Raw genomic sequence first — 228,975 nt, 5'->3', positions numbered from 1 at the left:
CCGTACTTGGCCATCAGCCGCTCGACCTCGCCGCGCCTCGACTTGAGCTCCTTGATGTGGGCCTGCAGCTTGTCGATCTCGTCGGCGGCGGAGGCGGCCGCCTTCTTCTGCTTGGCGACGAGGTCCTTGACACCGTTGAGCCGCTCGGTCCTGGCGTTGCCGAGATAGGCCAGCGTCGCCAGCGAGCTGGGGTCGGCCGACAGGGAGAAGATCCGGGAGGCGTCCGCGCCCCCGCTCATGTACGAGGTCTGAGCGAACGCGGCCACCTGCCGCTGGGCCGCGAGCAGGTCCGACTTCAGCTTCTTGACGTTGCCGGACGCCTTCTGCGCGGCCCTCTTCGCGTCGTCCAGGCTGAGGATCTCGCCGCGGTACTCCTTCTGGAGCGCGGCGGCCTCCTGGGTGAGCTTGCGGAGCTTGGCCTGCTGGTCCGGCTCGGCCTCGGCGGTGAGCGCACCCGAGGCGGCGCCGAAGACAGATGGTGCGACGAGCAGCGCGGTGGTGACCACCGCCAGCCTGGCCCAGCGTCCCGACCGCACGCGACCTCCACTCGGATTCGGCCTGAAACTATAGAAGACGATCTTTACGTCTGCTAGCGGAACAGGTGAAACTCTTGGGCCTAAAGCGGACAAGCGCCTGACTTCCCACGATGTGACCAATTCGAGACTTACGCGTCGCCTTACCGCACTTGAACGCGATTTGACCCCGGCAGACATTCGGGAGATCGTCACCCCCCACGAAGGGCTCACCGATGTCCCGACGAGAGATCGTCTCGACTCTGGCCGCCGCGGCTCTCGGCGCGGCGCTCCTGCTGCCGGGCTCCCCGGCACAGGCCGGCCAGGGCGACCCGCTCCCCCCAGCGGACCAAGCCGACCTCTACCAGCTCGACAGCGCGCCCGGCACCTCGGGCACGCTGACCCAGAAGGGCTTCGACGTCGTCCAGCGGCACCTCGCGGGCGACAAGGAGCACGTCGAACTGACCGCGACCCCCGCCGAGCTCAAGAAGCTCCAGATCCTCGGCTACCGGCCGCAGCCGGTGCGCAATCCCCAGGGCCAGACGCAGCTGCAGGCCGCGAAGGCGCAGGCGGCGGGCGGATACACCGTCTGGAAGTCCTACTCGGAGAAGGGCGGCATCGCCGACCAGCTCCGATCCATCGCGAACGCCAACAAGGACATCGCGAAGCTGGAGACGATCGGCAAGACCCTCCAAGGGAGGGACATCCTCGCGCTGAAGCTGACGAAGCTGGCCCAGGTGCTGCCCGACGGCGTCAAACCGTCGGTGCTCTACTCGGCCACCCAGCACGCCCGCGAGTGGATCGCGGCCGAGGTCGACATGCGGCTGCTGAAATACCTGGTGGCCAACAAGAACAAGTCCGACGTCGGCCGGCTGCTGACCACCACCGAGGTGTGGTTCGTGCCGGTCGCCAACCCCGACGGCTACGACTTCACCTTCACCGAGGGCAACCGGCTCTGGCGCAAGAACCTGCGGGACAACGACGGCGACGGCCAGATCACGGGCAACGACGGCGTCGACATCAACCGCAACTTCCCCACCCGCTGGGGGTACGACGAGGAGGGCTCGTCCAGCGTCCTCAGCAGCGAGACCTACCGCGGCACCGCCCCGGTGTCGGAGCCCGAGGCCCGGGCCATGGACGGCCTGCTCAAGCGGCTGCGATTCAAGGCGCAGGTCAACTACCACTCGTACGGCCCGCTGCTGCTGTATCCCGAGGGCTGGCAGGTCGCGACCAAGACCGCGGACGATCCCGTCTACCTGGCGCTGACCGGCACCGACGAGAACCCGGCCGTCCCCGGCTTCGACCCGGGGGTCGGCGCCGAGCTCTACACGACGAACGGCGAGACCACCGATCACGCGCACAAGGCGTACGGCACGCTCGCCTGGACCCCGGAGCTGGAGGAGGGCTGCGACGGCTGCGGCTTCGTCTTCCCCGACGACGAGGCGCTGGTGCAGGCCGAGTTCGAAAAGCAGCTTCCCTTCGCACTTGACGTCGCGAAGTCGGCGCTCGACCCGAGCGATCCGGTCAGCCACCTCGGCAACACCGTGCCCGACTTCGTCCTTGACCCGTTCGACGTCAGCTACGGCGCCGACCAGGTCGTGCAGGTGAACGCCAAGCGCAAGCTCGGCCCGGTCTTCCTCAACTACCAGATCAACGGCGGTCACACCAAGAACGTCCCGACCTCCGAGTGGAAGGGCGGCGAGCGCTACGGCGACGGCTACGACACCTACTTCCACCAGCTCAGGGGCACGGTCAAGGGTGCGAGACCCGGCGACACCGTGAAGGTGTGGTTCCGCTCGCCCACGAAGAAGAGCGAGGAGTTCACCTACAAGGTCTCCACGGACGTCGGCGGCAAGGTCCTGATCGTCGCGGCGGAGGACGTCACGGGCGTCAGCCCGGCCCAGGGCGTCACCGAGGCGAAGTACGCCGACGACTACGCCAAGGCGCTCGCGGCGGCCGGCTACTCCTCCGACGTGTACGACGTGGACAGGAACGGCCGCAAGGCGCCCCACCCGCTCGGGGTCCTCAGCCACTACAAGGCCGTCGTCTGGGAGACCGGCGACGACGTCATCCCCCGCGCGTCCGGGCAGCCGGCAGGCAGCGCCGCCAACCTGGCCGAGGCTCTGGAGCTGGCGTTCCGCGACTACCTCAACGAGGGCGGCAAGCTGCTCGCCACCGGCAAGTACGCGCTGTACGCCCAGAACGTGAACGGCGCCTACTGGTATGAGCCGGACTACCCGGCGCAACCCGAGTGCACGACCCTGAGCAAGCCCCCCTGCCTCTCGCTGAGCAACGACTTCGTGCAGTACTACCTGGGCGCCTACACCTACGTGGAGGGCGGCGGCCAGGACGCCGAAGGGAACACGTTGCCGCTGCGGGGCGCCGGCGGCGCCTTCGCCGGCTTCACCGGCACGCTCAACGGCGGGGACTCGCCCGGCAACCAGGACCACACCTCCGCGTTCGTCACGACGTCCTCGGTCCTGCCGGCCGACCGGTTCCCGCAGTTCGCCAGCTCGGCCCCGCTCAAGTGGCAGTACGGCGCGGGATCGCCGTTCAGCCCGCACACCGGCACCTGGGACGTGCAGAGCGGCCAGGCGGACGTGTCCTACAAGCGCCTGACGAGGACGATCGACCTCACCGGCAAGACCAGTGGCGAGCTGTCGTTCTGGACGTCGTACAACACCGAGCCCGGCTGGGACTTCCTGACGGTCGAGGCGCACACGGCGGGCCAGGACGACTGGACGACGCTGCCCGACGCCAACGGGCACACCTCCCAGGAGGCGGGCGACAGCTGCGCCAGCGGCTGGGTGGACATCCATCCGTTCACCGCCCACTACCAGACGTACGACGGCGCGTCGTCGTGCACCGCCACCGGCACGACGGGCGCGTGGCACGCCGCCTCCGGCTCGTCGAACGGCTGGCAGCAGTGGTCGGCCGACCTCACGCCGTACGCGGGCAAGAAGGTCGAGGTGTCGATCTCCTACATCAGCGACTGGGGCACCCAGGGCCTCGGCGTGTGGCTGGACGACATGACCGTCAGGGCGGACGGCGCGACCGTCGCGGAGACCTCGTTCGAGGACGACCTGGGCGGCTGGACCGTCGCCGGACCGCCTCCCGGATCGGCGACCGCGCTGAACGACTGGGCGCGCAGCGACCGCACGCTCGACGACGGCGCGGGCATCACCACGAAGGACACGGTCTACTTCGGCTTCGGCGCGGAGGGCGCGACGACTCAGGCGATGCGGACGGACCTGGCGCGCCGGGCCATGACGCATCTGCTCGGACGGGCGCATCCGTAGGACCCGCGGCCCGGCCCGCGCCACCCGGCGCGGGCCGGGCTCCGGCAGCTCTTGCCAAGGCCGATCAGAACATGGTTCGGTCTGACTGAGTGCGCGAAGACGCGCCCGAGCAGGAGGCAGGCATGCTGCAGCACGACACGCTGTTCATCGGGGGCGACTGGGTGGCCCCCGCGGGCACGGACACGATCGAGGTGATCTCCCCTCACAGCGAGGAGGTCGTCGGCCGGGTCCCCGACGGCACCGCCGCCGACATGGACCGGGCCGTCGCCGCCGCCAGGGACGCCTTCGACAACGGGCCCTGGCCGCGGATGACGATGGCCGAGCGCGCGGCGGTCGTGGGCCGGCTGGCGGAGATCTACGAGGCGCGCCAGGCCGAGATGGCCGGGATCATCACGACGGAGATGGGCTCGCCGATCACCTTCTCCCAGCTCGCCCAGGCGCCGCAGCCGCTCGGCATGCTCAAGTATTTCGCCGGCCTCGGCGCGACGTTCCCCGTCGAGGAGGAGCGGCCCGGCCTGTTCGGCCCGGTGGTCGTCCGCCGCGAACCGGTCGGCGTGGTGGCGGCCGTCGTCCCCTGGAACGTCCCCCAGTTCGTCCTCATGACCAAGCTGGCCCCGGCCCTCGTCGCGGGCTGCACCGTGGTGATCAAGCCGGCCCCCGAGACGCCGCTCGACTCCTACCTGCTCGCCGAGATGATCAACGAGTCCGGCATTCCCGCCGGCGTCGTCAACATCGTCGCGGCCGGTCGTGAGGCGGGCGAGCACCTCATCTCCCACCCGGGCGTCGACAAGGTCGCCTTCACCGGATCGACCGCCGCGGGCCGCAGGATCGCGTCGATCTGCGGCGAGCAGCTCAAGCGCTGCACGCTCGAACTCGGCGGCAAGTCGGCGGCGATCATCCTGGACGACTGTGATTTGCCCTCGGCCATGGGCTTCCTGTCGATGGCCTCGCTGATGAACAACGGCCAGGCGTGCGTCGCGCAGACCCGCATCCTCGCCTCCCGCAACCGCTACGACGAGGTGGTCCAGGCCGTCGCCGAGATGGTGACGGGCCAGCAGGTGGGCGACCCCGCCGACCCGGCCACCGGGATCGGGCCGCTGGTGGCCAGACGGCAGCAGGAGCGGGTGGAGGGCTACATCAGGGCGGGCATCGAGGAGGGCGCCAAGCCCGTCGTCGGCGGCCTCGACCGGCCGTACGACCGGGGCTGGTACGTCGCCCCGACCGTCTTCGCCGGGGCCACCAACGACATGCGCATCTCCCGCGAGGAGATCTTCGGCCCGGTGCTGACGGTGATCCCGTACGAGGACGAGGCGGACGCGGTGCGGATCGCCAACGACAGCGACTACGGCCTGTCGGGCTCGGTCTGGACCGCCGACACCGACCACGGGATGGACGTCGCCCGCCGGGTGCGCACCGGCACCTACGGCGTCAACATGATGCACACGCTCGACCCGAACACGCCGTTCGGCGGCTTCAAGGCCAGCGGCCTCGGCCGGGAGCTCGGACCCGAGGGCCTGGCGGCCTACCTGGAGACCAAGTCCATCGCCCGCCTGGGCTGACGCGTCCCTCCGGCCCGGTGCGGCGTGCCTGCCGCACCGGGCCGGTGAAACCGCCCAGCGCGCCCCCGCGACGCTGGGCCACACCCTGCGAGGGTGTGCGCCGATCCCCAATCGACGGTGCTTCCCGCTTCACCATCGGTGCGCTCACACCCGCCTGGTCGAGCCGAAGGCACGTGATAAGCACGCCCCTCGTCGCGCTTGGTCGCTTCGCTCCCGCGCGCTCCTCAGTCCAGACCGGCGGCGCGTCCCGCAGGCTCGCTCGGACCTCCCGCATAGGAGGCACTGGATCCGCACAATCCGTATAGACGACCCTTATGGGGTTTTGGTTCGAGAGATCCAATGACCAATTTTCCGGACGAGGTCGGGGGTGGCCGCCGCCTCCGCATGGCCGTAGCCGGGCTCGATCCACAGCTCCTTCGGCTCGGCGGCGTGCTCGTACAACTGGTAGGCGTGCTCGAGGGGGAAGAACGGGTCGCTGTCGCCGTGGACGATCAGCAGCGGCGTGGGCGCGATCATGGCCGCAGCCTCGTACGGCGGGAGCGGCACGGGGTCCCATCCGCCGACCGCGATCCTGGTGCGCTTGACCAGCCGGGCCGCCAACCGGCCGTGCCAGCGTTCGATCGCCCAGTGGACCTGGCGCATGGGCTTGGTGCCGCGGTAGTACCAGCGGGCCGGGCCGCTCACCGACACCACCCCGTCCACGCCGCCGTGCAGCGCGGCGTGGCGCACGACCACGGCGGCGCCCATGGAGAAGCCGACGGTCATGATGCGCCGGTAGCCGATCGCGCGGGCGTGCTTGACCGCCGCGTCCACGTCGAGGACCTCCAGGTCCCCCACCGTGGACTGGCCGCCGGAGTGGCCGTGCCCCCGGAAGTCGAACGACACCACGCCGCCGTACCGTGACAGGACGTGCACGATGCGCCGGGTGTCCGGCCCCCTCCAGGTGCCGGTGAAGCCGTGCGCGACGACGATGCCGAGATCGAGTGAGCTGTTGGGCGTGTGCGCCGCGTCGATGCGGACACCGTCCGCCGTACGCAGCATCGCTCCGAAAGCAGCAGCGAGAGCCATGCCCCCGACCTTATTTCCCACCACTTCACCCCCTGTGCGACGGGGATCTTTCAGAGGTCGGCCGTGGAGCGCAGCCGGTCCCAGGCGACCCCCAGCCTGACCTCCTCGTCGTCCAGCGACTCGATCTGGTCCCACTCGGCGTACCGGATCTCGCCGTGCATGCGCCGGACGAGGGCGCCGAGCGGCGACGGCCGCCACAGCCCGGGGCCGCGCTCGTACCCGAAGAGCCGCCCGGCGCGCCGCCGGGCGATCAGCAGCCCGGCCGTCCGGAAGGCCTGGTGGACCTCCGCGAGGAACGGCCCGTCCTGCACCAGGCGGACGTCGGCGACGTTGCCGGCGACCTCCCCCGCCGGACCGCGGACGGTGCGGCCGATCAGTCCGCCGAGCCGCAGCGTGTCCGGCCTGTCCTCCCACCTCTCCCGCACCCGGAGGGCCCTGTCCGGCGCGTCCTGCTCCTCGACGCCCGCCGCGCCCGGGATCCGGCCGACGACGTTCCTGGTCAGCCAGCGCTCCAGCGCCAGGTCCTGCCGGCGGCCCGCCACGCGTACGGCGCTGCCGATCTCGGTGACCATGCTCATCTCGATGCGGTAGGGCCCCGGCCGCTCCTCGTCGCGGAAGAGGCGGTCGGTCTCGGTCATCAGCCACCCGGGGAGGCCACCGAGCCGCGGACCGAGCGCCAGCGGCCCGGAGAGGATCGCGGTGACGTACGGCCGGTCGCCCGGCCGCACCTCCAGGTTGTCCACCTTGCACAGCAGGCGGTCATCGCTCTCCCTGACGACCTGCCGGTCGAGCAGGTGCAGGCGGGCGTGCAGCACCCGCGCGGGCTCGCTCATCGATGCCTCACCCTCCTCTGCCGTGCCGTCACTGTCCCGCCTTCGTCGCGAGCATCAGGGGAATGGCCGCCAGCGCCACGACGAGAAGCAGCACCATGTAGAAACTTCCCAGCGCGTTGCTGAATCTGCCGTTGACCTTCGCCCCCATGTAGTCGGGATCGTTGGCGATCATGAGAACCGGCAGGTAGGTGAGCGGAAGGGCCGCGGCCGAGAAGACCAGCGAATACTCGGTCACCTTGATCGGATCGATGGTGGTGAGGATCAGCGCGGTCGCGACGATCACCGAGGCCAGCACGGTCACGTGGAACCGGGCGGCGCGGCCCGGCACCACATACTTGCCCCACTGCCAGCCGAAATACTGGCTCAGCGAGTAGCCCGACGACAGGGCGGTCTCCAGCGTCGCGCCGAACGTTGCCGCGAACACCCCGAGGATCACCACGCCGAGCCCGGCCTTGCCCAGTCCCTCGGCGACCGGCAGCACCATCTGCCCGAGCGAATCGGGCTCGGCCTCGACCGGCATGAACACGGTCGCCGCGCAGGCCGCGATCGTGAGCGACAGCACCCCGCCGAGGGGGAAGCCGACGAACACGTTGGCCCGCGCCGTCACCAGGTCCTTGCGCGTCCACTTCTCCTCGACGCCGCCCGAGGAGAAGAAGAACACCTCGTACGGCGTCATCGCCCCGCCGAGCAGCGCGATCGCGTAGTAGAGGTAGGTCGGCACGCCCTCGTCCTGCGGCGGCCGGGTGAGCTGCGTGGTCAGCTCGCCCCAGTCGGGCCCGAGCCGCCACAGCGCGACGATGAACACGACGAGCGCGAGCCCGGCCAGCCCGAAGACCCGCTCCATGGTGTCGAACTTCACCCGCCACATCACCAGCCACGCGACCAGGGCCACGGGAGGCACCCACAGCAGATAGTCGAGCCCGGTCGCCAGCTCCAGCGCGAGCGCCGCGCCGCCGATCTCGGCGGCGAGCGTGAGCACGTTGATGAAGAACGACGCGCCGAGGTTGACCAGCCCCGCGCGGGGACCCATGCGCTCGCGGACGAGGTCGAAGACCGGCCGCTGCGACACCGCCGCGATCCTGCCGGACATCTCGGCGAAGACGCAGATCCCGATGATGCCGACGACCACCACCCACGCGAGGGACATCCCGAACCTCGACCCGACGACGGCGTTGGCCACCAGGTCGCCGATGTCCACGAAGCCGCCGAAGGCCGTGAGGATGCCGAGCGTGACCGCGATCAGTTTCTTCACCTGTGCTTCTCCGCGAAGTCGCTCAGCTCGCTCGCGAGCCTGTCCAGCTCCCGTACGGCCGCCGCCGGGTCCTTCACCCCGTCGCGGCGCGCCTGGATGAGCAGGTCCTCCACTTCACTCTCGGCCTTCTCGGTGAGGCGCAGCACCTCGTCCCTGATCCGGTCGGAGGCGTCCGAGGGCGGCTGCACGCCGCCGAACTGGTCGTTCACGCTGCTCAGGTCCCGCGCCGCCTCGGTCAGCACGACCTCGGCGTACGGCCCGGTCATCCGGTCCCGGTACGCCACCGTGGAACGGGCGAAGCGCACGGCCGAGACGGCCGACTCCGCCGTCTTCCCGGCCTTGAGCGCGTAGTCGTGGTCGTCCCACGCGGGGCTGACGCAGGCGGCCAGCAGGAGTGCCGTCAGGAGGGCGAGCGGCGCCAGCCGAACCGACGGAATAATGTGCGCCGCCGCAGCAGGAGGTAGGCGAGGACGAGGATCGGCACGAGAAACTCGGCCCAGGCGATCAGCAGCACGAGACCTTCATCCGTCACAGCCGACCCACCTGCCCGAACGGCGGACCTTTAGACAGGATGGAATGCGACTCGCGCCGACGGCGTTGCTTTCGAGGGTCCCGTATGGCGGCGGCGCGTGGCGGCGACCGGGATCAACTAAAATGGCTGGGCCGTGTCATGCGGCGGATGTGCGTCTCGCTTCGGTCCCGGGACGCGGACGACACCCCGACGAACCAGAGCGAGAAACTCCACTATGCCTATGAACACCCGCGACGACCTGCGGAACATCGCGATCATCGCGCACGTCGACCATGGCAAGACCACGCTGGTCGACGCCATGCTGTGGCAGTCCGGCGCGTTCCGGGCCAACCAGGACGTCGACGAGCGGGTCATGGACTCCAACGACCTGGAGCGCGAGAAGGGGATCACCATTCTCGCGAAGAACACCGCCGTCAGGCACGGCGGCATGACGCTGAACATCATCGACACGCCCGGCCACGCCGACTTCGGCGGCGAGGTCGAGCGCGGCCTGTCGATGGTGGACGGCGTGGTCCTGCTGGTGGACGCCTCCGAGGGCCCGCTGCCGCAGACCCGCTTCGTGCTGCGCAAGGCGCTGTCCGCGAAGATGCCGGTGATCTTGTGCATCAACAAGGTCGACCGGCCGGACGCCCGCATCGCCGAGGTCGTCGACGAGGTGTACGAGCTGTTCATCGACCTCGACGCGACCGAGGAGCAGATCGACTTCCCGATCGTTTACGCCTCGGCCAAGGCCGGGCGGGCCTCGCTTGAGCGCCCCTCGGACGGCGGGATGCCGGACTCCCCCGACCTGGAGCCGCTGTTCGAGACGATCAAGAGCACGATCCCGGCGCCGGTCTACGACCCGTCCGCGCCGCTCCAGGCCCACGTCACCAACCTCGACGCCTCCAGCTACCTGGGCCGGATCGCGCTGTGCCGCGTCCACCAGGGCACGATCCGCAAGGGCCAGCAGGTCTCGTGGTGCCGCACCGACGGCAGCGTGCAGCGCGTCAAGATCTCCGAGCTGCTGATGACCGAGGCGCTGGAGCGCAAGCCCGCCGAGGAGGCCGGGCCCGGCGACATCATCGCGATCGCCGGCATCCCGGACATCATGATCGGCGAGACGCTGGCCGACCCCGAGGACCCGCGCCCGCTGCCGCTGATCACGGTCGACGAGCCGGCGATCTCCATGACGATCGGCACCAACACCAGCCCGCTGGTCGGCAAGGTCAAGGGCTCCAAGGTCACCGCCCGCCTCGTCAAGGACCGCCTCGACAAGGAACTGGTCGGCAACGTCTCGCTGCGCGTGCTGCCCACCGAGAGCCCGGACGCCTGGGAGGTGCAGGGCCGCGGCGAGCTGGCCCTGGCGATCCTCGTGGAGCAGATGCGCCGCGAGGGCTACGAGCTGACCGTCGGCAAGCCGCAGGTCGTGACCAAGGTCGTCGACGGCAAGGTGCACGAGCCGGTCGAGCGTCTCACCGTCGACTGCCCGGAGGAGTACCTTGGCGCCGTCACCCAGCTCCTGGCCGTACGCAAGGGCCGCATGGAGCACATGACCAACCACGGCACCGGCTGGATCCGCATGGAGTTCCTGGTGCCGGCGCGCGGCCTGATCGGCTTCCGCACCGAGTTCCTCACCGAGACCCGCGGCACGGGTCTCGTGCACCACGTGTTCGAGACGTACGAGCCGTGGTTCGGCGAGCTGCGCACCCGCAACAACGGCTCGCTGGTCGCGGACCGCGCGGGCCAGGTCACCGCCTTCGCCATGCTCAACCTGCAGGAGCGCGGCACGCTGTTCGTCTCCCCCGGCACCGAGGTGTACGAGGGCATGATCATCGGGGAGAACTCCCGCTCCGACGACATGGACGTGAACATCACCAAGGAGAAGAAGCTCACCAACATGCGCTCCTCCACCAGCGAGGAGACCGAGAAGGTGATCCCGCCGCGCGTCCTGTCCCTGGAGCAGGCCCTGGAGTTCATCCGCGACGACGAGTGCGTCGAGATCACCTCGGAGACCGTGCGCATCCGCAAGGTCGTCCTCGACTCGGCCAGCCGTGGCCGCGCCGCCGCCCGCGCCAAGCGCGGCAGCTGAGCTCCGTCATCCCGAGCCCCCGCCGATCCGATCGGCGGGGGCTTCGGCTTTCCCGCCTTCGCCCGCCTTCGCCCGCCTTCGCCGGCCACGCCCGCCTCCGCGGACCGCGCCCGGCCCTTCCCGGTCCTGCTCCCGGGCCTGCCGCGACGCCGAGCGGTCAGGAGTCCACGGTGGGCCAGGTCAGCCGGCCCGCGCGCAGGTCGTCCACGACCGACCGCAGCCAGCGCTCCTCCGCGTCGGTGACCGCGAGCACGTACTCGCTCTCGATGGCGGTGACCCTGGGCAGGTCGCCTGTCTGCGCCATCAGGGCGGCCTCCAGGCCCGCCCTCGTCTCCGCCAGCCGCTCGGCACGGCGTTCCAGCAGCCGCAGCGCGTCCGCCGGCGGGATCATCATCAGGTGTGACAGCGCCGCGGGGAACTGCGGGAACTCCTGCTTCGGCACGGCCAGCATCTGGTCCAGCCACTCACGGGCGACGCGCCGTCCCGCGTCGGTGAGTTCGTACACGGTCCGCTCGGGATAGGCCGGGTCGCGGGTGGTCTCGCGGACCGCGATCAGCCCCTCGGCGTGCAACCGCTCGATCGTGCGGTAGAGCCCGGCCCGCTGGCTCACGTTGACGACCTGGTCCTTGCCCCACTGCTTGATCAGCCGCTGCACGGCGTACGGATGCATCGGCTCGTGATGCAGCAGCGCCAGCACGGTCAGCGCGAGCGGGGAACTGCGGAGGGTTGTACTCATGTCCCGCATTCTAGCCGCAAACGAACTAGTTGACGAGCAACTAGTTTTGATGCAACTATTCCATCGCGAGCGATCAACGGCTCGCTGCAGACGAGGAGTGGTGAGCATGAGCAAGGTGACCAGCGCGTTGGTGATCGGCGGCGGCATCGCCGGGCCGGTGACGGCGCTCGCTCTGGCCAAGGCGGGCATCCGGGCGACCGTGCACGAGGCCCACGACAGCGCCGCCGACGGCGTCGGCGCGATGCTCAGCCTGGCCCCCAACGGGCTCGACGCGCTGCGGATCGTGGGAGCCGACGAGGTCGTGCGGGGCGTGGGACAGCAGGTCCCCGGCGTTGTGATGGCCGACGGCGCCGGAAACCGGCTCGCCGAGTTCGGCGGATTCCCCGGCCTGCCGCCCACGCTGGCGATGCCGCGCGCCGCCCTCTTCCGGGCACTGGCCGATCACGCGGTGGCGGCGGGCGTGCGGATCGAGTACGGCAAGCGGCTCGTCTCCGCCGAGGAGACCCCCGAGGGGGTGACCGCCACGTTCGCGGACGGCACCACTGCCACCGCCGACGTGCTGATCGGCGCCGACGGCATCCGGTCCACGGTCCGCACGCTGATCGACCCCGGCGCGCCCGGCCCGGAGTATGGCGGGGTCCTCAGCTTCGGCGGCTACGCCGGCGACGGCGGCGTGCGGGCGGAGCCCGGCGTCATGTACTTCGCCTTCGGCCGCACCTTCATCGGCTACTGGCGGCTGCCCGACGGCCGGATCTGCTGGTTCGCGAGCCTGCCCCGCACCGAGCCCCTCACCTACGCCGAGGTCGTCCGCGTGCCCGCCGCGGACTGGCTGGCCCGCCTGCGCGACCTCTACGCCGGCCATGTCCCGGGCGAGAAGCTGCTGGCGGGCACCGACCCCGGCGACCTCATGATCACCGGCCCGATGGAGCGCATGCCGTCGGTGCCCCACTGGCACCGCGGCCGCATGGTCCTCGTCGGCGACGCGGCCCACGCCCCGTCGTCCAGCTCCGGCCAGGGCGCCTCTCTGGCGGCGGAGAGCGCCGTCGAACTGGCCCGCTGCCTGCGCGACCTGCCGGCGCCCGAGGCGTTCGCGGTGTTCGAGCGCCTCCGGCGCCCCCGGGTGGAGATGATCGGCGGCGACGCCGCGGCCAAGAACAAGGCCAAGGCCGGCCAGGCCGGCGACAGGCCCGCCATGCCGACCCCCGAGCAGATGTTCGCCCCCGTCCACAAGCACCACATCCACTGGGACGCGCCCGTCACCGCCTAGCTCTGGGCCGGCGGGGGCCGCACCGGCAAGAGCGGGTAAACGGCCGGTACGGATGGCGTCGTGTGCCGCTCCCCCGCCCACCCGGCCGTGCTCTGCTGTCGCAGGCAACGAGTGTCTGAGGAGGAGCGACCATGCCCCGCACAACCCGTTTCGCCCTGGCCGCCGGGCTCACCCTGGGGCTCGCCGCCGCCGCGGTCGCCCCGGCCGTGCCGGTGCTGTCCGCCACGATGGTGACGGCCTCCGCCGAGCGGGCCCACCCCCACGAGCCGGTGGACCAGGCGGCGGGCGCGTCGGCGACCGCCGTCATCAAGAACACCTCCGGGCGCACCCTCGGCACCGTCCGGGTCGAGCGGTACGACGCGAAGAAGTCGCGGGTCAGCGTCAGCGTGCGGGGGCTCACTCCCGGGTTCCACGGCTTCCACGTCCACGCCACCGGCGTGTGCGACGCGCGCGCCGTCGACCGGGCGACGGACAGCGCGTTCTCCAGCGCCGGAAGCCACCTCGGCCCCGGACAGCACGGCGGCGGAGCCGGGGACATGCCGCCGCTGCTGGCGGCCGCCGACGGCACCGCCTCCGCGTCGTTCGTTACCGACAGGTTCACCCTGGAGCAGCTGGGCGACGCCAACGGCAGCGCGTTCGTGGTGCACGCCGAGCCGGACAACTTCGCGCACATCCCGGACCGGTACTTCCACCGGCCCGACGCCGCCGGCGCCACGGGCCCGGACGCGACCACGCGCAAGACCGGCGACGCCGGTGCCCGGATCGGCTGCGGGGTCGTCAAGGTCCACGCCTGATCCGGCCCCTCGCCTCGCGGCGTCTGGAGATGCGGCGGCGTCCGGAAGGTGCGGCGGCGTTCGGAGATGCGGCCGTGTCAGGAGATGTGGCGGCGCAGCCAGTCGACCAGCGGGACCAGTGCCTGCCAGGTCGAGCGGACCCGGTCGAGGGTCTCGGGGGTGTGCAGCCACGGCTCCGGCTCGAACCGCCGCCCGGCATGCAGCGTCTTGTGCCGGAGGAGGCCGAGCCTGGGGTGGTCCTCCGGCGCGCCGCGGGGACGGGTCTTGAGCCGGTCGCCGCCGATCGCGAGATCACCGGGCAGGGCCCCGAGGATCTCCTCCAGCAGGGGCCCGGCGGTGTCGTCGTCGACGGCCTCCCGGAAACGTGCCACCTGCTCACCCGGCGACCACCAGCCCGCCGCCACGTAGAGGCCGTCGGCGTCCACCTGGACGTAGTAGCCGACGCCCTCCACGCCCACTCCGCAGTAGGCCCCCTGATGCGTCTTGTACGGCGACTTGTCCTTGGAGAAGCGGACGTCGCGGTACGGCCGGAACAGGTGGGCCGGTCCGAACTCCGGCTCCAGCTCGTCCATGAGCGCGAGCATCGGCGCGCGGACCCCGGTCTCGTAGAACCCCTTGTGGGCCGTCCAGTACGCCTTCGAATTGTCGGCGACGAGGCCCTCGTAGAAGATGAGCGCCTCGTCAGGGAACCCGCTGAAACCCATGCCACCCACCTTCGCACGCCTCACCGACAGTCCCGGGACCGGGACCGCGCGGACGCGCTCAGCGCCGCCGTCTCGCCGTGCCGAAGATCGACCTGGTGATCTCCCGGCCGAGCGCGGTCGCGGCGGTGCGGGCCAGCGAGCGGAACTCCTTCGAGGCGAGCATCTCTTCGAGCACCGACTCCGGGTGCGCCCCCGCCGGTCTCTCCGATCTTTCCGGCCTGTCCGCCGGTCTCTTCGCCGGTGCCTCCTGCTCGGGCTCCTGCTGCCGGGCCAGACGCGCGGCGAGGATCTCGTACGCCGACTGCCGGTCCACTGCCGTGCCGTACTTCGGCAGCAGCGGGGACGCGGCGATCACCCCCTGGACGACCGCCGGGGCGGACGGCGCCATGAGCGACCGCGGCGCGCGCAGCCGGGTCCAGGCGACCGGCGTCGGGGCCCCCGTCTCGGACAGGACCGTGACGACCGCCTCCCCGATGCCGAGCTCGGTGAGCAGTCGTTCGAGGTCGTAGGAGGAGGCGGGGAACGTGGAGACGGTCGCCTTCAGCGCCTTGGCGTCCTGCGGGGTGAAGGCGCGCAGGGCGTGCTGCACGCGCGCGCCGAGCTGGGCGAGCACGTCGGCCGGCACGTCCTTGGGCGTCTGGGTGACGAAGAAGACCCCGACTCCCTTCGACCGGATCAGCCGCACGGTCTGGGTGATCGACCTGAGGAACGCCTTGGACGCGCCCTCGAACAGCAGGTGCGCCTCGTCGAAGAAGAACACCAGCGACGGCTTGTCGGGGTCGCCCACCTCGGGCAGCGTCTCGAACAGGTCCGCGAGCAGCCACATCAGGAACGTGGAGAACAGCTGCGGCCGCTCCTGCACGGCGGGCAGCTCCAGGATGGAGATCATGCCGCGCCCATCCCGCGTGGTCCGCAGCAGGTCGCGCACGTCGAACTCGGGCTCGCCGAAGAACGCCTCCGCCCCCTGGGCCTGGAAGTTCACGAGGGCGCGCAGGATGACGCCCGCGGTGGACGCCGACAGCCCGCCGATGCCGCTCAGCGCCTCCGGCGTATCGGTCAGATAGCGGATGACCGCGATCAGGTCCTTGAGGTCCAGCAGCGGCAGCCCGTGCGTGTCCGCGAAGTAGAAGATCAGCCCGAGCGACGACTCCTGGGTCTCGTTGAGTTCGAGGACCCGCGACAGCAGCGTCGGCCCGAACGCGCTCATGGTGGCGCGCAGCGGAATGCCCTCCCCCACGCCGCCGAGGGAGAAGAACTCGGTCGCGCGGCCCTCCGGCGCCCAGTCCTGGCCCACGTCGGCGGCCCGGCGGGCGATCCGGTCGCCCGGCTTTCCCGGCGAGGCCAGGCCGGACAGGTCGCCCTTGACGTCCGCCAGGAACACCGGCACGCCCTGACCGGCGAGCTGCTCGGCCATGAGCTGCAGCGTCTTGGTCTTCCCCGTGCCGGTCGCCCCGGCCACCAGGCCGTGCCGGTTCATCATGCGCACCGGGATACGGACGTGCGCGGAGGGGTCGGCCGTCCCGTCCTCGCGGACGAGCGCGCCCAGCTCCAGCGCCGGTCCCTCGAAGTCGTAGCCCTTCACCGGTTGGTGTACTTCTTCCCGGGCGTGGTGCCGCCGAGCAGCTCCGAAACGGTCACGTACGTGAAGCCCTTGCGGTCGAGCTCGTCGAGCAGGCGGGGCAGCGCCTGCACGGTGGTGGGGTGGATGTCGTGCATGAGCACGATGTCGCCCGGTTTGGCCGCGGCGCTGCGCTGCGTGATCACCGTGGGGTTGCGGTTGAGCCAGTCGAGGGTGTCGACGGCCCACAGGATCTGGGCTAGCCCGGTCTGCTTCGTCTCGTCGTCCACGGCCTTGCTCGTCGCGCCGTACGGCGGGCGCATGAGCCGCATCGTCACGCCGGACGCCTTCCGCACGGCCTCCTGCGTGCGGTCGAGCTCCCGGCGCAGGGCGTCGGACGACAGCCCCGGCAGCGAGGCGTGGTCCCAGGAGTGGTTGCCGATCTCGTGGCCCTCGGCGGCCATCCGCCGCACGAAGTCCTGCGTCTCATTCGTGATCATCTGCCCGAGCAGGAAGAACGTGGCCCGGGCGTGGTGGGCCGCGAGCAGGTCGAGGACGTGCCCGGTGTATTCGGCCGGCCCGTCGTCGAACGTCAGCGCCACGCATTTGCGCTGTCTGCAGTCGATGTGCCGGGGCGGCGGGACCGCGGGCAGGCGCGGCCTCGCCGCCCCCCGCTGTATCCCCGTGAGCCGGAAGCGCAGCAGGTCGGCGTCGAAGTGCCGCGGCGTGCCGAAGCGCGGAAGCGGCGCCTCGGGCCCGTGCCGCTCCCCCGAGACCGGCACGGTCCTGACCTGCCCGCATCCGCCGAGCAGCAGCAACGACAGCAGAACGGATCCGATCCGCATACGACCCCCCGGAGCAGGCGGGGGGCCACGAACGCTACGGATAGCCTCCGGCCGCTCCCCCCCGCAGAACCTTTTCCAGCTCCTCCCACCAGGGCGGCACATCCGCCTTGAGCTCGGCATATCTGCGAGCCACCCGGATGGCGCAGCCTCCGGGGTCCGTACCCAGGTGCCGGCACTTCACGGCACCCTCGCGCCAACGGTAAAAGCCCTCACGGAAGGTCACGACCAGGCCTATCCAGACGGAGAGAGTAGCCTCGTCACCGATCTCGTAGGCGTCGGCCACCCCGAGCGCGGCGAGTTCCGCGCGAAGTTTTTCCACCGCGACTCGAGATTCACTCACCGGCCACCGCCCCCTGCACAGCAGACATGCACAAAAAGGGATGTACCCAACCTTGGAGCGGGGCTTGCGGATTCATTCTGTAATCATCGACTACTAAACGTAACCACGCAGCCCTTACTCGTCAGTCATGTGCGGGTTCTCCGAGATTACGTCGGGGGGCGTCGGGGGCTCGGTGACCACCATCACGAACCGCAACGGCTCGTCGTGCTCGTTGGCGTACCGGTGCGGCCGGTCGGCGCTGAACACGACGGCTTCGCCGGGGCCCACGACGTGGCTCCTGCCGTACACGGTGAGCGTGAGCCGTCCCTCCAGCACGGTCAGCATCTCGCGGGTGCCGGCGGGGTGCGCGTCGCCGTCGTGATGCTCGCCCGGCCCGAGCCGCCAGTCCCACAGCTCCAGGATCGCGGGCGCGTCCGTCCCCACGAGCAGGCGGGCCGACCCGCCCCCGGGATGCCGGAAGGTCACCACCTCTGACTCGTGCACGACCCGGACGACCGGGGTGTCGGCGACCTCCACCAGCCGCGCGAGGGTCACGCCCAGCGCGTCGGCGATTCGGGTGAGCGTGTTGACGCTCGGGTTGGTGCGGCCCTGCTCGATCTGGATGAGCATGCCGCGGCTCACGTTCGACCTGGCCGCGAGCTCGTCGAGGGTCATCCCCCGATGGGCCCGCTGGCCCCGTACGTTCGCGGCGATGGCCGCGGTGATCGTCGCAGGATCAGCCATGAGTACAGCGTAGTGATCTCCTACTACAATCCATTGCACTATTGAGGCAATCTCTTGGGGGATCTGTGACGGCGGTGGCCCTCGCGACGGCATGCGCGGTGATCTTCGGCACGGCCGACTTCTTCGGGGGGCTCGCGACCAGACGGTCGAAGGTGCTGGCCGTCGTCGTGCTCTCCCAGCTCGGCGGCCTGCTGCTGGTCGCCGCCCTCCTCCCGGTGCTGCCGGGCCACCCGAGCACGGCCGCGCTGGCCTGGGGAATGGCCTCAGGAGTCGCCGGCGCCTTCGGCATCGTGCTGTTCTACCGCGGCCTGGCAACCGGCATGATGTCCGTGATCGCCCCGACCACTGCCACGACCGCGATGGCGGTCCCCGTGGTGTTCGGCCTTCTCACCGGCGACCGGCCCTCCGCCCTGGCGCTCGTGGGCGTCGCGCTCGGCCTGTTCGCCGTCCTGCTGGTCAGCCGCGAGCCGAACGGCGGGGCGAGCGGCCCGAAGGCCGGGCCGATCATCGCCGCCCTGGTGTCGGGGGCGGGTTTCGGCGGGTTCTTCGTGCTGCTCAAGCTGGCCCCGGCCGACTCCGGCACGTGGCCGCTGTTGGGGGCGAGGATCGCGTCGATCACGCTGGTCGCGCTGCTGGCCCTCGCGACGCGCAGGAGCCTGCGCCCGGTGCCCGGCAGCCTCAGGGTGACGATCGCGGCCGGGGTGCTCGACATGGCCGCCAACGTGCTCTATCTCTTCGCGGCGCAGCGGGGGATGCTCACCCTGGTGGCCGTCCTGGTGTCGCTCTATCCGGCGAGCACGCTGCTGCTCGCGCGGTACGTCCTCGGCGAGCGGCTGAGCCCCGTGCAGATCACCGGGGTCGGGTTCGCCCTCGGCGCGATCGCACTGATCGCCGCCGCCTGAACCGCCCGAAGCACCGCCTGAACCACTGCCTGAGCCGCTTGCGAGCCGGACCCGGGGGGCGCGGGACCACGCTCCCGCGCTCGCCACGGGCCCGTCAGAAACGGGTCAGGCCGCGCACACCTGCTCGGGGACGCGTACGACGCCCTCCTCGCGGGCGTAGTCCTCCAGCATCCCCCGGAGCTGGCGGCGGCCCCGGTGCAGCCTGGACATGACGGTGCCGATCGGAGTGCCCATCCGGTCGGCGATCTCCTTGTACGCGAAGCCCTCGACGTCGGCCAGGTAGACGGCCACCCGGAAGTCCTCGGGAAGGGCCCGCAGGGCGTTCATCACGACGTTGTCAGGGATCTGGTCGAGCGCCTCGGTCTCGGCCGAGCGCAGCCCGGTCGACATGTGCGACTCGGCCGCGGCCAGCTGCCAGTCCTCGATCTCCTCGGCGGCCGACAGCTTGGGCGAGCGCTGCTTCTTCCGGTAGTCGTTGATGAAGTTGTTGGTGAGGATGCGGTGCAGCCACGCCTTGAGGTTCGTGCCCTCGCGGAACTGGTGGTATGACGTGAACGCCTTCGCGACGGTCTCCTGGACCAGGTCCTCGGCGTCGGCGGGGTTGCGCGTCAGACGCATGGCAGACGCGTAGAGCTGGCTCGTCACCGGCACGACCTCACGCTCGAACCATGCCTGCCGCTGCTCGTCGGTCGAGATCATCTCTTCCCCCTACGGAACTTCTCCCCCGTTACCCGTCCGGCCGGAACACATGCGAGGTCACCCGTTCATCGTTGTGCCAAGGAACATCGTGCCGAATGGGGCCTAAGCACGGTGTTAATGTCGTCCCGCCTGGTCAGCGTCATCGCCCTAGAGACCAGGCCCGCGCGGCCAGGTCACGCGCAAGCCGAACAAGTCTCGTTAGCGTAACACCGGAGCCTCAATACGGAGTAAAATGTGGCAGATTTCACTGGCCGCGACGGACGCGGACCGGTGAAGCCGGATGCGCGCCTTGGTGTTCATGCCGCGCAGCGTGCCAGAGTGGCGGCATGAATCACCTGGATCGGCACGATCCGGTCACGAGGGCATGGGTGGCCGACGCCATCCAGGCCGTCGAGGCCGACGCCAACCGAAGCTGTGACACTCACCTGCATGTGTTCCCGCTCCCCTCGCATTGGGGTGTCGACCTCTATCTGAAAGACGAGTCGGTGCACCCGACCGGTTCACTCAAGCACCGTCTCGCCCGGTCCCTCTTCCTGTACGGCCTGGCGAACGGCTGGATCGGGCCCACCACCACGATCATCGAGGCGTCCAGCGGGTCCACCGCCGTGAGCGAGGCGTACTTCGCCCGGCTGCTCGGCCTGCCGTTCATCGCGGTGATCCCGGCGAGCACCTCGCCGGAGAAACGGGAGATCATCGAGTTCTACGGCGGCAAGTGCCACCTGGTGGACGACCCGAGAGCGATCTACGACGAGTCGCACCGGCTCGCCGCCGAGACCGGCGGGCACTACATGGACCAGTTCACCTACGCCGAGCGGGCGACGGACTGGCGGGGCAACAACAACATCGCCGAGAGCATCTTCCAGCAGATGGCGCTCGAACGACACCCCGAGCCCGCGTGGATCGTGGTCGGCGCGGGAACCGGCGGCACCTCTGCCACCATCGGCCGCTACATCCGCTACCGCCGCCATCAGACCCGGCTGTGCGTGGCCGATCCCGAGGGCTCGGCGTTCTATCCGTCCTGGATCTCCGGCGAGGAGCACGGCGGCGCCGGTTCCCGGATCGAGGGCATCGGCCGGCCGCGGGTCGAGCCGTCGTTCCTGCCGACGGTCATCGACCGGATGACCCAGGTGCCGGACGCCCTGTCGATCGCGGCCATGCACTGGGTCAGGGAGGTCACCCGCAGGGAGGTCGGCGGCTCGACCGGCACCAACATCGCGGCGGCGGTGCAGCTCATCCGGGAGATGCGCGAGCGGGGCGAGCGCGGCAGCGTGGTCACGCTGATCTGCGACGGCGCCGAGCGCTACCGCGACACCTACGGCGATCCGGGCTGGCTGTCGGAGCGGGGCATCGACATCGCCCCCCACCTCGAAGAGCTCCGCACCTTCCTCCGCTCGCCGTGATCTTGCAGTTTGTCACACGTACCTCGTGCGACCTGCGGATCGCCGCTTCGCGATCTTGCAGTTTGTCACGCAGGCCGGAAGCGCCGCAATCGCAAGATCACCGCAGGAGAACAGGCAGGTCGGAGCAGGCCCGTGCAACAAACCGCAAGATCACGGCGGTTGTACGGGCTGCTCACGGCCCTATGGTGCGACAAACTAGATGATCACGACGGAGAGGCGGGGTGGGTTGGTCAGTCGCCGAGCAGGGCGTCGACGAAGACCTCGGGGTCGAACGGCGCGAGGTCGTCCGGCCCCTCACCGAGGCCCACCAGCTTCACGGGCACGCCCAGCTCACGCTGCACCGAGATCACGATGCCGCCCTTGGCCGTGCCGTCCAGCTTGGTCAGCGCGATACCGGTGACATTGACCACCTCGGCGAAGACCTGCGCCTGGCGCATGCCGTTCTGCCCCGTGGTCGCGTCGAGGACGAGAAGCACCTCGTCCACCGCCGCCTTCTTCTCGATGACCCGCTTGACCTTGCCCAACTCGTCCATGAGGCCGGTCTTGGTGTGCAGCCGTCCCGCGGTGTCGATGATGACGGTGTCCACCTTGTCCTCGATGCCCTTGGCCACGGCGTCGAACGCCACGGAGGCGGGGTCGCCGCCCTCCGGGCCGCGCACCACGCCCGCGCCGACGCGGTCACCCCACGTCTGGAGCTGGTCGGTAGCCGCCGCGCGGAAGGTGTCGGCGGCGCCGAGCACGACCTTCCTGCCGTCGCCGACCAGGACCCGGGCGAGCTTGCCCGAGGTCGTGGTCTTGCCGGTGCCGTTGACCCCGACGACGAGGACGACGGCGGGGCGCTCCCCGTGCGGCTGGGTGTGCAGGGTCCGGTCGAGGTCCGGCGCGACCTGCGCGAGCAGTTCCTCGCGCAGCAGCTTGCGCACCTCCTGCGGGGTGCGGGTGCCGAGCACCTTCACCTTCGTCCGCAGTTCCTCCACCATCGCACGGGTGGGGGCCACGCCGACGTCGGCCGTGATCAGGGTCTCCTCGATCTCGTCCCAGACGTCGTCGTCGAGCCGGTCCCGGGACAGCAGTTCGAGCAGGCCCCGGCCGAGGACGTTCTGGGAACGGGCGAGCCTGCCGCGCAGCCGCACCATCCGGCCCGCCGAGGGCGGCGGGACCTCGATCTCGGGAGCCTTGATCAGCTCTTCGATCGGGGGGGCGGGCGGCGGCAGTGTGGTCGTCGTGCCGCCGTCCTCTTCGCCCAGCCCCGTCTTCGCGGGCTCCTCCGCGACGGGAGGCTTCGGCTCGGGCGGGGCCGGCGGCGCGGGCGGCAGGTCCTTCGCCTTCGGCCGGAACAACAGCCACAGGCCACCCACCGCCAATATGGCGACGATGGCCACGATCACGATGATGCCGAGGTAACCGTCCACACCATGCAGTTTCCCAGATCACCCGCATTACTCCCGCCAAGGGCGAGATCTCTAGACCTTCTCGCGGAGGCGCTGGCTCACGACCTGGGTGACGCCGTCGCCACGCATCGACACGCCGTACAGCGCGTCGGCGATCTCCATCGTGCGCTTCTGGTGCGTGATCACGATGAGCTGTGAGGTCTGTCTCAGTTCCTCGAACAGGGTGAGCAGCCGCTGCGTGTTGGTGTCGTCGAGCGCCGCCTCGACCTCGTCCATCACGTAGAACGGCGACGGGCGGGCCTTGAAGATCGAGATGAGGAACGCGACCGCGGTCAGCGACCGTTCACCGCCGGACAGCAGCGACAGGCGCTTGACCTTCTTGCCGGGCGGCCGGGCCTCGACCTCGACCCCGGTCGTCAGCATGTCCTCCGGGTCGGTCAGCAGCAGGCGGCCCTCCCCGCCGGGGAAGACCCGCTGGAAGATCCCCTGGAACTCACGCGCCACGTCCTCGTACGCCGCCGCGAAGACCTGCTCGACCCGGTCGTCGACCTCCTTGACCACGAGCAGCAGGTCGCGCCGGGTCTTCTTGAGGTCTTCGAGCTGGGAGGTCAGGAAGGCGTGCCGCTCCTCAAGGGCGGCGAACTCCTCCAGCGCCAGCGGGTTGACCTTGCCGAGCTGGGTCATCTGCCGTTCGGCCGTCCTGGCCCGCTTCTCCTGCTCCTCCCGGACGTACGGCACGGGCGGCTCTCCCGGCACCGGCACGCTCGGCCCGTATTCCGCGATCAGCGGTTCGAGCTCGATGCCGTACTCCTCCAGGGCACGCTGCTCCATCTGCTCCAGACGCAGCCGCCGCTCGGTCCTGGCCATCTCGCTGCCGTGGACCCGGTTGACCAGGGAGTCCAGCTCGGAGCTGAGTTCCCGTACGCGCAGGCGCACCTGCTTGAGCTCGGCGTCGATCTGCCCGCGCGCCCGCTCGGCCTCGTCGCGCTCCTCGGCGGCCCGCGCGAGCGAGCCCTCCAGGGCGTTCAGGGCGGCACGCGCGCCGTCGGCCACCGCCGCGGCGATCTCCGCCTGCCTGCGGCGGCGTTCGCGGTCGGCCGCGGCCCGGGCGCGGTCCTGCCGCTCGCGCTGCGCCGCACGCAGCAACGCGTCGGCCCGGCCCGCGATGCCCCGCACCCGCTCCTCCGCCGTACGGACGGTGAGCCGGGCCTCCATCTCGGCCTGCCGGGTGACGCCGCAGGCGGCGGCCAGCTCGTCGCGGGTGTCGGTGGTCGGCTCCGCCTCCAGCTCGGCGGCGTACTCCGCCTCGGCGAGCTGCTCCTCCAGCTCCACGACCGCCGCCTGGGCCTGCTCGCGCGACTCCTGGGCGTCCACCACCGACCGGCTCAGCCGGGCCGCCTCGTCCTGAGCGGCCTTGACGGCGGCCTCCAGCCGCGCGAGCTGCTTGGCCGCCGCCGCGGCCCGCTGGTCGGCCTCCCGCTGCCTGCCACGCAGGCGGTCGAGCCCGGCCTGCGCCGCGTTCAGCCCGTTCTGCGCGGCGTTGACGCCGCTCTGGGCGACGCTCACGCCGCTCTGCGCCTCCGCGACCCGCGCCTGCGCCGCCTCAAGCGCGAGCTGGCACTCCCGCTCGGCGGCCACGGCCTCGGCCAGCGCCTCCGCGTGCCGCTCGGCCCCGGCCCGGGCGGTGGCGAGGTCGGCGGCGGCCTCGTCCAGGGCCGTGCGCATCTGCAGCAGCGAGGAGCCGCCGCCCGAGCCGCCGTGCGCGGCGTTGACGCCGAGCAGGTCGCCGGACGTCGTGACGGCACGCAGTTCCGGATGGGCGTCGACGACCTTGCGCGCGGTGAGCAGGTCGGGCACCACGACCACGTCGGACAGCAACGCCTCCACGGCGGGGCGCAGCTCGTCCAGCACGGTCACCAGGTCGGCGGCCCACTCTGCGCCCGCGACCGGCGTCTCCGGTCGTGCGGCGCCGCTCGGTCCACCATCGCTCTGGCGGTCGCCCGCGATCAGCAGGGCGGCGCGGCCGGCGTCGGCCTCACGCAGGTGCTCCACGGCCGCGACGGCGGCGGTGAGCGAGGCGACGGCCACCCCGTCCACGGCAAGCACCGCCGCGATGGCGGCCTCCGCCCCTGGACGTACGGCGAGCAGCGTGGCGATCGGGCCGAGCAGGCCCGGCAGCCCGGCGCCGAGCAGCGCGGCGGCCCCGTCCGCACCCCCGGCCAGGCTCATCTCCAGGGCCTCGCACCGCGCCTGGAGAGCGGCGACCGCACGCTGCGACTCCTGGTCGGCGGCCCGGGCCGTGTTCACCGCGGCCTTGGCGGCGGCCAGCGCGTCCCTGGGCGCGGCCAGCTCGGCCCGCACCCGCTCCACGACGGCCTCGGCCTGCTCGGCCACGGCCCTGGCCTCCTCCACCGCGGCGCGGGCGAGGTCCACGCCCTCCTGCGCGGCCTCCAGCTCGGCCACGAGCTCGGGGTCGGCCGGCGCCTCGTCGAGCGCCTGCGCGTCGAGCTCGTCCTGGGCCTGCTCCGCGCGCCGGGTGGCGTCCTCGACGGCCTTGGTGAGCCTGCCGATCTCGTCTCCCGCGGCCCTGGCCCGGCTCCTGGCCGACTCGACCTGGCCGCGGAGGCGGGCGAGGGCCTCGCGGCGGTCGGCCGCGGCACGGGCGGCGGCGGTCAGGCGCCGCTCCTCCGCGGCCAGCGCCTCCTCGGCCTCGGCGCGGACCTCGACGGCGGCCGCGAGCCGCTCGCGCGCCTCGTCCAGCTCATCCGCGAGCACCCGCTCCTGCTCCCGCACCTCGGCGGCCTCGCGCTCCAGGTCCTCCGGGTCGCGCCCGCGCCGCTCGATGGAGGCGGCGTCCGCGGCGTGCCGCCGCCGTTCGGCCGCGAGGCTCTCCACCCCGCGCAACCGCTCCCGCAGAGCGGAAAGGCGATAGTAGGTCTCCTGGGCGGCCTTGAGACGCGGCTGGGCCTCGTTCTCGGCCGCCTCCAGCTCGGCCTCCCGCCGCTGCCCCTCGGCCAGCTCCGCCTCCACCTGGGCGCGCCGCGCCTGTACGGCCGCCTCGTCCGCCTCCTCACGCTGCAGGGTGTCGCGGAGGGTGATCACGTCGTCGGCGAGAAGGCGCAGCCGCGCGTCGCGCAGGTCGGCCTGGATGACGGCCGCCTTGCGGGCGATCTCGGCCTGCCGGCCCAGCGGTTTGAGCTGACGGCGCAGCTCGGCCACGAGGTCCTGGACCCGGGTCAGGTTGGCCTGCATCGCGTCGAGCTTGCGGAGGGCCTTCTCCTTGCGCTTGCGGTGCTTGAGTACGCCCGCGGCCTCCTCGATGAACGCCCGGCGCTCCTCCGGCCCGGCGTGCAGCACCTGGTCGAGCTGGCCCTGGCCGACGATGACGTGCATCTCCCGGCCGATGCCGGAGTCGGACAGCAGTTCCTGGATGTCGAGCAGGCGGCAGGTGTCGCCGTTGATGGCGTACTCGCTCTGGCCGGACCGGAACATCAGCCGGCTGATCGTCACCTCGGTGTAGTCGATCGGGAGCGCGCCGTCGCTGTTGTCGATCGTCAGGGTGACCTCGGCCCGGCCGAGCGGCGGCCGGCTGGAGGTGCCCGCGAAGATGACGTCCTCCATCTTGCCGCCGCGCAGCGACTTGGCGCTGTGCTCGCCCATCACCCACGCGAGGGCGTCCACGACATTGGACTTTCCGGAGCCGTTGGGGCCCACCACGGCGGTGATGCCCGGCTCGAATCGGAGGGCGGTGGCCGAGGCGAAGGACTTGAAGCCGCGTAAGGTGAGCGTCTTCAGATACACGTCCGCCCCCCTCGGTGCCGCCTGGCGTTTGGGGGGAAGACTACAGCGCCCGGCGGCCGGAGATGCGGGGATAGGCAGCGGCGGCCGATTGGGAAACGAATACGGGTAAGGCAAGCCGGGCGGTTCGCCCATCCCGCCCGTGGCCCGTTATTAATGATCAGTTAACCGTCGAATCAATTGCCGGGGAACGAGGGCGGAAATGGCAAGGGACGCCTTTGCGGGGCGTCCCTACAATCCTTTCCCGTTCCCGCCGGACCTCAGGTGAGAGCCGGCTCGCGATCCTGCAGCCGGACCAGGGCCTCGTCACGAGTTTGCGCTGCGAGCGCGTCGTTCTGGGCCTGGAGCCGGGTGAGTTCTGCCTCGAGGTCGCGGACGCGCTGCTGGAGGCGGCGCATTTCCGAGATCATCCGAGGATCAGGACCGCCGACGTGGCCGAGTAGAGCCTTCGCCATAGTAAAGGGTCCTCCACGCTGAGTGACCAGACTGGTTCGCGCACTTCATGCCGCGGGAGGGGTGCGCGTGGTTCCTCTCAAGAGTCGCACCGGCAATGGAGTCGGTCAAGTTGAACGCTCCGCACAGACATGCCGGTGGGCACTCTCGCTAGATAAATATACCGGATTTGAGGGGTTTGAGGGAAGCCCTACCTCTCGACAAACCCGGCGATACCTCTCTTCGCATCGCTCCAGCGCTCGACCACCCCCTCAACATGGCCGGGCGTGTCTCCGGTGCGTAACAACGACAGGAGTTTCTCGCACGACTCCCTCGGGCCCTCGGCGACGACCTCGACCCTCCCGTCGGCCAGGTTCGAGGCCCACCCGACGAGCCCGAGTTCCAGTGCGCGGGCGCGGGCCCACCAGCGGAACCCCACACCCTGCACCCGTCCCCGGACCCATGCCGTCAACCGAACCACGCCTATAAGTATCCAGATCGACTCCGGCCGCCGCAGCGGGGGGTGGTCTAAGGACGCGCGTTCCCCGGGCGGGGCTGGCACTTCGGGCAGCTGTAGGAGGACCTGTTCATGAACGCCTCCCGCCGGATGGGCGTCCCGCAGCGGCGGCAGGGCTCGTCCCGCCTGCCGTACACGGCGAGCGAGCGGTCGAAGTAGCCGCTCTCGCCGTTGACGTTCACGTAGAGGCTGTCGAAGGAGGTGCCGCCCTGCCCCAGCGCCTCGGTCATGACCGCGCGGACCGCCGCGAGCAGTTCGGCGATCTTCGGCCGAGTAAGCGTCTCCGTCGGCCGCGCCCAGTGCAGGCGCGCGCGCCACAACGCCTCGTCGGCGTAGATGTTGCCCACCCCGCTGATCAGCGACTGGTCGAGCAGCGCCCGCTTGATCCCCGTACGGCGCAGCCGCAGCCGTACGGCGAACTCGGCGTCGTCGAAGGCGTCCTCCAGCGGGTCGGCGGCGATGTGCGCGATCGGCTCGGGCACCGGCCGCCCCCGCCCGGCGGTCATGGGCGCCACCAGGAGGTGGCCGAAGGTGCGCTGGTCGACGAAGCGTAACTCCAGGCCGCCGTCGGCGAAGCCCATGCGCACGCGCAGGTGCTTCTCGATCGGCGACAGCGGGTCCACGACGAGAAGCTGGCCGCTCATGCCGAGATGGGCGATCAGCGCCTCAGCTGACTCCTCCTCGCCCGAGGCGCCGTCCCGCAGGGGCAGCCACAGGTATTTGCCGCGCCGCTCGGCCGAGGCCAGCGTGCGGCCCTTGAGCTGGGCGGGCAGATCGCCGACGTTGCGACGGACCGCACGGGGATGCAGGACCTCGGCCGCGGCCACCGTCCGGCCGGCGACCCAGCTCTCCAGTCCCCTGCGGACGACCTCGACCTCGGGCAGTTCGGGCATGCGCCGTCTCCCGTGCTCAGGTGCGCACGGGACCGGCGCCCTCGCGGGCGTCGCGCAGCGCGCGGATCGCGGTCCAGGCCGCCTCGGCCGCCTGCTGCTCGGCCTCCTTCTTGCTGCGCCCGGAGCCCTTGCCGTACTCCTTGCCGCCCACGCGCACGATCGCGGAGAACGACTTGGCGTGGTCGGGCCCGCTCTCGTCCACGTGATACTCCGGCACGCCGAGCATCTCGGCGGCGGTGAGCTCCTGCAGAGAGGTCTTCCAGTCGAGCCCGGCGCCCAGCGACGCCGACCGCGTGATGAGCGGGTCGAACAGCAGGTGGACGACGCGGAACGCCTCGTCGAGGCCCTTGTCGACGTACACGGTGCCGATCAGGGCCTCCAGCGTGTCGGCCAGGATGGACGACTTGTCCCGGCCGCCCGTGCCCTCCTCGCCGCGGCCGAGCCGCAGGTATTTGCCGAGGTCGAGCGTCCTGGCGACGTCCGCGAGCGCGCGCATGTTGACCACTGCGGCGCGCAGCTTGGCGAGCTGGCCCTCCGGCAGGTCCGGGTGGTTGCGGAACAGCGTGTCCGTCACCACGAGACCCAGCACCGAGTCGCCCAGGAACTCCAGGCGCTCGTTCGTCGGCAGCCCGCCGTTCTCGTACGCGTACGAGCGGTGCGTCAGCGCCCGCTCGAGGATGCCGGTGCTGAGCCGGACATCCAGGGTCTGGGACAGCTCGTCTCTCGCGACCTCGACGGGCACGGGCTTTACGGACGGCGCGGCCATGAAATCCTCCCAACTCCTAGGTGCAGGCAGGGCCGTGCACGGGAGGCAGGCGGGCCGGCCGAAGGCCCGAAGGCGTGGTGGACGCCGGTCCGCCGGGAGCCGATGGCCCCGGCGTCCACCACGGCCGCGGGCGTGCATGCCGGTGCGTACCGTCCAACCGCCACCGCACGTTCCTTTGGAGCACGGTAACCCTTTGAAGCACGGTAACGCCGACCGGCTCGCTTTGACGATCCGGCCGGCGTCCCGACGTCCCTTACCGCGCGCGCGATCAGGCCGACGGCTCGACGACCTGACGGCGGTTGTAGGTGCCGCAGGTCGGGCACGCCACGTGCGGGCGCTTGGGCGAGCGGCACTGCGGGCAGCTCACGAGTGCGACCGCCGCCGCCTTCCACTGGGACCTGCGGGCGCGGGTGTTGCTCCGCGACATCTTCCGCTTGGGGACGGCCACGTCAACCCTCCTGATCGTCTTCCTGTTCCACAACCAAACCCTGCAGCGCCGCCCAGCGGGCGTCGATCGCTTCGTGCCGGTGGTCCGGGCCGGCCTCCGCCAGCCTGATCCCGCACTCCGCACACAGACCGGGGCAGTCCTCACCGCACACCGGGCTGAGCGGCAGTGCGAGCACCACCGCGTCACGGAATACCGGCTCGAGATCGAGCAGTTCGCCGTCGAGGAGCAGATCGTCCTCTCGGGCGTCCTCCGCCGAGTAGAAGTAGAGCTCCTGGAAGTCGACCTCGATCTCCGAGGTCAACGGGTCCAGGCAGCGCGAGCACTCCCCCGTCAGGGGAGTCTGCGCCGTGCCCGTCACGAGCACGCCCTCCATCACCGCCTCGAGCCGGATGTCCAGCTCGACGTCGGCGTCCTTGGGAACGCCGATCATTCCGACCGCGAGGTCCGCCGGTGCCGGGAGGACCGGGCTGAGCGTGCGCATCGATCCCGGTCGGCGCCCCAGGTCATGGGTGGAGATCACCCAGGGGGCTCGGGGATCGAGGCTGTGCAGACTCATCCTGCTCTCGTTAGGCATGGCGAATCACCGCCGTCGTGCAAGGCTGAAAGGCAAGAATACCAGCCCAAGTTCAGCCCCTGAGCCGCTCCACGAGCAGCTGGTGGACGAGGTCGGGGACCAGGCCGGACACGTCCCCGCCATACCGGGCGATCTCCTTGAGCCTGCTGGACGACAGGAAGGAGTACTCCGGGTTGGTGGACATGAACAGCGTCTCGACGCCCGACATCCGGTAGTTGAGCTGGGCCATCTGCAGCTCGTAGTCGAAGTCGCTGACCGCCCGCAGGCCCTTCACGATGGTCGGGATGCCCTGCTGCCTGCAGAAATCGACCAGCAGGCCGTGGAACTTCTCCACGCGGACGTTGCCGTACTCCTTCGTCACCGCCTGGAGCATCTCGATGCGCTCGTCGACGGTGAACAGGCTGCGCTTCTCGATGTTGATGAGCACGGCCACGACGACCTCGTCATACAGCCGTGACGTCCGGCCGATGATGTCCAGATGTCCGTTGGTCACAGGATCGAACGACCCCGGGCAGACGACACGACGCAAGGCGCACCCCCATAGATTCACGGGTTCCCGGCTGCGTGACCGTACCAAACGGCCGCTTCGCCGTATCGACGGACCCTGTCTTCCGTGAAGCCCGCGGGCCACACCAGGTCCTTACCCCTCGACTCCCGCTCCACGGCCACGAGCGCGCCCTCCGCCAGCCAGCCGTTGTCGCGCAGCGATGCCAGCACCCGGGAGACCGCCTCGTCGGAGACGGCGTAGGGCGGATCGGCGAAGACGAAGTCGTACGGCTCCTCGCACGGCCGGCCCACCACCCGCTCGACCTTCTCGGCCCGCAGGGCAGCCCCGGGCAGTCCGAGGGACGCGATGTTCTCCCTGATCGTGCGTGCGGCCCTGGCGTCCGACTCCACCAGCAGCGCGTGGGCGGCCCCCCGGCTCAACGCCTCCAGCCCGACGGCGCCCGATCCGGCGTACAGGTCGAGGACCCGGACCCCGTCGAGCGGGCCGAGCGCGGAGCCCACGGTGGCGAACAGGCCCTCCCGGGTGCGGTCGCTCGTCGGCCTGGTCGATCTCCCCGGCGGAACGGCCAGCCTGCGTCCCCCCGCCGTCCCTGCGATCACCCGCGTCACGCCTTCATTGTCCCGCCCCCGGCGGCCGTTCCGGCACGGCGGGCGAGGGGAGGTCAAGAGTGGGCAAGCGGCGGCGACGAATGAGTAAGAGCCGTATCGCGGGCTCCGCCACATGCGCATCATGAGTTCTGCGGCCTTCACGGTGACCCAGGGGAAGGCCGGCCGGCGTGGTCGTGAGCCCTTCCGCACGCCGGCGCCCTCGGCACCTGACCCGAGGGCGGGCCCAGCCGGGGACGGCATTCGGGGGGAGGCCGTCCCAAGGCTGGGCCCTGGGTCGTTAACGGGCGTCGTGTTCACACGGCGCCCGTTTCAATTTCCCGCTCTCACGCCTTCTCGAGGTACTCGGCGCGTTCGTCGGTGACCATGGTGTCGATCTCGGCGCGCAGGGCCGGGTGGGCCGACAGCTCGGAATCGGCGGACAGCAGGGCGGTCGCCTCGGTCCGGGCGGTCTCGATCACGTCCTCGTCGCGCAGAAGCTGCAGCAGCTTGAGCGAGGACCTGCGCCCCGACTGGGCGGCGCCGAGCACGTCACCCTCCCTGCGCTGCTCCAGGTCGACACGGGACAGCTCGAACCCGTCCAGGGTCGCCGCCACCGCGTCGAGCCTGCGGCGCGCCTGGGTGCCCTCCGGAGCCTCGCTGACGAGCAGGCACAGCCCGGGCAGCCCGCCCCGGCCCACCCGGCCGCGCAGCTGGTGGAGCTGGGAGACGCCGAAGCGGTCGGCGTCCATGATGACCATCACCGACGAGTTGGGGACGTCGACGCCGACCTCGATGACCGTGGTCGCGACCAGGACGTCGATCTCGCCCCGGGCGAAGGCGCGCATCGCCGCGTCCTTGTCCTCCGGCGGGAGCTTGCCGTGCAGCGCCTCGATCCGCAGCCCGGCCAGCGGCCCCTCCCCGAGCATGCGCGCGACGTCGAGCACCGCCAGGGGCGGCCTGCGCTCGTCGTCGTCCTTCGCCAGGTCGCCCTCGTCGCCCTCCTGGTCGCCGATGCGCGGGCACACCACGTAGGCCTGGCGGCCCAGGCCGACCTCCTCGCGGACCCGCTGCCAGGCGCGGTCGAGGAAGTGGGGCTTCTCCGCGGCGGGCACCACGTGTGTGGTGATCGGGGCCCGGCCCGAGGGGAGCTGGGACAGCGTGGAGACCTCCAGGTCGCCGAACACGGTCATCGCGACCGTACGCGGGATCGGCGTCGCCGTCATGACCAGCACGTGGGGACGTCCGCCCCCGCCCTTCTCGCGCAGCGCGTCGCGCTGCTCGACGCCGAACCTGTGCTGCTCGTCCACCACGACCAGCCCGAGGTCGGCGAACTGGACGTGTTCCTGGAGCACGGCGTGGGTGCCGATCACGATGCCGGCCGCGCCGGAGGCCGCGTCGAGCAGCGCGCTGCGCCGCGCGGCGGCCCCCATCGAGCCGGTGAGCAGCGCGACCGCCGTCCCGCCGAACATCCCGCCGGTCGCGAGATCGCCGAGCATGCTCACGATCGACCGGTGGTGCTGCTGGGCGAGGACCTCGGTGGGCGCGAGCAGCACGGCCTGTCCGCCGGAGTCGACGACCTGGAGCATCGCGCGCAGCGCGACCACGGTCTTGCCCGCGCCGACCTCGCCCTGCAGGAGGCGGTGCATGGGGTGTTCGCGGGCGAGGTCGGCGGCGATCTCCTCGCCGACCTGCCGCTGCCCCTCGGTGAGCTGGAACGGAAGCCGCTCGTCGAACTCGTGCAGCAGCCCGCCGTCGCGCCCGGGACGGCCCCTGGCGAGCCAGGCGGACGCGGCCATGCGCCGCCGCACCAGGACGGCCTGCAGGACGAAGGCCTCGTCGAACTTCAGCCGGTCGTGCGACCGGGCGACGTCCGCCTGGCTCCGGGGGCGGTGGACGCGCCGCAGCGCCTCCTCGATCGGCAGCAGCCCCAGCCGCTCCCGTATCCCGGCGGGCACCGGATCGTCCAGGCTGAGCACGTCGAGCACCGTGCGCACGGCCCGGCGGATCTTCCAGCTCGGCAGCCCCTGGGCGGAGGGGTAGATCGGCACCAGCGCGGAGGCGAACTCCTCGGCCGTCTCCTCCGTCTCGTCGAACGACTCGTACTCGGGATGGGTGAGCGAGACGCGCCTGGTCCTCCCGCCGACGAAGACGCCGACCTTGCCGGAGAACATCGCCTCGGTGCCCGGCGTGAGCCGCTGCTCGGCCACGTAGGCGCCCTTGCCGAAGAAGGCCAGGTGCAGCTTCTCCTTGCCGTCGGTCACCTCGATGTCGAGCCAGGTGCCCTGCCGGTTCTTCATCGGCCTGCGCACGGCCGACGACACCTTGGCGACCACGGTGACGTGCTCGTCGTGCTCCAGCGACGCGATGGGCGTCAGCTCCCCCCGCTGCGCGTAGCGCCGCGGGTAGTGGCGCAGCAGTTCACCGACCGTGCTGATGCCCAGCGCGCTCTCCAGCGGGGCGGCCGACCTGCCGACCACCTTCTTGAGCGGCTCGTCGAAGCTCGTCACGTCACCAATTTCTACCCGCACGGGCCGACAATCCGGCTACTCGACGCCGATCAGGAGGGGATAACCGCCCTGCCCGCCCTCGTACACGACGATCTCCAGGTCCGGGCGGACCCGCTCCAGATGGTCGCGTACGGCGTGCAGGAGCGGTGCGGGCGCGCCCGCGCCGGTGACGAGCGTGACCATCTCGCTGCCGCCGGAGACCAGGCGCCGCACGACCTCGACGGCGGTCGCGGTCAGGTCCGCGCCGATCAGCGCGACGTCGCCGTCCACCACCCCGAGCACGTCGCCGGGGCGGCACAGTCCGGCGCTGGTCATCGCCTCGCGGTCGGCCACCCACACGTGCCCGTGGCGGGTGTGGCCGGCCGCGTCGGTCATCGCCACGATGTCGTCGTCGAAGCGGCGCAGCGGGTCGTGCACGGCCAGCGCGGCCAGGCCCTGCACCGACGCCCGGGTGGGCAGGACGCTGACCGTCACGCCCTCCTCCCTGGCGATCTCCGCGGCGGCGACGGCCACGTCGTGCACGGCGGCGTCGTTGGGCAGCACCGCGACCTCGGTGCCGGCCTCGCGGACGGCGCGCAGCAGGGCCGCCGCCGTCGGGGCCGAACCCGGCTCGCGCCGCACGACCACCGCTCCCGCCTCCCTGAACAGTGCCGCGAGGCCGTCCCCGGCGGCGACCGCGACCACGCCCCTCGCCGGGCCCGGCTCGTGCGGCCGTCCCCCGAGGTAGGTCACCTTGATCCGATGCGGGCGTCCCGCGCGCAGCCCGGCCTCGATCGCCGCGCCCGCGTCGTCCACGTGGACGTGGACGTTCCACAGGCCCTCCCCGCCGACGACCACCAGGCTGTCCCCCAGCACGTCGAGCTCGCCTTTCAGCCGGTCCACCTCGTGCGCGCCCGCGTCGAGCAGGTACATGACCTCGTAACCGGGGCCGCCCGTGTCCGGCCGCCCGAGCTCCTCCGGCGCGATCCGCGCGGCCGGGGCGGGCACCTCGTGCCGCTCGCTGTACGCCTCGGTCACCACCTCGGCCAGGCTCTCCAGCATGATCACCAGCCCGGCCGCGCCCGCGTCCACCACGCCGTTGCGGGACAGCACGCCGAGCTGACCCGTCGTGCGGCGCAGGGCCCGCCGCGCCTCGTCCGCCGCCCGGCAGGCCACCTCGGCCAGGTCGTCGGGCGCGTCGCGCACGGCGTGCGCCGCGGCCGACAGCACGCTCAGCACCGTGCCCTCCACCGGGCGGACCACCGCCGCCCTGGCCATCTCGGCCGCCCTCGTCAGGCCGTCGCGCAGGTCGGCGCCGCCTCCCGGCGCGCGCCCGAGCACCTCGCCCATGCCCCTGACGGCCTGGCTGACGATCACTCCGGAGTTGCCCCGCGCGCCGAGCAGGGCCCCGCGCGTCAGGGCCCGCCATGTGGCGTCCGCGTCCGCTCCGCCGGGCAGCGCGTCCACCGCCTCGGCCGCCGACAGGACCGTGAGATGCAGGTTCGTGCCGGTGTCCCCGTCGGGCACGGGGAACACGTTGAGCGCGTCGATCTCCGCCCTGGCCCGGCCGAGGGCCGCCGCGCAGTGGCGCGACCAGCGGCGCACGGCGGGGGGATCGAGCACCTTGAGCATCCGGCCGACCTTCCTTCCGCGCTCTCCAGCCCCTCGATGCGCTACCGTTGGCGGGTACGAGACTATCCCCCGTTCGCCGGAGTCCCGTTTGGCGTGCACCGGTGAACATCGGATATCCTCGTGTGGCCAGCCGGTTGTCCCGGCATTGCTCGGACGAGCCGCTGCACCGGCGCCGGGCCGATCGACTGATTCAAAGGAGCGATTACCGTGGCTTCCGTCTGCGACGTCTGCGCCAAGAAGCCGATTTTCGGCAACAACATCTCCCACTCGCACCGCCGCACCCGCCGCCGCTGGAACCCCAACATCCAGACCGTGCGCGCGGTGGTCAACGGGACGCCGAAGCGGATGAACGTCTGCACCTCCTGCATCAAGGCGGGCAAGGTCACGCGCTGACCGTCTGACTCCCACGAGAGCCCGCCACCGGTTCCGGTGGCGGGCTTTCGTGCTGCCGTGACCAGGGACAGCGAGGATGCGTACCGGAATATTCGCGGCACGGTGCGGTTGACCACGGTCATGGCCCAGATTCTCGTGACGGGCGCGACCGGTAACGTCGGCCGGGAAGTCGCCGCTCAGCTCATGTCCGCCGGTGTCCCGGTACGCGCGTTCGTCCGCGATGCCCGGACCACCCGCCTGCCGCAAGGCGTGGAGATCGCGACAGGAGACCTGTCCCAGCCGGAAACCCTGAAAAGGGCGCTGAGCGGGATCACGACGGTTTTCCTGGTCTGGCCATTCCTCACGTATGAGGGCGCGCCGGCCGTCCTCGCCGCGATCGCGGGCTCCGCCCGCCGCCTCGTCTACCTGTCGTCGTCAGGCGTGAACGAGGACGCCGGGCGGCAGACCGATCCGATCAACCAGCTCCACGCTGACATGGAGAGCCTCATCAAGGCGTCGGGCCTGGAGTGGACCATCCTGCGCGCCGACACGATCGCCTCCAACGCGCTGGGGTGGGCCGGGCAGATCCGGCAGGACGGTGTCGTACGCGGCCCCGGCATCGCCCCCACGGCTGTGGTGCACCAGGCCGACGTCGCGGCTGTGGCGGCACGCGTGCTGACCGGCGACGGGTACGTGGGCGCCACGCACGTGCTGACCGGACCACAGGTGGTGAGCAGGGCCGACCAGGTCCGCCTGATCGGCGAGGCGATCGGCCGGCCGCTGCGCTTCGAGGAGGTCCCCGTGGAGGCGGCACGGGAGCGGATGCTCGCGGACGGAAGGCCGCCCGCGCTGGTCGAGGCGCTGCTGGCGAGTACCCGGCGTCCCCGATCCGACCTGGTCACCTCGACCGTGGGAGAGATCACCGGCAGGCCCGCGCGAACGTTCCGGCAGTGGACCGCCGACCACGCCGACGCCTTCCGCTGAGGCATTCCGCTGACGGGGGCCGCTCAGGCGTCCGTCCGCATGCGCCAGCCGTGGTCCACGGGCCCGATGCCCGCGCCCAGGGGGAAGCCGTGCGCGATGGCGCCCGTGACGTACTCCTTGGCCCGCCGTACGGCGCCGGGCACGTCCTCGCCGAGAGCGAGGTAGGACGCGATCGCGGAGGCGAGCGTGCAGCCGGTGCCGTGGGTGTGCCGGTTGTCGTGCCGCTCGGCGGTGAAGCGGTGCTCGCTCAACCCGTCGGTGAGCAGGTCCACCGGCTCCCCGGGGAGGTGGCCGCCCTTGATCAGCGCCCATCTCGGGCCGAGGGCCAGCACGGCCTCGGCGGCGCGGGGCAGGTCGCCGGAGTCCTCGACCTTGACGCCCGTGAGCTGCTCGACCTCCCACAGGTTGGGGGTGACCACGGTCGCGGCCGGCAGCAGCACGCTCTTGACGGTCTCCACGGCCTGCGGCGCGAGCAGGCTGTCGCCGTGCTTGGACACGCCGACCGGATCGACCACGACGGGCGCGGTCACGCCCGCGAGCACCTCCGCGACGGTCTCCACCAGCACGGACGACGCCAGCATGCCCGTCTTGATCGCCTGGGCCCCGATGTCGCCGAGGACCGAGTCGAGCTGTGCCCGCACCGCCTCCGGGGGCAGTTCCCAGTAACCCTGCACGCCCAGCGAGTTCTGCGCCGTCACGGCCGCGATGACGCTCATGCCGTGCACGCCGAGGGCCAGCATGGTCTTCAGGTCGGCCTGGATGCCGGCGCCGCCGCCGGAGTCGGAGCCCGCGATGGTCAGGACACGTGGTGGGGTGGTCATGCGACCATCCAACCAAAACCCCCACTGCTCCCCCGAAAACGCCCCATCCCCGGCCGGAGCGGCATCCAGCCGACGGCGTAGCCGGGGCCGGACGGCAGCGGGTCAGTCGCGCCGGGAGGGGCCCGTGACCTCGCATCGTCCCTCGGAGAGCACGCAGTCGGCGGGTGCGGCCGACGCGCCCTCGGCGTGGACGGTCAGCGTCAGCGTGCCGTCCTCGTCCAGCGCGGTCTGCGAGGTCAGGGTCAGGGTGTCCCCCTGCTGCCGCCAGCCGGCCCCCTCGACCGCGGTCACCTGCCCGCCGACGGCCAGCCGGACGGTCCACGCGGACAGGGCCGGTCCCTCGTTGCGTACGGCGATCCTGGCCGTGTATCCGCCCTCGTCACGGTCTGTCACCGTGAACCGCACCCCCACCGCCGGGCCGCCCGCGGCGAGAGCGGACCTCGTCCGCGCCGTACGTCCGCCGGTCGTGCGGTTCGCGCCGGCGTCGGCCTCGTCCGCGGCATCCTCCGCGTTCCCGGCGTTCTCGCTGTTCCCTGCGTTCTCGTTGTTCCCTGCTTGCTCATTGTTCCGGGGGTCGTCCAGCGGGGTCTCGCCGGGCGTCGCGCCTTCATCGGACGCGGTGCCCGTCGTGTCGTCCGGGGCGGCCGTGACGGCGGCGGGAGCGTCGTCCACCTGTGGAGAACCGTGGGCCGAGGCACGCGGGGCGGCGGTGGACGGGGTGCGCGTACGGGCGGACGTGTGGTCGCGATCCCGGCCCTTCGAGTCCGCCGTCGAAGCCGGTGTGGCCCGAGGAGCCGCCGACCCATCTCTCCCGGTGTCTTCGGCCTCCGAACCGGACGTGCCGGAGTCCTCCCGGCTCGGCTGGTCCTGGTCGTTCACGACCGGGTCGCCGGTCGGAGCGCCGGTCGGATCGCCCTGTGCGGGCGTCTCGCCGAGTGCCTGGCCGGACCCGGACGCTCCGTACGGCCCGCCCGCGGCGGCGCAGTTCTCCGAGATCGGGCAGGCCGTCGTCGGCTGCTCCATGGTCAGGGAGGTCCGCCCGGCGATCAGCCGTGCGCCGCCGGTCGTGACGCCCACGGCCAGCAGCACCGACAGCCCCGACACGAGCGCCAGTCGCCGCATGCGTCTCGGCTGCTTCGCACGGTCGTCCCCGTCCTGCCCGGGCAGGCCGCGCTCCCCGGCGCCCCGGGAGGCCGTCAGAAGCTCGGGCGAACGCGGCCGCTCCGGCGATGCCGGGCTCTCGGACTCCAGCCTCTCGGATTCCAGCCTCTCGGGCGACAGTGCGGCGAACAGCCGGGTCGTCGCCTCCGAGGGCGGCACGGGCCACGGCACAGCGCCACCACCCGGCTGAGGGCCACCACCCGGCTGAGGGCCACCATTCAGCTGAGAGTCCCCGCTCGTCACAGCGCCGCTGGTCGCGCCGCCACCGGCGGCCTCCGAGGGCGGCACCGGCCAGGGCACTGCCCCTCCGCCCGGCCTCGTCCCGGGATAGCCGGGCCCGGGGTGGCCGGGCTCGGAAAGGGTCTGCGAGGCGCCATCCGGCGTCGCCGGACGGCGGAAGGCCAGGTGGTCCGGGCCGGCACCCCTCTCCGGGGGATCGGCCTCAGCCGGGGAGGGCTGACCCTCTCGTGCCTTGCGTCCTGCCGTGTGGCGGCCCATGACGGTCCTTCCTGTTGCCTGACCGCCATACTTAATAACAGATCTAATACGCCTATGTCACAAATTTCACATCATGCGCGGAAGTGATCCCATCCCCCTGTGGTCCAGGTCTGCCCGTCCACCCGCACTCCGCGCCCCCGCGTGACCGCTCCCACACGCGTCCATTCGGCCGGCAGCCGCACCTCGGGAGGGAACGTCGCGGCCAGAGCGTGGTCGTCACCGCCGGTGAGCACCCACTCCAGGGGGTCCGCACCGAGCTCGCGCGCCGCCGCGGACAGCGCCTCCGGCACGGGCAGGGCGGCGGCGTCCAGCTCGACGGCCACGCCACTCGCGTCGGCGACATGACCGAGGTCCTGCAGCAGGCCGTCGCTGACGTCGAGCATCGCCGTCGCGCCGAGCAGCGCGGCCCCCGGTCCGCAGGGGTACGGCGGCCGGGGACGGCGGTGCGCCTCCAGCAGGGTCACGAGATCCGGGGAACCGCCGGTCACCCCCGCCCCGAACAGGGCCAGGCCGGCGGCGGCGTGACCCAGGCGGCCCGCCACCGCGACCACGTCGCCCGGACGCGCGCCCGACCGGGTCACCGGGGTCCTGCCGCCGAGGTCGCCCAGCGCGGTCACGCCGAGCACGACGGTCTCCGAGCGGGCGATGTCGCCCCCCGCCACGGTCGCCCCCACCAGGTCGCACTCGTCGCGGAAGCCGTCGGTCAGGGCGTCCACCCAGTCGGCGCCCGTGTCCGCGGGCAGCCCCAGGCCGACCACGAGGGCGGTGGGATCGGCCCCCATGGCAACGATGTCGGAAAGGTTCTGTGCCGCCGCCTTACGGCCGATGTCGTAGCCGCTCGACCAGTCGCGACGGAAGTGCCTACCCTCGATCAGAAGGTCCGTGCTCACGACGACCCGCCCGTCGGGGGCCTTCAGGACCGCGGCGTCGTCGCCGGGGCCCAGCAGCACGGCCGCAGTCCGCGGAAGTCGTCCCGATATCCGCTGGATTACTCCGAATTCGCCGAGATCTCCGACTGTGATAGCACACCCCTAGTGCATTCGAGGTACGGTTACGCTCCGGCACTGATCTCTACCCGGAGGGCGTCATGGTGCAGGCCTACATCCTTATCCAGACCGAGGTCGGCAGGGCCGCCAACGTGGCGGAGGAGATCTCCTCCATTCCCGGGGTGACACAGGCCGAGGATGTCACCGGGCCCTACGACGTGATCGTCCGCGCCCAGGCCAACAACGTGGACGAGCTCGGCAAGCTCGTGGTGGCCCAGATCCAGGCCGTGCACGGCATCACCCGTACACTGACGTGTCCGATCGTCCACATCTGAGCGGAACACGAGCCGGGGAGACGATGCGACAGGCGAGGGGGCCCGCACGCGCCGCGTCGGCAGGCGCGGTCCTGGTGGCGCTCGCCCTACTCGCCGGCTGCTCGTCCACCGTCCACGTGGAGCCGCCCACGCCGACCGGCGAGGCGGCGGCGGCCTGCCGCGCACTCGACGCCGCGCTGCCGAAGACGCTCGACGGGCTCGACCGGGCCGCCTCCGAGCCTCCCTCGCCGTACGTCGCCGTCTGGGGCGACGGCCAGATCGCGCTGCGCTGCGGCGTGCCCCGGCCGGCCGCGATGGAGCCGACGGCCGAGGTCGCCGACATCAACGGCGTCGGCTGGTTCCAGGACCCGCGCCGCCCGACGCTGTTCACGTGCACCAACCGGGTGGCGTACGTCGAGGTGACGATCGGGCAGGAGCACCAGGCCGGGGCCGTGCTGGTCGACCTGGCCGAGCCGATCAAGGCGAGCATCCCGGAGTGACTACCGCAGGCCCGCCGGCCGGCGCAGCGCGAGCTGGATCAGCCGCTCGACCAGGTCGGCGTACGGCAGGCCGGTGGCGGCCCACAGCTGCGGCGCGACCGACAGCGACGTGAAGCCCGGCATCGTGTTGATCTCGTTGACGATCAGCTCGCCCGACGGCGTGTAGAAGAAGTCGACCCGCGACAGGCCCTCGCAGCCGAGCGCCTCGAACGCGCGCACGGCCATGGACCGCAGCGTCTCCGCCACCTCGGCGGGGATGTCGGCCGGCGCGTGGAGCTCCATCTGGTCGGGGTAGTACTTGGCCTCGAAGTCGAAGAACTCACGCTCGCCCCGAACGAGCACCTCGCCGGGGACGCTCGCCTCGGGGGCGGCGTCGCCGAGCGACTCCAGCACCGCGCACTCGACCTCCCGGCCGGCGATGGCGGCCTCGACCAGCACCTTCGGGTCGTGCTCGCGGGCGAGTTCGATCGCCTCTTCCAGCGACTCGGGGTCGTGCGCCTTGGTGATGCCCTGCGACGACCCGGCCCTGGACGGCTTCACGAACACCGGCCAGCCCAGTTCCTCGATCTCCTTGAGCACCCGGCCGCGGTCGAGCCGCCAGTCGCGGTCGCGTACGACCACGAACGGGCCGACCGGCAGCCCGGCGGCGCGCAGCACGAGCTTCATGTACGCCTTGTCCATGCCGACCGCGCTGGCCAGCACGCCCGAGCCCACGTAGCGGACCCCGGCCATCTCCAGCAGGCCCTGGATCGTCCCGTCCTCGCCGAACGGCCCGTGCAGCATGGGGAACACGACGTCCACGCGGCCGAGCGCACGCGGGATCTCACCCGATTCGAGGGCCACGAGGGCGCCGGAGTCCCCGGGGAGCGCGAGCGCCGTGCCGGAGTCGTCCACCACGGGCAGGCGGCCGGACTCGATCGCATAGGACTGGCTGCCCGACGCCAGCACCCAGCGGCCGTCCTGGGCGATGCCGATGGGGATGACCTCGTACTTCGTCCGGTCGATGGCCTCCAGCACACTGCCCGCGCCCATCAGGGAGACGGCGTGCTCGGAGTTGCGGCCGCCGAAGACGACTGCCACGCGCACGCGCGACGGGGACTCGCGATCCTCATTCATGATGCCCGAATCTACCGTGTTCGAGATGCAAAACGGCTTGTCAGCCACGCGCGTCATGGGAGTCCGTTATCCCCGATCAGACCCCGATCAGACGCCGTAGCGCTCCGGCTTGGGCGTGCGTGACATCAGCAGCACGGCGGCCTCACCGGGGGTCATGCCGTCGTGGACGACGCCGACGACCACCTCGGTGATGGGCATCTCCACGTCGTGCTTCCTGGCCAGTTCGAGCACCGACTCGCACGACTTGACCCCCTCGGCCGTCTGCTTCGTGGCGGCGACGACCTCGGCCATCGTCATGCCGCGGCCCAGGTTCTCCCCGAAGGTGCGGTTGCGCGACAGCGGCGAGGTGCAGGTGGCGACGAGGTCGCCCATCCCGGCGAGGCCGGCGAAGGTGTGCTGGTCCGCCCCGAGCACCGCGCCCAAGCGGGCGATCTCGGCCAGGCCCCGCGTCATGAGCGTCGCCCGCACGTTGTCGCCCAGGCCCATGCCGGCCGCGACGCCGACGGCCAGTGCGATGACGTTCTTGACCGCGCCGCCGAGTTCGACGCCCACCACGTCCGGATTCGTGTAGGTCCGGAACCACGGCAGGTGGCACGCCTCCTGCAGCCGGGCGGCCACCTCCTCGTCGGAGCAGGCGACGACGGCCGCGGCGGGCTGCCGCTGGGCCAGTTCGGGGACCAGGTTGGGCCCGGAGACCACGGCCACCCGGCGCTCCGGCACCTCGGCCACCTCGCAGACGACCTCGCTCATCCGCTTGCAGGTGCCGAGCTCGACGCCCTTCATCAGGCTGACCAGCACGGCCTCCGGCGGGATGTGCGGCTTCCACACCTGGAGGTTGGCGCGCAGCGTCTGGGACGGCACCGCGAGGACCACGAAATCGGCGCCCTCCATGGCCTCGGCGGGGTCCGTCGTGGCGTGGATCGTGTCGGGCAGCCGCGTCCCCGGCAGATACTCGGGGTTCTCCCGGGTCTCGTTGATCGCGTCGACGATCTCCGCCCGCCTGCCCCACAGGGTCGTGGAGGTGCCGGCCTCGGCGAGGATCATCGCGAACGTGGTGCCCCACGAGCCCGTTCCGAAAACAGCCGCCCTGCTCACTGGCCGCACCACTCCTCTTGCTCCGCGCGCTCCCCCCTCACCGTACGCTCCGCTCAGCCGTTAGCCGCGTTCTTGGGGTCAAAGGGGATCTCTGGCGCCTTCTCGTCCCGGATCTCGGCCAGCAGTCCGGTGATGGCGGCCGTGATGTCGGCGGTCGCGTCGCGCAGAACCGAGCCGCGCATGGGCTGACCGGCGTACTTGGACAGGTCGACCGGCGGCCCGGCGAGCACGTGGAAGGACTTGCGCGGCAGCAGGCGCGGCTTCGACGCCCCGTACGGCAGCAGCTCCTGGGCGCCCCAGTGGGCGATCGGGATGACCGGCACGCCGGTCACGAGGGCCAGCCGGGCGACGCCGGTCTTGCCGGCCATGGGCCACAACTCGGGATCGCGGGTGATCGTGCCCTCGGGATAGAACAGGATGCAGGCGCCGTTCCGCAGCCGTTCCTCGGCGATCTTGAGCGACTTGGTGGCCTCGGTGCTGTTCCGTTCGACCGGGATGGCCTGAAGCTGGGCGATGGCGTGACCGAGCCCGCGGATCCGGAACAGACCCGCCTTGGCCAGGATCGTCGGCCACCGCCCGTTGTTGTACAGGTAGTGCGAGAGCAGCACGGGATCGGACCACGACAGGTGGTTGGCCGCGATGATCAGCCCGCCGGTGCGGGGGATGTGCTCCCCGCCCCGCCACCTCCGCTTCACGAACAGCCGTGAGATCGGCTTGACGACGACGACCGCGAGCGTCTCCCAGAAGCGCGGCGGACGGCCCGCGCGACGGCTCACCGTGGCGGGCGCGGGCGCCGCAGGGGCGGACGCGGGGGTGGTCGGGTCGGACGAGGGCTCGCTGGGGTGGCTCACAGGGTCTCCAAATCACCGGGATCCGGGACAAGTCTCCCGGTTGGCCATGGGCGATGTCGAGGCGGGATGCTACAGGCATGCACCTCGCGCGATGGTCAATAGTGGTCCCGGTGAAGACCCTGATCCGGGCCAAGACGCGGCTCGCGGCGGCGGCGGGGCAGCACCGGGCCGATCTGGCGGTCGCGGTGGCCGCCGACACCGTGGCGGCGGCGCTGCGGTGCCCGCTGGTCGCGCGCGTGGTGGTCGTGACGGCCGACCCGCTGCCCGCCCGGCGGCTGGCCGCGCTCGGGGCCCACGTGGTGGCCGATCCCGACCGGGGGCTCAACACCGCCCTGCGGACCGGGGCGGAGGAGGCCGTACGGCTCGCGCCCGGCGACGCCGTCGGCGCCCTGCAGGCCGACCTGCCCGCCCTGCGGCCCGCGGAGCTGGAGACGGTGCTCGCGGCGGCGCTGGAGTTCGACCAGGCGTTCGTCCCCGACGCCGCCGAGGTGGGGACGACCTTCTACGGTGTGCGGCCGGGCGTGTCCTTCCGGCCGGGGTTCGGTGGCGAGTCCCGGGTCAGGCACCTGTCCCGGGGGGCCAAGGAACTGACCCCGCCGGGGATCGCGTCCGTACGCACGGACGTGGACACCGTGGAGGACCTGCGCGACGCGCTCGCCCTGGGCGTCGGCCCCGCGACCGCCGAGGTCGCGGCCCTGATCCTCGGCGGCGCGGCGCCGCGCCCCTGAGACACCGGGCCCCTGAGACACCGCGACCCTGACGGCTCACGCCGGGCGGCCACGCCGAGCCCCCGCTCCGGCGTGGCCACCCGTCACGTCGCGTCAGTGGGCCGCCTCCGCGTTCTCGCGGGCCTGCTTCGGCAGGAGGAAGGCCACGGCGAAGGTGAGCAGGAGCATTCCGGCGACCACCCACAGGGTGGTCTTCATGGCCTGGTCGAAGCTCCCGGCGGTGGGCACGTCGCCGAGCAGGTCGAAGAAGACCGTGCCGAGCAGGGCCACGCCGAACGCGTTGCCCAGCTGCTGCACCGCCGTCAGCGTGCCGGACGCCGAGCCCGTCTCGTGCTCCTCCACGCCGGCGAGCACGATGTCGAAGAACGGCGCCATCAACATGCCCATGCCGATACCGGTGACGGCCAGGGCGGGGGCGAGCTGCCACGGGCTGACGTGCATGCCCGCGATGTTCAGCGTGAGCACGACGCCGAGCACGCCCAGCGTCATGATCAGGGTGCCGCCCTGGAGCAGCTTGCGCCCGAACTTCTGCAGCCCCATCGCGACGCCGAATCCGAGAAGCGTGCCGACCGACGAGGGAGCCGTCGCGAGCCCCGCCTTGAGCGGCGAGTAGCCGAGTCCCAGCTGACAGTAGAGGTTGAAGGCCAGCATGAACCCGGCCATGCCGGAGAAGAACACCATGCCGGTGAACAGGCCGCCGGTGAACGCGCGCTTGCGGAACAGGCTCGGCACGATCAGCGGGTCGCCGCCCGAGCGGCTGCGGCGGGACTGGAACCAGCCGAAGACGGCGAACACGAGCACCGAGGCGGCGAGCATCACGAACGCCCACACGGGCCAGTCGTGCTCGCGGCCCTGCACCAGCGGGTAGATCACCAGGAAGCCGCCCACGGACGCGAGCGCGACCCCGGCCAGGTCGAGCCGCGGCGGCCGCGGCGACCTCGACTCGGGCAGGAAGCGCAGCCCGGCGAGGAGCGCGGCCAGGCCGAGCGGCAGGTTGATGAAGAAGATCATCCTCCAGCCGGTGCCCCAGAAGTCGGCCGTCACGAGCCAGCCGGCGAGGATCGGGCCGCCGACGGCCGACAGGCCCATGACCGGCCCGAACATGCCGAACGCCTTGGCCACGTCCTTGGGCGGGAACATCTCCTTGATCATGCCGAGGCCCTGGGGCAGCATGACCGAGCCGAACAGGCCCTGGATCACCCGGGCGCCGACCAGCATCTCGGGCGACGCGGCCACGGCGCACAGCAGGGAACCCACGGTGAACCCGGCGGCGCCGATCAGGAACATGCGCCTGCGGCCGAAGATGTCCCCGAGCCGCCCGCCGGTGATCAGCCCCACGGCCATCGAGAGCGTGTAGGCGGCGCCCAGCCATTGGATGACGGCCTCGGAGCCGCCGAGGTCGGCGCGCATGTCGGGCGCCGCGATGTTGGTGACCATCGCGTCGAGCATGTCCATGACCTCACCGGCCAGGATCACGAAGAGCGCCGCCCAGCGCCAGCGGTACGGCGCCGGCGTCGCCGGCGACGCCGGCGCGGTCGCCGTAATGGGTTCCGACATCATCCCTCCCAGAGAATGAACGGTGTTCATAGTATGGTGAGCGCTGTTCTACTACCGATCAGTGTTCAGCGCCAAGTTCGATGTTCGCCACGATATATCTCGTTTACGCGAGACACAAGATATATCTCGTTACGAGAGCGGTGTTCGTGGACGCGGAGCGGTGTTCACTAGCATGGGCGGAACAGCGGGAGGTCCTTCATGACGCAGCCGGACATGCCCACACCGCCGTGGGAGCGTCCGCCCAGGCGACGTACGCCGGCCAGGGTGCCCCTCACTCGCGAGCGGATCGTCGACGCCGCCTACACGATCCTCGACCGTGAGGGCTACGACGGGCTGAGCATGCGCCAGGTGGCCGCCGAACTCGGCGTCGCCGTCTCGGCGCTGTACGTGCACGTACGTGACAAGGACGAGCTGCTGCAGCTCATGTACAACCGCACGTTCGAGGGCTACGAGATTCCGGAGCCCGACCCCGAGCGCTGGCGGGAGCAGGTCATGGACTTCGCCCGTCAGGCGCGGGAGCGGCTGCTGAGCCATCGCGACCTGGCGAAGATCACGATGGCTCACGTTCCGTTCACACCCGAGCTGCTCCCCTACGTCGAGCGGCTGCTGGCCGTCCTCGGCGCCGCCGGGCTGCCGCGGCCGGTCCTGGCCATCTCCGGCGACCTGCTGTCCACGTACATCAACGGGTTCGCGCTGGAGGAGAGCCTCTGGCAGGAGCGCTACCGCGAGACCCACGACTCGTGGCACAAGCTGCGCGACGAGGTCAACGCCTACTTCGCCTCGCTGCCGCCCGACCGGTTCCCGAACCTGGTGCGGCTCGCCGACATCATGATGGACGAGTCGAACGACTACCGGTTCGAGCTCGGCGTGGAGATCATCCTGCGCGGTCTCGCCTCCTACGTCGGCGAGCCGGACCCCGACGAGGAGCACGAGGCGAGCTGAAGGAGAGCTAGGCGACCTCGCGGATCCGCGGCGCGAGCAGGACCGGCAGGTGGGCGAGCGTGTAGACCCCGCAGGCGGCCCAGAACGCGACGCGCACCCCGGCGAGCTGACCCAGCGTGCCCGCCAGCAGGCCGCCGAGCGGCATCGGGCCCCACATCAGGAACCGCATGGTGGCGCTCAGCCGGCCGAGCAGGTGCGGCGGGCAGATCGACTGGCGGTAGGCCCCCTGCGCCACGCTGAACACGGTGGTCGCCACCCCACTGGCCGCCAGGGCCACCGGCAGGATCAGCAGGCGGGGCCCCGCCGCCGTCAGCGCCAGCGGGGCGGTGCAGACGGTGGCCGCCCACGCCGCGGCGTACATGGCCCGGCCCGTGCCCAGGCTGGCCGCGACCCGCGGGGCCAGCCAGGCGCCCGCCACCCCGCCCACCGCGCCGGCCGACAGCAGCATGCCGTACGTGCCGGGGCTGGCGCCGACCTCGCGGACCAGGTAGAGCGGCACTGTCGCCGACCACAGGCCGAACGACAGCATCATCAGCGCCCCGACCGCGGCGACCCGGCGCAGGACGGGCTGCCCGGCGACGAACAGAAGCCCCTCGGCGATCTCCGGCCACAACCGGCCCCCGCCCCTGACGGCCCTTCCCCCGGGTCTCTCGTCCGCACGTACGCCGAGGAGCAGCAGCGCGGACCCCGCGTAGCTGAGGGCGTCGGCGACCACGGCGATCGGGGCGGTGAGCGCCTGCACCAGCCAGCCGCCGATCCCCGGGCCCGCGAGCTGCGCGAGCGACTGGTTCGCGGCGAGCGTGCCGTGCCCGCGGGCGAGCTCCTCCCTGCCGACGATGGACGGGAGGTAGCTCTGGTGGGCGACGTCGAAGAAGACCGTGCACAGCCCGTTCACCAGGGCCACGGCGTACATCTGGGGCAGGCCGAGCATGCCGAGCACGGCCGCGCCAGGGACCGACAGCAGCGCCAGCGCGCGGACCGCGTCGGCGGCGACCAGCACCGGACGGCGCCGCATGCGGTCCACCCAGGCTCCGGCTGGCAGGCCGACCAGCAGGAACGCCACCATCTCCGCGGCGGTGAGCAGCCCCACCTCGAACGGGCTCGCGTGGAGGGTGAGCGCCGCCGTGAGCGGCAGGGCGACCAGGGAGACCTCGCTGCCGAGCTTGCTGATCGCGTCCGCACCGGCGTATCGCCGGAAGTGACGCACGCGCCACAGGCTTCTCGGTGCCGCCTCGGTCATGGCGGGACATGCTGGCAGCCGGAAGATCCACTGGTCAAAGGATTATTTCGCCCGCGGCGGTAGGCTGGCGGCGTGCAGGCGACCGTGCAGAGCTTCGACCCCACGACCCGCTCGGGCTGGGTCTTCCTCGACGACGGCACCCGGATCCCGTTCGACGGCGAGGCGTTCGGCGCCGGGCCGCTGCGGCACCTGCGCCCCGGCCAGCGGGTCGCCCTCGTCATGGCGGACGGCCGCGTCACCTACGTGACGCTCTCCACGTTTCCGACGCCCTGAGTTTCCGGCCTCCTCGACGTCAGGCCGCTTTGTTCGCTCCTCCGTCGATCATCAGGTTCGCGCCGTTGACGCTCGCCGCGTGCGGTGAGGCGAGGTAGGTCACGAGGGCCGCCACCTCGGCCGGTTCGATCAGCCGTCCCGTGGTCATGCCCGCTCTGGCCGGCAGCCCGGCCAGCAGCTGGTCGAGCGGCACTCCCAGCGCCGCCGCCAGCTCGGCGCCGTAGCCGTCGGGCGCCTCCCACATCGCGGTGCGGACCACGCCGGGTGAGACCGTGTTCACCCGCACCCCCTGTGGTCCGAACTCCTCCGCCAGGGCCTTGCCGAACGCGTTGAGCGCCGCCTTCGCCGTGGTGTACGGCATCGGACCCACGTGCGGCGTCCGGGCGCCGTTCGAGGAGATGTTCACGATCACGCCGCGGCGGCGCAGGATGCCGGGCAGCGCGGCGCGGGTCGTGCGGACGGCGGCGAAGAAGTTGAGCCCGAACCACGAGAGCCACTCGTCGTCCGCGAAGCCGAGGAATCCCCGGACGCCGTTCGCACCGGGGTCCCCGCCCCCCACGTTGTTGACCAGCAGGTCGAGGTCCTCCCCCAGCTCGGCGACCGCGCGCTCGACCAGGTGCGCCGGGGCCTCGGGCGTCGAGAGGTCCACCGGCACGGCGATCGCGCCGGTCTCCTTCAGCTCCGCGGTGACGTTCCGCGCGGCCGCCACCACGCGGACGCCCTCCGCGGCGAGCGCGGCGACGATCGCCAGCCCGATGCCACGGCTGGCGCCCGTGACCAGCGCCGTACGTCCCGTGAGTCCCATGTCCATACCGGTTCCCTCCGCACTATTCGCGACTTCGATGATGCGAAGAACCTATTACTCGCTACATAGATGTTGCAAGTAGTGAGCCAACGGAATCCCCCCGGTAGCATGTAGGGGTGCCAGCAGCCCAGCAGTCCCCGCAGCTCGGGAAGCGTCCGCTCCGGGCCGACTCCGAGCGGACCGTGCGGACGATCCTCGAGGCGGCCGAGCGCGTGTTCGCCGCCAATCCGGCGGCGACCATGGAACAGGTCGCCCAGGCGGCCGGAGTCGCCCGCACGACCGTCCACCGCCGTTTCGCCACCCGCGAGGCCCTGGTGGAGGAGCTCACCGGCTGGGCCGCCCGCCAGTTCGCCGAGGCCGTCGCGTCGGCACACGTGGACAGCACCCCGCCCCTCGTCGCGCTCTACCAGGTCACCGCCAACGTCCTGCGGGTGAAGACGAACTGGTGGTTCGCCATGAGCCGTACGGGCGACCGCGCCCACCCCGAGGCCGCCCGCGTGCACGAGGAGGTCCGCGACGACTGCGAGCGGCTGCTCCGCCGGGCCCGCGAGGCGGGCGTGCTGCGTCCCGACGCCGATCTCGGCTGGACCCGCCGCGTCTACTACGCCCTCATCCACGAGGCCGCCGCTGAGGGCGTGGCCGAGGGCGGGGAAGCCGAGGCCCTCGCGACCCGGGTCGTGGACGCCCTGCTGCGCGGTTTCGGCTCCCCCACGGCGCCGGTCATCGCCTGACCGGCCGCCCGCAGGCCGCTCTCCCGTTTCCGTCCTCCTGACCTGGGCGGGGTTTGACCCGATCACGCCGCCGGGGTTCTACTGGAGAGGCTCTGACGCGTCGCCGCACGACTACGAGGAGGTGGTCGGGATGACTTCCGGCAGTAGTCCGCAACCATCCCATCCCGTCGCCTTCCCCGGCGCGACGCGAAGCTCCGGCGTCGTCGAGGCGGTCGCCGCCCGCTGTCACGCCAGGTGACGGGTTCTGATCCGTGCCGGATGCCCGGCACGAGACAGGAGGTCCGTCATGACGATCACGATTTCCGTTCCGTTCACGCTGCCGCAGGTCCTGCGCCGGACGGCCCGTGTCCTGTTCCCCGTCCTGATGCCTCTCGCCCTCGCACTGGTGGGTTCCGCCGACGCCGGTATCGGCCTGCAGGTGGCGCTGGAAATCGTGCTGCTGGTCCTCCGGCACCTGCTGCGGGCCTGAGGGGTCGAGGCGGCCTGAGGGGCCGAGACGGCGGCTACGCCCTCACCCGGCCGGCCTGGGACTCCAGGTAGCGCTGCTCGGCCATGCTGGCGGTGGCCTTCGCGGCCCGCCGGTAGTGCTCGTACGCTCCGGCCCTGTCGCCGGTCTTCTCCAGCAGATGCGCGCGCACGGACAGCAACCGGTGATGCCCGGCCAACCGCTCGTCACCGTCCAGCGTGGACAGCAGGGCCAGCCCGGCCTCCGGGCCCTCGATCTCGGCGAGCGCGATCGCCCGGTTGAGGGTGACCATCGGGTTGGGCGCGATCCGCTCCAGGATCAGGTAAAGGGCGTGCACCTGCGGCCAGTCGGTCTCCTCGGCGGTGGCCGCATCGGCGTGCGTGGCGGCGATGGCGGCCTGCAGCTGGTAGGGCCCCAGCGCCGGGCCGGCCAGCGCCGCCTTGATCAGCTCGACGCCCTCGTCGACCAGCCCGCGGTCCCACTTCGTGCGGTCCTGCTCGTCCAGCGGCACCAGATCGCCGGCCGGGGTCGTACGCGCCTCCCTGCGGGCGTGGGTCAGCAGCATCAGCGCGAGCAGCCCGGTGACCTCGCCGTCGCCGGGCAGCTGGGCGTGCACCATCCGGGTCAGCCGGATCGCCTCCTTCGCGAGGTCGGCGCGGTGCAGCTCGCTGCCCGAGGAGGCGATGTAGCCCTCGTTGAAGATCAGGTAGAGCACGTGCAGGACGACCAGGAGCCGCTCCTGGAGCTCCGCGCCGTCCGGCAGGCCGAACGAGCTGCCGGCGGCTTTGATGCGCTGCTTGGCCCGGCTGATCCTGGCCGCCATCGTGGCCTCCGGCACCAGGAACGCGCGGGCGATCTCGGCGGTGGTCAGGCCGCCCACCGCCCGCAGCGTCAGGGCGACCTGGGAGGCCGCGGTCAGCGTGGGATGGCAGCACAGGAAAAGCAGGACGAGCGTGTCGTCGGTGTCCGGCACGTCCTGCGGCAGCACCTCGACGGCGGCCGTCACCGACTCCCGCTCACGGCGCGCGTGGTCGCTGCGCATCTGGTCGATGAGCCGCCGGGACGCCACGGTCGACAGCCAGCCGCGCGGGTTGTCCGGCACTCCCTCGGCCGGCCACTGCACGGCGGCGGCGAGGACGGCCTCCTGCACGGCGTCCTCACACCCCTCGAACTGACCGTGCCGGCGTACCAGCGCGCCGAGGACCTGCGGCGTGAGCTCACGCAGCAGGCCCTCGATGACCGGTGCTGTCATGCCTCCAATTGTCCGTCAGCGAACATGACCTGCCGCACCTCGACGCCGAGACCCTCGATCGCGGTGTCCGGGATCTGCGCCGCCAGCTCGATCGCCCGCTCCTTGCTCTCGCAGTCGATCAGGTAGAAGCCGCCCAGATACTCCTTGGCCTCCAGGAAGGGGCCGTCGGTGACCACCGGCTGGCCGTTGCGCACGGACACCACCGCGGCCTGCGACGGGTCGACCAGCGCCAGCGTGGTGATCATCTCTCCGGACTGCTTCAGCGCCTCGATGAACCTGCCGTGGCCATCGCCGATCGCCGCCTTCTCCTGGTCGGTCAGCGCGTCCAGCACGGCCGGGTTGATGTGCATGCTGATCAGGAACTTCATCTCGTTCTCCTCGTGGTTCGCGAGCCCCCTCCGGGCCCTTCCACCGGTTGGTCGGAGCCGCCGCCGCCGTCTTGACACGTACCCGCGTCAAAAAACTCCCGGCCGCTCCGACCAACCGGCGAGACATCGAGAGAACAGGGAGTTTCGACATGCGAGTCAACCGGGCCTGGCTGGGACTGGTCGTCCTGGCGCTGCCGGCGTTGCTCGTCGCGATCGACGCGACGGCATTGCTCCTCGCGCTGCCACAGCTGAGCGCCGGACTGGGGGCCACCAACGTCGAGCAGCTGTGGATCAGCGACAGCTACGGGTTCATGGTGGCCGGCCTGGTCATCACGATGGGCACGCTCGGCGATCGGATCGGACGCCGGCGGCTGCTGCTGATCGGCGGAGCGGCGTTCCTGGCGCTGTCGGTCGTGGCCGCCTTCGCGGTCAATCCACTGATGCTGATCATCACGCGCGCCCTGCTGGGCGTCGCCGGGGCGACCCTGGCGCCGTCGACACTCGCCCTGATCACCAACATGTTCCGGGACGAACGGCAGCGGGGCAGAGCCATCGCGATCTGGGCGACCTGCCAGTTCACCGGCGGGGCGCTCGGGCCCGTGCTCGCGGGATTCCTGCTCCAGCACTTCTGGTGGGGTTCGGTGTTCCTGGTCGCCGTGCCGGCGATGGCGTTGCTGCTGCTCGCCGGGCCGGTCCTGCTGCCGGAGTTCCGCAGTGACCAGGCCGGCCGGCTCGACCCGCCCGGCGTCGTGCTGTCGCTCGTGGCGGTGCTCCTGATGGTCTACGGGATCAAGCAACTGACCGTCGAGAGCGTGCCGGCCGTCCCGGCGGCGGCCCTCGTCGCCGGCGCGGCCGCCGGCTTCCTGTTCGTACGACGGCAACTGCGGCTGGAGGCGCCGCTGCTGGACCTGCGGCTGCTCCGCAACCGCCCCTTCACCGCCGTTCTCGTCGCGCTGGTCTTCGCCGGTGTCGCCATGGCCGGCACCGGCCTGATGGTGACCCAGTATCTGCAGGGTGTGCTGGGCTTCTCGCCGGTCACGTCGGCGTTGCTGTTCGCACCGATGGGCCTGGGCACGGCGGTCGGCACCATGGCCGCACCGGCGCTGGCCCGCCGGGTGAAGCGGACGACCGCCATCGCCGGCGGGCTGGCGGTGTCGGCGATCGGCAGCCTGCTGCTGATCGGCGCCGGCGGCGCGGGCGCCCTGCCGCCGGTGGTGCTCGGCATCACCGTGCTGGCGCTGGGCACGGGCCCGCTGTTCGCGCTGGGCACCGGGCTGGTCGTCGGGTCCGTGCCGCCGGAGCGCGCCGGCTCGGCGGCGTCGATGTCGGAGACCGGCAACTACTTCGGCGGTTCGCTCGGCCTCGCGCTGCTCGGCGTGGTGGCCGCGGTGGTCTACCGCGGCCGGATGGACGGCACGTCCGACTCGCTGACCGGCGCGGTCGCCGCCAGCCGGCACCTTCCCGCCGTCCAGGGCGCGCACCTGCTGCATGCCGCGCGTGAGGCGTTCACGGCCGGCCTGCATGTCACCGGCGTGGTCGCCGCTGTCGTCTTCGCCGGGCTGGCCGTGCTGGTCCTGGCGATGCGCCCCGCGACCCGGGCCACCGCGTCCGCGGTCCCCGGCTACGAGGCCGGCTACGAGGCGACTCCCTCATAGCGCCCTTCCGGCGGCACCCGCAGCGCGATCATGGCGATGTCGTCCTCGCCCGTCACCGGCATCCGGGTGAGCAGTTCGTCGCAGAACCGGTGCAGGGGTTCGCGGGCGAGCGGCTCCGCCCGCCGCCGCAGCCGTTCGAGCCCGTCGCCGAGGTCCTCTCCCCGCCGCTCGACGAGGCCGTCGGTGTAGAGCAGCAGCGTGCTGTCCGGCGGCAACGGTTCGACGGCGCTGATCCACGGCTGCTCGTGGGAGACACCGAGAAGGGGGTTGCCCGCGTCCTGGAGGAATCGGGTCTCCCCCTCGCCGGTCACCAGCAACGGCGGCGGGTGCCCGGCCACCGAGTACACCAGCCGCCACAGGCCCTCGTCGTCCCGTTCCAGACGGGTCAGGACGCAGGTGGCGGTGCTCTCGCCGTTCAGGACCTCCAGGGCGGTGTTCAGCCGCCGCAGCACGTCGCCGGGGAACTCGTCGCGGTCGACGGCGAGCGCCCGCAGCATGTTGCGCACCTGGCTCATGCTTACGGCGGCGGCCAGGTCGTGCCCGGCCACGTCGCCGATCACCAGCTTGACGGCGCCGCGGGACGACAGGAACGCGTCGTACCAGTCGCCGCCGATCTCGGCGGCGGTAGGGCTCGCCTGGTAGCGCGCGGCGAGCTCCAGGCCGGGGACGTGGGGCGGCTCGGCCAGCAGGCTGTGCTGCAGGGCCAGCGCCACCCGCTGGGTGCGCCGGAAGCGCAGGGCGTTGCCGATGGCGTCGTGCGTGTGATCGAGGATCTGCCCGATCAGATCGATGTCGGCCGGGCTGATCGGCGGCCGGTCCCCGCAGACGCAGGCCGTGACCACGGCCGCGACCTCGCCTTCGACGACGATCGGGAGGACGACCGCGTTGTGCGCCCCGACCTCGGCGATCCAGGTCCTGACCGCCTCCGGGTAGCGGAACGGAGGACGTCCGCGGGGAAAGGATATGTGGGCGGGGCGGCGCTGCCCTACCGCTTGCCGCAGCACCTCGGCGGAGTAGTGCTCCTGCAGCATCGGCAGCCTCGGCAATCCCTCACGTACGGCGCAGCAGAGGCGCTCGGCGACGATGGTGCGCGCGTGCGGAAGGCCGCCGTTCGGCTCGGGAAGCAGGTGGACGTCGCAGGTGTCGGCGAGCTCGGGCACGACCACGTCGGCGAGCGCATGGCACATCTCCTCCAGGTTGGTGATGTCGCTCGCCGCGGCCGCGGCGCGGTCCAGCAGCCGGCGGCGGCGCTCCTCCTGCCACTCCTGCTCGACGTCGGTGGAGGTGCCCACCCACTCCACCACCGCGCCGTTCTCGCGCACCGGCACGCACCGGAACCGGATGTGCCGGTATGCGCCCTCGCGGGTGCGGACGCGGTAGGTCACCTCGTTGAGCGAGACCGGCTGTTCGGCGGCCTTGTCCCACCACTCCTCGGCGTGCGCGCGGTCCTCGGGATGCAGGGCCCGCATCCAGCCGTGGCCGAGACTCTCCTCCGGCGTCTGTCCCGTCAGCCGCTGCCAGCCATGGCTCTCTCTCGACTCGCCGTGCGGGCCGGTCACCCACACCCCGTGCGCGCCCGCCCACACGATGCTCTGGTAGCGGCGCCGGAGGCGGCGCAGCTCCTTCTCCATGGCGCGCATCCGCCGCGTGGCGGCCATCTGCGCCGTGACCTCGTGGACCACCGCCAGCAGTCTCCACTCACCACGCTGCAGGGGCACGCGGGAAAGGCTCATCCGGAAGAGACGCTCCTGTGATCCGTCGCCCCTCTCCACGGTCACGCGGACGTCGTCGAGACGCGCCGTCTCCCCCGTCGCCAGCACTTTGTCGAACACGGCAAAGGTGTCCTGCCCCACGAGGTCGCCGAGGACCTCCCGCACCGGCGCTCCGACCGGCCGATCCCCGAACATCCACCGCAAGGCGTCGTTCGCGTAGAGCAGCCGATGCTCTTTCCCGCCGGTCATCAGGACCGCGACCGGCGCCTGGTCGAACACGTCCAGCGGCACCCGGCCGGACGCGCGTTTTCGCCCTGCTTGTGTCACAGGACCTTGACCGACTTGCACTACTTGTTCCCCCGGACTGACCGTGTGCACGTGATCGAGGGGTCCCCCGCATACGCGCCCTACGACTCGCTTACCTGAGATTACACGCGTTTACCCAGGTCAGACAGGGGAGCCGCGGCCCCGTGCGGCTGCGGCACCGGCCGGGAAACGACGAACGGCGCCCGGGGGCTCCGAGCGCCGTCCACTGGTGCGGGATGAGGCCGGCTACTTCTTCTTGGCAGCCTTCCCACCCGCGTTGACCTGCTCCTTGAAGTCCGCACCAGGCCGGAACCTGGGCGCCCAGCTCTCCTCCACCTTGATCGGATCCCCGGTGGAAGGGTTGCGGGCCGTGCGGGCCGGCTTGTGCACCATCTCGAAGGCCCCGAATCCGGTGATCGAGACCTTGTCCCCGCCCGCGACAGCGCTCTGGATGGCGTCGAGGACGGCGTTGACGGCTTCGGTCGCCGTCTTCTTGTCGCCGACACGATCCGTGATCGCGTCGACGAGTTCTTTCTTGTTCATTTCGGTTTCCTCCCCCTTACGCGCTTGAAATTAGGGGACGAGGTCGCGGGACTTCAATCACCGGGGGGCATGTTTCGCCTGCTCGGCGTGTCGAATGTGCCGTCCAGATAGGCGATGAAGGCGTCCAGCCGGGCGGCCGCATGGGCTATGTCCCGCTTTGCCACGTCACAGATAGCAAGCAGCCGTCGCGCCAGGCGGGCCTGCTCCTCCTGTGGTAAGGCTAACGCTCTGACGCGGCGATGCGCATCACGCAGTCGCCGCGCCAGCAGCTCATCTCGAGTCTGAGGATCGTTCAGACGGTCGTCGGCAGCCATGGCTGCCGTCCATTCTCGTACTCCTCGATGGCGTCCGCGTGACGCAGGGTCAGCCCGATGTCGTCGAGGCCCTCCATCAGCCGCCAGCGGGTGTAGTCGTCGATCTCGAACGAGGCCACCAGATCGCCCGACCGCACCTGGCGCTCCACCAGGTCGACGGTGATCTCCGTCTTCGGGTCGGCCTCGGCCGCGTCCTGCAGGCGCTCGACCACGTCCTCGGGCAGGATGACCGGCAGCAGGCCCATCTTCGTGGAGTTGTTGCGGAAGATGTCGCCGAACCGCGAGGCGATCACGACGCGGAAGCCGTACTGCTGGAGGGCCCAGACGGCGTGCTCACGCGAGGAGCCGGTGCCGAAGTCGGGCCCGGACACCAGGATCGACGCGCCCTCGTACACCGGGTCGTTCAGCACGAAGGACGGGTCCTCGCGCCAGGCGGCGAACAGGCCCTTCTCGAAGCCCGTACGGCTGACCTGCTTCAGCCAGACCGCCGGGATGATCTGGTCGGTGTCCACGTTGCTGCGGCGCAGCGGCACGGCCCGGCCGGTGTGAGTGGTGAAGGCATCCATGATGATCTCTTCCTGGGACTGGGGCGGGCGGACTAGAGGTCGGCGGGGGCGGTCAGCCGGCCGGTCACCGCGGTCGCGGCCGCCACCTGCGGCGAGACCAGGTGGGTGCGCCCGCCCTTGCCCTGGCGGCCCTCGAAGTTGCGGTTGGAGGTCGAGGCGCTGCGCTCGCCCGGCTTCAGGGTGTCGGGGTTCATGCCCAGGCACATCGAGCAGCCGGCCTCGCGCCACTCGGCCCCCGCCGCCTTGAAGACCTCGTGGAGGCCCTCCTCCTCGGCCGCCTTCTTGACCCCCATGGAGCCCGGGACGATCAGCGTACGGGTGACGACCTTGCGGCCCCGCAGGATCTCGGCGGCGGCGCGCAGGTCCTCGATCCGGCCGTTGGTGCAGGAGCCGACGAAGACGGTGTCCACCTGGATCTCGCGCAGCGGCGTGCCCGCGGTCAGGCCCATGTACTCCAGCGCCCGCTCGGCGGCGGACCGCTCGACCGGGTCGCCGAACTGCTCGGGCGCCGGCACGGCGGAGCCGAGCGGCGCGCCCTGGCCCGGGTTGGTGCCCCACGTGACGAACGGCGTGAGGGTCGAGGCGTCGATCTCCACGACCTTGTCGAACTCGGCGTCGTCGTCGGTGCGTAGCGTCTTCCAGTACTCGACGGCCCGGTCCCAGGCCTCGCCCTCGGGTGCGTGGGGACGGCCGCGCAGGTACTCGAACGTGGTCTCGTCGGGGGCGATCATGCCCGCCCGCGCGCCGGCCTCGATCGACATGTTGCAGACGGTCATGCGGCCCTCCATGGAGAGCTTGCGCACGGCCTCGCCGCGGTACTCGACGATGTAGCCCTGGCCGCCGCCGGTGCCGATCTTCGCGATGATCGCGAGGATCAGGTCCTTGGCGGTCACGCCGACCGGCAGCTCGCCCTTGACCTCGATGGCCATCGTCTTGGGCCGGTAGGCGGGCAGCGTCTGGGTGGCCAGCACGTGCTCGACCTCGGAGGTCCCGATGCCGAACGCGATGGCGCCGAACGCCCCGTGGGTCGAGGTGTGCGAGTCGCCGCAGACGATCGTCATGCCGGGCTGGGTCAGCCCGAACTGCGGGCCGATGATGTGCACCACGCCCTGACCGGCGTCGCCCATCGGGTGCAGGCGGATGCCGAACTCCGCGGCGTTCTTGCGCAGCGTCTCGACCTGCGTGCGCGACACCGGGTCGGAGATCGGTCCGAGCACGGTCGGGACGTTGTGGTCCTCGGTGGCGATCGTGAGCTCGGGGCGACGCACGGTGCGGGCGGCCATGCGCAGGCCGTCGAACGCCTGCGGGCTGGTCACCTCGTGGATGAGGTGCAGGTCGATGTAGAGCAGGTCGGGTTCGCCTTCGGCACGGCGTACGACGTGCTGCTCCCAGACTTTCTCAGCCAGTGTGCGACCCATGGTTGTGACGCCTCCTCGCGTTCAGACCCCCGCGGTCGTGTCTCTCATGATGAGACGGAAATATCGGGATATGGACACTGTATCTGCTGTTGCCCAACATTGCGTTTGCATCTCGTATGGCGAGACGGCAGTATCGGGGTATGGACAACTCTAGCGGGGTCGGAGTACTCGACAAGGCGGTTCTCGTACTCAACGCCCTGGAGGCGGGCCCCGCTTCCCTGGCACAGCTCGTCCAGGCGACCGGCCTGGCCAGGCCGACGGCCCACCGGCTGGCCGTCGCGCTGGAGCACCACCGCATCGTCTCCCGCGACACGCAGGGCCGGTTCATCCTCGGGCCCCGCCTGTCGGAACTGTCCACGGCGGCGGGCGAGGACCGGTTGCTGGCCGTCGCCGGCCCGGTGCTCACTCATCTTCGCGACCTCACCGGAGAGAGCGCTCAACTTTACCGGCGCCAGGGCGACGAGCGGGTCTGCGTGGCCGCCGCGGAGCGCGCCAGCGGACTGCGCGACACGGTGCCGGTCGGCTCCGCGCTGCCCATGACCGCGGGCTCCGCCGCGCAGATCCTGCTCGCCTGGGAGGAGCCCGACCGCCTCCACCGCGGCCTGCGGGGGGCGAAGTTCACCGCCGCCACGCTCGCGAGCGTACGCAGGAGGGGCTGGGCGCACAGCGTCGGCGAGCGCGAGCAGGGCGTGGCGAGCGTCTCCGCGCCCATCCGCGGCGCGGGCGGCAAGGTGATCGCCGCGGTCTCCGTGTCCGGTCCCATAGAGCGGCTGACCCGTACGCCCGGCCGGATGCACGCCGCCCCCGTCGTCGCGGCCGCCGAGCGGATAACCGAAGCCATGCGCCGCGCGAACTGATCGGAGAGCGGCGTCCCGGCAGCCCTGGCGCCCCTCCCGCCGGTGTTCGCCCCCGTGGCGTCACCCGGAGCGGCGCCTCGCCGCGCCGCCGCCCACCCACGAAGATCACTCGTAGGCTCCGCCGCGAGCTCCTCCTCCGCCTCGCGATGCACCACTTCGAACACCGCTTCTTCCGGGCAAATCCTGGCGGTCGCGGCACTAGGCTGGCGGGGTGACAGACCGCATCGAGGCAGCCGCCGCTGAACTGCGTCCCCTGCTCCAAGAATTCATCCTCTGGGCGCCGGACAACGCACCCGGCAGCGACCCCGACCTCGTGGGCCCCGTCGCCCTGTGGCATCGGCTGATCGCCCGCAACGACGTCGGGCTGTGGAAGCGCGGCGACCTGCGCACGGTCCTGCTGGAGCGCATGCCCCAGGTGGTCGAGGACCCCGACGCCGCCGCGGACGGCATGGTCCCCGCCGTCCGGGCCTATCTGACCTTCCTGTCGTCCACCGGGCGGCTCTCGCCGGGCTCGGCGTCCCTGGAGACCCTGCTCGCGGAGCTCGACGAGGTCGAGGACGACTTCGTGGACGCGATGGAGGACGCCATCGCCGAGCGCGACTGGGACGAGGAGGAGGACGAGCTCGACGAGGACGAGGCCGACGAGGGCCTCGGCGACTTCGAGCCGTTCGCCGACGAGATCGGCGCCCTGCCCACGATCAGGCTGCGTCCTGACAACGAGCTGGCCGAGGCGGCCCGCGGGGTGACGCTCATCGCGCAGGCCCGCGACCTGGCGCTGTGGGTCGGCACCGGGCGCAAGGTGGGCGAGGAGACGCTGCTCACCGAATCCGAGGTGGACGAGGCGGTGCGCACGCTCGGCCTGCCCGACGCGCGCAACATCTGGAACCTGTGGAACCTCGCGATCGACCTGGAGTTCCTCGCCCCCGACGGCGACGACACGGTCAGCGTGGACTCCGACACCGCCGCCTGGCCCTTCGAGGACGACGACGACGTCCTGGACGCCTGGATGCTCGGCCTCCACTCGCTCGACTACGGCGACCCTGAGCTGGACGACGACGACCTCACGCTGGCCCTGTCCGGACTGACCCGCGCGCTGCTGATCCGCGTGCTGCTGGCCGGCGGCACGCGGCCGGTGCCCTCGCTGCGCGAGGAGCTGGCCGAGGCCGCGGCGGAGTACGACGACCTGGGCGCCGACGCCTGGGCCGCGGCCGGCGACCCGCTCGCCTCCGTGCTCGCCTGGCTGACCGGCTACGGCATGGTCACGGTCGAGGGCGAGGCGGTGACCCTGACGCCGCTCGGCACGGAGGGCCTCGTCCACCTGCTGGACGACGAGGACATCGAGATCGACGCCCGGCCCGCTATCGACGCGATGACCGCGCTCGACCTGCTGTCGTTCAGCGCCGACATGTCCGAGGAGGAGGCCGACGAGGAGTTCGCCGCATGGCTCGCCATGCGCGACCCGGCGCGGGCCGCCGCCGAGCTGCTCGAAGCCGCCGCCGAGGAGGAGGCGGACGCCCTCGTGCGGGTCCAGGCCGCCAGCCTGGTGGGCTCCCTGGGCGAGGCCGCCATCCCCGCCTGGCAGGAGGCGCTGAAGGAGCCGTCGCTGCGGCCGTACGCCGCGACGCACCTGACCCAGATGGACGTCGAGGACGCCCCGGAGCCGACCCAGGCCGACACCCACTGGCTGATCCTCGACATGTGGACGATCTCCGCCGGGCTCGGCCGGCCGGAGTTCGTGTCCAGCCTGCACGACATCGGCCCGGCGCAGACCCTCATCGGGCTGCTCGACGTGATCTGGAAGGTCCACCACCCCCACATCGAGGAGCTGCTGGACCTCATCGGCGAGACCCACCCGGACAAGCAGGTGGTCAAGGCCGCCAAGCGGGCGCTGTTCAAGGCGCGGTCGGGACACTAGCGGCTCGTCGAGGCCGGGGTGGCGGCGGACACCGCCGCCCCAGCCTCGCCCGCCGCTGCCGTCACGTCAGGATGACCGACCCGGGCGCGCGGACTTAGTCTGGTCGCGTGACCCCGATCTCACCCATGGTGAGCGCTGTGGCGTGGTGGCAGCCGGCCGTCGATCTCGCCATCGCGCTCGTGCTGTCGGCGGCCATCGGGCTGGAGCGGGAGATCCGGCAGAAGAGCGCCGGGCTGCGCACCCACACGCTGGTCGGGTTCGGCGCCGCGTTGTTCATGCTCGTGTCCAAGCACGGCTTCTCCGACATCCTCGGCGACTCCGTGGTGCTCGACCCGTCGCGGGTGGCGGCCCAGATCGTCTCCGGCATCGGCTTCATCGGCGGCGGGCTGATCTTCGTACGCCGCGACGCGGTCAAGGGGCTGACCACCGCCGCAGCCGTGTGGCTCACCGCCGGAGTCGGCATGGCCGCGGGAGCCGGCCTCTGGCTGCTCGCCGTCCTGGCCACGGCGGGGAACTTCGTCGTGATGCTGGGGCTCACCCCGCTGGCCGCCCGCCTCCCCCGCTCCAAGCACGCCCAGTCGCGACTGCGCCTGTCGTACGCGGACGGCCGGGGCGTGCTGCGCCGGGCCCTGGCCGAGTGCACGGGCCTGCGTTTCGTGGTCGACGAACTGTCGCTTGAACAGCGCGGCACGAGCCAGGAAGCCGGCACGGTCACGGTCACCCTGCTGATCCACGGCCCGGGCTCGATCGCGGACCTCACGAGCAGGCTGGCCGAGACAGAGGGCGTGCTCACCGTCGCCTGCGCCGACGCCGACTCCCAGCATTTCTAGACAGCCGGATAGAGCCCGAGCTGCGCGAGCAGCTCCAGCTGGTCGAAGTAGACCTGGTAGCTGACCACGAGCCCCATCTGGACCGTGACGATCTCGCAGGAGCGCAGGACCATGCGCCGGCCCGTCGCCTGGGCCTCCTCTCCGTCCGGCAGCAGCAGCAGGCCCTTGTGCGTGCCGGTGAGCGTGACCTCGTCCACCGCGCAGTCGCCGACGTCGATCGTGCGCCACGTAGACCGGCGGTAGTCGGGGAAAGCGCCGAAGAACCGCGTCAGATAGGACCCGATCTCCTCAGGCCCGTCCGCCGTGCCCTCGGGGCCGACGAGCGCGCACCCCGGATCGAACAGCCGCTTCGCCCCGTCCACCTCGTGGGCGTCAAAAGAGGCGGCCCATCTGGTCCATGACCTCCCGTGCCGGTGTCACCGCGTCCATCACCCCCGCCCGGTCACTTCCCAGCGTAGGCCGCGGGGCTCGGGGCTCCTCACACCGTCATGCCTCCGCCCGCGCAGCGGGCCATGAGCAGGGCGCGGCGTCCCCGGCGGCGTCCTGAACGGCAAAAACCCCCGGCACGGGGAAGTGCCGAGGGTCTTCGATGATGTAACAGCCCCCGACCGGATTCGCGCCCGCGCAGCGGGCCATGAGCAGGGCGCGGCGTCCCCGGCGGCGTCCTGAACGGCAAAAACCCCCGGCACGGGGAAGTACCGAGGGTTTCCGATGATGTAGCCCCGACCGGATTCGAACCGGCGCTACCGCCTTGAGAGGGCGGCGTCCTAGGCCACTAGACGACGGAGCCGAGTGCAGTGAAGTAGTCCCGAGCGGATTCGAACCGCCGTTACCGCCTTGAGAGGGCGGCGTCCTAGGCCACTAGACGACGGGACCTTGCACTGCGCTGTTTCCAGCAGAATCCCTTGGGGGGATCCAGCTGGGGTACCAGGACTCGAACCTAGACTAACGGAGCCAGAATCCGTCGGGCTGCCAATTACCCCATACCCCATCTGCTTGCGGGGGCCTCGCGGCTCTCGCTTGCGACTCCGAAAGAATAGCCCAGCTTGCGACCCACTACCAAAACGATTGCGGCGCGCCTCGCGATCTCGTGATCCGATCGCCCGTACGCAGGGCCGATCCCCCTGGTGGAGGAGGCCGGTCCTCCTGCGCGCAGGGCCGGATCCTCCTGTGCGAGGCTGGGGGAAACGTCAGCACCACGTGAGGAGCCGCCAGCCATGACCACGGCCGCGAACCCCTTCCTCAGCCCGAGCACCCTGCCGTACGGGCTGCCCCCCTTCGAGGAGATCAGGGAGGAGCACTACGCGCCGGCGTTCGAGCAGGGCATGGCCGAACAGCTCGCGGAGGTCGAGGCGATCGCCGAGAACCCGGAGCCCCCGACCTTCGAGAACACCATCGAGGCGCTGGAGAGGTCCGGCGCCCTGCTCGAACGGGTCTCCGCGGCGTTCTTCAACCAGGCGTCCTCCGACACGACGCCGGGCGTCCAGGAGATCCAGAAGGACGTCACGCCGAAGCTCGCCAAGCACGCCGACGCGATCCACCTCAACGCCAAGCTCTTCGCGCGCATCCAAGCGGTCGAGACGGCCGACGAGGAGCAGGCGTGGCTGCTGAAGCGCTACCTCACCGACTTCACCCGTGCGGGCGCCACGCTGGGCCCGCAGGACCAGGCCAGGCTCAGGGAGATCAACGAGCGGTTGTCGGCCCTGGGGACGGCGTTCCAGCAGAACCTGCTCGCCGACACCAACGAGCGGGCGGTGGTGGTCGAGGACGTCGCCGAACTCGACGGGCTGTCGCAGGACGCGATCCAGGGGCTCGCCGACCAGGCCAGGGAGCGCGGGCTGGACGGCAAGTATCTGATCACGCTGGTCCTGCCCACCGGGCAGCCCACCCTGGCCGAGCTGACCAACCGGTCCCTGCGTGAGCGGATCCACCGGGCCTCGGTCGGGCGCGGCGCGGCGAACGCCGAACTGATCAAGGAGATCGCGGTCCTGCGCCGGGAGCGCGCACGGCTGCTGGGCTACGAGAACCACGCGGAGTACGTCCTGGCCGACCAGACGGCGGGCACGACCCAGGCGGTCACCGAGATGCTCGACCGGCTCGTGCCGCCCGCCGTGGCCAACGCGCGCAAGGAGCAGGCGGACCTGGAGGAGCTCGCCGGCCACCCGATCCAGCCGTGGGACTGGGCGTTCTACTCCGAGAAGGTACGCAAGGCCCGCTACGACATCGACAGCAGGCGCATGCGGCCGTACTTCGAGCTGAACACCGTGCTGGAGAAGGGCGTCTTCAACGCGGCCTCGCGCCTGTACGGCGTCACCTTCCACGAGCGCTCCGACCTGTACGGCTACCACCCCGAGGTGCGGGTCTTCGAGGTGCGCGACGAGGACGGCTCCCCGCTGGGCCTGTTCCTCGGCGACTTCCACGCCAGGGCCTCCAAGCGGGGCGGGGCGTGGATGAACAGCCTGGTGAAGCAGTCGGGCCTGGAGGGCACCAGGCCGGTCGTGGTCAACAACCTCAACATCGTCAAGGGTGAGCCGGCCCTGATGACGTTCGACGAGGTCAACACCATGTTCCACGAGTTCGGCCACGCGCTCCACGGGTTGTTCTCCGACGTGCGCCACCCCCGGTTCTCCGGCACGGCGGTGCCGCGCGACTTCGTCGAGTACCCCTCCCAGGTGAACGAGATGTGGGCGACCCATCCGGAGATCCTGGCCGAGTACGCCCGGCACCACGAGACGGGTGAGCCGATGCCGCAGGACCTCGTCGACCGGATGCTGGAGACGCAGAAGTTCAACCAGGGCTTCGCCACGCTGGAATACCTGGCCGCCACCCTGCTCGACTGGGCCTGGCACACGGCGTACGACGGCGAGCAGGACGTGGAGGAGTTCGAGAGGTGGGCGCTGCGGGAGGCCGGGGTGGACCTGCCGGCCGTCCCGCCGCGATACCGCAGCATGTACTTCGCCCACATCTGGGCGAGCGGCTACAGCGCCGGCTACTACTCCTACATCTGGAGCGAGGTTCTCGACGCCGACACCGTCGAATGGTTCAACGAGAACGGCGGGCTGCGCCGGGAGAACGGCGACACCTTCCGCCGGGCCCTGCTGTCCCGGGGCGGCAGCGTCGACTCGATGACGGCGTTCCGCGACTTCCGGGGCCGCGACCCGGAGATCACTCCCCTGCTGGACCGCCGCGGGCTGCTGTAGCGGTCACGACCGGGTGAGCGCGGAGATGGCCTGCCGGAGCCAGTCCTTCTCCGCGGCGGTCACGGCCCGGGCGACGAGCATCATGCCGCGGCGGAACGGATCGGGCGTCTCCTCGGCCCTGAGGGGCCTTCCGCCGCGGTAGAAGAAGCTCGCCGGCGTCTCCAGGAAGGCCAGGCGCCGGCGCAGCACCCGCGCCTGGTCCTCGGCGTCGGGCAGCCGGGACAGGAACGCCAGCACCGTGAAGAACCTCGCCTGGTCGCTGATCTCGACGTCGGACGGCTCACGCAGCCGCCTGAGCAGCTCCTCCCGGCCTCGCTCGGTGATCGAGAGCACCTGACGCCGCGCGGCGCCCGAACCCTCCTCCTCGTGCCGCTCAAGGAGGCCGGCGGCCTCCATCCGGGCGATCGCCGGGTAGAGCGCGCCGTCGCTGACCGGCCGGACGTGCCCGCTCAGCTCGGCGATCCGCTGCTTGAGCTCATATCCGTGCATGGGCTCCTCGTCCAGGAACCCGAGGATCGTCAACGCCAGGTCGCCGCTTGCCACGGAGGCATCGTATCGTTATACCTCTATTCGATGTATCTCGATTAGAGGTTAACGCATGCGCCTGATCAGGCTCGCCCTGCCCGTCTACGTCGAACTCCTGACGGCCGTGGTGGCCGTCGGTTTGATCGACACGCTGTGGGTCTCCGGACTCGGCAGCGAGGCCGTCGCGGCGGTCACGATCGCCACCACGGCCGAGAACCTGGCCCTCGGCGTGATCCTGTGCGTCGGGACGGGCACGACGGTCCTGGTCGGACGGCGCGACGGTCGTGCCCCGCTGACCCCGGTCATCCGTACGGCGTGGCTGCTGCTGGGCGTCTTCGCCCTGGCCGTGGCGGTGCCCGGCGTGCTGCTGCGCGAACCGATCGCCCGCCTGTTCACCGCCGATCCCGTGACGGTGGGACTGACCGCGGGCTATTTCGTCGTGGCGTTCGCCGGGATCCCGGTCTTCTACGCGCAGAACCTCGCGGACGGCGTCTTCAAGGGACTCGGCGACACCAGGACGCCCATGCGGACCGCCCTGCTGTGCAACGCGCTGGTGATCGTCCTGGACCCGCTGCTGATCTACGGGCTCGGCCTGGGCGTGCGGGGAGCCGCGCTGGCCACCGTGGCGGCCCGCCTGGCCACGCTGGCCGTGTCCGCCCTCCTGCTCGTCCGGCGGCTGCGGACGGGGACGGGGACAGGGACGGGGCGGGGCTCGGTCAACCGCGCGGACGCCGCGGCGATCCTGCGCACCGGGCTGCCCATGTCGGGCGACTTCCTCGCCCGCGCGCTGGTGGGCATGGCGCTGACCGGCATCGTCGGCCGGCAGGGTGTGGCCGCGCTCGCCGGGTACGGCATCGGCCTTAAGATCATGATGGCCGGGGTGATGTCCTTCTACGCCCTCCGCCAGGCGGCGATGATCCGCACCTCGCGCGCCGGCGAGGCGGACGGCCCGTCGTCACGTCGTGAGCAGGCCGTTCCCGTGGTGCTGTACGGTCTGGCCGCGGGGCTGGCCGCCTCGCTCGTGCTGAACGCGCTCGCCCCGGCGGCCGTGGGCCTGTTCACGGCCGATCCCGCGGTGGCCGCGGAGGCCGTGTGGTTCCTGCGCTGCATGCCGCTCTATCTCGTGCCCTTCGGCGGGCTGATCGCCGTCGGCGGCGTGCTGCAGGCCGGCGGGCGGGGCGCCGGCCTGCTCGCGGCCACACTGGCGGGCTTCGCCGTCCAGTTGCCTCTGGCCTTCCTGCTCGGCTCCCGGATGGGCACCACGGGAGTCTGGCTGGCCATGGCCGCCGGCGCCGCGCTGTCGCTCGGCCTGCTCAGGCCAGCTTGGCGAGGGCCGCGCGCACCCGGTGGAGCGACCGCTCGCGACCGAGCACCTCGATCGACTCGAACAGCGGCAGGCCCACGGTCCGGCCGGTGATCGCCACACGGACGGGGGCCTGCGCCTTGCCGAGCTTGAGCCCGTGAGCGAGGCCGACCTCCTCCAGGGCCGTCTTGAGCGACTCGGGGTCCCAGCTGACCGTCTCCAGCCGCTCGGCGTACCCGGCCAGGATCTCGGCAGCGCCCGCCTTCATCGCCTTGTCCCAGGACCCCTGGTCGAAGACGGGCTCGTCGAGGAACAGGAAGTCGACGTTGGCGGTGACCTCGGACAGCACGGCGACCCGGGTCTGCACCAGGTCGGCCACGCGGTCGAACACCGAGCGGTCCCACGACGGGTCGAGCCACGGCTCGCAGCGGGCGGCGAACACCTCGCGGGGCAGCGCCCTGATGTACTCGCCGTTGAAGGCCCGCAGCTTCTTCTCGTCGAAGAACGCCGGCGCCTGGTTCACGTCCTCCAGCCGGAACAGCGGCATCATCTCCGACCACGGCATGATCTCGCGGTCGTCGCCGGGCCCCCAGCCGAGCAGCATCAGGTAGTTGACCATCGCCTCGGCGAGGTAGCCCTCGTCGCGGTAGGACTCCAGGGCGACCTTGTCGCGGCGCTTGGACAGCTTCTGCCGCTTCTCGTTGACGATCACCGGCACGTGCGCCCAGACCGGCGGCTCCGCGCCCAGCGCCTTCCACAGGAGCTGCTGCTTGGGCGTGTTCGACAGGTGCTCCTCGGCCCGTACGACATGGCTGATGCGCATCTCCATGTCGTCCACGACGTTGGCGAGGATGAACAGCGGCGAGCCGTCCCCGCGGACGATGACGAAGTCCTCCATCGCCGAGTTGGGGAACTCCACCCGCCCGCGGACCTCGTCGTCCACGACCGTCACCCCCTCGTCGGGCGTACGGAACCGCACGGCGCCCTCGGTCAGGCCGCGGTCGCGGCAGTGGCCGTCGTAGCCCTGGTGCTCCGAGCCGGTCCTGGCCTTCACGTCGTCGCGCGTACAGGTGCAGTGGTAGGCCTTGCCGTCCTTGAGCAGCTTGGCCGCGGCGTCGCGGTGCTGCTGCTCGTAGGCGGACTGGAAGTAGGGCCCCTCGAAGTGCGGCGAGTCGCCGTTGATGCCGATCCAGGCGAGGGCCGAGATGATGCCCTCGGTCCACTCGGGCCGGTTGCGTGCCGCGTCCGTGTCCTCGATGCGCAGCACGAACGTGCCGCCGGACTGCTCGGCGATCGCCCAGTTGAACAGCGCCGAGCGGGCGCCGCCGACGTGGAACATGCCGGTGGGCGAAGGGGCGAAGCGCACCCTAGTCACGTGAGATCACCCGGTTAGTGAGAGTTCCGATTCCTTCGATGGAGACGCCGACCTCGTCGCCCACGGACATCGGGCCCACCCCGGCGGGCGTGCCGGTCAGGATGACGTCGCCGGGCAGCAGGGTCATGACCGCGCTCACGTACGCGATGAGCGCGGGGATGTCGTGCAGCAGGAGGGAGGTGCGGGCGCTCTGCCTGACCTCGCCGTTGAGCGTGGTGGTGATCGCCAGGTCGGCCGGGTCGAGTTCGGTCTCGATCCAGGGACCGAGCGGGCAGAACGTGTCGAAGCCCTTGGCCCTGGTCCACTGGCCGTCCCTGGCCTGCAGGTCGCGTGCGGTCACGTCGTTGGCGCAGGTGTATCCGAAGACGACCTCGCCCGCGCGCTCGGCGGGGACGTCACGGCACAGCCGGCCGATCACCACGGCCAGCTCGCCCTCGTAGTCGACCCGTTCCGACAGCTTCCCCGGGTAGGCGATCGCCTCCGACGGCCCGATCACGGTCGTGTTGGGCTTGAGGAACACGACCGGCTCCGCCGGGGGCTCGCCACCCATCTCCCTGGCATGGTCGGCGTAGTTCTTGCCGATAGCGACGATCTTGCTGGGCAGCATGGGGGCGATCAGGCGGACCTCGGCGACCGGGAACCGCTCGCCGGTGAAATCCACCCCGTGGAAGGGATGGCCGCCGATGCGGGCGATGACCTGCCCGCCTTCTTCCACCACGCCGAAGGCGACCTGGTCGCCCATCGAGAACCTCGCGATACGCACGTCACGAGCCTAGTGGGGTATCCCACGGTGGCGTACTTAAGGTGGTCTGATGACAGTTGGAGTCGAGCGCTACGGGGAGTTCATGTGCCTTCGGTCGTGAAGATCAATGTGCTGACGGTGCCCGAGGAGATGCGGCGCGAGCTGGAGAAGCGGTTCGCCAGCCGGGCCGGGATGGTGGAGTCGGCCGACGGGTTCGAGTGGTTCGAGCTGTTGCGGCCGATGGAGGGCAGCGACCGCTACCTCGTCTACACCCGCTGGCGCAGCGAGGAGGACTTCCGGCGCTGGCAGGAGAGCCGGGCGTTCCAGGCGGGACACGCGCAGGCCGCCGCCGAGGCCGGCGCGCAGGGTCACGGACACGGGCAGACCCAGGGACACGGGCACGGACACGGGCACGGGCAGGGCGGCCCGGCCGCGACCGACTCGGAGCTGTGGACGTTCGAGGTCGTGGAGAGCACCGGCCCCAAGCAGGACGGCTGAGCCGGGCCCGTTGACGTCCGAACGCCCCGTCGGCCACGCGCGGGCGAGGGCGTTCAGGCGTCGAGCGGGTTGGCGGCGATCCGGGCGCCGATGCCTTCCGTGACGGAGCAGGCCGCCGCGCAGCCCGGCTTGCGCCGCGTCTGCTCCTCGAAGGCGGCGAGGAACTCCGCGCCGAACCCGAGCCGGGGATGGCGCGCGAGCACGGCGGCCCGGGCGTCCGCCGGGAACTCCTCGGGGCGCTGTCCCGACACGTCCCACGACGTGGCCACCTGCAGCAGGTGCGACTCCGGGTCCTCGGACGCGGCGACCGGGTCGCGCATGTGGACGACGACGATCTCCTCGGCCCGCGCGGACCTCTCGGGCGACCACCCGGCCGCCATGCCGAAGACCCAGGCGAGACGTCCCCCCGCCTCCTCGAACGGCACCGTGTGGCTGTCGAAGGTCTCGGTCAGCCCGATGTCGTGGAGCAGCGAGGACACGTAGTACAGCTCGTCGTCGAAGCCGATCCCGTGCGCCCGGGCGTAGCCGGCGCCCCACAGGTAGGCCCTGATCGAGTGGTTGAGCAGCGCGGGCGGGCAGAAGCGGGTGGCGACGGCGAGCGCGGCCGTCGCGGCGGGTGTCTCGGGGAACGTCTCTGAGAACGGAGCCGGCATGGCCCCAGGTTGGCAGAGCGCGGAGGCCGGGCGCGAGCAGCCGCACGGCCACTTCCCGCACGATTCAGGCCAGCGCTACGGGCGCAGACCGTCCAGTACGAGGTCGGCAAGGCGGCCGGGGCGGGCGCGGTCGGCGCGGCGGCGTTCGCCGGTGACCGCGGCCACGACGATGGCCTGCACGTCTTCGCCGTCTACATCGTTGCGCACCACACCCGCCTTCTGGGCACAGGCCAGAAGCTCGGCGAAGACCTGTTGCAGGCGGACGGCCGTCTGCCGGGTGGCGTCGGTCAGGGTCACACCCGCCCCGGCGAGCGCGTCCGTGAGGTCCTGCTTGGCACCGGCCTCGCCGACAAGCCGGCGGAGGAAGGGAAAGAACGCCGACCCGGCTCGGTCGACCGCCAGCGCCTCGCGTGCTTGCACGATCAGTTGCTCCAGGTGGCTGGCGATGACGGCCTCGTAGAGCGCCTCCTTCGTGGGGAAATGCCGGTGAACGGTGCCCGGGCCCACCTCCGCGCGGCGCGCTATCTCATCGAGCGACACGCCCAGGCCCTCGGCAGCGAATGCCTGGCCCGCCGCCTCCAGAATCCGCGCTCTGTTCCTTCGCGCATCGGCCCGCATGCCTCTTCCTTTCAGGTGGACAACCGGGGCGCTCGCCCCGTATCTTCGAAATAAGCGGTGCGCTCGCCCCGGATATTTCAGGAGTATGCCATGTCTGTTCTCACCCCGTACGACGTCGTCGCCCGGCTTCTCCGCCTGACCGCCTCCGGGCCCTGCGAGGAGATGGCCGATCTGTTCGCCGAGGATGCCGTCTTCGAGTTCCCGTTCCAACTGCCCGGCATGTCCCAAGGAGAGCAGGACCGGGAGACCTTCCGCGCCCATCTCAGAGCGGGTGCCCGGCTCCAGAGGTTCGAGTCGGTGGACGACATCGAGATTCACCGGACGACCGACCCCGAAACGGTGATAGCCGAGTACCGGCTGCGGGGCCGGGTCACCGCCACGGGCAAGCAGTTCACGTCCCAGGTCGTCATGGTCGCCAGAGTGCGCGACGGGCTGATCACCTGGTCGCGCAACTATTCCAACCCGCTCGACAGCGTGATCGCCTTGGACATGGTCGACGACCTCGTCGCCGGGTTGACCGCAGGCACCGGATGATCCGGCCGGCCCGGCTCAGGGTGGCTTTTGTGAGCAGTTGTGCACTTGTAACCAGAGTGACTTGACCAGACAACCAGAATTCGGACAGCATGAGCGGCTCCCAATTCGATCTCGGAAGGAATCCGGCGTGTTCCGCCGCCTCTCAGCCCTCTCTCTGGTGGCCGTCCTCCCGCTGACCGCGCTCGCCGTCGCCGCCCCCGCCCAGGCACGGGCGCCGCACCGCACCCCGGAATGCCAGGGGGACTGGCTGCCCGCCACCCCCACCTCGGGCGACGTCATGAGCGGCAAGCTGTCCTTCCTCGGCCTGCCCGCGGTCACGGTGGGCAAGGACGTCGACTGGCGCACGGACCCGTACAAGAACCGGTCCTGGCAGATGGTGTTCCAGTCGCTGCGGTGGATGGGCCGGCTCGTGGCCGACTACGAGGCGACCGGCGAGGACGACTACCTCAGCAGGGCTGAGGAGATCGCCAAGGACTGGGTGGAGGACAACCCGTACGGCGGGCGCACGACCAGCCCGTACGCCTGGGCCGAGCATCCGATCGCGCTGCGCGCCCCCGCCCTGGTGTGCCTGAGCAGGTACGTGAAGGCCGACTGGCTGAAGAAGAGCCTGGCCTTGCACGCGAAGCTGCTGTCGGACCCCAAGAACTACGAGCTCGGCCACAACCACGGGCTCGACCAGGACATCGGCCTGCTGCGCATCGGCTGCCGCTACGGCAACGCGACGTGGAAGAACCTCGCCGTGAGCCGCATGGTCAAGTCGATGAAGCTCGACATCGACGGGCAGGGCGCGCTGCGCGAGCAGGCGCCGCGTTACGCCATCTACGTGCACGACCGGCTCAGGGTGGCGGTCGACACGATCAAGGACTGCAAGATGAAGGTTCCCGCGGCGCTGGCCATCCGCTGGGAGAGCCTGCCGCGGCACATCAGCGCCGCCACTCAACCCAACGGCTACATGGTGCCGATCGGCGACGGTCCCGCCGACGTCCAGCCGGCCGCCTTCGACCACGCCGCCTCGACCGTGCAGGTCTTCAACGCCGGTTACGTCTTCGGCCGCACCGCCTGGAACGACCCCAAGTCGGCCTACTACTCGATCCGCTTCGGACCGGCGCTGAAGTTCCACGGCCACGAGGACCACATGGGCGTGACCTACTACGCCCAGGGCCGCTCGATCCTCACCGAGGCGGGCTTCGTCTCGTACGAGAACACGCCCTACCGGCGGTGGACGCTGAGCCCGGAGGCGCACAACGTGCCGATCCTCGTGGGCAGGAAGTTCCGCGGGCACACCCCCACCGCCCTGGTGTCCAAGTCCGTGCACAAGGACCGGCAGGCGTTCACGTTCACCGATAAGGCGTACGGCGTGCCGCGCAAGCGGTCGGTGCTGGTGAACCACCGCGAGGACGTGATGGCGGTGCTCGACAGCGGCGGCGGCAAGCTCCAGAACCTGTGGCACCTCGATCCCAGGCTGAAGGTCGTGTCCGACTCGGGCGGACGGGTCGTGGTGGGCGACGGCGAGTGGAGGGCGTCGATCGTCCAGCTCGCGATGCCGTCGTGCAAGCCCGTCGGCGGCCAGCGGGTGGTGCGCGGGCAGACCTCGCCCTACCAGGGCTGGGTCTCGCCGGCCTACATGCGCAAGGAGCCGGCCCCGGTGATCGTCTCGCCCGTGGCGCAGTCGCTGCTGACCGTGGTGGTGCCCGGCACCGACCGGCCGGAGGTCAGCTGCTCAGGACGCACTCTGATCGTTCACACCCCGGCCGGTTCGGTCACGCTGCACACGAGCTCTTCCGGCACGCTGTCGTAAACCTCCTCCCCCGACAGGAGGGCGGCGGGCGGTTATCCGTACACCGAGGGTGACGGGGAGCCGCCCGCCAGGGGGCCGCCCGCCAGTTGCTTGGCCTGGTCCGGCACGTGGCCGAGCTTGTCGACCTCGTGCGCCAGTCCCTCCAGGACCGCCCGCAACTGCACCTGCGTGACGTCCGCGAACGTGCGCAGGTAGGCGATCCTGCGCTCCAGCTCCTCGGCCTCGGCGCTCTGCAGCCCGTTGCCCGAGGCGCGGTAGGCGCCGACCGCCTGGTTGGCGGCCTCCTCGGCCTGCCGCTGCGCCTCCATCAGGAGTTCCTCGTACTGCCGGCGGGCCTGGCTCACGATGCGGCGCGCGTAGTCCTCCGCCTCCGCGATCTGCGCGTCGGCGGTCTGCTGGGCGCGGGACAGGATGTTGATGGCGTCGACGCTCAGGGTCTGGGACGCGGCGGCCTGTTCCGGGTTCATGCCGTGTTCCTTGTACCACTGCTTCATGCGGTCGATGTACGCCCGCAGGTCGGCCTTCTCCTTGTCGCTGGCCGCCATGTCCTCCGCGACGCGATAGAGGAACGAGCGCACCTCGTCCTCGCTGAAGCCACGGCGCCCGAGCGAGGTGCGCGTGAACTCCTGCTTGCGTACCCGATCCGGGGTGAGGGGCTGGCGCTCGCTCGCCGGGCTTCCCCAAGGCGTCTCTGCCGTCATGACTCCCGACCCTTGTCGCTCGTGAACTCGTCGAAGTGGATCTGCTCGGTCGGCACGCCGGCGTCCAGCAGCCGTCCGACGGTGGCCTGCGCCATCTCCTCCGAGCCGCAGACGTAGACGTGCTGACCACGCCATCCCTGCAGCGCGACGTCCACGGCGTAGCCGCGGGTGCCCCGGTAGAAGGGGTCGTGGGAGACGACCGGCACGACGTTGAGCCAGGGGTGCTCGGCGGCCATCTTGGCCAGCGCCTCGTAGTCGTACAGGTCCCTGGAGTGCCGGGCGCCGACGACGAGGTCCACCCTGCGCATCGGGCCCTCGTAGGCGATCTGCTCCACGAGCCCCTTGAGCGGCGCGAGGCCGGTGCCGCCCGCGATCATCAGCAGGTCGCCCTGGACGTCCGGGGTGAGCGTGAGCCGTTCGCCCACCGCCGCGCCCACGCGCAGCATCTCGCCGCGCCGCGCGCCCATGACCAGCGCGGAGCTGAGCACGCCGCCGTCGACCATGCGTACGTGCAGGTCGATCGTGTTGTCCTGACGCGGCGCGTTGGCGAACGAGTAGAACCGCCAGACGCGCGGGCGCATGGCGTAGGAGATCGACGCCGACTGACCCGGCCGGAAGGGGTACTGGTAGTTCAGCCGCGCGCGGATGACGGCGATGCCGAGGGTGCGCATCTCGTGGCTGAGGATCTCCGCCTCCCACCAGGGCGGGGAGACCTTCGACGAGTCGTTCGCGGCGTCGATCATCACCTGGGCGACGAGGTTGTAGGCCTGCGTCCAGTCGTGCGCGAGCGCAGGGGTCCACCGATCGCCCAGGAAGTGCTCGAGCGTGGCGAGCAGCGCCTGGCCGACGGCGGGGTAGTGCGTCGAGGTCACCGCGAACTTGCGGTGGTCGCGGCCGAGCTGCTGCAGGACCGGGACGACCTCCTCGATCCTGTCGACGTTGCTGATGACCTTGCCCAGTGCGCCCACGAGCTTGTCGCGCTGACGCGCCATCGACACCGGGAACATGTCCCGTACGTCCGGGTTCATCAGGAAAAGAACCGAGTAGAAGTACAGCGGCACCTGGTCGCCCGATCGGGAGACAAGGTGCCAGCTGTCCTTGAGAGCCTGCGTATCCACTCAGTCGGCCGTTTCTACGGGTTCGGCGACGATGGACGACTTCACCTTGGCGAGGACGAGGCCGACGTCGCGCAGGATGTCCTCGCCGACGCCGCTGTCCTGCAGGACCGCGAACAGGTGCTCGCCCACCTTGTCGTAGTGCTGCGACGTGATGCCCATTCCGGTGTGGGCCTCGCCCAGGTCACGGCCCTCGTACGGCTCGGGGCCGCCGAGGACCGAGCACAGCAGCATGACCATGTGCCGCTTCAGCCTGGGCATGTCGATACCGGTGAAGTACGGCTTCAGATCGTCGTCGCCGAGCACGCGCTCATAGAAACGCTCGACGACGTCGCGCACCACAGGTGCGCCGCCGATCTGGTCATAGTAAGACGGCGAGGTGATCACAGACCCTCCCATTCCGGGTGCACCAGCGGGGGGATGACTGGGAGCCGAAAGTTCTCGGACTCCCCTAGTCACGTGGCTGGTCATGGTGACAGACGGACGCTCAGCTCTCACGGCACCGGCCGCCTCCGATAGAACGATCAGAAGCCTGGCGGCAGGCACCGCGACAGCACGGGGTTCGGTGCGCAGATACTTCTTGCCTTCACCCTCCGTTGAGCCAGAGCGGGGCGCTGAGGCTGGAACCGCGGCCGGGATCGCCGATCGTGGCGAAGACCGCCTCAGGAGCTTCGCCTATCTAAGCACCAACTAGACTAAATGTCACTAAAACCACAGCATTCACCAGCGCACCGTGAGCGTCGCCCGCACCATGCCCCGAGGAAGGTTCGCGCTGGTCAGGCGCTGTGCCCGGCCCGCAGCAGACCGTAGGTCACCGCCTGCTCAAGCGCCTGCCAGGACGCCTCGATGACGTTCTCGCCCACCCCGACCGTGGCCCACTCGCCGGTCGCGTCGCTCGAAGTGATCAGCACTCGGGTCACCGCGTCCGTGCCGTGGGTGCCCTCCAGGATGCGGACCTTGAAGTCGATCAGCTCGACCCCGGCCAGCTCGGGGTACAGCTTCTCCAGCGCCAGCCGCACCGCCCTGTCGAGCGCGTTGACCGGGCCGTTCCCCTCGCCGGTCGCGATGATCCGCTCGCCCTTCGCGTGGAGCTTGACGGTCGCCTCGCTGACCACGTCGCCGCCGGGGCGGCGCTCGACGATCACCCGCCACGACTCCACCGTGAAGTAGCGCCGGTGCTCGCCGTCGACCGTGTCGCGCAGCAGCAGCTCGAACGACGCGTCGGCGGCCTCGAACGTGTGCCCCCTGGCCTCCAGGTCCTTGACCCGCTCGACCAGCTGCCTGGACTGCTCGCCGGTGAGCTCGTAGCCCAGCTCGCGGCCCTTCAGCTCGACCGAGGCGCGGCCGGCCATGTCGGAGACCAGCATCCGCATGTCGTTGCCGACCTCGGCGGGGTCGATGTGCTGGTAGAGGTTCGGGTCCACCTTGATCGCCGACGCGTGCAGGCCCGCCTTGTGCGCGAAGGCCGACGTCCCGACGTACGGCTGGTGGGAGTTCGGCGTGACGTTGGTGACCTCGGTGATCGCGTGGGCGATGCGGCTCATCTCGCGCAGCGACTGCGGCGGCACGAGGTCGAATCCCCGCTTGAGCTGGAGGTTCGCGACCACCGTGAACAGGTTGGCGTTGCCGGAGCGCTCGCCGTACCCGTTGGCGCAGCCCTGCACGTGCGTGGCGCCGGCCTTCACCGCGGCCAGCGTGTTGGCGACCGCGCAGCCGGTGTCGTCGTGGCAGTGGATGCCGATGCGGGCCCCGGTGCCGGCCGCCTCGTGCACCACGTCGGCCAGCTCGTCGGGCAGCATGCCGCCGTTGGTGTCGCACAGCGCGATCACCGACGCCCCGGCCTCCGCGGCCGTGCGCAGCACCTCCAGCGCGTACGCGGGGTTGGAGCGGTAGCCGTCGAAGAAGTGCTCGGCGTCGAGGAAGACGCGCTGGCCCTCCGCCGTCAGGTGGGAGACCGTGTCGCGGATCATCGCGAGGTTCTCCTCCAGCGTCGTGCGGAGGGCCAGTTCCACGTGGCGGTCGTGGCTCTTGGCCACGAGCGTCACGATCGGCGCGCCGGATTCGCGCAGCGCGGCCACCAGGGGGTCGTCGGCGGCCTTCACGCCCGCCCGGCGGGTCGCGCCGAACGCGGCGAGCTGCGCGTGCTTCAGGTCGAGCTCGGTCTGAGCCCGCCTGAAGAACTCGGTGTCCTTGGGGTTGGCGCCCGGCCAGCCGCCCTCGATGAAGCCGACGCCGAGGCCGTCCAGGTGACGTGCGATGGCCAGCTTGTCGGCGACCGTGAGGTTCAGCCCCTCCTGCTGGGCGCCGTCGCGGAGCGTCGTGTCGTACACGTGGAAACGATCGTCGGCCATCTCTGTGTCTCCTTCGCGGGGTTGCGTCTCGCCGCGCGCTTGTCGGCCCCAACCGAGAAGGCCGCTCAAACAAAAAGACCCCTCACGGACGTGAGAGGTCTGCGCGCCGGCGATGTCCTTCAGCCGGCGCGCCTGCCGATAATGAGCAGACCGTAGTACATGGTGCTGAGCAGTTTGCCACAGCCGGTCACCCTCTGGCACATCGATCTCATAGTACGAGATATGGGAGGGTGTTCGCGCAGGTCAGAGGGCTCGACGATCTAGTGTGATGCCATGAAGGCTGCCATGTTCACCACACCGGCCGTCGCCGCGTACGCCGCGGCGCACACGAGCCCGCCCGACGACCTGCTCGCCGACCTGGCCGAGGAGACCCACCGGCTGGTGGGCGACCGGATCAGCATGCAGATCGCGCCGGAGCAGGGCACCCTGCTCACCATGCTGGTCCGGCTCAGCGGCGCCCGGAGCGCCGTGGAGGTGGGGACCTTCACCGGCTACTCGTCGATCTGCATCGCCAGGGGCCTGCCCGCGGACGGGCGCCTGATCGCCTGCGACGTGAGCGAGGAGTGGACGGCGGTGGCCCGCCGCTACTGGCAGAAGGCGGGCCTCGACGACCGCATCGAGCTGCGCCTCGGCCCGGCCGCCGGCACGCTGCGGGCCATGCCGGCGGGCGAGAGCATCGACTTCGCCTTCATCGACGCCGACAAGCCGGGCTACCCGGTCTACTACGAGGAGATCCTGCCCCGGCTGAGGTCCGGCGGCCTGATCGCCGTGGACAACACGCTCCAGCACGGCGACATCACCGATCCCGCCGCCGGCGGCAACGTGCCCGCGATGCGGGAGTTCAACGACCTCGTCGCACGCGACTCCCGGGTGACGAGCGTGCTCCTGACCGTCGCCGACGGGCTCACGCTCATCAGGAAGAACTGAACCCCGGATCTCGATGGACGTAGGGCAATGATGGCGTAATAACGCGCCATAGAGGCGCGGGACACACGATCGGCGCCCCCTCGGTGAGTACGCTCGCGAAGCGATTCGCATTGGCGGATCGCTTTGCCCGGGGCTCGTCTTTATCACGCAGCGTCTGATGCAACCAGGCGTCTGATCCGAACAGGGGGCGGCGAATGACTTGTCGGCGCGGCGGCGGGGCGTTTCTCACCGGCAGGATCGCCGGTCTCCTTCTCGCCGGGACATCGGCTTCGACCGTGTTCGTCACCGGCGTCGTCCCGGTCGGGGCCGCCGCCGACAACGGGCACGGCCGTACCGATCGCGCGGTGCGCAACGTCGCGACCACCCAGGGGAAGGACCCGCAGGACCGGCCCAGGGACAAGCTGTCGGTGTCCGGCGACACGCACAACCGCGGCTACCAGCACACGTCCACCAACACCGCGGGCGGCTCCTCGAACGTGCAGAACGCGCTGTGCCGGCGCGCCCGGGTCTGCAACATCACCCAGCACGTGACCGTCGCCGGTCCGAGCGTGAGCCCGGCGCCCTCCGCGCCTGCGCGGACGCCCGGCGCCAGGCCCACTCCGGTGCCCACGGTCACTGTCACGGTGACCGCGACGCCCAAGCCGTCTCCCGTCGCGCCCTCGCCCACCGTCGCACCCCCGCCCGCCGTCGCGCCCTCGCCCGCCGTCGCGGCGGAGCCGGCGCCGTGCCCGGCCGCGCGCACCCTGATCAGTGTCGGCGCGAGGGCCGGGGTGAGCGGCGGGGGCACCGGCCTGCTCCGCGGGCTGGTGTCGCTGTCCGTCCTGGCGGTGGGCACGACGTGCCCGGGCGCGACCGGCTGAACGCGACCGCTTGAACGCGACTACGTGAACCCAGCCCCCGGGCACGCCCCTCCGGAGCGCACACCGGACGGGCGCCCGCCTGGGGGGAGGCGGGGCGGCCGTCAGCAGATCTTGTGGATCCAGTGGTGGGCGTCGGGGCGGCTGCCGTACTGGATGCCCACGAGCTCCTCACGGATCTTCATCGTGACCGGCCCGGGGGTGCCGTCGCCGACGGTCCAGCTCCGGTCGACGCCCTTGACGGAGCCGACGGGGGTGACGACGGCGGCGGTGCCGCAGGCGAAGACCTCGGTGAGCTCGCCCGACTCGCAGCCCGCCTGCCACTCCTCGATGGAGATCTTGCCCTCCTCCGCCGTGTATCCCAGCTCGGCGGCCAGGCTGAGGATCGAGTCACGGGTGATGCCGGGCAGCAGCGTCCCGGTGAGCGCCGGGGTCACGAGGCGGTCGCCGAAGACGAAGAACAGGTTCATCCCGCCCATCTCTTCGACCCACCGGTGCTCGAAGGCGTCGAGCCAGACGACCTGGTCGCAGCCCTCCTCGACGGCCTGCCGCTGGGCCACGAACGCCGCCGCGTAGTTGCCGCCGCACTTGGCGAACCCGGTGCCGCCGGGCGCCGCGCGGGTGTACTCCGTGGACAGCCAGACCGAGACCGGCTTGAGGCCGCCGGTGAAGTACGACGCGGCGGGCGAGGCGATCACCATGTACTTGTAGCTCCGCGAGGGGTGGTTCACCCCGAGGGCGGGCTGCGTGGCGATCATGAAGGGACGCAGGTAGAGGCTGTGGCCCTCGGCGGTCGGCACCCAGTCGCGGTCGGTCTGCACGAGGAGTTCGAGCGACTCGACGAACGCCTCCTCGGGAAGCTCCGGCATCGCCATCCGCAGCGCCGACCGGTTGAACCGCGCCGCGTTCGCGTACGGCCGGAACGCTACGATCGAGCCGTTCGGCTGCCGGTACGCCTTGAGGCCCTCGAACAGCTCCTGGGCGTAGTGGAACACGGAAGTGGCGGGGTCCAGGACGAGCGGACCGTACGGCTGGAGCTTCGCGTCGTGCCAGCCCTCCCCTTCGGTCCAGTCGATGGACACCATGTGGTCGGTGAAGACCTGACCGAAGCCGGGGCTCGCCAGCACCTGCTCGCGCTCGGCCGCACTGCGGGCCTGCGGATTGAGCTGCACGTCGAACCTGAGGTGGGTGGTCATGCGAGGTCCTTCTCTCTACGTCGTCGTAGTAATTGTGCGACGAGTCGGCTAAGGGAAAACTAGGGCATTTCACAGGTATGAAAAAGCGCATGGCGGCCCATACCGGGCCGCCATGCGCGTGATGTCGGGATGAGCGGCCGGAATCAGCCGGCTACTCGGGCGGCGATGTCGTCGCCGATCTCGCGGGTGGAGCGTGCCGTCCATCCGCTCTGGCGCTCGATCAGGTCGTCGGCCACGGCCTGCTCGACGCGGGCCGCCGCCTCGGCGTGGCGGAGATGGTCGAGGAGCATGGCGACCGACAGGATCGTGGCGGTGGGGTCGGCCTTGCCCTGGCCCGCGATGTCGGGCGCGCTGCCGTGGACGGGCTCGAACATGGACGGCGCCGTGCGGGCCGGGTTGACGTTGCCGCTGGCCGCCAGGCCGATGCCGCCCGCGACCGCCGCGCCGATGTCGGTCAGGATGTCGCCGAACAGGTTGTCGGTGACGATCACGTCGAACCGCTGCGGCTGGCTGATGAAGAACATGGAGGCCGCGTCGACGTGGCAGTAGTCGGTCTCCACCTCGGGGAACTCCAGGCTGAGCCGGTCGACGGTGCGCGCCCACAGGTCGCCCGCGTACGTCAGCACGTTGGTCTTGTGGACCAGCGTCAGCTTGCGGCGCGGCCGGGCCACGGCCCTCTCGAAGGCGTAGCGCACCACGCGCTCGACGCCGTAGGCCGTGTTCAGCGACTCCTGGGTGGCGATCTCCTGCGGCGTGCCGCGGCGCAGCACGCCGCCGGCGCCGGCGTACGGGCCCTCGGTGCCCTCACGGACGACGATCATGTCGATGTCCTCGGGACGGGCCTGTCCGAGCGGGGTCGTCACACCGGGGAACAGCTTGACCGGGCGGAGGTTCACGTAGTGGTCGAGCTCGAAGCGCAGGCGCAGCAGCAGGTCGCGCTCCAGGACGCCGGGCGGCACGCTCGGGTCGCCGACGGCGCCCAGCAGAATCGCGTCGTAGCCGCGCAGCTCGTCGAGCACCTCGTCGGGAAGCGTCTGCCCGGTCGCGTGGTAGCGCTTGGCACCGAGGTCGTACTCGGTGGTCTCGGACTTGACGCCTGCGGCGTTGAGGACCTTGAGGCCTTCGGCGACGACCTCCGTGCCGATACCGTCACCGGGGATCACTGCCAGGCGGATGTTGCTCGACTCCATGCGTGTACCTTACCGGTTGTCTCGGAGATCGGAACACGATCTCACCATGCGGTCCATACCTGGGCGTACCTGCGCGTCAGGCGGGTCCCGTCGCGAGGGCACGCCCGAAGACGAGGCCGCGCGGGCCGTGGACAGCCCGGCCGCCGGCGCCCCTGAGGATCACGGCGTCCGGCCCGATGCCGCAGGGCGGCGCGGGCCGGTGCCGCCGGCGCGCAGCCCGGCCGGGACGGACGAGGCTGGCACGCTCCAGGCCGGGAGGGTCGCCGATCGCGCCGATCCCGGCCAGATCAGCCGAAGGCCAGGCACGTCAGGCCAAGTCTCGTCTGGCCAGGTCGGCCCAGGTCAGCGCTGCGGTACGCCCCCGTTGTCGCGGCGGTCGAGCGCGATCTGCAGCGCGGCGGCCGCCTCGTCCTCGGCGTCCTCGGAACGACCCCAGGGGTACATCTCGTACATGGCGATTCTCTCTTCGACGGAGGAATGCTGAGATCGGGATCCGCCTGTCGCGGATCCGGTACGTCGGCCACCGGTGGAACGCGGGTCACGCGTCACGGGCGAGCCGAAGGCCGGCGGCGCGGCGCTCCGCGACGGGCCGGCCTGCCCTGATCAGGCCCCGTCGCGGCAGGTGGAAGTGCGGGGCGCCTCGTCATCACGAGAGTACCCCACAATCTCGTAGGACGACCTAGTATCTCACTTCGTGAGACGCGGTTCGCTGGGCGGAAGACACGGGGAAAACACGAACGGCCCGGCGCGCGGGCGCCGGGCCGTTCGATGAAGCGATGCGGAGCGTCAGTCCTCCAGGTCGACCGTACGGCCGCTGTCGGCGCCGATCTCCCCCGCGATCTGCTCGACGACCTCGGACGGGATCGCCGTGTCGACCGTCAACGCGATGAGCGCCTTGCCGCCCTTCACGTCCCGCGAGACCTGCATGGACGCGATGTTCACGTTCTGCTCGCCGAGCAGGCGGCCGACGATGCCGACGATGCCGGGGCGGTCGGCGTAGGTGAAGAAGGCCAGGTGGTCGGTCGGCTCGATCTCCATCGCGAAGCCGTTCACCTCGACGATCTTGGTGATCTGCCGGGGGCCGGACAGCGTGCCGGAGACCGAGACCGTGCGTCCGTCGGCGAGCACGCCGCGCACCGTGATGACGTTGCGCCAGTCGGGGCTCTCCGCGCTGGTGACCAGCTCGACCACGACACCGCGGTCCTTGGCCAGCAGGGGCGCGTTGACGTAGGTCACCGCGTCCTCGACGACGCCGGTGAAGACGCCCTTGAGCGCGGCCAGCTCCAGGACCCGGACGTCCTGCGCGGAGATCTCGCCCCGGATCTCGACGTCCAGGCGGGTGGCCACCTCACCCGCGAGCGCGGTGAAGATGCGGCCGAGCTTCTCCGTGAGCGGCAGGCCCGGCTTGACGTCCTCGGCGACCGCGCCGCCCTGGACGTTCACCGCGTCGGGCACGAACTCGCCCGCGAGCGCCAGCTTGACGCTGCGGGCGACCTGCGTGCCGGCCTTCTCCTGGGCCTCGTGGGTGGAGGCGCCGAGGTGCGGCGTCGCCACGACCTGGTCGAACTCGAACAGCGGGCTGTCGGTGCAGGGCTCCTTGGCGAACACGTCGATGCCCGCGCCCGCGACGCGACCCTCCTTGAGGGCGGAGTAGAGGGCGTTCTCGTCGATGATCCCGCCACGGGCGACGTTGATCAGCCGGACGCTCGGCTTGACCATGTGCAGCTCGCGGTCGCCGATGAGGCCGACGGTCTCCTTCGACTTGGGCAGGTGGACCGTGATGAAGTCGGCCTGCTGGAGCACCTCCTCCAGCGACGCCAGCCGCACGCCCATCGCCGCCGCGCGGGCCGGCTGCAGGTAGGGGTCGTACGCGATGATCTCGACGCCGAACGGCTGCAGGCGCTGCGCGACGAGCTGGCCGATCTTGCCGAGGCCGAGGATGCCGATGACCTTCTCGTCGAGCTCGACGCCGGTGTACTTCGAGCGCTTCCACTCGCCGCCCTTGAGCGCGGAGTGCGCCTGGGCCACGTTGCGGGCGCTGGCGAGGATCAGCGCGACCGTGTGCTCGGCGGCGCTGGTGATGTTGGAGGTCGGGGCGTTCACGACCATGACGCCGGCCTTGGTCGCGGCCTCGACGTCGACGTTGTCCAGGCCCACCCCGGCGCGGGCGACGACGCGCAGCTTGGGCGCCGCCGCGATGGCCTCCGCGTCGACCTGGGTCGCGCTGCGTACGATCAGGGCGTCCACGTCGGCGAGGGCGGGCAGGAGCTGCGATCGGTCGGCGCCGTCGGTGTGCCGGACCTCGAAGTCCGCGCCGAGCACGGCGAGACCCGCATCTGAGAGCTCTTCTGCGACAAGTACGACGGGCTTGTTCACTGGGTTGAGTCCTTCGTGAAGTGCGACAGCGCGGACGACGTGAGTCTATCCGGGCCTTGTGAAAGCTCTCACGAGCGCCCGGCATACGAGACACCCAAGGTCTCGGCGGCGTCGCGACGGCACGACGACCCGGTCTCGGAATCTCGATCCGCGCGGCTCCGGGGCCGTCCCGCCGCCGGCCGCCCGCAGGTTCTGGTGGGACCGAGGGGATTCATGAGACTCGCTCACCTACGGGCCCAGCCGGTCGATGTACCCCGGCTACGCCTGATCCATACGGACTGCCACCCATCTCGGTATTGATCGCACCTATTCTTGGGGATTAGCCTGATTCGCCATGGTCCAGTCCCTATCGTTCAGGCTATGAGCATCGGGAACCCCTCTCTGGGCGACGTTCTCGCGCGGCATGGCAGCCCCAGGCAACTCCTGGCGGCCCTCGCGGAGTGGGGCATCCTGGTGGCGGTCCGCCCCGACCGCTCCGTGGTGCTCGGCACGACACAGAACGGCGAACGCGTTCTGCTCGGCTACACAGGACCGGCGACCTACGCCCGGCACCGTGGCAGCCACTCGCTGTCGGCGTGCGACGTCGACACCATCCTCGACATCCAGCGCGTCACGGGCGTGCGCGAGATCGTGATCGACGCGGCCGGCCCCGCTGCCGCCGCCGTGCCGATCGACGACCTGCAGCGCTATCTGGAGCAGACCCGCACCGGTCCCGCTCCGGCGCTGTCGGCCATGGGCTCGGCCGCCCCCACGGCGTACGCCACGGGCGCGATGGCGACCGTGACCCGTGCGCAGGCCACGCGGCAGGCTCCCCCGCCGGCCACGCCCGTCCCGCCGATGCCCGCCCCGCCGATGCCCGCCCCGGTCGCGGCGGCGGCCTCCGCGCTGCCGTCGCAGCGGATCCCCGCTCCCCGTCAGCACCTGTCGGGGGCGATGCAGGTCGTGGACCCCGGCTACCGCAGGACGCGTCATCCGATCCTGCCGGCGCTGCGGGTGGCGGTCGCCGAACTGCTGCCGGAGTATCCCTACGTCCACCACGTCTGGATCTCCGAGGCGCGCACGGCCGCCGGGCTGTGGGGAATCATGCTGCACGTCAAGGTGCACATCTCCGCCGCCGACGACATCGTTAAGGAACTGCACCGGCGGGTGCGCAGCCGGTTGCCGCAACTGGCGGCCAGCGAGGCGCCGGTGCTCATGGCCAGGGTCGCCGACGCGCACACCGAACGCCGCCTGATCGAGATCGGCGCGCACGTCGTCTGCCCCGACGTTCGCGACTGAGCCCGGAGCCCCGTCACCGATCTCCGCCGGCACCGCGCCGGGCACCGCGCCTGCACCGGGCCGGCGGAGATCGGCGGGACACCGGGCAGCCGCCGAACCGTTGCCGGAGAATCCTTCCGAACGGACGCTTGCTCGGCTTGAATGTCGCCATGGTTTCCACGGCGACGCCGTCCCCTTCGAAGGTCTCCCTCGGGGTTCGCCTCGGGTACGCCGTCGGCTCGTTCTGCACGGCCAACTTCGCCACGATCCCCGGGCTGCTGCTGCTCTTCTACATGACCAACGTGCTCGCGGTCCCCGCCGGGCTCGCGGGCGTCGTGCTCTTCCTGCCCAAGGCCTGGGACCTGATTGCCAACACGATGGTCGGCCGATGGTCGGACCGCACGGTCTCGCGCTGGGGACCACGCCGTCCGTGGCTGCTCGCCGGGGCCGCGGTGCTGCCGGTGTCGTTCGCGCTGGTGTTCGCCGGGCCGCCGCTCACCGGCGCGTCCGCCGCCGCCTACGTCGGCCTCACGTTCCTGCTGGCCACCACCGGATACGCGCTGTACGAGGTGCCGTACAAGGCCATGCCGGCGGAGATGACGACCGACTACCACGAGCGGACCTCGCTGCTGCAGTGGCGCATGGTCCTCATCGCGGTCGGGATCGCGATGAGCGGCATCCTCGCTCCGGCGATCGCCGGCGACACGGCCGACGGGTATCGCACCATGGGCATCAGCTTCGGCGTGATCCTGCTCGTCGCGATGCTGGCCTCGTTCTTCGGCACCGCCCGCGCGCCCTTCACGGCCCCGCAGAAGTCCGAGGGGACGCTTCGGGAGCAGCTTGCCGCCGCCCGCACGAGCAAGCAGTTCCTGTGGCTTCTCGGACTCAGCTCCGCGCAGACGCTCGGGGCCGGCGTGATGCTCGCGGGGGCGCCCTACTTCGCCGCGTACTCTCTCGACGACACCTCCGCCACCACCACGCTCTTCGCGGCGCTCGTGGGGCCGATGCTGGTCACGATGCCCCTGTGGGTGTGGCTGGCCCGCAAGCTCGACAAGCGCGGCGCGATGATCCTTTCGGGCTCGCTGTTCACGGGCGGTGCGCTGCTGATCCTCGCGACGCCCGCGCTCGGCGAGCTGTACGCGCACCTGTGCGTGATGATCGTGGGCGTCGGCTACGCGGGCCTGCAACTGCTGCAGTTCTCCATGCTCGCCGACGTCATCGCCCACGACGGCGCGGTGAGCGGCGAGCGCAGGGGCGGCGTCTTCACCGGCCTGTGGACCGCGGTGGAGAACGCGGTGACGGCGCTCGGGGCGACCGCGTACGGGTGGGTGCTGAGCGCGGGGGGATTCGTCTCCTCCGATCCCGAGCATCCGGTGACCCAGCCGGGCAGCGCCCACGTCGCCGTGATGATCGGCGTGACCGTGGTGCCCGCTCTGATCACGTTCGCGGGCGTGCTGATGACCCTCAGGTACGACCTGACCGCCGACCGCCTCGCCGCCGTCACCGGCGGAGCCGGGACCACGCCCGCAGCGGCCGCCGTCTCCGGTGCTGAGACCGCCGGGAAGGACGGCGGGCAGCCCGAACCCGGCGAAGTGCTCCGCGCCGAGGAATGAGCTGATCGCGCAGATCCGCTCGTCCCGCAGGGTCGGCACGGTGATCGACCAGGCGGTGTGCGGGCGGTCGCGGCGATCCCGGAGCCGCCGAGAGCACCTGGAACGGGGTGGCGCGGGAGGCCGTCTACGACCTTAAGCGCCCCTCAAGGCGGTCCCCTGGCCGATCACGCCGCTGACCTGCGGATTATCGGACATCTCAGGCAGTACGCGGGATAAAGGAAGTTTAAGAGAAGGTAGATACTTTCGGGATTGGACCGATTTATCACCACATGTCGGTCTCTGGCGCACCATAATGACGACTTCCCCAGCGTCTAACCCCCACTGGAGGAATGATCGTGAACAGAGCGCTCGGAGCGGTCCTGTGCCTCGGGAGCGTCGCGGCCGTCGGCGTGGCTGCGGCCCCCGCTCAAGCAGAGGCCCTGCACGCGGGCTGCCGGGTCGCCGCCGCGAAGCCCTACGTCAGCGTGGACGGCAAGATCCGCGCGGCGGGCTCGCGGGCCGGTTGCATCGACAACGCCCGTTTCCGGGTCCGGATCGTGAAGAGCAGGCCGGGCCCCGACCGCGTGGTCAAGAGCGGCTCCAAGGTGGTCAGGAACGCGCGCGTCGTCGTCGGGCTGACCTGCGCGGACGGCGCGTACTACAGCGTCGTCACCGACTACCGCGGCCACCTGTCGCGGTCGAGGCCGGTGCGCCTCGACTGCGACGTCCCCACCCCGGTTCCCACCGCTACCTCGTCCCCCAGCCCCACCGGTGTCCCCACCGGCGCCCCCTCTGCCGTTCCCAGCACCGCCCCTGCCACGACTCCGCCCGCGAGCGCCCCCGCCTCCGCCGCTCCCAGCGCCTCTCCGACGAGCGGCTCGGCCGTGGGGACCGCCATCGAGAACGAGGTGGTGCGCCTCACCAACGTCGAGCGGGCCAAGGCGGGCTGCGGCCCGCTGAAGCACGACCCGCGCCTGCGCACCGCCGCGTACGCCCACTCGGCCGACATGTCCGCCAAGAACTACTTCGACCACACCTCCAAGGACGGCCGCTCCTTCGCCGACCGCATCACGGCCGCCGGCTACACCTGGCGGGCGGCGGCGGAGAACATCGCCAAGGGCTACGGCACGGCCCAGGCGGTCGTCCAGGGCTGGATGAACAGCCCCGGACACCGGCAGAACATCCTCAACTGCAACTACACCGACATCGGGGTCGGGTACGTCGCCGCGGGCGGCCCGTACTGGACCCAGGACTTCGGCCGGCAGTAGAGACGCGCCGTCCGGCAGGGAGCGGGGACGCCACGCCCGGCGGCCCCGCTCCCGCGCCGGGATTGGCGGGGAATACGACGGTCTTCTGGACACCTCGGACCGCTGCGGCGGATACTCCAATCATGAGCTCTCCCCCGGTTCGCGCCTCGGACGGGGACCGCGAGCGTGCGCTCAGCGAGCTCCGCGACCGGGCCGCCGAAGGACGCCTGTCCATGGAGACCTTCGTCGGCCGGGTGGACCTGGCGCTTCGCGCACGCAGCCGCACCGAGTTGGACGAGCTGGTCGCCGACCTACCGCACCGCGGGCGCTGGCGCAGGAGGATCACCGACGCCGTCGCCTCCGTGTCGGAGCTGAGCAGCCGGATCGAGTCCGCCTGGCGGCGTCCGCGGCTGCCCCGGCTCGCCCTGCCCGCCGACGGCCGGGCCCGCTACCTGGTCGGCCGCGGCTCGTCCTGCGACCTCGTCCTCGCCGACCTGACCGTCTCGCGGGTGCACGCCGAACTGCGGCGGGAGCACGACTCCTGGCTGCTCGTCGACCTCGGCTCGATGAACGGCACCCGGCTGAACGGCTGGCGCCTGGTGGGCCCCGCATCCGTCCGGGCCGGCGACGAGGTGGCGTTCGGCGACAGCGTGTTCCTGGTCTCGATGCCGGCCTGATCGATCTAGGTGAATTTCCGTATCGCCGCTCCGGCACCGCTCACCGGCGATGGCGGAAAGCCGCTCACCCGGGAGCCCTGGATCCCCACCTGGTACGCCGCCCTGCCGATCGCGGGAGAGGCGGAGCGGATGGTCGGCGGGACGCCGCGCGGCAGGATGGGCGGCACGGCGGCGACGGGGCCGTGAAACGCGACGCGGCGCCGCTCCCCACCTCTCCGGCGGGGCGCGGCGCCGCGATCATGCGAGCGTTCGCGAGCCTCAGGCCTGCTCGCCCTTGAGCCAGCTCATCATCGGGCGGAGCTTGCCGCCGGTCTGCTCGATCGAGTGGCCCGCCAGCTCCTCGCGGTAGCGCTTGAAGTTGGTCTGGCCGGAGTCGAACTCCTCGACCAGCTCGCGGGCGAAGCGACCGTCCTGGATCTCGTCCAGGATGCGGCGCATCTCCTTCTTGGTCTCCTCGTTGACCACACGCGGGCCGCGGGTGTAGCCGCCGTACTCGGCGGTGTCGGACACCGACCAGTACATCTTGGAGATGCCGCCCTCGTACATGAGGTCCACGATCAGCTTCATCTCGTGGAGGCACTCGAAGTAGGCGACCTCCGGCTGGTAGCCGGCCTCGATCAGCGTCTCGAACCCGGCCTTGATCAGCTCGGAGACGCCGCCGCACAGCACGGCCTGCTCGCCGAACAGGTCGGTCTCGGTCTCCTCGGTGAAGGTCGTCTTCAGCGCGCCGGCGCGGGTGCCGCCGATGCCCTTGGCGTACGACAGCACGAGCGGCCAGGCGTTGCCGGTGGCGTCGCGCTCGACGGCGACCAGGCAGGGCACGCCGCGGCCGGCCGAGTACTGGCGGCGGACCAGGTGGCCCGGGCCCTTCGGCGCCACCATCGCGACGTCGACGCCCGCCGGGGCCTCGATGAGGCCGTAGCGGATGTTGAGGCCGTGGCCGAAGAACAGCGCGTCGCCCTCGACGAGGTTCGGCGCGACGTGCTCGGCGTACAGGTGCCGCTGGATGTGGTCCGGCGCGAGGATCATCGTGAGGTCGGCCTCTTCGACGGCCTCGCCCGGCGACAGCACGCGCAGCCCGTCGGCCTCGACCTTCTCCCGGCTCTTGGAGCCCTCGGGCAGGCCGACGCGGACGTCCACGCCCGAGTCGCGCAGGCTCAGCGCGTGGGCGTGGCCCTGGCTGCCGTAACCCAGCACCGCGACGTGGCGGCCCTGGATGATCGACAGGTCGGCGTCGTCGTCGTAGTAGATCTCAGTCACTTGCTTGCCTTTCACGGGTTGTCCGTCGCGACGTGCCTGCCATGGGAGCTACGTCGTGTCTGACAAATCTTGCCCCGCTGCGCGTGGCCCAGGGTCCACGCTCGCGACGGGCAGCGTCTGTCCGACACTCCTATGCGCTGCGGTCGAGGGCGCGAAGCGAGCGGTCGGTGATGGAACGGGCGCCGCGGCCGATGGCCACCATGCCCGACTGCACGAGCTCCTTGATGCCGTACGGCTCAAGGACCCGGACGAACGCCTCCAACTTGTCGGTCGTCCCGGTGACCTCGATCGTGACCGCGTCCGGAGCCACGTCAACGCAACGCGCCCGGAAGAGGTTCACGAGTTCGAGGACGTGCGACCGGCTCTCGGAGTCGGTCCGCACCTTGATCAACATCAGCTCGCGCTGCACCGACTGGCTGTTGTCGAGCTCGACGATCTTGATGACGTTGACCAGCTTGTTGAGCTGCTTGGTGACCTGCTCCAGCGGGAGGTCCTCCACGTTGACGACGATGGTCATCCGCGAGATGTCGTCGTGCTCCGTGGGCCCGACCGCCAGCGAGTCGATGTTGAACCCGCGGCGGCTGAACAGGGCGGCGACCCGGGCCAGCACGCCCGGCTTGTTCTCCACCAGCACGGACAGCGTGTGGCGACTCATGCTTGCTCCATCTCCTCGCGCTGCTGGTCGTGAACGGGTCGGGCGGGGGCGGGGCTCATTCTCCACCCTCCCAGTTGGGCGCCATGTCACGGGCGTACTTGATGTCGTCGTTGCTCGTCCCGGCGGCGACCATCGGCCAGACCATCGCGTCCTGGTGCACGACGAAGTCGACCACCACCGGCACGTCGTTGATCTCCATGGCCTTGCGGATCGTCTCGTCCACGTCCTCGGGACGCTCACACCGCAGGCCCACGCAACCGTACGCCTCGGCGAGCTTCACGAAGTCGGGAATCCGCTTGACCCGCTGCAGATCGGTGTTGGAATAGCGCTCGTCGTAGAACAGGGTCTGCCACTGGCGGACCATGCCGAGGTTGCCGTTGTTGATGACCGCCACCTTGATCGGCACACCCTCGATGGCGCAGGTCGCCAGCTCCTGGTTGGTCATCTGGAAGCACCCGTCGCCGTCGACCGCCCACACGACCTTGTCCGGGCGGCCCATCTTGGCGCCCATGGCGGCCGGCACGGCGTACCCCATCGTGCCCGCGCCGCCGGAGTTGAGGAAGGTGCCGGGGTTCTCATACCTGATGAACTGGGCGGCCCACATCTGGTGCTGGCCGACGCCCGCCGCGTAGATCGCGTCCGCCCCGACCAGCGCGCTCAGCCGCTCCATGACGTACTGCGGGGCGAGCGAGCCGTCGGCGAACTCCTCGTAGCCCAGCGGGTAGGTCTCCTTGTAGCCGTTGAGCAGCCGCCACCACTCGGTGTAGTCGCCCTTGCGGCCGTCGGCCTGCTCGGTCCGCACGGCGGTGATCAGGTCCCCGATCACCTCGCGGCAGTCGCCCACGATCGGCACATCGGCGTGGCGGTTCTTGGAGATCTCCGCCGGGTCGATGTCGGCGTGGATGACCTTGGCGTGCGGAGCGAAGCTGGACAGCTGGCCGGTGACCCGATCGTCGAACCGGGTGCCGAGCGCGATCAACAGGTCCGCGCGCTGCAGCGCGCCGACGGCCGAGACGCTGCCGTGCATGCCGGGCATGCCCATGTGCTGGGGGTGGCTGTCGGGGAAGGTGCCCCGGGCCATCAGCGTGGTGACCACCGGGATGCCGGTCAGCTCGGCCAGCTCCAGCAGCTCGGCCGAGGCGTGCGCCTTGTGCACGCCGCCGCCCACGTAGAACACCGGCCGCTTGGCCTCGGTCATCAGCCGGGCGGCCTCGCGGATCTGCTTGGAGTGCGGCCGGGTCACCGGGCGGTAGCCGGGCAGCTGCATGACCGGCGGCCAGGAGAAGGTGGTCGTGGACTGCAGGGCGTCCTTGGAGATGTCCACCAGCACCGGCCCCGGGCGCCCGGTGGAGGCGACGTGGAACGCCTCGGCGATGGTCCGCGGGATGTCGTCGGCGCTGGTGACCAGGAAGTTGTGCTTGGTGATCGGCATCGTGATGCCGGAGATGTCGGCCTCTTGGAAGGCGTCGGTCCCGATCAGCGGCGAAGCCACCTGCCCGGTGATCGCCACGATCGGCACCGAGTCCATGTAGGCGTCGGCGATCGGGGTGACCAGGTTGGTCGCTCCCGGGCCGCTGGTGGCCATGCACACCCCGACCCTGCCGGTCGCCTGCGCGTAGCCCTCGGCCGCGTGGCCGGCGCCCTGCTCGTGCCGTACAAGCACGTGCCGGACCTTGGTCGAGTCGTAGAGGGGGTCGTAGGCGGGGAGAATGGCCCCGCCCGGGATCCCGAACACCGTGTCGACCCCGACCTGCTCCAGCGCCCGCACGAGGGCCTGGGCACCTGTCATTTTCTCGGTCATCGGCTCGTTCCTTGTGGCTGAGCTTGCTTCTGCTGGGCTGCTTGGCGTGACTCCTGGCATAAAAAATGCCCCATCCGCTGAGCGGAGCTGGGGCGCGCGCAGGACCTAGTGCTTCGTCAGGCTGCGCGCCTGCGAAGTACTACGAGAATCCCACCGCTATGCATGGCTACAACGATGTCCGATGGAGCGCCTCTACGTCAAATCATCTGGGACGCCCGTCTCGCCATCCAAGACACCCCACCCGCCGTGATCTTGCAGTTTGTCGCAGGCGACGGGGACGAGCTGCGGAATCCACCTTCGTGATCATGCACGAACGCCCAAGAAGGAACGACGACCAGCACGAACGTCAAACCTGATCTTGCAGCCCGCGAGGCATTCGACCCGATGCGTCCCACCTGCATGATCACGGACAGGAAACGCCCAGGTCAGGACGAGTGTACGTCATAAAACTGCAAGATCACCAAAGCCGAACGGCCTGGTAGCGGCCTCGCATGCGACAAACTACAAGATCACGGCGGTGGGTGGGTTAGGCGGTGTTCTGGAGGGTCGTGGTCGGCATCAGGGAGTCGACGCCGCGCGCGGTCATGGGGCGCGCCACCAGATAGCCCTGGCCGCGCGTGCAGCCCATCTTGCGCAGCAGGTCGAGTTGCTCGGGACGCTCGATGCCCTCGGCGACGACGATCAGGCCGAGGTCGTTGCCGAGTTGCACGATCGTTCTCGTCAGCAGGGTCAGTGTGTCGTCGTTGCCGAGCCCGGAGACGAACGACGGGTCGATCTTGATCATGTCGACCGGCAGCTGGCGCAGGAACGCGAGCGACGCGTAGCCGGTGCCGAAGTCGTCGATGGCCAGCCGTACGCCGAGGGTCCTCAGCTCCGACAGCCTGCTGATCATCTCTCCAGCGTCCTCGACCAGCATCTCCTCGATGACCTCGAGGGTCAGCGCGCTGGCGGGCAGCCCGCTCTCGCTCAGCGCCTCCGCCACGGTCTCCACGAAGCGCGGCGCCATGATCTGCCGCGCGGACAGGTTCAGCGCCAGCCCGATGTCCCAGGACGACGCGCGCCAGGCCGCCACCTCGCGGCACGCCTCGCGCAGGATCCACTCGCTGAGCGGCACGATGATCCCGGTGTCCTCGGCGGGCCCGAGGAACTGCTCCGGCGGCACGAACGTGCTGCCCCGCCACCAGCGCACCAGCGCCTCGACGGCGGTCACCCGCGACGTGGCCAGGTCGACCACGGGCTGGTACTCGATCGCGAACTGGTTCTCCAGCAGCGCCCGCTGCAGGTCGGAGGCGATCTCCAGGCGGCGCAGGACGTCGGCGTGCATGTGGGTGGCGAAGACCTCCACCCGGCGTCCGCCGAGCTCCTTGGCCCGCGACATCGCCACGTCCGCGTTGCGCAGCAGGTCTCCGGGCGGCAGGCCCTCCTCGGCGAAGGCCACGCCGACGCTGGCCGTCAGCGCGATGTCCCGGTCCGCGACCCGGAACGGCTCGTTCGAGACCGCGCGGACGAGCCGCTCGGCCAGGTCGATGGCGGTCTGCGCGTCGGCGCCGGACGTGCCGCCCTCCAGCAGCACCGCGAACTCGTCCCCGCCCCACCGGGCGAGCGTGTCGTCGGCCCGTACAGCCGAGCGCAGGCGGCGGGCGGCCTGGCCGAGCAGGTGGTCGCCGCTGGCGTGGCCGACGGAGTCGTTGACGGAGGTGAAGCCGTCGAGGTCCAGGAAGATCACCGCGGTCCCGCCGGCGCCGCGGCGGGTGAGCACGTCCCGGGCGCGCTCCTCGAAGTAGGCCCGGTTGGGCAGCCCGGTGACCCCGTCGTGGAAGGTCAGGTGGGTGACCTGATTACGCAGGGCCACCTGGTCGCTGATGTCGCGGATCGTGACCAGGACGAGGTCGTCGTCGCGTACGTGCCGGGCGGCGACGGACTCGGTGGGCCGCCAGGTGCCGTCGGAGGCGCGGAACCGGCAGGAGATGCGGGTGCCGCCCTCCTGTTCGGGCCCGTCGTCCTCGTCGGTCATGCGGTCGAGCAGGGCCTGTACGGCCGGCACGTCCTCGGGGTGGATGTAGTCGAAGATCGGCCGGAAGGCGAGGTCGTCGGGGCGGTAGCCGTACGTCGTCTCGAGACCGGGGCCCACCTCCTGGATGACCCCGCAGGGATCGCACACCAGAACGACGTCGCCGGTGCTCTCGGCGAGCCTGCGCAGTTGCTGCTCGCCGACGTCGACGAGGCGGCGCATGCCCGCGGTCTCGACCAGGAGCACGAACAGGCGGCCGAGCAGGACGAGGACGACCGAGGCGGCCACGATCACCAGAGCGGCGTCGCGGCTGTTGCCGATCGCGTACAGGGTGGCGACCAGCGTGGCGGCGGCGACCAGCACGAGCGGGGTGGCGGCCGTCAGCGCGGCGGGCAACGGCCTGGCCGGCCGGACCTCCTGCATCCACGGGGCGACGGCGAGGACCAGCAGCATGGCCGGGACGACGAGCCCCGCCGCGAGCGGCGGGGTGTCGCCGTCGAGGCGGGCGAGGGCCGTGGCCATCTCCGCCGCCGTTATCGCGGTGAGCAGCCCTACGCCGGTGAGCCCGACCACCCGGTTGCCCGACCGGGAGGCCGCCACCGCCGGTGTCACGGCGCAGGTCGCGAGCAGGCAGACCATGGGCAGCGCGAGCGCGACGAAGAACGCTCCGGTGTCCTCCGCCTTCCTGAACGCCGGGCCGAGCACGGCGACCCAGGCCACGGCGAAGACCGACGCCGCGCCCAGGTAGGCGTCGGCCGCCTGGCGTATCACTCCCCGCGTGAACGCGGGTGGTTTCACCGACATGCCGCAGCCGATCGCGAGCAGCACCGATCCGACGAGCATGAGCAGGTCGGCGAACGTGAGCACGAACGGCGTGCCGTCGGCCACGGGACGTACGCCGACGCCGAGGAGCCAGGTCAGCGACCCGGCGGCCATCCACCGCCACGCGCCGGGCTGGCGCCGGTGGACGGGGACGACGCGGGAGGCGGCCATGATCAGCGAGACGGCCGCGAGCAGGCCGGTGACGACCCCCGCGATCGCGGTCACGACCGGCGCCGAGCCTCCGGTGACCAGGGCCACGACGACCGCCACCGCGCCGAGTCCGGCCGCGGTGGTGAGTGGGACCCGGGGGTCACGCCTGACGTTCACGCGCGTCGCCTCTGCACCTGTCGCCGATCCACCGCCGGCCGTCGTGTCCGCCGGGGTTTCGGCCGAGTCCGGAGCCGTGTCAGCGTCGCCGGATTCGGTGGGGTGTGCCATCACTGCCCCTCCCGTTCTCGACTCGGCTTTACTCTCCCTGTCACATGGCCAGTGTGCGCACTGCCGCTGATCGAGAGGGGGACAACGAGCGAGTCGTCACCGATCTGATAACCAGCCGCGCACGCTGAGCTTCAGCGTACGCACCCCAGGTCACGAGGCAGCCACGTTCCGGAATCCTTAACGGAGCGGTCAGTAATGCCCGGTGATCATGTTATCGAGTGGACGGCCCGTCAGATGCCGGATCACCTGTTCCCGCACCAGCCTCCGCGTACGCCGCACGGACGCGGGCGTGCTGCCGGCGATGTGCGGGGTGATGAAGACCCCCGGCGCGGTCCAGAGCGGGTGATCCGACGGCAGCGGCTCGACGGGGGTGACGTCGAGCGCCGCCCGCAGCCTGCCCGTCCGCAACTCGGCCAGCAGCGCGCCGGCGTCCACGACCGACCCGCGTGCGGCGTTCACCAGCAGCGCACCGTCCTTCATCCGGGCGAGGAACTCGGCGTCCACCAGACCGGCCGTCCCCGGTGTGGCGGGCACCAGGAGCACGACCACGTCCGCGGCGGGCAGCAGCGCGGGCAGTTCGTCCTGGCCGTGGACGTTGTCGCGGGCCGTGCGCGCCACCCGGACGATGTCCACCTCGAATCCGGCCAGACGCCGTTCGAGCGCCTCGCCGATCGAGCCGTACCCGACGATCAGCACGGTGCTGTCGGCGAGGACGCCGGTGTGGTGGTAGGTCCACTCCCGCCTGGCCTGGGCGGCCGCGAAGCCGGGGAACTCCCGCAGCATCGCGATCATCGCGCCCACCGCCCACTCGGCCGTGCCCGCGTCGTGGACGCCGCGCGCGTTGCACAGGACCGCCTTCGGCGGCACGTGCGGCAGGTAGGGCTCGACCCCCGCCGTCACGGTCTGCAGCAGGCGGAGGCCGGTCATGCGGCCCAGGAGTCCGGGGGTGTCCGGCACCGGGACCAGCGGAGGCACCCAGACCTCCACCTCCTCGGGCGGGCCGGGCGGCGGGGTCCGCCCGTCGTACACGGCGCAGTCAAGGGCAGGGAGTCCTTCGGGAAGCTCCGTGAGTGCGTCGGCGATGTCCTGTGATGCGACCCAGATCTTCACAGGAACAACCTAGGGAACCATCGGCCCCGCCAGCGAGTATGGGTACGTGAGGGAGGTCATCAGGGATGACGAACAGGCATGGGGTGGGCGCGGCGCTTCTGGGGGCGGCCCTTCTGGCGGCGACCGCATCGTGCGCGCCGGGCGAGGAGGGCGGGGGCAGGACTCCCCCGCCACTGCCCGCCGCGAGCGACGCTGCCGGTGTCACCGCGAGTGCCACCGTGAGTGCGACCGCGAGTGTGGCTGCGGGTGCGACTCCGGGCGGAGGTGAGACGAACCCCACCCCGGCCGCGCCGCGCACGCTGGTCACCGGCCTGACGGTGCCCTGGGCGATCGCGTTCCTGCCCGGCGGCGACGCGCTGGTGACCGAGCGCGAGTCGGCACGGCTGCTGCAGGTCACATCGCGCGGCCAGGTCCACGAGGTCGCCGTGATCGAGGGGGTGTCCGCGAGCGGCGAGGGCGGCCTGCTGGGCGTGGCCGTCTCGCCCCGCTACGCCGCCGACCACTTCGTCTTCGTCTACTTCACCGCAGGGAACGACAACCGGATCGTCCGCTATCGCTACGACGGACGGCTCTCCGACCGCCGGGTGCTCGTCAGCGGCATCCCGAAGGGGGCCATCCACAACGGGGGCCGCCTCGCCTTCGGCCCCGACGGCTACCTGTACGCCTCGACCGGGGAGACCGGCGAACGCGGCATGGCCCAGGACAAAAAGTCGCTGGGCGGCAAGATCCTGCGCCTGACGGCCGACGGCAGGCCCGCCCCGGGCAACCCCTTCGGCACCCTCGTCTGGACCTACGGGCACCGCAACGTGCAGGGCATGGCCTGGGACGACCGGGGGCACATGTACGCCACCGAGTTCGGCCAGAACACCTACGACGAGATCAACCTCATCGAGAAGGGCCACAACTACGGCTGGCCGGAGGTCGAGGGGGTGGGCGGCCGGCCCGGATACACCGACCCCCTGCTCACCTGGTCGACCGCCGAGGCGTCGCCGTCCGGCCTCGCGTACGCCCGGGGGGCGCTGTGGGCCGCGGCGCTGCGCGGCGAACGCCTGTGGCGCGTGCCGGTGGACGGCTCGGGCCGCGCCGGACGCCCCGCCGCGCTGTACACGGGCGAGTACGGCAGGCTGCGCGCGGTGGCCGTCGCGCCCGACGGCACGCTGTGGGTGGGCACCAGCAACAAAGACGGGCGCGGCTCTCCCCGTGACGGCGACGACCGGATCCTGGTGGTGCGGCCCTCGTCCTGAGCAGCGCCTATCGATCAGCGCCTCTCGATCAGCGCCTCCTGACCTGCGATCAGCGGCAGACCACCGGGGCCTGGGCGTGATAGGAGGTGCGGAAGGTCTGCCGGGAGACCACTTCGCCGTCCTGCCGCAGCACCCGCGTCACCGAGGCGGTGAAACCGGGCTGCCCCTGCGTCGGCACGCAGCCCGGCCCTTGACCGGTCACGGCGGGCAACTCGGCCCGCTGCCCGACGACCGGCCCCTGCAGGTCCACGTCGTACCGCTTGGTGCTCCACAGCGACACGGTCAGCGAGGTGCCGGTGGCGGACGCGTGGACGAGCACGCCGTACGGCGAGTCGTTCCTCCAGCGCAGGTCGGGGCCGGGGAAGGACACGGCGGCCTCGGTGCCGATCGGCAGTTGGGAGGCGTGGACCTCCGGCGGGGTGTGCTCGGTGACCCGGAGCCCGGCCTGGATCACGGCGTTCATCAGGGTCGTCGCGACCTGGGTCATCCCCGCCGCCTCCGCGCCGGCCCGGCCGCGGATCACGGTGGGGCCGATGCCGTCGAACCCCGCGGCCGCGGTGCGCGGGCCGACGACATCGTTGAACGAGAACGTCTCCCCCGGCTCCACGAGGCGGCCGTCGAGGAGCGCGGCGGCCGTGCGGATGTTGCCCGCGCTCTGGGGACAGCAGTCGTAGGAGGTGGTGAAACGGCCGATCTCCTCCCGGATGCCCATCCGCTGCACCGCGTCGTCGGTGATGCGCGGCGGGCCGTTCACGACCGACACGGCCACCGTACGGCTGCCGCCGTCGAGGGCGGCGGCCACGTCCGCGGCGAGGCGGTCGGTGTCCACCCGGTCGCCCGGCCTGCCGGGCACCAGGACCGGCCGGCCGTCCTTGACGGTGAAAGCGGCGTCGCGGGCCATCCGCGCGGGGTCCACCAGCGCGCTCTCGACGCCGGCGATCGCCGCCACGGCGTCGAAACGCGGCCGCAGGACCGCTCCGTCGGGCGCGAACGTCAGGTGCCGCGCCAATGTGGCCGGTGACAGGCTGACGGAGGCGGTCCCGTTGGTCAGCGTGAGCGGCGCGGCCACCGCACGCCTCGCCCAGCGCAGGGCGCGCCGCACCTCGGCACGGGTGATGTGCGGCAGATCCCGCATCGTGGGCACCACGACGACGGCCTCGGGGTGGAGGTATCCCCTGACGATCTGGTCGGCCGTCCCTCTCCTGTCGATGACATGGCCGACCCGCGGATAGGTCGGGACCGGGGTGACCCCCTCGAACGAGACGTCGCCCTCGCGCCCCGGGCGCTCCAGTGGCGCGGCGATGAACCTGTCCACCGCCTCGTCGAGTTTGCGGCGGTCCACCGACACGACGGGCTTCACCTCGTGGCTGCCGGTCAGCGCGTTCCACACCTGCGGCGGGCTGGGGAAGCCCCCCGGCGCGGCGAAGACCGTGGCCTCGGCGTCGAGCATCAGACCGGCCTGCTGCGGGTCCACGGTCAGCCGCCGCGTGGCCTGCCGTACGATCATCGGCGTCCTGGCCTGGGCGTACAGCCGTTCGCGCAACGTGTCGACGGCCTCGGTCCTGCTCTGCCCGCCGATGTCCACGCCGAGCACGGTCGTGCCGGGCAGGACCTTCCCCGCCATGGAGATGGCCGGCACGAGATAGAGCATCAGGAGCAACGCCGCCAGGCCGATCAGCGCACGGCGGAGCGTACGGCCCTGCGGAAGGGGGTCGAGCAGGTCGGGGTCCGGCGGCGAGACGACGGCGGATTCCTCACGCGCCGGGCGCTCCGGGACCCGCCACGGCTCGACCGGCGGAGCCGCCGGCGGCAGGTTTCCGTTGCCGGACGGCTTGGCTGCCGGAGCGGCGGGAGCGGGAGGTTCGGCGAAGATGTCGGCCGACACCCCTTGGGGAAGGGCCGAGACTCCGCGGGGCAGCGAGGTGACGCGGCGCACCGGGTGTTTGCGCGGAGGCGCGGGCGCCGCCCCGGACGGATCCGTGGGCGGGTCGACGGACGCTCCGGCGTTACGCACGCCTCGGTCTCCTCCGGCTCAAGGTCAACGACGATCAGTTAACCCTAAAACACCCTCCGCTGGATATGTGGCGAAGTAACACCTTCCGCACTAACCCCTGGAGCGGTCCGGCCGCGGCCAGGCCGGCCCTGACCGGAGCGGGCCGGGGAAGGCCGACGGCCGGCCACACGGAACCGTGACCGGCCGTTCTTCACGCCCTGCTGTTCACGGCGCATCGCTGAGCTCTTCCTGGGTTCTCCCCGACTCCCCGGCGAGGCGGCGCGCTCGTCAGGCGCTCCCTAGCCCTGGACGCCCAGCTTCTCCAGGATCAGCTCACGGGCCCGGCCCGCGTCCGCCTTGCCCCGGCTGGCCTTCATGACGCCGCCGACCAGCGCGCCCACGGCGGCGACCTTTCCGCCGCGCACCTTCTCCGCGGCGTCGGCGTTGTCCGCCAGCACCTGGTCGATGATCGCCGACAGCTCGCCCTCGTCGCTGACCACCTGCAGGCCGCGCTTCTCCACGACCTCGTCCGGGCCGCCCTCGCCGGCGAGCACGCCCTCCAGCACCTGACGGGCCAGCTTGTCGTTCAGCGCGCCGGAGGCGACCAGCTCGGTCACCCGGGCGACCTGCGCCGGGGTGATGGGCAGGTCGGCGAGCGCCGTGGCCGACTCGTTGGCCCGCCGGGCCAGCTCGCCCATCCACCACTTGCGCGCGTCGGCGGCGGGAGCACCCGCGGCCACCGTCGCCTCGACCAGGTCGATCGCGTCGGCGTTGTGCATGGCGGCCATGTCCAGGTCGGACACGCCCCACTCCTGCTGGAGCCGCTTGCGCCGCGCCGACGGAAGCTCGGGCAGCGCCGCCTTCAGCGACTCGACCCAGGCCGGGTCGGGCGCGATCGGCAGCAGGTCGGGCTCGGGGAAGTAGCGGTAGTCCTGCGCCTCCTCCTTCGACCGCCCGGAGGTCGTCTGCCCGGTGTCCTCGTGGAAGTGGCGGGTCTCCTGCACGATCCGGCCGCCCTCGGCGAGGATGGCCGCCTGGCGCTCGATCTCCCCGCGGACCGCGCGCTCGACGCTGCGCAGCGAGTTGACGTTCTTGGTCTCCGTACGGGTGCCCCACTTTGACGAGCCGCGCGGCATCAGGGAGACGTTCACGTCGCAGCGCAGCGAGCCCTGCTCCATCCGCACGTCGGACACGCCGAGCGAGCGCATCACCTCGCGCAGCTCGGTGACGTACGCGCGGGCGACCTCGGGCGCGAGCCGGTCGGTGCCCTCGATCGGCTTGGTCACGATCTCCACGAGCGGGATGCCGGCCCGGTTGTAGTCGACGATCGAGTAGTCGGCCCCGTGGATCCGCCCGGTCGCGCCTCCGACGTGGGTGGACTTGCCGGTGTCCTCCTCCAGGTGCACCCGCTCGATCTCGACGCGGACGATCTTCCCGTCCACCTCGACGTCCAGGTAGCCGTCCGTGCACAGCGGCTCGTCGTACTGGCTGATCTGGTAGTTCTTCGGCATGTCCGGATAGAAGTAGTTCTTCCGGGCCATCCTGCACCACGTGGCGATGGTGCAGTTGAGAGCGAGGCCGATCCGGATCGTCGACTCGATCGCCTTCTCGTTGGCCGTCGGCAGCGAGCCGGGCAGCGCCAGGCACACCGGGCAGACCTGCGTGTTCGGCGGCGCGCCGAAGGTCGTCGGGCAGCCGCAGAACATCTTCGAGGCGGTGCCCAGCTCGACGTGCGTCTCCAGCCCCAGCACCGGCTCGAAGCGCTCCAGCGCCTCGTCGTACGGCATGAGCGTCGCGGTATCAGCCATGCTGGTAACCCAGTCCTTCCAATGCTTCGATCATGTCATTCCACCATTGCTGGAAGGCGGGCACCTTCCGCAGTTCAGCTATGCCGGCGTTCTCCGCTACCGAGAGATAGAAGTTTCGGAGCGCGCCTTTCTTCTTCGGGTTCAGCCCCGCCTCGTCCCTCAGCAGCGCATCGATGACCACTTTGGGATCGGGGCAGGACTCGACCTCGGATCCGGACACGGGTTCCCGGTTGAGCCGACGCAGATTCAGCGCTCTCACAAGGGCTGTCCGATCAGCGAGGACCAAGGCCTCCGTCTCCCTCATCGGCACGACCGGGACCAGAGGCTCGCCGAGGTCACTCGCACTGTACGCCTGCCGGATACGTCCCAGGACGAGTTGCGACTTGGCCGGTGGGGCGCCGTCGTGATGATAGAGAACCACGTCGAAGGTGCCCCGCTCCTCCTTCAAGGTCTTGATCATCGTCTCCGGATGCTGATTGCCCGCCTCCGGGAGGGGCCGCACCTCCTGAACCTCACGGCAGGCCGGGAAGAACTCGACCACGAGTTCCTCCAGGGCCCTGCGCAGCAGGATCGGCAGGAACCAGTCGTCCGACGGCCCTTCTCTGATCAGGACGCAGCTCAGGCTCCGCATCAGACCGGTTCCTCCACTCCGGCCCGGAACCTGCCGAGTTCGGAATCCGTCACGCGCGGCCACCGCTCGCCGTCCACCCGCACCGGCCCGGCGTCCTCCCGCAGTCGCCGCACCCGGCTCACCCGGCTGGCGATCCCGTCTTCCAACACGGTGGTCATGTCGAGGAACGCGATGTTCTCCCGCGGTACCACGTCGAGCACCACTGGAGAGTGACTGGTGAACAGGGCCTGCCGTTGCAGAGGCCGGTCCGGGCCGGACGTCGCCGCCTCGTCTTCCTCCGTGACCAACTCCCGGGCGAGACCGAGCAGCTGACGGAGTCTCTCCGGAAAGACGCCGTTCTCCGGCTCCTCGATGACGGCGGTTCCACCGTCGTGCAAGGCCGCCAGGATGGCCAGCATGCGCAACGTGCCGTCGGAGGCGAACTCGGCGTCCAGCCCCCGGTCGTAGGGGGACGCGAACTCGAGCCTGACGTCCCTTCGGCGCTCGTCCTCGACGATCTCGAAGTCGCTGATCTCCCTGACCAGTCCGACGAGGTGCATCTTGATCTCGCCGACCACACCAAGCGGCCTGTTCTCCGATGCCGTCTCACGCGCCAGGAATCTCAGGTAGTTCGGAAGATTCCGGCCGGTGGAGTCCATGCGACGGGGTCCGCCGAGCTCGCTCGCCCCGCGCAGGGAGCCCGCTTCCAGATGCAGCGACCTGACCTCGGTGAGCTCATGCTTGATCCGCCGTACGATCTCCCCGTCCTGCTTGTGGTTACCGGAGAAGGCGTCCAGCGCGGGCCTTCCCTCCCGCACGACCCACTCGCCCTCCACGAGGGGAATGACCCGGTCAGGCGACGACAACGAGACGAGCCGCTGCGTCTCGATCGTGATCCCTTCGAGCTCGCCTTCGGGCACTGCCCACGCGAATCGCACCTCCCAACGCCAGCGGCTGCTCGGCGAGGAGCGCTGCGCCGGGAGAAGGAGTTCCAGAGCGAAACGCATCCGGTCGACGCGGGTGCCGTCGCCACGCTTGCGGAAGAGTCCCCGCGCGTCGCCGCGTACCTCCGACACGGCGGCGTCGACACCGCGGGTCCCGGCTGTCGCGACGAACGTCAGTGCATCGAGGATGTTCGACTTGCCACTGGCGTTGGTGCCGATGAGCACGAGGAACGGAGGCAGATCCAGCGCGAAGTTCTCGAACGACTTGAAGCCGTCGATCTCGATGCGGGTGATCATGCCGCCGTTCCCCTCCTCTCGGCGACTAGAGCGCGGGCGCGCGGGACAGCAGCGAGCCGCCCCACCGGCTCTCGAAGGCCTTCTCCACGGCGGCGCCGACCCGATAGCAGCGGTCGTCGGCCAGGACCGGGGCCATGACCTGCAGTCCGACCGGCAGGCCGTCCTCGTCGGCCAGGCCGCACGGCACCGAGATCGCCGCGTTGCCGGCCAGGTTGGTCGGGATCGTGCACAGGTCGGCGAGGTACATCGCCATCGGGTCGTCGGCCCGCTCCCCGATCGGGAACGCGGTGGTCGGCGTGGTCGGCGAGACCAGCACGTCCACCTGATGGAACGCCGCCTCGAAGTCGCGCATGATCAGCGTGCGGACCTTCTGGGCCTGCCCGTAGTAGGCGTCGTAGTAGCCGGACGACAGGGCGTAGGTGCCGAGCATGATGCGCCGCTTGACCTCGGGCCCGAAACCGGCCGCCCGGGTCAGGGCCATGACCTCCTCGGCGCTGCGGGTGCCGTCGTCGCCGACGCGCAGGCCGTACCGCATGGCGTCGAAGCGGGCCAGGTTGGACGAGCACTCCGACGGCGCGATCAGGTAGTACGCGGGCAGCGCGTAGGAGAAGGTCGGGCAGGAGACCTCGACGACCTTGGCCCCGAGGGACTCCAGCAGTTCGACGGCCTCGTTGAACCGGGCGAGGACGCCGGGCTGGTAGCCCTCCCCGCCGAACTCCTTGACCACGCCGACCCGCATGCCCGCCACGTCGGCGTGCCGCGCGGCCTCGACGACCGGCGGAACCGGCGCGTCGATCGAGGTCGAGTCGAGCGGGTCGTGACCGGAGAAGGCCTCGTGCAGCAGCGCCGCGTCGAGCACGTTGCGCGCGAACGGACCGGGCGTGTCGAGCGAGGACGCGAACGCGATCAGCCCGTAGCGCGACGAGCCGCCGTACGTCGGCTTCATGCCGACGATGCCGGTCACCGCGGCGGGCTGGCGGATCGAGCCGCCGGTGTCGGTGCCGGTGGACAGCGGCGCCTCGTAGGCGGACACCGCGGCCGACGAACCCCCGGAAGAACCACCAGGGATCCTGTCGAGGTCCCAGGGGTTGTGCGTCGGGCCGTACGCGGAGTTCTCCGTGGACGACCCCATGGCGAACTCGTCCAGGTTGGTCTTGCCGAGGATCACCAGGCCGGCCTCGCGCAGGCGGCGGGTCACGGTCGCGTCGTACGGCGGGCGCCAGCCTTCGAGGATCTTCGAGCCGGCGGTCGTCGGCATGCCGGTCGTGGTGAACACGTCCTTGTGCGCGATCGGCACCCCGGCGAGCGGCCCGAGCGTCTCACCGGCGGCGATGCGCTCGTCGATCGAGCGCGCCTGCGCCAGCGCGGACTCGGCGTCCACGTGCAGGAAGGCGTTGACCCGGCCGTCGACCTCGGCGATCCGGTCGAGATGGGCCTGGGTGACCTCGACGGCGGTGACCTCTCGGGAGGCGACCAGCGCGCCGAGCTCGGCGGCGGTCTTGCGAATCAGGCTCATTCTTCCTCCCCGAGGATCCGCGGCACGCGGAAGCGGTCGTCCTCCACGGCGGGCGCGCCGGACAGGGCGCCTTCGGGCGTGAGGCCGGGCCGTACGTCGTCGGGCCGGAACACGTTGGTCAGCGGAAGCGCGTGCGAGGACGGCGGGATGTCGTCGGCCGCCACCTCCGCGACGCGGGCGACGGCGCCGACGATCTGGTCGAGCTGGGCGGCGAAGTGGTCGAGCTCGTCGTCGGCCAGTGCCAGCCGGGACAGCCGGGCGAGGTGAGCGACCTCATCGCGGGTTATGGCGGACATGAGTCGTCGAACCCGTTTCATGATGGAGATTGGACCTTCCCATCCTAGGGCTCGTCGCCGAGCGCGGCCGACCCGACGACGCCGCGTCACATGGTCTTAATGCGACTCCTGCAGCGTGGCCGATGCGCTGCGGGGCCCCAGCGCGTGCGGCGCGGCGCCGGCGGCGCCCAGCAGGACGGCCCAGCAGGACGGCCCAGCGCTACGACACGGCGCGGCAGATCGATCGGGCCGCCGGGTACGGCTGATCAGTGCGGCGTGAGACGGGCGCCGCCGTTCTCGCGCTCCCGGAAGGCCGCGCTGAGCCGGCCGCGCAACCACGTGGTCGTCTCGCTCGCGGGCATGGGCTTGGCCAGCCACCATCCCTGGCCCGCGTGGCAGCCCATCTCGCGCAGCAGCGTCGCGACCTCCGGCGACTCGACCCCCTCGGCGACCGACCTCAGCCCGAGGGACCGTACGAGATCGATGATCGAGCGGACGATCCGCTCGTCGTCCGGCGACTCTCCGAGCCGCCGTACGAACGACGCGTCGATCTTGACCTCGGAGACCGGAAGCCGCTGGAGCCGGACCAGCGAGGAGTAGCCGGTGCCGAAATCGTCGAGGGCCAGCTGGATGCCGAGACCGGCCAGGGTGCGGATCGTGTCGGCGCTGTAGGCCTGATCGGTCATGAGGATGCGCTCGGTGACCTCCAGCCGGATGGCCTCGGGAGGCAGGTCCAGCTTCTCCAGCCCGGACTCCAGCTGCTCGGGCAGGCTCGAGTCCAGCAGGTCGCGGGCGGACACGTTGACCGAGACCGGCACGTCGAGGCCCGCGTGCCACCAGCGGGCCGCCTGCCGCAGCGCGTGGCCGATGACGTGCTGGGTGAGCTCGCGCATCAGATACGACTGCTCGGCCAGCGGGATGAACTCGGCGGGGGAGATCGGCCCGCGCACCGGGTGCCACCAGCGCAGCAGCGCCTCGACGCTCTCGACCCTGCCGTCGTCCAGGCTCACCTTGGGCTGATAGTGGAGCTCCAGCTCGTCGGCGTCGATCGCCCGGCGCAGGTCGCCGAGCAGGCTGAGCCGTTCCGGCGAGTTGCGGTCCTTGCCCGGCAGGTAGAACTCGACGCCGGTGCGGCCCTCCTTGGCGAGGTACATCGCCACGTCGGAGCGCTGCATGAGCAGTTCGAAGTCCGGCGCGTGGTCCGGATAGAGCGCGATGCCGATCGACGCGTCGAGATCGAAGGTCATGCCCTCAAGACGTACCGGCTCGGTCAGCGCGACCCGCAGCCGCGAGGCGACCTCCCTGGCCGCGTGGGCGTCCCTGATCGACGGCAGCAGCACCGCGAACTCGTCCCCGCCGAGCCGGGCGACCACGTCGCCCGGCCGCACGCTGTGTGTGAGCCGGTGGGCCACGATCTGCAGCAGCCGGTCGCCGACGGGGTGGCCGAGCGTGTCGTTGACCTCCTTGAAACGGTCGAGGTCGAGCAGGAGCAGCCCCACCCGCTCGTGCTCGCGCGCCTCGGCCAGGGCCTCCTCGGTGCGCAGGATGAGCATCTTGCGGTTCGGCAGGCCGGTGAGCCCGTCGTGGGTGGCCTGGTGGTCGCGGCGCAGCGAGAGCGTCGCGGTGAAGTAGACCGCGGTCAGCGGCGCGACGAAGAGGGGCACCAAAGCCGTGGAGTGCGCCATCACGACCACGACGAGCGGCGCGAGCCCGAGCAACGCACCGTAGACGAGGGCCTGCGGGCCGATCGACGCCTTCATCACCCGGCCCAGGGGCCGGCGCTCGTGCAGCGCCACCGCCTGGCAGACCAGGATCGCGCGGACCGCGAAGTACGCCCCCGCGGCCAGCGCGATGGCCGGGATGTCCCCGCCGTCGGGCGTCCAGGGGGCGAAGGGCGCCGGATGCGCGCCGAACGCGGCGAAGGCCGCCGCGGCCGCCGTGCAGGCCAGGGTCACCTGGGCGAGGTTGAACAGCACCCGATGCCAGGCCCTGCGGTGCACCAGTCCGCTGACCACCACGGCGACCGCCTGCATCAGCGCCGCCGTCGGCAGACCCTGGTACATCACCACCGCGAAGGTGAACATCGTGGAGGCCGGCGTGCCCCCGACGAGCGTCGAGGAGCTGAACATGACCGGGCGCAGTTCGCCCAGCACCACCAGGACGGTCAGCATCCAGAACAGCGGAGTGCGGGCCAGCTCGCCCAGCTCGCCGAAGCCGAGCCGTACCTGCGCGATCGCCAGCGCGGTGCCGCCGACGGCGGTGACCGCCGTGAGGTAGGCCCACAGGGGCGAGCCAGGGCGCGGTCCGGTGTCCCGAGTGTCGACGGGCGTGGACATTTCGCCCAGGTCGACGGCGGGCAGGAGGACTCGAGGTACCCCGGCGAGCGGCATGAGACCGCGTGAAAGCGTCATCGGTAAGAAACCCCCCAAGAGGTCACTATGGGAGGGTACGGCCTCTGGGCCACTTCGCGAAACCGCTTGGGCACACTCCGTCACCATGATTTCTGGAGATATCACGGTCTGACCGGAGTTGCGGTGAAAGTTTCAACTGGTCCACAGGACCGATCCCCCGCCCGCCTGCGCCTATTAGGTTGACCGCCCAGACAAACTCCGCGTGGCCCTTCTTGGACCAGCACTGGCTCCATACGATCCGAGAGAACTGTGGGAGCGCTCCCACATTACCGGACGGAGATTTCCATGTCTCGCAGATTGACGGCGGCTGTGCTCGCAGTGGTCGCCACGGCCGCGGTGGGAGCGTCTGTGCTCGCCTCCTCGGCCGCGCAGGCCGCCGACTCCGCCTTCTACGTGGACCCGACGACGAACGCGGCCAAATGGGTGGCCGCCAACCCCGGTGACAGCAAGGCCGCGGTGATCAGGGACCGCATCGCCGCCGTCCCGCAGGGCCGGTGGTTCGCCAGCTACAACCCCTCGACCGTGCGCAGCCAGGTCGACGCGTACGTCGGAGCCGCCGCCTCCGCCGGCAAGATCCCGATCATGGTCGTGTACGAGATGCCGAACCGCGACTGCGGCGGCGCGAGCGCGGGCGGCGCGCCCGACCACTCGTCGTACCGCGCCTGGATCGACCAGGTCGCCGCGGGTCTCGGCGGGCGGCCCGCCTACATCATCCTTGAGCCCGACGCCCTGTCGATCATGCCGAACTGCATGAACTCCTCCCAGCAGGCCGAGGTCCAGGCCTCCATGGCGTACGCCGGGAAGAAGTTCAAGGCCACCTCCTCGAACGTCAAGGTCTTCTTCGACGCGGGTCACGACGCCTGGGTGGGCGCCTCCGACATGGCCAACCGGCTGCGCGGCGCCGACGTCGCCAACAGCGCGGACGGCATCTCGGTCAACGTCTCCAACTACCGCTTCACCTCGGGCCTGGTCTCCTACGCCAAGAGCGTCCTCTCGGCCACCGGGGTGTCCGGGCTGAAGGCCGTGGTCGACACCAGCCGCAACGGCAACGGCCCTGCGGGCAGCGAGTGGTGTGACCCGGCCGGCCGCGCCACCGGCACCTGGAGCACGACGAACACCGGTGACTCGGCGATCGCCGCGTACCTGTGGGTCAAGCCTCCGGGCGAGTCCGACGGCTGCATCGCGCCCGCGGGCCAGTTCGTGCCGCAGCGGGCCTACGACCTGGCGATCGCCGCCCCGTACACCCCCTCGCCGTCGCCGTCTCCGTCGCCGACGAGGTCCCCCTCGCCGTCCCCGTCTCCCTCTCCGTCGCCGACGAGGTCCCCGTCCCCGTCTCCGTCGGCCTCGCCCTCCGCGTCGCCGTCGCCGTCCCCGTCGGCCTCTCCGACCTTCACCGGCGACCGGGGCTGTACGGCGGTCTACAAGGTCGTCAGCTCGTGGCAGGGCGGCTTCCAGGGTGAGGTCACCGTGACCAGCGCGGGCAACTCGGCGATCAACAACTGGACCGTGAAGTGGACGATGCCCAGCGGGCAGTCCATCACCCAGTCGTGGAACGCCAACCTGACCGGCAGCAGCGGCAGCATCACGGCCTCGAACCTGAGCTGGAACGGCAACATCGCCCCTGGCGGGAACGCCACGTTCGGCTTCCTCGGCAGCTCCAGCGGGACCCCGTCCACGCCGTCCCCCCTGGTCTGCACCACCAGCTGATCCCCACCGCATAGTCCAGGCGTGCCGTACGGGCCTCCCCACCCGTACGGCACGCCGTTTTCACTACGGAAGACCGGCATGGCGACCGACCGGTAACGCGTGCGGCTCAGATGGGCAGCCTGATCAGCCGCCGGCCATGACACGGACCGCCGCGCCGGACACCCGGACCTTGGTATCCCCGTCCCGTAGTTCCACCCGCAGCCGGCCCGGCCGTCCCATGTCGACGCCCTGGTGCAGGGTCAGCACCGCAGTGGGACCGGCCTCGCCGAGGTCCCGCAGGTACGCCCCCAGAGCAGCTGCGGCCGCCCCGGTGGCCGGGTCCTCCACGATTCCACCCACGGGGAACGGATCACGCACCTGGAAGGTGTCCGCCGACTCTCGCCACACCAGTTGCAGGGTGATGAGATCCCGGTCGGTCATGTACTGCGCGAGCCGGGAGAAGTCGTAGTTCAGATCGGCGAGGCGCTCGCGCGTCGCGGCGGCCAGGACGAGATGGCGCGATCCCGCGAAGGCGATCCGCGGGGGCAGTCCGGGATCGAGTTCGTCGAGCCGCCACTTCAGCGCGTCGAGCGCCTGCGCCACGTCGAGGTCGCCGACCGGCTCGACGTACGGCTCCACGCTGGTCAGGGTCGCCCACAGCACGCCGCTGTCATCCGCCACCACCGTGACCGGTACGGCTCCGGCCTGCGTCTCGAAGACCAGGTCACCCGGGCCGATCCGTTCCGCGAGCGCGACCGCCGATGCCACCGTGGCGTGCCCGCAGAACGGCACCTCCATCTTCGGGCTGAAATATCGGACGGTGAAAGTCCGGCCGTTCTCGGCGGGTTGCGACGAAGGCGCGCTGAGGAAGGCCGTCTCCGGATGGCCTGCCTCGGCGGCGATGGCGAGCATGGCCGCCTCATCCAGCCCGGCGGCGTCGAGCACCACTCCGGCCAGGTTGCCGCCGTCGGGATCGGTGGTGAAAGCCGCGTAGTGCAGGACCGGGGTTATCGGAATGGCAGAAGTCGACATGTCCCATGGAACGGCACAGGAGATACCGCTGTTCCCGGAGGCAAGGCCGGTCGTTCGGCGATGCCCAGGCCTTGGAGGCGGGACACCACCACTTTCGGACCCCATCCGCCGGTCGCCTCCCGGCTGCCAACAAAGTAAGATCGCACCTACGTAAGATTGGTTCTACGTATGATCGAGGTGATCAATGGAATTCAAGGGGAGAGCCGCCGATCTTGAGCTACTTGATCGACAGTTGCGGCAGGTCACGGAGGGATCGGGCGGCACTCGCGGGCGCGCTGTGATCATGACCGGTCGACGCCGGGTCGGAAAATCGCGACTGGTTCAGGAGTTCTGCGACCGCGCCGGCGTGCCGTATGTGGTCTTCCAGGCCACCAGAGGCCGTAACCCGGTGGCCGAGCGCGCCGACTTCGTCGGCATGCTCGCGCAGTCCGCGCTGCCGGGTGCCGAATTGATCGCCGGGGTGCAGGCCGGAGACTGGAACCAGGCACTCCGTGCTCTGGCGGTGGCCGTGCCCGACCAGACGCCGAGCATCGCGGTGATCGACGAGGTGCCGTGGCTGGTGGAACAGGACCGCGAGTTCGAAGGGGCGTTGCAGACGGTCTGGGATCGGCATCTGTCCGCCAAGCCGGTGCTGCTCATCCTGGTCGGCAGTGATCTGTCGGTGATGGAGGCGTTGCAGTCCTATGACCGCCCCTTCTTCGGTCGCGCCGCGAAGATGACCGTCCAGCCGCTCCACCCTGCGGATGTGGCCGTCATGACCGGACTGGACGCCGCCGACGCCATCGACGCCTTTCTGATCACCGGGGGTTTCCCCGAGGTGGTCCAGGCATGGCAGCCAGGAATGAACCGCGTCGACTACCTGCGGGAGTCGTTGAGTAATCCGCTGTCCGCGCTGCTGATGGCCGGTGAGCTGTCATTGCTCGGGGAGTTCCCCGAGACCTCCCACTCACGTGCGATCCTGTCCGCGGTGGGTAGCGGGGAGCGCACGTTTTCCGCCATCGCCACCGAGGCGGGTGGCGCCTCCCCCCTGGCCTCCGGCACTCTTTCCCCTCTGCTGTCCACCCTTATCGGCAAGCGGGTGCTGGCCGTCGACACCCCGCTGTCCACCAAGCCGGACACGAAGAACAAGCGCTATCGCATCGCCGATCCGTATCTGCGCTTCTGGCTCGCCTTCCTCGACCGCGGCATCCCCCTGGTCGAGCGTGGCCGGGGCGAACGTGTCCTGGCCACCATCGAACGCTCCTGGACCTCCTGGCGTGGCCGCGCCGTCGAGCCTGTCGTTCGTCAGGCACTGTCGCGGCTTCTTCCTGACGACCGATGGCCCGAGACCGACGCCATCGGCGGATGGTGGAACCGGCAGAACAACCCCGAGATCGATCTCGTCGGGGCCGACCGCGAGCCGGTCGCGCGGCACGTCCAGTTCCTCGGCTCGATCAAGTGGCTGGAGAACGGGTCGTTCGGCCGCCATGAGTACGAAAGCCTGGTGCGCGACATGCTCGCCGTTCCGGGCGCAGACACCGGGACCCCGCTGGTAGCCGTTTCCCGCTCCGGTGTCGACGACGGCCTGCCGCTCGCCGCGCACTGGGGTCCCGAAGATCTGCTGGCCGCCTGGCACTGACGGCGCCGGCGTCTTCCCGGGCTCCGACGGGACCGGAGACGCCGCGATTACGCGGGCCGTGGGGTGAACCGGCCGGTTGAGCGGCCGGGGTCACTCCTCGCGGGTGACGGCGACGGCGCGGGCCGCGTCGGGGCCCTCGTCGAGGAGGACGTGGAAGCCTTCCTCGTTGAGGATCGGGACGCCGGCCTTGACCGCCTTGTCGTACTTCGAACCCGGGTTGTCTCCCACCACCAGGAAACTCGTCTTCTTCGACACCGACGAGGTGACCTTGCCGCCCCTGACGCCGATGGCCTCGCCGGCCTCGTCGCGGCTGAAGTCGGTCAGCGTCCCGGTGACGACGAAGGTGAGCCCTTCCAGCGGACGCGGCCCCTCGTCTGCGGGCGACTCGTCGGCCATCCGGACCCCGGCGGCCCGCCACCTGTCGATGATCTCCTGGTGCCAGTCGACCGCGAACCACTCTTTGATCGTCGCGGCGACCCGCGGGCCGATGCCCTCCACCGCCGCCAGTTCCTCCTCGGACGCCTTGGCGATGGCGTCGATCGAGCGGAACTCCCCGGCCAGCGCGCGGGCCGTGGGCGGCCCGATGTGCCGGATCGTCAGCGCCACGAGCACCCGCCACAGCGGCTGGTCCTTCTTCTCCTTCAACTGTTGCAGGATCAGCTCGGCGTTCTTGCTCGGCTCGCCGGAGATGTTGGCGAAGAACGAGACGACCTTCGGTTCGCCGGTCTCCGGATCGGTCTTCGGCAGGCCGGTCTCGGGGTCGCGGACCACCGACCTGATCGGCAGCAGCTTCTCGATGGTCAGGTCGAACAGGTCGGCCTCCGTGCGGACCGGCGGCTCCTGCGGCGGCAGCGGCTGGGTCAGCGCGGTCGCCGCGACGTAGCCCAGCCCGTCGATGTCGAACGCGTTGCGCCCGGCCGCGAAGAAGATGCGCTCACGCAGTTGCGCGGGGCAGGAGCGGGCGTTCGGGCAGCGCAGGTCGGCGTCGCCCTCCCGCTCGTAGGCCAGTTCGGTGCCGCATTCCGGGCAGTGCGTGGGCATGACGAACTCCCGCTCGCCGCCCTGCCGCAGGTCCACCACCGGACCGACGATCTCGGGGATGACGTCGCCCGCCTTACGCAACACCACGGTGTCGCCGATGAGCACGCCCTTGCGCGCCACCTCGGAGGCGTTGTGCAGCGTCGCGCGCTCCACGGTCGACCCGGCCACCACCACCGGCTTCATCACGCCGAACGGCGTGACCCGGCCCGTCCTGCCCACGCCGACCTGGATGTCGAGGAGCTTGGTCGTGACCTCCTCCGGCGGATACTTGAACGCGATCGCCCAGCGTGGGGCCCGGCTGGTCGAGCCGAGCTGCCGCTGCACCGGGATGCGGTCGACCTTGACCACCACACCGTCGATCTCGTACTCCGGGTCGTGGCGGTGGTCGTTGTAGTAGGAGACGAATTCGCGGATCTCGTCGAGGCCGTTGACCACCTTGTAGCGGTCGCTGACCGGGAGTCCGAACTCACGCAGCCGCTCGTAGACGGCCGACTGGGTGGCGGGCAGCGGACCGCCGCCCTCCCATTTGCCGACACCGTGGACGATCATCCGCAGCGGCCGCTGCGCGGTGACGCGCGGGTCCTTCTGCCGCAGCGAGCCCGCGGCCGAGTTGCGCGGATTCGCGAACGGCGGCTTGCCCGCGTCCATGAGCTGCTCGTTGAGCTTCTTGAAGCCCTCGACCGGCAGGAAGACCTCTCCGCGCACCTCGAGCAGATCGGGCACGTCGTCGCCGTCGAGCCGATGCGGCACGTCGTCGAGCGTGCGGATGTTGGGGGTGATGTCGTCTCCGGTGCGCCCGTCGCCCCGGGTCGCGCCCCGGACGAGGCGGCCCTTCTCGTACACGAGTGCCACGGCCAGGCCGTCGATCTTCAGCTCGCACAGGTAGGGCCCGGGATCGGCCTCGATCAGCCGCTCGGCCCTGGTCTGCCAGCCGGCGAGGTCGGCGTCGTTGAAGGCGTTGTCGAGGCTTTCCAAACGCTGGAGATGGGTGACGGGGGCGAACTCCGTGGAGATCGGCGCTCCCACCTTCTGCGTGGGCGAGTCCGGTGTGCGCAGGTCGGGATGCGCCTCCTCCAGCGCGAGGATCTCCCGCATCCAGCCGTCGTATTCCGCGTCGCTCACCGTGGGCGAGTCGAGCACGTAGTAGCGCCAGTTGGCGTCCTCGAGCAGCTCCGTGAGCTCGGCGTGCCGCTCCCGCGCCTCGGCCGGCGCGCCCTGCGCCTCTCCGTCGGCGCTCTGCACTCCTCCGCCGGCGCTCTGCACTCCTCCGCCGGCGCTCTGCACTCCTCCGCCGGCGCTCTGCACTCCTCCGCCGGCGCTCTGTGCCTCCTCGGCGGTGGCTTCTCCGGTGGCGGCGCTCCCGTCGGTCCCTGCGGCGCCCGTCACGCTTTCGACCTCGCTCACGGCCTCCGCGTGCCCGTTCGCCGCGTCCCCGGGCACGGCACCGTCGAGCCCGCCGGCCTCGTCAGCCCTGTCGGTCACGTCGCCCGTCTCCCCTCGTCAGACACCCAGGGCAACCGTATCTCCGGCGACCGACAGTTCGCGAAGGACAGGGGCGGGAGCCGCGCCGAGGACGTGGGCGACTCCCGCCGGACCGCTCGGCGAGAGGGCCGCTCCAGACCCCGCGGCCCCTCGTTCAGGAGCGATCGAGAATTACGGTAGACCGCTTGCGGCCCACTTTCATTCCCTTTTGTCCGGGTGTATCTCGGGCCGGTCGCCGTGGATGGGGAGGGACCGGCCCGAGGGTCATCCTCCCTGGGTCCAGACCCGTTCCCAGCGAGAGCACTTGCCGGTGATCCGGGTCGTGCCGCCCCGGCAGACCATGGCCTTGGCCAGCAGCATGTACCCGGCGTTCACGGTGAACGTCCGCGGGGTGGACTGGGAGCAGTTGCGGTAGGCGGCCGTGCGGTACTTCCCGCGGTCGGTCAGCCACTTGATCTTCACCCACGAGCAGGTCCTGGCTCCGCCCGCGTCATAGAGGTCGCCGACGATGCGCAGCCCCGACGATCCCGACCGGACGTACCCGTTCGCCCAGCCCTTGGTGTCGGAGGACGCCGTCGGCCCCCACTTCCACGTCTCCGCGGCCGACGCGACCGACGCAGGCGAGACCACCGAGGCCACCGAGGCCACCGGCGACGCGGACGAGACCGAGGCCGCCGCGGGAGCCGCGGCGAGACCCGCCGCCAGAGCGGCGGACAGCCCGGCGGCGGCGAGAGGGAGCAGAACGCGCGCGGCGCTTCGCATGGTCTTTCTCCTGAACGTCTGAACTTCCAGCACGTCAAGAGATAGGCGGCAAGGCTTGTGAATCACTTGAGGATGAGCTGGGAGGCCGCTTGGATCGCCGGCGGCGGCCCCATCCCGGCAGCCTTGCTCAGAACAGCCTCACTCCGGACGGCCTCGCTCCGGACGGCCTCACTCGCCGGGGTCCTCGCGCAGCACCCTGGCCGCCTCACGGCACCGGGCCAGCGCCGCCCTGGCGTACCTGGGCGAGGCCCCGGCCAGGCCGCAGGCGGGGGTGAGCACGACCTGCTCGGCGAGCCGGGCGGGCGGGAAGCCGAGCCGCCGCCACAGCTCGACCGCCGGCTTGGCCACCACGCCGACGTCCGGCAGCCGGGTGTCGGTGCCCGGCACGACGCCGAGGAACAGCGCGAGCCCCTTCTCGATCGTCTCGCCCAGCTCGTCCTCGTCGCGGCGGCGCAGCAGCGCCGCGTCCACCGACGCGCCCCGCGCGCCCGCCGTGCGGATCACCTCGTACGGCACGCCCGGCGCGCAGCAGTGGACGACCGGGAAGGCGGGCTCGATCGCGGACAGCACGGTCTTCAGCCGCTCGGCCGCGATCGGGGACTCGACGGCGGGCAGCCGCCCGAAGCCGGACGCGGTCGGCACCGTGCCCGCCAGCACCCCAGGCAGGCCCGGCTCGTCGATCTGGACGACGAGGTCGGCTCCCGGCACCCGGCGCCGGACCTCCGCCACGTGCTGCGCGAGCCCCTCGGCCAGCGACTCGGTCAGGTCGCGTACGGCTCCCGCGTCGGAGAGCACCTTGTCACCGTGCCGGAGCTCGATGGCCCCGGCGAGCGTCCACGGCCCGCATGCCTGGATCTTGAGCGGTCCCGCGTAGTCCTGGGAGACCTCCTCCAGGCCGTCGAGGTCGCGGGTGAGATGGTCTCTGGCCCGCTTGAAGTCCCGTCCCGGCCGGTCGGCGAGCCGCCAGCCGGACGGCTGCACCTCCACGGGCAGCTCGACCAGCAGCGACGCCGTACGGCCGATCATGTCGGCGCCCACCCCCCGGGCGGGCAGCTCGGGCAGGTAGGGCATGGGCAGTTCGCCGAAGGCAGTCCTGACCGCCTCCAGATGGTCCTCGCCCGGGTAGGACCCCACGCCGGTGGCTGTGGCCTCGCTCCACGGATAGTCGCTCACGGTGACTAGCTTATGGACTATGAAACTCACCAAACTCGGTCACGCGTGCTGGCGTCTGGAGAAGGACGGGCGGACGCTCGTCATCGACCCCGGCGCGTTCAGCGGCGAGGGCCTCCTCGACGGCGCGGACGCCGTGCTCATCACCCACGAGCACTTCGACCACGTGGACGCGAATCTGCTCAAGAACGCGAGCCCGGACCTGGAGGTCTACACCTGCCAGGCCGTCGCGAACCAGCTCGGCGAGATCCCGGCGAGGGTGCAGGTCGTCAACCACGGGGACGCCTTCGGCACCGCCGGTTTCGACGTGCGGGCGGTCGGCGAGTGGCACGCGCTCAACCTGCCCGACGTCCCGCCGGTGCAGAATGTCGGGTTCTTCGTGGACGACGAGGTGTTCTACCCCGGTGACGCCCTCACGCCGCCCGGGCGCGACGTGCCCACGCTGCTGGTGCCGACCAACGCGCCGTGGCTCAAGGGTGCGGAGATGCTCATGTACCTGCGCTACGTCCGGCCCGCGCGGGCGTACTCGACCCACGACGGGCTGGTCAACGACATCGGCGCGACGCTGATCGACAACTGGCTCGGCATGGAGGCCGGGAAGCAGAAGGCCGACTTCCGCCGGATCCCCGTCGGCGAGTCGGTCGAGGTCTGACCTCAGACGGCCGAGGCGATCGTGGCGGAGCCGATGACGACGTCGCCGTCGTACAGGACGGCGCCCTGGCCCGCCGCGACGCCGGTCGCCGGACGGTCGAGCTCGATGTGCAGCTCGCCGCCGGACACCTGGGCGCGGCAGCCGTACACCTCGCCGTGGGCACGCAGCTGGACCGTGCAGGTGATCGGCTCGTACGGCTCGGGCCGCGGCCCGTTCCACACCGGCCGCTCCCCCACGATGCTGCGGACCTCCAGGGAGGCGCGGGGACCGACCGTGACCGTGTTGGACACCGGCTCGATCGACAGCACGTAGCGCGGCCTGCCGTCGGAGGCCGGCCGGTCGATGTGCAGGCCCTTGCGCTGCCCGACCGTGTAGCCGTACGCCCCCTGGTGGCTGCCCACTACCTGGCCGGTGAGCGCGTCGACGATCGGCCCCTCGGACGCGCCGAGCCGATCGGCGAGGAACGCCCGGGTGTCGCCGTCGGCGATGAAGCAGATGTCGTGGCTGTCGGGCTTGTCGGCGACGGTCAGCCCGCGCCGCGCCGCCTCCTCGCGCACCTGCGCCTTGGTCGAGCCGCCCAGCGGGAAGATCGCGTGCGCGAGCTGCTCGCGGGTGAGCACGCCCAGCACGTACGACTGGTCCTTGGCGTCGTCGACGCTGCGCCGCAGCACGCCGTCCTCCAGCCGCGCGTGGTGGCCGGTGGCGACGGCGTCGAAGCCGAGCGCGAGCGCCCGGTCGAGCACCGCCTCGAACTTGATCTTCTCGTTGCAGCGCAGGCAGGGGTTGGGGGTGCGCCCCGCGGCGTACTCGCTGACGAAGTCCTCGACCACGTCACGATGGAACCGTTCCGCCATGTCCCATACGTAGAAGGGGATGCCGATGACGTCGGCCGCGCGGCGCGCGTCGCGGGCGTCCTCAAGCGTGCAGCACCCGCGTGCGCCGGTGCGGTAGGACTGCGGGTTGGACGACAGCGCCAGATGGACGCCGGTCACGTCGTGCCCCGCCTCGGCGATCCGGGCGGCGGCCACCGCGGAGTCGACCCCGCCGGACATGGCGGCGAGGACGCGAAGCTTTCGTGTGGGACCCATAACAGTTCGAGGTTACCGCCCGCCGGGCCGCGCCTGCGTTGGCATCGGGGCGGGCGTGCTGGGAGGATGCGGGGTCATGCGACTGTTCGGGCGCAAGAGCGAGTCCGCCGACCCCGCCGAGGCCATCGCGGCATTCTGGACCTGGTGGGACGAGGCGCGTCCCCAGATCGACGCGCACGTCGAGGCGGAGGACCCCGAGGCCCTGTTCGAGATGATCGGCCCCGCCGTCAACGCCCTCCATCCGTCCCTCGTATGGGAGATCGCTCCCGGCCGCATGGCCGTGAACGCCCTGGTCGTCAGCGCGTCGAACGATCCGGAGCTGCGGCCGTTCGCCCACAGGTGGGCCCTGGCCGCGCCGCCGGCGGACGCGATGTGGGAGTTCTATCCGTCGCGGCAGGCGAACCCGCAGGCCGCGGATCTGGCGGTCGACGTCGGCGGGCGGGAGTTCGGGCTCGACCGGCTGGTGGTGGCGTTGCGGGTGCCGCCCGGCTCGCCGCGTGTGGACGTCACCGCCTTCCATCCGATCTTCCCCGACGTCGACGACGACACGCGGACGGAGGCGGCCTTCCTCGCGCTCGACTGGCTGCTGGGCGAGGACGAGGTGGCCCGCTGGGTCGGCGAGATCGTGGCCGCCGAGTTCGAGCCGATCGACGCACTCCCCGCGATCCACCTGCCCTCGGTCGTCGCCGAGGTGGCGGAGGAGTTCAAGGAGGAGCAGTGGGCGCTCCTCGAAGGCCACACCGCCACCGGCGGCCGGCTGACCGCCGCCGCACGCTATCCCCTCAGGCCGGTGGACTTCCCGCTGTTCGACCAGCACATCGCCGTCACGCTGCCCTACCGGGAGGCCGACGGCGACGGGCTGCCCACGGGGGGCTCCCTGGACGCGCTGCGCGACTTCGAGGAGCGGCTGAACGACCGGCTGGCCGCGCTCGGCCCTGCCGTCCTGGTGGCCCACCTGAGCGCCGACCGCAGCCGGGTGCTGCACGTCTACGCCGACCCCGCGGCGGCCGTGCCGCCCGTGGTCGAGGAGGTCGCCGACGGATGGCAGGAGGGGCGCGCCCGCGTCGAGGTGGCCGAGGACCCCTCGTGGAGCGCGGTGGCCCCCTTCCTGACCTGAACCGGATATTCGGCGCGTTTCACGACATACGGAACGGGCACGTCGCAGGAGCAACACGCGGGCGAGCACCCGCGTTCCGTCCGTTTCCCGCAGGCTGCGGGGCCGATCCGGCGAGGGATTGGGGTCGGACATGGCTCAGCGCACACTGGACCGGTTGCTGAACGCGATCGAAGGCGACGGTCGCCTCGACCGGCCCGGTCATCGGCTCGAAAAGGGCCTCGCCTTCGCCGAGAACCTCCTCGGGGTCACCCGGGGCCGCGCCCGCGGCCTCCTGCACGGCGTCTGGCTGGGGCACCCTCTCCACCCGGTGCTCACCGACCTCCCGATCGGCTCCTGGACGGCGGCGCTGGTCCTGGACCTCACCGGGCAGAGGCGGGCGGCGCGCACGGCCGTGGGAGTCGGCATCGCCGGCGCGCTGGCCGCGGCGGCGACCGGCCTGCACGACTGGCAGCACACGCATGACAACGCCCGGCGCATCGGCATGGTCCACGGCACGCTCAACACGCTCGCCCTCGGCCTGTACGGCTGGTCGTGGCTGCAGCGGGGCCGGGGACACCACCTGCGGGGACGGCTCGCCGCCCTGCTCGGCTATCCCGTGATCATGGCAAGCGGCTTCCTGGGCGGCACGCTCGTCTTCCGCCACCGGATCGGGGTCGACCAAAGCGGCAGGCAGCACGAACCACTCGGCTTCACCCCCGTGCTGGCCGATCGCGACCTGACCGACGACCGCCCCCGTCGCGTCCGGGCGGGCGACGTGGACGTCGTCCTGGTCCGCGCGGACGGCCGCGTCCACGCCCTGGAGAACGCCTGCCCGCACCTGCGCGGCCCGCTGTCCGACGGCTGGCTCCGGGACGGCGCCCTCACCTGCCCCTGGCACGGCTCCCGGTTCGAGCTGTCCAGCGGGGAGAGTCTGAACCGCCCGGCCACCGCACCGGTGCCGTGTTTCCAGACCCGCGTACGCGACGGATGGATCGAGGTGCGCCGCGCGCCCGTCGCGGCCACCGCGCCTCCCGGGAGCGCGCTGGTGCGCCAGCAGGAGGTGCGGCCATGAGGAGAAGACCACACGCGCTCACCCACGTGCGGGAGGCGCCCGCCCGGCAGGAGCCGAAGAAGGCGACGCGGGTGCTCGTGGAGCACCACGAGGTGCTGCGCGACCTCATGCGGAAGCTGACGGAGACGCCGCGCTCGGAGCCCGGACGGCGGCGCGCGCTCGCCGACGAGCTGTTCGACGAGCTGTGGATACACGAGCGGATCGAAGAGGAGATCTTCTATCCCGCCGTGCGGGACATCACTCCGGCCATCGCGGCGGCCTGGTCGGAGCACCGCCAGCTCAGCGACCAGCTCGCGGCGCTGACGTGCGCCGGCCCGCACACGGAGCGGTTCGACCGGGAGCTGGGGGTGTTGCGGGACGTGCTGAGGTCGCACGCCCACCTGGACGAGGAGCAGCATATGTTCCCCGAGATCGAGCGCTTCGCCGACGAGGAGCTGCTCGTCGACCTGGGCGACCGGCTCCAGGCCCGCCTGAGACGGCTGCGCTCGTCGCGGCGCGTCCGGACGCTCCTCCGCCTGCAGCGGGCGCTGCTGCGCCGTACGGCCCGATCGGCCGCGCCCTAGAGGGTGAACACACCGAGGGACAAACACACAGAGGACAAACAGGGCGGGTTACGACAGGCCGGCACGCCGGGCGCGCTCGACGACGTGCCCGATGACCTCCGCGACCCGGTCGACGTCCTCCTCCACCGAGGTGTGGCCGAGGGAGAAACGCAGCGAGCCGCGGGCGCGCGCGCCGTCCTGGCCCATGGCGAGCAGCACGTGGGACGGCTGGGCGACCCCGGCCGAGCAGGCCGAGCCCGTGGAGCACTCGACCCCCTTGGCGTCGAGGAGCATGAGCAGGGCGTCCCCCTCGCATCCGGGGAACGAGAAGTGGGCGTTGCCGGGCAGCCGGTTCACCGGGTCGCCGTTCAGCACGACGTCGGGCACGGCCAGCCGTACGCGCGCGATCAGGTCGTCGCGCAGCGCCGACAGCCGCTCGGCCGTGGCGGGCTGTCGCGCGACCGCCGTCTCGACCGCCGCCGCGAACCCGGCGATGGCCGGCGCGTCCAGGGTGCCGGAGCGGATGTCGCGCTCCTGCCCGCCGCCGTGCAGGACCGGCACCGGGTCGACGCCCCGGGCCAGCAGCAGCGCCCCGACGCCCACGGGACCGCCGACCTTGTGGCCGGAGACGGTCATGGCGTCCACGCCGGACTCGGCGAACGACACCGGAAGCTGGCCGACCGCCTGCACCGCGTCGGTGTGGAAGGGAATGCCGTATTCGTGCGCGATGCCGGCCAGCACGCGCACCGGCTGCACGGTTCCCACCTCGTTGTTGGCCCACATGACGCTCACCAGCGCCACGTCGTCGGGGTCGCGGGCGATGGCCTCGCGCAGCGTCTCCGGATGCACCCGGCCCCGCTCGTCCACGTCCAGCAGTTCGACCCGGGCGCCGTGGTTGTCGCCGAGCCAGTGGGCGGGGTCGAGAGCGGCGTGGTGCTCGACCGAGCTGATCAGGATCCTGGGCCGCCTCCTCGCCCAGAACAGGCCCTTGATCGCGAGGTTGTCGGCCTCGGTGCCGCCGGCCGTGAACACGACCTCGCTGGGGCGGGCGCCGAGCGCGCAGGCGATCGTCTCGCGCGACTCCTCGACGACCCGGCGGGCCCGGCGGCCCGCCGCGTGCAGGGACGAGGGGTTGCCGACCTGTCCGAGCTGGGCGGTCATCGCCTCGATCGCCTCAGGCAGCATCGGTGTGGTCGAGGCATGGTCCAGATAAGCAGCTCCCATGACCCCTCCCAGACACGTATTCAGCCCACCAAGCGTATCCGGGCGGGCGGAGAACACGGGCATGTGTCGCAACTTAACCGTCCAGACGGTACAGTAAACGGCATGAGGAGAGACGAACTGCTGGACGCGGCCGAGGGCCTGCTGCAGGATCAGGGCGCCCAGGCCCTGACCCTGGCGGCGGTGGCCGAGCGCGCCGGTGTCAGCAAGGGCGGTCTCCTCTATCACTTCGCGAGCAAGGACGCGCTCGTCAACGGCATGATCGAGCGCCTGATCGCCGACTTCGACGCGCTGATCGAGGCGCAGTCGGAGAGCACCTACACCCGGGCGTACGTCGCCGCGACGTTCGAGGCCGTGGAGACCGGCCGGCTGCGACGATGGGCCGTGGTCACGGGTGCGGCCGGCGACCCCGAACTGCTCGCGCCGCTGCGCGGGGCGATGGACCGCTGGATGCGGCAGGGCCTGGACGACGAGCCCGACCCCCCTACCTCTCAGGTCGTACGGCTGGCCTGTGAGGGCGTCTGGGAGGTCGCCACCCACTGTGCGGGGATCATCGACTACACCGTGATCCGCGCCAGGCTGCTCGCCCTGTTGTAGCGCGCTGCTTGTGAACCCCTGACCTACACCTGGTGGTCGCCCTTCCTTCCGGCTCTGCCGTGAAAGGGCGACCTGCTGGTGTCTGCCCGTAAATCCGGGCCCGGAAACCCACTTGACTCACCTGGAAAGGAAGCTGTGATGACCCGCGCTTTGAGGAAGGCCCGCCACGGGGCAGTCCTCACCTTCGTCCTGGCCGGCCTGATGTGCGGAACCTTCACCGTGCGCCTCCCCGCCCTGGCCGACCGGCTCCACCTGCCGGAGTCGTCGGTCGGGCTCACCCTGCTCAGCTGGGGGATCGGCGCGCTGCTCACCATGCAGCTCATGCGCGTCATCCTGGCCAGGATCGGCAGCCGTGGCGTCCTGCGCGCGGCCGCTCCCCTGTGCGCGGCATCACTGGTCCTCGTGGCGTTCGCGCCGTCCCTCCCCGTGCTGGCTCTGGCCGCCGCGCTGTTCGGCATGGCCTTCGGCGCGGTCGACGTCGGTATGAACGCCCAGGGCTCGGCCGTCGAGCGCGCGTACGGCCGGCCGATCATGAGCGGCATGCACGCGGGATGGTGCGTCGGCGCGATCTCGGCGGGCCTGCTCGGCACGGCGGCGATCGCCCTGGGCCTGTCCCTCACCGCCCACATCCTGGTCGTCGCCCTGGTTTCCGTGCCGGCGGCGCTGGCCCTCAGCCGTATGCACCTGCCCGACCCGGCGCCCGAGGCGGACGAGGCGGGCCGGGCCTCGGCCCGTGCCCGGCGCAGGCTGCCCGGGGTCGTCTACCTGCTCGGCGCGGTCACCTTCGCCGCGTTCATGGTGGAGGGCGTCGTCGCCGACTGGAACGGCCTTTACCTGATCGGCACGCTGCACGCCTCCGAGGCCGTCGCCGCGCTCGGCTACCCGGTGTTCGAGGCGGGCATGCTGCTCGCCCGGCTGGCCGGCGACCGGCTGCGCGGCCGCTACGGCGCCCGCGGGCTGATCATGTTCTCCGGCGGCGCCACCGCGCTCGCGTTCCTCGCGGTCATCGCCGCGCCGGTGACCGTGGCCGCCGTGGCCGGGCTGTTCTTCATCGGGCTGTCGGTGGCGACGATCTCGCCGATGGCGCTGTCCCTGGCGGGGACCGCGATGCGCGAGCCCGGTCCGGCGATCGCGCAGGCGAGCGCGATGGGCTACGCGGGCCTGCTGCTCGGTCCCGTGGTCATCGGCTTCCTGTCCACCGCGGCCTCGCTGCGGGTCGCGATGGGCGTGGCGGTCGTCCTCGGCGTCGTGATCGTCATCGCCGCACGCCTGCTGCCCACGTCGCGTACGGAGATCATCCCGCTGCCGGTCCGGCCGGTGGACGAGGAGGCCCGCCTCCGCGCGGCGGCCTGACGCCCGCGGCCTCCCGCACCTGGCCGGTGTTTTACCCGGATGGCGGCCGTGCCGCCGGCCCTGGGGGCACTGGGGATGCCAGGGAGCCTTTTCCGCGCCGCCGGAAGGCGCGAGGCCGCTGGGAGAACACCCGCAAGGAGCACATGAGATGCGAGCCGTAGTGATGTACGCCCCCGGGGACGTCCGGGTGGAGCAGCGCGAGGATCCGAAGATCCTGGCCCCGACCGATGCGATCATCCGGCTGTCCGCGACCTGCGTCTGCGGCTCGGACCTGTGGCCCTACCGCGGCCTGGACGAGCACGACGGTCCTGTCCCGATGGGCCACGAGTACGTCGGCGTCGTCGAGGAGGTCGGCGGCGAGGTCACGTCGGTCGAGCCCGGCCAGTTCGTGGTCGGCTCGTTCTTCGCCTCCGACAACACCTGCGAGATCTGCCGGGCCGGCTACCAGTCCCGCTGCGTGCACGCCGTGCCGATGGCCGCCATCGGCACCCAGGCGCAGCGGGCCCGCGTTCCGCTGGCCGACGGCACCCTGGTCGCCACCCCCGCCATGCCCGAGGCGGACCTGATCCCGGATCTGCTGGCCGCCTCCGACGTGCTGGGCACCGGCTGGTTCGCCGCGGTCGCAGCGGAGGCCGGACCCGGCAAGACCGTCGCGGTCGTCGGCGACGGCGCCGTCGGCCTGCTCGGCGTGCTGGCCGCCAAGCAGCTCGGCGCGGAGCGGATCGTCGCCTTCAGCCGGCACGCCGACCGGCAGGAGCTCGCCGTCGAGTTCGGCGCCACCGACATCGTCACCGAACGCGGCGACGAGGGCGTGGCCAGGATCAAGGAGCTGACCGGCGGTCTGGGCGCGCACTCGGTCATCGAAGCGGTCGGCACCCAGGAGTCGATGATGCAGGCCATCCGCTCCGCCCGCCCCGGCGGGCACGTCGGCTACGTCGGGGTCGCCCACGACGTCGAGCTGCCCGGCGGGGAGCTGTTCTACTCCATCGTGCACCTGCACGGCGGCCCGGCCCCGGTGCGCCGCTTCCTCCTCGGCCTCATCGACCTGATCTGGGACCGCACGATCAACCCCGGCAAGGTCTTCGACCTCGAACTGCCGCTGGAGGAGGCCGCCGAGGGCTACCGGGCCATGGACGAGCGCGGCGCCGTCAAGGTTCTGCTGCGCCCCTGAGAGCCGCCGACGCGGCCGCCAGGGGCCCGGCCGAGCGGTTCGCCCGCCTCCCGGCCCGTGCCGCGTGGTCACGCGGCACGGGCCGGGCGCGTCACTTCCGCTTCTCGACCTCCTCGGTGAGCTGCGGGACGACCTGGAACAGGTCGCCCACGACACCGAAGTCGGCGATCTCGAACAGGGGCGCCTCGGCGTCCTTGTTGATCACGACGATGGTCTTGGAGGTCTGCATGCCGGCCCGGTGCTGGATGGCTCCGGAGATGCCGGCCGCGATGTAGAGCTGCGGGGAGACGGTCTTGCCCGTCTGCCCGACCTGGAACTGGTGCGGATACCAGCCGGCGTCGGTCGCGGCCCGCGAGGCGCCCACGGCCGCGCCGAGGGCGTCGGCGAGCTTCTCGATGATCGAGAAGTTCTCGCCCGAGCCCACGCCCCGGCCGCCGGAGACCACGATCGCGGCCTCGGTCAGCTCCGGACGGGCGCCCTTCTCCTGGACGACCCGCTCGACGATCCTGGCCGCGCGGGCGGCGTCCGACAGCGCGACCTCCACCTTCTCCTCGGCACCGGCCGCCGCCGCGGCGACGGGGGCGGTGCTGTTCGGGCGGACCGTGATGATCGGCGTGCCCTTGGTCACGCGGCTGTGGACGTTGACGCCGCCGCCGAAGATGGACTGCTCGGCGACGAAGCCCTCGCCGACGCCCACCGCGTCCGAGATCACACCGGAGTCCGTCTTGACCGCCAGGCGGCCGGCGATCTCCTTGCCCTCGCCGGTCGCGGCGACGAAGACCGCGGCCGGGGACCGCTCGGCCACCAGGTGCGCCAGCACCTCGGCCTTGGGGGCCACCACGTAGTCGCCGATCTCGTCGGCGGTCACCACGTAGATCTTCTCCGCGCCGTACTCGGCGAGCCTGGCCTTCGCGGCGTCGGAGTAGCCGGGGCCGGCCCAGACGGCGGCCGGCGTGCCCAGCGACCGGGCCAGGGTCAGCAGTTCGAGGGTGACCTTCTTGACGTCACCGTCGACGTGCTCGACGAGAACCAGAATCTCACTCATCCCAAGCCCCTCAGATGAACTTCTTCGACGCGAGGAACTCGGCGGCCTTGGCTCCGCCGTCGCCCTCATCCTTGATCACGGTGCCCGCGGCACGCGGCGGGGCGGCGGCGAAGTCCACGACCTCGCTCCAGGCGTTCGCCAGGCCCACCTGGTCGGCCGCGATCTCCGCGTCGGCGACCCCGAGCGTCTCGACCGGCTTCTTCTTGGCGGCCATGATGCCCTTGAACGACGGGTAACGCGGCTCGTTGATCTTCTCGACCACCGACACGACGGCGGGCAGCGACGCCTCGACCTTGTCGTAGCCGTAGTCGGTGATCCGCTCGACCCGGATGGCCGTGCCCTCGATCTCGACCTTGCCGGCGAGCGTGAGCTGCGGGGCGCCGAGCCGCTCGGCCAGCATCGCGGCGAGCATGCCGGTGCGGGCGTCGGTCGACTCCGAGCCGAGGATCACCAGGTCGAAGCCGATCTTCTTCAGGGTCTGTGAGATGGCGTAGGAGGTGCCGAGGGCGTCCGACCCGTGCAGCGCGTCGTCGTGCAGGTGCACCGCCTTGTCGGCGCCCATCGCCAGGGCCTTGCGGATGGTCTCGGTCGCCTTGGCGGGGCCCATGCTGAGGACGGTGACCTCGCCTCCATGGGCCTCCTTGAGCCGCAGCGCCTCCTCGACCGCGTACTCGTCGAGCTCGTTCACGACGCCGTCGGCGGCGTCGCGGTCGAGCGTCTTGTCATCGGACCTCAGCTTGCGCTCGGTCGCCGTGTCGGGGACCTGCTTCACGCAGACGACGATGTTCATGGCCGGTGGCCGACCTCCCCTTTCCGTACGGCTGACGCCGCGGTTCTCGGTACGTGGCGCGGGGACGCGCACGTGATGCAAGACTGCCAGGTGCTCGCAGGCGTGCCTGTGCAGGTGGCCCGGGTGTCGAGCTGACCCTGGTCCCCCAAGGCGTATGTTACCCATCGGTAGCTTAGGTGCAAACCTCCAGGTTTTTACGGCCGCGTCCTTCGGTTGAGGAATTACCCAGAACCCGGCCACGCCCACTGCCACCCTACCGAACTATGTTCCGGAGGCGTCGCGGAGGCCCCCGTGGCCGAGACTCACCCGCACTCGGGTGTCCGATATGTTGACATTTCTACGGTCGATCTCGGGGGTCCTTGCCGGTGCGTGTGACGTGGCTGATCGTGGCTCTCGTCGTGAGCCTGTCCGGCTGCGGCGCGGTCACCGACCTGGTGGCGCACCGCGCCGACGCACCGAGCCCGGCCTCGTCGCCACGGACGACGCCGACCGCCGCGCCCACTCCCTCCGCCGCCGAGACGGGGCTGACGCTCTCTCAGGCGAGGCAGGCACTGCGGGAGTGGGTGAGCAAGTACAACGCGACGCTGCGAAAGCCCAAGTGGTGGAATCAGAACGACCGGCTCGACGCCCTGTTCGTCGAGGCGGCGCTGCACGAGGGCGTGATCGAGCGCAACCATGAGATCTTCGGGTCGAAACCGGGGCACAAGCCGATCAAGGTGACCGGCACCCCGACGATCTACCTGCCCAGGCCGGAACGGCAGCGGCCGATCGGCGAATGGTTCATCGCGCAGGCGACCTACAAGGACACCAAGGGTCATGCCCGCCCCCATGTGCTCGCGTTCCTCAGCTCCGCCGGCCAGCCCTTCAAGCTGGCCGTCGCTACCCCGATGCACTGGGACCGGCGGATGCCGAAGCCGCGGCTCGACGCCGACGGCTACATCACCGACATGGACACCGAGGCGGCGCGCGCCGTGGCCCGGGAGTACCAGAACTTCTGGAACAACGAGAAGAAGGAAGGCGCCTCCGGCTATCGCCTGGCCAAGGACAGCTACAGCCGCAAGGCGTTCCCCGCCGTGTACAAGGGGGCGTACGTCGCGTTCGAGGGGCACGGGTCGATCTTCGGCTTCCGCACGGCGGACGGCGGCTCGTTCTTCCTGTTCGGCATGGTCAACAACCCCAAGCACGTCAACCAGGTGCTGAGCGAGGCGCTGCTGGTGCCCCGGGGCGGCAGGACCATCCAGGAGCTCGGCGCCGACTGGTTCTCCTAGACCGCCTTCCCGGCGAAGATCAGCTCGCGAACACGAGCATGACGAGCAGGAACAGGACGGTGCCGACGGCCATGAGGAGCGTCACCGTGCTGAACAGCGTGCTCAGCAGCGCCCACACCGCGACCGCCCCGACGCCGCCCGCGAGATCCACCACGAGCCGCCGCCTCGACTTCCCCAGCAGCCCGAACCCCGCGTCCACGAGCAGCGCGATGCCGTAGAGCACCAGCAGCAGAAGCGACACCTCGGGCAGGTTGGCGCGCGCCGCGGCGGCGAACAGGCCGACCACCACCGCGGAGCCGATCACCCAGCGGCGGTGCAGCTTCTCCCGGTGCGCGGCGCGCAGGTCGTCGGCCTCTCCCCGGCGGCTCCCGCGGGAGGGCCGGCCCTGCCGCCGATCGCCGGGCCGCCACTGCTGGGTGGGGGCCTCCGACAGCGCGGGCCGCGCCGGCTCGATCCCGTCCAGCACCGGCGCGGCCTCCTTGAGGAGCCCGGCCAGCTCGGCCGTCGCCGGGCGGTCCGCCGGATCGGCGCTCAGACACCGCTCCACGATCGGGACGAGCCAGGACGGCACGCCCGACAGGTCGGGCTCGCGGTGGACGACCCGGTAGGCGATCGCCGCGGCCGGCCCGGTCCCGTACGGCTGCCGCCCCGAGGCGGCGTATGCCAGCGTCGCCCCCCAGGCGAACACGTCGGCCTCCGGCCCGGCCTCCCGGCCTTCCAGCACCTCCGGGGCCAGGTAGCCGGGCGTGCCGACGACCGCGCCCGAGGCGGTGACCGAGGCCGACTCCAGTGCGCACGCGATCCCGAAGTCGATCACGTACGGCTCGCGCTCGGAGACGATCACGTTGGCCGGCTTGAGGTCGCGGTGGACGACCCCGGCCGCGTGGACGGACTCCAGCGCCTCCGCCAGCCCCAGGGCGAGCCGCAGCAGGTCGGCCCCCGCGACCGGCCCGTCGTTGGCCACGACCGTGCTGAGCGGCCTGCCCTGGACGTACCGCGTGACGATGTAGGGCCGCTCCCCCGACAGGGAGGCGTCCAGCACCTCGGCGACGTGGGCCCCGCGGACCCGGCGCATGGTCTCCACCTCGCGGGCGAGGCGGGTGATGGCGAAGCCGTCGGAGGCGACATGGGGATGCAGGACCTTCACCGCCACCGTGCGCCCGCCGGGGTCCAGCGCGAGGTGGACCTCACCGAACCCCCCGGAGCCGAGGGCGGAGACCAGACGGTAGGGACCAAGCTGTTCCGTCGTTCCCAAACTGTGTCTCCCGCTTCGCTCGTCGGGACGCTCTTATCCGATGGTCGTGCCGGAGGCGCGCATTGAACACTTCCCTCGTCGCTCGAAGTCGCTCGTACCTCGCTCCCACTCGCTCCTCGGTCCAGACACCGGCGCGCCCCTCCGGCTCGCTCGGTGCCTCCGCTTCGCTTGGGGCCTCCCGGTTCACCGTGGGACCGGGGCGGTCAGGTCCAGAAGGTCAGGAAGCCCAGGCCGATCCTGTCCATGATGTCCCCGATCACGCCGCCGATCAGGTTGACGACCGTGTCCTGACCCTTCTGCTTGAGGTCCGCGACGATGTGGTCCACCGCCACCGACGGCGGCCGCCAGGGGACCCACGAGGCGTCCGCGGACAGCGCCGTCATGATCGCGAACAGCGCGACCGTGCCGACCGCGATCGTCACGATCATTCCCGCTCCGGGGCTCCGGATCACCACGCTCAGCGTCCGGGACACCGCCTTGCGGGGAGCCTTGCCGCCGGGGAGGAGGAACAGCCCGGCCACGAAGGCGCCCGCGGCGTACGCCGCGGCGGGGTCGGGCCTGACCCCGCCGAGATAGTGGAACCCGCCCCATACGCACATCGCGAACATCAGGGCCAGCGGCACCTGCACCACGGTCGCCAGCCCGGCCTTGATCAGCGCCCAGGGCGTGCCGAGCACCGCGAGAAGCGGGTCGGCCCCGCTGCTGCCCCGTGTGGCCCGGCGGTCGGCGAGGTCGCCGAGCAGGTACTGCCCCACCCGCAGGCACAGCGCCGCCACGACGGCGAACAGGCTCACCACGACCGGCAGCAGGCAGGCCAGCGCCACGAGCGTGGCCAGCAGCAGGGCCGCGAGCACCGGATGCGGCGCCCGGTAGGGGGCCCGCCTCGGCTCGGGCTGGTGCGGCGCGGGGGGAGCCGGCGGCGCGATCTGGGGCTCCGGGTAACCCGCCACCCGCTGGTCGGTGTACGGCTGATACGTCGGCGGGTGGGACACTGGCGGCTGGTAGGGCGGAGGGCCCGCCTGCCCGTACGGCGGAGCATGCGGATGCGCCGGAGGCGGCGCGGACTCGGGGCGGCGCTGCCTGGGCGCCCGCGGATCCCGAGGCTCCCGGCGCGGCCGCTCCGGCTCCACGTAGTTCACGGGTGGCAGCAGGTCGGAGTAGCTGTCGTCGTCGGCCGGGAGCATGCTGGTCCGGCTCCCGTTGGGGCCGTTCACCGTGCCGCCCCCGTTCATCGGCCCGCCCGTCCTGCGCGCCGAGTCGTCGAGCACGCGCGTGCCGTCCAGGATCCGCGTCCCGCCGTCGCGCGGCGGCTCGTGGGCGGTCTCCCTGAGCACGGTGACCGAGGGGTCGAGCGAACGGGTGAGCCTGAGCAGCGACGCGGCCGTGGGGCGCGAGGTGGCCTCGGACGCCAGCGCGAGGCGGAGCCAGTTCCGCATCCAGGTCGGGGCGAGGTCCACCTGCGCCTTGCCTTCGAGGATGTTGTAACAGATCGACTCGAACGTGCCCGAGCCGAACGGCGCCTTACTGGTGGCCGCGAAGAAGACCGTGGCCGCCAGCGCGTGCACGTCGGCGGCCTGGGTGATCTCGGTGTCCCGGATGATCTCCGGGGCGAGGTAGCCGGGCGTGCCGACGAACATCCCCGTCTGGGTCAGCCGGGTGGCGTTGACCAGGTGGGCGATGCCGAAGTCGATCACGAGCGGCTCGCCGTCCACGAGCATCACGTTGGCCGGCTTAAGGTCGCGGTGGATGACGTCGGCCGCGTGGATGGCGACCAGGGCCTCGCACAGGCCCACCGCGAGCCGGATCACGCCGTCGTCGGTGAGCGGCCCGTCCTCCAGCACCGTCTGCTCTAAGGTCCGCCCGGGGGCGTACCGCGTCACGATGTAGGGCGCGGCGCCGGTCAGGTCGGCGTCGAGAACCTCGGCGACCCGCTTGCTGCGCACCCGCCGCATGGTCTCGACCTCGCGAGTGAGCCGGTCGCGCGCCTTGAGGTCGGTGGCGACGTGCGGGTGCAGGACCTTGACCGCGACCTCGCGCCCTTCCGCGTCCAGCCCGAGATGGACCACCCCCATGCCGCCCTCGCCGAGCTGCCTCAGCAGCCGGTAGGGCCCGATCCTCTCCGGAGCCTCAGTAGCCGACATCTCGTCCCCCGTCACCCGTTCCCCGCCTGGTTACGCAGGTCTTTCAGTCGTTCCAGTACTGACACAACGTCGATTGGGCCCCAGAAGTGCCCTGCTGTCTGTTTACCCAGGAGGCTGGAGAGCGCGATCCCCGCCGTCAGCACCGCCAGGGCGCCGATCCCCCAGGCGAGCGCCTTCGCCGCTCCCTCCCCGGGCGCCAGCGAGGCCAGCGTCCGCCGCATCTGCCTGCCCGGGCCCACCACTCCGGGCCCCGCGCAGATCGTCCACAGCGCCGTCGCGACCCCCCAGCTCAGCGCCGCGAGCCGGAGCGCGGACGTGTCACCGAGGAGGATGGTGAGCAGCAGCGTCACCGGCAGCCCCAGGATCAGCGCGTACGGCACGAGCGCGATCGTGACGCCGATCGACTTCACGAGCTCCGCCGGACGGCTCAGCACCCGCAGCACGTCGGCCGCCGCGGCGCCCGCGGGGCGGCGGGAGTTGAGGTGCGGCTGCGCCAGGTCGGCGGCCCGCAGCAGCACCACGGCCGGCACGGCCACCAGGCACACCAGCAGCGGCGCCACGACCGCGAGCGACGTCATCACGACGAGCAGCAGCGCGCTCGCCACCCCGTACGCCTTGTTGCGCTGGAACAGCCCCCCGGACGGAAACGGCATGGGCGGCGGGGCCGGCGGCGGCACCCGCACCGTCGGCATGAACGGCGTGGGGTTCGGCTGGTGGACGTGCGGAGTCCGCTCGTAGATCTCGGGGGCGTGGCCGAAGAGCGCGTGGTCGCGCGCCGCCACGTCTCCCTGCTCGTAGGACCCGTGCTGGGCAGATCCGTGCTGGGCGGAGCCGTGCTGAGCAGATCCGGGGGGCGCCGCGCGTGGTCCCGCGGGGTCGCCGCCGACGGCCTGGCGCACCTCCTCTGAGGTCACCCGCCGGGTGGGGATGTCGCCCTCGGGGCGCAGCATCGGCGTGGGCCACTCGTCCGCCCGGCCACGCGGCGGTGCGGACGGCCCACCGGTCGTGGGAGCCGGGCCCGCCACGGGCGCGCCAGGGAACGCGGGCGGACCGGGCCGGCCCGAAGGACCGGAGGGACCAGACGGACCGGACTGGCCGGAAGGACCGGAAGGACCGGACGCGCCGGTCGGCGGGGTGCGGGGCGGAGCCATCCGCGTGGGGATGTCGCCCTCCACCGGGCTCTGGATCTCCACCGGACCGTCCGCCGGGCCGTTCGCAGGGCCGTCAGCCGGGCCGCCCGGCCCGAGGCCCGCCCGGCGCAGGTCCTCTCCGGTCACGCGCACGGTCGGGAAGGGGTCGCCGCCCTGGCCCGCCGCCGGCGTCTCGCGCAGCAGCGAGACGAACTCCTCGGCCCGGCCGCCCGGCTGGGACGGCGTGACCGGCGGCGTCGCCACGGGCGCGACCGGCGGGGTGATCGGCGGCACCGGCGACCCGGTCGGCGGCGGGCCCGCGACGGGTCCGCCCGCCCGGCCGGGCGCCTGCTGACCGCCGGTGTCGTCGACGTTGGGCACCGTCGTGATCTCGTCGGGCACGCGGAGCCTGGCGCCCGGCGACGGGGGCAGGAGCCGCGCGAGCTGCCGTACGAGCTCGGCGGCGGTCGGCCGCCGGGCCGGGTCGCGGTTGAACGCGGCGCGCAGCATCGGCTGGATCGGCGCGGGGGCGGCCTCGACATTGGCCCGGCCGGAGGTGATGTTGAAAAAGATCATCTCCAGCGTGCCCTTGCCGAACGGCGGCTGGCCGGTGGCGGCGTAGAGCACCGTCCCGGCCCAGGCGTGCACGTCCACCTGCGGCCCGGCCTCGTGCCCCTCGATGATCTCGGGGGCGAGGTAGCCGGGCGTGCCGATGAACATGCCGGTCTGGGTGAGCCGGGTGGCGTCGACCGCCTGGGCGATGCCGAAGTCGATCAGCACCGGCTGGCCGTCCAGCATCAGCACGTTGCCCGGCTTCAGGTCGCGATGGATGACCCCGGCCGCGTGCACGGCGGCGAGCGCCTCGGCCACGCCGACGGCGACCTTGAGCAGGGCGTCGAGGGGCAGCGCGCCGTCATTCTTGACGATCTCGTCGAGCGGCCGTCCCGGCACGTAACGGGTGACGATGTACGGCCTGCGCCCCGTGACGTCGGCGTCGACGACCTCCGCGATGTTCGGCCCGCGCACCCGCCGCATGGTCTCGACCTCGCGCGACAGGCGCCTGCGCGCCACGTCGTCGCCCGCCACCTCCGAGCGCAGGACCTTGACGGCCAGCTGTCTGCCCTGCGGGTCGAGGGCGAGGTGAACCACGCCCATGCCGCCCTCACCGAGCCGCCTCAGCAGCCGGTACGGCCCCAGTCGGTCGTCCTGATTCATTGCCTAAGCACCATACCGACTAAAAGAACGCCCATGAGTGAACCATCGCGCCACATCTCCGCTCAGCACAACGGAGAAAAGACGCGATCGGTTTCCCGGCAAACGGTCAAATGGTGAGCGCGAGGACCTCCCCCCGGGTCGCCGCGACCAGCGCCTCACCGGAAAGCGCCAGCTTGGAGCGGCGGACGCCGCTGCCGATCACCACGAACGGCCGCCGGGTCACGTTTTCGTCAACGAGCACCGGCCAGCCCTCGGGAAGGCCGATCGGAGTGATCCCGCCATACTCCATGGCGGTCAGTTCGACGGCCTCCGCCTGCGGAGCGAAGGACGCCTTCCGCGCGTCCAGGCGGCGGCGCACGATTCCGTTCACGTCGGCCCGCTCGGTGGCGAGCACCATGACGGCGGCGTACCGCGTCTCCCCGCCCCGCTTGGCGGCGACGATGACGCAGTTGGCCGAGTCCTCCATCGCCACGCCGTACCGCTCGCAGAACGCGGCGGTGTCGGAGAGCGCGGGATCGATCTCGGCGACCTCCACCGTGATGCCGAGCGAGGCCACGGCCTTGGCGACGGGATCGGCGAGCAGGTCCGGCCGGTCGGACGCGGGAACCCATTCGAGCGGCATTCAGCCCTCCTTGACGACGCGCTGGTGCAGTTGGGTGACCACCTTACGGGCCGACTCCAGCGCCCCCGCCTGCCAGGCGATGAGATGGGTGAGCCAGTCGCCCGCGAAGTACACCCGGCCGGCCGGTCGCTGCAGGAGCGTGAAGGCGCCCTCGTAGGAGGGCCAGGCGACCCACGCGCCCTCGATGAACGGCTGCCGATGCCAGGCGATCGAGACACTCGACAGCAGTTCCGACCGGTACTTCTCGCCGTGGATCTTCTTGCCCTGGGTGAGCGCCCGCCGCTGCCGCTCCGCGTGGGTGAGGCGGCCGTACGCCTCAGCGTCCTCGTCGAGGTTGTAGTAGCCGACCACCAGCCCGCGCGTGCCGTGAAAACCGTACGAGGGGTACCAGATGTGTGCGATGTCCAGGTCGGTCTCGGTGATGCCGCCGTAGATCCGTTCGTCGGTCTCCCACCAGCGGCGGCGGTACTCCAGCCCGATCTTCCCGGCCGACACCGGGGTGGGCGTCCTCAGGGCCGCGACGACCCGCGCGTCCAGGTTGCCGGGGATCCGTGCGAGCACGTGCGGCGGCAGTGCCGCGATGCAGAAGTCCGCTCTGGCCGAGCCGCCCGTGTGCTCGACCTCCACGCCGTCGGGCAGGTTGGTGATCTTCTTGACCTCGACGGAGGTGCGGATGCGGTCGCGCCCCACCGCGTCGGCGAGCTTGACCGCGATCGCGTCCATGCCGCCCACCGGCTGGAACATCGGCATGGCCTGCTCGAAACCGAACGGGAACGCGATCGACCGGCCGAGCCCGTAGCCGAGCACCTCCGACAAGGCCGGCGGGCCGTCGAAGGGCACCCCTGCTCCCGTGCCGGGGTACGTCGCGAAGCCCCTGCGCTCCGACCCCGTGTAGACGTAGCGCTTGCCGATGTCGCCGAACTCCGACAGGAAGTGGAGCAGACGGTCCTTGTCCGCCGCCGTCAGCCGCCGGTCCAGCGCGCCGGTCCTGGTGGCCTTGGCCAGCAGCTCGCTGATGTAGCCGTAGGTGTCGGCACGCGCCGTACGGGCCCGCACCGGGGCCTTCATCCCGTGGTTGTAGACGTACGCCCCGGAGTTCTCGTTGACGAACAACTCGATGGGCACGCCCAGCTCACGGCAGTAGTCCAGGGTGACCATCCACTGGGCGATGCGGGCCGGTCCGGCGTTGAAGTAGACGCCCTCCCCGAACCGCGCCTCCTGCGTCGCACCTTCCTGGTGAGGACCGGGGAGCTCGGGCAGCCGGTCGCCGCCGCGCAGCGTGAGGCTGCGCCCGCCGACCCGGTCGCGCGCCTCCAGGATCGTGCAGTCGTACCCCGCCTTGCCCAGTTCGTACGCCGCGGCCAGGCCCGCGATCCCCGCCCCGAGGATCACCACGGAGCCGGCGCCCCTCCCGCTGAGCGCGAAGTCGGAGCGGCTCGGCGGCGTGTAGTCCTTCTGCTGGTCTTCGGGCGCGAGCCCGAGCGCCCCCATCGCCGCGTACATCGCCCCGGCGCCTCCGGCCACGCCGACGCCCACCAGGAAGGCGCGCCGCGTCAGCGCACCCGTACGCTCACGGGTCACGCCGTCGCTGCCCACTCTGCCTGCTCTTTCTTCTGGGGGGAAACCGGATCGGGGGGGATCCGGCGTCAGCCGTACCGGCCGCTGCCGCAGGCCACCTGACCGCCGATCATGGAGAAGATACCGAACAACGCCATGATCTCGTGGTAGTCGTCCGTGGTGAACTCGGTGTGCCGGGGCCCGGCGAGCCGCACCCCGGGCACGATCGAGCAGGCCGCGGCGATGGCGGTGGAGTTCCACTCCACGCCGAGGGTGTACGGCGGCTCGACCACGTAGGGCCGGAAGTCCGACAGCCGGCCCAGCGCGCGCGCCGTGGCCTCCCGGATGCGGCGCCAGGCGACCGCCGGGGGCAGCAGCTCGGCGGAGAACCTGTCGATGCCCTTCTTCACGGCCACCGTCTCGACGTCGCCGAGCAGTTCTCCGGCCTCCTCGCACACCGCCTCGTCGCCGGTCACGAGCACGACCGGCACGCCCATCGAGCCCGCGAAACCCGCCACGAGCCGGGTCTCGCCGCAGATCTCGCCGTTCAGGTAGACGTTCTGGATCTCCTTGCCCATCCACGTGTGGTTGAGCACCCCGTGCGGCACGCCCGCGCGCGCGTGGTAGCCCGCGAAGCAGGCGGCGGTCATGTCGGGGGTGAGGCCCTGCCCCATGCGGTGCGGCTTGCCCGGCCCCCTGATCAGCGAGGCCCGCTCGTCCAGCAGGTCGATCCTGAGGTTCTTGGTGGACCCGTGCGCGTCGTTCACCAGCACGGACGCCGCGCCCGCGTCGAAGGCGCCCTGGACGACCGCGTTGGCGTCCCCGGTCATCAGCTCGCAGCCGCGCTCGTACCCGCGGCCCCCGTGGTGCATCTCCTCGGGATCGGTCAGCCCGGTGACCCCCTCCATGTCCACCGACAGGTAGATCCTCATCGTTCCCCCCACGTCTCCACCCGGCGCGCCTCGTCCTCCGTCATCAGCCCGATGTTCTCACCGACGTACGCCTCGACCCGGGCACGCCAGGGCTCCGGTATCTCCCGCAGCGCGGGCGGATAACAGTGCTCCAGCCACCGTACGGACTCCGGGGTCGCCTGGAGGAACTCCGCGGCCTTGGCGAAGGGGGTCTCCTCGATGCCCGGGACGTGCGCGCACCCGTATTCGATCGTCTCCTGGCCACCGTACGGCGGCGGCTCCTGCCACTTGCGCGCGGCGGGCATCGCGGCGGTGATCGGCGTGTTCAGCGGCCGCCGCTCAACGGCCGCCAGGATCAGCTCCTTGCGCAGGCACTTGGAGCACGTCGCGCAGGGACTGTCCAGGTCGCCGCGCAGGCACCAGCGGACCAGATGCGCGAGGTCGGACTCCATCGCCATCCGCATGGTCACGGGCTCGCTCAGGCCGCCGACCGGGAGGACCATCGCGAGCCCCGCCGCGGCGTACAGGCGGCCCCACGGGCCCTCGGCCGCCCACATCGGGTTGTCCGGGCTGTAGCGGTGGGTGTACCGCTCACCGCCCAGCCAGCGCGACCCCAGCTCGTGGCCGAAGGCGACGCCGCCGAGGTCGAGGTCGTCGGCCAGCAGCAGCGCGCCCGCCGTCACCGCCTGGTGCTCGGGAAAGCCGGGCCTGGGCCGGCTCAGCACGAACTCGAGGTCCGACTGGACGACGTGCACCTCCCGCCCGGTCTTGTGGACGAGCCGCGCCAGCACCTCGGCGCGGTAGTGCGTCCACCGGTTGGGCACCCGGGGGTGACTCACCCGCTGGAAGTGCACGAACGGCGCGTCGGGGAACATCGTGGCGACCGCCATCGAGTCCGCGCCCCCGCTGTAGGAGATCGCCAGCCGGGCGCCGGTGCGCGGCTCCGACCCGACCGGCCCGGCGTCGACGCCCCACCCCGTGCGCAGCGCCTCGGCGAGCCCGGCGGAGATCGGCCTGTCGAAGGTCACCCGCCGCCTGGTCCACGGCGCGACGACGGTCCATGCGGCGACCGCGAGCAGGTCGGGATGCGGGGACGCCCCGGCGGCGCCGGTCCGCACGTGGCAGGAGTTGGTCCGCAGTTCGATGGGGTGGCGGTCGGTGCAGGCCCCCGTGGTTTCGTCCTCCGCGTCGAGCAGGAAGACCAGCCGCCAGACGTCCTCGTCACGTGTCCACCGCACCCGCACGACCGGTCACCCCGCCCGTCCGGGAGCGCCCACCCGCGCCGACAGGTCGTCGATCGCCTGCCAGATCCGCATCTCGCTCTGCAGCAGCGTGTCCACCGCCGCGGCGGTCTCGGTGGCCAGCCGGTGCGCCTCGGCCGCCTTGAGGTCCGAGGCCGGCTTGGGCGCCGGGGCCGGCTTCACGGGCGCCGTGGCGACCCGCCGCAGCCGGTCGACCTCGTCACGCAGCCCCACGACCTCCCGGCGGAGCATCTGGACCTCCCAGAGGGCGTCCTTCAGGTCCTGCCGGTGATCGGGCTTGGTGACGTATCGAGAGTCGAGCCGGGACAGCAGCGCCCGGCGCAGCCGTGACAGGCCCAGCACTCGCAACCGCATCATGGGCCGCCACGATAGCGGCATTTTGGATCGTTTCTTGATACAAAATGCGGAGTCGCTCAGAAGTGGCTGGGAATCCGCTGTCCTGCACCGGGCAATACAGTCTGCGGTTGTGCTCTACGGCAGATCGGCGGAAACGGCCGCGATCGACGACCTGATCGACCGGGCCGGAAAAGGTCACGGCGGCGCGCTCGTGCTACGCGGCGAGGCGGGTGCCGGCAAGACGGCGCTGCTCGGCCTGGCGGCCTCCCGCGGCGGTCCCATGCGCGTGCTGCGGACCACGGGGGTCGAGGCGGAGGCCGACCTGGCGTTCGCCGCCCTGCACCAGTTGCTGCTGCCGGTGGCCGGGTTGCTCGACGCGCTGCCGGAACCACAGGCCGAGGCCGTACGCGGTGCGCTCGGGCTGGCCCCCGCCGGTTCCGGCGACCGGTTCCTGCTGGCGGCCGGGGTGCTGTCGCTGCTGGCCGAGGCCGCCGCGCCGAACGGGCTGATCTGCGTGGTCGACGACCTCCAGTGGGTGGACCGGCCGTCGGCCGACGCCCTGCTGTTCGCCGCCAGGCGGCTGCGCACCGAGCCGATCGCGATGCCGCTGGCCGTACGCGGCGACACGCCGGTGAAGGGCCTGCCCTCGCTGGAGATCGCCGGGCTGGCCGAACCGGCGGCCGCCGAACTGCTCGACGCCGGCTTCGCGCTCGCCGCGCCGGTCAGGCGCGACCTCGTGGCGCTGACCGGGGGCAATCCGCTGGCACTGCACGAGACGGCACGGCTGCTCACCGCCGCCCAGCGGGTCGGGCGGGAACCGTTGCCCGACCCCCTTCCCGGCGGGAGCCGGCTCTTCGGCGACCAGGTGGCCGCGCTGTCCGCGGGGGCGCGGCTGACCGCCCTGCTCGCGGCGGTCGAGAGCGATCTCGGCCTGGTGCTGCGGGCCGCCGAGCGGCTGGGCGCGGGCGATGCGGCGCTGCCCGAGCTCGAGTCCGCCGGGCTCGCGGGCGTGTCCGGGACGCACGTGCGGTTCCGCCATCCGCTGATCCGGTCGGCGGTGTACGAGGCGGCATCCCCCGCCGCACGCCGCGAGGCGCACGCGGCGCTCGCCGAGCTGTCCGGCGGGGACCGGCGGGCCTGGCATCTGGCCGGGGCCGCGCTCGGCCAGGACGAACCGGTCGCCGCCGCGCTCGCGTTGGCCGCCGAACAGGCCCGCGACCGAGGCGGGTACGGCGCCGCCGCCACCGCCCTGACCAGGGCCGCCGAACTCACCCCAGAACCGCTCGTCCGCGCCGGGCGGCTCAAGAACGCCGCCGTGGCCGCGTGGCTCGGCGGCCGTCCCGGCCAGGCGGAGTCCCTGCTGGCCGAGGCGCGCGAGCTCGCGGGGGCGGACACCGCGCTGACCATGGAGATCGCCCGGCTACGCGGACGGTTCGAGCTGAACTCGGGCAACGCCGCCGAGGCCGTACGGATCCTCGCGGCGGGCGACACCCTGGACATGCTGGCCGACGCCTCGGAGGCGGCGTCGTACGTGGGCGACACGGCGGCCATGATCGAGATCGGGCGGCGGGCGACGGCCTTCCCCGAAGGGTTCCTGCGCGACGTGGTCGCCGGCATCGGCGCGACGCTCGCGGGCGGCGGCGGGCACGACCTGCTCAGGCGGGCGCTCGGCCGTACGGGTGAGCTGCGCGAGGCGGCCGAGTTCCTGTGGGCGACGGCGGCGGCCAGCTACCTCGGCGAGGTGGACCTGTCCTCCGAGCTGGCCGAGCGGGCCGGCCGCGTGGCCAGGGTCTCCGGGATGACCGGGCAGCTCCCCGTGGTGCTGGAGTTCGTCGCCACCGCGGAACGGCTCGCCGGGCGCCTCGCCGAGAGCCGGGCCGTCTCGGAGGAGGGCCTGGAGCTGGCTCGCGAGGCCGGATACGCCAACACCGTGGCGGCGCACCTGGCCAACCTCGCGGCCGTGGCGGCCCTGCGCGGCGAGCAGGAGGCCTGCGCCCGGTATGCCGGGGAGGCGCTGGCCATCGCCGTCCCCCACCGGGTGGGCCTGCGCGCCGGGCTCGCGGCGTACGCCCTGGCCATGCTCGACCTCTGCCTCGGCCGGTTCGCCGCCGCGCACGACCGGTTCACCGCGATCGTCGCCGCCGGCCCGGGAGCCGGTCATCCGACCGTGGTCTGGCGGAGCACGCCCGACCGGATCGAGGCCGCCGCCGGCGCGGGCGACGGCGACGCCGCCCTGGCGGCCCTGGAGGCGTACGAGCGCTGGTCGGCCCACGCGGGGACGGCCGAGTTCAGGGCACTGCTCGCCCGGTGCCGCGGCCTGGTCCTGCCGGACGACCAGGCGGTCGAGGCGCTCGGCGAGGCCTCACGACTGCACGCCAACCCGTTCGAGGCGGCCAGGACGGGGCTGCTGCTGGGCGAGCGGCTGCGCCGTACGCACCGGCCGGGAGAGGCCAGGGCGCACCTGCGCGCGGCGTTCGAGACGTTCCAGCGCGCGGGCGCCGCGCCCTGGGCACGGCGCGCGTACGGCGAGCTGCGCGCGGCGGGCGAGAGCGTCCACGCCGGGAAGGACGCGCCGCCGGCTCCCGAGGTGGCGCCGGACGTGCGGGGCATGGCGCTGGACGCGCTCACCCCGCAGGAACTGCGCATCGCCACCCTGGTGGCGGACGGCGCGACCAGCAAGGAGATCGCCGCCTGGCTGTTCCTCAGCCCTCGCACGGTCGAATACCACCTGTACAAGATCTATCCGAAGCTCGGCATCACCTCACGTACTGAGCTGGCGCGGCTAGTAGTTCTACGGAAGGCGCCGGCGGCCCAGCACAGCATGCTTTAGCCCATGCCAAACATCTGGAGTGAAGAGTTCGGGGCCGCGGCCGACGCGCCGATCGTGCTGGTGATGGGTTCGATGTCGCAGGGGATCCTGTGGCCGGACGAGTTCGTGGGCCGGCTCGCCGCCGGCGGCCGGCGCGTGATCCGCTACGACCACCGCGACACCGGGATGTCCGATGTCATCGACTATTCGAAGGACCCGTACACCTGGGACGACATCAAGGACGACGTGCTGCGGGTGATGGACGCGCACGGGCTGGACGGCGCGCATCTGGTCTGCAATTCGGCGGGCGGGCTGCTCGGGCAGCTGATCGCGGTGGAGCGGCCGGAGCGCGTGCGGACGCTCACCGTCATCGGCTCGTCGCCGCTCGGCGGCGGTGAGGGCGCGGTGCTCATGCGGGCGCTGATGGGCGAGCCGCAGCCCGAGGGCAGCCTGCCCGAGCCGACGCCGGAGTTCGTCGCGTTCTACCGCGAAGTGATCGCCGCGCCGCCGCCGCGCGACCGGCGCGAACGGATCGAGCGCATGATCGCGGAGGACCGCGTGCTGCACGGCGGCGGCCTGCCGTTCGACGAGGACGCCTCGCGCAGGCTCGCCGAACGCCTGTACGACCGGGCGCGGGACCTCGACGCGGCGGCCAACCACCGGCTGGCCGCGGCGGCGAAGCCGGATTTCGAGCCGGTGGGCGTCCTGCACCGGATCACGGCGCCCACCCTGGTCGTCGAGGGCACGCACGAGCCGGCCAAGCCGGGCCACGGCGCCCTCATCGCCGAGGGGATCCCCGGCGCCCGCCTGATGACGGTCCAGGGCATGGGCCACACCCTGCCGCCCGAGGTGCACGAGGAACTCGCCGGCGCCATCCTCGCCCACACGTCCTGACCCTCCGGCACGCTTCCCCATGGCGCGCCTCCGGCACGACCTGCCCACCGCGCGCCTCCGGCACGACCCCATGGCGCGCCTCCGGCACGACCCCATGGCGCGCCTCCGGCACGTCAGCGGGGACGGCTGCGACAAACTACAAGATCACGGGGGGTGGGGGTGAGAGGGGTTAGTGGCCGGTGAATTTGGGGCGGCGCTTCTCGGCGAAGGCCGTCATGCCCTCCCGGGCGTCCTGGGTCGCGAACAGGCCGGAGAACTGGAGGCGCTCGATCTCCAGGCCGGTGTCGAGGTCGGCCTCCAGGCCGTGGTCGATCGCGAGCTTGGCCGCGCGCACCGCGGTGACCGGCCCCCCGGCGAACGTCGCGGCGAGTTCGAGCGCCGCCGTGTAGACCTCGCCGTCGGGCACCACGCGGTCGACCAGGCCGATGGCGAGGGCCTCGGCGGCGTCCACGTGCCGCCCGGTGAAGATCAGCTCCTTGGCTTTGGCGGGCCCGACCAGCCGGGGCAGGCGCTGGGTCCCGCCCGCGCCGGGGATGATCCCGAGGGTGATCTCCGGCTGGCCGAGCTTCGCGCTCTGCCCGGCCACCCGGAAGTCGGCGCACAGCGCGAGCTCGCAGCCGCCACCCAGGGCGTACCCGGTGATCGCCGCGATCACCGGCTTGCCGATCCGCGCGACCGCGGTGAAGCAGTCCTGCAGAGTGCGCGAGTGCACGGCCATGTCGGCGTAGGACATGACCGCCATCTCCTTGATGTCGGCGCCGGCCGCGAAGACGCGCTCGCCGCCGTAGACGATGACCGCGTGCGTGTTCGGATCGGCGTCCACGAGGCGCGCGGCCTCCGCGATCTCCTCCTGGACCTGCCGGTTCAGCGCGTTCATCTTCGGCCGGTCGAGCCGGATCGTGGCGATGTGCTCGGAGATCTCCACCCTGACGAATTCACCCATGGCCCCCACCATAAAGGGGAGATCAGCGGCCGAGCGGGAGGGGCCGCCGGGCCGCGGCCGCCCTCGCGGCCACGACGCCGTGGTAGACGCGCTCGTATCCCCCGACCATCACGGGCACGTCGAAGTGCCGGACCACGCGGTCGCGCACCGCGTGCGGGTCCAGCGCGGAGACCGCCTCGATCGCGGCGGGAAGCTCGCCGGGCGTGTCGCGGACGTAGCCCGTCACCCCGTCCACCACGATCTCGGGCGCCGCGCCCCGCCGCAGCGCCACCACCGGGGTGCCGCAGGCCATCGCCTCGATCATGACCATGCCGAAGGGCTCGTCCCAGAGCAGCGGGAGCACCAGGCAGCGGGCCCGGGAGAACAGATCGTTCTTGAGCGCGCCGTCCGCCTCCCCCAGGTATTCGACGCCGGGCCCGAGCAGCGGCTCCACCCGCTCGCGGAAGTAGGCGTGCTCCGCCCGCTCGGCACGCCTGCCGACCAGCAGGATGCGGCGGCCCGCCGCCCGCGCCGCCTCGATCGCGAGGTGGGCGCCCTTGTCGGGGCTGAGCCGCCCCAGCCACAGCACCCAGTCGTCCTTGCGCTCCCGGAACGGCCACGCGGCGACATCCAGCGCGTTGTGCACCCGCCCCACCCAGTTCAGGTCGGGCGCGTGGGCGCGCTGAGCCGCGGAGATGGCCACCAGGGACACGTCCCCGCCGAGGCTCCGGTAGTAGTCGCCGAGCTCCCCGCTCACGTCGTTGTGGCAGGTCACGACCGTCGGCACGAGCCGCCCTGCGGCGGTGAGCGGCCCGGCCAGCGAGTGGTCGTGGACGATGTCCACGTCCAGGCCGTGCAGGAGGCGGGCCGCCTCGGCCGCGTGCACCACTTCGGGGAAGGACTCGCCGATCCGGTCCGAGGGCGGCTCGTCGTAGGTCCGCAGATCCACCTCGCGGCCGGCCCCGATGACGGTGACCCGGTGCCCGCGCGCCCGCAGGCCGCGGACGAGCGCGGCGGTCACCGCCTCGATGCCGCCGTACGTGCGAGGCGGCACGTCATACCACGGCGGGGCGACCATCCCGATGTGCAGGGCCTGTGCCATGGTGCTGGTCTACCCCCCTCACCTGCGAAGGAAGCAGGCGAGAGGGGTGACACGACCTAGCGCGACCTAGCGCAGGGTGCCGTTGGTCATGCCGACCGGCTCCTCCGGCACGGCGATGAGGCCGAGCTCCGCCGCGGACGCCATCAGCGGGTGGAACGGGACCACGCGCACGCTGTAGCCGAACGCGCCGGTGCGGTCCAGCGGCACGACGCCGGTGTAGTACGCGCGGCCGTCGTCGCCCACCGAATCGACCTTCAGCGTGACGTAGCCGGGCGAGAGCAGCTCGTCGTGCGCGCCCACCCGGCCGTAGGCGGCCTGGACCTGGACGTCCTCCGGCGACAGCTCGCCCAGGGCGATCGTGGCCCGCAGCTCCAGCCGGGCCCCCAGCTCGGGGGTGTCCCCCACGCCGGTCGCCTCGACGTGCTCGACGCGCACGCCCGGCCACGCCTTGGCCACGCGCAGCTTCCAGGCCGCGAACAGCCGGGCGTCGCCGTAGCCGTCGGCCGCGAGCGTGCGGGCGGAGGCGGCCGCCGGGGTGTACAGGTCGGTGACATAGTCCCGCAGCATGCGCCCGGCCAGCACCTTCGGCCCGAGCGAGCTCAGCGTGTGCTTGACCATCTCCAGCCAGCGCCGCGGCAGGCCGTCGGCGGCCCGGTCGTAGAAGCGGTCGGCGACCTCACGCTCGATGAGGTCGTACAGCGCCGTGGCCTCCAGGTCGTCGCGGCGCGCGGGGTCGTCCACGCCGTCGGCGCTGGGGATCGCCCAGCCGTTGTTGCCGTCGTACCACTCGTCCCACCATCCGTCGCGGATGGACAGGTTGAGGCCGCCGTTGAGTGCCGCCTTCATGCCGGACGTGCCGCACGCCTCCAGCGGGCGCAGCGGGTTGTTCATCCACACGTCGGAGCCCGTCACCATGAGCTGCCCGAGCGCCATGTCGTAGTCGGGCAGGAAGACGATGCGGTGCCGCACGTCCTCGGAGTCGGCGAAGCGGACGATCTGCTGGATCAGCTTCTTGCCGCCCTCGTCGGCCGGGTGGGCCTTGCCGGCGATGACGATCTGCACGGGCTTGTCCGGATCGAGCAGCAGCCTGCGGAGCCGGTCGGGCTGGCTGAGCATGAGGGTCAGCCGCTTGTAGGAGGGCACCCGCCGGGCGAAGCCGATCGTCAGCACGTCCGGGTCGAGCGCCTCGTCCACCCAGCCCAGCTCGGCCTCGCTGGCGCCGCGCTGGCGCCACGACTTGCGCAGCCGCCGCCGCGCCTCCACGACCAGGCGGGCGCGCAGCGTGCCCCGGATGCCCCAGATGTCGGCCTCGGAGAGCTTGTGCACGCCCTCCCAGCCCTGCGCCTTGTCGATCAGCGAGGGCAGCTCCTCGCCGGCGAGCTCCATCATCTCCCGGCCGACCCACGTCGGGGCGTGGACGCCGTTGGTGATCGAGCCGATCGGCACCTCGTTCACGTCGAAGCCCGGCCACAGGCCCTGGAACATCTCCCGGCTGACGTGGCCGTGCAGCTCGGACACGCCGTTGACCCGCTGGGCCAGCCGCATGCCCATGACCGCCATGTTGAACACCGACGGGTCGGCGTCGGGGCCCTCGGGCTCCGCGCCGAGCGCCAGGATGCGGTCGACCGACACCGTCGGCCAGGCGTTCGAGCCGCCGAACTGCCGGGCGATCATCTCGGCGGGGAACCGGTCGATGCCCGCGGGGACCGGCGTGTGGGTGGTGAACACCGTCCCGGCGCGTACGGCCTCCAGGGCCTCCTCGAACGACAGCCGGGCCTCGGTGAGCTCGCGGATGCGCTCCAGGCCGAGGAAGCCGGCGTGGCCCTCGTTGGTGTGGAACACCTCGGGCTCGGGACGGCCGGTGATCCGGCAGTAGGCCCGGATGGCCCGCACGCCGCCGATGCCGAGCAGCAGCTCCTGCATCAGGCGGTGGTCGCCGCCCCCGCCGTACAGGCGGTCGGTCACGTCCCTGGCGACCGTGTCGTTCTCGGCGACGTCGGAGTCGAGCAGGAGCAGCGGCACCCGGCCGACCTGGGCCACCCAGATCTGGGCGTGCATGACCCGCCCCTCGGGGAGGCCGATCTTGATGCGGGCCGGCGCGCCGTCCTCCTCCTTGAGGAGGGTCAGCGGCAGTCCGCCGGGGTCGAGGGAGGGGTAGTGCTCGAGCTGCCAGCCCTCGGCGGACAGGGACTGGGTGAAGTAGCCGTGCCGGTAGAGCAGGCCGACGCCGAGGATCGGCACACCGAGGTCGCTGGCGGCCTTCAGGTGGTCGCCGGCGAGGATGCCGAGGCCGCCGGAGTACTGCGGCAGGGCGGCGGAGATGCCGTACTCGGGCGAGAAGTAGCCGATCGCCTTCGGCGCGCCCTCCAGCGACTGGTACCACCGGGGGGCGGTCATGTACTCGCGCAGGTCGTCGGCGGCGTCGGCCAGACGGCGCAGGAAGCGCCGGTCCTGGGCGAGCTCGTGCAGCCTTTCGGCCTCGACCGCGCCGAGCAGCGCGACGGGGTCGTGATCGACACGCTCCCAGACCTCGGGATCCACCTCGGCGAACAGGTCCATGGTCTCGGGGTGCCACGACCATCGGAGATTTTGGACCAACTCGCCCAGGGGTGCGAGCTGTGAGGGAAGAACGGTTCGGACAGTGAACCTGCGGATAGCTCTCACGGGGCCAGACCCTAGTTACTCAGCGCCACGAAGCGCGACCGAATCAAACTTGTCGTCCTGCGATGCCACTTCTCGAAGGCTCTCACCACCATCAAACCGGTTCAAACCTCACCAAAGTACCCTTGAGCTGGTGATGTCCGCGCCGGACGGCGATGGCTGGCACGCAATGATCGATCTCCCCGGGACGCCGTCCCAAACACGGGGAACGGTCTTTCGTTCGGCAGGGGTAAGAGTGGACTATTAGGGCAACCCCTGTATGACGAGGAAGGACCGCGGCCAGCGGCTCCGATCTCTCGCGCTGCCGCCCGACCACAGCTGTTCCCGCCCCGCAAACCCCGGCGGCACCCGGTGTGCCGCCCCCGAGTACGAAGTGACGATGATCGGACGCATTCCCATCCAGGACATCCAGCCCGTCGTCGACTGCGGCCAGTGGCCCGCCAAGGCCGCCGCGGGAGAGACCTTCGAGATCAGTGCGACGGTGTTCCGCGAAGGACACGACGCGGTCGCCGCCGGCGTGGTGCTCACCGACCCGAGCGGCACGCCGGGCCGGATGCTGCCCATGCGCGAGGTCGCGCCCGGCACCGACCGGTGGAGCGTCGAGGTGACGCTGCCCACCGAGGGCCTGTGGCAGTTCCGGGTGGAGGCGTGGAGTGATCCGATCGCCACGTGGATGCACGACGCGGGTATCAAGATCCCGCGTGACCTGGACGCCGACCTCATGTGCGAGGAGGGCGCCCGGCTGTTCGAGCGGGCGGCCAAGGGCGTGCGGGCGGCGGACTGCACGGCGGCGGAGGCGGGCGGCGCCTGCGGTCACCGCGCCGCCCTGCTGGCCCTCGCGGCCCGCCTGCGGGATGAGGCGGTGGACCCCAGGGCGCGCTTCGCGGTGACCCAGCTGCCCGAGACGGCCGCGCTGATCGCCGCGCACCCGCTGCGCGACCTGCTCACCCGGTCGGGCCGCAACCGCGTACGGGTGGACCGGCGGCGGGCGCTGTTCGGCTCCTGGTACGAGTTCTTCCCCCGGTCCGAGGGCGCCGTGGTGGGGCAGGAGGACGTCGCGCCCAAGCCGGGCACGTTCAGGACGGCGGCCAAGCGGCTCCCCGCGATCGCCCAGATGGGCTTCGACGTGGTCTACCTGCCGCCGATCCACCCGATCGGGACGCAGTTCCGCAAGGGCCGCAACAACACCCTGACCCCCGACCAGTACGACCCCGGGTCGCCCTGGGCCATCGGCTCACAGGAGGGCGGGCACGACGCGATCCACTCCGATCTGGGCACGATCGAGGACTTCGACGAGTTCGTCGCCAAGGCGCGCGAGCTGGGCATGGAGGTCGCCCTCGACCTCGCGCTCCAGTGCTCCCCCGACCATCCCTGGGTAAAGGAACACCCGGAATGGTTCAACATCCGGGCCGACGGCTCGATCGCGTACGCCGAGAACCCGCCGAAGAAATACCAGGACATCTACCCCCTGAACTTCGACAAGGACCCCGAGGGGATCTACGCGGAGATCAAGCGGGTGGTCCGGCACTGGATGGACCACGGCGTGCGGATCTTCCGGGTGGACAACCCGCACACCAAGCCGGTCAGGTTCTGGGAGCGGCTGCTGTCCGACATCGGCGCGACAGACCCCGACGTGCTGTTCCTCGCCGAGGCGTTCACCCGCCCGGCGATGCTGCGCACGCTCGCCAAGGTCGGGTTCCACCAGTCGTACACGTACTTCACCTGGCGCAACTCCAAGCCAGAGGTGGAGGAGTACCTGCGGGAGCTGTCCCACGAGACCTCGCACTACCTGCGGCCGAACCTGTTCGTCAACACGCCCGACATCCTGCACGAGTACCTCCAGCACGGAGGCCTGCCGGCGTTCAAGATCCGCGCCGTTCTGGCCGCGTTGATGGCGCCTACGTGGGGTGTGTACTCCGGGTACGAGCTGGCCGAGAACGTCCCGGTCCGTCCGGGCAGCGAGGAGTACCTCGACAGCGAGAAGTACCAGTACAGGCCGCGTGACTGGGCCGAAGCGGAGCGTGAGGGCCGCAGCCTTGCCCCGCTCATTACCCAGCTCAATTTGTTGCGAAGAGCGCACCCGGCACTCCAGGAATTGCGTAACCTACGGTTTCACAACGTCGACCAGCCGAACGTGATCTGCTTCTCCAAGCGGCTGCCCGGCGCCTATGACACGGCCTCACGACGGCACGGACTAGGCGATGTCGTGCTGGCCGTCGTCAATCTGGATCCACACAACACACACGAGGCGACGGTCTGGCTCGACATGCCGGCCCTCGGTCTCGACTGGCATGCCGAGTTCGTCGTGGACGACCAACTGTCGGGCGAGTCGTACCGCTGGGGGCAGGCGAACTACGTGCGCCTCGACCCGCACGTCCATCCCGCACACATTCTCACGCTCCGCCACGGGTCAGCGCACCGCCCGTGAGCGCAGCTCGGCACATCCGGGGAGTCAAAAGGTGAGCTCGACGACACCTCAGCCCAGTCACACCCAGCCCAGCCACACGCAACCGGTCCCCAACACCTTCACCGAGGAGGAGCCACGGGACAAGTACTGGTACAAGCGGGCTGTCTTCTACGAGGTGCTGATCCGGGGCTTCGCCGACTCGAACGGCGACGGCACCGGCGACATCCGTGGCCTCATCGAGAAGCTGGACTATCTCCAGTGGCTCGGCATCGACTGTCTTTGGCTGCTCCCGCTGTACGAGTCCCCCCTCAAGGACGGCGGGTACGACATCTCGGACTACATGAAGATCCTCCCGGACTTCGGTGATCTGGGAGACTTCATCAGGCTTGTGGACGAAGCCCACAAGCGAGGCATCCGGGTCATCGCCGACCTGGTCATGAACCACACCAGCGACCAGCACCCGTGGTTCCAGGCGTCCCGCAACGACCCCGAGGGGCCGTACGGCGACTTCTACGTCTGGAGCGACACCGACGAGCAGTACAAGGACGCCCGGATCATCTTCATCGACACCGAGGCGTCCAACTGGACCTTCGACCCGGTCCGCGGGCAGTACTACTGGCACCGGTTCTTCCACCACCAGCCGGACCTCAACTTCGAGAACCCGGACGTGCAGGACGCGATGCTGGAGGTCATCCGCTTCTGGCTCGACCTGGGCATCGACGGGTTCCGGCTCGACGCGATCCCCTACCTGTTCGAGCAGGAGGACACCAACTGCGAGAACCTGCCCGCGACCCACGCGTACCTGAAGCGGGTGCGGGCCGAGGTGGACCGCCTCTACCCCGACCGGGTGCTGCTGGCCGAGGCCAACCAGTGGCCCGCCGACGTGGTGGAGTATTTCGGCGACCCGGTCACCGGCGGCGACGAGTGCCACATGGCCTTCCACTTCCCTCTGATGCCGCGCATCTTCATGGCGGTGCGGCGGGAGTCGCGCTACCCGATCTCGGAGATCCTGGCCCAGACGCCGAAGATTCCCGAGAACTGCCAGTGGGGCATCTTCCTGCGCAACCACGACGAGCTCACGCTCGAGATGGTCACCGACGAAGAGCGCGACTACATGTACTCCGAGTACGCCAAGGACCCCCGCATGCGGGCCAACGTCGGCATCCGCCGCCGGCTGGCGACGCTGCTGGACAACGACCGCAACCAGATCGAGCTGTTCACCGCGCTGCTGCTCAGCCTGCCCGGCTCGCCGGTCATGTACTACGGCGACGAGATCGGCATGGGCGACAACATCTGGCTCGGCGACCGGGACGGCGTCCGCACGCCCATGCAGTGGACGCCCGACCGCAACGCGGGCTTCTCCAGCTGCGACCCCGGCCGGCTCTACCTGCCGGTGATCATGGACCCGATCTACGGATACCAGGCGATCAACGTCGAGGCGCAGCAGAAGAGCGCCAGCTCGCTGCTCCACTTCACCAAGCGGATGATCGAGATCCGCAAGCGTCACCCGGTGTTCGGCCTCGGCGAGTTCACCGAGCTCAACTCGTCCAACCCGAGCGTGCTCGCGTTCGTGCGCGAGCTGGGCGACGACCGGGTCCTGTGCGTCAACAACCTGTCGCGCTTCCCTCAGCCGGTCGAGCTCGACCTGCGCAGGTTCGAGGGATCCACGCCGGTCGAGTGCATGGGCGGAGTTCCCTTCCCTCCGATCGGCGAGCTTCCGTATCTTTTGACGCTCCCCGGGCATGGGTTCTATTGGTTCACACTGCCCGTCACGCAGAGGACGGCCGGCACGAAGGAGGAGTGACGACTTCACTTCAGGGACTCCTGGCCGGCTGGATCACCGGACAACGGTGGTTCGCCGGCAAGGGGCGCGCCATCGACGACCTGTCCATCGACTCCGAGATCGAGATCGCCTCCGGCGACCCGGCGTTGCTCCATCTGATCGCATGTGTGCGGCAGGGGGAGCGCCGCACGCGCTACCAGATCCCGGTCGGGCTGCGCGAGCACCTGCCCGACCGGCTCGGGCACGTCCGGATCGGCACCTGGCGCCGCGACGACGGCCGCGAGGTCGAGGTGTACGACGCGCTGCACGACTCCGCCCTGACGGGGCATCTGCTGGAGGGGATGGCCGCCGACCGCCGGTTCGACGGCCTCGGCTTCCATCCCGCGCACGGGGTGGAGATCGACACCTCGCAACGCAGCCTCGTGCTGACCGCCGAGCAGTCGAACACCTCGCTGGTGTACGGCGACACGTACATTTTCAAGCTGTTCCGCCAGCTCAACCCGGGGGTCAACCCCGAGCTGGAGATCATCACGGCGCTGGCGGACGCGGGCTCGGCCCACGTGGCCAAGCCGTACGGCTGGATCGAGACCGAGCTCCAGGGCGAGCCCACCACCTTGGCGATCATGCAGGAGTACCTGCAGAACGCCAACGAGGGCTGGTCGATGGCGCTGACCAGCGTGCGCGACCTCTACGCGTGCCCGGAGGGCATGCCGGCGGAGGACGCCGGAGGCGACTTCGCCGCCGAGGCGCAGCGGCTCGGAGTGGCCACCGCACAGGTGCACCGGGAGCTCGCACGGGCCTTCCCCACGGGGACGATCGAGCCGCCCGAGATCAAGCGGATGACCGAGCGGTTCCGCCGCCGCCTGGACAAGGCGGTCTCCGAGGTGCCGCGCCTCGGCGAGCACGCCGACGTGGCCGCCGAGGCGTTCGACCGGCTGGCCGACCTCGGTCACGAGATCCCGGTGCAGCGCGTGCACGGCGACTACCACCTCGGCCAGGTCATGCGCACGATGACCGACTGGGTGGTGCTCGACTTCGAGGGCGAGCCGGGTCAGCCGCTGGCCGAACGGCGGGCGCTCGACTCGCCGCTGCGCGACGTGGCGGGCATGCTGCGCTCCTTCGAGTACGCCGCACGGCACCTGCTGGCCGGGCATCCCAACGCCGCCGCGCTGGAGGGCCGGGCCAGGGAGTGGTCCGAGCGCAACCGGGCCGCGTTCCTTGCCGGCTACTCCGAGGGCGGCGGGCGCATTCGCGGCGACGACGCGGTGCTGCTGCGCGCGCTCGAACTGAGCAAGGCGGTCTACGAGGTGGTCTACGAGGCGCGCAACCGCCCCTCGTGGCTGCCCATCCCGCTCGCGGCTTTTCGCTGACAAGATCGGGGTGTTCGGAGGGATATATCTCGGGAGTGTTGAAAAAGTGCTGTCCGTCGCGAGCGGGGATCCAGATGGATGCATCGCAAGGCGGAGGAGAAGCTCGTAGCCGGAGGCTACGGGCGACGACGACAACGCAGCGAGGCGCCATCTGGGCCACGCGCAGCAGGACATGGCTTTTGAAACACGACCTTTAGGGCAGGTTGGGCGACATGGACTTGGACCGGCTGGCGGGTGGCGCGCATCACGACCCCCACTCCATCTTGGGGGCCCATCCCGGGCCCGACGGCGTCACGATCAGGGCCCTGCGCCCCTTCGCGGAGAGGGTCGAGGTGCTGGCCGACGGGTCGGCGCACGCGATGAGCCATCTCGCGTTCGGGGTGTTCGAGGTGACGCTGCCCGGCGTCGACAAGGTCCCCGACTATCACCTGCGCATCACCTATCCCGACGCCCCGCCGTACGAGACGGACGACCCCTACCGGCACTGGCCGACGCTGGGCGAGCTGGACCTCCACCTGATCGGTGAGGGCCGGCACGAGCGGCTGTGGGAGGTGCTCGGGGCGCGCGTGATACGTCACGAGGACGTGGACGGGACGGCCTTCTCGGTCTGGGCGCCCAACGCCCAGGGCGTGCGGGTGATCGGCGACTTCAACCACTGGAACGGCGCCGCCCACCCCATGCGCTCGCTCGGCCGGTCGGGCGTGTGGGAGCTGTTCCTCCCGGAGATCGGCGAGGGCACGCGCTACAAGTTCCAGATCCTCGGCCTCGACGGGATCTGGCGGGAGAAGGCCGACCCGATGGCCCGCCGCACCGAGGTGCCCCCGGCGACGGCCAGCATCGTCGAGAGGTCCGCCTACGAGTGGCGCGACGAGGAGTGGATGACGGCCCGGCCGTCGCACGACGCCCTCGCCGAGCCGATGAGCACCTACGAGGTGCACCTGGGCTCCTGGCGGCCCGGCTTGTCCTACCGCGACCTCGCCCGCGAGCTGGTCGCGTACGTCACGGACATGGGCTTCACCCACGTGGAGTTCCTGCCGGTCGCCGAGCACCCCTTCGGCGGCTCGTGGGGCTACCAGGTGACCTCCTACTACGCCCCGACCTCGCGATTCGGCTCCCCCGACGACTTCCGCCACCTGGTCGACGAGCTGCACCGGGCCGGCATCGGCGTGATCGTGGACTGGGTCCCCGCCCACTTCCCGATGGACGAGTGGGCGCTGGCCCGCTTCGACGGCACGCCGCTCTACGAGCACGCCGACCCCGCCCGCGGCACCCACCCCGACTGGGGCACGTACGTCTTCGACTTCGGCCGCAACGAGGTGCGCAACTTCCTCGTGGCCAACGCGCTCTACTGGCTCAAGGAGTTCCACGTCGACGGCCTGCGGGTGGACGCCGTGGCCTCGATGCTCTACCTCGACTACTCGCGGCGCGAGGGCGAGTGGACGCCCAACGAGTACGGCGGCAGGGAGAACCTCGACGCGATCGAGTTCCTCAAGGAGATGAACGCCGTCGTCTACCGCGAGGAACCGGGAATCGTGACGATCGCGGAGGAGTCGACCGCCTGGCCCGGCGTGTCGCGGCCCGTCCACCTCGGCGGACTCGGCTTCGGCTTCAAGTGGAACATGGGCTGGATGCACGACTCGCTCAGCTACATGTCCCGCGAGCCGATCTACCGGCAGTATCACCACCACCAGATGACGTTCTCCCTGATGTACGCCTTCTCGGAGAACTTCGTACTGCCGCTGTCGCACGACGAGGTCGTCCACCTCAAGGGGTCGCTGCTGGGCAAGATGCCCGGGGACGAGTGGCAGCGCTTCGCCAACCTCCGCGCGCTGTACGGCTTCATGTGGGCCCACCCCGGCAAGCAGTTGCTGTTCATGGGCGGCGAGTTCGGCCAGGGGGCCGAGTGGTCGGAGGCGAACGGCCTCGACTGGTGGGTGCTGGACTTCGACTACCACCAGGGCGTACGCCGCCTGGTTAAGGACCTGAACCGCGTCTACCGGGAGTCGCCCGCGCTGTACTCGCGCGACAACACCCACGAGGGCTTCCGCTGGATCGACGCCGACGACGCCTCGGGCAACGTGCTGTCGTTCCTGCGCTATGGCGCGGACGGCTCGGTGCTGGCCTGCGTCGCCAACTTCTCCGGCAGCCCGCACGAGGACTACCACCTCGGCCTGCCCACTCCCGGGCGGTGGGAGGAGATCCTCAACACCGACGCGTACGAGTACGCCGGGAGCGGCGTCGGCAACATGGGCGCGGTCGAGTCGGTGGAGGCGCCGTGGCACGGGCTGCCCTGCTCGACCCGGCTGAGCCTGCCGCCGCTCGGCGTCGTGTGGCTGCGCCCGGTGGAGAGCCCGACGGCCGTGAGCCCGGAGATGGAGGAGACGGCCACCGAGGCGGCGGACACCGAGCGAACGGACATCGAGCCCGAGGGCCTGGTCGCCGAGCTCTGACGCGCTCGGCCGAAGCGGACGAGGCGGGCCCGGGAAAGGCCGGTCAGGCCGTGCCGACCACCGCCGATTCGCGGCCCGCGCGGGCCGAGCGGCCGTTCGCGCGGCCGGAGGTGAGGCTCACGGCTCTTTCAGCAGCGCCTCCTTGGCCGAGGCGGCGAGCCATCTCTCCGCGCGTTCGAAGTCCCAGCCGCGTTCGCCGACGAGAAGGAACCAGGAGCGCTGCCCCAGGTAGAACCAGAGGACGTCGAGGGCCGAGGCGCGGTCCAGTTCAGGACGGAGAGCGCCCAGCGTCACCAGCCGGTCGGCCACCACGGCGAGGGCGTTCAGATATTCGCCGTTGGCCTCCTCGGTCACCTCGACGCCGGACGCCTCTCCCAGACCGCCGTGGAGCAGCCGGAACAGGACGTCCCAGTGCCGTTCGTGGGTGGCGCGGGTGCCGGCCGCGGTGATGTCGACGATCTCACGGGGATCCGTCGCCGCGACCGCCGCCTTGAGGGTCTCGGCAACGCGCCGGTCGTGTACCGCCGGGGCCAGGATCTCCGCCAGGATGGCCGCCTTGCCGCCCGCGCTGCTGTACACCGTCTGCACCGCCACCTGCGCCGCTTTGGCGATCTGCGACACCGTAACGGCGGTGTACCCGTGCGCGGTGAAGAGGTCGCGGGCGGCGCCGATGATGGCACGGCGGGTGTCGGCGGCGGCGTCGGCGCGACGCGGAGAGTGATACCTGTTCACCCGGCAATAGTAGAAGTGTCTGTTGACTAGATATGTCTCTAATCAATAGTGTGCCGCTCGTGCAAAATTCAACTATCGAGCCCGTAGCGGTCATCGAAACCCGCCTCGCCCACGACACCCACCGCGCCGCCTCGGCACTGTTGGCCGACGCCGCGAAGCGGCCCTCGGTCCCCGGCGCGGCCCTCACCGAGCTGCGCGACTTCCTGGTGGCCAACCTGCACCACCACCACGAGAGCGAGGACCGGGAGCTGTGGCCCCTGCTCATCGCCGCCTCCTCGGAGCGCGCCGAGGGACTGGCCGCGCTCAGCACCGAGCACGAGGAGCTCGACGCGGCCCTCGACGCCCTCGGTTCCATGCCGGTCGAGGACGGCGCCGGCCGGGACGCCCTGGCGAAGGCCGCGATCGCGGTGCGTGACATCGTTGATCGCCACCTCGCCCATGAGGAGCCCCTCCTGTTCCCGGCGCTGCGCGAGCTGTCCCCCGAGACGTGGGACGCGTTCTCCGAGCAGGTGATCGCCACCACGCCGCCCGTCGGCGCCCACCTCATGGTCGGCTTCCTTGACCAGGTCGGCACCGCGGAGGAGGTCGAGATCCTGTTGTCCCGGCTGCCCGAGCCGCTCCAGCAGTTCGTGCCGCAGATGCGCCTTGCGGCGAAGGAGACCTTCGCCGCCCTCGCCCCCGCGAAGTGACGGGCGGCTCATACCGTGACGACGACCTTTCCGGGGGCGTGCCCCTGCTCCACGTACGCGATGGCCGCCGGGATCTCGCCGAACGGGTAGCTGCGGTGGACCACCGGGGTGACCTTGCCGTCCTCGATGAGTTCGGTCAGCCGCATCAGGTCGCCCCGGATGTTCCGGGCGCCGATCACCTGGGTCATGACCACGCGCTGGGACACGAACGGCGACACCGCGAGCGTCGCGAGAGTGTGGCCGACGGGTTGCAGCCACCGTCCGGCCGGCCCGCCGACGACGACGTGCGTCCCCCGGGGCTTCAGCACCCGCGCGCAGGCCCGCAGCGAGCGGGTGCCCGCGATGTCGAGCAGCACGTCGTGGCGCGGCCCGCGCCGGGTGAAGTCCTCCTTCGTGTAGTCGACGACCTCGTCCGCGCCGATCGACCGCACCAGCTCGGCGTTCCGCCCGCTGCACACGCCGGTGACCTCGGCGCCGAACGCCTTGGCGAGCTGCACGGCGAACGTCCCGACGCCGCCCGAGGCCCCGTTCACGAGAACGGCGTGGCCCGCCTGAACCCCTCCCTGGTCGAGTGCCATCAGCGCGGTGACGGCCGCCAGCGGCACCGCGGCCGCCTGCTCGAACGACAGGGTCTCCGGCTTGCGGGCCAGCGCGCTCTCCGGCACGCACACGTACTCGGCGAAGCCGCCCTGGGTGAGCAGCGCGAACACCTCGTCGCCCGGGCGGAACCCCGTGACGCCGGCGCCGACCGCCTCGACCTGTCCCGCCACGTCGGCGCCCAGGATGCCGATTCGCGGCCCGCGCGGGCCGAGCGTGCCGCCCATCAGGCGCGCGGCGTACGGCTCGCCTCGCATGTGGTGCCAGTCGTACGGCTGGACGGAGGTGGCGCGCACCCGGACCAGCACCTCACCGGGGCCGGGCACGGGCGTGCCGACGTCGGTGAGCTCCAGGACGTCGGGGGGACCGTACGAGCGCAGGACGTAGGCCTTCATGGGATTCTCCTCATCACCTCGGCGGTGGGGAGTGCCAGCGTAAGAAGCGGCGCGCGCAGGGCGTATCAGCCGAAAGTACGCCCGATCGGCGGCCGATCGGACGGCACAGATCAGGCCGTTGCGCCGATGAACCGCAGCCCCCTCGCGGACCACGATCGGCGCATGACCGAATCGATGGAACGGCCCGCACTCGCCCGGAGCACCGCAGCAGGCGGGAATCGCAGGGCGGGATGGCTCGTGCCCGCCGCGCTGATCGCGCTCAGCGCCGTCCCGGCGATCGCCGGTTCCACCCGGCTGGGGCAACTGGCCGGCGGCGGGCCGATCACCCACGACAGCGTCCGCTATTTCGCGACGCCCGCGCCCGTCGTCGCGCACATCGTCTCCGTCACCCTCTTCAGCGTCCTGGGGGCCCTCCAGTTCGCCCACGGACTGCGCCGGCGCAGGCCCGCCTGGCACCGCGCCGCCGGCCGGCTCGTGGTTCCGTCCGGGCTCGTCAGCGCGTTCTCAGGTCTGTGGATGACGCTGTTCTATCCCCCGTTGCAGAACGACAGCGCCCTCCTCGTGGGCCTGCGACTGGTGTTCGGCACCCTCATGATCGTTTCTCTCGTCCTCGGCTTCGCGGCGATCCGGCGCCGGAACGTCGCCCGTCACCGCGCGTGGATGACGCGGGGCTACGCGATCGGCATGGGAGCGGGCACCCAGTTGCTGACCGTCGGTCCCTGGATGGCGCTGGCCGGCGAGCCCGGCCCGCTCCCCCGGGCGCTGCTGATGGGCGCCGGATGGGTGATCAACCTCGTCGTCGCCGAGTGGGCCGTCCGCAGAGGCCCCCGGCTCCCGGCTCCGTCCCGCAGACCGAGGTAGGCGGCTCATACTCGCCGCGGCGCGCCGGGGAAGCAGCAGCGGGGTCGCCAGCAGGAGCACGCCGGCCAGGCCGATGGCCGTACGCGGGCCGAGCAGGCCGCCCAGCACGCCCCAGACCGCCGTCAGGAGCGCGGTCGAGGCCTTGGTCGTCACGGCCCAGGCGGACAGCGTGCGGGTGACCCGGCCGGTCGCGGTGCGATCGAGGCGGTAGGTGGCGTAGACGGGATTGAAGACCCCGCAGCAGAAGATGAGCCCGAGCTCGACGCCCATCACCAGCAGCAGCCCTCCGGTGCCCGCTCCCACGAAGGCCAGGCCGACGGGCCAGAGCGCGCGCAGCACCCCGGACACGACCAGGACCCGGTGCTGCCCGAACCGGGTGACGAGCGGCCGGGCCAGCCGCGCACCCAGCAGCCCGCCGATCGAGGGCGCGGCGAAGGCGAGGCCGTACTGCCACGGCGCGAACCCGAGCGGGCCGAGCATCAGGACGGCCAGCAGCGGGCTTGTGGCCATCACCAGGCCGTTGAAAACGGCGGTGTTGAAGAACAGGGGCCGCAGCGCCGGATCGGCGAGGATGTACCGCCACCCGTCGAGCAGGTCCCCGGCCCGCGGGCGCGTGGCCTCCCGGTGCTCGGGCCGCGGCTCCCCGCCGCCCGTCGCCCGGATGCCCAGGGCCGAGAGCAGGTAGCTGACCGCGTCGGCCACCACCGTCGCCACCGGGCCGAGGAGCCCGATCAGGGCACCGCCCAGCGGAGGTCCGATGATCGTGGTCGTCCAGGCCGTGGACTCGAACCGGGCGTTGGCGACGAGCAGGTCCTCGGCCGGCACCAGCGTCTTCAGGTACGCGCCGGAGGCGGCGCGGAAGGTGATGTCGGCCGCGGCGGCGACGACCGAGACCAGCAGGAGCTGGACGAAGGAGAGCACGCCGAGCGCGAACGCGGCGGGGATCGTCAGCAGCGCCGCGAACCGCGCCAGGTCCATCCCGATCAGCACCGGCCGCTTTCGGCGGAACTCCACCCACGGGCCCAGCGGCACCGCCACGGCCGCGCCCACCGCCGCCCCGACGGACGACAGCGCCGCGACCTCTGCCGGGCCGGCGTGCAGCACCTGGATCGCGATCAGCGGGAACGCGCCGAAGGCGAGCCAGGTGCCGAGCGCGCTGGTCCCGTACGCTGCCCAGAGCCACCCGAACCGCCGCCCCAGCCGGTGCCCGTTCCGCATGTCCGACCCCCGTCACTCACCCGCACAACCGATCCGCGACCGGAAGCATCAAATCGAGCACCATGACCGGGGATCAAACAACGGCAAAGCCACCAGGCCACAACCGGCGGTTGTATCCCTAGGGTGTCCGCATGGACATCGAGACCGTCCGGACCTTCGTCGCCGCCGCCGACGCGGGGCAGTTCCAGGAGGCCGCCGCCGACCTGGCGGTCACCCAGCAGGCCGTCTCCAAGCGCATCGCCGCGCTGGAGCGCGACCTCGGCGTGCGGCTGTTCACCCGCACGCCGCGCGGCGCCGAGCTCACCATCGACGGGCAGGCGTTCCTGCCCCATGCCCGTGAGCTGCTGCGCGGCGCGGAGCGCGCGGTCGCGTCCGTGCGCACCGGCCGCCGCCCGCTGCGCGTCGACATGATCGCCTCGCGCAGCGCGGCCTCGGGCCTGATGCGCGGCTTCCACCGCGCGCACCCCGACATCGACCTCGACGTGGTGATGCTGTTCGACATCGAGAAGGCCGTCGCCGCCATCCGGTCCGGCGCCATCGACGCGTCCTTCCGCGCCGTCGCCATGCCCGGCCGGCCCCTGCCCGAGGACATCGAGGCCGCCCGGGTGCTCGACGAGCCGCTCCAGCTCCTCACCGGCCCCGACCACGCGCTGGCGGGCGCCCGGTCGGTGACGGTCGCCCGGCTCGCCGGGCACCGCATCTGGATGCCCGGCATCGTCCCCGGCACCGAGTGGGCCACCTATTACGACGACCTCGTCGCCGAGTTCGGCCTCACGATCGAGGCGACCGGCCCCAACTTCGGCTCCGACGCGCTCCTCGACACCATCGCCGACACCCCGGCCCTGGCCACCTTCATGGGCGGGCACACCCGCCTCGTCTGGCCCGCCGGATACGACCTGCGCCGGATCCCGGTGACCGACCCCGTGCCCGTCTATCCGCACTCGCTCCTGTGGCGCCGCGACGACCCCCACCCCGCGCTGGCCACCCTCCGCGCCCATCTCGCCGCCGCCACGACGGGCCGCGACGCGGCTGGGACCTGGACGCCGCGGTGGGCGATCCCCCGCTGAACGCCGCCGTCCCGAGCCCGGCCCCCGGTCAGCTCCTGACGCGGCCGGTCTCGTAGGCCCAGATGGCGATCTCCACGCGGTTGCGGGCGCCGAGCTTGGCCATCAGGCTGGCGACGTGCGTCTTGACCGTGCTGAGCGAGATGTGCAGCTCGGTGGAGATCTCGCCGTTGGTCCGGCCGCGCGCCACCGCGGCGAGGATCTCCTCCTCCCGGTAGGTGAGCGCCTCGATAGGCTGCGCGGGTGAGGCGGCGGGACCCGTGCGGGCGAAGGTCCCGAGCAGCCGCGCGGTGACGCTGGGGGCGATCAGCGCGTCGCCGCCGGCGGCGGCGTGCACGGCCTGCGCGAGCATGTCGGCGCCCGCGTTCTTCAGCAGGAACCCCCGGGCCCCCGCTCTCAGCGCGGCGTAGACGTACTCGTCGAGGTCGAACGTGGTGATCACGACGACGGCGAGGGGGTCGGCGACGTCCGGCCCGGCGAGGGACCGGGTCGCCTCGATGCCGTCGGTCCCCGGCATGCGGATGTCGAACAGGCACACGTCGGGGCGCAGCCGTCGCGCGAGCTCGACGGCCCGCCGCCCGTCGGGGGCCGTGCCGACGACCTCGATGTCCGGCTGGGCGTCGAGGATCATCGAGAGCCCGGTGCGGACGATCTCCTGGTCGTCGGCGATCAGCACCCGGACGCCGTGCCCATCGGCTCGCTCGCTCATGTCGCGGCCCCGGCCCGGGGAAGCACCGCGGTCACCGTCCACCCCCCATCGTGGTCCGGGCCGGCCACGCACGTGCCGCCGAGCAGGTTCGCCCGCTCGCCCATGCCGATGATCCCGTATCCCGGCGGCACGGCCTGACGGCCGGAGCCCCCGTCGCCGTCGTCGCGCACGCACAGGCGCACCGCCGTCTCGTCCGCCGCGACGCGCACCTCGACCCGGGTGGCGCGGCGCGCGTGCCGTACGGCGTTGGTCACCGCCTCCTGGGCGATGCGGTAGACGGCGGACTCGACCGACGGCGACAGGCCGTCCAGGTCACCCGCTATCTCCACCTCGACCGCCGGGTGGTGGGAGCCGCCCCGGCTGGCGAGTCGTTCGAGTTCGGCGATGCGCCGGCCGGGGGTCAGCTCCGCCGGCCGGTCCCGGCGCAGGACGCGGACGATGGCGCGCATCTCGTCGAGGGCCCGCGCCGCCTCGGCCTCGATCACGCGGAGCGCGTCGGCCGCGGCGTCCGGACGCGACGCCGCCGTGGCGAGCCCGGCCTGTGCGCGGATGGCCATGGCGGAGACGTGGTGTGCGACGGTGTCGTGCAGGTCGCGGGCGAGCTGCTCGCGCATCAGCAGCTTGACCTGGTCGAGCTCGCGCATCCGCGCCCCGGCCCGATAGCGGAACGCGCCGCCCAGGCTGGTGGTCGCGAGCATGACGGCGAACGGCCCGACCACGTCGGGCAGAGCGCCGTGGTTGACGAGCACGGACAGACCGGCGGCGGCCAGCATGAGCCCCAGGCCGGCCGCGATCTCCCTGCCCGATCCCCACCGGAACATGGCGTACGGCAGGATCAGCATGTATCCCAGCGTGTACATGTCGAGGGTCGCGCCGGTCACGAGGACCGGGATCACATCCGTCGCGACGAAGCAGATCGCGAGCATCGCCAGCGGCCGGGTCCGCCGCCACAGCAGGATGGGGACCAGCCCGGCGGTGACGGCGACCTCGAAGAGCCGCCACGGAAGGTCCGGCCGCAGCACGCCTTCGAGCACCGCGAGCGGCACGAGCACCCCGACGAGCGCCCAGTCCCGCCACACGCGTACGGGTGGATCGGGGGGACGGGGCTCGGACCACACGGAGCGGACGAAGCCGTGCACCGAATCATGGTACGAGAGCCGGCGCCCGCCGCGCCGCCCCCGTGTGGAGACTGTCCTGTCGCCCGGCCGGCTCGCCTGGCCTGACCTCGCTCGCGCAGCCGTTCTCACGGCTTTGCCTGCCCGCCCCTCGGCACCGAGCACGGCTTCCGCTCCGCAGGTGGGTGTGGAAGCCGGGTTCGGCGCGGGTGGTTACTTCGATTCCAGTCGTCCCAGCGGGTGGGAGTCACCGGCGAGGGCGGCCTGCGCCCTTTCCCAGTCGGCGTGGTCGATGCCCGTGACGTGGCGCAGGTAGGCGAGGGTGACCTGCTGGACGAGGGCGACTCGGCCGGGATCTTCGTCGGTGGTCTCCGCCGCCTCGTAGCCGGAGATGCCGCCGAGGGAGTGCCGGCCGCCGTAGACCGTCAGCAGGCTCTTGCCGCCCCGGCTGAGGGTGTAGGGGTCGGTCGTCCAGGACGGTCCCCGGGTGGAGAGCGGAAGCTCGTCCTTGTCGCCGGCGACGACGAGTCCGGGCGCGGTGATATGGGAGAAGTCCTGGTCGCGCAGCCAGGGAGCGCTCTCGTGGGCGAAGGGGGTCAGTTCGTCGCCGCCCTTGCCGGCTGTGGCCAGCTGGATGCTGGCCATGACCCGGGGGTCGGACATGTCCTGCGCGGTTCCGGTCCTGGGGTCCGTGACGCGCAGACCCACGAGGATGCCCGCGGTCTGGCCACCGAAGGAGTGTCCGGCCGCGACGATTCGACTGCGGTCCACCCGGCCGGCCAGGCCGGGCACGGATGCCTCCAGAATGTCGAGTTCGTCGAGGATCCGCTTCATGTCCTGCACGCGGTAGCGCCACACGTCGGGCTTGCGGGGATCGTCCGCGGCGATGTCGAGGCGCCTGGAGTCGAGGTGAGTGGCCTGGATCACCACGAAGCCGTGGGAGGCCCAGTGGTCGACCAGAGGGGCGTAGCCGTCCAGGTTCGAGCCGAATCCGTGTGCGAACAGCACGATCGGCAGCTCAGTGCCGACGACCGGTGCGGAGACGCGTACGCGCAGGTCCTCGCCGCGCCGCGGCGCGGGCAGCACGACCGGTTTCACCGATACGGTCGGGGTGGACGCGGGGCCGGTGAGGCCGGTCGTCTTGTACGTGGTCATGCGTGTGCTTCTTTCAGGTGTCGTGCGGATGGGTGAGGTCGGGCTGTCTTCTCGTGGAGGACGCGTTCGAGGCGCCCCTCTCGCTCACGCCCTTGTGCGCCGGGAGGCCGGCCAGGAGAAGGTCCCCCGCGGAGGCGTACGCCGGTTACGCTAAAAGCTGACGTTGACGTCAGAGGCAAGTCACGTGATGGATGTCACCAGGAGACGAGATGCGCGTCGGAGAGCTCGCAGCCCGGACCGGCGTCAGCGTCCGGGCCCTGCGTTACTACGAGGAGCAGAATCTGCTCAGCGCCGAGCGCAGCCCCAGCGGCCAGCGCCACTATCCCGAGAGCGCGGTCGACCGGGTCCGGCTGATCCAGCAGTTGTATGCCGCCGGGCTGTCCAGCAAGACAATCGTCGAGCTCATGCCGTGCGTCATCGACGGCCGCGCCACTCCCGCCCTGCTCAAGCGGCTGGCGGCGGAGCGCGAGCATGTCGACCGGCGCATCACCGATCTCATGCACGCCCGGGAGCGGCTCGACTCCGTCATCACCGCCGCCGGCAGCAACATGGTCACCGGCGCTTCCTGCAGGCAGGAGACCACCGCCTAGCCCGGCCAGGGCGGGCCGGATTTCACCCAAGACGGCGCTCCGACCTTAGCGCAGGCTTAAACGACACTTAGAGGGCGACGAGGGCGTTGACCCCCTCCCTGTCTGCGCTTACTCTCCTAACTAATAGGAAACTTTCCTGTCCTTTACCCCCCAAGAGCAGGAGCTCCGTTGCGAAAGATCCTCCTCGGGTCCGTGATCGCCGGCGCGGCGTTACTCGTGCCGCTCGCGATCGGGACCGCGACCGCCGCCACCTCCACCACCGCCCCCCAGAGCCAGTCGGCCGTCCTGGCGTACACGGCCTGGGCTCCCAACACCTGGTACGCCGTAGGCGCCCGGGTCACGTACTCCGGCAAGGACTACGAGGCCATCCAGGCGCACACGTCCCTGACCGGGTGGGAGCCGCCGAACGTCCCGGCCCTGTGGAGGCTCCTGTCGGGCAGCTCCCCCTCGGCCAGCCCGAGCAAGAGCCCGAGCCCCAGCCCGTCCGCCTCGCCCTCGGCCTCGCCGTCCGCGTCCCCCTCGGCGTCGCCCTCCGCATCGCCCTCGGCGAGCCCGAGCACGCCTCCGCCGCCCGGCGGCAAGAAGGTGCTGGGCTACTTCGCCGACTGGGGCGTCTACGGCCGGCAGTACTTCGTGAAGAACATCGTGAGCAGCGGCTCGGCCGCCAAGCTCACCCACATCAACTACGCCTTCGGCAACGTGACCAACGGCCAGTGCGCGATCGGCGACTCCTACGCCGACTACGACATGGCCTACACCGCGGCCAACAGCGTGGACGGCAAGGCCGACACCTGGGACAACCCCAACGCGCTGCGCGGCGCGTTCAACCAGCTGCGCAAGCTCAAGGCGATGTACCCGAACATCAAGGTCCTCTACTCCTTCGGCGGGTGGACCTGGTCGGGCGGCTTCGGGCAGGCGGCGGCCAACCCCGCCGCGTTCGCGAACTCCTGTTACAACCTGCTGAAGGACCCGCGCTGGGCCGACGTGTTCGACGGCATCGACATCGACTGGGAGTACCCGAACGCCTGCGGCCTGAGCTGTGACACCAGCGGTGCGGCGGCGTTCAAGAACCTGATGGCGGCCCTGCGGGCCAAGTTCGGCCCCAGCTACCTCGTCACCGCCGCGATCACCGCGGACGGCACGAACGGCGGCAAGATCGACGCCGCCGACTACGGCGGCGCGGCGCAGTACGTCGACTGGTACAACGTGATGACCTACGACTACTTCGGCGCCTGGGCCGCGCAGGGCCCGACGGCGCCGCATTCGCCGCTCACCTCCTACTCCGGCATCCCCACGGCCGGGTTCTACTCCGACGCGGCCATCCAGAAGCTCAAGAGCAAGGGCGTCCCGGCGAGCAAGCTCCTGCTGGGCATCGGCTTCTACGGCCGCGGCTGGACCGGCGTCACCCAGGCCGCGCCCGGCGGCACCGCCACCGGCGCCGCGCCCGGCACGTACGAGGCGGGCATCGAGGACTACAAGGTCCTCAAGACCAGTTGCCCGGCCACCGGCACGGTCGCCGGCACCGCCTACGCCAAGTGCGGCTCGAACTGGTGGAGCTACGACACCCCCGCCACCATCGGCGGCAAGATGACCTACGCCAAGAACCAGGGTCTCGGCGGAGCGTTCTTCTGGGAGTTCAGCGGCGACACCTCCAACGGTGAGCTGATCACGGCCATGGCCGGCGGCCTCAGGTGACGCGGCCCACCGGACTGGAGTAACCGCTTCGCACCGATACGGGCCCTCGCACGTCTCGTGCGGGGGCCCTGATCGTCCGACCACCCTGCCGAAACCTTCGCTTATGGTGGCATTCATGGACGCGACGAGGACGATCGTAGAAACGGTCGGCAAGCTGCGGCAGCGCCGCACCGCGCCGCTCGTGCTGGAACTGGACCTGACCGAGGGGCTGTCGGAAGGCCCGCCCGCCGACCCCATCACCGCTCTGCTGTCCATGCGCAAGGCGCGCCTCGCCGAGGTGCTGTCGGGCCTGCGCCGCGCCCGCAAGGACCCTCGCGTCACCGCGCTGATCGTCAAGATCGGCGGTAACCCCCTCGGCCTCGGCATGGTGCAGGAGCTGCGCACGGCCGTGGTGAAGCTGCGGGCCGCGGGCAAGCGGACCGTCGCGTTCGCCGAGACCTTCGGCGAGTTCGGCGCTGGCACCGTCCCCTACTACCTGGCCAGCGCCTTCGATCGGGTCTACCTCCAGCCCTCCGGCGACGTGGGCCTGACCGGGGTGGCGCTGGAGCAGCGGTTCCTGCGCGACGCGCTCGCCAAGGCCGGGGTGGAGTATCAGCTCGGCCAGCGGCACGAGTACAAGACCGCGGCCAACACCTTCACCCAGAACCACATGACCGACGCCCACCGCGAGTCCGCCGGGCGCATCGCCGAGTCGGTCACCGAGCAGGTCGTCGCGGGCGTCGCCGAGGGGCGCGGCCTCGACCCCAAGCGGGTGCGCGAGCTGATCGACCAAGGGCCGTTCATCGGGCCGGAGGCCGTCGAGGCCGGGCTCGTGGACGGGCTGAAGTATCGCGACGAGGTCTACGCCGAGACCGTCGACGAGGGCGCACACCTGCTCTACGTGTCGCGGTACGCCAAGAGCGCGCTGTCCCGCAGGGTCCCCCACCCCGGCGCGGCCACGGTCGCCCTGGTCCACGGCACCGGCATGATCCGTCTCGGCCGCAGCGGCCGCTCGCCCCTGGGCGGCGGGGGCGCCATGGGCTCCGACACCATCTGCGCCGCCCTGCGCTCGGCCCGCCGGGACGAGAAGGTCAAGGCCATCGTGTTCCGCGTGGACAGCCCCGGCGGATCGTACGTCGCCTCCGACGCGATCTGGCGGGAGGTCGTGCTGGCGCGCCGGGCGGGCAAGCCGGTCATCGTGTCGATGGGCGACCTGGCGGCCTCCGGCGGCTACTTCGTGTCGATGGCCGCCGACGTGATCGTGGCCCAGCCGGGCACGCTGACCGGCTCGATCGGGGTGTTCGGCGGCAAGCCCGTGGTCGGCGAGCTGCTCGGCAAGCTCGGCGTGGTGACCGAGTCGGTCTCCGAGGGCGCCAACGCCGGGATGTTCTCGCCGTCCACCGCGTTCTCCGACGAGCAGTGGGAGCGGGTGAACGCCTGGCTCGACCGCATCTACGGCGACTTCGTGGGCAAGGTGGCGCAGGGCCGCGGCCTGACCGAGGAGCGGGCGCACGAGCTGGCCAGGGGCCGCGTGTGGACCGGCGCCGACGCCAGGCAGGCCGGTCTCGCCGACGAGCTCGGCGGCCTGGAGGACGCCCTCGCCCTGGCCCGCCGCCGGGCCGGGCTGCCCGGCGACGCCCCCGTGCGGACCTATCCCCGCATGCACCCCCTGGAGCGGCTGCGCCCGCCGGAGTCCAGCGAGGACAAGTCGGCCGCGCTCGCCCGGGTGCGCCTGGAGGCGTGGGGGCCGCTCGCCCGGATGGCCGGGCAGCTCGGCCTCCCGGCGTACGGCCCGCTGGTGCTGCCGGGCTGGTGGACGATCAGATGACCGGACGGTAGCGGGAGCGCAGCCGTACGAGCGGGGCCTTGGACGCGTCGACGTAGTCGACGCCGAGGACCTCCCCGATGAACAGGGTGTGATCGCCGGCCGGGACGACCTGGGTCGTCTCGGCCTCGATCGCCGCCACCCCGCGCTCCACGACGAGCGCCTCGCTGTGCGCGCCGCGATGATGGGCGACCCCGGCCAGCAGGAGCCGGGCGCCCGGCCGTCCGGCGGTGGCGAACCTGGAGGCGACCGCCTGCTGGCCGTCCGCGAGGACGCTCGCGGCCCAGCGATCCCTGCGCAGCAGCACCTCGGCGAGGTATCCGGCCGAGTCGAGGCTGATCAGCACCAGCGGCGGTTCGAGCGACACCGACACCAGGGTCGCGACCGTCGTGCCCAGGTCGTCGCGGTCGTCCTTGACTGTCACGACGGCCACGCCCGCGGCCATCTGCCCCATGGCCTCGGTGAACAGTCCCTGCTGAGGTCCCACGCCCCGGCTCCTTCCCCTCCGGCGTGCGACTGTGCCACCGGGGGCCGGGACACGCAACCGGGCCGAGCGGATCACGGAGGCCGTCCAGGCCGGCACGGGGACTGCCGCCGGATCCGGGGAACGCCCCTGACGGAGAGACGGGAAGGGGGGACGCCGCTGAACGTGCTGGCCGGACCGGCGGACAAGCGGTCCATGGCCTTGTCCGACGACCCGGGGCACGCGTTGAGGCGCGACACGTGGGCCCGTCGATCCCACGCCTGGGAGGTGTCTCATGACGAACACGACGAGGCTCACGGTGGCGCAGGCACTGGTGCGGTTCCTCGCGCGGCAGTGGACCGAACGCGACGGCGTCGAGCACCGGCTGATCGCCGGGTGCATGGGCATCTTCGGGCACGGCAATGTGGCGGGCATCGGCCAGGCCCTGGCGGAGCAGGGCGCGGGCACCCGCGACCCGCTGCCCTACTACCCGGCCCGCAACGAGCAGGCGATGGTGCACACGGCCGCCGGCTACGCCCGGCAGTCCGACCGGCTGTCCACGCTCGCCTGCACCAGCTCGATCGGGCCGGGCGCGACCAACATGGTCACCGGGGCCGCGCTGGCCACGATCAACCGGCTGCCGGTGCTGCTGCTGCCCGGCGACGTGTTCGCCACCCGGGTCGCCTCGCCGGTGCTGCAGGAGCTGGAGGACCCCCGGTCGTACGACGTCAGCGTCAACGACTGCCTCAGGCCCGTCAGCCGCTTCTGGGACCGGGTCAACCGGCCCGAGCAGCTTTCCTCGGCGCTGCTGGGGGCCATGCGGGTGCTCACCGACCCCGCCGAGACCGGCGCGGTGACGCTGGCGCTGCCGCAGGACGTGCAGGCCGAGGCGTACGACTGGCCCGGGGAGCTGTTCGCCCGCCGGGTCTGGCACGTGGCCCGGCCGGTCCCCGAACCCGCCGCCCTGGCCAGGGCCGTCGAACTGCTGCGCGGCTCGCGCCGCCCGTTGATCGTCGCCGGGGGCGGGGTCAGGTACAGCGGCGCCTGCGCCGAGCTGGCCCGCTTCGCCGAACGCCACGGCGTGCCGGTGGCCGAGACCCAGGCCGGCAAGGGCGCGCTGCCGTACGACCATCCGTGCGCGGTGGGCGCGATCGGGCACACCGGGACCCGCGCGGCCGACACCCTGGCCCGCGAGGCCGACCTGGTCGTCGGGATCGGCACCCGCTTCGGCGACTTCACCACCGCGTCGCGGACGCTGTTCCGGCAGGCCGGGTTCCTCAACGTCAACGTGGCGGCGTTCGACGCGGCCAAGCACGCGGCCGAGACGCTCGTCGCCGACGCGCGGGAGGCCCTGAAGGCGCTCGGCGCGGCCTTCGGCGACGTGGACTGGCGGGCCGACCCCGGCTGGACGGGCCGGGCGGCCGGGCTGGCCGCCGCGTGGCAGGCCGAGATCGACCGGTTCTACGGCGGGACCGAGCTGACCCAGCCGGTCGTGCTGGGCGTGCTGAACGAGGTCGCCGCGGGCGGGGTGGTGGTCAACGCCGCCGGGTCGATGCCGGGCGACCTGCACCGGCTCTGGCGGGCCTCCGACCCCGGGCAGTACCACGTCGAGTACGGCTACTCCTGCATGGGCTACGAGATCGCCGGGGGCCTGGGGGTGAAGCTCGCCGCCCCCGAGCGCGAGGTGTTCGTGCTCGTCGGCGACGGTTCCTACCTGATGATGGCCCAGGAGATCGCCACCGCCGTGCAGGAGGGCGTCAAGCTCGTCATCGTCCTGGTGGACAACCATGGCTTCGCCTCGATCGGCGCGCTGAGCGAGGCGGTCGGCGCGCTCCGGCTCGGCACCGCCTACCGGAGGCGCGGCCCCGGCGGCCGGCTCGACGGGGAGCGGCTCCCGGTGGACCTCGCCGCCAACGCGGCCAGCCTCGGCGCCGGCGTCCTGACGGCGGCCGACCCGCGGACCCTGCGGGCCGCGCTCGCCAAGGCGGTCGCGTCCCCCCGCACGACCGTGGTCCACGTCGAGACGGTCTCCGGTCCCGCACCCGCCGCCGAGGCGTGGTGGGACGTGCCGGTGGCCGAGGTGTCCGGGCTCGCCGAGACGCGCGCCGCGCGCGAGCGCTACGACGAGGCCAGGCGTGACCGGCGGCCCTATCTCTGAGGGGTGGACGCTCGCGTCGCCGCGCGGCCCGTGTCAGCGGCCGCGTCAGCACGGCGACGGCCCGGTATCAGAGCGGTCGGCGATCGTGGACGCCATGAACGGATCAGCGATCGCGGCCTCGGGGCTGCGGAAGGCATACAAGGACAAGGTCGTGCTCGACGGCGTCGACCTGGACGTCAGAGCCGGCACGATCTTCGCCCTGCTCGGGCCCAACGGCGCCGGCAAGACCACGACGGTGAACGTGCTGACCACGCTGCTGGCCCCCGACGCCGGCACGGCGGTCGTCGCCGGGCACGACGTGGCCACGGAGACCAAGGCGGTGCGCGCGGCGATCGGGGTCACCGGGCAGTTCGCCTCGGTGGACGACCTGCTCACCGGCGAGGAGAACCTGCTGCTGATGGCGGATCTCCTGCACCTGCCCAAGGCGGAGGGCAGACAGATCGCCGGCCGGTTGCTCGACCGGTTCGATCTGGCCGAAGCGGCGAGCAAACCGGCGGCGTCCTACTCAGGCGGCATGCGCCGCAAGCTGGACCTCGCCATGACGCTGGTCGGCAGGCCGCAGATCATCTTCCTGGACGAGCCCACGACGGGACTCGACCCGCGCAGCCGCCGCACCATGTGGGACATCATCCGGGAGCTGGTCGCCGACGGCGCGACCATCTTCCTCACGACGCAGTATCTGGAGGAGGCCGACCAGCTCGCCGATCGCATCGCCGTGCTCGATAAGGGCCGGCTGGTCGCCGAGGGCACCGCCGGCGAGCTCAAGCGCCGGGTCCCCGGCAGCCACGTCCGGCTGCGGTTCACCGGCCGCGACGAACTCGACGCCGCGGCACGGGTCCTGCCCGGGTCCACGAGGGACGACGAAGAGCTGGCCCTGCGGGTGCCCGGCGACGGCGGTGTGAGGTCGTTGCGCGCGCTGCTCGATCGGCTCGACGCGCACTCCGTCGACGTCGAGGAGCTGTCGGTGCACACCCCGGACCTGGATGACGTCTTCCTCTCCCTCACCGGTACCGCGAACAAGGAGGCCAACGCCCGATGAACGTCATCGCAGACTCCACGACCCTGCTGCGGCGCAACCTCCGGCACACGATGCGGAATCCGGTGGCGCTGTTCAACGGCATCGTCATGCCGGTCTTTCTGATGTTCCTGATGGTCTACGTGTTCGGCGGCGCGTTCAGCGTCGGCGTCGGCTACGCCGACTACGCGACGCCAGGATTGATGCTGACGACCATCTGCTACGGCGTCGGCGCCACCGCGATCGCGGTGAACTCCGACATGACGACCGGGTTCATCAACCGGCTTCGCGTCATGGACGTGTCCCGTGCCGCCGTGCTGAACGCGTACGTGATCGTCACCATGCTGCGGAGCCTGGTCGCCATCGCGTTCGTCACCGGGGTCGCGTTCCTGATGGGATTCCGGCCGTCGGCGAGCTTCGCGGAATGGCTCGGCGTGATCGGCATCGTCGTGCTGACGGTGCTGGCGATCGGCTGGCTGACCGTCGCGTTCGGTCTCGCGGCGAAGACGCCGGAGAGCGCGGGCTTCGCCGCCGTCCCGCTGATGCTCCTTCCCTTCCTGAGCAGCGCGTTCGTGCCGGCCGACACGATGGGTCCCGGTGCGCGGCAGCTCGCCGAGTATCAGCCGTTCACTCCGATCATCGAGACCCTGCGCGGGTTGCTGACCGGCGCGCCGTCGGCGGGCCCGGCCATCACGGCGATCGCCTGGTGTGCGGGGCTGGCGTTGATCGGCTACCTGTGGGCGCGCGCGTCGTTCAAGAAGCGAGCGTGATCTCGGCCAGCTCGCGCCAGTCCCGCCCCCGGCCGTCACGGACCGCCTCGGTGAACACGGTTTCGCCGAGGCGGTTCCGCGCGTCCCCGGCGATCCTGGAAGCGTCCGGGTGCGAACGATCCGGCGTGCCGCGCACGACGTCGCTCGCCGCGAGCAGTCGCACGGCCTGCTCGTGGTCTCCCCGGCGCAGCGCGAGATCCGCGATCCCGACCAGCACCTCGGCGATCGTCGGCGGATACCCGTACTCCACGGCCGCGCGGAAGGCCTCGGCCCGATGGGCGCAAGCCGTGCCGAGATCCTCGGCGAGGTAGCCGTACAGGTTCATGGCCGCGGCGCGGGCGGCCTGGTCCTGCACCGTACTGTCCGGCTCCATTCCCACCCTGGCCAGATGCCGGCGCGCCTGATCCGGCTCGCCGCGCCAGCGCGCCAGCTGCGCCTGCGAGAACGCCAGCTCACCCAGCACTGCCGGCCAGGTGATCCCGCCCGCGCACCGCTGCGCCTCCGCCATGGCGCGAGCGCTGGACCGCTCGTCGCCGAGCAGCCAGTACAGCTGCGCCTGCCGTGCCCGCAGGCCGACCACGTCCTCGGTCGCGCCCACCTCGGTCAGCGCCACGACCGCCTCTTCGTAGTGCTCGCACGCGCGTGCGAACTCGCCGCGCATGGCGCGCCGATCGGCCACGAAGGCCAGCGCCAGCGAGATCCCCCACCGGTCGCCCAGCGCGCGGAACTCGCCGAGGGCGATCCCGGCGTCGGTGTCCACGTCGGTCTCGTCGCCGCCGAGCGTGAGCCGCAGCCGGCCACGAGCGAGCCTGGCCTGCGCGCGCACCCACGGGTCGTCGTCGGCGATGAGCGGCTCGAACGCGGGCAGGAACTCCGTCCGCTCGCGCAGCATCCGCTCCAGCGGAGCGACGAACCCGAGCAGGGGGTTGCGATACCCGCTGCCCCTGGTGAGCCGGTACGCCCCTTGGATCCACTCCCGCGCCTGGTACTGATCGCCGCCGACCCTGGAGGTCACGAACATCGCCACGATGGTGTACGCCATCGCGCGCACCTCGTCGGACACCTCACCGTGCGCCTCACTGGGCATCTCACTGTGCATCGAGGCCGCCGCGATGCTCAACTCGGTGCCCTCGGCCCTGTGCCCGCTGAGGAACCAGTACCAGCCCGCGGCCCCGACCAGCCGCATCGCCTCCTGGGCCCATCCCTCGGCGATCGCCCCCCGCACGGCCGCGCCGATGTTGTCGTGCTCGGCCTCGACTCTGGCCAGCCATTCCAGCTGCCCGGCCCGGCGCAGGTGCGGATCGGCCGTCTCGGCCAGCTCGGTGAAGTAGGCGAGGTGCGCCCGGCGCGCCTGCTCGGTCTCCCCGGCTTCGGCGAGCCGGTGCGCCGCGTACTCCCTGATGGTGCCGAGCATCCGGTAGCGCGGCGTGCCCTCGCCGTCGGCGAGCAGCAGCGATTTCTCGATCAACGCGGTCAGCACGTCGAGCACCTGCTCCCCGGGCGACGCCTCGTCCCCGCACACCCGCTCGGCCGCCTCCAGGCTCGCTCCGCCGGAGAACACCGACAGCCGCCGGAGCACGCGGCGTTCGGCCTCGGACAGCAGATCCCAGCTCCAGTCCACGACCGCGCGCAGGGTCTTGTGCCGGGGCAGCGCCGTACGGCTGCCGCCGGTCAGCAGAAGGAACCGGTCGTCGAGCCGGCGGGCCAGCTGGTCGAGGGACATGGTGCGCAGCCGCGCCGCGGCCAGTTCGATCGCCAGCGGGATCCCGTCGAGCGCCCGGCAGATCCGCGCCATGGCCGACAGGGTGCGCGCGTCGGAGCCGACGTCCTTGCGCACCAGAGCCGCGCGGTCGCGCAGCAGCCGCACCGCGGGCGAGGACCCGGCCTCGGCGGGGCCGGCTCCCTTCGCGGGCAGCGCGAGCGGCTCGACCTGCCACAGGACCTCCCCGGTGATGCCGAGTGGTTCCCTGCTCGTGGCCAGAATCCGCAGGCTCCGGCACTCTCCCAGCAGCCGATCGGCGAAAGCGGCGGCCGCCTCGATCACGTGCTCGCAGTTGTCCAGGATCAGCAGGATCGCGCGCTCCCGGACCGCGGCGATCAGCTGGTCCATCGGTTCCCCGCCCCGCGCGGCGCCGAGCAGCGCCTGGTCACGCAGGCCGATCGCGGTGAGGGCGGCCTGCGCCAGGTCGCCGCCCGCCCGCACCGGGGCCAGTTCGATCAGCCATGCCCCATCCGGCAGCCCGGCGAGCATCGTCCGCGCGGTCTCCGCGGCCAGCCTCGTCTTGCCGGAGCCGCCCGCCCCCGCCAAGGTGACCAGCCGGTGCCTGACGACCAGATCGGCGACCGCGGAGACCTCGTCGTCCTTGCCGACGAAACTCGTCAGCTCGGCCCGCAGATTCGTCCTGTGGTCGTCCGCCCGCCGGCCCAGCTCGCCCCGCAGCACCGCGGTGTGCAGCGCGGACAGCTCGGCCGACGGATCGGCGCCCAGCTCCTCGGCGAGCCGCTCCCGCGTCCGCTGGTACACGGTCAGCGCCTCGGCCGTACGCCCCGCTTCGGCGAGCGCCCGCATCAGGGCCGCGACGAACCCCTCCCGCAGCGGGTGGGCGGCGACCAGCTCGGTCAGCTCGGAGACCAGCTCGGCCCCGCGGCCGAGGCGAATGTCCGCATCCACCCTGTCCCCGAGCGCGGCGACGTGGAGTTCGTCCAGCCGCGCGACCGCGGCGTCGAACGCGTCGCTGTCGCGCAGCGCGATGTCCGCCATGGCCGGGCCGCGCCACAGGGCCAGGGCTGAGCGCAGCAGATCGGCCCTGGCCGCGGGGCCGGCGGCACGGGCCCGGCCGACCAGCTGCTCGAACCGGCACACGTCCACGGCGTCGGGAGCCACGGCCAGCCGATAGCCGCCGGCGTCCGCCTCGATCACACCGCCCGGCATCACCCTGCGCAGCCGGGACACCAGCGCCTGCAGGGCGTTGGCCTCGTCCGCGGGCGGCCGTCGCCCCCAGATCCAGTCCACCAGCCTCGCCCGCGTGACGATCCGGCCGGGTTCGAGGGCGAGCGCGGCGAGCAGTGCGCGCAGCCGAATCCCGGGAACCTCCACCACGGCCCCGTCGTGGTCGCGGACCTCGAACGGTCCGAGCAGTTCGACTCGCACGTGAGCAATTGTGCCGAGCCGTGGCGCTATCGGCTAACCGCCGCCGCGGGTCAACGGCGGTCAGCCGCGGTCAGCCGTGTCTCGCGGTCACGCGTCCCAGGTGACCGGGAGGCTCTTCACCCCGTAGACGTCCGCGGTCTCCGGCCGCAGGCCGACCTCCTCGGCCGGTACGGCCAGGCGCAGCGTGGGGAAGCGGCTGAGCAGCGCGGGGAGGGCGACCCGCATCTCGACGCGGGCCAGCTGCTGACCCAGGCACTGGTGGATGCCGTGGCCGAAGGCCAGGTGCCCGCCGTCCTGCCTGCCGAGGTCGAGCACGTGGGGATCGGCGAAGCGTCCGGGGTCGCGGTTGGCGGTGTTGTACGACAGGATGACGGCCGTCCCGGCGGCGATGGTCCGGCCGCCCAGCTCGACGTCCTCCAGCGCCGTCCGCATGAACGTCTTGGCGACACTCAGGTAGCGCAGCAGCTCCTCCACGGCCCGGTCGGTGAGCGCGGGATCGGCTCGCCAGGCGGCCAGTTGCTCCGGGTGACGCAGCAGCGCGAAGGTGCCCAGCGCCAGCATGTTCGCGGTGGTGTCGAACCCGGCCGACAGCAGGATGAGGGCGATCCCCTGCAGCTCCTCGTCGGTCAGGTCGCTGTCGGTGAGGTCGCTGAGTACGTCGTCGGTTGGGGTGACGCGCTTGGCGGCCACCAGTTCCGCGAGGTATCGCTGGGTCGCTGTGTAGGCCGCGAACAGTTCCTCGTCGCCGACCTCTCCGCCGAGGAACGCGTCGATGTTGTCCTGGAAGAAGCCCCGGTCCTCGTACGGCACGCCCAGCAGCTCGCAGATGATGACGGAGGGGATGGGCTTGGCGAACGCGGTCACCAGGTCCGCGGGCGGCCCGGCCTTCTCCATGGCGTCCAGGTGGGCGGCGGTGACCTGCTCGACGCGCTCGGTCAGCAGTCGCATCCGGCGTACGGTGAACCTGCCCACCAGCGGTTTGCGATAGCGGCTGTGCTGCGGGTCGTCCATGAGGAGGAACTCGCCGGGCGGCGCCGGAGGGACCTCGATCTCCCCGAAGTCGATCAGCGGGTGGTGGCGCATGAGTTCCTTGCGCGAGCTGAACCGGGGGTCGGCCAGGACCGACCGGACCAGGTCGTATCCGGTGATCAGCCAGCCCTCGTGTCCGTCCGGGAAGCGGTAGCGGCTGATCGGGCCGTGCCGGCGGGCGTCGATCAGCTCCGCCGGCGGGTCGAAGGGACAGCCGGGCTTACGCGCGGCCGGCAGCGTGGTGACGGTGTGTTCCATGGCCATTCCCCTCGTCAGCCGCCGACCACGGTGTCGTCTGCGGAAGCCTTCCGCGGCCCCGAGGCCGCGTGCACTGAGCCGTTCATGGCATCCACCGTCGCCGGTCGCGCTGACACCGGGCCGTCGCCGTGCTGACGCGGCCGCTGACACGACACCGCGCCGGGCCGATCGCCGTCCGGTGAACACAGACGAACGCCTCCCGGCGGAGCACGGCTCGTGCTCCGGACCGGGAGGCGTTCGTCTATGCCCTCGCGTCTGTGTCCTCGCCGTCAGAGCAGGCCGCTCTGCGTGAGCCAGTCCTTGGCCACCACGGGCGGGTCGTCCTTGTCGACGGCGATCCGCTTCATCAGGGTGACCAGCGTCTGGGTGTCGAGCTTGGCGGAGACCGCGTTCAGCGTGGAGGTCACGGTGTCGTTCACCCCGGCCTTGTAGACGAGGGGCGTCACGTTCTCCGAGCCGAAGGCGTTCTTGCTGTCCTGCAGCGGCACGAGGTCGTTCAGCACGATCTTGGGGTCGGTGGTGAACACGTTGCCCACCTGGACCGTGCCGCTCTTGATCGCGTCAGCGGTGGTGTCGCCGGTGGGCTTCCACTGCTTGAACTCCAGGCCGTAGACGTTCTTGAAGTTCTCCTCCTGACGCTGCTTGAACTCCGGCGGGCCGCCGACCACGAAGTCCTTCGCCACCTTGACGAGGTCCTCGATGGTGCTGAGCTGGTATTTGTCGGCCGTGGCCTTGGTGACCGTGAGCGAGTTGTTGTCCTCGGCCGCCGCCGGTTCCAGGATCTCCAGCTCCGGGGGCAGCTTGGCCTTCAGGCCCGCGAGGATCTCGTCCTTGGTCCTGGCCGTGCTCGACTTGTCGACGAACGCCAGCAGCGACCCGGCGTACTCGGGCAGCACGGTCAGGCCGCCGCTCTTGACCTGGTCGTAGACGACCTCGCGGCTGCCGATGTTGGGCTTCTCCTCGACCGTGACCCCCTTGGCCTGGAGGGCCTGGGCGTACATCGAGGCGAGCAGGACGCTCTCGGGGAAGTTGAAGGAGCCGACGACGACCTTCGTGGCGGCGGCGTCCCCCGAGCCCGACGCCGACGGGGCGGCGGAGGCGGTCGTGGAGAGGGGGTCGGAGCCCCCGCAGGCCGATAACGTGAGCGCCGCGGTCAGGGCGACCGCCGCGACGCCGAAGATACGCCTCATAACAGAAAATCCCTTCATTATAGGGGGATAATATCGAGATTAGCGGACCTGGCGGACACCGGGCGAGACGGCCACCCGGTCGAGCAGGACGAAGCCGAGCTGGACGGCCAGGGCGAGCGCGGCCACCAGGACCGCTCCCCCGACCACGTCCGCGTAGGTCTTGGTCGCCAGGCCGTCGATGATGAACCGGCCGAGGCCGCCCAGCCCGACGAACGCCGCGACGGTGGCGGTGGAGACGACCTGGATGGCGGCGAGGCGCAGGCCCAGCAGGATCAGCGGCAGCGCGACCGGGGTCAGCGTCTGGAACAGCACCTGACGCCCGCGCAGGCCCATGCCGTACGCCGCGTCGCGCAGGTCGGCGTCCACCCCCCGCACGCCCTCGTACGTGTTCACCAGGATGGGCGGCACCGCCAGCACGATCAGCGGGATCAGCACCGGCAGGACGGTTCCCACCCCCGCCAGCAGCACCACGAGCACGAGCAGGCCGAGCGTCGGCAGCGCCCGGGCGGCGTTCGCCGCGACCACGACGAGCAGCGCGCCGCGGCCCGTGTGGCCGATGAGCAGGCCGAGCGGCACGGCGATCAGCGCCGCGACGAGGAAGGCCGCGGCCGAGAACTCCAGGTGCTCGAGCAGCCGGACCGGGATGCCGTCCGGGCCCGACCAGTGCGCCGGGTCGCCGAAGAAGCCGGCCAGCCAGTTCACGCCGTCCTCCTCGCCCGGGACCAGGGGGTCAGCAGCCGCTGGGCGAGCACGAGCAGCCCGTCGGCGAGCACGGCGAGCAGGACGATGAGCACGATCCCGACCGTGATCGGCGTGTAGAACTGCCGCTGCCAGCCGTCGATGAACAGGTTGCCCAGCCCGCCCTGGCCGATGAGCGCGCCCACGCTGACCAGGCTGATGCTGGAGACGGTCGCGACCCGCAGCCCGGCCAGGACCACCGGCACCGCGACCGGCAGCTCGACCCGGAGCAGCCGGCGCGCGGGCCTGAACCCCATCGCCACCGCCGACTGCCGTACGGCATCGGGCACCGAGGCCAGGCCGTCCACCACGGCGGGGATCAGCACCGCGAGCGCGAAGAACGTCAGCGGGATGACCACGGTCGACCGGGTGAGCCCGGTGATCGACAGGAAGATCGAGAACAGCACCAGGGACGGCAGCGAGTAGGTGACGTTCATCAGCGCGGCGGTCGGCTGGTAGAGCCAGCGCCAGCGCACACAGGCGAGGCCGAGCGGCAGGGCCACGACCAGCCCGAAAAGCACGGGCAGGAAGGCCATCACGACATGGTTCTCCAGCAGGGCGCTGATCGCGGTGGGGCCCCCGTTGGCCCAGTTGCGCGCGATCCAGTCCCAGCGGACCAGGGGCTCGTCGGTCACGCGGGCGCCTCCTCGGAGGAGCCGTCGCCGGAGGAGCCCTCGCCCGAGCCGCCTGACGCGGGCGGCGCGTACTCGGCGAGCAGTTCGTCGATCGCGTCCCGGCCGGCCACGCCGCGCACGCGGCCCTCCTCGTCCACGGCGACCGCGGTGCCGTTGGCCGACAGCAGCGCCGCGTCGAGCGCCGCGCGCAGCGAGTCGGTCTCGGGGGTGAAGGTGCCGTACGCCGCGAGCCCGTTCGCGGTGCGCCAGCCGAGCGGCCTGCCGTCCTCGTCGGTCGCCAGATCGGACGGCGCCGGGCGCAGGCGCACCTCCTTGGCCGAGATGAACGACAGCCGCCGGATGCCGCGGTCGCGGCCGAGGAACTCGCGGACGAAGTCGTCGGCGGGCTCGGTGAGCAGCGTGGCCGGGCCGGCCATCTGGGCCAGCCGCCCGCCGACGCGCATGACGGCCACCGTGTCGCCGAGCTTGACCGCCTCGTCGATGTCGTGGGTGACGAACACGATCGTCTTGCGCAGCTCCGACTGCAGCCGCAGCAGCTCGTCCTGGAGACTGGCCCGCACGATCGGGTCGACGGCGCTGAACGGCTCGTCCATGAGCAGCACCGGAGGGTCGGCCGCGAGCGCCCGGGCCACGCCGACGCGCTGCTGCTGCCCGCCCGAGAGCTGGAAGGGATAGCGGCCCGCCAGGCCGGGGTCGAGCCCGACCAGTTCGAGCAGGTCCATCGCGCGGGCGCGCGCCTTCCTCTTGCTCCAGCCCAGCAGGTACGGCACCGTCGCGATGTTGTCCACGATCTTGCGGTGCGGGAACAGGCCCGCCTGCTGGATCACGTACCCGATGCCGCGCCGGAGCGTGGGCGGGTCGATCTCGCGCACGTCCTGGCCGTCGAGGGTGATGCGGCCGGAGGTGGCGTCGATCATGCGATTGATCATCCGCAGCGACGTGGTCTTGCCACAGCCCGAGGGGCCCACGAACACGGTGATCGCACCGGTGGGCACCTCCAGACTGAGGTCGGCCACGGCCACCGTCCCGTCCCGGTAGCGCTTGGTGACGTCTTCGAACGTGATCACGCCATCTCGCCCTTCGAAAGAGTGTGCGATCAAGGCAACAGCGGGAGGCCCCTCACTCTTCCCTCCGAACCCCCCGGATATCCAACGCGACCCGTTCCGGACACAACACCCAGCGGCCAGCCTACGGCGGGAACACCCGAAATCCGGGCCTAGATATCTATCAATAGGGCATCTCATGATGCGTGACGCGGTGATGTGTTGGCATGATTACTCTCACGCCTCTCCCGTCCCTCCGCCGCGTCCCTCAGAACGGACCAGCCAAGAACCTCAGAGGAGCCGGTCGTGACTGCACCGCTCACCGGTCTGCGCTCCAGGAGCGAGCTGATCGCCGAGCTCTACGAGCGTCACGCGGCGGGGTTGTTCGCGTACTGCCACGACCAGCTCGGTGAGACCGCGTCCGCCGCCGACGCCGTGGTGGCGGTCTTCACCACCGCTCCGGCCGCCGAGCCGCCCTCGCGCGGCGCGCTCTACGCGCTGGCGCGCCGGGAGATCTACCGCCGGGACGTCAGCTACGCGCTGCCCGCGGTCGACTCCGTCGCCGACCCCGCCACCTCCTTGATCGAGCGGGTGTTCCGGGACATCCGGCCGCACCAGCGTGAGGTCCTGCTCCTGTCGGAGGTGTGCGGCCTGCCGGCGCCGGAACTGTCGCTGGTCCTCGACGTGGCGGCCGACACCGCCGAGGAGCTGATCGCCGGAGCGACGCGCCGCTTCGCCCAGACGCTGGAGACGGCGGTGACCGCCGCGAGATCGGCGCCGTTCGTGCCCGCCTCCGTCGCGGAGGTCTACGACGCCATCTGCGTCTCCCCCCTCGGCGACGTGCTGGCCCGGCTGCCCTGGCGCCGGCCGGCCGCGACCGTACGCGACCGGGTGCTGGCGGCGCTGCCGTACGACGAGCCGGGGAGCGCCACCGCGGGAGGGGAGCAGTCCTCCGGGCTGATCACCAAGAGGCTGTGGCCGACCACTCCGACGTGGCCGCTGCCGCTGAGCGACCCCGACCAGGTCACCAACACGTGCGTGGTCAAGGCCGACGCGATCGCGCAGCCGCAGGGCTCCCGGCGCAGGGCGAAGCACGAGGCGACGACCGAGCCCATGCCCCGGCTGCGCGGTGCGCTGCTCAACTCGCTCGGCGAGGGCCGTCTGCGCAGGAAGCGCACCGCGCGGCCCGCGCCCCCGGAGCGGCCGGAGACCCCGGAGCGGCCGGAGGCCCTGGCCGCGCCCGTGGAGCCGCAGGCGCCCCTGCAGGAACCGGCGCCCGCCGCACCCGCAGCGCCGCCACCTGCCCCGGACGTCGCGGCCGCCCCCGAGTCGTTCGACGCCTTCGGCGCCGCCGCCTCTCCCCGTACGGACCCGTTCGACGCCTTCGGCACCGCCGCGCGTCCCTTCGACGCCTTCGGCGCTTCCGGCACACCGCGCCCCGTGGAACCCCTCGACGCCTTCGGAACCACACCCCGGTCCCCGGAACCCCTCGACGCCTTCGGCACTTCCGGCACACTCCGCCCCGCGGAGCCCTTCGACGCCTTCGGCACCACGCCGCACCCCGCGGAATCCTTCGACGCCTTCGAGGGCACGTCCGGCGCTCCGCGCCCCGCGGAACCTCGTGACGCCTTCGAAGCCACCCCGCACCCCGCGGAGCCCTTCGACGCCTTCGGGACTTCCGGCACGTCCCGACCCGCGGAGCCGCTGGACGCGTTGTTCGACACGCTCCGCTTCGCCGTGCCCTTCGACGCGTTCCGTACGGCCGAGCCCGCGGACGCCTCGCGGCAGGCCGAGCCCACCGGCGCCTTCCCGCAGACCGGGGAACCGTCCGGCTTCCCGCGGATCGAGGAGCCGTCCGGCGAACCCCCGCTGACGCCGCCCTCCGAGGAGCTCTTCCCGGCCGCTCCCCCCGTGGACGCGTTCACTCCCGCGCCGCGGGAGGCCGGGCGCCCGGCCGGGTCCTCCCTCCTCCCGGCCGAGGAGCCGCCGGTGGAGACCTCCGGCACGCGTGCCGTCACGGCGTCCGGGACGGAGACCGACGCCCTGGTCCACCCGGCCGTCGCGGCGATCTCCGCGCCTCCGGCCGCCGCCTCCCGCCGTCCTGCCCGCAAGCACGCCGGCAAGCCGTCCGGCGCCGTCAGCGGGGCGAGCAGGGGCGCGAGCAGCGGTGCCGGCAGGGGCGCGAGCAACGGCACGCGCAAGGGCCGGCGGGGCAAGGGCGACCGGCACTACGACTGGCTGTGGGAGGCCGTCGGCATCCTGATCTGCCTGATCATCGCGCTGATCGTCTTCTTCAACGTGCCGACGGTCTTCACGCCCTGAGCCCGCGACGCCCGCACCGCCGCACCGCCGCACCGCCCGCACCGCTGGGCGCGTGCTCATCGTGGCGGTTTGGGCAGCCCGAGCCCGAGCATGGCGATCAGCTCCCGCTGGACCTCGTTGACGCCGCCTCCGAAGGTGAGCACGAGCGCGCCCTTGACGCCCCGGTCGACCCGCTCGATCAGGTCGCGCGTCTCCTCGTCGTACGGGTCGCCGAAGCGGGCCAGCGTGTCGCCGACGATCCGGCCGATGTCCTGCGCCCGCTCCGAGGCGTAGATCTTGGTGGCCGACGCGTCGGGCGCGCCCAGCCAGCCGAGGTCCATCGACGCCGCGACCTGCCAGTTCAGCAGCTCGTTCGTGCGGAAGTACGCGTACACCTCGGCGACGGCCCGCCGTACGTCGGGGTGCTCCCACAGCGGCACGCCGTCGCGTCCCTTGCCGGTCTTCGCCCAGCGCGCGAAACGGTCGAGGGTGTGCCCGATGTTGCCGGCGGGGCCGAGCGTGACGCGCTCGTAGTTGAGCTGGTTGACGATCAGGTCCCAGCCCTTGTCCACCTCGCCGACGACCATGTCGAGCGGGACGCGCACGTCCGAGTAGTACGTCGCGTTGGTGTGGTGGCGGCCGTCCATCGTGAAGATCGGCGTCCAGGAGAACCCGGGGTCCCCGCAGTCGACGATCATCATGGTGATCCCGCGGTGCTTCCGCGCCGCCGGATCGGTGCGCGCCGCCAGCCAGATGTAGTCGGCGTGGTGCGCGCCCGAGGTGAACACCTTCTGGCCGTTGACCACGTAGTGGTCGCCGTCGCGCACCGCGGTCGTCCGCAGCGAGGCCAGGTCGGTGCCCGCCTCCGGCTCGCTGTAGCCGATCGCGAAGTGACACTCCCCGGCGAGGATGCGCGGCAGGAAGAACTCCTTCTGCGCGTCCGTGCCGTACCGCATCAGCGTCGGGCCGACCGTCTGCAGCGTGATCAGGGGGTAGGGCACCTCGGCCCGGGCGACCTCGTTGGCGAAGATCTGCTGCTCCACCGGGCCGTATCCGTCCCCGCCGTACTCCTTCGGCCATCCGAGGCCGAGCTTGCCGTCGCGGCCCAGCCTGCGGCAGTGCGTCATGTACGCCTCGCCGAACGGGTCGCGGGCGATCTCGGCGCGCTGCTCGGCGGTCAGGCAGGACGCGAAGTAGTCCCGCAGGTCGTCGCGGAGCCGCCGCTGCTCCGCCGTCAACTCGATGAACATCAGACCAGGGCTCCGATCAGGTCGAGCTGGGCCTGCTCACCGCCCAGCAGATGGGCGAGGTGCTTGCCCAGGCCGAAGTGCCGATGCAGCGGATAGGTCAGGTCGAGGCCGATGCCCCCGTGCAGGTGCTGGCAGGTGTAGAGCGCGCGTACGGCGTTTGCGGTGGCGTTGTAGGCGGCGACGGCCAGATCCCGCTCCGCGGGCAGCCCTTCGCCCAGCCGCCACACTCCCGTCCACATGGCGACGTCGAGCGCGCGTGCGGCGATGTAGACGTCGGCGATCTGCATGGTCACGGCCTGGAACTCGGCGAGCACCCGGTCGAACTGCCTGCGCGCGGCGATGTGTCCCCTGGTCAGCGCGAGCGCGCCCGCGAGGACTCCGGAGGCGGTCGCGGTCACCGCGGCCAGGGTGTTCAGCCGCAGCGCGGTGACGGCCGCGCCGTCCCGCTCCCCCACCATCTCGCCCGGCGCGTCCTCCAGGACGACCGCGGCCGCGGGTTCCCCGGTCGCCGTCGGGACCGGCCGCAACCGCGCGTCCGCGGGCCGCACGAGGAACAGCGCGGCCCCGTCCCCGGACCGCGCCGACACGAGGATGGCCGACGCCTCGGCGGCGTACGGGACGACGCCGGGCCGCCCGGTGATCCTTCCGTCCCTGGCGACGGCGGAAGGCGGGTCGCCCGGGCCCGCCCCGGCCTCGCGGAAGGCGACGGCGAGCACCTCCTCCCCCTCGGCGAACGACGCGAGCGCCCGGCGCTGGGCGTCCGTGCCGTGCCCGGCGACGGTCAGCGCGGCGATCAGGCCGGGCAACGCGGGAACGGGCGCCACGCGGCTCCCCGCCTCGCGCAGGATCACCGCCATCGCGAGCGGGCCGAGCCCGGCGCCGCCGGCCTCCGGAGTCAGGCACGCGCCGAGCAGGCCCGCCTGCGCCAGCGCCTTCCACGCCCCCGCGTCGTACGGCCTGCCGCCGCGCTCGTGCGCCTCGATCCTGGCCTGGTCCGCCTCCCGGTCCAGCACCGACGCGGCCAGCGCGCGCAACTCCGCATGGGTCTCGTCGAGATCGAAGTCCACCGGACCTCCCGCGTGTTCCACGGACCTGCCTGCGGGGCGAGATCCCCGCCCAGAACCGCAAACTAGAACGGATTCTAATCTCTGTCCAGAGGGATGCTCCCGAACCGGCGACGACATGCGACCGAAACAGGAAAGTCATATAGCCGCCAGCGCTTTTGTGACTGACGGGTAACCATCCGGAGTGGACGGGAATCAGATAACGTGTTCCTATGCGCACTTCGCATGCAGTCGCCGACGCTCCACCACCGCTTCCCGAAGGCCCTTCCGCCACGGCCGCCCATCCGGCCCCGGCCACCCCGGGGGCTCGCACCCGGAGCCAGCACCAACGGCGCCGGCGCATCGTCCAGGCGGCGGCCGCCCTCGCCTCCCGCGGAGGCGTCGAGGCGATGCAGATGCGCACGGTCGCCGAGCGCGCCGGCGTCGCCCTGGGAACGCTCTACCGCTACTTCCCCTCCAAGATGGACCTGGTCGTGGCGGTGGTCGGCGAGGAGATCGACCTGCTGGAGTCCAGCATCGAGCGGCGCCCGCCGCACGCCGCCCACCCCGCGGGCCGCGCGGTCGACGTGCTGATGCGGGCCACCCGGGGCCTGATGCGCGAGCCGGAGCTCGCCGACGCGCTCATCCGTTCCCTGATCATGGCGGAGGTGGAGGCGCCGTTCGGCGACAGGATGGCGAGCCTGCTGCTGCGCGTCGCCACCGACGGCCGCACGGTGAGCCTTCCCCCGGAGGACCAGCTCGCGCTCACCGGCTCCCTGGCGGGAGTATGGGTGCAGGAGTTGCTGGAGATGCTGCGCGGGCGGCGCACGTACGAGCAGATCCAGCACCGCATCGAGATCGCGGCCGAGCGGCTGCTGGCGGGTTTCTAGACTTTCCTCTCGCCGCCCGGTGAAATCATCGCGACCCTCCGAGACACGAGGTCCGCACCCCCGGGTAAGACGGATATGCAAGATGGACGGGCCGCCGTCTCCTGCTAGAACGAGTTCCACTCCTATTGGAATTAAATTCCAGTTGCGGGAAAGCGCTTGGACCGCCTCTGCGGGTTCTGGTTCCATGACAGGGTGACGAGCCCCCCCGAGATCCCGGCCCGGCGGGACACCGCCTCTCCGCCCATCCCCTCCCTCCGCGCGGCCTGGGGACCGCTCGCCCTGTCCTACGCGACGGCACAACTCATCGAGGTGTTCCTGCACGAGGGGTCGCACGCGCTGGCCGCCCGCGCGGTGGGGTTCCACCCCGCCATCGGCCAGTTCGTCGAGTTGCACGTGCCCTCGCCGGAACGGGCGCAGGAGGCCCTGGTGGCCGCCGGCGGCCCGATCGGCAGCCTCGTCACCGGCCTCGTCTGCTGGGCGCTGTACCGCCGGCGCGGGCCGTCCTATCCGCGCCTGCTGCTGATGTGGCTGGCGATGACCGGCATCACGGCGTTCCTCGGATATCTGGTGGTCATGCCGCTGCTCACGGTGGGCGACACCGGCGTCCTGGCCCGTCTCTACCACGTGCCCGTCGCCGTCCAGTTCCTCGTCACCGCCGCCGGCATGGCGCTGCTCTACCTGGTCACCCGGCCGCTGAGCCGGATGTACCTCGACTCGCTGCCCGCGAGCGTGCCACTGGACACCCCGCGCGACCGCAAGGCGTCCGTGACCCGCCTGTGGATCCCCTACCTGATCGGCCTGGCGCTGCTGGTGCCCGCCGGGCTCGGCGGCGACCCCGAGGTGGTCTTCTACGGCATCCTCGGCTGCTGGGGGCCGGGAATGGCGCTGGTCGGATTCATGACGCTCAACGCGGGCCGGCCGTACGAACGCAAGGAGAAGACCGACGCCGGTTGGCGGCTTCCCGTGTGGGCGTTTCTCGGCTACGCCGCCGTGGTCGCGTTCTATCTGCTCGTGCTGCGGCCCGGCCTGAATATCTGACCGCCCGGAATACGCATACGTACGCACCGCAATCCGGATACGTAATAACCGGAAGCGCGCTGGACGGCCCCCGGAAAGATGGCCGATGATGCCTACGGCGAATTCTTTTCTTCCGGGGAGCCGTCATGGGACTGAGCAACATCCGCCTCATCGTGCCGCTGGTCTACGCGATCGCGGTCGTCGTGTCGCTGATGATCGACAAGACCGTGGGCACGGTCGTCGTGATCGTCGGAGCGCTCCTCGTGGCCGCGTTCTTCATCTGGTTCCGCCCCCGGAGCGGGACCGGCCGTCCCTGACGCCGAACAGCGCGCCCCACGGGTCGCGCAACACCGCCTCCCGCCCGTCGTCCCCCGCCTCGGCGACCCCGCCGCCCGCCCGTCGCGCGGCCAGGGCCGCCGAGGGCACGTCGTCCACGAAGAAGTAGGACACCCACTGGGGGGACATGCCGTCCGGCACGCCGCGCACCTCCCGTCCTGGCGCCGTCTCCTCCCCGAAGATCCCGGCGTAGAAGGCGCGGGCGCCGCCGGGATCGGCCGCCCTCAGCTCGTGGCCGCAGGTCGCGCCGTGCTCGTCGACCAGGACGATGCCCTCCGCCCAGTGCCCCTGCCAGAAGCCGACCGCCGCGCCCGTCGTGTCGATCGCGAACAGGAACCGCCCGTTCTCGCCGGCCGCGAGCGGCCCGAGCACCACCGCGCCGCCGAGCGCCTTCACCCGCCCGGCCACCGCGTCGGCGTCCTTCGCCGCCAGATAGGTGTTCCAGGTGGCGGTCAGCCCCCGCCCCGGCGGCACCTGGCCGAATCCTCCGACGACCTCCCCGGCCTGCCGCGCCAGGCGGTAGCCGTACTCCTCGGGCTCGCCGAAGGTCCAGCCGAACAGGGTCGCGTAGAACTCCCGCGCGCCCTCCGGGTCGGCCGCCATGTAGTCCACCCAGCAGGGCGAGCCCTGCGCGTACGTCTCACGCCTGGGCATCCACCCGGCTCCTTTCCAGATGGGACCAGATGAGCGGCGCGGCGGCCTCCGGGCGCTCGATCAGGCACAGGTGACCGGCGTCCGCCATCTCCACGACCCGGCAGCGGGGGACGAGCGCGCCCAGCCGGTCGGCGTTGGCCGCGAACGTCGGCATCTCGGCGTCCCCGACGAGGACCAGGGTGTCGGCCCTGATCGCGCCGAGCGCCTCGTCGGTGTGGACGTGCCGGTGGAACGCCGCCATCGCGCCGGTGCGCAGCTCGTCCCAGCCGTGCCGGGCGATGACCGTCCGCAGGCTCGCCCGCAGCCGGGGGTGCGCCTCGGTGCCGCGGAAGATGTCGGGTGGGGAGGACATCCAGACGTCCGCCAGCGCGGCGCCGTCCGCGCCGGCCCGCCGCAGCGCCATCAGCTCGCGGTAGCGCGGGGCCGTCCCCGGCTCGCTGGGCGCGCCCGCGATGGTGGGGGCCGCCACGACGAGACGCCGTACGACGTCGGGCGCGTCCACGGCGAGCTGGATCCCCGCCAGCGACCCGAAGGACAGGGCGACGACGTCGTGCACCCCCTCCGCCCGCGCGATAGCCGCGATCTCGGCCGCCAGGTCCGGCAGGGTCGTGCCGGGCCGCATCGGGCCGGACCCTCCGTGGCCCGGCAGGTCGACGCCGACGTGCCGGCGGCCGGGCAGCAGCGCCCACAGGTCGCGCCAGGTCGTGGAGTCCATGGTGTAGCCGTGGAGCCACAGCACGGCCGGGCCGCTCCCGCTCGCGTGCACCCGCATCACGCCGGCTCCCCCGCCACCGCCGCGGAAGCGGTTCCGGCTGGCGGAACGGCGCCGAAGGTGGCGCAGAACCGCCGGAAGGCCAGCACGGGCCGGTCTGCGGCGTCGTAGCGCTGCGGCGCGTCCGGATCGAGGTGATCCCAGACGACGCGGTCCTGCTCGAAGGCGTACCGCGCGCCGTGGACCAGCGCGTCGAGCGCATCGGCCCGCTCCGGCGGCAGTGCGATGGCGACCCGCCCCACGCAGCCGTCCGGGGTGGGCACGGCGCCCGTGATGATCGTGTACGGCGCGTCCGCGGTGCCCAGCTCCGTCATGACGAGGTTGGGGCTGAAGGCACGGGCGTAGAACCGGGAGGCGAAGTCGAGCCGGCGCTCCCGCTCCCATGGCGGGGCCTTGGTGCGGAACTCCCCCTCGATCGCCATCTCCCCGTCGGGACCCGGCGACACCCGCATGCCGATCACCCGGGGCACGAGGTGCACCTGGTGGAAGTGCTCGGCGTCGAAGGCGTTCTCCACGACGTACTCCGAAGGGACCGCCACCGGCTGGATCACCGCGCTCACGACGATGTTGCCGTCGGCCACCTCCTTGATGGCCCGCTGGAAGCCGCGGTCGTCGTCGGCGGACAGCCGTACGAACACCGCCGCGCCCGCCCGCTCGACCGCGTGCTCGGCGACCGACCAGCGCCGCGCCGTGTCCCCGAGTGCCACCCGCTTGCCGTGGAAGGGGCAGATGACGCAGTCGCCGTCCAGGGTGCCGCCGTGGCCCAGGGCCGCGCCCCGGTGGGGGCACAGCCCGTCGAACACGCGGACGCGCGACCCCTCCCGTACGGCGAGCAGCCTCCGCCCGCCGAGCATCAGGGGGTTCAGCCCTTCGGCGAGTTCCTCCTCGAACGCCAGCAGATACCAGCCCGTGTGCACTTTCCCGATCATCGCCCTACCGCCTCCAGGACCTCTCCGGCCACGCGGTCGCCGCTGGCCATGGCCGCCTGAACCATCGGGACACCGGCCGCCGTGGCCTCGCCCGCGAAGAACACCGTGCCGCCCATCGGCTCCGCCCACGCCGCCCGCGCCCACAGGCCGCCGACCCGGGGATAGGTGAACGCGCCGGTCGCCCAGGCGTCCGCTCCCCAGTCGGCCGCCTCGACGTGCTCGGGCCGGGCGTCCCCGGCCCAGGGCAGCACCCGGCCCAGCGGGGGCGGCCCTCCGCGGGCCGCCTCGCGCGCCCGCGCGGCGGCCCCCGCCTTGGCCACCACCAGGACGCGCGTGCTGCCGGCGGTGCAGGTGACGAAGCCCAGCCCGCCCTCGGCGTCGAACACGACGGCCGACTCCGGGGCGGGCCGCGACAGCGTCACCACCCCGCACCAGGCGTCGCCGAGGCGCAGCGACTCGGCCGCCGCCCGCTTGCGGGCCGGCATGTCCGCGATCGCGAGCGCCCCGCCCGCGACCACGGGCGGCGGCACGGTCACCACCACCGCCGCGGCCGTCACCGCGCCCTCGTCGAGACGGGCCTCCACCCGCCCCGGCGACCAGGCGATGCTCCTGGCCGGGCTGCCCGGCCGCACGTCGAGCCCGCGGGCGAGCACGCCGGGCAACCGGTCGAAGCCCCCGCGTATGGCGTAGCGGCCCTCGCCGACGTCGTCGGCGCGGCGTCCCGCGGCCATTCCCGCCGCGCTGAGGGCCCCGGGGTCGGCCGCCCAGTTCTGCCGCAGCCATTCGGCCTGGTCGCCGGAGGTGAGCCGCTCCGCGACGGGCACGTCCTCCCCCGGGTCCCGCAGCAGGCTCTGCTCCACGGCCCACGGCGGCTGTCCCCGCCGGGCGAGCACGCCCAGCGGCAGCACCCGCCCCGCCGCGGCCACGAGGGCGTTGCCCGGCTGCACCGGCTCGGCCGCGCCGGCTTCGAGCACGTCCCAGACGGGATTGCGGTCGCCGTGGACGACCTGAGCCCCCAGCTCCATCGCCGGACCGCCGTCGGAGGGCCGGTGGGTGCGCACCCGCCCGCCGACGCGGTCCCTGGCTTCCAGCACCGTGACGGCCAGACCCGCGGCGCGCAGCCGCCGTGCGGCGGTCAGGCCGCTGACGCCCGCGCCCACAACCACTACATCGACTCGCATCGCTGCCTCCCATGGGTCCGTCCGGTCCGCAGTTGTCCGCATTCATTCCGGCGACGGCCGCGCTGTAGTAGCGTGGCCGTGCCGTGATCTTGTGACCCGTGATCGTGTGAGCTGAGCCCCGAGGGATCGCCGATGACCGCTCTCCGCCGGCTTCCGGCCGGTCTGGCCCACCCGTTCTCGCCGGCCGGCAGGTCCGACCCGTATCCGGCGTACGACTGGCTGCGGGCCAACGACCCGGTCCACTTCGACGTCACGACCCGGATGTGGCTGCTCACGGCGCACGAGCACTGTGCGAGCGCGCTCAAGGACCCCCGGTTCTCGGCCGCCCTGGGACAGCGCGAGCGGGTGCGCGACGACGACCTGCCCGCCTCGATGCTGACCACCGACCCGCCCGACCACAACCGGCTGCGCGCCCCCGGCATGGCCCTGCTCGGCCCCGCCGCGGTGCGCGAGCTCGCCGCCGCCCTCACCGCCGTCGTGGACGGCCTGCTCGACGGGCTGGCGGACGCGGCCGAGGTCACGCGAGACCTGGGCGAGCCGTTCGCGACCGGCGTGCTCGCGCGGACGCTGCTCGTGCCGCGCGAGGACGAGGCGGCCTTCGCGGACCTGGCCCGGCGGGCCTCGGTCAACCTCGACCCGCTGGCGGGGCCGCGGGCCGCGCGGGAGGGCCGCGTGGCGATGGGCGAGCTGACCCGGTTCCTCGACGCGCACGTGGCGCGCGGGCCCGGCGGGGCGATCGCGCGGCTGGCCGAGGACGAGCGGCTGACGCGGCCCGAGATGCTCGGCATCCTCTCACTGGCCGTCGTCGGCGGCTGGCGCCCGCTGGCCGAGATGGTGGGCAACGCGCTGTTCTGGCTGCTGCCGCGCACCGAGGCCCTGGCGGCCCTGCGCGAGGGCGGCGACGAACTCGCCCGTACGGCGGTCGACGAGCTGCTGCGGCTGGAGGCGCCGATCCCCTTCACCGCGAGGGTGACGACCGCGGAGGTGTCCTTCGGGGACGCGGTCATTCCCGCGGGGGCGCGGGTGCTCGCCGTGGTCGCGGCGGCCAACCGGGACCCGGCCGTCTTCGACCGTCCCGGCGACCTGGTGCTGACCCGGTCTCCCAATCCCCACCTCGCCTTCGGCGCCGGCACCCACTTCTGCCTGGGCGCACCCCTCGTCCGGCAGGCCGGCGCGCTGCTGCTGCGCGGCCTGGCCGAGCGTTTCCCCGCGATCCGCGCGGACGGCGCCCCGCCCGCCTGGGCGCCCGTGCTCGTGCCGCGCCGGCTGGGCGAGTTCCGGATCCGGCTGTCCTGACGGTCAGCGCACGTTGGGCCCGCGCCAGCGGAAGGTCAGGAAGCTCAGCACGAGCCCCGCGAGGCACCACGCGGCCAGCACGAGCGCCACGCGGTCGAGCTCCCAGACGCCCGCGGGCTCGACGCGGGCGAAGTCGTCGGGCAGGAACACCGAGCGCAGCCCCTGGGTCATCCACTTGAGCGGGAACAGGGCCGCGACCGTCTGCATCCACGCCGGCAGCTGGCTGTAGGGGAAGAACACCCCCGAGATGAACTGCAGCACCAGGAACGGCAGCGTGACGATGGCCGAGGCCGATCGGGCGTTGGGGATGATCGAGCTGAATGCCACCGCCAGCAGCGTGCAGGCCACCGCGCCGAGCAGCAGCACCCACACGAGCGTCTCCCAGCGGGCGGCGGTCGAGGGCAGCGGCAGCCCGAACGCCGGCACGGCCACCGCGAGCAGCAGGAGCGTCTCCAGGGTGCCGGTCACGGCCACCCTGACCACCTTGCCGATGAAGTAGGCGGACTTCGGCATGGGGCTGGAGGCCAGTCGGCGGATCATCCCGGTGTCGCGCTCGATGGCGACGCTGATGGCCAGCCCGTTGAAGCTGACGCTCATCACGCCGCAGGCGATGATGCCCGCGATGAACATCTGTTTGAAGTCGGTGTGGGTGCCGGGCACGGTCCCCGAGAAGATGGAGCCGAGCACGACCAGCAGCACGATGGGCAGCAGCAGCGTGAAGACCAGCGACTGCCGGTTGCGGAAGAACGACTTGAGCTCGACCGACGACCGTGCGACGGCCGCCCGCCACACGATCGACCGGGCGGGGTCGAGGACCACCGCGCCGCTCTCCTGGGTGAGGACCGCGTCGGGAGCGCTCATCACACGACACCGCCTTCCTGGTTGCTCCGGATGAGGTCCAGGTAGATCTCCTCGAGCGACGGCCGGTGGATGCGCAGGTCCGGCAGTTCGCGCACCCCGGAGGCGGCCGCCCAGGGCAGCAGCGCAGCCATGGCCTCGGTCGGGTGGTGCGTGCGCACGACCACCAGGCCCTCGGCCTCCTCCACCACGGCGTCGCCCGGCAGCGCGGGCAGGCTCGTGGCGAGCCCGTCCGTCCGGGTGAAGCTCACGGCGGCGGGTGTCGCGCGCCGGCCGCCCAGCTCGGCGACCGGGCCCGACTCGACGACCCGCCCCCCGACGATGACGGCCGCCCGCTGCGCCAGCGCCTCGACCTCGTCGAGGTAGTGGGTGGTGAGCACGGTCGTCTTGCCCCGGTCGGCGAAGTAGCGGACGAGGTCCCACGCCTCCCTGCGGGCGACGGGGTCGAGACCCGTCGTCGGCTCGTCCAGGAAGATCAGATCGGGGTCTCCGACGACACCGACCGCGACGTCGAGCCGCCGCGCCTGCCCGCCGGAGAGCGCCTGTGTCTGCTTGCGCGCCTGCTTGCCGAGGCCGACCATGTCGATCACCTCGGCCACCGGCAGCGGCGCTGGGTAGAACGCCGCGAAGTGCTCGACCACCTCGCGCACGGTCAGGTCGGTGTACGCCCCCGTCGTCTGGGGGACGACGCCGATCCTGGCGCGCCACTCGGGCGCGTCCTCGGCCGGATCGCGGCCGAGGACGCGCACGTCGCCGGATGTTCGCCGGCGAACCCCCACCAGGATCTCGACCGTGGTGGTCTTGCCGGCGCCGTTCGGCCCGAGGAGGGCGAACACCTCGCCGCTCCGAACGTCGAGGTCCACCTCCTCGACCGCGTTCACCGGGCCGTACCGCTTGCGCAGGGAGCGCACGTGGACGGGGTTCGCCTGCTCGGCGACCGTGGACATGGCCTAGCCCTCCGAGTTGGTCGTGACGGTCAGGTGCAGCAGCAGCAGGGGCAGCAGCAGCAGTTGATGTCGATCGCCTCGGCCGCGGACGCGCCGGCGGCGATGGAGTCGAGGTCGCCCTCGCTCAGCTCGGCCATGTCGACCTGGGGCGTCTCGGGGATGTGCAGCTCGAAGCGGCCGGTCTCGAGGCCCCTCTCCCAGAGGGCGACCTGCACCTCGATGTTGCTGTCGTGGTGGCCTTCGGGAATGTTGCGGACGAGGACGACTTCGGCTCCGGCCGGCAGCTCCAGCCCGGACTCGGCGAGGGCCGAACGGGGGTCGGAGTCCAGCCGCGCCGAGTATTCCTCACTCGACCACGCGGTGATCAGGACGCGGGTGTACGCGTTCACGAATTCCGCGCGCTGTCTCGGGTCCAAAGACATTGCCTGCCTCCCGGCTTTTTTTCACGGCGTTGTCCGCCGCTTTCGAAATGAAGTCTTACACGGCGGGGCGGGAACGGCACAGACTTAATTTTCCGGCCGGCGACATAAGTATTGAGGCCTCGAACGGCGCGGACTATGCTCCGAACAGGAAATATCACCGAGTACGTATTCGCATCCAATCGCATGCGCAATTCACGGGCGAATACGTATTCAAAAAAAGTGAGGGTGGGCATGGCCGATACGCACAGCGGTTACGTATCCCTGCCGCCGGGTCCTGACGGCGCCCAGAGCCTGAGCAGCATGCGGGAGGACCCGCTGCGCTTCGTCACGGAAATGGCCGCCTGGGGCGACGTGACGAGGCACGAGGCCGAGGGCGCGCCCGTCTACATGCTGCACCGGCCCGATCTGGCCCGGCACGTGCTGAAGGACAACGGCGCCAACTACACCAAGGACCGCACGCCCGACGACGACATGCTGCGACCCCTGCTCGGCAACGGCCTGCTGACCAGCGGCGGCGAGGAGTGGGCCAGGCAGCGCAAGATGATCGCCCCGGCCTTCCGGCCGACGGAGGTCGAGCGGTTCGACCAGGTCATGACCGACGCCGCGGCCCACCTGGCCGCCCGGTGGCGGCGGGCCGGCGAGGACGGCGAGGCCGTACGCGTCGACCACGACCTGACCGCGCTCACGCTCACCGTCATCGCGCGGGCCATGCTCGGCGCCGACATCGCGGGCGTCGGCGACGGCTTCGGACGGGCGGTGGACGAGGTCAACCGCTTCATCGGGCACTTCGACCCCGCCTCCGAGGGAGGCGGGCGGGAGGGGTTCCGCCGGGCGAAGGCGTTCCTCGACGCCGTCACCCGGACGATCGTGGCCGCCCGCCGGGCCACCGGCCAGGAGAACGACGACCTGCTCGGCGCGATGCTGGCCTCGGGGCACGCGATGAGCGCGACCGACCTGCGCGACCAGGTGCTGACGATCGTCATGGCCGGGCACGAGACCACGGCCAAGGCCCTGACCTGGACGCTCTATCTCCTCGACCGTCATCCCGACGCGGCGCGCGCGGTGCGCGCGGAGGTGGACGAGGTGCTGGGCGGGGACCGGACGCCCACCGCCGCCGACCTGCCCCGGCTGACCGCCTGCCAGCGGGCGATCAAGGAGGCCATGCGGCTGTACCCGCCCGTGTGGCTCATCTCCCGGCGCTCCGTCGAGGCCGACGTCGTCGGCGGCTACGCCATACCTCCGGGCACGCTGGTGTGCGTAAGCCCGTACGTACTCCACCGGGATCCCCGGTACTGGCCCGACCCTGAGACGTACGCGCCGGACCGGTTCGCGGCCGAGCACACCCACGCCGGGCACCAGTACCTCCCCTTCGGCGGCGGCCCGCGGGTGTGCGTCGGCCGCCACTTCGCGCTGGTCGAGGCCACCCTCGTGCTGGCCGTGCTGCTGCGCGCCGTGCGCCCCGAGCTCGTCCCCGGTTTCCCGGTCGAGCCCGAGGCCCTGGTCACGCTGCGCCCCCGGCACGGCATGCTCATGGTCCCCCGCCCCAGGGAGACGCGGCCCAGGGAGACGGGCCCCAGGGAGGCGCGCCCCGGGGAGACGCGGCCCGGTGACGCGCGGAGGGAGCCGTGACCGCCGTGATGGGCGCCGGGTCGTACGACCCGGCCACGACGACCGCCGGGGGCCTGCACGGCGAGCTGGCGCGTCTGGAGGCCCAGGCGGAGCTCTCCTTCGACGAGGAGCTGCGGGTCCTGCTCGACGTCGGCGTCCCGGCACCCCTGCTGGAGCTCGGGGCGGGCTCGGGCGCCGTCACGCGGCGGCTGCGGGCCGCCCTGCCGGACCTGCCCATGGTGTCCGCCGACATCGACACCGCGCTGCTGGCGCACGCGGCGGACGCCCGGGTCCCCCTGCTCGGCTGCGACGCCGTACGGCTGCCGCTGGCGGACGGATCCGTGGGCACGGTCCTGCTCCGCTACGTACTGCAGCACGTGGCCGACCCGGCCGCCGTGGTGGCCGAGGCGCTGCGGGTGCTGCGGCCGGGCGGGCGGCTGGTCGTGATCGAGGTGGACGCGATGCTGTGGGGCCTGGCCGACCCGATGTATCCCGAGATGGCCGGCGTCCACAACCGCATGACCGGCGCGCAGCGGCAGGCCGGCGGCGACCGGCTGATCGGGCGCAAGCTCACCCGGCTCCTGCGCCGGGCGGGCTTCGGCGACGTGGTGCTGCGCCCGTTCGCCACAACCAACGACGACCGCCCCACCGAGGCGTTCGCCGCCCACCTGGGCCCGGAGCGGCTGGCGCCGCTGGTCGCCGCCGGGGCCCTGACCCTGCCCGAGCTCGCCCTGGCGGCCGACCGGTGGCGGCGTTTCCGCGCCGACCCCGACGCCTGGGTCATGTTGCTCGGCCTCGTCGTCGCCGGGACCGCACCGGGCGGTTCCGCCGCATCCGAACGGAGTACGTCATGAGCCCCTTCTGGAAGATCTTCGTCGCGATCTTCTGTTACATCAGCGGCATCGTGGGCCTCGGGCTGGCCGTCGCCAACGCCAGCGTGAAGCCGCCCGCCACCACCCACGCCTTCGTGTACGGCGGGCTCGGCCTGGTGTTCCTCATCGCCGGAATCGTGCTGAGCCGCAGGCCGCGCTACTGAGCACGCGAGAACCGCCGGCGGACCGGGAGACGGTCCGCCGGCGGTTCTCGTTTCCGTGCTCTCTGATCCGCCTGATCCGCAGCAGGGGCCCTCGGGTCCGCAGCGGAGGCCCTCAGATCTGGCGGCGGGCCAGGCGGGCGAACAGCCCGTCGGCGTCCTCCAGCAGCTCGTGGTATCTGCCCTGCTGGACGATGCGCCCGCGCTCGAGCACCACGATCTTGTCGGCGTCCGTGATCGTCGAAAGCCGGTGGGCGATCACGATCCGGGTGGCGTTGAGCTGGCGGGTGCTCTCCGTGACGATCTTCTGCGTCGGGTTGTCCAGCGCGCTGGTCGCCTCGTCGAACAGCACGATGCGGGGATGCGAGACGAGGGCGCGTGCGATCATGATGCGCTGCCGCTGCCCGCCCGACAGCGTGTTGGTGCCCTCCGACAGCACCGTGTGCATGCCCATCGGCATGTTCGCGATGTCGTCGGCGATCCCCGCCATGGCGGCGGCGTCCCAGGCGTCGTCGATCGTGTGGTCGGTGCTGCCGGTGATGTTGGCCTTGATGTCGCCGGCGAGCAGCGAGCTGTTCTGCAGGACGACCCCGCACTGGCGGCGCACCGCGCCGATATCCAGCTCGCCCAGGTCCTGGCCGTCGTACAGCACCGTTCCCGAGCTCGGCGACTCGAAGCCCAGCAGCAGCCGCAGGATCGTCGACTTGCCGCTGCCGGTCGGGCCGACGATCGCGACGAACTCGCCGGGCTCGACCGACAGGTCCACCCCGTCCAGCACGAGCGGCCCGTCCTCGCCGTACCGGAACGACACCCGCGACAGCTCGATCCGGCCCGACAGCTCGCCCGGGTCGGCCTTGCCCGTGTGCTCCTCCGGCTCGGCCGCCAGGATCGGCCGCAGCCGCTCCAGCATGGGCACCACGCTCATCGCGGTGATCGCCGCGCCGGTGAACTGCAGCACCGAGGCCAGCAGCAGGTTGAACGCGGCGAAGAACGCCAGGAACGCGGGAACGGTCACGTCCCCGAGCATCGGCCCGGCCACCACGGCGAACACGATGACCGACGCGACCAGCGGGAATCCGGCGTTGAAGGTCGTGACGAGGTTCTGCACCCGGCGGGCCGACACGCCGATGCTGCGCGCCTTGAGGAACTCCGCCGCCCAGACCCCGAAGCCCCGCTCCTCGGCCGCCGCCACCCGCAGCTTCGGCACGGCCGTCAGGAGCTGGAAGACCCGCGACGACAGCCGCTGCTCGTGGGTGTAGAGCCGGCGTTGCAGCCGCACCTCGAAGTAGCCCGCGACCGCGCACACGAGCACCCCCACCAGCACGAGCGCCGTCGCGATCAGCGCCAGCCGCACGTCGTAGAAGTAGACGAGCACGAGGTTGGCCAGGCCGGCGAACAGGCCGAGGGCCGCCGTCGTCATGACGCCGGACAGCGTCTCCTGCACCACGCTGACGCCGAGGACCGTGGTGCCCAGCTCTGCCGTGGAGTAGTTGGTGAAGAACGTCGCCGGCAGCGACAGCAGCCGCATCCAGGCGCCCGCCTGCAGGCGGGCCGACGATCTGCCCTCGATGCGCAGCGCGGCGAAGTTCTGCACCACGGAGAGCGAGGCCGCCACGAGCGAGCCCGCGATCACCAGCAGCGCGCCCTGCACGATCATCTCGCGCTCGGCCCTGGCCACGTACGTGCCGAGCACGAGACCGGTCATGGCGGGCACCAGCAGGCCGATGCAGGCCACCAGCGTCCCGAGGCTGAGCAGGGTCCACAGGTCCTTGCGGTTCTTGGCCAGGCCGAACCGCAACAGCCCGCCCACCCCGGTGACGGCCGGCGGCAGCGGCTCGTACAGCACGTCGGCGTGCCGGGTCAGCGTGGCGGCCACCGCCGGGGTGACCGGGGTGACGCGTTCCTCCCCCGGCGCGGCCATGACGTAGTGCGACCCGATGGGCAGCAGCGCCACCGGCTCCCCGTCGGAGGAGCGGTAGCCCACCATCGGCCCGATGTCCCGCCGCCACCAGCGATCGTCGAGCCTGATCCGGCGGGTGCGCACGCCCGAGGCAAGTGCGATGGCCTGGAGCGGGTCGGTCCGGCCGCCGTGCGCCCCTCCCGGCGGGGGCGCGACCACCGAGAAGCCGGCGTGCGAGGCCACCAGGCGCGCGGCGGCCAGCGTGGGCGGGTCGCCCGCCACGTCGGCGAGGCGGACCCGCGCCTCGGTGTCGCGCACCAGCGTGTCGAACCCGCGGGCGGTGCTGCGCAGCACGTCCCCGCCCCGCTCGGCCCGGCTCGTCAGTGCCCTCAGCTCGGTCGAGTTCCGGCGTTCGATCCGCCGGTCGATCATGTAGAGGAAGCGGGTGGTGTACTCGACCCACCGGTGCCACAGCTCGCCCGCGCCCAGCAGGTCGAGGGTCGACCGGGCGCGCAGCCGGGCCGGGCCGAGCGCCATCAGCCAGTCCCGCTCGGTGACGCAGACCTCGGCGCCGGCGCTGAGCTGACCGGCGACGCCCTCCGGCATCTCGACGACGCCGTCCTCGACGGTGATCCACCGGAGTCCGTCGACGGACCGGACGGCCTCGCCCTCGCGGACGACGGTGGGCTCGTTCGGCGACAGCGGGACGAAGTCGCGCGGGGGCAGCGTGTCGCGCATCGACGCGGCGAGCGCCACCACACCGGCCTCCAGGCCCCGCACGAACTCGCGCACCGCCATGCCGTACTCGCGGGTGGGCAGGCCGCGGACCACCTTCCCCGACTCGGACGGGCCGTCGACGCGCCGGGCCGACAGGCCCTCAAGCCGGGCCAGCGGCAGGCTCGACACGCGGGCGCCGAGCACCGGCCGCCCGACGATGCTGTGCCTGGGTCCGCGCGGCGAGCCGAGCACCAGCGCGCCCTGCCGCACCCGGCACAGGTAGTTCCATCTGCCGACCGGCCTGCCGTTCTCGAGGCGTACGGCGAACAGGTCGACCGCGCCGCGCTCGACCAGCAGCACCTCGCGCAGGTCGGCCAGCACGAGCAAGCGGTCGGCGGAGTAGTCGATGGGTGTGGCCGCGTCGGTGAAGAACGGCGAGAACGTCGAGGCCGGCGTCACTGTCGGGACGCTCATTGGTCCATCCCCTCACCGCCCGGCTGGGCGTTCTCTATCAGCCGCGCGTAGTGGCCGCCGAGGCGCACGAGGTCCTCGTGCGTGCCGCGCTCCACCACCTCGCCCTGGTGCAGCACGAGGATCTCGTCGGCGTCCCGTACGGTCGACAGCCGGTGGGCGATGATCAGGCAGGCGCATCCCCGGCGGCGCAGGTTGTCGGCGATCACCCGCTCGGTCTCCGGGTCGAGCGCGCTGGTCGCCTCGTCGAGGACGAGCAGGGTGGGCTGCCCGGCGAGCGCCCTGGCCAGCTCCAGCCGCTGGCGCTGCCCGCCGCTGAAGTTGCGCCCGCCCTCGCGCACCCGGCTGTTGAGCCCGCCGGGGCGGGCGGAGATGACGTCGAAGATGGCCGCGTCGTGCAGCGCGGCGGTGACGACCTCGTCGGAGACGTCGTCGCTCCACAGCGTGAGGTTGTCGCGCACCGTGCCCTCGAACAGCGAGATGTCCTGGTCCACGTACGCGACCGAGGCCGCCAGCTCGGTCCTGGAGATCTCCTCGCGATCCCGCCCGTCGAGCAGCACCCGGCCCGACGCCGGCCGGTAGAGCCCCGCCACGAGCCGGCCGACGGTCGACTTCCCGCTCCCCGAGCTCCCGACGATCGCCACCCGCCGGCCGGGCACCACCGAGAACGACACGTCCTTGATGACCGCCTTGGCCAGCGGGTTGTACCCGAACGTCACCTGCTCGAAGGTGATCGCCCCGTCGAGCCGGCTGCCCGCGGGCCTGTCCGGCCGGTCGAAGACGGGCGAGCGGGGGTGGCGTTCCACGTCGTACAGCCGGGTGATGTCGGCCGAGATGTCCTGCAGACGCCCGCCGAGGTTCGTGAGCTGGGTGACCGGCCGCGACAGCGAGCCGAGCAGGCTCTGGAAGGCCACAAGCAGGCCGACGCTGACCGCGCCGTCCACCACCCGCAGGCCGCCGACGAGCAGGATGAGCCCGCTGTTGACCCCGGCGAGCAGCGGGGGCACGACCGTGATGACCGCGCTGGGCACGCCCAGCCGCTGCCGGGCGGTCACGGCCTTGGCCAGGAAGCCCGCCCATCGCTGGAACGCGCTGGGCTCGGCGCCGGTGGCCTTGACGGTCTCCACGAGCTGCAGGGTGTTGAAGGTGGCCGACGTGAGGTTGCCGAGATCGGCCCGCAGCGCGGCCACGGCGTCGGTCCTGGCTCTGGACACCTGCCGCAGCACGAGGATGTTGAGCAGCGCCATGCCCACACCGATGAGGCCGAGCAGCAGGTCGTAGCGGATCAGGACGACCGCGTAGAAGAGCACGAGCACGAGGTTGACGACGGTGATCGCCAGGTCCCTGGACAGGATCTCGGCGACCATGTCGTTGGCGGACACCCGCCTCGCGACCTCGGCGGGCCTGCGTTGCAGGAAGAACTCCACCGGCAGGCGTAACAGATGGCGGAAGAACCGGGCGGAGCTGACCAGCCCCAGCCGTATCTCCATCCGCAGCAGGTAGTGCCGCTGGACCGAGGTCAGCACGAACATCGCCAGGGCGGTCACCGACATCGCCAGCAGCAGCGGCAGGATGAATCCCGGGTCGCGGCCGGTGAGGATGTGGTCGATGAACACCCGGCTGAACGCCGGCGCGATTATCCCGGGCACGACCAGCAGCAGGCTGGCCAGCAGCACCAGCGGCAGCGCCCGGCCGGAGGGCATGCGGCGCGACAGCAGCGCCTCGGCCACCCGGGTGGGCCGGCCGCCGGGCCGGAACCCGGGCCCGGGCTCGAAGGTCAGCACGATGCCGGTGAAGCCCGAGTCGAACTCGTCCCAGTCGAGCACGCGCGGGCCGCTCGCGGGGTCGTTGACCGCCACCACCGGCCTGCCGAAGCGGGTGCGGATGCCCTCGACGACCATGAAGTGCTGGAACGCCCAGAAGATGATCGCCGGTTTGACGATGTCGCGCAGGTCGTCCAGCTCCATCTGGAAGCCCTTGGCCTCCAGGCCGTACTTGCGGGCGGCGGCGATCACGCTGGACGCCTTCGCGCCGTCCCTGGACACCGCGCAGGCCGCCCGCAGCTCCTCCAGAGGCACGAACTTGCCGTAGTGGCCGAGGACCATGGCGAGGGCGGCGGCCCCGCACTCGACGGCCTCCATCTGGATGACGGTCGGCGTGCTCCCGCGCCGGCCGCCCCGTTTGCGGGGAGCGCTCCGGCGCGGGGCGCCGGACGGTGCGGCGTCGGCGCGGGGGGCCGTGACCTGGCTCATCCGTCTCCTTCTCAGCGTCCGAGGAGCAGGTTGAAGGGCGTCTGGCTGCTGAGCGTGACGGTGCCCGTCACCGTGACCTGCGACTGCAGCTCCATCGGGGGACCGGTCTCGGTCGTCCAGGAGTATCCGGAGGTGGTCCTGGGGTCGGAGAGGAGGTCGACGATCACCAGGCGGGGTGGCTCCGCGGTGAGGTAGCCGCGCGCCGCGAGGTCCCCGCCGACCAGGGCGGAGACGCCCTCCGCCATCAGCGGGTAGGGGCTGATCGAGGTCACCCTGCCGCGCAGCAGCCCGAACACGCCGGGCGGGGCGTTGGAGACCGCGAGGTCGACCGTACGGCCGGGGGCGATGCCGAGCGCGTGGTCGCCCGGCACGAACAGCATCGCGACCAGGCGGTCGCGGGGGGCGTCGGTCCTCTCCATCGCGAGCAGCCTGTCGCCCTCGCGGACCATCGCGCCCTCGCTCGCCGAGGTGGTGACGACCTCGCCGCTGAACGGGCTGCTCACGGTGCGCACGGTGCCGTCGGCCCGCAGGACCTCCGCGACCGCCTGCCCGCGCACCACCCGCAGGCCGGGACTCACCATCAGGTTCCGCACGGTCCCGGTGTACGGGCTCTGCAGCTGGGCGGTGCCCGCAGGATGGGTCAGCAGCCCCTTGGCGGTGACGGTGACCGGCAGCCGGCCGACGAACGACCACACCCCCGCGGCGACGACCACGATGAGCACGACGAACGTGGCGATCCAGCCGCGCGGGGAGGCGAGCAGGGTCGGGGAGTCGAGCTCGTCGGGCTCCCGCATCCGCTGCAGGGCCTTCAGCCGGAACTTCATGCCGGCACCTCCGGAGACCATCCCGGCGGCGTCCCCGCCGCGCCGCCCCGCCTGCTGCCGAGCAGGAGCTCGCCCACGCTGCCCTCCGCGTGGGGGTCGAGCCCGCTGGCCGCGGCGAACTCCGCGGCGTCCCCGCCGCCGAGCCCGCAGACCGCCAGGCCCATGGCCGTGGCCACCAGGTAGAAGGTCTGGTAGAGCACGCCCACGTGCTTGAGGATCAGCGAGTACGCGATGGTCTCGTACTTCCACATCACCCGCCCGAAGCGGGCGGTCACGATCAGCAGGACCTGGGGGTCCTCGGTCATCATGGCCGCCGCCTTGGCGCGGTCGAGCAGCGTGCGGGTCGCCGGGCCGGGATCGGCCACCCGTTCCAGCACGTGCGTGTGGGCGGCGTAGTGCCATAAGCCGGGCTCCAGGCCCTCGCAGGAGACGACGAGGGGGTAGACCTCCAGCTCGTGGACGGCGCCGCCGGACGGGTAGGGCCGGTCGGCCAGTTCCTGGCCGTCCTCCCCCGTGAAGGTGCGACGCTGGCGCATCGTGCGGTAGAGCAGCTCGCCCAGGCGGTCGAGGGTGATCGGGTCGGCGGCGTCGTGCTCGCGGATCGAGCGGCGGGCCTCGAGCACCTCGGTCAGGCTCGCCTCGGTCTTCGCGATCGCGTCCAGGTCCGGCGGCTCCAGGGCGATGCGGTCGCCGGCGAAGGCGGGCGGCGCCACCGGCAGCGGATCCCACACGCCCCGCAGGGGATAGGTGCCGCCGTAGCGCCCGGTCGTCCGGGGTTCCCTGGTGCGGGTGTGCAGCCACAGGTCGGCCGGCGACCACTGGGCCAGCGGGGCTGCGCCGCGCTCGGGGTCCTCCCCCTCCGGCGTCGGCCGCACCAGCAGCCCGGCGTCGGCGAACAGGCCGAGCACCGCCGCCGTGGTCTCGTCCGGCAGGCCCGGGCAGGCGAGGCCGGCCGGGACCGTCCAGTCCGCGAGCAGGCCGAGCAGCGGTGCGGCGGCCGGGGCGAGCTCGACCCCGAGGGGGCTGCGGGGTGCGCGCACAACGAGCCTGCCGTCCTCAGGCGCCGCGACGGCGAACCTCGACAGGCGCACGCGGGCGTCTGCGGCGAGCGGCGCGGCCGGGCGCAGCGGGCCGCCGCCGTACGGGCGCAGCACGGCCACCGGCTCGCCGCCTGACGGCGCCACCTCCCCGCCGGACGGCACCACTTCCCCGCCGGACGGCACCACCTCCCCGCCGGACGACACCAGGACGGCCCGCTCCAGCAACGCCCCGGCCGACAGCTTGCGCAGCAGCAGGTGCCAGCGCAGCAGCCCGCCCTCGCCGTCGTGCTCGGTGACGGTTTCGGCCAGCTCGTCCTCGGTCGCGCCGCCGCGGGCGAGGACGCGCAGCGCGGCGACCGCGCCCGGTGGCAGGCCCCGCAGCGTGGCGGGGCCGAACGGCGTGGCCAGGGTGACCGCCCCCGGCGTCTTCTCCGGTTCGGACAGGCCGGCGTCGCGGCGCAGCCGCACCTGAACGGTGTGCATTGCTCCCCCTATCGGGTCAGAAGAAGACGCTGGTGGGGTTGAGCTCCTCCTCCAGAGCCGGTTCCGTCCGCCAGCCGAGGGCCACGGGGACGTCGTACAGGCGGCCCGGGCCAAGCCGACGCCAGAAGTGACGCATGCCCGGGACCAGCACCCGGGCGACGCTGAGCTCCAGATCCGGTCGCGTCTGGTCGAGGACGATCACCTCCAGGCCGCACCCGGCGGCCCTGGCGACGCAGGTCTCGACGTCGGCCGCGAGGTCGGCGCCCTCGGGCACCCGGTAGTCCGCGAGCGTGCGGGGGCGCTGTGCGGGGTCGGGCAGCAGCCAGGGGTCGCTGTCGAGCGTGGTCTCCTTCCACCAGCGGAGCGTCGCGATGTCGTCGTCGTGGTAGATCGTCTCGCCGTTCTCGTCCCTGCGGCGTACGGACGGGAGGAACTGGTTGACCTCGGTCAGCGTCCGCAGCGCGGCGATCCGGGGATCGAGGTGGGCGCCGAAGCCCACGATGATGTCCTGCACCGGGTGGTCGAGGCGGTGGGAGACGCCGGCGAAGGCCGGGACGCCGAGGTCGCTGGTCAGGTCGAGCAGCCACAGGCTGCGGCCCATGTCGGCGTAGAACTCGCGCAACGTGTCGATGTACGGGTCGTTGAGCGAGTCGAGGTCGAAGGCGGGCCGCCGGGCCCGGTTGTACCACCACAGCGCGACGGCGTCCCGCTCCACGACCTCGCAGAACCCCTGGAGGATCGCCTCCTCCAGCGTGTTGCCGGAGGCGTTGCCGTTGGAGTCGCCGACGCAGTAGAAGTGGCGTTCCAGGTCGGGATGTCCGTACCAGGCGTAGCCGGCGGGGATCAGCCGCTCCTCGTCGGCGGTCAGCGACCAGGCCCGCGACCAGTCGAGCGGCAGGTCCGTGCGGAACCTCTCGGGCACCAGGTGCAGCCGGTGCGAGGGGTCGCTGTTCCAGGCGTCCCGGTGGCCGTACTGCGTGTCAGAGAACAGCAGCAGGTCGGCCGGGTGGACCGCGAGACCCTCGTCGAGGTCGGCGTAGGCCGCCTTGAGCACCGGCTCCTCGCCTCGCCACACGCCCGAGTAGCGCTCGATCGCCTCGCACAGGGCGCTGACCTTGGCCTGGATCTCGGTCCGGCCCTTGCCGCCGCTCTGTCCGCGCAGGTTGCGCCGCAGCAGGTCCATGTTGTCGCCGAGCATGGCGAAGTTGTGACCGGCGGTGAAGCTGTAGGTCACGCCGTTGTCCTCGTCGGCCCACGGCCGCAGCCGGGTGACCGCGCCCAGGTATGGGCTGATGTGCCGCTCCAGCCGGGCGTACGTCGCCGAGGGCTGCTCGACCCGGTAGCCGCCGTCGGTCGCGTGCCGGGCGGTCCGCGCGGCCAGCGCCACCTTCGGCTCGCGATCGCGGATCAGCGACGGGTCGCCGCACACCGGGCACTGCGGCAGCCGGATCAGCTGGTGCTCGGCGCTGGTGAGCGCGCGCAGGTCGATGGTGATCATCTTGCCCTGCAGGGTCGAGGGACTGCCGGTGGCGGCGGCCCGCGCGAGCTCGGCCGCGAGCAGCCCACCCACCGCCGCCGCACCGCCCGGCAGGGACTCGCGGACCGGATGCGTCGGCCGCCCGTCGCCCCGCTTGCCCGCGAGGTAGCGCTCGACCTGCCGGTTGCCCTCGATCCGCTGGGACATGCAGGCCCAGCAGCCCGTCTCCCCCGGCTGGAACAGCGGTCCCAGCCAGGCCACCGTGCCGGTCGGCCTGACCAGCACCCAGGGCCGGCCGGCCGCCAGGCACTCGGCGTTGAGCTTCTCCAGGCCCGGGTCGAGGTAGTCGTCGACCACCGCCACGACCGGGCCGTCGCCGTCCGGAGCGGTGCGCAGCCCGTGCTCGCGCAGCAGCGCCTCGACCGGGCCGGGGTCGACGCCCGCGCCCGCGAAAATCCGGAAGGTCGTCTGCTCCAGGGCCGTGACGACGGCCGCGGGATCGACGCCCTGCGCGTCCCAGAAAGCGAGCACCGGGTCGGTCAGGGGCGGTCGGCCCTCGACCAGGTGCCCGGCGACCTCATAACGCCGGACGGCGAGCACCGCCTGGGCCGGGGACAGTTCGCCGGCGAGGGCCTGGACGATGTCCATCACCGTGTGCCGGCCGTCGAGATAGGGAAGTACGCGGCCCGAGCCCGCGCCGCGTACGAGATAGTGCTGGCCTTCCGCCAATAGGAAGACTTTCGCGTCGTCGAGGACTTCGGTGGTGAAGTGCGCCTTGAGCCGTGGCCGTTCCATGCCCCCCGCCATTCACTCCGTGATTAAGCCGATGAGCGGAGAATTCCATTGCCTTACGGAAAAAGTAAAGACGTATTTATCTGCCTGCGGACGCATACGTACAACGGGCGCGCACAAAGCGGGATCACGACCTGTGCGTACGGTGATGCGTATCGCGGGCGGCGCGGCGGAATACGTATGCGCATCGCCCCGCAGAGCCTTGACCGCCGGCCTGCGGTGATGATTCGGTCGCCCGGATCCCCTACGCCATAGGGGTTCCGGAACGGAAGGGCGATCTTCCTATCCGGCGGACAGGAAATCATGACGATATGTTGCTTTCACTGGTCAGTACCATTGTGTTTACTCATCCCGATTTCAAGTATTGACAACCCGCTGGCCCTGTCCGGCATGATCCGTATGTCGAGAAAAATCGGTACATGGTCCGGGGGTAGGGATGGCCTCAGGGCGGCCGGTACTACTGCACCGGGACAAGGAGCTAGAGGTCGTCGACGAGGTACTGGCGGGGCTTCGCGAAGGAAGGCCGGCCGTACTGGTGATTCAGGGCACGCGAGGGATCGGGAAGACCCGGCTGCTGCACGCGGCGCTGGCCCGCAGGCCGGGCGGGGTCGTGCTGAGCGCCCGGGGCCACGCCGACGAGCGCGGCTTCGCGTTCGGCATCGTCCGGCAGTTGTTCGACCCGATGATGAGCGGCTCGGGACGGGCCGAGCCCGGCGCCCCCGCCGCCGTCCTCGACGGAGGCGTGCGCGCGCCCGCGCTGACGGCGGTGCCGTACGACGGGAACGCGCCCGCCGTGCCCGCCACGCTGCTCGACGACCTCTATCGGGCCACCCGCTCGCTGACCGCGGGACAGCCGCTGGTCATCGCGGTCGACGACCTCAACCACGCCGACCCGCAGTCGGCGCAGTGGTGCTCCTACATCGCCAGGCGGCTCGACGGCCTGCCCATCGTGATGATCCTGACCTGCGACGTGGAGGACCGCAGCGCCGGCGACGCGGTCCGGGACATCCTGGCACTGCCGTACGCGCGGTCGCTGCGGCCCTCGGCTCTGTGCCGGAGATGCGCCGCCACCCTCATGGAGTCGGCGCTGGGCGCCCCGGTGGACGACGAGATCGTCGCGGCCTGCCACCGGCTGACCAAGGGCAATCCGCTGCTCCTGCTGGAGACGGCGGGACGGCTGGCCGCCGCCGACATCCTGCCGCACCGGTCCGAGCTGCCCCGGGTGATGCGGATCGGCGCGACGGCCCTGTCGGAGACCGTCCTGGAATGGCTCGGCGCCAGATATCCGTCCCTCCTCGCTCTCCTGCAGAGCCTGGCCATCATCGCGCCGTACGCCGGGCTGGAGACCGCGGCGATGCTGGCCGGCTACGGCGCGGTCGCGGCCGAGGAGGCGGGGCACGCGCTCGCGGGGGCGGGCCTGCTGGAGGGCAGCCCCCCGCAGCGGTTCACCCACGACCTCGTCCAGTCGACGATCCTCGCGCGCATGGACCCCCGGACGCGCGACGACATGCACCGGCGGGCGGCCTCGCTGCTGCACCGCCTCGGCTCGCCGCCCAAGCGGTCGGCCCGGCACCTGCTGTCGGCGAGCCCCACCGGCGACCCGTGGGCCGTGTCGGTGCTGCGCGAGGCCGCGCGGGAGGCGGTCTCCGAGAACGCCTGGGAGGACGCGACCCGCTATCTCCACCGCGCGCTCGCCACGGCCAAGGACCATGCCGTCCTCCAGGTGACGGCCGAGCTGGGCGCCGTCGAGGTGCACCTCGACATCCCCGCCTGCCTGCGGCACTTCCGCACCGTGACCGCCCTCGCCGGCGACACCGGCGAACGGGCGGACTTCCTGGCGCCCTTCGCCTCAGCCCTGCTCACGCTCAACTCCCCCGAGGCCGCCGCGAACTTCTGCGACATCGCCCGGGGCTTCGACGACGATCCGCCCGGCGGGCTCCCCGACCGCGAGGTGCTGCTGCGGCTCGGCGCGCAGGCGCTGCTGACCGGCCAGTCATACGGCTCGCGCGCGGCGATGCGGCAGCTCAACGCCGAACCCGGCGCCGCCACCAGCGCGGGGGCGCAGGACTACCTCGCCTCCGCCGCGCTGTCCGGCGCGGCCAGGGGCAGGCACCTCGACCGCACGCTGACCCTGGTCCGGCGCTGCCTCGACGGGGGCGGGCCGATCCCGCCGACGCTGGTCATGGCGCTGGTGTGGGCGGGCCGCGTGGACGAGGCGGCGTACTGGTCGGAGCAGGTGGCCTTGGAGGCGCGGGCGCGGGCCTCGATGACCGGGCAGGCCCTCGCCGTCACGCTGCTGTCGGACATCGCCTATCGCAGGGGGGAGCTGCGCGCGTCGCTGGCGCACGCCCGCGACGCCGTCCACTTCGCGCGCGGCTCGCAGGCCTCCGGGCTGCACGTCGCCGCTGTGTCCTGCATGGCCCGCGTGCTCCTCGAACGCGACGAACTCGACGTCGCCGACGCGCTGTTCGACGAGGTCACCGCGCGTGAACCGGTGCACCCCCTCCTGCAGGCGGCCCTGCTGGAGGTTCAGGGCCGGGTGGCGGTCGCCAGGGGCGACGTGCGCGAGGGGCTGCCGGCCCTGCTCGAGGCCGGGCGGCAGCTGCTGTCGGCGGGGGTGGTGAACCCGGCATGCGCGGGCTGGCGGGGCCAGGCGGCGCTGGCCTACCTGCGGCTCGGCCAGCGCGGGCCGGCCCACCGCCTGGCCGAGGAGGAGCTCGAGCTGGCCCGGGCCTGGGGCGCGCCCGACGGCATCGGCCGCGCACTGAGCACCGCGAGCACGACCGCCGAGGGCACCCGCCGGCTCGACCTGCTCGTCGAGGCGCTGTCCGTGCTCGACGGGCCCGGTGGCATCGAGCGCATCCGGGCGATGGTGCGCCTGGGCATCGCCCTGCGGGCCGCCGGGGACACGCGCCGCGCCCACGACACCCTCAGCGAGGCGTACGACCTGGCCGACGGCTGCGGCGCCGTACGGCTCGCCGCGCTCGCCGAGCGCAACCTCGCCACGATCGGCAGCCGGGCCCGTGGCGGGCAGGCCGACGGCCCGTCGCCCCTGACGGCCGGGGAGAGACGGGTCACCGACCTGGTCCTGCGCGGCATGAGCAACCTGCAGGTCGCGACCGAGCTGTCCATCAGCAAGCGGACCGTGGACACCCACCTCGCCCGCATCTACCGCAAGCTCGGCATCCACACCCGCGCCGAGCTCGCGGAGGTCGTCAGGCGGCTCGGCGAGCGCCCGGCCGAGACCCGCCCCCGCGCCGGCGAGGAGGAGCGGCGCGGCCAGGAGGAACGGCACGGCCGGGAGGAATGGCACGGCCAGGAGGAATGGCACGGCCAGGAGGCGTAGGGCCCCTGCTCGGCCGGTGGCCCGCCGGCCTCACGGCCGGGCTTCGTGCGCCTCGACGAGGGACTTCGGCGCCGTCAGGCACCACGCCTCGGTCACCAGCTCGAACAGCTCGTCAGGGTCGATCTTCGGCAGATGGACCACGACCCAGCCGAAACGCCCGGCGGTGAACTGCGGCTCGAACACCTCGGGCCGCTCGGCCACCAGCGCGATCTGCTCCTCGATCGTCGCCTTGAGGCCCACCGTCTCGGTGCGCTCCCACAGGTAGGCGAAACCCTTGCCGCGCACCTTGAACGAGACCCAGTCGCCGCCCTCGCCCTGGCCGACCTCGGGCAACCGGTCCAGCATGGACAGGAACTCCTCGACGCTCACACCCATGCGCCCAGTCGTACCAGAGCCCACCGACAAGGCCGCCGCAGCGATCCGTCACCCGCGGGCCGCTTGACGGGCCGAAGGCTCCGTAATAGAACACGTTTCAGTATCACTGACCGCACTCTCGCCGAGCGCCGGCAGGGCGATCGTCCCTCTTACCAAGGGCAGCCAAACCCGATTAGGTGATGTCATGGAAATCAACCTCGTCGACAAGGACCGCTACGCGCGCAGCGGAGTGCCGCACGACCAGCTCCGCTGGCTCAGGGACAACGCGCCCGTTTACTGGCACGAGGGACAGGGCGACTGGCCCGGCTTCTGGGCGCTCACCAAGCACGCGGACGTTGTCCACGTCTCCCGTCACTCCGACCTCTTCTCCTCGGCGCGGAAACTGGCGCTGTTCGACGAGATGCCCGAGGAGCAGCGCGAGTTCCAGCGGCTGATGATGCTCAACCAGGACCCGCCCGACCACACCCGGCGCCGCTCGCTGGTCAACCGCGGCTTCACCCCCCGCCAGATCGGGCGGCTGGAGGAGCACATCAGGGACATCTGCCACGCCTTGGTAGACGAGGTCCAGAACAAGCCCGAGGTCGACTTCGTACGCGACATCGCCGCGCCGCTCCCGCTGTACGTGATCTGCGAGCTGCTCGGCGCGCCGGTCGAGGACCGGGACAAGATCTTCGAGTGGTCCAACCGCATGATCGGCAGCGACGACCCCGACTACTCCACCAGCCCTGACGAGGGGCAGGCCGCCGCCATCGAGGTCTACTCGTACGCCCACACGCTGGCCGCGGCACGCAGGCAGGAGCCGCGCGACGACATCGTCACCAGGCTCCTGCAGCCCGACGAGGACGGGCAGACGCTGACTGAGGACGAGTTCGACCTGTTCGTCCTGCTGCTGATCGTGGCGGGCAACGAGACAACGAGGAACGCGGCGTCCGGAGGCATGCTGACCCTCTTCGAGCACCCGGACCAGTGGAAGCGCCTGGTGGACGACCCCTCTCTCGCCAGGACGGCCGCCGACGAGATCGTCCGCTGGGTGTCCCCGGTCAACCTGTTCCGGCGTACGGCCACAGCGGACACCGAGATCCGCGGCCAGAAGATCGCCGAGGGCGACAAGGTGGTGGTCTTCTACGCGGCGGCCAACCGGGACGAGGAGGTCTTCGAGCGGCCCGAGGAGTTCGACATCGGCCGCGACCCCAACCCGCAGATCGGCTTCGGCGGCGGCGGCGCGCACTTCTGCCTCGGCAACCACCTGGCCAAGCTGGAGCTTCGGGTGCTCTTCGAGGTGCTGGCCGAGCGCCTGCCCGGCATCCGGCAGACCGGCGAGGCCAGCCGGCTGAGGTCCTACTTCATCAACGGCATCAAGACGCTGCCCGTCGCCCTCGACTGACCGGCAGCGTCGGCAACGACGGCAGCGACGGCAGCGGAGTCAGGGGCCGGCGCGGCCGGGCCTGTGCCACGCCCCACCCGGCGGCGGGGCGAGGTGAGGGCCCGCCCCGCCCGCCGCGCCGGCCGACCGGCGAATCCGCAGGGCCGCCTGCCCGTGAATCGGCGGGTGATGCCGCGGGGCCGGGCTCCGGCTCCGGCTCCGGCTCGGGCTCCGGGGCCGGGTAGCGCGACAGCAGCGGAGACTCCCCGAGCGCCAGGGCGACGCCGCCGAGCGCGCCCGCGACGCCGCCGAGCGCCGCCCGGCGCAGGGCCAGCCGATGGCGCGAGATCGGCACCGCGCCCGCGTCCAGGGCCTTTCGGACGGGCTCCAGGAGCGGGGCGCCGAGCTCGGCCAGCTCGCCGCCGACGACGATCACCCTGGGCCCGATCGCGTTGGACAGCGCGGCGAGCACCCGTCCGATCTGGCCGCCCACCTCGGACAGCAGGCCGAGGGCGATCGGGTCGCGCGCCTCCACGGCGGCCTTCAGCGCGGGCAGGTCGTCGCCCCGGCCGCCCCTGGCGCGATACGCGTCGAGCACCGCCCTGATCGAGGCGACGGTCTCCAGGCATCCCGTGCCGCCGCACTCGCAGGGCCTCCCGGCCGGGTCCACCGGAACGTGCCCGATCTCCCCGGACACCCCGTCGGCCCCGCGGTGCAACACCCCTCCGGCCACCACGCCGCCGCCGACGCCGTACGACAGCCGCAGATAGAGCGCGTCCTGGTCACCGGCGGCCGCGCCCCACGTCGACTCGGCGAGCGCCGCGAGCCTGGTGTTGTTGTCCAGCAGCACCGGCCCGCCGAAGCGCTCTCCGAGCAGAGCCGCGACGCCGGAGAAAGCGCCGTCCCGAGACCCATCCCATGCCCCGGTCAGCGGGCCCACGACGCCCACGCCGACGCCCTTGAGCGCCCTGCGCCACAACCCGCCGCCGAGCAGCCCGCGGACGAGCCGCTCGGCGAGCGCCACCCGGTCGGGCCACGGCAGGCCGGGCGCGTGCGCCTCCCCCGCCGTGCCCACGATCTCGTACGTCACGCCGACGGCCGCGACGTACACCGCGCGGCGGGAGAAGTCGATGCCGAGGGCCTGACCGGCCGCGGGGTTGAGGGCCAGCCGCTCGGCGGGACGTCCCCGGCCGCGCGGCGCCTCGTCCGGCGTCGCGGTGACCACCGCACCCGCGGCCAGCAGTCCGCTGAGCGTGTCGTGCAGGGTCGTCCGCGACAGGCCGCACCGCCGGCTGAGCTCGCCCCGGTTGAGCGGGCCGTACGCGCGCAGCAGGCCCAGCACGGCCTGCTCGTGCCCGCGTCGCGCCGGTAGCACGACCTCTGGCGTGAATTGCCGCATGCGAGAAAGCATGCAAAATCAGTAGGTTTTATGTCAAATTGCGAGCGGCCGGGCGAGGGTGCGGGAGATCTCGACAGCGCGTGTCAGGCGGCTCGCGATGCGCTGGAACCACCCTTCCCGCCCCATGGCTGCTCGTGCTGGTCACGAAGATCACCACGGACGAGGCGCCGCACGAGGTGGAGTGGCCGACCTCGCCCGGCACGTGCCCGGTGACCACAACGTCCTGAGGCCGGCCCTCGCGCTGGGCGTGGACCCGCACCCCCCGGTCCGCTCATCGGACCGGGGAATTGCGCTTGCACATATGAGTAGGGGGATACTCAGGCGAGCTGACCGCGGTTCTTCGCAACATTTCTTCGAGAAGCCCGTCATTCGGGAAACCCGCCCCCGTTCCCTTCGGACAACCTGGCGCGTCCCGTCCGGGCGACCCAGATCCGTTCCCTTCGGACAACCCCGACTCGTTCCGGAGACGATGATGCCGGTACGCCTGATCGCGGCCCTCGCCATGGCCGCCGCCGCGTTCTGGGCCACGCCGGCGCAGGCCGCGAAATGCCCACCCCCGCCCAACGTGACCGGTCAGACGTACGAGCAGGCGTACGAGACGCTCCACAACCATTTCGGCTATGGGGTCGTGACCGTGCCCGATCCCGTTCCTCCCGGGACGAGTTTCGTGAGCAGCGCGGAGACGCTGTCGTGCATCGAATTCAAAATCACGGGGGTCCGCGTTTACCTGGAAGGGCAGGTGCCCGACCTGACCGGGATGACGCTGACCGCGGCCACCGCCGAAGCGGAGAAGGCCGGGTTCGGCGTGACCACCGGGCAGCCGGAGGCCACCGGCGAGTGGAAGGTCTCCGAGCAGACTCCCGCGCCCGGCGGGCGGCTCGCCTACGGGCAGGCCGTCAGCCTGCTCCTCGACGGCTCGACCGAGGTGCCGTACCTCATCGGCCGTACGGTCGAGGAGGCGCGGCAGACGGCGGCGGACCGGGGGCTGACGCTCAGAGGAGCGGACGACGCGCGCGACGACCAGATCGTCGAGGACCAGAGCCCTCCCGGCGGAGGCGAGCTGACCATCGGCGATGCCATCGACGTCGTCCTGAGCGACGTGTCCCTCGTGAGCCCACCGGTGAGCCCACCCGTGAGTCCATCGGCGAGCCCGGACGACAGCCCCTCACCGAGTCCACCGGAGTCGCCGCAGCCGGAGGAGTCGCCCGAAGAGAGCCCCGAGGCGGCGCCGACGGCCGCGCTCTCCGGCGAGGAGACGGGCTCCGACTTCGGTGTGCCGCCAGGGCTCGCCCTCGTCGTGGTCGCCGCCGCGCTCCTCGGCCTCGCCGGATGGAAGGCCCGGGGCGGCCGGCGCGCACCTGACCGGGACCACGACCGCCGCCGGGAGGTGCGTCTCGTCTCCCGCGCCGACCCGTCCCCGAACGTGCGGATCCACGAGAGCCGCGGCCCCCGCCCGGCCGTACGTCTTCACGTCGTCCCGGACCCGGGCCGGCAGGAGATCCGGGAAGGCCTGTCATGAACCTGACCATCAACCCGAATCCGGGTACGGCCGCCCTCGCGCTCTACGACAGCGCGCGCGGCGCGGTGGCGGCGGCGGCAAGCGTCGTCCGCGACCCCCAGGTCATGAGCACGATCTGCCGCGACGCCCCGGTCCTCGCCGGGCAACTCGTCGCTCAGCTGCCCGAGGCCGGCGCCGGCCTGCTCCATGAGATCACTCTCGGGACGGTCCTGGCGGCCGGGTGGCAGAAGTCTCGCGAGCTGCAGGCCGCCGCGGTGCGCAGTCACGAGAACGGCCGCCGTGGGAAGATCGAGCCGGTCTCCCTGGCCGCGCACTCGATCACCTCGGAGCACCGCCCGTACGTCGAGGTCTACGCCGACGAGCGCAAAGTGCTCACGATCACGTTCTCCGTCGACCTGACGTTCACGATCGGGCTGCTGAGCGCGGCAATCCGCGACGGGCGGCTGGTGACCCTCCGTCCCGGCGGGGACTGCGAGGTCGCGGTGAGCTGGGGAATGGAGGGATTCAAGATCGGCGAGAGGAAGATGCCGATCCGCATCCCAGCCGTCGCCGTTCCCCTCGGCGCCGGAATCCTGCTGGCCCGGCCGCCCTCCTGACCGCGTCTCCGACCGGTTCGACCCAGCGTGGCGCGGCGGGATCTGACAGCGCGTGTCATGGCGGCTCACGATGCGCTGGAACCACCCTCCCGCCCCATCTCCCCGCATCGCGGGTGTGCGTCCCGACGGGGGATCCATGCGCTCTTCCCGTACGTCGTCCGCCACGGACCCGGGTCGCCCCAAGAGCCGCCGGCGCGCGATCCGGTGAGCCCCGGCTCAGATGTCGACGATGTCGACGCCGGCGATCTCCGGTCAGGCCCAGGAGGAGTCCTGTTCCGGGTCGCCTCCGTCGGCGAGCAGGCGCAGGTCGGCCTCGACCATCATGGCCACGAGTTCCTCGAACGACACCGTCGGCTCCCAGCCGAGCTGGGTGCGGGCCTTCTTCGGGTCCGCGCACAGCAGGTCGACCTCCGCCGGCCGGTGCAGGGACGCGTCGCAGACGACGTACTGCTCCCAGTCCAGCCCGGCGGCGGCGAACGCCGCCTCGACCAGCTCGCGCACCGAGTGCGTGCGCCCGGTGCCGATGACGTAGTCCTCGGGCTCGGCGGCCGACAGCATCATGTGCATGGCCCGGACGAAGTCGCCGGCGAACCCCCAGTCGCGGCGCGCCTCCAGGTTGCCCAGGCGCAGTTCCGCGGCCATGCCGAGCTTGATCCGCGCGACGCCGAGCGAGACCTTGCGGGTGACGAACTCGGCCCCCCGCCGGGGCGACTCGTGGTTGAACAGGATGCCCGACACCGCGAACATCCCGTACGACTCGCGGTAGTTCTGCGTCAGGAAGTGCCCGTACGCCTTGGCCACGCCGTACGGCGACCTCGGGTGGAAGGGGGTGCGCTCGGTCTGCGGCGTCTCCCTGACCTGGCCGAACATCTCCGAGGACGACGCCTGGTAGAAGCGGATCTGCCCGGCCGCCGAGCCGCGAGAGGCGGTGATCCCCGAGCAGACGCGGATGGCCTCCAGCACGCGGAGCACGCCCATGCCGGTCACCTCGGCGGTCAGCTCGGCCTGCTCCCACGACATGGGCACGAACGAGATGGCCCCGAGGTTGTAGACCTCGTCCGGCTGCACCTTCTCCACCGCCGAGATCAGCGATCCCTGGTCGAGCAGGTCGCCGCGGACCAGCCGCACGTCCTGCAGGAGCCTGCGCACGCGCGGGATGCGGGGGTTCGCCTGCCCGCGGACCAGGCCCCAGACCTCGTATCCCTCGCTCAGCAGGTGTTCTGCGAGATAGGAGCCGTCCTGACCGGTGATGCCGGTGATCAGCGCACGCCTGGCCAACGGATCCTCCTCGTAGCGCCCAACTTGGCCTATGAGAGGCGAATGTACCGCCCTGCCCGGCCGTGCCTATAGATGCACCACTAGAACGGGTTACACCGAATCTCGTTCGGGTAAGCTAACACCCCAGGTCGGGCAGGGTGAGAGTCGCGCGAGGACCCTTTCCACCTCACCTACCCCATCTAAGGTCAAATGGTAGTGTTCCTGGCAGCAGCCCCACGGGGGCACGGCGGGAAACCGGCTGGAAAGGGGTGCCTCTTGGCGGAGAGGCTGCGAGTCGCGCTGCTGTCCTACCGCAGCAAGCCCACCTGTGGCGGTCAGGGGGTGTACCTGCGCCATATCAGCCGCGAGCTCGTCGCTCTGGGCCACCACGTGGAGGTCTTCTCCGGTCAGCCCTACCCGGAGCTGGACGAGGGCGTGATCCTCAACAAGGTGCCGAGCCTGGACCTCTACCGCGACGAGGACCCGTTCCGGACGCCGAAGCGCGACGAATACCGCGACTGGATCGACGCGCTCGAGGTCGCCACGATGTGGACGGCCGGCTTCCCCGAGCCGCTGACGTTCAGCCTGCGGGCCTACCGCGAGCTGAAGAGGCGGCGCGGCGACTTCGACGTCGTCCAGGACAACCAGACCCTGGGCTACGGACTGCTCGGCATCCAGCGGCTGTTCCCGGTGGTCGGCACCATCCATCACCCGATCAGCGTGGACCGGCGGATCGAGCTGAAGGCCGCCAAGGGCTGGAAGCGGCTGTCGATGCGCCGCTGGTACGGCTTCGTGCGCATGCAGAGCATCGTGGCGCCCCGGCTGAGCCCGATCCTGACCGTCAGCGAGTCGTCGCTCGCCGACATCCACCGCGACTTCAACGTGCCGCAGTCCAACATGCGGCTGATCCCGCTCGGCGTCGACACGCGCTTCTTCCACCCCCGGCCGGAACTGCCGAAGCGGGAGAACTCGATCGTGGCCGTGGCCAGCGCCGACTCCCCCATGAAGGGCGTGGCGACCCTGCTGCGGGCGGTCGCCAAGCTCGCCACCGAGCGCGAGGTCAACCTCACCGTGGTGAGCAGGCCCACCCCCGGAGGACCCACGGAACAGCTCGTCAACGAGCTGTCGCTGCACGACCGTGTCCGGTTCGTGCACGGCATCCCGGACGAGGAACTGGCCACACTGATCGCCACCTCCGAGGTCGCGGTGGTCCCCTCGCTCTACGAGGGATTCTCGCTGCCCGCCGTCGAGCACATGGCGTGCGGCACTCCGCTGGTCGCCTCGCGTACGGGCGCCCTGCCCGAGGTGGTCGGCGACGCGGCCGTGCAGGTCACGCCGGGCGACCCCGAGGAACTGGCCGCCGTGCTGCGCCGCCTGCTCGACTCCCCCGGAGAGCGCGCGGAGTTCGGCCGGCGCGGCTACGACCGCGTCATGGAGCGCTACGCGTGGCCGGTCGTCGCCCGCCGCACGGTGGAGGCCTATCACGAGGCCATCGCCGCCCACACCCCCTCGCGGTGACTTCCCAGAACCCACGAAAGGCAGGCACCGAGTGCTGACCGTCGACTTCAACCGGCTGCCCGTCGGACCGGGCGACCGCGTCCTCGACCTCGGGGCCGGTGGTGGCCGGCACGCCTTCGAGGTGCTGCGCCGGGGTGCCGACGTGGTCGCCTTCGACATGGACGCCGCCGAGATGGAGAACGTGGCGGCCATGTTCGCGGCGATGGACAAGGAGGGCGAGGTGCCGGCGGGCGCGACCGGGGACACCGTCGTCGGCGACGCCCTCCACATGCCGTTTCCCGACGCGTCGTTCGACCGCGTCATCGCCGCCGAGGTGCTGGAGCACATCCCCGACGACTTGGCCGCGATGCGCGAGATCGTACGCGTGCTGAAGCCGGGCGGCCGGGCCGCGATCACGGTGCCGAGCTTCCTGCCCGAGCGGATCTGCTGGGCCCTGTCGGAGGACTACCACACCGCCCCCGGCGGACATATCCGGATTTATACGTTGGCGGAGCTCCAGGCGAAGCTCAAGTCCTCGGGACTCGATGTCGGCGGTCACCACTACGCCCACGGCCTGCACTCGCCGTACTGGTGGATCAAGTGCGCGGTCGGGGTGAACGACGACCAGCACCCGCTGGCCAAGGCCTACCACGAGCTTCTCGTCTGGGACATCATGAAGCGCCCCCTCGCGACCCGGCTGGCCGAGGCCGTGCTCAACCCCCTGATCGGCAAGAGCGTCGTGGTCTACGTCCGGAAGCCCGCATGACGCGGGTGCCGGACGTTCCAGGGATCATCACCACCGAGCAGGTCGTCCGTACGGCAGAGAGCATCGCCGCCGTCCAGGACGACCAGGGCGGCGTCCCCTGGCCCGAGGGCCACATCGACGCGTGGAACCACATCGAGTGCCTGATGGCGCTGACCGTGGCCGGGCTGCGCGAGGAGGCCCGCAAGGGCTACGACTGGCTCGTACGGCACCAGCGCCCGGACGGCTCCTGGCCCATGAAGGTCCGCGGCGGCGAGCCCGCCGAGGCGGCCGGCGAGTCCAACCACGCGGCGTACATCGCGGTGGGGGTCTGGCACGACCTGCTGGTGACCGGCGACGAGGACTTCGCCCGGTCGATGTGGCCGGTGGTGGCGCGGGCGCTCGACTTCGTCGTCGGCCTGCAGACCGCGCGCGGCGAAATCCTCTGGCAGCGTGACGCCGAGGGCCGCCCGGCGGACTACGCCCTGCTCACCGGGTGCTCGTCCATCCACCAGGGCCTGCGGTGCGGGGCCCTGCTCGCCGAGCGGCTGAGCGACCCGCAGCCCGACTGGGAGCTCGCCGCCGACCAGCTCGGCCACGTGGTCGCCGGCCACCCGGAGGCGTTCGCCGACAAGAGCAGGTTCTCGATGGACTGGTACTACCCCGTGCTCGGCGGCGCCGTACGCGGGGACGCGGCGGCCCGGCGGTTCGACGGGGAGTGGGACACCTTCGTCGTGCCCGGCCTCGGCGCGCGCTGCGTCTCCGACCAGCCCTGGGTCACCGGCGCGGAGTCGTGCGAACTGGTGCTCGCGCTCGACGCGGCCGGGCTGCGGGAGCGCGCGCTGGCGGTGTTCGCCGACATGCAGCACCTGCGCCACGAGGACGGCTCCTACTGGACCGGCTGGCAGTTCGTGAACCAGCGGCACTTCCCCAACGAGCGCTCGGGATACACGGCCGCCGCGGTGGTGCTCGCCGCGGACGCCCTCGCCCGCGCCACCCCCGGCTCGGGGATCTTCCGCGACGCCGGCGGCCGGGAGGCCCGCATCACCGGCGAGTGCGGCTGCGAGCGCGCCCGCGCCTGACCGGACGGCGCCGCGCACGGCCGATCCGGGCTCCCTGCCGGGTACGCCGTCAGACGCGCTCCAGCACGCGGAGCGACCCGACGACCCGCACCTCGCGGAAGGCGCCCGACTCCAGCGCGCGCAGGTAGACCCGGTAGGGCGCCTGCCCGCCGTCGGCGGGGTCGGGGTAGATGTCGTGGAAGACCAGCGCGCCGCCCTTCATCACGTGCGGCGCCCATCCCTCGTAGTCGGCCGTCACCGGCTCCTCCGAGTGGCCGCCGTCGATGAACAACACCGCCAGCGGAGTGGACCAGTGGCGGGCGACCGTGGCCGACGCGCCCACGACCGCGATCACCTCGTCCTCCAGGCCGGCGGCGGCGATGGTGGCGCGGAAGAACGGCAGCGAGTCCATCCGCCCGGTCTCCGGGTCCACCAGCTCGGGGTCGTGGTGCGGCCAGCCCGGCTGGATCTCCTCGGAGCCCCGGTGGTGGTCCACCGTGAAGACCACCGTGCCCGCCCGGCGCGCCCCGGCGCCCAGGTAGATCGCCGACTTGCCGCAGTAGGTGCCGACCTCGCAGATCGGCCCGCGGGAGCCGTACGCGCAGGCGGTCTCGTACAGCGCCTCGCCCTCGGCGGGCGGCATGAACCCGCGCGCCTGTTCGGCGGCGCGGCGCAGGTCGTCGGGCATCGGGGTCACCATGCCGGGCACCCTACCCAACAAGCCGAACGAGGTTCGGAACTGCCCCTTGTCCCCCCTGATGCAACATGTTCTACTTTGCTTCGTGAACCAGCGCGCCCGCATCGCGATGAGCGAGGAAGAGATCGCCGAGCTCCTGCGGGCCGCCCGCAAACTCCAGCTCGGCACGATCAACCCCGACGGCACGCCGCACCTGGTCACGATGTTTTACGGACTCGACGACGGCCGCGTCACGTTCTGGACGTACGCCAAGTCGCAGAAGGCCCGCAACATCGAGCGCGACCCGCGGGTGAGCTGCCTGGTCGAGACCGGGGACGAGTACGCGCGGTTGCGCGGCGTGCTCGTCTACGGCAAGGCGCGGCTGATCGACGACCCGGCGGCCGTCCTGGAGGTCGGCCTGGACGTCACCCGGCGGATGACCGGCGTGCCCGTCGACTCCCCCGAGGCACGGGCCTACGTCGAGCACACCGCGCGCAAGCGCGTGGCCTACGTGGTCGAGCCGGCCCGCGTCGTCTCCTGGGATCACCGCAAGCTCGGCGGCGACGGGTCGGTCACGACAAGGGACAGGCCCTAACGTGAACTCCAGCGCGACGCGACGCACAGGAGGAGGACGCGCATGAAGATCAAGGTCGACTACGACGTGTGTGAGGCCAACGCCGTCTGCATGGGCCTGGCGCCCGAGGTCTTCGAGGTCGACGACGAGGACAACCTCCACGTGCTGATGCCGGAGCCGCCCGCCGAACTGCTCGACCGGGTCCGCCACGCGGTCCGGTCCTGCCCCAAGGCCGCGCTGTCGCTCGAGGACGAGTGACGCGCGGCACCCAACCATGAAAGACCAGCCTGAAAGACCGGGAGGTCCCCCATGCGCGGCGCGCTTCTCCACGCGGTCGGCGACGAAAAGCTCGACATCAGAGACGACTTCACGCTGACGCCGGTGGGCCCGGGCGACGTCCGCGTGCGGGTGAAGGCCACCGGCGTCTGCCACTCCGACCTCTCGGTGCTCACCGGCGTGCTCCCCATGCCGCTCCCGATCATTCCCGGTCACGAGGGCGCGGGCGAGGTCGTCGAGGTGGGCGACGGCGTGACCACCGTCCAGCCGGGCGACCACGTCATCATCAACTGGACGCCCGCGTGCGGCGACTGCCCGAGCTGTGTGGGCGGTCAGCCGAACCTCTGCATGACGTACATGATGAAGAGCTTCACCGAGCCGCGCTTCCTGTTCGCCGGCCAGACCCCGGCGTTCGGCATGGCCGGGTGCGGCACCTGGGCCGAGGAGATCATCGTGCCGTGGCAGGGGGCGATCAAGGTCGACCCCGACGTGCCGTACGAGGCGGCGGCCCTGATCGGCTGCGGCATCACGACAGGCGTCGGCGCGGTGCTCAACACCGCGAAGGTTCGCCCCGGCGCGACCGTCGCGGTCGTCGGCTGCGGCGGCGTCGGCCTGTCGGTGATCCAGGGCGCCCGCATCTCCGGCGCGACCACGATCCTCGCGATCGACCCGCTGGAGTCCAAGCACGCGCTCGCGAAGAAGGTCGGCGCCACCCACGCCTGCACCCCCGACCAGCTCATGGACGCCATCGGCACGCTGACCGGCGGCCAGGGCTTCGACCACGGCTTCGAGGTGGTCGGCAAGTCGGCCGCCATCATGACCGCCTGGCAGGCGACGCGGCGCGGCGGCGACGTCATCGTCGTCGGCGCGGGCGCCATGGACGACATGGTGCCGCTGTCCGCCTTCAACCTGCTGTTCGAGGGCAAGAACCTCCTCAGCTCGCTGTACGGGGACGCCGACGTCCGCAGGGACTTCCCGCGCTTCGTGAACCTCTACAAGGCGGGCAAGCTCGACCTCGACAGCATGATCAGCTCCCGGATCAGGATCGGCGACCTGAACGACGCCGTCGACGCCCTGCGCGGCGGCGAGGTGCTCCGGCAGATCGTGCTGTTCGACTGACGCCACCGGGCCGCCGGAGATCTCCCCGGCGCGGGGGATATCTCCGGCGGGCCGGGGTAACCCGAGCGGCGACATGCAGACGTTCCTGCCGTACCCGGACTTCGCGGCCACCGCCCGCGTCCTCGACCCGCTCCGCCTCGGGAAACAGCGGGTCGAGGCCCTCCAGGTCCTGCGTACGCTCACCGTTCCGGGGTACGGCTGGCGGCACCATCCGGTGGCGCACATGTGGGCCGGGTACGAGGAGGCGCTGGTCCGCTACGGCCTGGAGATCGTGTCGGCCTGGTGCGGCCTGGGCCGCGCCGACACCTGCGCCGGGACGATGACCAGGGAACTGCTCGACTACCGGGGCATCGAGGCGCCCCGCGTCCAGGCGGCCCTCGCGGAGGCGGGCGAGCTGCCGCCGTGGCTCGGCGACCCCGCCCTCCACCTCAGTCACCGCTCGGCCCTGCTGCGCAAGGACCCGGAGTTCTACGGCCCGAAGTTCCCCGGAGATCCCGACGACCTCCCCTACGTCTGGCCCGACTCCGACCGCGTCAACGCCCTGCTCCCACCCCGCCGCACCGTTTAGGACCGTCGCAGGACGGCCAGGCGTCTAGATTGCATCTACGTAGATGTCATCTACATAAGGGGCAGGGTGGGCGCGGTTCCTTTCATCGGCCGGCGGCGGGAGCTGGCCGCCCTGGCCAAGCGCCTCGACCGAATTCGCCGGACGGGTGCCGGCGCTGCCATGGCCATCAGGGGACGCCGGCAGGTCGGCAAGTCCCGGCTCGTGCAGGAGTTCTGCGACAAGGCCGGGGTGCCGTATCTGTTCTTCACCGCGACCAAAGGGACGTCGCCGGTCAAGGCGGTCGAGGAGTTCTGCGCCGATCTCAAGGAGTCGTGCCTGCCCGCCGACCCCGAGCAGGTCGTCCGCGTGACCAGCGGAAGCTGGCCGGAGGCCTTCCGCGTGCTGCACTCGACGATCCCGCCGACCCCGTCGATCGTCGTCATCGACGAGATGCCCTGGCTGGCGGAACAGGACGACCTGTTCGACGGCGCGCTGCAGACGGCCTGGGACCGGCTCCTGTCGGCCAAGCCCCTTCTCCTGCTCCTGCTGGGCAGCGACTTGCACAAGATGGAGCGGCTGACCGCCTACGACCGGCCGTTCTACGGGCGCGCCGACACCATGGCGCTCGACCCGCTCGACCCCGCGGAGACCGCCGGCGCGCTTGGCCTGACCGGAGGTGACGCGATCGACGCGTACCTCGCCAGCGGAGGGCTGCCCGGGATCCTGCGCGCCTGGCCGCACGGCACTCCCCCGCTGGAGTTCATCCGGCAGGAGTGCGAGGATCCGGCGTCCCCCCTGTTCGGCGTGCCCGAATCCGTCCTTCTCGCGGAATTCCCCTCGCCCGACCAGGCCCGCCGGGTGCTGGAAGCGGTCGGCCGCGGCGACAGGACGCACGCCGCCGTCGCGGCGACGGCGGGCGGGCGCGAGGGACCGCTGCAGTCCGGTTCGCTCTCCCCTCTCCTGCGCAGGCTCACCGGAGAGAAGCGCGTCCTGGCGATGGACGAGCCGTTGTCCGTCCAGCCCGGAAAACCGGCGCTGTACCGCATCCGCGATCACAACCTGCGGATGTACCTGGGCGTGCTGCGCGCCGCGGCGCAACACTCGCATCGGGGACGGCCCGATCTCGCCTTCGGACTCGTACGGCGACGCTGGGCGAGCCTGCGGGGGCGGGCCGTCGAACCGATCGTCAGACAGGCGCTGGGCATGGCCGCCGCGTCGGGGGAACTGCCCTGGCCGGACGCGGAGGCCGTCGGCGGATGGTGGAACCGCCGCTTCTCCCCGGAGGTGGACCTGGTCGGCGCCGACCGGGCACCGGTGGCGCGGCGGGTGCTGTTCGCGGGCTCGATCAAGTGGCTCGGCACCCCGTTCGACGGTCACGACCTGGCCGCGCTGCGCCGCGACGCGGTGCAGGTGCCGGGCTTCGACGCGGAGGCGGGCGGCCTCGCGGTGGTGTCGCTGTCCGGAGTCCATCCCTCGGTGGAGGGCATCGGCCTGACGTGGGGCGCCGGCGACGTGGTCGCGGCGTGGGGGTGAGGCATGCCGGAGGGCCGGGCGCACCCGATGGTGCGCCCGGCCCCGGCCTCTCGAGTGCTGGGGAGAGAGGTCAGCTCTCGGAGGAGAAGGCGGCGTCGAAGGCGGCGTCCGGTGGGGTGATGGCGTTCAGCGAGCGGATGTAGGCGAGGGCCTCGGGTGCGCCGTGCAGCCGGTCCATGCCCGCGTCCTCCCACTCGATGGAGATCGGGCCGTCGTAGCCGATGTGGTTGAGCGCCCGGAAGCACTCCTCCCACGGCACATCGCCCCGCCCGGTGGACACGAAGTCCCACCCGCGGCGGGGATCGGCCCAGGCCAGGTGCGAGGCCAGCCGGCCGCGCCGGCCGTCGCGGGTGGCGACCCGGGCGTCCTTGCAGTCGACGTGGTAGATCTTGTCGGCGAAGTCGAGGATGAAGTTCGCCGGGTCAAGGCCCTGCCACACCATGTGCGAGGGGTCCCAGTTCAGCCCGAAGGCCGGCCGGTGCCCGATCGCCTCCAGCGTCCGCACCGTGGTGTGGTAGTCGTAGGCGATCTCGCTGGGGTGCACCTCGTGCGCGAAACGCACCCCCACCTCGTCGAAGACGTCCAGGATCGGGTTGAAGCGGTCGGCGAAGTCGGCGTAGCCCGCCTCGATCATCGACGGCGGCACCGGCGGGAACATCGCCAGGGTGTGCCAGATGGAGGAGCCGGTGAAGCCCACGACGGTCGAGACGCCGAGCTTGGCCGCCGCGCGGGCGGTGTCCTTGAGTTCCTCGGCGGCCCGCTGCCGGACGCCTTCGGGTTCGCCGTCGCCCCAGATGCGGGCGGGCAGGATGCCCTTGTGGCGTTCGTCGATGGGGTGGTCGCAGACGGCCTGGCTGAGGAGGTGGTTGGAGATCGTCCACACCCCGAGGTTGTACTTGGCCAGGGTCTCCTTCTTGCGTTCGATGTAGGAGTCGTCGGCCAGGGCCTTGTCGACCTCGAAGTGGTCGCCCCAGCAGGCGATCTCCAGGCCGTCGTAGCCCCACTCGGAGGCCAGCCGGCAGACCTCTTCGAACGGCAGGTCCGCCCACTGCCCGGTGAACAACGTGACCGGCCTGGTCATGAACCCTCCACAGGTGTGAAGCGGCTGCCTTCAGCCGCGCTCTGCTCGACGGCCGCCAGCACCCGCTGCACCCGCAGCCCGTCCTCGAAGGACGGTGCGGGGTCGACGCCTGCGGCGATCGCCTCCAGGAAGTCCTTCGTCTCATGGACGAAGGTGTGCTCGTAACCGAGGCCGTGGCCCGGCGGCCACCACGCCCCGGCGTACGGATGATCCGGCTCGGTGACGAGGATCCGCCGGAAACCGGCGTCCCGGTCGGCGGCGTCGTAGAACCAGAGCTCGTTCATCGCCTCGAAGTCGAAGGACAGGCTTCCCAGGGCTCCGTTGACCTCGATGCGCAGCGCGTTCTTGCGCCCGGTGGCGAAGCGGGTGGCCTCGAAGGACGCCAGCGCGCCACCGCTGAGCCGGCCGGTGAACAGCGCGGCGTCGTCCACCGTCACCTCGCCCATCTGACCGGTGCCGCCCTCGCCGGCCAGGCCGCTCGACCCCTCGGCGAGCGGACGCTGCTTGACGAAGGTCTCGGTCATCGCCGACACCCCGGTCAGCAGCTGACCGGTGATGAACTCGGCGGTGTCGATGATGTGCGCGCCGATGTCGCCGAGGGCGCCGGACCCGGCCTTGTCCTTCTGGAGCCGCCAGACCAGGGGGAACTCCGGATCGACGATCCAGTCCTGCAGGTACTGCGCCCGCACGTGCCGGATCTCCCCGAGCCTGCCCTCCTCGACGAACCGCCGGGCCAGCGCGACCGCGGGCACGCGGCGGTAGTTGAAGGCGACCATGCTGCGCACGCCGCGCGCAGCCGCCTCCTTCGCCGCCGCGGCCATGGCCTCGGCCTCGGCCACGGTGTTGGCCAGCGGCTTCTCGCACAGGACGTGCTTGCCCGCCGCCAGCGCCGCGATCGCGATCTCGGCATGACTGTCACCCGGCGTGCAGATGTCGACGATCTGCACGTCGTCACGCTCGACGAGCCGCTTCCAGTCGGTCTCCACGGCCGCCCAGCCGAGCGTGGCCGCCGCTTCGGCCGTGCGGTCGGGCGACCTGCCGGACAGGGCCGCCATGGCGGGCCTTACCGGAAGGTCGAAGAACGAGGCGACATTCCGCCATGCCTGCGAGTGCACGCGTCCCATGAACGCGTACCCGACCATGCCGACACCCAGCGTCGGCTTGCTGTCTGTCACTAGATCTCCCCCGAATCAGGATTCGAAGCCGAGCGGCAGATACTTCTCCGCGTTCTCCTTGGTGATGGTCTCCGATGCCAGCGTGATCGACTGCGGCACCTCCTGCTCCAGCAGGTCGCTCATGCCCTTGCCCTGCGCGATGAGCCGGGCGATCTTGATCGCCGAGGCCGCCATCGTCGCCGGATAGGTGACCGTGGCCTTCAGCACACCACTGTCGGCCTGGATGTCGCGCATCGCGTTGGCCGAACCCGCACCGCCGACCATGAAGAACTCGTCACGACCGGCCTCCTTGATCGCGGCCAGCACACCGATGCCCTGGTCGTCGTCGTGGTTCCAGATCGCGTCGATCTTCTTGTGCGCCTGCAGCAGGTTGGTCGCCACCGACGTGCCCGACTCCACCGTGAACTTCGCGTCCTGCTGCGCCGTCACCGAAAAACCGTAGGTCTTCAGCGCGTCGGCGAAGCCCTTGCTGCGGTCCTGGGTCAGCGGCAGCGTCGCGATGCCCTGGATCTCCAGGATCACCGGGTTCGACACGCCCTTGTCCTTCAGCGTCTTGCCGATGAAGTGACCGGCCGCCACTCCCATGCCGTAATTGTCCCCGCCGATCCACGCGCGGTAGGACAGCTTGTCGGGGAAGACCCGGTCCACGTTGACCACCGGGATACCCGCGTCCATCGCCTGCCGGGCGACCTGGTTGAGCTGCTCACCGTCGTTCGGCAGGATCACCAGCACGTTGACCTTGGCCTGGATGAGCGACTCCACCGCCGAGATCTGCTGGTTGATGTCGTTGGTCGGCTCGACCGGCTTGAACTCCACATCGGAGTACTTCTTGGCCGCGTCGGCCGCGTTCTTGCTGATCGCGGCGATCCAGCCGTGGTCGGCGGCCGGGGCCGAGAAGCCGATGACGACCTTGTCGCCGGGGGCGTCGTTGCCGCCCGTGGCCGCGGCCGCGGGAGCGGCGGCCGGCGCGCTCGCCTGAGCGGCCGGCTCGTTGCTGGTGCAGGCCGTGACGAGGGCGCCCGCGCCGAGGACGGCTCCGCCGAGGAGGAAGCCCCGGCGGCCGGGGTTCTGTGTCATGTCGTTCTCCCTTGCAGTGGGGGTGGAGGAGCAGGAAAGCGAGGAAAAGGGCGTAGGAGGCCGAGACCGCGACCGTACGGCGGCGGACCTGGAAGATCGAGAAGGAGAGGTGAGGGAGCCGGGTCAGGTGTGTGTTTTGAGGCTTCGCCGCTGCAGGAGCACGGCGACGACGATGATCGCGCCCTTGGCGACGAGCTGGTCGGCGGTGTTGAGACCGTTGAGGATGAACAGGTTGGTGATCACCGTGAAGATCAGCAGACCCAGGATCGAACCGATGATCGTGCCCCGGCCGCCGCTCAGCAACGTCCCACCGATGATCACCGCCGCGATCGCGTCCAGCTCATACAGATCACCATGAGTCGACGACCCCGTCGTGGTCCGCGCCATGATCAGCACCGCGGCGATCCCACAGCACAGACCCGACAGCGCATACAACATCAGCGTGTGCTTACGCAC

195 protein-coding genes, 3 tRNA genes and 2 pseudogenes (1 of these 200 only partly in view) are annotated in these 228,975 nt (G+C 71.6%); 78 read left to right on the top strand and 122 right to left on the bottom strand.

All coding sequences use genetic code 11. The features are described 5' to 3' along the window. A protein-coding gene (locus ACIBK1_RS22985; RefSeq protein WP_051761295.1) for a coiled-coil domain-containing protein crosses the window boundary here: on the bottom strand, positions 1-536 show its 5' portion. 373 nt of this gene lie to the left of the window's left edge; only the first 536 of its 909 coding nucleotides appear in the window; the start codon lies at positions 534-536; its stop codon lies beyond the left edge, outside the window. Between the two features lie 212 nt (positions 537-748). Here ACIBK1_RS22985 and ACIBK1_RS22980 point away from each other — a divergent pair, with 212 nt between their 5' ends. Then, complete coding sequence (locus tag ACIBK1_RS22980; protein WP_081903260.1) at positions 749-3,811, top strand: M14 family metallopeptidase; 3,063 nt, start codon at positions 749-751, stop codon at positions 3,809-3,811. Between the two features lie 122 nt (positions 3,812-3,933). Beyond that, the gene (locus ACIBK1_RS22975; RefSeq protein WP_030506013.1) at positions 3,934-5,370 is read left to right on the top strand and encodes an aldehyde dehydrogenase; all 1,437 of its coding nucleotides are present in this window, start codon (positions 3,934-3,936) and stop codon (positions 5,368-5,370) included. Positions 5,371-5,682: 312 nt separating this feature from the next. On the opposite strand, the gene ACIBK1_RS22970 is transcribed toward ACIBK1_RS22975, so the two are convergent. The 4 genes from ACIBK1_RS22970 to ACIBK1_RS22955 are packed head-to-tail and all read right to left on the bottom strand — an operon-like array spanning position 5,683 to position 8,828. Continuing rightward, a complete protein-coding gene (locus ACIBK1_RS22970; protein ID WP_231513741.1) occupies positions 5,683-6,438 on the bottom strand; it encodes an alpha/beta hydrolase in 756 nt (251 codons plus the stop codon). Positions 6,439-6,488: 50 nt separating this feature from the next. Then, positions 6,489-7,271 carry a hypothetical protein gene (locus ACIBK1_RS22965; RefSeq protein WP_396737529.1) on the bottom strand — a complete coding sequence of 261 codons (783 nt, stop codon included), beginning with the start codon at positions 7,269-7,271 and terminating at the stop codon, positions 6,489-6,491. Positions 7,272-7,299: 28 nt separating this feature from the next. After that, positions 7,300-8,523 (bottom strand): NRAMP family divalent metal transporter, encoded by a 1,224-nt coding sequence (locus tag ACIBK1_RS22960; protein ID WP_030506016.1) that lies wholly within the window; start codon positions 8,521-8,523, stop codon positions 7,300-7,302. Continuing rightward, on the bottom strand, positions 8,520-8,828 hold the full coding sequence (locus ACIBK1_RS22955; RefSeq protein ID WP_396737526.1) for a hypothetical protein: 309 nt from the start codon (positions 8,826-8,828) through the stop codon (positions 8,520-8,522). Before ACIBK1_RS22955 ends, ACIBK1_RS22960 begins: the two co-directional genes overlap by 4 nt. Before the next feature lie 441 nt (positions 8,829-9,269). Here ACIBK1_RS22955 and typA point away from each other — a divergent pair, with 441 nt between their 5' ends. Then, positions 9,270-11,123 (top strand): translational GTPase TypA, encoded by a 1,854-nt coding sequence (gene typA, locus ACIBK1_RS22950; RefSeq protein ID WP_030506018.1) that lies wholly within the window; start codon positions 9,270-9,272, stop codon positions 11,121-11,123. 157 nt (positions 11,124-11,280) lie between these two features. Here typA and ACIBK1_RS22945 read toward each other — a convergent pair whose 3' ends face one another. After that, positions 11,281-11,859, bottom strand: coding sequence for a PadR family transcriptional regulator (locus ACIBK1_RS22945; RefSeq protein ID WP_396737523.1), 579 nt, complete (start codon positions 11,857-11,859; stop codon positions 11,281-11,283). Between the two features lie 106 nt (positions 11,860-11,965). On the opposite strand from ACIBK1_RS22945, the gene ACIBK1_RS22940 reads away from it, so the two are divergent. Then, entirely contained in the window at positions 11,966-13,126 is a 1,161-nt protein-coding gene (locus ACIBK1_RS22940) for an FAD-dependent monooxygenase (RefSeq protein ID WP_030506020.1), read from the top strand. A 131-nt stretch (positions 13,127-13,257) separates the two neighbouring features. After that, entirely contained in the window at positions 13,258-13,920 is a 663-nt protein-coding gene (locus tag ACIBK1_RS22935; protein WP_036405110.1) for a superoxide dismutase family protein, read from the top strand. Between the two features lie 77 nt (positions 13,921-13,997). Here ACIBK1_RS22935 and ACIBK1_RS22930 read toward each other — a convergent pair whose 3' ends face one another. The 5 genes from ACIBK1_RS22930 to ACIBK1_RS22910 all read right to left on the bottom strand — a co-directional run bounded on the left by ACIBK1_RS22930 (position 13,998) and on the right by ACIBK1_RS22910 (position 18,090). Beyond that, positions 13,998-14,624 carry a DUF2461 domain-containing protein gene (locus ACIBK1_RS22930; protein ID WP_396737519.1) on the bottom strand — a complete coding sequence of 209 codons (627 nt, stop codon included), beginning with the start codon at positions 14,622-14,624 and terminating at the stop codon, positions 13,998-14,000. 58 nt (positions 14,625-14,682) lie between these two features. Further along, positions 14,683-16,206 (bottom strand): helicase HerA-like domain-containing protein, encoded by a 1,524-nt coding sequence (locus tag ACIBK1_RS22925; RefSeq protein WP_396737516.1) that lies wholly within the window; start codon positions 16,204-16,206, stop codon positions 14,683-14,685. Continuing rightward, on the bottom strand, positions 16,203-17,027 hold the full coding sequence (locus tag ACIBK1_RS22920) for a polysaccharide deacetylase family protein (protein WP_036405113.1): 825 nt from the start codon (positions 17,025-17,027) through the stop codon (positions 16,203-16,205). The genes ACIBK1_RS22925 and ACIBK1_RS22920 overlap by 4 nt, the downstream gene beginning before the upstream one ends. Positions 17,028-17,061: 34 nt before the next feature. Further along, a complete protein-coding gene (locus ACIBK1_RS22915; protein WP_231513742.1) occupies positions 17,062-17,346 on the bottom strand; it encodes a hypothetical protein in 285 nt (94 codons plus the stop codon). Positions 17,347-17,481: 135 nt separating this feature from the next. After that, positions 17,482-18,090, bottom strand: a complete 609-nt coding sequence (locus ACIBK1_RS22910; RefSeq protein ID WP_051761297.1) for a helix-turn-helix domain-containing protein — start codon at positions 18,088-18,090, stop codon at positions 17,482-17,484. 65 nt (positions 18,091-18,155) lie between these two features. Between ACIBK1_RS22910 and ACIBK1_RS22905 the strand changes: the two genes are divergently transcribed. Then, positions 18,156-18,992 (top strand): DMT family transporter, encoded by an 837-nt coding sequence (locus ACIBK1_RS22905; RefSeq protein WP_030506027.1) that lies wholly within the window; start codon positions 18,156-18,158, stop codon positions 18,990-18,992. A gap of 105 nt (positions 18,993-19,097) precedes the next feature. Here the strand turns inward: ACIBK1_RS22905 and ACIBK1_RS22900 are convergent, their stop codons facing one another. Further along, positions 19,098-19,691, bottom strand: coding sequence for a sigma-70 family RNA polymerase sigma factor (locus tag ACIBK1_RS22900; protein ID WP_030506028.1), 594 nt, complete (start codon positions 19,689-19,691; stop codon positions 19,098-19,100). Positions 19,692-20,017: 326 nt separating this feature from the next. On the opposite strand from ACIBK1_RS22900, the gene ACIBK1_RS22895 reads away from it, so the two are divergent. Next, positions 20,018-21,091 carry a PLP-dependent cysteine synthase family protein gene (locus ACIBK1_RS22895; protein WP_030506029.1) on the top strand — a complete coding sequence of 358 codons (1,074 nt, stop codon included), beginning with the start codon at positions 20,018-20,020 and terminating at the stop codon, positions 21,089-21,091. A 230-nt stretch (positions 21,092-21,321) separates the two neighbouring features. Here ACIBK1_RS22895 and ftsY read toward each other — a convergent pair whose 3' ends face one another. The 12 genes from ftsY to ACIBK1_RS22835 all read right to left on the bottom strand — a co-directional run bounded on the left by ftsY (position 21,322) and on the right by ACIBK1_RS22835 (position 35,123). Beyond that, positions 21,322-22,503: a signal recognition particle-docking protein FtsY gene (gene ftsY, locus ACIBK1_RS22890; protein ID WP_363398512.1), complete on the bottom strand. Its 1,182-nt coding sequence runs from the start codon at positions 22,501-22,503 to the stop codon at positions 21,322-21,324. A gap of 51 nt (positions 22,504-22,554) precedes the next feature. Continuing rightward, entirely contained in the window at positions 22,555-26,283 is a 3,729-nt protein-coding gene (locus ACIBK1_RS22885) for an AAA family ATPase (protein WP_396737511.1), read from the bottom strand. A 257-nt stretch (positions 26,284-26,540) separates the two neighbouring features. After that, complete coding sequence (locus ACIBK1_RS22880; RefSeq protein ID WP_076436969.1) at positions 26,541-26,735, bottom strand: hypothetical protein; 195 nt, start codon at positions 26,733-26,735, stop codon at positions 26,541-26,543. A 188-nt stretch (positions 26,736-26,923) separates the two neighbouring features. Beyond that, positions 26,924-27,199, bottom strand: coding sequence for an acylphosphatase (locus tag ACIBK1_RS22875; RefSeq protein ID WP_396738020.1), 276 nt, complete (start codon positions 27,197-27,199; stop codon positions 26,924-26,926). 41 nt (positions 27,200-27,240) lie between these two features. Continuing rightward, positions 27,241-28,122 (bottom strand): bifunctional DNA-formamidopyrimidine glycosylase/DNA-(apurinic or apyrimidinic site) lyase, encoded by an 882-nt coding sequence (gene mutM, locus ACIBK1_RS22870; protein ID WP_030506034.1) that lies wholly within the window; start codon positions 28,120-28,122, stop codon positions 27,241-27,243. A 16-nt stretch (positions 28,123-28,138) separates the two neighbouring features. Further along, the gene (gene rnc, locus ACIBK1_RS22865; protein ID WP_036405116.1) at positions 28,139-28,888 is read right to left on the bottom strand and encodes a ribonuclease III; all 750 of its coding nucleotides are present in this window, start codon (positions 28,886-28,888) and stop codon (positions 28,139-28,141) included. 268 nt (positions 28,889-29,156) lie between these two features. Continuing rightward, positions 29,157-29,336 (bottom strand): 50S ribosomal protein L32, encoded by a 180-nt coding sequence (gene rpmF / locus ACIBK1_RS22860; RefSeq protein ID WP_030506036.1) that lies wholly within the window; start codon positions 29,334-29,336, stop codon positions 29,157-29,159. A gap of 1 nt (position 29,337) precedes the next feature. After that, complete coding sequence (locus tag ACIBK1_RS22855; protein ID WP_036405119.1) at positions 29,338-29,892, bottom strand: YceD family protein; 555 nt, start codon at positions 29,890-29,892, stop codon at positions 29,338-29,340. Between the two features lie 70 nt (positions 29,893-29,962). After that, complete coding sequence (gene coaD, locus ACIBK1_RS22850) at positions 29,963-30,439, bottom strand: pantetheine-phosphate adenylyltransferase (RefSeq protein ID WP_030506038.1); 477 nt, start codon at positions 30,437-30,439, stop codon at positions 29,963-29,965. A 17-nt stretch (positions 30,440-30,456) separates the two neighbouring features. After that, a complete protein-coding gene (rsmD, locus tag ACIBK1_RS22845) occupies positions 30,457-31,026 on the bottom strand; it encodes a 16S rRNA (guanine(966)-N(2))-methyltransferase RsmD (protein WP_030506039.1) in 570 nt (189 codons plus the stop codon). 323 nt (positions 31,027-31,349) lie between these two features. After that, the gene (gene recG / locus ACIBK1_RS22840; RefSeq protein WP_030506040.1) at positions 31,350-33,512 is read right to left on the bottom strand and encodes an ATP-dependent DNA helicase RecG; all 2,163 of its coding nucleotides are present in this window, start codon (positions 33,510-33,512) and stop codon (positions 31,350-31,352) included. Between the two features lie 36 nt (positions 33,513-33,548). Continuing rightward, complete coding sequence (locus ACIBK1_RS22835; protein WP_030506041.1) at positions 33,549-35,123, bottom strand: DAK2 domain-containing protein; 1,575 nt, start codon at positions 35,121-35,123, stop codon at positions 33,549-33,551. A 207-nt stretch (positions 35,124-35,330) separates the two neighbouring features. Here ACIBK1_RS22835 and rpmB point away from each other — a divergent pair, with 207 nt between their 5' ends. Together rpmB and ACIBK1_RS22825 are read left to right on the top strand one after the other, a co-directional pair. After that, complete coding sequence (gene rpmB, locus ACIBK1_RS22830) at positions 35,331-35,516, top strand: 50S ribosomal protein L28 (RefSeq protein ID WP_030506042.1); 186 nt, start codon at positions 35,331-35,333, stop codon at positions 35,514-35,516. Between the two features lie 102 nt (positions 35,517-35,618). After that, complete coding sequence (locus tag ACIBK1_RS22825) at positions 35,619-36,479, top strand: NAD(P)H-binding protein (RefSeq protein ID WP_396737506.1); 861 nt, start codon at positions 35,619-35,621, stop codon at positions 36,477-36,479. Positions 36,480-36,502: 23 nt separating this feature from the next. Here the strand turns inward: ACIBK1_RS22825 and thiD are convergent, their stop codons facing one another. The 3 genes from thiD to ACIBK1_RS22810 all read right to left on the bottom strand — a co-directional run bounded on the left by thiD (position 36,503) and on the right by ACIBK1_RS22810 (position 39,981). Beyond that, complete coding sequence (thiD, locus tag ACIBK1_RS22820; RefSeq protein WP_030506044.1) at positions 36,503-37,300, bottom strand: bifunctional hydroxymethylpyrimidine kinase/phosphomethylpyrimidine kinase; 798 nt, start codon at positions 37,298-37,300, stop codon at positions 36,503-36,505. 102 nt (positions 37,301-37,402) lie between these two features. After that, the gene (locus tag ACIBK1_RS22815) at positions 37,403-38,632 is read right to left on the bottom strand and encodes a hypothetical protein (protein ID WP_396737503.1); all 1,230 of its coding nucleotides are present in this window, start codon (positions 38,630-38,632) and stop codon (positions 37,403-37,405) included. 398 nt (positions 38,633-39,030) lie between these two features. Continuing rightward, positions 39,031-39,981, bottom strand: a complete 951-nt coding sequence (locus ACIBK1_RS22810) for a thiamine-phosphate kinase (protein ID WP_030506046.1) — start codon at positions 39,979-39,981, stop codon at positions 39,031-39,033. Positions 39,982-40,046: 65 nt separating this feature from the next. On the opposite strand from ACIBK1_RS22810, the gene ACIBK1_RS22805 reads away from it, so the two are divergent. Then, positions 40,047-40,280, top strand: a complete 234-nt coding sequence (locus tag ACIBK1_RS22805) for an Lrp/AsnC family transcriptional regulator (RefSeq protein WP_030506047.1) — start codon at positions 40,047-40,049, stop codon at positions 40,278-40,280. A 23-nt stretch (positions 40,281-40,303) separates the two neighbouring features. Next, the gene (locus tag ACIBK1_RS22800) at positions 40,304-40,759 is read left to right on the top strand and encodes a DUF3515 domain-containing protein (RefSeq protein ID WP_030506048.1); all 456 of its coding nucleotides are present in this window, start codon (positions 40,304-40,306) and stop codon (positions 40,757-40,759) included. Here the strand turns inward: ACIBK1_RS22800 and ACIBK1_RS22795 are convergent, their stop codons facing one another. From ACIBK1_RS22795 to ACIBK1_RS22785, 3 genes are all read right to left on the bottom strand, one after another. Beyond that, a complete protein-coding gene (locus ACIBK1_RS22795) occupies positions 40,760-41,875 on the bottom strand; it encodes a D-alanine--D-alanine ligase family protein (protein WP_030506049.1) in 1,116 nt (371 codons plus the stop codon). A gap of 87 nt (positions 41,876-41,962) precedes the next feature. After that, the gene (locus ACIBK1_RS22790) at positions 41,963-42,970 is read right to left on the bottom strand and encodes an NAD(P)H-dependent glycerol-3-phosphate dehydrogenase (RefSeq protein WP_030506050.1); all 1,008 of its coding nucleotides are present in this window, start codon (positions 42,968-42,970) and stop codon (positions 41,963-41,965) included. 53 nt (positions 42,971-43,023) lie between these two features. After that, a complete protein-coding gene (locus ACIBK1_RS22785; protein ID WP_357318484.1) occupies positions 43,024-43,821 on the bottom strand; it encodes a lysophospholipid acyltransferase family protein in 798 nt (265 codons plus the stop codon). A 77-nt stretch (positions 43,822-43,898) separates the two neighbouring features. Between ACIBK1_RS22785 and cofC the strand changes: the two genes are divergently transcribed. Then, positions 43,899-44,549, top strand: coding sequence for a 2-phospho-L-lactate guanylyltransferase (gene cofC / locus ACIBK1_RS22780; RefSeq protein WP_036405123.1), 651 nt, complete (start codon positions 43,899-43,901; stop codon positions 44,547-44,549). A 93-nt stretch (positions 44,550-44,642) separates the two neighbouring features. On the opposite strand, the gene ACIBK1_RS22775 is transcribed toward cofC, so the two are convergent. Continuing rightward, a complete protein-coding gene (locus ACIBK1_RS22775; RefSeq protein WP_396737500.1) occupies positions 44,643-46,106 on the bottom strand; it encodes an MFS transporter in 1,464 nt (487 codons plus the stop codon). 198 nt (positions 46,107-46,304) lie between these two features. On the opposite strand from ACIBK1_RS22775, the gene ACIBK1_RS22770 reads away from it, so the two are divergent. Then, positions 46,305-47,048, top strand: a complete 744-nt coding sequence (locus ACIBK1_RS22770; protein WP_030506054.1) for a TetR/AcrR family transcriptional regulator — start codon at positions 46,305-46,307, stop codon at positions 47,046-47,048. A 7-nt stretch (positions 47,049-47,055) separates the two neighbouring features. Here ACIBK1_RS22770 and ACIBK1_RS22765 read toward each other — a convergent pair whose 3' ends face one another. Next, entirely contained in the window at positions 47,056-48,288 is a 1,233-nt protein-coding gene (locus ACIBK1_RS22765) for an MFS transporter (RefSeq protein ID WP_396737496.1), read from the bottom strand. Between the two features lie 72 nt (positions 48,289-48,360). On the opposite strand from ACIBK1_RS22765, the gene ACIBK1_RS22760 reads away from it, so the two are divergent. After that, positions 48,361-48,561 (top strand): hypothetical protein, encoded by a 201-nt coding sequence (locus tag ACIBK1_RS22760; RefSeq protein WP_030506056.1) that lies wholly within the window; start codon positions 48,361-48,363, stop codon positions 48,559-48,561. Positions 48,562-48,580: 19 nt separating this feature from the next. Here the strand turns inward: ACIBK1_RS22760 and ACIBK1_RS22755 are convergent, their stop codons facing one another. Further along, positions 48,581-49,372, bottom strand: a complete 792-nt coding sequence (locus ACIBK1_RS22755) for an SDR family NAD(P)-dependent oxidoreductase (protein WP_030506057.1) — start codon at positions 49,370-49,372, stop codon at positions 48,581-48,583. 110 nt (positions 49,373-49,482) lie between these two features. Here ACIBK1_RS22755 and ACIBK1_RS22750 point away from each other — a divergent pair, with 110 nt between their 5' ends. Together ACIBK1_RS22750 and ACIBK1_RS22745 are read left to right on the top strand one after the other, a co-directional pair. Beyond that, entirely contained in the window at positions 49,483-50,097 is a 615-nt protein-coding gene (locus tag ACIBK1_RS22750) for a TetR/AcrR family transcriptional regulator (protein ID WP_030506058.1), read from the top strand. Positions 50,098-50,383: 286 nt separating this feature from the next. Next, complete coding sequence (locus tag ACIBK1_RS22745; RefSeq protein WP_030506059.1) at positions 50,384-50,566, top strand: hypothetical protein; 183 nt, start codon at positions 50,384-50,386, stop codon at positions 50,564-50,566. 34 nt (positions 50,567-50,600) lie between these two features. Here the strand turns inward: ACIBK1_RS22745 and ACIBK1_RS22740 are convergent, their stop codons facing one another. Beyond that, complete coding sequence (locus ACIBK1_RS22740) at positions 50,601-51,815, bottom strand: RNA polymerase sigma factor (RefSeq protein ID WP_396737492.1); 1,215 nt, start codon at positions 51,813-51,815, stop codon at positions 50,601-50,603. Beyond that, complete coding sequence (locus ACIBK1_RS22735) at positions 51,812-52,183, bottom strand: YciI family protein (RefSeq protein ID WP_030506064.1); 372 nt, start codon at positions 52,181-52,183, stop codon at positions 51,812-51,814. The genes ACIBK1_RS22740 and ACIBK1_RS22735 overlap by 4 nt, the downstream gene beginning before the upstream one ends. A 149-nt stretch (positions 52,184-52,332) precedes the next feature. Between ACIBK1_RS22735 and ACIBK1_RS22730 the strand changes: the two genes are divergently transcribed. After that, complete coding sequence (locus ACIBK1_RS22730; protein ID WP_396737489.1) at positions 52,333-53,838, top strand: MFS transporter; 1,506 nt, start codon at positions 52,333-52,335, stop codon at positions 53,836-53,838. On the opposite strand, the gene ACIBK1_RS22725 is transcribed toward ACIBK1_RS22730, so the two are convergent. The 5 genes from ACIBK1_RS22725 to leuC all read right to left on the bottom strand — a co-directional run bounded on the left by ACIBK1_RS22725 (position 53,817) and on the right by leuC (position 58,697). Next, positions 53,817-55,877 carry a SpoIIE family protein phosphatase gene (locus ACIBK1_RS22725; RefSeq protein ID WP_231513744.1) on the bottom strand — a complete coding sequence of 687 codons (2,061 nt, stop codon included), beginning with the start codon at positions 55,875-55,877 and terminating at the stop codon, positions 53,817-53,819. The genes ACIBK1_RS22730 and ACIBK1_RS22725 overlap by 22 nt on opposite strands. 225 nt (positions 55,878-56,102) lie before the next feature. Next, a complete protein-coding gene (locus tag ACIBK1_RS22720; RefSeq protein WP_030506067.1) occupies positions 56,103-56,399 on the bottom strand; it encodes an HU family DNA-binding protein in 297 nt (98 codons plus the stop codon). Between the two features lie 53 nt (positions 56,400-56,452). Next, the gene (locus tag ACIBK1_RS22715) at positions 56,453-56,713 is read right to left on the bottom strand and encodes an SCO5555 family protein (protein WP_081903261.1); all 261 of its coding nucleotides are present in this window, start codon (positions 56,711-56,713) and stop codon (positions 56,453-56,455) included. After that, a complete protein-coding gene (gene leuD / locus ACIBK1_RS22710; RefSeq protein ID WP_396737485.1) occupies positions 56,692-57,279 on the bottom strand; it encodes a 3-isopropylmalate dehydratase small subunit in 588 nt (195 codons plus the stop codon). The genes ACIBK1_RS22715 and leuD overlap by 22 nt, the downstream gene beginning before the upstream one ends. Before the next feature lie 32 nt (positions 57,280-57,311). After that, complete coding sequence (gene leuC / locus ACIBK1_RS22705) at positions 57,312-58,697, bottom strand: 3-isopropylmalate dehydratase large subunit (RefSeq protein WP_030506069.1); 1,386 nt, start codon at positions 58,695-58,697, stop codon at positions 57,312-57,314. Positions 58,698-58,837: 140 nt separating this feature from the next. Between leuC and ACIBK1_RS22700 the strand changes: the two genes are divergently transcribed. From ACIBK1_RS22700 to ACIBK1_RS22690, 3 genes are all read left to right on the top strand, one after another. Beyond that, the gene (locus ACIBK1_RS22700; RefSeq protein ID WP_030506070.1) at positions 58,838-59,554 is read left to right on the top strand and encodes an IclR family transcriptional regulator; all 717 of its coding nucleotides are present in this window, start codon (positions 58,838-58,840) and stop codon (positions 59,552-59,554) included. 211 nt (positions 59,555-59,765) lie between these two features. Then, positions 59,766-61,469 carry a hypothetical protein gene (locus tag ACIBK1_RS22695; protein ID WP_396737482.1) on the top strand — a complete coding sequence of 568 codons (1,704 nt, stop codon included), beginning with the start codon at positions 59,766-59,768 and terminating at the stop codon, positions 61,467-61,469. Between the two features lie 107 nt (positions 61,470-61,576). Continuing rightward, the gene (locus ACIBK1_RS22690) at positions 61,577-62,299 is read left to right on the top strand and encodes an MgtC/SapB family protein (protein ID WP_396737479.1); all 723 of its coding nucleotides are present in this window, start codon (positions 61,577-61,579) and stop codon (positions 62,297-62,299) included. Here the strand turns inward: ACIBK1_RS22690 and ACIBK1_RS22685 are convergent. The 4 genes and pseudogenes from ACIBK1_RS22685 to ACIBK1_RS22670 form a co-directional block, all read right to left on the bottom strand. Continuing rightward, a pseudogene (locus tag ACIBK1_RS22685) lies at positions 62,296-62,682 on the bottom strand (ester cyclase); the annotation flags it as partial. The gene ACIBK1_RS22690 and the pseudogene ACIBK1_RS22685 sit on opposite strands and share 4 nt — an antisense overlap. A 334-nt stretch (positions 62,683-63,016) precedes the next feature. Next, positions 63,017-63,089: transfer RNA gene (locus tag ACIBK1_RS22680), tRNA-Glu, on the bottom strand. Positions 63,090-63,102: 13 nt separating this feature from the next. Continuing rightward, positions 63,103-63,175: transfer RNA gene (locus ACIBK1_RS22675), tRNA-Glu, on the bottom strand. A 43-nt stretch (positions 63,176-63,218) separates the two neighbouring features. Next, positions 63,219-63,290: transfer RNA gene (locus tag ACIBK1_RS22670), tRNA-Gln, on the bottom strand. A 226-nt stretch (positions 63,291-63,516) separates the two neighbouring features. Between ACIBK1_RS22670 and ACIBK1_RS22665 the strand changes: the two genes are divergently transcribed. After that, entirely contained in the window at positions 63,517-65,499 is a 1,983-nt protein-coding gene (locus ACIBK1_RS22665; protein ID WP_396737476.1) for a M3 family metallopeptidase, read from the top strand. 3 nt (positions 65,500-65,502) lie between these two features. On the opposite strand, the gene ACIBK1_RS22660 is transcribed toward ACIBK1_RS22665, so the two are convergent. After that, a complete protein-coding gene (locus ACIBK1_RS22660) occupies positions 65,503-66,042 on the bottom strand; it encodes a PadR family transcriptional regulator (RefSeq protein WP_030506075.1) in 540 nt (179 codons plus the stop codon). Positions 66,043-66,097: 55 nt separating this feature from the next. On the opposite strand from ACIBK1_RS22660, the gene ACIBK1_RS22655 reads away from it, so the two are divergent. Next, positions 66,098-67,441, top strand: coding sequence for an MATE family efflux transporter (locus ACIBK1_RS22655; protein WP_396737473.1), 1,344 nt, complete (start codon positions 66,098-66,100; stop codon positions 67,439-67,441). Here ACIBK1_RS22655 and gltX read toward each other — a convergent pair. Both gltX and ACIBK1_RS22645 read right to left on the bottom strand, forming a co-directional pair. Further along, a complete protein-coding gene (gltX, locus tag ACIBK1_RS22650) occupies positions 67,338-68,666 on the bottom strand; it encodes a glutamate--tRNA ligase (RefSeq protein ID WP_396738018.1) in 1,329 nt (442 codons plus the stop codon). The two genes, ACIBK1_RS22655 and gltX, sit on opposite strands and share 104 nt — an antisense overlap. A gap of 28 nt (positions 68,667-68,694) precedes the next feature. Continuing rightward, on the bottom strand, positions 68,695-69,465 hold the full coding sequence (locus ACIBK1_RS22645) for a fumarylacetoacetate hydrolase family protein (protein WP_030506078.1): 771 nt from the start codon (positions 69,463-69,465) through the stop codon (positions 68,695-68,697). 84 nt (positions 69,466-69,549) lie between these two features. On the opposite strand from ACIBK1_RS22645, the gene ACIBK1_RS22640 reads away from it, so the two are divergent. Further along, positions 69,550-69,942, top strand: coding sequence for an antibiotic biosynthesis monooxygenase family protein (locus ACIBK1_RS22640; protein WP_396737470.1), 393 nt, complete (start codon positions 69,550-69,552; stop codon positions 69,940-69,942). 53 nt (positions 69,943-69,995) lie between these two features. Here ACIBK1_RS22640 and ACIBK1_RS22635 read toward each other — a convergent pair whose 3' ends face one another. Together ACIBK1_RS22635 and ACIBK1_RS22630 are read right to left on the bottom strand one after the other, a co-directional pair. Beyond that, the gene (locus ACIBK1_RS22635; protein WP_030506080.1) at positions 69,996-70,595 is read right to left on the bottom strand and encodes an HD domain-containing protein; all 600 of its coding nucleotides are present in this window, start codon (positions 70,593-70,595) and stop codon (positions 69,996-69,998) included. Positions 70,596-70,670: 75 nt separating this feature from the next. Beyond that, the gene (locus tag ACIBK1_RS22630) at positions 70,671-71,213 is read right to left on the bottom strand and encodes a TetR/AcrR family transcriptional regulator (protein ID WP_030506081.1); all 543 of its coding nucleotides are present in this window, start codon (positions 71,211-71,213) and stop codon (positions 70,671-70,673) included. Positions 71,214-71,303: 90 nt separating this feature from the next. Here ACIBK1_RS22630 and ACIBK1_RS22625 point away from each other — a divergent pair, with 90 nt between their 5' ends. Further along, positions 71,304-71,747 (top strand): nuclear transport factor 2 family protein, encoded by a 444-nt coding sequence (locus ACIBK1_RS22625; RefSeq protein WP_030506082.1) that lies wholly within the window; start codon positions 71,304-71,306, stop codon positions 71,745-71,747. 127 nt (positions 71,748-71,874) lie between these two features. Next, positions 71,875-73,545: a heparinase II/III family protein gene (locus ACIBK1_RS22620; protein ID WP_030506083.1), complete on the top strand. Its 1,671-nt coding sequence runs from the start codon at positions 71,875-71,877 to the stop codon at positions 73,543-73,545. Positions 73,546-73,577: 32 nt separating this feature from the next. On the opposite strand, the gene ACIBK1_RS22615 is transcribed toward ACIBK1_RS22620, so the two are convergent. The 4 genes from ACIBK1_RS22615 to cimA form a co-directional block, all read right to left on the bottom strand. Then, positions 73,578-74,246 (bottom strand): DivIVA domain-containing protein, encoded by a 669-nt coding sequence (locus tag ACIBK1_RS22615; protein WP_051761300.1) that lies wholly within the window; start codon positions 74,244-74,246, stop codon positions 73,578-73,580. Continuing rightward, positions 74,243-75,364, bottom strand: a complete 1,122-nt coding sequence (locus tag ACIBK1_RS22610; RefSeq protein WP_396737465.1) for a globin domain-containing protein — start codon at positions 75,362-75,364, stop codon at positions 74,243-74,245. Before ACIBK1_RS22610 ends, ACIBK1_RS22615 begins: the two co-directional genes overlap by 4 nt. Further along, entirely contained in the window at positions 75,365-75,748 is a 384-nt protein-coding gene (locus ACIBK1_RS22605; protein WP_051761302.1) for a group I truncated hemoglobin, read from the bottom strand. It lies immediately after the preceding gene. A 389-nt stretch (positions 75,749-76,137) separates the two neighbouring features. Next, positions 76,138-77,712: a citramalate synthase gene (cimA, locus tag ACIBK1_RS22600; protein WP_030506087.1), complete on the bottom strand. Its 1,575-nt coding sequence runs from the start codon at positions 77,710-77,712 to the stop codon at positions 76,138-76,140. Between the two features lie 273 nt (positions 77,713-77,985). Between cimA and ACIBK1_RS22595 the strand changes: the two genes are divergently transcribed. After that, positions 77,986-78,639: an O-methyltransferase gene (locus ACIBK1_RS22595; protein ID WP_030506088.1), complete on the top strand. Its 654-nt coding sequence runs from the start codon at positions 77,986-77,988 to the stop codon at positions 78,637-78,639. Between the two features lie 194 nt (positions 78,640-78,833). Further along, positions 78,834-79,499 carry a hypothetical protein gene (locus ACIBK1_RS22590; RefSeq protein WP_396737460.1) on the top strand — a complete coding sequence of 222 codons (666 nt, stop codon included), beginning with the start codon at positions 78,834-78,836 and terminating at the stop codon, positions 79,497-79,499. A 101-nt stretch (positions 79,500-79,600) separates the two neighbouring features. Here ACIBK1_RS22590 and ACIBK1_RS22585 read toward each other — a convergent pair whose 3' ends face one another. From ACIBK1_RS22585 to serA, 3 genes are all read right to left on the bottom strand, one after another. Next, on the bottom strand, positions 79,601-80,692 hold the full coding sequence (locus ACIBK1_RS22585; protein WP_030506090.1) for a branched-chain amino acid aminotransferase: 1,092 nt from the start codon (positions 80,690-80,692) through the stop codon (positions 79,601-79,603). A gap of 143 nt (positions 80,693-80,835) precedes the next feature. Then, complete coding sequence (locus ACIBK1_RS22580; protein ID WP_396737457.1) at positions 80,836-81,882, bottom strand: 3-isopropylmalate dehydrogenase; 1,047 nt, start codon at positions 81,880-81,882, stop codon at positions 80,836-80,838. Positions 81,883-82,668: 786 nt separating this feature from the next. Then, positions 82,669-84,258, bottom strand: coding sequence for a phosphoglycerate dehydrogenase (gene serA, locus ACIBK1_RS22575; protein WP_030506092.1), 1,590 nt, complete (start codon positions 84,256-84,258; stop codon positions 82,669-82,671). Between the two features lie 360 nt (positions 84,259-84,618). Here serA and ACIBK1_RS22570 point away from each other — a divergent pair, with 360 nt between their 5' ends. From ACIBK1_RS22570 to ACIBK1_RS22550, 5 genes are all read left to right on the top strand, one after another. Beyond that, a complete protein-coding gene (locus ACIBK1_RS22570; protein ID WP_396737454.1) occupies positions 84,619-85,536 on the top strand; it encodes a hypothetical protein in 918 nt (305 codons plus the stop codon). 149 nt (positions 85,537-85,685) lie between these two features. Next, positions 85,686-87,128, top strand: a complete 1,443-nt coding sequence (locus tag ACIBK1_RS22565; protein WP_081903264.1) for an MFS transporter — start codon at positions 85,686-85,688, stop codon at positions 87,126-87,128. A gap of 335 nt (positions 87,129-87,463) precedes the next feature. Continuing rightward, positions 87,464-88,375: a CAP domain-containing protein gene (locus tag ACIBK1_RS22560; RefSeq protein WP_231513745.1), complete on the top strand. Its 912-nt coding sequence runs from the start codon at positions 87,464-87,466 to the stop codon at positions 88,373-88,375. 122 nt (positions 88,376-88,497) lie between these two features. After that, positions 88,498-89,031: a DUF1707 and FHA domain-containing protein gene (locus ACIBK1_RS22555; RefSeq protein WP_076436882.1), complete on the top strand. Its 534-nt coding sequence runs from the start codon at positions 88,498-88,500 to the stop codon at positions 89,029-89,031. Between the two features lie 9 nt (positions 89,032-89,040). After that, positions 89,041-89,217, top strand: a complete 177-nt coding sequence (locus ACIBK1_RS22550; RefSeq protein ID WP_156080754.1) for a hypothetical protein — start codon at positions 89,041-89,043, stop codon at positions 89,215-89,217. Between the two features lie 72 nt (positions 89,218-89,289). On the opposite strand, the gene ilvC is transcribed toward ACIBK1_RS22550, so the two are convergent. The 5 genes from ilvC to ACIBK1_RS22525 all read right to left on the bottom strand — a co-directional run bounded on the left by ilvC (position 89,290) and on the right by ACIBK1_RS22525 (position 97,128). Beyond that, positions 89,290-90,282, bottom strand: coding sequence for a ketol-acid reductoisomerase (gene ilvC / locus ACIBK1_RS22545; RefSeq protein ID WP_030506097.1), 993 nt, complete (start codon positions 90,280-90,282; stop codon positions 89,290-89,292). 139 nt (positions 90,283-90,421) lie between these two features. Beyond that, positions 90,422-90,946: an acetolactate synthase small subunit gene (gene ilvN / locus ACIBK1_RS22540; RefSeq protein ID WP_030506098.1), complete on the bottom strand. Its 525-nt coding sequence runs from the start codon at positions 90,944-90,946 to the stop codon at positions 90,422-90,424. A 55-nt stretch (positions 90,947-91,001) separates the two neighbouring features. After that, on the bottom strand, positions 91,002-92,807 hold the full coding sequence (locus ACIBK1_RS22535) for an acetolactate synthase large subunit (protein ID WP_357325071.1): 1,806 nt from the start codon (positions 92,805-92,807) through the stop codon (positions 91,002-91,004). A gap of 466 nt (positions 92,808-93,273) precedes the next feature. Beyond that, the gene (locus ACIBK1_RS22530; protein ID WP_396737450.1) at positions 93,274-95,907 is read right to left on the bottom strand and encodes a putative bifunctional diguanylate cyclase/phosphodiesterase; all 2,634 of its coding nucleotides are present in this window, start codon (positions 95,905-95,907) and stop codon (positions 93,274-93,276) included. A 300-nt stretch (positions 95,908-96,207) separates the two neighbouring features. Continuing rightward, the gene (locus ACIBK1_RS22525; protein WP_396737447.1) at positions 96,208-97,128 is read right to left on the bottom strand and encodes a 2-hydroxyacid dehydrogenase; all 921 of its coding nucleotides are present in this window, start codon (positions 97,126-97,128) and stop codon (positions 96,208-96,210) included. Between the two features lie 65 nt (positions 97,129-97,193). Here ACIBK1_RS22525 and ACIBK1_RS22520 point away from each other — a divergent pair, with 65 nt between their 5' ends. Further along, the gene (locus ACIBK1_RS22520) at positions 97,194-98,372 is read left to right on the top strand and encodes a PQQ-dependent sugar dehydrogenase (RefSeq protein ID WP_396737444.1); all 1,179 of its coding nucleotides are present in this window, start codon (positions 97,194-97,196) and stop codon (positions 98,370-98,372) included. 49 nt (positions 98,373-98,421) lie between these two features. On the opposite strand, the gene ACIBK1_RS22515 is transcribed toward ACIBK1_RS22520, so the two are convergent. The 7 genes from ACIBK1_RS22515 to ACIBK1_RS22485 all read right to left on the bottom strand — a co-directional run bounded on the left by ACIBK1_RS22515 (position 98,422) and on the right by ACIBK1_RS22485 (position 108,151). Further along, on the bottom strand, positions 98,422-100,386 hold the full coding sequence (locus ACIBK1_RS22515; protein WP_396737441.1) for a VanW family protein: 1,965 nt from the start codon (positions 100,384-100,386) through the stop codon (positions 98,422-98,424). Between the two features lie 278 nt (positions 100,387-100,664). Then, the gene (gene gatB, locus ACIBK1_RS22510; RefSeq protein WP_396737438.1) at positions 100,665-102,173 is read right to left on the bottom strand and encodes an Asp-tRNA(Asn)/Glu-tRNA(Gln) amidotransferase subunit GatB; all 1,509 of its coding nucleotides are present in this window, start codon (positions 102,171-102,173) and stop codon (positions 100,665-100,667) included. Further along, complete coding sequence (locus ACIBK1_RS22505) at positions 102,166-102,804, bottom strand: DUF4276 family protein (protein WP_396737435.1); 639 nt, start codon at positions 102,802-102,804, stop codon at positions 102,166-102,168. Before ACIBK1_RS22505 ends, gatB begins: the two co-directional genes overlap by 8 nt. After that, complete coding sequence (locus tag ACIBK1_RS22500) at positions 102,804-104,024, bottom strand: AAA family ATPase (RefSeq protein WP_396737432.1); 1,221 nt, start codon at positions 104,022-104,024, stop codon at positions 102,804-102,806. Before ACIBK1_RS22500 ends, ACIBK1_RS22505 begins: the two co-directional genes overlap by 1 nt. Before the next feature lie 25 nt (positions 104,025-104,049). After that, positions 104,050-105,540, bottom strand: a complete 1,491-nt coding sequence (gatA, locus tag ACIBK1_RS22495) for an Asp-tRNA(Asn)/Glu-tRNA(Gln) amidotransferase subunit GatA (protein ID WP_357314183.1) — start codon at positions 105,538-105,540, stop codon at positions 104,050-104,052. Then, positions 105,537-105,836: an Asp-tRNA(Asn)/Glu-tRNA(Gln) amidotransferase subunit GatC gene (gene gatC / locus ACIBK1_RS22490; RefSeq protein ID WP_030506108.1), complete on the bottom strand. Its 300-nt coding sequence runs from the start codon at positions 105,834-105,836 to the stop codon at positions 105,537-105,539. The genes gatA and gatC overlap by 4 nt, the downstream gene beginning before the upstream one ends. 245 nt (positions 105,837-106,081) lie before the next feature. Further along, positions 106,082-108,151 (bottom strand): putative bifunctional diguanylate cyclase/phosphodiesterase, encoded by a 2,070-nt coding sequence (locus ACIBK1_RS22485; RefSeq protein ID WP_036405228.1) that lies wholly within the window; start codon positions 108,149-108,151, stop codon positions 106,082-106,084. A 360-nt stretch (positions 108,152-108,511) separates the two neighbouring features. Between ACIBK1_RS22485 and ACIBK1_RS40615 the strand changes: the two genes are divergently transcribed. Next, positions 108,512-109,933, top strand: a complete 1,422-nt coding sequence (locus ACIBK1_RS40615) for a glycoside hydrolase family 6 protein (RefSeq protein WP_156080755.1) — start codon at positions 108,512-108,514, stop codon at positions 109,931-109,933. Positions 109,934-110,056: 123 nt separating this feature from the next. Here the strand turns inward: ACIBK1_RS40615 and ACIBK1_RS22465 are convergent, their stop codons facing one another. Continuing rightward, entirely contained in the window at positions 110,057-110,944 is an 888-nt protein-coding gene (locus tag ACIBK1_RS22465) for a PhzF family phenazine biosynthesis protein (RefSeq protein ID WP_396737427.1), read from the bottom strand. Between the two features lie 184 nt (positions 110,945-111,128). Here ACIBK1_RS22465 and ACIBK1_RS22460 point away from each other — a divergent pair, with 184 nt between their 5' ends. Then, positions 111,129-112,562: an ATP-binding protein gene (locus ACIBK1_RS22460; RefSeq protein WP_030506112.1), complete on the top strand. Its 1,434-nt coding sequence runs from the start codon at positions 111,129-111,131 to the stop codon at positions 112,560-112,562. A 90-nt stretch (positions 112,563-112,652) separates the two neighbouring features. Here ACIBK1_RS22460 and ligA read toward each other — a convergent pair whose 3' ends face one another. The 3 genes from ligA to ACIBK1_RS22445 all read right to left on the bottom strand — a co-directional run bounded on the left by ligA (position 112,653) and on the right by ACIBK1_RS22445 (position 117,020). Next, positions 112,653-114,845, bottom strand: a complete 2,193-nt coding sequence (gene ligA, locus ACIBK1_RS22455; RefSeq protein ID WP_396738014.1) for an NAD-dependent DNA ligase LigA — start codon at positions 114,843-114,845, stop codon at positions 112,653-112,655. 504 nt (positions 114,846-115,349) lie between these two features. Next, positions 115,350-115,847: a hypothetical protein gene (locus ACIBK1_RS22450; RefSeq protein ID WP_396737424.1), complete on the bottom strand. Its 498-nt coding sequence runs from the start codon at positions 115,845-115,847 to the stop codon at positions 115,350-115,352. Between the two features lie 168 nt (positions 115,848-116,015). Beyond that, the gene (locus ACIBK1_RS22445) at positions 116,016-117,020 is read right to left on the bottom strand and encodes a methionine synthase (protein WP_030506115.1); all 1,005 of its coding nucleotides are present in this window, start codon (positions 117,018-117,020) and stop codon (positions 116,016-116,018) included. Between the two features lie 19 nt (positions 117,021-117,039). Here ACIBK1_RS22445 and ACIBK1_RS22440 point away from each other — a divergent pair, with 19 nt between their 5' ends. Continuing rightward, on the top strand, positions 117,040-117,669 hold the full coding sequence (locus ACIBK1_RS22440; RefSeq protein WP_030506116.1) for an MBL fold metallo-hydrolase: 630 nt from the start codon (positions 117,040-117,042) through the stop codon (positions 117,667-117,669). 2 nt (positions 117,670-117,671) lie between these two features. Here ACIBK1_RS22440 and mnmA read toward each other — a convergent pair whose 3' ends face one another. Beyond that, positions 117,672-118,757, bottom strand: coding sequence for a tRNA 2-thiouridine(34) synthase MnmA (gene mnmA / locus ACIBK1_RS22435; protein WP_030506117.1), 1,086 nt, complete (start codon positions 118,755-118,757; stop codon positions 117,672-117,674). Between the two features lie 76 nt (positions 118,758-118,833). Between mnmA and ACIBK1_RS22430 the strand changes: the two genes are divergently transcribed. From ACIBK1_RS22430 to ACIBK1_RS22420, 3 genes are all read left to right on the top strand, one after another. Further along, the gene (locus ACIBK1_RS22430; protein ID WP_396737419.1) at positions 118,834-119,874 is read left to right on the top strand and encodes a DUF695 domain-containing protein; all 1,041 of its coding nucleotides are present in this window, start codon (positions 118,834-118,836) and stop codon (positions 119,872-119,874) included. Positions 119,875-120,004: 130 nt separating this feature from the next. Further along, complete coding sequence (locus ACIBK1_RS22425) at positions 120,005-120,925, top strand: Rieske 2Fe-2S domain-containing protein (protein ID WP_396737416.1); 921 nt, start codon at positions 120,005-120,007, stop codon at positions 120,923-120,925. Continuing rightward, positions 120,922-121,488 carry a hemerythrin domain-containing protein gene (locus ACIBK1_RS22420; RefSeq protein ID WP_396737413.1) on the top strand — a complete coding sequence of 189 codons (567 nt, stop codon included), beginning with the start codon at positions 120,922-120,924 and terminating at the stop codon, positions 121,486-121,488. Before ACIBK1_RS22425 ends, ACIBK1_RS22420 begins: the two co-directional genes overlap by 4 nt. 48 nt (positions 121,489-121,536) lie before the next feature. Here the strand turns inward: ACIBK1_RS22420 and ACIBK1_RS22415 are convergent, their stop codons facing one another. Then, positions 121,537-122,691 carry an aminotransferase class V-fold PLP-dependent enzyme gene (locus ACIBK1_RS22415; RefSeq protein ID WP_396737410.1) on the bottom strand — a complete coding sequence of 385 codons (1,155 nt, stop codon included), beginning with the start codon at positions 122,689-122,691 and terminating at the stop codon, positions 121,537-121,539. A 102-nt stretch (positions 122,692-122,793) separates the two neighbouring features. Here ACIBK1_RS22415 and ACIBK1_RS22410 point away from each other — a divergent pair, with 102 nt between their 5' ends. From ACIBK1_RS22410 to ACIBK1_RS22400, 3 genes are all read left to right on the top strand, one after another. Further along, positions 122,794-123,285, top strand: a complete 492-nt coding sequence (locus ACIBK1_RS22410) for a TetR/AcrR family transcriptional regulator (RefSeq protein WP_030506122.1) — start codon at positions 122,794-122,796, stop codon at positions 123,283-123,285. 138 nt (positions 123,286-123,423) lie between these two features. Next, positions 123,424-124,638, top strand: a complete 1,215-nt coding sequence (locus ACIBK1_RS22405; protein WP_051761305.1) for an MFS transporter — start codon at positions 123,424-123,426, stop codon at positions 124,636-124,638. Between the two features lie 148 nt (positions 124,639-124,786). Further along, a complete protein-coding gene (locus ACIBK1_RS22400) occupies positions 124,787-125,809 on the top strand; it encodes a zinc-dependent alcohol dehydrogenase family protein (RefSeq protein WP_396737407.1) in 1,023 nt (340 codons plus the stop codon). A 91-nt stretch (positions 125,810-125,900) separates the two neighbouring features. Here the strand turns inward: ACIBK1_RS22400 and ACIBK1_RS22395 are convergent, their stop codons facing one another. Beyond that, on the bottom strand, positions 125,901-126,854 hold the full coding sequence (locus ACIBK1_RS22395; RefSeq protein ID WP_030506125.1) for an electron transfer flavoprotein subunit alpha/FixB family protein: 954 nt from the start codon (positions 126,852-126,854) through the stop codon (positions 125,901-125,903). A 10-nt stretch (positions 126,855-126,864) separates the two neighbouring features. Then, the gene (locus ACIBK1_RS22390; RefSeq protein ID WP_030506126.1) at positions 126,865-127,644 is read right to left on the bottom strand and encodes an electron transfer flavoprotein subunit beta/FixA family protein; all 780 of its coding nucleotides are present in this window, start codon (positions 127,642-127,644) and stop codon (positions 126,865-126,867) included. Between the two features lie 365 nt (positions 127,645-128,009). Here ACIBK1_RS22390 and ACIBK1_RS22385 point away from each other — a divergent pair, with 365 nt between their 5' ends. Beyond that, entirely contained in the window at positions 128,010-128,912 is a 903-nt protein-coding gene (locus ACIBK1_RS22385; protein WP_396737404.1) for a hypothetical protein, read from the top strand. Positions 128,913-128,931: 19 nt separating this feature from the next. Here ACIBK1_RS22385 and ACIBK1_RS22380 read toward each other — a convergent pair whose 3' ends face one another. The 8 genes from ACIBK1_RS22380 to ACIBK1_RS22345 all read right to left on the bottom strand — a co-directional run bounded on the left by ACIBK1_RS22380 (position 128,932) and on the right by ACIBK1_RS22345 (position 139,362). Continuing rightward, a complete protein-coding gene (locus tag ACIBK1_RS22380) occupies positions 128,932-130,167 on the bottom strand; it encodes a serine/threonine-protein kinase (RefSeq protein ID WP_030506128.1) in 1,236 nt (411 codons plus the stop codon). A 203-nt stretch (positions 130,168-130,370) separates the two neighbouring features. Then, entirely contained in the window at positions 130,371-132,308 is a 1,938-nt protein-coding gene (locus ACIBK1_RS22375; RefSeq protein ID WP_396737400.1) for a serine/threonine-protein kinase, read from the bottom strand. 11 nt (positions 132,309-132,319) lie between these two features. Further along, positions 132,320-134,653, bottom strand: coding sequence for a serine/threonine-protein kinase (locus tag ACIBK1_RS22370; protein WP_396737397.1), 2,334 nt, complete (start codon positions 134,651-134,653; stop codon positions 132,320-132,322). A gap of 106 nt (positions 134,654-134,759) precedes the next feature. After that, positions 134,760-135,275: a YbaK/EbsC family protein gene (locus tag ACIBK1_RS22365; protein ID WP_396737394.1), complete on the bottom strand. Its 516-nt coding sequence runs from the start codon at positions 135,273-135,275 to the stop codon at positions 134,760-134,762. Beyond that, positions 135,276-136,871 carry a flavin monoamine oxidase family protein gene (locus ACIBK1_RS22360; protein WP_331281153.1) on the bottom strand — a complete coding sequence of 532 codons (1,596 nt, stop codon included), beginning with the start codon at positions 136,869-136,871 and terminating at the stop codon, positions 135,276-135,278. It abuts the gene before it with no gap. Positions 136,872-136,921: 50 nt separating this feature from the next. Then, positions 136,922-137,764, bottom strand: coding sequence for a M55 family metallopeptidase (locus ACIBK1_RS22355; RefSeq protein ID WP_396737391.1), 843 nt, complete (start codon positions 137,762-137,764; stop codon positions 136,922-136,924). After that, positions 137,761-138,987 carry a DUF6395 domain-containing protein gene (locus ACIBK1_RS22350; protein WP_396737388.1) on the bottom strand — a complete coding sequence of 409 codons (1,227 nt, stop codon included), beginning with the start codon at positions 138,985-138,987 and terminating at the stop codon, positions 137,761-137,763. Before ACIBK1_RS22350 ends, ACIBK1_RS22355 begins: the two co-directional genes overlap by 4 nt. A gap of 6 nt (positions 138,988-138,993) precedes the next feature. Next, complete coding sequence (locus ACIBK1_RS22345) at positions 138,994-139,362, bottom strand: hypothetical protein (protein WP_396724029.1); 369 nt, start codon at positions 139,360-139,362, stop codon at positions 138,994-138,996. Positions 139,363-139,471: 109 nt separating this feature from the next. Here ACIBK1_RS22345 and ACIBK1_RS22340 point away from each other — a divergent pair, with 109 nt between their 5' ends. Together ACIBK1_RS22340 and ACIBK1_RS22335 are read left to right on the top strand one after the other, a co-directional pair. Beyond that, on the top strand, positions 139,472-142,171 hold the full coding sequence (locus ACIBK1_RS22340; protein WP_396737385.1) for a helix-turn-helix transcriptional regulator: 2,700 nt from the start codon (positions 139,472-139,474) through the stop codon (positions 142,169-142,171). A 3-nt stretch (positions 142,172-142,174) separates the two neighbouring features. Continuing rightward, a complete protein-coding gene (locus ACIBK1_RS22335) occupies positions 142,175-143,044 on the top strand; it encodes an alpha/beta fold hydrolase (RefSeq protein ID WP_396737382.1) in 870 nt (289 codons plus the stop codon). Between the two features lie 169 nt (positions 143,045-143,213). Here ACIBK1_RS22335 and ACIBK1_RS22330 read toward each other — a convergent pair whose 3' ends face one another. The 3 genes from ACIBK1_RS22330 to glgP all read right to left on the bottom strand — a co-directional run bounded on the left by ACIBK1_RS22330 (position 143,214) and on the right by glgP (position 147,732). Further along, entirely contained in the window at positions 143,214-143,987 is a 774-nt protein-coding gene (locus ACIBK1_RS22330; RefSeq protein WP_030506138.1) for an enoyl-CoA hydratase/isomerase family protein, read from the bottom strand. 22 nt (positions 143,988-144,009) lie between these two features. Beyond that, positions 144,010-145,068 (bottom strand): glycosyltransferase family 4 protein, encoded by a 1,059-nt coding sequence (locus ACIBK1_RS22325; protein ID WP_357314475.1) that lies wholly within the window; start codon positions 145,066-145,068, stop codon positions 144,010-144,012. Positions 145,069-145,134: 66 nt separating this feature from the next. Further along, positions 145,135-147,732 carry an alpha-glucan family phosphorylase gene (gene glgP / locus ACIBK1_RS22320; protein WP_030506140.1) on the bottom strand — a complete coding sequence of 866 codons (2,598 nt, stop codon included), beginning with the start codon at positions 147,730-147,732 and terminating at the stop codon, positions 145,135-145,137. Between the two features lie 376 nt (positions 147,733-148,108). Between glgP and ACIBK1_RS22315 the strand changes: the two genes are divergently transcribed. The 4 genes from ACIBK1_RS22315 to glgB all read left to right on the top strand — a co-directional run bounded on the left by ACIBK1_RS22315 (position 148,109) and on the right by glgB (position 155,739). After that, the gene (locus ACIBK1_RS22315; RefSeq protein ID WP_363398349.1) at positions 148,109-150,157 is read left to right on the top strand and encodes an alpha-1,4-glucan--maltose-1-phosphate maltosyltransferase; all 2,049 of its coding nucleotides are present in this window, start codon (positions 148,109-148,111) and stop codon (positions 150,155-150,157) included. Between the two features lie 31 nt (positions 150,158-150,188). Next, entirely contained in the window at positions 150,189-151,940 is a 1,752-nt protein-coding gene (gene treS, locus ACIBK1_RS22310; RefSeq protein ID WP_396737377.1) for a maltose alpha-D-glucosyltransferase, read from the top strand. Next, positions 151,937-153,289, top strand: a complete 1,353-nt coding sequence (locus ACIBK1_RS22305; RefSeq protein ID WP_357314478.1) for a maltokinase N-terminal cap-like domain-containing protein — start codon at positions 151,937-151,939, stop codon at positions 153,287-153,289. The genes treS and ACIBK1_RS22305 overlap by 4 nt, the downstream gene beginning before the upstream one ends. A 212-nt stretch (positions 153,290-153,501) precedes the next feature. Beyond that, positions 153,502-155,739 (top strand): 1,4-alpha-glucan branching protein GlgB, encoded by a 2,238-nt coding sequence (gene glgB, locus ACIBK1_RS22300; RefSeq protein WP_081903266.1) that lies wholly within the window; start codon positions 153,502-153,504, stop codon positions 155,737-155,739. 117 nt (positions 155,740-155,856) lie between these two features. Here glgB and ACIBK1_RS22295 read toward each other — a convergent pair whose 3' ends face one another. Further along, positions 155,857-156,471 (bottom strand): TetR/AcrR family transcriptional regulator, encoded by a 615-nt coding sequence (locus tag ACIBK1_RS22295; RefSeq protein WP_396737372.1) that lies wholly within the window; start codon positions 156,469-156,471, stop codon positions 155,857-155,859. Positions 156,472-156,530: 59 nt separating this feature from the next. On the opposite strand from ACIBK1_RS22295, the gene ACIBK1_RS22290 reads away from it, so the two are divergent. After that, a complete protein-coding gene (locus ACIBK1_RS22290; RefSeq protein WP_396737369.1) occupies positions 156,531-157,160 on the top strand; it encodes a hemerythrin domain-containing protein in 630 nt (209 codons plus the stop codon). 8 nt (positions 157,161-157,168) lie between these two features. Here the strand turns inward: ACIBK1_RS22290 and ACIBK1_RS22285 are convergent, their stop codons facing one another. Beyond that, complete coding sequence (locus ACIBK1_RS22285; protein ID WP_030506147.1) at positions 157,169-158,152, bottom strand: NAD(P)-dependent alcohol dehydrogenase; 984 nt, start codon at positions 158,150-158,152, stop codon at positions 157,169-157,171. Positions 158,153-158,278: 126 nt separating this feature from the next. Between ACIBK1_RS22285 and ACIBK1_RS22280 the strand changes: the two genes are divergently transcribed. Beyond that, a complete protein-coding gene (locus ACIBK1_RS22280) occupies positions 158,279-159,013 on the top strand; it encodes a DUF2306 domain-containing protein (RefSeq protein WP_396737366.1) in 735 nt (244 codons plus the stop codon). Here ACIBK1_RS22280 and ACIBK1_RS22275 read toward each other — a convergent pair. Next, a pseudogene (locus ACIBK1_RS22275) lies at positions 158,987-160,231 on the bottom strand (MFS transporter); the annotation flags it as partial. The gene ACIBK1_RS22280 and the pseudogene ACIBK1_RS22275 sit on opposite strands and share 27 nt — an antisense overlap. 131 nt (positions 160,232-160,362) lie before the next feature. Between ACIBK1_RS22275 and ACIBK1_RS22270 the strand changes: the two are divergent. Further along, entirely contained in the window at positions 160,363-161,298 is a 936-nt protein-coding gene (locus ACIBK1_RS22270) for a LysR family transcriptional regulator (RefSeq protein WP_030506149.1), read from the top strand. 28 nt (positions 161,299-161,326) lie between these two features. Here ACIBK1_RS22270 and ACIBK1_RS22265 read toward each other — a convergent pair whose 3' ends face one another. The 3 genes from ACIBK1_RS22265 to ACIBK1_RS22255 all read right to left on the bottom strand — a co-directional run bounded on the left by ACIBK1_RS22265 (position 161,327) and on the right by ACIBK1_RS22255 (position 164,274). Next, positions 161,327-162,004, bottom strand: a complete 678-nt coding sequence (locus ACIBK1_RS22265) for a response regulator (protein ID WP_030506150.1) — start codon at positions 162,002-162,004, stop codon at positions 161,327-161,329. Then, positions 162,001-163,143: a sensor histidine kinase gene (locus ACIBK1_RS22260; RefSeq protein ID WP_030506151.1), complete on the bottom strand. Its 1,143-nt coding sequence runs from the start codon at positions 163,141-163,143 to the stop codon at positions 162,001-162,003. Before ACIBK1_RS22260 ends, ACIBK1_RS22265 begins: the two co-directional genes overlap by 4 nt. A 189-nt stretch (positions 163,144-163,332) precedes the next feature. Then, positions 163,333-164,274 (bottom strand): alpha/beta hydrolase family protein, encoded by a 942-nt coding sequence (locus tag ACIBK1_RS22255; RefSeq protein WP_396737362.1) that lies wholly within the window; start codon positions 164,272-164,274, stop codon positions 163,333-163,335. A 209-nt stretch (positions 164,275-164,483) separates the two neighbouring features. On the opposite strand from ACIBK1_RS22255, the gene ACIBK1_RS22250 reads away from it, so the two are divergent. From ACIBK1_RS22250 to sppA, 3 genes are all read left to right on the top strand, one after another. After that, a complete protein-coding gene (locus ACIBK1_RS22250; RefSeq protein ID WP_396737359.1) occupies positions 164,484-164,864 on the top strand; it encodes a MerR family transcriptional regulator in 381 nt (126 codons plus the stop codon). Between the two features lie 168 nt (positions 164,865-165,032). Then, positions 165,033-166,559, top strand: a complete 1,527-nt coding sequence (locus ACIBK1_RS22245; RefSeq protein WP_030506154.1) for a glycosyl hydrolase family 18 protein — start codon at positions 165,033-165,035, stop codon at positions 166,557-166,559. Between the two features lie 115 nt (positions 166,560-166,674). Further along, complete coding sequence (gene sppA, locus ACIBK1_RS22240; RefSeq protein ID WP_357313325.1) at positions 166,675-168,366, top strand: signal peptide peptidase SppA; 1,692 nt, start codon at positions 166,675-166,677, stop codon at positions 168,364-168,366. Here the strand turns inward: sppA and ACIBK1_RS22235 are convergent. After that, positions 168,359-168,817: a flavin reductase family protein gene (locus tag ACIBK1_RS22235; RefSeq protein ID WP_396724136.1), complete on the bottom strand. Its 459-nt coding sequence runs from the start codon at positions 168,815-168,817 to the stop codon at positions 168,359-168,361. The two genes, sppA and ACIBK1_RS22235, sit on opposite strands and share 8 nt — an antisense overlap. A gap of 304 nt (positions 168,818-169,121) precedes the next feature. On the opposite strand from ACIBK1_RS22235, the gene iolD reads away from it, so the two are divergent. From iolD to ACIBK1_RS22220, 3 genes are all read left to right on the top strand, one after another. Beyond that, the gene (gene iolD, locus ACIBK1_RS22230) at positions 169,122-170,984 is read left to right on the top strand and encodes a 3D-(3,5/4)-trihydroxycyclohexane-1,2-dione acylhydrolase (decyclizing) (RefSeq protein ID WP_396737355.1); all 1,863 of its coding nucleotides are present in this window, start codon (positions 169,122-169,124) and stop codon (positions 170,982-170,984) included. 94 nt (positions 170,985-171,078) lie between these two features. Beyond that, the gene (locus tag ACIBK1_RS22225) at positions 171,079-172,023 is read left to right on the top strand and encodes an ATP-binding cassette domain-containing protein (RefSeq protein ID WP_396737352.1); all 945 of its coding nucleotides are present in this window, start codon (positions 171,079-171,081) and stop codon (positions 172,021-172,023) included. Then, positions 172,020-172,769 (top strand): ABC transporter permease, encoded by a 750-nt coding sequence (locus ACIBK1_RS22220; protein ID WP_030506159.1) that lies wholly within the window; start codon positions 172,020-172,022, stop codon positions 172,767-172,769. Before ACIBK1_RS22225 ends, ACIBK1_RS22220 begins: the two co-directional genes overlap by 4 nt. Here the strand turns inward: ACIBK1_RS22220 and ACIBK1_RS22215 are convergent. The 6 genes from ACIBK1_RS22215 to ACIBK1_RS22190 all read right to left on the bottom strand — a co-directional run bounded on the left by ACIBK1_RS22215 (position 172,753) and on the right by ACIBK1_RS22190 (position 180,837). Then, the gene (locus tag ACIBK1_RS22215) at positions 172,753-175,920 is read right to left on the bottom strand and encodes a BTAD domain-containing putative transcriptional regulator (protein WP_396737348.1); all 3,168 of its coding nucleotides are present in this window, start codon (positions 175,918-175,920) and stop codon (positions 172,753-172,755) included. The two genes, ACIBK1_RS22220 and ACIBK1_RS22215, sit on opposite strands and share 17 nt — an antisense overlap. A gap of 87 nt (positions 175,921-176,007) precedes the next feature. Beyond that, entirely contained in the window at positions 176,008-177,207 is a 1,200-nt protein-coding gene (locus ACIBK1_RS22210; RefSeq protein WP_197042441.1) for a cytochrome P450, read from the bottom strand. 269 nt (positions 177,208-177,476) lie between these two features. Beyond that, the gene (locus ACIBK1_RS22205) at positions 177,477-178,397 is read right to left on the bottom strand and encodes an ABC transporter substrate-binding protein (protein WP_030506162.1); all 921 of its coding nucleotides are present in this window, start codon (positions 178,395-178,397) and stop codon (positions 177,477-177,479) included. 39 nt (positions 178,398-178,436) lie between these two features. Then, positions 178,437-179,099, bottom strand: a complete 663-nt coding sequence (locus ACIBK1_RS22200; protein WP_030506163.1) for an ABC transporter permease — start codon at positions 179,097-179,099, stop codon at positions 178,437-178,439. Next, the gene (locus tag ACIBK1_RS22195; RefSeq protein ID WP_030506164.1) at positions 179,096-179,770 is read right to left on the bottom strand and encodes an ABC transporter permease; all 675 of its coding nucleotides are present in this window, start codon (positions 179,768-179,770) and stop codon (positions 179,096-179,098) included. The genes ACIBK1_RS22200 and ACIBK1_RS22195 overlap by 4 nt, the downstream gene beginning before the upstream one ends. Beyond that, the gene (locus ACIBK1_RS22190) at positions 179,767-180,837 is read right to left on the bottom strand and encodes an ABC transporter ATP-binding protein (RefSeq protein ID WP_051761307.1); all 1,071 of its coding nucleotides are present in this window, start codon (positions 180,835-180,837) and stop codon (positions 179,767-179,769) included. The genes ACIBK1_RS22195 and ACIBK1_RS22190 overlap by 4 nt, the downstream gene beginning before the upstream one ends. Positions 180,838-181,119: 282 nt before the next feature. Between ACIBK1_RS22190 and ACIBK1_RS22185 the strand changes: the two genes are divergently transcribed. Next, positions 181,120-183,135: a hypothetical protein gene (locus ACIBK1_RS22185; protein WP_396737343.1), complete on the top strand. Its 2,016-nt coding sequence runs from the start codon at positions 181,120-181,122 to the stop codon at positions 183,133-183,135. A 56-nt stretch (positions 183,136-183,191) separates the two neighbouring features. On the opposite strand, the gene ACIBK1_RS22180 is transcribed toward ACIBK1_RS22185, so the two are convergent. Continuing rightward, complete coding sequence (locus tag ACIBK1_RS22180; protein WP_396737340.1) at positions 183,192-184,364, bottom strand: acyl-CoA dehydrogenase family protein; 1,173 nt, start codon at positions 184,362-184,364, stop codon at positions 183,192-183,194. After that, positions 184,364-185,431 (bottom strand): acyl-CoA dehydrogenase family protein, encoded by a 1,068-nt coding sequence (locus ACIBK1_RS22175; protein ID WP_396737337.1) that lies wholly within the window; start codon positions 185,429-185,431, stop codon positions 184,364-184,366. Before ACIBK1_RS22175 ends, ACIBK1_RS22180 begins: the two co-directional genes overlap by 1 nt. A gap of 209 nt (positions 185,432-185,640) precedes the next feature. Here ACIBK1_RS22175 and ACIBK1_RS22170 point away from each other — a divergent pair, with 209 nt between their 5' ends. The 3 genes from ACIBK1_RS22170 to ACIBK1_RS22160 all read left to right on the top strand — a co-directional run bounded on the left by ACIBK1_RS22170 (position 185,641) and on the right by ACIBK1_RS22160 (position 187,631). Next, a complete protein-coding gene (locus ACIBK1_RS22170) occupies positions 185,641-186,297 on the top strand; it encodes a TetR family transcriptional regulator (protein WP_030506168.1) in 657 nt (218 codons plus the stop codon). Positions 186,298-186,489: 192 nt separating this feature from the next. After that, positions 186,490-187,335, top strand: a complete 846-nt coding sequence (locus ACIBK1_RS22165; protein WP_357322777.1) for a hypothetical protein — start codon at positions 186,490-186,492, stop codon at positions 187,333-187,335. A gap of 125 nt (positions 187,336-187,460) precedes the next feature. Continuing rightward, a complete protein-coding gene (locus ACIBK1_RS22160; protein ID WP_156080758.1) occupies positions 187,461-187,631 on the top strand; it encodes a hypothetical protein in 171 nt (56 codons plus the stop codon). On the opposite strand, the gene ACIBK1_RS22155 is transcribed toward ACIBK1_RS22160, so the two are convergent. Genes ACIBK1_RS22155 through ACIBK1_RS22140 form a run of 4 tightly spaced genes read right to left on the bottom strand, consistent with a single transcriptional unit; the run spans position 187,591 to position 191,228 of the window. Further along, positions 187,591-188,304, bottom strand: a complete 714-nt coding sequence (locus ACIBK1_RS22155) for a VOC family protein (RefSeq protein ID WP_357322773.1) — start codon at positions 188,302-188,304, stop codon at positions 187,591-187,593. The genes ACIBK1_RS22160 and ACIBK1_RS22155 overlap by 41 nt on opposite strands. Then, positions 188,291-189,076, bottom strand: a complete 786-nt coding sequence (locus ACIBK1_RS22150) for an alpha/beta fold hydrolase (protein ID WP_030506171.1) — start codon at positions 189,074-189,076, stop codon at positions 188,291-188,293. The genes ACIBK1_RS22155 and ACIBK1_RS22150 overlap by 14 nt, the downstream gene beginning before the upstream one ends. Then, a complete protein-coding gene (locus ACIBK1_RS22145) occupies positions 189,076-190,005 on the bottom strand; it encodes a Rieske 2Fe-2S domain-containing protein (RefSeq protein ID WP_030506172.1) in 930 nt (309 codons plus the stop codon). Before ACIBK1_RS22145 ends, ACIBK1_RS22150 begins: the two co-directional genes overlap by 1 nt. Next, positions 190,002-191,228 carry a flavin monoamine oxidase family protein gene (locus ACIBK1_RS22140; RefSeq protein WP_396737334.1) on the bottom strand — a complete coding sequence of 409 codons (1,227 nt, stop codon included), beginning with the start codon at positions 191,226-191,228 and terminating at the stop codon, positions 190,002-190,004. Before ACIBK1_RS22140 ends, ACIBK1_RS22145 begins: the two co-directional genes overlap by 4 nt. A 90-nt stretch (positions 191,229-191,318) precedes the next feature. Between ACIBK1_RS22140 and ACIBK1_RS22135 the strand changes: the two genes are divergently transcribed. Beyond that, positions 191,319-192,482, top strand: coding sequence for a cytochrome P450 (locus ACIBK1_RS22135; protein ID WP_396737331.1), 1,164 nt, complete (start codon positions 191,319-191,321; stop codon positions 192,480-192,482). A 3-nt stretch (positions 192,483-192,485) separates the two neighbouring features. Here the strand turns inward: ACIBK1_RS22135 and ACIBK1_RS22130 are convergent, their stop codons facing one another. From ACIBK1_RS22130 to ACIBK1_RS22120, 3 genes are read right to left on the bottom strand one after another with little or no spacing between them, the layout of a single operon-like run. Then, on the bottom strand, positions 192,486-193,343 hold the full coding sequence (locus tag ACIBK1_RS22130; protein WP_357315532.1) for an ABC transporter permease: 858 nt from the start codon (positions 193,341-193,343) through the stop codon (positions 192,486-192,488). Then, entirely contained in the window at positions 193,343-194,287 is a 945-nt protein-coding gene (locus tag ACIBK1_RS22125) for an ABC transporter ATP-binding protein (RefSeq protein WP_030506175.1), read from the bottom strand. Before ACIBK1_RS22125 ends, ACIBK1_RS22130 begins: the two co-directional genes overlap by 1 nt. Positions 194,288-194,316: 29 nt before the next feature. Beyond that, positions 194,317-194,709: a hypothetical protein gene (locus ACIBK1_RS22120; protein ID WP_197042442.1), complete on the bottom strand. Its 393-nt coding sequence runs from the start codon at positions 194,707-194,709 to the stop codon at positions 194,317-194,319. Between the two features lie 231 nt (positions 194,710-194,940). Here ACIBK1_RS22120 and ACIBK1_RS22115 point away from each other — a divergent pair, with 231 nt between their 5' ends. The 3 genes from ACIBK1_RS22115 to ACIBK1_RS22105 are packed head-to-tail and all read left to right on the top strand — an operon-like array spanning position 194,941 to position 197,353. Beyond that, positions 194,941-196,338, top strand: a complete 1,398-nt coding sequence (locus ACIBK1_RS22115; RefSeq protein ID WP_396737328.1) for a cytochrome P450 — start codon at positions 194,941-194,943, stop codon at positions 196,336-196,338. Continuing rightward, a complete protein-coding gene (locus tag ACIBK1_RS22110) occupies positions 196,335-197,171 on the top strand; it encodes a methyltransferase domain-containing protein (RefSeq protein ID WP_396737325.1) in 837 nt (278 codons plus the stop codon). Before ACIBK1_RS22115 ends, ACIBK1_RS22110 begins: the two co-directional genes overlap by 4 nt. Then, the gene (locus tag ACIBK1_RS22105; RefSeq protein ID WP_030506179.1) at positions 197,168-197,353 is read left to right on the top strand and encodes a hypothetical protein; all 186 of its coding nucleotides are present in this window, start codon (positions 197,168-197,170) and stop codon (positions 197,351-197,353) included. Before ACIBK1_RS22110 ends, ACIBK1_RS22105 begins: the two co-directional genes overlap by 4 nt. A gap of 112 nt (positions 197,354-197,465) precedes the next feature. Here ACIBK1_RS22105 and ACIBK1_RS22100 read toward each other — a convergent pair whose 3' ends face one another. The 5 genes from ACIBK1_RS22100 to ACIBK1_RS22080 are packed head-to-tail and all read right to left on the bottom strand — an operon-like array spanning position 197,466 to position 207,309. Then, a complete protein-coding gene (locus tag ACIBK1_RS22100) occupies positions 197,466-200,441 on the bottom strand; it encodes an NHLP bacteriocin export ABC transporter permease/ATPase subunit (RefSeq protein ID WP_081903270.1) in 2,976 nt (991 codons plus the stop codon). Then, complete coding sequence (locus tag ACIBK1_RS22095; protein WP_030506181.1) at positions 200,438-202,690, bottom strand: NHLP family bacteriocin export ABC transporter peptidase/permease/ATPase subunit; 2,253 nt, start codon at positions 202,688-202,690, stop codon at positions 200,438-200,440. Before ACIBK1_RS22095 ends, ACIBK1_RS22100 begins: the two co-directional genes overlap by 4 nt. Before the next feature lie 11 nt (positions 202,691-202,701). Continuing rightward, a complete protein-coding gene (locus ACIBK1_RS22090; protein WP_159454813.1) occupies positions 202,702-203,514 on the bottom strand; it encodes an HlyD family efflux transporter periplasmic adaptor subunit in 813 nt (270 codons plus the stop codon). Beyond that, positions 203,511-205,037, bottom strand: a complete 1,527-nt coding sequence (locus tag ACIBK1_RS22085; RefSeq protein WP_396737322.1) for a SagB/ThcOx family dehydrogenase — start codon at positions 205,035-205,037, stop codon at positions 203,511-203,513. Before ACIBK1_RS22085 ends, ACIBK1_RS22090 begins: the two co-directional genes overlap by 4 nt. 16 nt (positions 205,038-205,053) lie before the next feature. After that, the gene (locus ACIBK1_RS22080) at positions 205,054-207,309 is read right to left on the bottom strand and encodes a TOMM precursor leader peptide-binding protein (protein ID WP_076436753.1); all 2,256 of its coding nucleotides are present in this window, start codon (positions 207,307-207,309) and stop codon (positions 205,054-205,056) included. Between the two features lie 433 nt (positions 207,310-207,742). Here ACIBK1_RS22080 and ACIBK1_RS22075 point away from each other — a divergent pair, with 433 nt between their 5' ends. Beyond that, a complete protein-coding gene (locus tag ACIBK1_RS22075) occupies positions 207,743-210,652 on the top strand; it encodes an ATP-binding protein (RefSeq protein ID WP_396737319.1) in 2,910 nt (969 codons plus the stop codon). Positions 210,653-210,682: 30 nt separating this feature from the next. Here ACIBK1_RS22075 and ACIBK1_RS22070 read toward each other — a convergent pair whose 3' ends face one another. Beyond that, complete coding sequence (locus ACIBK1_RS22070) at positions 210,683-211,027, bottom strand: MmcQ/YjbR family DNA-binding protein (protein WP_030506186.1); 345 nt, start codon at positions 211,025-211,027, stop codon at positions 210,683-210,685. A gap of 184 nt (positions 211,028-211,211) precedes the next feature. Between ACIBK1_RS22070 and ACIBK1_RS22065 the strand changes: the two genes are divergently transcribed. Continuing rightward, positions 211,212-212,411, top strand: a complete 1,200-nt coding sequence (locus ACIBK1_RS22065) for a cytochrome P450 (RefSeq protein WP_030506187.1) — start codon at positions 211,212-211,214, stop codon at positions 212,409-212,411. Here ACIBK1_RS22065 and ACIBK1_RS22060 read toward each other — a convergent pair. Further along, positions 212,383-213,789 (bottom strand): ROK family transcriptional regulator, encoded by a 1,407-nt coding sequence (locus ACIBK1_RS22060; protein WP_396737314.1) that lies wholly within the window; start codon positions 213,787-213,789, stop codon positions 212,383-212,385. The two genes, ACIBK1_RS22065 and ACIBK1_RS22060, sit on opposite strands and share 29 nt — an antisense overlap. A 472-nt stretch (positions 213,790-214,261) precedes the next feature. Between ACIBK1_RS22060 and ACIBK1_RS22055 the strand changes: the two genes are divergently transcribed. Next, a complete protein-coding gene (locus ACIBK1_RS22055; protein ID WP_396737311.1) occupies positions 214,262-215,308 on the top strand; it encodes a PASTA domain-containing protein in 1,047 nt (348 codons plus the stop codon). Continuing rightward, complete coding sequence (locus ACIBK1_RS22050) at positions 215,305-215,904, top strand: hypothetical protein (RefSeq protein WP_396737308.1); 600 nt, start codon at positions 215,305-215,307, stop codon at positions 215,902-215,904. Before ACIBK1_RS22055 ends, ACIBK1_RS22050 begins: the two co-directional genes overlap by 4 nt. Positions 215,905-216,156: 252 nt before the next feature. On the opposite strand, the gene ACIBK1_RS22045 is transcribed toward ACIBK1_RS22050, so the two are convergent. Further along, positions 216,157-217,182, bottom strand: coding sequence for a GDP-mannose 4,6-dehydratase (locus tag ACIBK1_RS22045; RefSeq protein WP_363533276.1), 1,026 nt, complete (start codon positions 217,180-217,182; stop codon positions 216,157-216,159). 255 nt (positions 217,183-217,437) lie between these two features. Here ACIBK1_RS22045 and ACIBK1_RS22040 point away from each other — a divergent pair, with 255 nt between their 5' ends. The 3 genes from ACIBK1_RS22040 to ACIBK1_RS22030 are packed head-to-tail and all read left to right on the top strand — an operon-like array spanning position 217,438 to position 220,482. Continuing rightward, complete coding sequence (locus ACIBK1_RS22040; protein WP_030506192.1) at positions 217,438-218,679, top strand: glycosyltransferase family 4 protein; 1,242 nt, start codon at positions 217,438-217,440, stop codon at positions 218,677-218,679. Positions 218,680-218,710: 31 nt separating this feature from the next. Beyond that, positions 218,711-219,424: a class I SAM-dependent methyltransferase gene (locus ACIBK1_RS22035; protein ID WP_030506193.1), complete on the top strand. Its 714-nt coding sequence runs from the start codon at positions 218,711-218,713 to the stop codon at positions 219,422-219,424. Further along, positions 219,421-220,482: a prenyltransferase gene (locus tag ACIBK1_RS22030; protein ID WP_396737305.1), complete on the top strand. Its 1,062-nt coding sequence runs from the start codon at positions 219,421-219,423 to the stop codon at positions 220,480-220,482. The genes ACIBK1_RS22035 and ACIBK1_RS22030 overlap by 4 nt, the downstream gene beginning before the upstream one ends. A 49-nt stretch (positions 220,483-220,531) precedes the next feature. On the opposite strand, the gene ACIBK1_RS22025 is transcribed toward ACIBK1_RS22030, so the two are convergent. Continuing rightward, positions 220,532-221,161, bottom strand: coding sequence for a class I SAM-dependent methyltransferase (locus ACIBK1_RS22025; protein WP_387074858.1), 630 nt, complete (start codon positions 221,159-221,161; stop codon positions 220,532-220,534). An 82-nt stretch (positions 221,162-221,243) separates the two neighbouring features. Between ACIBK1_RS22025 and ACIBK1_RS22020 the strand changes: the two genes are divergently transcribed. The 5 genes from ACIBK1_RS22020 (at position 221,244) to ACIBK1_RS22000 (ending at position 225,186) form a co-directional block, all read left to right on the top strand. Continuing rightward, positions 221,244-221,732 carry a pyridoxamine 5'-phosphate oxidase family protein gene (locus ACIBK1_RS22020; RefSeq protein ID WP_396737301.1) on the top strand — a complete coding sequence of 163 codons (489 nt, stop codon included), beginning with the start codon at positions 221,244-221,246 and terminating at the stop codon, positions 221,730-221,732. Between the two features lie 42 nt (positions 221,733-221,774). Next, positions 221,775-221,969 (top strand): ferredoxin, encoded by a 195-nt coding sequence (locus ACIBK1_RS22015; protein WP_030506197.1) that lies wholly within the window; start codon positions 221,775-221,777, stop codon positions 221,967-221,969. A gap of 51 nt (positions 221,970-222,020) precedes the next feature. After that, positions 222,021-223,106: a Zn-dependent alcohol dehydrogenase gene (locus ACIBK1_RS22010; protein ID WP_357322929.1), complete on the top strand. Its 1,086-nt coding sequence runs from the start codon at positions 222,021-222,023 to the stop codon at positions 223,104-223,106. Between the two features lie 73 nt (positions 223,107-223,179). Next, entirely contained in the window at positions 223,180-223,674 is a 495-nt protein-coding gene (locus tag ACIBK1_RS22005; RefSeq protein ID WP_030506199.1) for an MSMEG_6728 family protein, read from the top strand. A 66-nt stretch (positions 223,675-223,740) separates the two neighbouring features. Then, positions 223,741-225,186 carry an AAA family ATPase gene (locus ACIBK1_RS22000; RefSeq protein WP_030506200.1) on the top strand — a complete coding sequence of 482 codons (1,446 nt, stop codon included), beginning with the start codon at positions 223,741-223,743 and terminating at the stop codon, positions 225,184-225,186. Positions 225,187-225,256: 70 nt separating this feature from the next. On the opposite strand, the gene ACIBK1_RS21995 is transcribed toward ACIBK1_RS22000, so the two are convergent. From ACIBK1_RS21995 to ACIBK1_RS21980, 4 genes are all read right to left on the bottom strand, one after another. Next, positions 225,257-226,267: a sugar phosphate isomerase/epimerase family protein gene (locus ACIBK1_RS21995; protein ID WP_396737297.1), complete on the bottom strand. Its 1,011-nt coding sequence runs from the start codon at positions 226,265-226,267 to the stop codon at positions 225,257-225,259. After that, the gene (locus ACIBK1_RS21990) at positions 226,264-227,442 is read right to left on the bottom strand and encodes a Gfo/Idh/MocA family protein (protein WP_396737294.1); all 1,179 of its coding nucleotides are present in this window, start codon (positions 227,440-227,442) and stop codon (positions 226,264-226,266) included. Before ACIBK1_RS21990 ends, ACIBK1_RS21995 begins: the two co-directional genes overlap by 4 nt. Before the next feature lie 15 nt (positions 227,443-227,457). Continuing rightward, positions 227,458-228,519 carry a substrate-binding domain-containing protein gene (locus ACIBK1_RS21985; protein WP_396726855.1) on the bottom strand — a complete coding sequence of 354 codons (1,062 nt, stop codon included), beginning with the start codon at positions 228,517-228,519 and terminating at the stop codon, positions 227,458-227,460. A gap of 123 nt (positions 228,520-228,642) precedes the next feature. Further along, positions 228,643-228,975 (bottom strand): ABC transporter permease (locus ACIBK1_RS21980; protein ID WP_396737291.1); only part of this gene is annotated, 333 nt, incomplete at its 5' end.

This window comes from Microbispora rosea, from assembly GCF_044460045.1.
GTDB lineage: Bacteria > Actinomycetota > Actinomycetes > Streptosporangiales > Streptosporangiaceae > Microbispora > Microbispora rosea.
Note: the sequence above shows the minus strand (reverse complement) of the source record. Positions and strands in the feature narration are given on the sequence as shown.

Bases quoted from the DNA above. Each gene is read 5' to 3' on its own strand.
- ACIBK1_RS22910 (WP_051761297.1), bottom strand. From the start codon at position 18,090: ATGGCTGATCCTGCGACGATCACCGCGGCCATCGCCGCGAACGTACGG.
- ACIBK1_RS22055 (WP_396737311.1), top strand. From the start codon at position 214,262: ATGCCGGTACGCCTGATCGCGGCCCTCGCCATGGCCGCCGCCGCGTTC.
- ACIBK1_RS22770 (WP_030506054.1), top strand. From the start codon at position 46,305: ATGACGCAGCCGGACATGCCCACACCGCCGTGGGAGCGTCCGCCCAGG.
- typA (WP_030506018.1), top strand. From the start codon at position 9,270: ATGCCTATGAACACCCGCGACGACCTGCGGAACATCGCGATCATCGCG.
- ACIBK1_RS22590 (WP_396737460.1), top strand. From the start codon at position 78,834: ATGACTTGTCGGCGCGGCGGCGGGGCGTTTCTCACCGGCAGGATCGCC.
- ACIBK1_RS22125 (WP_030506175.1), bottom strand. From the start codon at position 194,287: ATGTCCACGGTCGCCGAGCAGGCGAACCCCGTCCACGTGCGCTCCCTG.
- ACIBK1_RS22735 (WP_030506064.1), bottom strand. From the start codon at position 52,183: ATGAAGTTCCTGATCAGCATGCACATCAACCCGGCCGTGCTGGACGCG.
- ACIBK1_RS22270 (WP_030506149.1), top strand. From the start codon at position 160,363: ATGGACATCGAGACCGTCCGGACCTTCGTCGCCGCCGCCGACGCGGGG.
- ACIBK1_RS22570 (WP_396737454.1), top strand. From the start codon at position 84,619: ATGAGCATCGGGAACCCCTCTCTGGGCGACGTTCTCGCGCGGCATGGC.
- ACIBK1_RS22800 (WP_030506048.1), top strand. From the start codon at position 40,304: ATGCGACAGGCGAGGGGGCCCGCACGCGCCGCGTCGGCAGGCGCGGTC.
- ACIBK1_RS22335 (WP_396737382.1), top strand. From the start codon at position 142,175: ATGCCAAACATCTGGAGTGAAGAGTTCGGGGCCGCGGCCGACGCGCCG.
- thiD (WP_030506044.1), bottom strand. From the start codon at position 37,300: ATGACCACCCCACCACGTGTCCTGACCATCGCGGGCTCCGACTCCGGC.
- ACIBK1_RS22090 (WP_159454813.1), bottom strand. From the start codon at position 203,514: ATGAAGTTCCGGCTGAAGGCCCTGCAGCGGATGCGGGAGCCCGACGAG.
- ACIBK1_RS22130 (WP_357315532.1), bottom strand. From the start codon at position 193,343: ATGAGCGCTCCCGACGCGGTCCTCACCCAGGAGAGCGGCGCGGTGGTC.
- ACIBK1_RS22405 (WP_051761305.1), top strand. From the start codon at position 123,424: ATGACCCGCGCTTTGAGGAAGGCCCGCCACGGGGCAGTCCTCACCTTC.
- leuD (WP_396737485.1), bottom strand. From the start codon at position 57,279: ATGGATGCCTTCACCACTCACACCGGCCGGGCCGTGCCGCTGCGCCGC.
- ACIBK1_RS22315 (WP_363398349.1), top strand. From the start codon at position 148,109: ATGATCGGACGCATTCCCATCCAGGACATCCAGCCCGTCGTCGACTGC.
- ACIBK1_RS22330 (WP_030506138.1), bottom strand. From the start codon at position 143,987: ATGGGTGAATTCGTCAGGGTGGAGATCTCCGAGCACATCGCCACGATC.
- ACIBK1_RS22285 (WP_030506147.1), bottom strand. From the start codon at position 158,152: ATGAAGGCCTACGTCCTGCGCTCGTACGGTCCCCCCGACGTCCTGGAG.
- ACIBK1_RS22765 (WP_396737496.1), bottom strand. From the start codon at position 48,288: ATGACCGAGGCGGCACCGAGAAGCCTGTGGCGCGTGCGTCACTTCCGG.
- gatC (WP_030506108.1), bottom strand. From the start codon at position 105,836: ATGTCCGCCATAACCCGCGATGAGGTCGCTCACCTCGCCCGGCTGTCC.
- ACIBK1_RS22370 (WP_396737397.1), bottom strand. From the start codon at position 134,653: ATGAATCAGGACGACCGACTGGGGCCGTACCGGCTGCTGAGGCGGCTC.
- ACIBK1_RS22070 (WP_030506186.1), bottom strand. From the start codon at position 211,027: ATGGGTGTGAGCGTCGAGGAGTTCCTGTCCATGCTGGACCGGTTGCCC.
- ACIBK1_RS22135 (WP_396737331.1), top strand. From the start codon at position 191,319: ATGACCGCTCTCCGCCGGCTTCCGGCCGGTCTGGCCCACCCGTTCTCG.
- ACIBK1_RS22585 (WP_030506090.1), bottom strand. From the start codon at position 80,692: ATGACCACCCACCTCAGGTTCGACGTGCAGCTCAATCCGCAGGCCCGC.
- ACIBK1_RS22920 (WP_036405113.1), bottom strand. From the start codon at position 17,027: ATGCGGATCGGATCCGTTCTGCTGTCGTTGCTGCTGCTCGGCGGATGC.
- ACIBK1_RS22720 (WP_030506067.1), bottom strand. From the start codon at position 56,399: ATGAACAAGAAAGAACTCGTCGACGCGATCACGGATCGTGTCGGCGAC.
- ACIBK1_RS22880 (WP_076436969.1), bottom strand. From the start codon at position 26,735: ATGGCGAAGGCTCTACTCGGCCACGTCGGCGGTCCTGATCCTCGGATG.
- ACIBK1_RS22970 (WP_231513741.1), bottom strand. From the start codon at position 6,438: ATGGCTCTCGCTGCTGCTTTCGGAGCGATGCTGCGTACGGCGGACGGT.
- mnmA (WP_030506117.1), bottom strand. From the start codon at position 118,757: ATGGGTCCCACACGAAAGCTTCGCGTCCTCGCCGCCATGTCCGGCGGG.
- ACIBK1_RS22930 (WP_396737519.1), bottom strand. From the start codon at position 14,624: ATGGGTTTCAGCGGGTTCCCTGACGAGGCGCTCATCTTCTACGAGGGC.
- ACIBK1_RS22225 (WP_396737352.1), top strand. From the start codon at position 171,079: ATGAACGGATCAGCGATCGCGGCCTCGGGGCTGCGGAAGGCATACAAG.
- ACIBK1_RS22365 (WP_396737394.1), bottom strand. From the start codon at position 135,275: ATGCCGCTCGAATGGGTTCCCGCGTCCGACCGGCCGGACCTGCTCGCC.
- ACIBK1_RS22895 (WP_030506029.1), top strand. From the start codon at position 20,018: ATGAATCACCTGGATCGGCACGATCCGGTCACGAGGGCATGGGTGGCC.
- ACIBK1_RS22220 (WP_030506159.1), top strand. From the start codon at position 172,020: ATGAACGTCATCGCAGACTCCACGACCCTGCTGCGGCGCAACCTCCGG.
- ACIBK1_RS22565 (WP_081903264.1), top strand. From the start codon at position 85,686: ATGGTTTCCACGGCGACGCCGTCCCCTTCGAAGGTCTCCCTCGGGGTT.
- ACIBK1_RS22465 (WP_396737427.1), bottom strand. From the start codon at position 110,944: ATGTCGACTTCTGCCATTCCGATAACCCCGGTCCTGCACTACGCGGCT.
- ACIBK1_RS22050 (WP_396737308.1), top strand. From the start codon at position 215,305: ATGAACCTGACCATCAACCCGAATCCGGGTACGGCCGCCCTCGCGCTC.
- ACIBK1_RS22325 (WP_357314475.1), bottom strand. From the start codon at position 145,068: ATGGCACAGGCCCTGCACATCGGGATGGTCGCCCCGCCGTGGTATGAC.
- ACIBK1_RS22965 (WP_396737529.1), bottom strand. From the start codon at position 7,271: ATGAGCGAGCCCGCGCGGGTGCTGCACGCCCGCCTGCACCTGCTCGAC.
- ACIBK1_RS22595 (WP_030506088.1), top strand. From the start codon at position 77,986: ATGAAGGCTGCCATGTTCACCACACCGGCCGTCGCCGCGTACGCCGCG.
- ACIBK1_RS22085 (WP_396737322.1), bottom strand. From the start codon at position 205,037: ATGCACACCGTTCAGGTGCGGCTGCGCCGCGACGCCGGCCTGTCCGAA.
- ACIBK1_RS22625 (WP_030506082.1), top strand. From the start codon at position 71,304: ATGTCTGTTCTCACCCCGTACGACGTCGTCGCCCGGCTTCTCCGCCTG.
- ACIBK1_RS22980 (WP_081903260.1), top strand. From the start codon at position 749: ATGTCCCGACGAGAGATCGTCTCGACTCTGGCCGCCGCGGCTCTCGGC.
- ACIBK1_RS22015 (WP_030506197.1), top strand. From the start codon at position 221,775: ATGAAGATCAAGGTCGACTACGACGTGTGTGAGGCCAACGCCGTCTGC.
- ACIBK1_RS22520 (WP_396737444.1), top strand. From the start codon at position 97,194: ATGACGAACAGGCATGGGGTGGGCGCGGCGCTTCTGGGGGCGGCCCTT.
- ACIBK1_RS22485 (WP_036405228.1), bottom strand. From the start codon at position 108,151: ATGTCCACGCCCGTCGACACTCGGGACACCGGACCGCGCCCTGGCTCG.
- ACIBK1_RS22150 (WP_030506171.1), bottom strand. From the start codon at position 189,076: ATGCGGGTGCACGCGAGCGGGAGCGGCCCGGCCGTGCTGTGGCTCCAC.
- ilvN (WP_030506098.1), bottom strand. From the start codon at position 90,946: ATGAGTCGCCACACGCTGTCCGTGCTGGTGGAGAACAAGCCGGGCGTG.
- ACIBK1_RS21995 (WP_396737297.1), bottom strand. From the start codon at position 226,267: ATGACCAGGCCGGTCACGTTGTTCACCGGGCAGTGGGCGGACCTGCCG.
- ACIBK1_RS22095 (WP_030506181.1), bottom strand. From the start codon at position 202,690: ATGAGCCAGGTCACGGCCCCCCGCGCCGACGCCGCACCGTCCGGCGCC.
- ACIBK1_RS22580 (WP_396737457.1), bottom strand. From the start codon at position 81,882: ATGGAGTCGAGCAACATCCGCCTGGCAGTGATCCCCGGTGACGGTATC.
- ACIBK1_RS22210 (WP_197042441.1), bottom strand. From the start codon at position 177,207: ATGGAACACACCGTCACCACGCTGCCGGCCGCGCGTAAGCCCGGCTGT.
- ACIBK1_RS22235 (WP_396724136.1), bottom strand. From the start codon at position 168,817: ATGGGGCAGATGGCCGCGGGCGTGGCCGTCGTGACAGTCAAGGACGAC.
- ACIBK1_RS22005 (WP_030506199.1), top strand. From the start codon at position 223,180: ATGCAGACGTTCCTGCCGTACCCGGACTTCGCGGCCACCGCCCGCGTC.
- ACIBK1_RS22700 (WP_030506070.1), top strand. From the start codon at position 58,838: ATGGACAACTCTAGCGGGGTCGGAGTACTCGACAAGGCGGTTCTCGTA.
- ACIBK1_RS22440 (WP_030506116.1), top strand. From the start codon at position 117,040: ATGAAACTCACCAAACTCGGTCACGCGTGCTGGCGTCTGGAGAAGGAC.
- ACIBK1_RS22400 (WP_396737407.1), top strand. From the start codon at position 124,787: ATGCGAGCCGTAGTGATGTACGCCCCCGGGGACGTCCGGGTGGAGCAG.
- ACIBK1_RS22145 (WP_030506172.1), bottom strand. From the start codon at position 190,005: ATGATCGGGAAAGTGCACACGGGCTGGTATCTGCTGGCGTTCGAGGAG.
- ACIBK1_RS22730 (WP_396737489.1), top strand. From the start codon at position 52,333: ATGCGAGTCAACCGGGCCTGGCTGGGACTGGTCGTCCTGGCGCTGCCG.
- ACIBK1_RS22805 (WP_030506047.1), top strand. From the start codon at position 40,047: ATGGTGCAGGCCTACATCCTTATCCAGACCGAGGTCGGCAGGGCCGCC.
- leuC (WP_030506069.1), bottom strand. From the start codon at position 58,697: ATGGGTCGCACACTGGCTGAGAAAGTCTGGGAGCAGCACGTCGTACGC.
- ACIBK1_RS22945 (WP_396737523.1), bottom strand. From the start codon at position 11,859: ATGAGTACAACCCTCCGCAGTTCCCCGCTCGCGCTGACCGTGCTGGCG.
- ACIBK1_RS22655 (WP_396737473.1), top strand. From the start codon at position 66,098: ATGCGCCTGATCAGGCTCGCCCTGCCCGTCTACGTCGAACTCCTGACG.
- ACIBK1_RS22835 (WP_030506041.1), bottom strand. From the start codon at position 35,123: ATGCTCAAGGTGCTCGATCCCCCCGCCGTGCGCCGCTGGTCGCGCCAC.
- ACIBK1_RS22265 (WP_030506150.1), bottom strand. From the start codon at position 162,004: ATGAGCGAGCGAGCCGATGGGCACGGCGTCCGGGTGCTGATCGCCGAC.
- gltX (WP_396738018.1), bottom strand. From the start codon at position 68,666: ATGTTCCACGTCGGCGGCGCCCGCTCGGCGCTGTTCAACTGGGCGATC.
- ACIBK1_RS22390 (WP_030506126.1), bottom strand. From the start codon at position 127,644: ATGAACATCGTCGTCTGCGTGAAGCAGGTCCCCGACACGGCGACCGAG.
- ACIBK1_RS22420 (WP_396737413.1), top strand. From the start codon at position 120,922: ATGAGGAGAAGACCACACGCGCTCACCCACGTGCGGGAGGCGCCCGCC.
- rnc (WP_036405116.1), bottom strand. From the start codon at position 28,888: ATGGCCGCGCCGTCCGTAAAGCCCGTGCCCGTCGAGGTCGCGAGAGAC.
- mutM (WP_030506034.1), bottom strand. From the start codon at position 28,122: ATGCCCGAACTGCCCGAGGTCGAGGTCGTCCGCAGGGGACTGGAGAGC.
- ACIBK1_RS22120 (WP_197042442.1), bottom strand. From the start codon at position 194,709: ATGTCTTTGGACCCGAGACAGCGCGCGGAATTCGTGAACGCGTACACC.
- ACIBK1_RS22170 (WP_030506168.1), top strand. From the start codon at position 185,641: ATGCGCACTTCGCATGCAGTCGCCGACGCTCCACCACCGCTTCCCGAA.
- gatA (WP_357314183.1), bottom strand. From the start codon at position 105,540: ATGAGCCTGATTCGCAAGACCGCCGCCGAGCTCGGCGCGCTGGTCGCC.
- ACIBK1_RS22205 (WP_030506162.1), bottom strand. From the start codon at position 178,397: ATGAGGCGTATCTTCGGCGTCGCGGCGGTCGCCCTGACCGCGGCGCTC.
- ACIBK1_RS40615 (WP_156080755.1), top strand. From the start codon at position 108,512: ATGTCTCGCAGATTGACGGCGGCTGTGCTCGCAGTGGTCGCCACGGCC.
- ACIBK1_RS21985 (WP_396726855.1), bottom strand. From the start codon at position 228,519: ATGACACAGAACCCCGGCCGCCGGGGCTTCCTCCTCGGCGGAGCCGTC.
- ACIBK1_RS22030 (WP_396737305.1), top strand. From the start codon at position 219,421: ATGACGCGGGTGCCGGACGTTCCAGGGATCATCACCACCGAGCAGGTC.
- ACIBK1_RS22935 (WP_036405110.1), top strand. From the start codon at position 13,258: ATGCCCCGCACAACCCGTTTCGCCCTGGCCGCCGGGCTCACCCTGGGG.
- ACIBK1_RS22375 (WP_396737400.1), bottom strand. From the start codon at position 132,308: ATGTCGGCTACTGAGGCTCCGGAGAGGATCGGGCCCTACCGGCTGCTG.
- ACIBK1_RS22745 (WP_030506059.1), top strand. From the start codon at position 50,384: ATGACGATCACGATTTCCGTTCCGTTCACGCTGCCGCAGGTCCTGCGC.
- ACIBK1_RS22060 (WP_396737314.1), bottom strand. From the start codon at position 213,789: ATGCGGCAATTCACGCCAGAGGTCGTGCTACCGGCGCGACGCGGGCAC.
- ACIBK1_RS22105 (WP_030506179.1), top strand. From the start codon at position 197,168: ATGAGCCCCTTCTGGAAGATCTTCGTCGCGATCTTCTGTTACATCAGC.
- ACIBK1_RS22250 (WP_396737359.1), top strand. From the start codon at position 164,484: ATGCGCGTCGGAGAGCTCGCAGCCCGGACCGGCGTCAGCGTCCGGGCC.
- ACIBK1_RS22755 (WP_030506057.1), bottom strand. From the start codon at position 49,372: ATGGACATGGGACTCACGGGACGTACGGCGCTGGTCACGGGCGCCAGC.
- ACIBK1_RS22415 (WP_396737410.1), bottom strand. From the start codon at position 122,691: ATGGGAGCTGCTTATCTGGACCATGCCTCGACCACACCGATGCTGCCT.
- ACIBK1_RS22505 (WP_396737435.1), bottom strand. From the start codon at position 102,804: ATGCGGAGCCTGAGCTGCGTCCTGATCAGAGAAGGGCCGTCGGACGAC.
- ACIBK1_RS22155 (WP_357322773.1), bottom strand. From the start codon at position 188,304: ATGCCCAGGCGTGAGACGTACGCGCAGGGCTCGCCCTGCTGGGTGGAC.
- ACIBK1_RS22615 (WP_051761300.1), bottom strand. From the start codon at position 74,246: ATGACGGCAGAGACGCCTTGGGGAAGCCCGGCGAGCGAGCGCCAGCCC.
- ACIBK1_RS22395 (WP_030506125.1), bottom strand. From the start codon at position 126,854: ATGAGTGAGATTCTGGTTCTCGTCGAGCACGTCGACGGTGACGTCAAG.
- ACIBK1_RS22740 (WP_396737492.1), bottom strand. From the start codon at position 51,815: ATGACAGCACCGGTCATCGAGGGCCTGCTGCGTGAGCTCACGCCGCAG.
- ACIBK1_RS22715 (WP_081903261.1), bottom strand. From the start codon at position 56,713: ATGGCTGCCGACGACCGTCTGAACGATCCTCAGACTCGAGATGAGCTG.
- ACIBK1_RS22075 (WP_396737319.1), top strand. From the start codon at position 207,743: ATGGCCTCAGGGCGGCCGGTACTACTGCACCGGGACAAGGAGCTAGAG.
- ACIBK1_RS22065 (WP_030506187.1), top strand. From the start codon at position 211,212: ATGGAAATCAACCTCGTCGACAAGGACCGCTACGCGCGCAGCGGAGTG.
- gatB (WP_396737438.1), bottom strand. From the start codon at position 102,173: ATGGCTGATACCGCGACGCTCATGCCGTACGACGAGGCGCTGGAGCGC.
- ACIBK1_RS22180 (WP_396737340.1), bottom strand. From the start codon at position 184,364: ATGTTCATCGAGTTGACGGCGGAGCAGCGGCGGCTCCGCGACGACCTG.
- ACIBK1_RS22280 (WP_396737366.1), top strand. From the start codon at position 158,279: ATGAACCGCAGCCCCCTCGCGGACCACGATCGGCGCATGACCGAATCG.
- ACIBK1_RS22855 (WP_036405119.1), bottom strand. From the start codon at position 29,892: ATGAGTCTGCACAGCCTCGATCCCCGAGCCCCCTGGGTGATCTCCACC.
- ACIBK1_RS22080 (WP_076436753.1), bottom strand. From the start codon at position 207,309: ATGGAACGGCCACGGCTCAAGGCGCACTTCACCACCGAAGTCCTCGAC.
- cofC (WP_036405123.1), top strand. From the start codon at position 43,899: ATGCACCTCGCGCGATGGTCAATAGTGGTCCCGGTGAAGACCCTGATC.
- ACIBK1_RS22535 (WP_357325071.1), bottom strand. From the start codon at position 92,807: ATGCCAGGAGTCACGCCAAGCAGCCCAGCAGAAGCAAGCTCAGCCACA.
- ACIBK1_RS22900 (WP_030506028.1), bottom strand. From the start codon at position 19,691: ATGATCTCGACCGACGAGCAGCGGCAGGCATGGTTCGAGCGTGAGGTC.
- ACIBK1_RS22460 (WP_030506112.1), top strand. From the start codon at position 111,129: ATGGAATTCAAGGGGAGAGCCGCCGATCTTGAGCTACTTGATCGACAG.
- ACIBK1_RS22775 (WP_396737500.1), bottom strand. From the start codon at position 46,106: ATGTCGGAACCCATTACGGCGACCGCGCCGGCGTCGCCGGCGACGCCG.
- ACIBK1_RS22975 (WP_030506013.1), top strand. From the start codon at position 3,934: ATGCTGCAGCACGACACGCTGTTCATCGGGGGCGACTGGGTGGCCCCC.
- ACIBK1_RS22140 (WP_396737334.1), bottom strand. From the start codon at position 191,228: ATGCGGACAACTGCGGACCGGACGGACCCATGGGAGGCAGCGATGCGA.
- ACIBK1_RS22160 (WP_156080758.1), top strand. From the start codon at position 187,461: ATGGGACTGAGCAACATCCGCCTCATCGTGCCGCTGGTCTACGCGATC.
- ACIBK1_RS22255 (WP_396737362.1), bottom strand. From the start codon at position 164,274: ATGACCACGTACAAGACGACCGGCCTCACCGGCCCCGCGTCCACCCCG.
- ACIBK1_RS22345 (WP_396724029.1), bottom strand. From the start codon at position 139,362: ATGATGCGGTTGCGAGTGCTGGGCCTGTCACGGCTGCGCCGGGCGCTG.
- ACIBK1_RS22555 (WP_076436882.1), top strand. From the start codon at position 88,498: ATGAGCTCTCCCCCGGTTCGCGCCTCGGACGGGGACCGCGAGCGTGCG.
- cimA (WP_030506087.1), bottom strand. From the start codon at position 77,712: ATGGCCGACGATCGTTTCCACGTGTACGACACGACGCTCCGCGACGGC.
- iolD (WP_396737355.1), top strand. From the start codon at position 169,122: ATGACGAACACGACGAGGCTCACGGTGGCGCAGGCACTGGTGCGGTTC.
- ACIBK1_RS22430 (WP_396737419.1), top strand. From the start codon at position 118,834: ATGCGACTGTTCGGGCGCAAGAGCGAGTCCGCCGACCCCGCCGAGGCC.
- ACIBK1_RS22500 (WP_396737432.1), bottom strand. From the start codon at position 104,024: ATGATCACCCGCATCGAGATCGACGGCTTCAAGTCGTTCGAGAACTTC.
- ACIBK1_RS22940 (WP_030506020.1), top strand. From the start codon at position 11,966: ATGAGCAAGGTGACCAGCGCGTTGGTGATCGGCGGCGGCATCGCCGGG.
- ACIBK1_RS22630 (WP_030506081.1), bottom strand. From the start codon at position 71,213: ATGCGGGCCGATGCGCGAAGGAACAGAGCGCGGATTCTGGAGGCGGCG.
- sppA (WP_357313325.1), top strand. From the start codon at position 166,675: ATGGACGCGACGAGGACGATCGTAGAAACGGTCGGCAAGCTGCGGCAG.
- ACIBK1_RS22025 (WP_387074858.1), bottom strand. From the start codon at position 221,161: ATGGTGACCCCGATGCCCGACGACCTGCGCCGCGCCGCCGAACAGGCG.
- ACIBK1_RS22100 (WP_081903270.1), bottom strand. From the start codon at position 200,441: ATGAGCGTCCCGACAGTGACGCCGGCCTCGACGTTCTCGCCGTTCTTC.
- ACIBK1_RS22410 (WP_030506122.1), top strand. From the start codon at position 122,794: ATGAGGAGAGACGAACTGCTGGACGCGGCCGAGGGCCTGCTGCAGGAT.
- ACIBK1_RS22010 (WP_357322929.1), top strand. From the start codon at position 222,021: ATGCGCGGCGCGCTTCTCCACGCGGTCGGCGACGAAAAGCTCGACATC.
- glgB (WP_081903266.1), top strand. From the start codon at position 153,502: ATGGACTTGGACCGGCTGGCGGGTGGCGCGCATCACGACCCCCACTCC.
- ACIBK1_RS22115 (WP_396737328.1), top strand. From the start codon at position 194,941: ATGGCCGATACGCACAGCGGTTACGTATCCCTGCCGCCGGGTCCTGAC.
- ACIBK1_RS22665 (WP_396737476.1), top strand. From the start codon at position 63,517: ATGACCACGGCCGCGAACCCCTTCCTCAGCCCGAGCACCCTGCCGTAC.
- ACIBK1_RS22450 (WP_396737424.1), bottom strand. From the start codon at position 115,847: ATGCGAAGCGCCGCGCGCGTTCTGCTCCCTCTCGCCGCCGCCGGGCTG.
- ACIBK1_RS22425 (WP_396737416.1), top strand. From the start codon at position 120,005: ATGGCTCAGCGCACACTGGACCGGTTGCTGAACGCGATCGAAGGCGAC.
- ACIBK1_RS22355 (WP_396737391.1), bottom strand. From the start codon at position 137,764: ATGAGGATCTACCTGTCGGTGGACATGGAGGGGGTCACCGGGCTGACC.
- ACIBK1_RS22795 (WP_030506049.1), bottom strand. From the start codon at position 41,875: ATGAATGAGGATCGCGAGTCCCCGTCGCGCGTGCGCGTGGCAGTCGTC.
- ACIBK1_RS22635 (WP_030506080.1), bottom strand. From the start codon at position 70,595: ATGCCGGCTCCGTTCTCAGAGACGTTCCCCGAGACACCCGCCGCGACG.